This is a genomic window from Sediminihaliea albiluteola (genome assembly GCF_014077625.1).
GTDB classification, from domain to species: Bacteria; Pseudomonadota; Gammaproteobacteria; order Pseudomonadales; family Halieaceae; genus Sediminihaliea; species Sediminihaliea albiluteola.
Window position 1 is genome coordinate 749728 of sequence record NZ_JACFXU010000013.1, and the last position, 230686, is coordinate 980413.

A 230686-nucleotide genomic window follows, 5' to 3' on the forward strand; every position below is an offset into this window, starting at 1 on the left:
GGCTACGACAGCGGTATGGGATTGCAGGGCCTAGCCGCCAAAGAGGACGACGAGGCACACGGGCCTCCTCTGGCTTCACTGCAAGCCTACGATTGGTGCATCGTGCAAGATCATTTATTGCGCCGTGCGGTGCTGGTTTCTCTCCCCACACTAGCTGCCGCTGAGCGACAGGACTATTTAAGCCGTGCTCGAGCAGCCCGGACAACAACAGCCAGCAGTGACTTTGTGCTGAGCGAGCGCTTTAGCAGCAACCTAGAAGCCGCTGAATACCGCGAAGCCTTTGAGCGCATTCAAAGCTATATTCGTGCCGGCGACTGCTACCAAGTGAATTTAGCCCGGCGCTATAACGCCTCTTATCAGGGCGAGCCCTGGCAGGCCTACCGGCGCCTGCGCGCCGTGGCTGGAGCGCCCTTCTCGGCTTTTCTGGCCATGGCAGAAGATAGCGCCCTGATGAGTTTATCCCCCGAGCGTTTTATCGCCCTGCGCGGCTCAAGGGTTGAGACCCGCCCGATCAAGGGCACTCGGCCGCGCAATATGCAAGACCCGGCCGCCGACCGAGCACTAGCCGAGCAGCTGCAAAGCAGTAGTAAAGACCGCGCTGAAAACCTGATGATTGTCGACTTGCTGCGCAATGACCTTGGCCGCAGCTGTGTGCCGGGCAGCATTCGGGTCGAGCAACTCTTTGCGGTGGAAAGCTACCCCACAGTGCATCACTTAGTGAGCACGATTACGGGTGAGCTAGAGGCAGAGCGATCGGCACTGGACTTATTGCGGGACAGTTTTCCCGGCGGCTCGATTACCGGCGCTCCCAAAAGACGCGCAATGGAAATTATCGCCGAGTTAGAGCCCCACCGCCGACAGCATTACTGTGGCTCGGTGGCCTATATCAGTGCCGATGGCAGAATGGACAGCAATATCGCTATTCGCAGTTTGCTCTGTCATTCAGGGCAGGTGCTGTGCTGGGCCGGAGGCGGCATTGTCGCCGACTCCGACTGCACAGCAGAGTTTCAGGAAACTATCGACAAGGTTGGGCAGTTTCTCAATTGCTTAGAGCAGAGCCTCAAGCCTGTCGATAAACACTGACTTAGAGCGTCAGGGGACGGTCGCTGGCGTCGATAAAGGCCTGCTTCAGATCGGGGAAGTTGTGCACTGCGCGAAACTGAGGGAACTCAGCGATCACATTATCCGGCGCGTGGAACAGAATACCCACTTCCGCTTCAGCCAGCATAGTGGTGTCGTTGTAGGAGTCACCGGCGGCAATGACTCGGTAGTTCAAACTGTGCAAGGCTTGTACAGAAGCGCGCTTGGGATCTTTCTGGCGCAGCTTGTAATCCACCACACGGCCCTTCTCATCAGTAATCAGGCGATGGCAGAACAAAGTCGGCCAACCCAACTCTCGCATCAGAGGCTGGGAAAACTCATAGAAGGTGTCGGACAAAATAATCACTTGGAAGCGCTCGCGCAGCCAGTTGATAAAGTCCACCGCCCCGGGCAGCGGCGACAGGGTGGAAATCACCGCCTGAATATCATCGATGGTCAAGTTGTGCTGATCGAGCAGCGCAAGGCGCTGACGCATCAAGACATCGTAATCGGGGATATCGCGGGTGGTGGCCCGCAGTTCTTCAATACCGGTTTTTTCCGCAAATGCGATCCAGATTTCCGGGACCAAGACGCCCTCTAGATCAAGACAAGCCAGTTCCATGTGTGCTCCCAATACTCAGTTTTAGAAAGCGGCACAATCTACCGACAAGCGCGCCATAGAACAAGCGCCGCTGGTATCAATTAGAACACCGGCAGCTCCACATGTGAGAAGAGTTCCTCCAAATCGGCCTTACTGTTGCGAGAAAAGGCTTCGGAGACCACTTCGCGGGTCAGGTGCGGGGCAAAATCTTCAATAAAGTCGTACATAAAGCCGCGCAGGAAGGTGCCCTTGCGACAGCCGATCTTGGTCACACTGCCGGGGAAGAGTTTGCTGGCATCCAGTGCCACTAAGTCGCTGTCTGCGACTTCGTCGTAGGCCATGGCAGCGACAATGCCGATACCGAGACCCAAGCGCACATAGGTTTTAATGACGTCGGCATCCGCCGCGGTAAACACCACTTTGGGCACCAGGCCTTTTTCAACAAAGGCTTCGTCGAGTTTGGAGCGGCCGGTGAAGCCAAAGACATAGGTCACAATGGGATGCGCCGCGACATCTTCCAAAGTGAGCTCTGAGACCTGGGTTAAGGGGTGATCCTTGGGTACCAGAACACAGCGGTTCCAGCGGTAACAGGGCAGCATCACCAGATCAGAAAACAACTCCAAGGCTTCAGTGGCAATAGCGAAATCCACTGTGCCATCGGCAGCCATTTCTGAAATTTGCATCGGGGTGCCCTGATGCATGTGCAGTGAAACCTCGGGATAACGATCAATAAATGAGCGAATCGTATCGGGCAAGGCATAGCGCGCCTGGGTGTGGGTGGTAGCGATCGACAGGCTGCCCTTTTTCTCGTTAGAGAACTCCTGAGCAACTCGCTTGATGCTCTCAACTTTGCGCAGCACCTCCCCTGCCGCTTGCAAAATCACCTCGCCGGCTGGGGTTACATGAGTTAAGTGTTTACCGCTTCGGGAAAAGACTTCCACGCCCAACTCATCCTCCAGCAAACGAATCTGCTTACTGATGCCAGGCTGTGAGGTGAAAAGACTCTGCGCCGTGGCAGACACGTTCAAATCGTGATGCGCCACTTCCCAAATATAACGCAGTTGCTGCAACTTCATCCCTAAATTCCTCCAACAGGATCTAGCACTGGGCGCGTGTTTAGCCGCTCATCGGCGCCGCCCAGGCCAGCTAGGATAGTAGTCAATCTAGCGCCGCGCTGCCAGCAGACAAAGATTTAAGAGTTGGCCACACCGTGGGGCACATGGCCCGTGGCGATATGCGGACTGGCCGAAGCGCAGTGGCTTTGCTGATCGTCAAAGAACACATCGGCCTGATAGGCGCGCAAGAATTCCGTTTTATTCAAGCCACCGAGGAAGATCGATTCGTCGATACGAATATTCCAGGCCCGCAAGGTGCGAATTACCCGCTCGTGTGCCGGGGCTGAACGGGCAGTGACCAAGGCAGTGCGAATTGGCGCTTGGCTAGCGGGGAAGGCCTGTTGCAAACGCTGCAGTGCGGCCAAGAAAGGCTTGAAGGGACCGCCACTTAAAGGGTCCCGCGCCGCTGCTTGCTCGCTGGCGGCAAAGGCCTCTAAGCCTTCCGTTTTAAATACCCGCTCGGCTTCGTCAGAGAACAGCACCGCATCGCCATCAAAGGCAAAGCGCAATTGCTCGCCGTCACTGCGACCGCCCTTGCTGGAGACTAAAGTTGCCGCTGCGACGCCGCAGTCGAGTGCGTAGCGCACATCTTCCGCTTCGTTGGATAAAAACAACTGACAGCCAAAGGCGCGAATGTAGCGCCAGGGGCTTTCACCGCCGCAAAAGGCAGCGCGAGTGATGGGCAATTCATAGTGCTGTATCGAGTTAAAAACCCGCAGTCCGGTATCGGCACTGTTGCGGGACAAGAGCACCACCTCCACCTGCGCTTCATCACCGAGCAGCTCATTCAAGCGTAGCATTTTTTGCACCAGAGGGAATGCTTCACCCGGCTGCAGGGGCTCATCTTCACGTGCTATCTGATAGGCAGAGAAAGCTTCCAAGCCCTCCTGCTCAAAGACGCTATGGCTATCATCTAAATTAAACAGCGCGCGGGAAGAAATCGCGATGACCAGTTTGTTGTCGGCAGTATTGTCATTCATGGCTAAAGGATAGCGCCGAGGCCTCAGCAAGGCTAGCGCTTAGTTGCAGTGGCGCGGAGCTGGGCAAATATGATGGGCTAGCTGGCCACAATCTGACTGTTATTTTGCGCAACTTTGGACTAATGTTTTTTTAAGGCAGAGAGTGATGAGAGTGACGAGCTTGAGCTAAGAGGAGTCACATGAACCCCAAAATTTTTATCGGACGCTTCCCTGAGATTGCTGACTTAGATCAAGCCGAACAAGCCAGACTATTGGAAGAAGCTCGCTATGAGGCCTTTGTTGGTCTCAAGCTCGCTAAAGATGCCACCCTCTATTTGCTGCTTTGTGTGTTCTTGGCTTTTACCCTGTCGGTGATACCGCCCCTACTGCTCGGCTTTAGCATCAGCTTACAACTGATCTGCTTAGTGATCGGCTTTGGCCTGTCTTTCACGCTTTATCAAAGGCTGTACCGGGGCCTGCTAGCGCAGGGTTTAGCCAAAGTGCTCGCCCAGCGCAAACAGTCCGAGGCCTGACAAGGACTTACTCATGCAGCGCGCTGCGCTGCAGCTGCTTGGCCACCAACTTGGCCATGATTCGATCGCGCCAGCTGCTGGGCTGATCCAATTCTAAACGCACCAAGAATGGTTTCACCTCGGCGGCCGGCGCTGGCTCGCGCCAAGCAGACCACAGTAAGCTGAGCGCTGAGCGCCAATGGCCCATGTTGGATTCTAGAACTCTCAGGGTCTCGACTAAGCGCTGCTCCTCAGGCGTTAAATCTGAGCCGAAAGGATAATCCGGCAGTAGGCCCTGCTGATAAAAAGGCGCTAAAATTTCAGCCAAGCGCTGGGGGGTATTATTGCGGTAGGCCTCGGGAATTTCATAGCCCGGCTCAACACTGCCACTGTCTAATGCCGCCTTGAGCAGTTGGTCCTGAAAGCGAGAATCGGCCACACACAATAATCGTTTAACGACTTCGGCGTTACTTTGCCCGCGCAAGTCAGCAATGCCGTACTCAGTGACAATCACATCCCGCAGATGACGAGGAATGGTGGTGTGACCATAGTTGGGCAAAATATTCGATTTCAGTGCTTTGCCTTGGCCCCGGGTGGCGCGGATGCAAAGAATGGAGCGCGCATCGGGCATGTCGTGGGCCATAGAGACAAAATTATACTGCCCTCCTACGCCACTAATCACGGTGCCATCTTCTAGGGCATCCGAGGCCACGGAACCATCGAGGCTGACAATCATGCCGGTATTGATAAAGCGCGCCCGGCGCCGCTGGGCGCTGTAGAGCGGCACGTTCTCTAGCAGCTGGTTGGTGCGCTCCACACCGGTCATACAGATTTGCTCAGCCTCTGCCTCAGGCATGTTGCGCAAGTATTCATAGAAGGCCTTAGGCCCTAAGAAGAAACCGCCGTGTAGTAGGCAGCCATGGCGCAGGCTTTGACCCTGAGTCGCAGCCAATAAGGCCTTCCGGGTTTCTGGCTCATCCATATCGTTGCTCAGCGGCTGCCCAGCCAACAGCAATTCACCGGCTTGATTTAGACTGAGCTGCTCGCTGAAAATGCCCCAGTATTGCAGCTCGGTTAATGCGCTCTGATCCAGCTGACGCGGCAACAGCCCCTGCTCGCGACAGTAGTTCAGCATGCGCTCATCAATGGCTTCGCTGATCAGGCCTTCATTCAAGCCCTGCTGTAGTTGTAATTGGTCGTAGACCTTGCGCGTAATCACGCCCGCTTTGATCAGCTCCAACATGCCGTTGACGAACATCTCGGTGGAGACGTAGAGCCCTAGATCAAAGTCGTCGTAGTGCTGCTCGATCGCCACTGGTGGGGTATCAATTGCTTTAAGCATACTGCGGTATGCCGCATTGTTGTGATGGCGCAGGATGCAAGCTTGGGCCACGGCGTCGCCGAGAGCTCCGATACCGATTTGCAGCGTGCCGCCATCGACCACCAAGGTGCTGGCATGCAGGGCCGCGGCATAATCCGCCTGGGGGATGGGCACGTTGGGCACACTGAATAAACGCTGATTATATTGCGGCGAATCGAGCAGCAGATCGAAGAACTCAGGCTTTACTGCCGCGTCATGGCCCATAAAGGGCAGCTCGGGGTGCAGCTGGGCCAAAAACATCACCGGGTGCTCAGCATCCTTTAACAGCTCCGCCATGCGCAAAGTCAGGTCGGGGTTACAGGAGAGGCTCAACTCGCCCTCGCGCCCGGCAACAAGCTGGGCAATGACATTCACCCCTTGGCCGACCAAATCACGGGCGGCGTGGGTGTAATTACTGGAAATATAATTGCGCTGGGCGACTGGCACGCCCTTTAGGGCACCGGCGCGAAAATAAAACTCGCTGACCTGAATGTTGGCTGGCAGTTTTCCTGCGCGCAGTGGCGCCATGTAAGCCAGCTCTTCGTAGTCCTCAAATATCCGCTCCAGAATGGGACCCACCAGTGGGCCGGCAACACCCTTGGGCCTGGGTGGTCGCTCCAAAGACAGCGCCGTTAAAATATGTAGGCTGATACTAGGGTCGCTGGCAGCGCGCTCGTAGAAAGCATTGATCAAGGCCACGGGCTTGCCCAAGCCAAGGGGCGCCGCCAATACTATTTGTTTGCCGACGCGAGCAATAGTGCGCTCAACACAGTCTGCTACTGAGGCCATGATTTCTGACACTGTATTCCTCCCTGAACCCGCTGCGATAGAGATGGCCCGTGACTCTTAAGTCTCGGCAGCTTTATCCTGATCCTTAAAATAAGCTTTGCTGATCCTAAAGACCAGCGGCGACAAGAGCAGTAAAGCGATCAGGTTAGGGATCGCCATAAAGGCATTGAGGGTATCGGCGATCAGCCAGACCAGCTCCAAATTCATTACCGTGCCAATGGGGATCACGACCACCCAGGCCAAACGAAAAGGCAAGATGCCCCGGGTGCCAAATAAGAAAACCACGCAGCGCTCGCCATAAAATGACCAGCCAATCATGGTGGTAAAGGCAAAGAGGCAGAGCCCCAGGCTGACGATGTATTCACCACCGGGAAAAGCATTGGCAAAGGCCATGGACGTCAGTGCCGCGCCATTTTCGCCGCTGGGCAAGACGTCCATGATCACAATCACCAAACCGGTCATGGTGCATACCACTAGGGTGTCAATAAAGGTGCCTAGCATGGCGATCATGCCCTGCTGCACTGGCTCATTGGTGCGCGCCGCGGCGTGGGCAATCGGCGCACTACCTAAGCCCGCCTCGTTGGAAAAGATGCCCCGGGCCACCCCAAAGCGCAGGGCCGCCCAGACCGTCGCACCGGCAAAACCACCGGCCGCAGCGCTGCCATTTAAGGCGCTATCAAAAATCACCCCAAAGGCGCGGGGAATTTCCTCGACGTGACTCAGCAGTACCACCAGAGACATCAGAATGTAGGCAATGGCCATAATGGGCACCAGCCAGCTCGCCACATTGGCGATGCGGCGAATACCGCCCAGAATCACCGAGCCCACCAGTAGCATCAGCACTAGGCCAGTAGCCAATGGCGGCACTGAGAAGGTCTCGTTGAGCACTTGAGAGACCGAGTTAGACTGCACCGTGTTGGCGATGCCAAAGCCCGCCAAGCTACCAAAAATCGCAAAGGCAAAGCCCAGCCAGTGCCAGCGCTTGTGCAGGCCGTTGCGGATGTAATACATCGGGCCGCCACTGTAGTTGCCGCGCTCATCCTGCTCACGAAACTTAACCGCGCAGACCGCCTCTGAATATTTGGTCGCAGTGCCTACTAGGGCGGTCACCCACATCCACAGCAGCGCGCCGGGGCCACCTAAAGCCAGCGCCGTTGCCACGCCGGCGATATTACCGGTGCCGATGGTGGCGGAGAGCGAGGTCATCAGTGCTGAGAAAGGAGAAATATCGCCAGCACCCTGCCCTTCACCACCGCGAGATAAAAGCTTAATGGCCTTGGGCAACTTGCGAATGGTGAGAAAGCCTAAGCCAATACTGAGGTAGAGGCCGGTACCCAGGAGTAGTACCAGCATCACCGGCCCCCAGGCCCAGCTATTAATGCTTCCAATCAGCTCAGTCATTATTATGTCCTTACTGTGCTTTTAAATGCGATACCAGCTTATCTGCTGATTGTGCTGCTCTCTCAATCATGTATTTGCGCTTGCAGCCCGATCAGAAGCAGTCCTGACGCTGGGCCATTAGACCGAAGATGCCGCCGGTGTGGACAAAGACAATATCCTGACAATCTGCAAAGCGCCCTTGGGCAAGCTCCTGCAACATGCCATAGAAGGCCTTGCCGGTATAAACCGGATCCAGCACTAAGCCTTCTAAGCGCGCCAATTGCCGGATCAAGTCAAAGATCTCAGGCCCTGCCTTGCCGTAGCCCTCGCCGACATAGCCATCTAAGACCCGAGGCTTTAAGGTCACTTGCGGTACCCCGGGATAGCGCTGTGCCCAGTCGCTGGCGTCCTGGTGGATTTTGTTGTCAAAGTAAGCGGCGTCATCGCAGACGTTCACGCCCCACACGCTAGCTGGCAATTGGTGCAGCTCTGCACCTAGAGCGAGGCCCGCCTGGGTGCCACCAGAACCGCTGGCGGTGACGATGTGCGCAGCTGTTATGCCCGCCTCGGTGAAGTCACTGGCCAACTCTTGCGCAGCGGCGATATAACCCCACACGCCGATACCATCACTACCACCGGTAGGAATGATCAGCGCCTTGCGGCCCTGCTCGGCGTAAGAGCGCTGCCGTGCTGCTAACAAGGCATTGAGATTCGGCAGGTACTCCGCGGCCGGAATACATTCGATATGAGCGCCGGCGAGCTGGTCGAGAAAGTAGTTGCCATCACTCTCATCTGGGCGTTCGCCACGCAATAGCAAATGCGCGGACAGTCCCGCTTGCGCGGCAACTAGCGCCGTGGCGCGACAGTGGTTACTTTGAATCCCGCCGCAGGTGATCAGGGTATCGCAGCCCTCATCTTGAGCGTGGGCCAAGAGGAATTCGAGTTTGCGCACTTTGTTGCCGCTGAGCAGGCAGCCGCTTAAGTCATCGCGCTTGACCCACAGGCGCTGGCCTTGCCCCCACTTCTCGGTGGCTCGAGGCAGGAACTGTAAGGGAGTTGGCAGGCGGGCCAAGTCGACCCGCCGAGGATATTGCAGTGCCATTAGCCGATGGACTTCAGAGTCCCTTTGGGCAGGACAGCATGCACGTGAGCCCGCTGGAACTTCATCTCGACCTTGTCAGACACGCTCAGCACCAGGTAGTTGTCATCCAAGGCAGTGATTTTGCCGAGAATACCGGAGGTAGTGACCACCTCATCACCCTTGGCCAGGGCCGCCACCATCTGGCTGTGCTCTTTCTGGCGCTTACGCTGGGGGCGAATGGCAATAAAATAGAACAGTACAAATAGACCGACCAAAAACAGGATCTGGAACATTTCTCCGCCCTGAGGTGCCGCGGCGCCCTCTGCTTGGGCATGTGCACTGGCAACAAACAGACTCATACTAACTTCCTTGCTGTGGATAAAAGCCCTTAGCCGGGCTCGAGATTAACTGCCCAAGCTATTGATTTACCTAGGGGCAAGGCAGTAGCTTTGACAGTGAATTAGCGCGCTAATGTACAGGGTTTGACGGTGCCTGCCAACAGACTAGAGAGCAGCTTAAAGCAGCTTAAAGCGCCCAATTTGCCCCTAAAGGCCTGTTCCCCGACGGCAGGCACTTGTATCATGGGGGGTCTCAAGCAGGGTCAGCAGGCAGCATCTCCAGCACTGAGATCTGCCCCAGCACCGGATTAGCCTAACAAAGGGAGTCGACATGACCACAGAGTTTAACGATCTAATTGCCAGTATGGGGCAAGCGAGCCAACAGCTCACTGGGCCCGGTGCGCCATGGGAATTAGAGCAACGCCAAATCAACGGCGTTGACCTGCGTTGTTATAAGAAGGCACCGAGCACCTTGCGCGATGCCATCAACCGGGGCCGTGAACACGGCGATAAAATCGCCGTGGCCTACGAGGACGAGCGCTACAGCTTCGATCAGTTCTTCGAGGGCGCTGATCGCTTGGCTCAGCACTTGCTCAGCAAGCACGGTGTTAAAAAGGGTGACCGAGTTGCCATTGCCATGCGCAACTACCCCGAGTGGATGATGAGCTTTGTCGGCATCCTATCCATTGGCGCCATCGTGGTACCCTTAAACAGCTGGGGCCGCGGTGAAGAACTCAGCTATGCCATTAGCGACTCCGGCGCCAACCTTGTGATCTGTGACCAAGAGCGACTCGACCACCTGCGCGATCGCCTCGAAGGCCTGAACTGCAAAGCCATTGTAGTGCGTAGCGATGACACTGAAGGCGAGCAGGTCGAGCCCTGGTCACTGAGCCAGCAGCAATCCCCCTGCAATTACGATGACATCGACATCAGCCCCGGCGACTTGGCTATTGTGATGTACACCTCTGGCACCACGGGCAAGCCAAAAGGCGCCGCCTCGACCCACTTCGCCGTGAGCCAGGCCCTGTACAACATGGATTACATGGCAGCGATGTCAGCCATGTGTAACATGCCGACAGTAGAAAAAATGATGGGCAGCGGCTTCGAGCCCTGCACCCTTCTAGCGGTTCCCCTATTCCACGTATCAGGCTGCTACGCGGTATTTTTGTCCAACCTGATCGGCGGTCGCAAAACAGCCATCATGTACAAGTGGAACGCAGAACAAGCGCTGGAGATCATCGAGCGCGAGCGAATCACTATCTTTACCGGTGTGCCGACCATGAACTTGGCCCTGCTCGACTCGCCCAAGTTTGATGAAACCGACACCAGCAGCCTGTTCTCCCTTGGCATCGGTGGTACCGCTGGACCGCCACACCTAAAAGATGCCATCTACTCACGCCTGCCCCACGCCTACCCCGGCACCGGCTACGGCATGACCGAAACCAATGCTGTGGGTTCAAGCGCTCAGGGCGCCGCCTACCGCCTGCGCTCGGGCTCTGCAGGCACGATTTCGCCAATTGTAGATATCAAGACAGTGGATGAAAACGGTCAGGACCTGCCGCGCGGCAGCACTGGCGAGATCTACGTGAAAAGCCCGACCAATGTGCAGCAGTACTGGAACTTACCTGAAGCCACCGCAGAAACCTTTATTGACGGTTGGGTAGCCACTGGCGATGTGGGCTATGTCGACGAAGACAACTTCCTCTACGTAGTCGACCGCATCAAAGACATGGTCATCCGCGGCGGCGAAAACGTCTATCCCATTGAGGTAGAAGGTATTTTGCTGAGCCACCCCGCGGTACTTGAAGCCACGGTATTTGGTGTGCCGCACGAGACCTTGGGTGAAGAAGTCGTGGCCAGCGTTTACTTAAACGACAGCAACACCACCGCAGAAGAGCTGCGCAAGTTCCTCAGCGAACACCTGGCGGCCTTCAAGGTACCGGCACACATCCAAATCAGCTGCGATGAGCTACCCAAAAATGCCACCGGTAAGGTTTTGAAGAAGTCAGTCAAAGAGCACTACTTGGAAAACTTAGACGCGACCGAGCAAGCCTAAAATGACGAAGGCCCGCACAGCGGGCTGGGCATTAGCTATCTCTGCTTTAGAGATTGCTTAGCAGCTTGAGCGAACAGAAGGAGGCCCCGCGTCAGCCATGATGTGGGGCCTTTTTTATGTGAATAAGCTAGTCGAACAGCATGGCTGTTTTGACGACGCTCAAGCCCCGCAGCCCGCCGACCTTCTGGATTAATGTAGAGGGCTATTTTATTAGCCATCGGCCAAGCTCGGCTTACATTTGATCATCATGCTCCCATAGCTGATTCAAGCGCAGCGATTCGTTCGAAATCCTGTAAAGACCGGCTTCGCCAATTGTTTTGGCGCTCAGTCGCCAAAGAAGGTTCCCGATTTTAGTGATGTGCTAGGTCAGCGAAGCAGAGTTAGGCATTGCAGTGCCAGGTCATGCTAAAGAGGCTCTAGAATCCAGGAGTTCTGGCCAGGAAGTTATTTGCACTCGCAACCCTTGCACAATGCAAGTACTATCGCTCGCGCATAACAAGGGTCACATAAAGTCTTCAGATGCTTTTGAGGCGGCTTGCTTTGAGATGGCGCCATCTAAGCAGATAGCGGCGTATTAGAGGCCTTTAACTTCACACTATTCAACAGGTATGAGGAGCGGATATGAAATTTTGGCAGGTAGTTAGCTGGTGTGAAACAGAACATCTGGTGGAAGTTGCAAAACATGCAGAACAGCTGGGCTTTGAGGGAATCATTCTAGCTGAGCACATCTATTACCCGAAACAAACCCAGTCACACTACTTTTATTCCCCAGATGGCCGCTCCCCACAAAATGCTGATATGGAGTTTCCTGATCCACTTATCAGTTTTGCCGCCATTGCATCGCAAACTACTAGGCTGAAAATGATGACTGGTATTTATGTGCTGCCTCTGCGCCATCCAATTGAGGCGGCAAAGAACATGGCTACTTTAGCAAAATTAAGCAGCAATCGATTCATGCTTGGCTTTGGCGCGGGATGGCTGAAAGAAGAGTTTGATCAATTCGGTATTGAGTTTTCTAAACGCGGCTCAAGAATGGACGAAATGCTTGAAGTCATGACCCAGCTCTGGAGCGGTCAGCCTCTTACATTCGCTGGCGAGCACTTTAGCATGCAAGATATTCAAATCCGCCCGTACCCAAGCAAAGCTATCCCCCTTATTGGCGGCGGCCATTCAAAAGCCGCAATAAAACGAGCGGTCGAAAAATGCGACGGGTGGTACGGTCCGGGAAATACTGTTGACGAGCTAAAAGACATTGTCCCAGCGCTAAAGCGCGCCAGAACTGAGGCCAAGCGGCCGCTAGAAGGCTATGAAATCATTGCTCCACTGAGTGAAGAATTAACTGCAGATAAATGTGAAATTCTGCAGCAACTCGGTGTGAGTGCGACAGTTTCATACCCCTTTCTATTTGGCATCGGCCCAGACTCAAGTCTCGATGAGAAGAAGGACTACATGAGCAAGTTTGCCGAGTCTTTTATCAAAAAATGAGGTCTTAGGGGCGGCAAACACAGAGCGCATAATAGGATAGCTCGAGTCCGCCCTGCAGCTCTGCTCTTTGCTTGGCCCGCTGCCAGCGCGGGCCTTAGATTACCTTCACTGCGAGTTCTTAAATGCCCATAAAGTCGGGCACATTAAACTTCCAGCTTTTCTCTTCTACCCGACGGCTGATGCGCCAGCCTTCTGGGGTGCGGCGGTACTCATCGACATACCACAGGCCCAGCATGAAGGTTTCTGTGCCGCCCTCGGGTAAGGCGAGTTCCATGGGGTTAAAACACATGACGCGTCCGTGGCCGACATCGCCATCTACGGTGATTTGTACGTTGGCGTTCAAGTGTTGGGAATTGGGGAATATGTCATCGGCTACGGCTTTTTTAAGGTAGGCGATAATTTCTTCTCGGTTGCCGACATCGCCACCGTAAACGCTGTAATCAATATGCGCGTCTTCAGTAAAGACATTGCGCAAATCATCAAAGTTCTTGGTATCGATCAGGTGGGCGTAGTAGAAGCATAGATCTTGCAGCTCCCAACGGTCCGACATTTCCTGTTGGCTTAACACGCTGTTCTCCTTATTTTAAGTAATTCTGGACTCAAAAATCGAGGGGCAAGCTGAGGTGCTCTCGATAGATAAAATCGCGGTGAGCGAGTAGTCGCTCAGTGATGTGTTCGCGCAATTGGTAGTGGTCGCTAGAGTAGCCGCTGCGCATAAACTCAGGCATGGGGTTATCGGCTGGGGGCAGAGGACAAATCATCCCGGCAAAATTAGCCCAATAGATATCGACCGCAGAGAGGGAGTCGGCGACAAAGTAGGTTGAACCGCGCGCCTCCTGCTCCGCTAAGGTGTTATCTAGAAGCGCACAGATATCCGCTAAGCCTTGCGCTGAGGCTTCAGTAGCCTCCTCGCTCCAGCCGTATTTGGCGGCAAGACGGGCGATCATTTCCGGCGGATCATCACTGCGCATACCCGGCGCCAAGAGCTGCAAGCGACGCAACCAACCAAAACCGTTGACGCCAGCTATCAGTGCCGACAGCCCTAGCACCTGCGTGCGCAGCTTGAGATCAGCAGGTAGCAGTGCCGGCGCTGCTGGCGCCATCGCCTCCAGCGTCAACAGCAGATCCAGCCAATGGCTGATTGCTGCAGCATGGGGCGGCACCAATACAGGGGCTGAAGTTTGACCAGTCCACTCGAGTAGTTCTTCATTGCTACCGCCGGTCTGCTGAGCGACCGGCAGGTAGTCTAAGCCTTTATAGCTCAGCAAACCTTTGGCTGCTTCGCCCCAAGGCCCTGGCACACCGGTACTGAGTACCAATCGCAAGGCTTCAGGACGGGCCTTGGCCTCGGCTATGCTGAGATAGTCCATGGCCCCTACTCGTCTAGCTTAAAGACGCGGATGGCGTTTTCGCGCAGGAACTTAGGCCAGACTTCATCGCGGAAAGGCACATCGGGCAGCTCTTTAAAGATACGATCCAGCGACAGCCCCATGGGGAAATAACCGGCGTACATCACCTGATCAGAGCCGCGGGTGTTGGCAAAGTGCACGATGTCTTTCGGGTAGTGCTTGGGCGCAAAGGCCGATGTCATGTAGTGCAGGTTGGGGTACTTGAGCATCATCTTCCAAGCTACGTCGGTCCAGGGCTCACAGCCGTGGCGGGTTACGACACGCAGCTCTGGGAAGAACCACAGCACTTCGTCGAGCAGCTCAACTTTCTGCGGGCCAAATGGCAGACGCGGCCCGGGAATACCCATGCAAGGACAGAATGGAATATCGAGCTCAACCAGCTTGGCGTAAATTGGATACCACTTCTTGTCGTTGACCGGTACTGGTGGACAAATCATCGCGGGGGATGCAGTCACCGCCTTGATGCCAAACTCTTCATGCAATGCCACGATGGTGCGAACTTCGTCCATGCCATTGTTGGGGTTGGCTTCATAGCTGGCAAAGAAACGGTCGGGGTAGCGACGCAGCGCTTCTTTGTGCTGCTCAGCGTAGGGCCCAATGCCGAGCATGGCGCGCTCAATACCGTGCTTATCCATCTGCGCCACGGTGTAGGCAATGTAGTCTTCCTGCTCGCCGGTCTGCTCGTTGATATCGGCGATATCTTTGAACATATACTGAGCCGGCATCTTGAACATCTCATGGCTTTCTTTATCCATGAGCATGGGCTTGATCCACTCGTAAAAATTGCTGTTATCGTCGCCGGGAACGGCAAGCATCAAATCGATGACGCCAACATCTTTGGGCATGGCCATGCGGAATTACTCCAAGTCATTAAAACATTTGGGCTTTCATTGTGACCATTAGTCACAGCGCAACCAAGCACAAGCACAGAACAGGCTGAAGAATATCCGGCAGGGCTTAATACCGTGAACCAGAGCGCAGCCTGTTATGTCGCAGTGCTTGACTGAGTCAATGGCTAAAACTAGCTTGAAACTACATCAAAGCTAATATTCATCTCCTTGATGCCATTGATAAAATTAGATCTCAGCCAGTTGATTTCCCCCTCGAGGCGCGGATTGCGTATATGGCGCAAAATCTCGCTAAAAATTACTTCCAGCTCCAAGCGCGCAAGGTGCGAACCCAGACAAAAGTGCTGACCGACACCGAAAGCGCGGTGCTCATTGCGCACATCTTCACGTTGGCTGCGGCTAATATCGAAGCTCTCTGGATCGCTAAAAACGGATTCGTCGGCACTGGCCGAACCGTAATACAAGCGCAGAGCGTCACCCTTTTTGATCTGTTGTCCACCGAGCTCTAGGTCTTCCATAGCAGTCCTACGGAAGGCGATAACGGCAGGGTTAAAGCGCAGAAACTCCTCGATCGCATCTTCGAGCAGCTCGGGATTATCAACCAGCATTTGGTACTGCTCGGGGTGCTCCATCAATAGGCGCATGCCCTGGGAGGTCACGGTACGCGTGGTCTCGTTGCCGGCGACAATCAGCAGCATAAAAAAGTTACAGAACTCATCATCCGTCAGGGGCTCATCTTCCACTGTGCCCTCTAGTAACACACTGACAATATCCTGCTGCTGGGGGTTTTCCTTGTGACTGGTAGCGATCTCCATGGCCATCATAAACATCTCGACCATGGCGTTCATGCCGTCTTCTTCGGAGGTGGTCAGGTCTGGGTCATCCATACCCAACATGATGTTAGTCAGCTCAAACAAACGGTGACGTTTTTCTGCCGGCACCCCCATCAGTTCACAAATCGCCAGCAGCGGCAGCTCCATGGCTACCTCTTCGACAAACTCACAGCGCCCGCCTTCAATCGCCTTGCTGACAATATCGCGGGCGATGGCTTCAAAGCGAGGGCGATAACTTTCAACTTTGGCGGGAGTAAAGGCACTGCGTACTAAGCGGCGAAATTTCAGGTGCTGGGGCGGATCCATGTTGATCATCAGCAGGCGCACCATATCCAGCTCTTCTTGGTTGGCGGGCTCATTCAGCAAACAGCTGCGCTCATAGGAAGAAAACAGCGCTGGATTTTTAGAGATGTAATCAAGATCTTCGCGGCGGGTAATCGCCCAAAAGCCGGGGACCTCGCCCTGCCCCTCATGCCAATACACTGGCTTTTGCTCGCGCAGGTAGCTGTACATTTCTCGAGGGTGGCCGCCGTGATAACTATCGGGGCTGATCAGATCAATATGTGGGCAAGTTGCCATCGGGTGGTACTCCAGTGGTTAGTGCTGGCATCCCTTCCCAGTGTCACGAGTTACCAGCTAATAATTATTAGGCCAAGGAGGATATATCGGAGCGGAGCCAAGAAGCAATAGCCGGCTCCGCTAAAGGGCAGATTCTGGGCGGGCCGATCTCGACCCGCAGCTGTTAGAGGCCCAGTTCGCGAATCAAGGCAATCACATCGTCATGGTGGGACTTGGTTTTGACTTTAGCCATGATGTGCTTGAGGCGGCCATCTTTACCAATGATAAAAGTACTGCGCACAATACCCATATACTCACGGCCCATGAACTTCTTCAGAGCCCAAACGCCGTACTTCTCGGCGATGGCATGATCTTCATCTGATAGCAGGGTGAAGTTGAGGTCCTGCTTGTCAATAAACTTGCCCAGCCTAGCAACCGGGTCAGGGCTGACACCCAGCACCACGGTATCGAGCTCCTCAAACTCTGCTTTGCTATCGCGGATGCCGCAGGCCTGCACCGTGCAGCCTGGGGTCATCGCCTTGGGATAAAAGTACAGTACGACATTACTCTTATAGCGGAACTGCTTTAGGCTAACTTTGTTGCCGTCCTGATCCAGCAGTGTAAAAGCTGGCGCCAGATTGCCGATCTTGGGGTGGGCCATGATTGATCTCCTAGCTAAATAAGATTGAACACAGGTCCTTTATGAGGGCTTGCGGCGGCGTTCAATAGCTGCCACACGCACTGGAAAACGACCTTGCGTAGCGTCGCTGAAGTATTCTTTCAGGCTGCGGCTAACCACTGGAAAGGCGAGCTCATCCCAGGGGATATCGCGCTCTTCAAAAAGTGCCGACTCCAGACTCTCCGGGCCGGCACCAAAAGCGCCCTGCTCTATGCCGCAGCGATAAAACATGTAGACCTGAGAGATATGCGGTATGTCATAGATCCGATAGAGCTCAAGCTCGGTCGCCTTCGCCTCGGCCTCTTCCCAGGTTTCTCGCGCCGCGCCCTGCTGACTGGTTTCACCGTTCTCCATAAAACCAGCTGGCAAAGTCCAGTAGTTGCGCCGCGGCTCAATAGCCCGCCGGCACAGCAAAACCTTGCCCTCGTGAATGGGCAGGCAGCCCACAATCACTCGGGGGCTAGTGTAATGGATTGATTGGCAGGACAAACAGACGTAGCGCTTGCGATCATCCCCTTCCGGGATTTGCAGGGCGACTTCGGCGCCGCAGGTGGTACAAAAATTCATAGAGGCGACTTCATGCTGGTTTCAAGCGTCCCAGTATAGACGCAATACTGGGACGCTGACAAAGCACTGGGATTAGTGAATTTCACCATAGCCACCACTGTAAAACAGCAGCGGTTTACCAGTCGGCCGGTGCGTCATATTGCGCACTTGCCCGACAATAATCAGGTGATCGCCGCCGGCGTGAGTAGCATCCATTTCACACTCAAAGGTTACCAGTGCACCGCGAATCACTGGCGCACCGTATTTACCCAAACTGAAGTGCTCTGGGCGAATAGCGTGGTCACCTTTGCGGGCGTAATCGTTGGACAGCGACTGCTGAGTGCTGCAGAGCACGTTGACGTTAAAGTAGCGCGCCGCTGCATACTCCTGATAAACCTCGGAGTTGTTTTGCAGGCTCCACAGTACCAGAGGCGGCTCCAAAGACACTGCGGCAAAGGAGTTAACCGTCATCGCAATGGGCAATTGGTCCCGAGTGGTGGTGGTAATGAGGCAAACACCGGTAGCAAAGCGCCCCAGTGCATTTCTGAGTTCACGTCCATCCATATTGTTTTAACACTCCATAGCTGTTCTGTAGCTGATTCTATTGACCAGCCTCATTCAATACCGGCAAAGCTTGCCGGGCATCCCCTATTCAGGTGAATCTCTCGTTAATTCTTATGCCAGCGCTGGGCTCGGCTCTGATCACTGGCCCGCGCCTCAACCCAGCGCCGACCAAAACTGCCCAACTCGCGCTTCCAAAAAGGCGCGCGGGTTTTCAGGTAGTCCATTATAAACTCACAGCCCTCAAAGGCATCACCACGGTGAGTAGCACTTGCTCCCACCCAGACAATTTGCTCGCCCACTGCCAGGCGGCCCACGCGGTGGACCACAGCAATGGATTTGAGCGACCAGCGCTGCTGGGCCTCCTGCACAATCGCCGCAATGCTCTTTTCAGTCATGCCGGGATAGTGCTCTAAGTCAATCGCCGTCACTGTGGCCTCGGGGCCCGCCTTCACATAGCCGGTAAAGGCCACTACCGCCCCCGCGTCATCTTGCAAGACGCTGCGCTGTAAGTCCGCTATATCAAAGTCATCGCGCTGAACCCGAACGCTACATGCTGCAGGCAACAAGGGCATCACCCCCCGGTAACCGGTGGATAAAAGGCGACTTCATCACCGGCGACCAAGGCTTGATCACCATGTACCACATCGTGATTCACTGCCCGCAAAAGGTTAACTTCGCTCAGTACCTCGCGCCATTTGGCTCCGCGTTGGCACAAGTGCTCATGAAGGGCATCTAAGCTGGCAACTTCGGCACTGTGTGCCAACTGCAAGCTATCCTCGCCTAGGGCTTCGCGTACCCGGGCAAAAAAACGTACCTGTATCATTCTGTTCACAGCTCCTGTTGATCGCGCTGCCAAGTGCCACTCTTACCGCCCTCTTTTCGCTGCAAGACAATGTGCTGAATTGCCATAGCGCGGTCGACTGCTTTACACATGTCGTAAATGGTCAAGGCAGCAACTGAGGCAGCGGTCAGGGCCTCCATTTCAACTCCGGTTTTACCCGACACCGAACAGCCAGCCTCAATCAGCACGCTTGAACTCGCTTCATCGGCGGTAAAAGATACGTCGACCGCATTGAGCATCAAGGGGTGGCAGAGCGGAATTAAATCCGAGCATTTCTTGGCCGCTTGGATACCGGCCACCCGCGCTACGGCAAAGACATCCCCTTTAGCATGACCGCCTTCAAGCAGCAGGCGCAAGGTTTCGGGCTGCATAAGGACACGAGCCTGAGCCACTGCACGACGCTGAGTCTCTGCTTTGTGACCGACATCCACCATATGGGCCGCACCGCTCTCATCTAGGTGCGTCAATCGCGACATGATTCTCTCCGGGGACACTTGATGCCAAATTCTATCTAATTGACCTAGGGAATGACACTCATTCGACTCGCCGGCTGGTGCGTGGCCTTAGCAAATGCAACGCCCTATTTGTTAACGGTCGAGTACGCAGCCTGCTAAACACTGTCAGGCTTCGGTATAGCGAACAACTACTATAGAATGGCCTTGTTGAGCATGGCCATCACAGCTAGGTCCTTCTGGGCTGGTAAGCTCAACAATCGCGCAGCATGCTGAAGCTAGATTAGGACGGCGCCTGTATGATTGCTAAAACACTACGCTCACCAGAGCTCGCAGCAACGGGAATGATATGGGACTTCAATTTTTAGGCGAATCTGACGAACAACTTAAAAGTTCACTGAGCTTCCCCGCTGACTTTAGCGTCGCCAAAATCCTTAAAACTGATGTACTTTACTGCAGCCCTAGCACTTCGCTCAACGAAGCAGCCTCACTGATGCAGGAGCGTAACTGCAGCTCGATAATCGTGCTTGACAACAATTCCCCAAAGGGCATTTGGACCGAACAAGACGCCCTCTTGATCAACTTCGATGACCCGGCGCAATTTACCCGCCCAATCAACGAAGTGATGAGCCAACCAGTGATCAGCATCCACGCAGACACCCTACTGAGCTCAGTGGCGACACAGTTGCAAAAGAACAAATTGCGCCACTTCCTTGTTGTCGATGATGATGAAAACACCCTAGGGCTGCTCTCACAAAGCGACATCGTCGAACATCAGGTCTTAGAACACTATTTGGACTTACGCAGTACCGCCTCAGTACTTCGCCGCAATATTCCACGACTTGCTGCCGATACACTGTTGAGCTATGCGGTGCGCAAAATGCAGCTGAGTGCCAGCAGCGCTATTATCATCAACTACCCTGATCAGAGCTACGGCATTCTGACCGAACGCGACTTGGTGCATTTAATTGCCCAACAATCGAGCAAGCAAACTGTCGGCGATGTCGCTAGCAGGCCACTGATCTGCATCCCCCATGATATGAGCCTCTATCGAGCGCGCAAGACACTTAGCGAGCGCGGCATTCGTCACGTGGGCGTTACCCAAAACGGTGAGCTGCTCGGCTTAGTCAGCTTCCGCGAAATCATGATGGATGTCGAATCTACCTATATGAACGAGCTGCGGGAGGTACTTCAGGTCCGCGACCAGGCACTTTCAGCAGCAAAGCGCAACTTGCAGCTCGCTGAGCGGGTGATCGACAGCACTCTGGAAGGGGTGATAATTACTGACCCGCGCGGTCGCATCCTCTTTGTGAACCCGGCCTTTAGTAAAATTACCGGTTACAGTGATGCAGAAGTTATCGGCAAAACACCGGCCATTCTAAAATCCGGCCATCACAATAATGACTTTTATCAAAGCATGTGGCTTGAACTACAGAGAGAGGGTCGCTGGGAAGGTGAGGTTTTAAACCGCAAGAAAAATGGTGAGCTCTTGCCCAAGTACCTCAGCATTACTGCTATCTATAACGAGCAAGGGCAAGCCAGCCACTACGCGTCTATGTTCAATGATATTTCTAAGCTCAAGGAGAGCGAGGAAAATATCCGCAACATGGCTTATCGCGACCCACTTACCGGACTACCCAACCGGCGCTTGCTTGAAGACCGCTTGGACATGCTAATTGCACAGGCCGAACGTCACAACAAGCTGATCGGAGTGCTGTTCATTGACTTAGATCACTTTAAACATGTCAATGACAGCCTTGGGCACGCCGCCGGCGATGAGCTCTTAGTAGAATTAGCGCGGCGCTTAAAAAGCTGTCTGCGCAAAAATGATACGGTAGCGCGCTTAGGTGGTGATGAGTTTGTCATCATTCTCAGCCAACCCGACAGCATTGATGATATTGTGCATACTGCTGAGCGTTTGATGAACAAGATATCTCGCCCAATCTTGATACAAGGGCGAGAGCTGGTACAAACCAGTAGCATTGGCGTCAGTGTCTATCCCAATGACGGACTGGAGCGAGACACGCTACTCAAACATGCCGACGCCGCCATGTACGCAGTCAAGAGCAGCGGCCGCGATGGCCTCAGCTGCTACGCCCCTAGTGAGCAAGCCAGTTTTAGCGATCAGCTGACTCTGCGCTTGGAACTACGCCAAGCCTTAAAAAATGGCCAAATAATGGTCTATTATCAGCCTTTAATGGATAGCTTGGGACAGCTAGTCGGCGCTGAAGCGCTGCTCCGTTGGCAACATCCTGAGCGCGGCTTTATCCCCCCCGATAGCTTCATCCCCTTAGCGGAAGACAGCGGCTTAATACTTCCCATCGGTATATTTGTTTTACAGCAAGCTACTGAGCAATTTGCTCGCTGGAATAAGCAGGGTATGCGTTTATCGGAAATTTCAATTAACGTTTCAGGCCGGCAGTTGCGCGACCAAAACTTTATTAGGCAAGTGAGCGAAAGTTTAAAAGAGCACAATATTGCACCTGGGCAAATAGTGTTTGAGTTAACTGAAAGTGTGCTGATGGACAAGATCTCCGGTAGCCGCTTACAGGACCTAAAAGACCTAGGGGTGTCGCTGGCGCTGGATGACTTTGGTACCGGCTATGCGGCGCTACTTTACCTACGAAGATTCCCCCTGGACCGCCTAAAAATAGACCGCAGTTTTGTGCGTGAGATGCTAGATAGCAGTTCCGATGCCACGATTGTGTCAACACTGATTACCCTGGCTAACAAGCTCAAGCTACAAGTGGTGGCAGAAGGTGTCGAAAGAAGCGATCAATTTGAAACTTTACGCGACTATGGCTGTGAACTATTTCAAGGTTTTTTATTTTCTCAGGCCTTAGCACCAGCCCAGTTTGAGGCACAATTTTTAAATCAAGTCAGCAACAAACGTAGTGGCTAATGATTTAAGGGACTTTATTTAAAGCCCCCAATTCATTACAATAGCTCCCATCAAATAACTCTAGGTGTCGAAGCAAGCCAATCTCTGGCCTGCTACATAGTACCTGGAGTTTTTTTATGACTATTGTTCCCGCAAATCGCCTGCAAGGCTTTTTTAAGCCACTGCCTAGGTTTAGCAACAAAGTTCCCAGCCTCTACATCGATAGCCTGCTCGTCCCTGATGACCCCTACGAAATGAAGGTCTATTTCGTAAACAACTCGGGCCGCAGCCTTGAATGGCTAGATCTACCCTACCCTATGTTTCAGCCCTATCGAAGTACTTCGATTGAGAGCGTGCGCTATCTGAATATCGAGCACAGCGAAGCAGTATTAGTCGCTGAGTTTGATCAAGTTTTTGACAGCGACTTCCTCCACCGGCTGAGCTTTAAATGGAAGGCAGCAGAACAGCCGCTAAAAGAAGCCCAGCTGCTTAGCAAGGGATGCAAAAAATTCCACTATCACGTGCTGGAGTGGTTAAGCGATGATGCTTGAAGATGCTTTGCAAGAACAAGACTTTGAGCAGCAGCTGCAATGGCAGTTCTTTCGCTTTCAGTTCAAGCGCCGTGCGCGCTGCGCTTCACTTTTTGACTCTGAACAGGGACGGGAGATTATGCAACTACCTAGCCAAGACCGTAGCGTGGCAGGATTTGCACTGCATCCTGACTCAGCTTTTAGCAGGGATTTGGCCGCTTATTTGCACTATTTAGAGCGACACCATCTCCTCTTGTACTTTGAGCAGCCTGATCTAGTGGAAATCTGCGCTGTGGAGGATTACTGCGAAGACGATAACTGGGATGAGGATGACGGGGATGAGGAGGAAGGCTTGTTTAGCTATTCGACCCTCAATCTCAGGCTGCCCCCGCGCAGCTATTCTCAGAGCTCTGTGGGCTTTAGCTTCATTGACGACAAGCTATTTTCCTCGAGCTACCTAGAGGTCATCGAGCTGCCCTAGCAGGCCATCAGGCAGAGAGTAAAAGCTCTGTCTGATGAACAAGTTCGATGGACACAAGTACCCAACATCCAGCCTTCAAGCTAACAATGCTGCCACTGAGCTGCTGACCTAGTCCCTTTGGATGATTGTCAGAGTGAGTTAAGCCGCCTAGTATCCCTCTTTAAAATATCCATTTAAAAAATAGCAATAAGAGGGTTAAGTAGGTGGCAGCTAGTACTCAGACACAGATTGATTCAGCAGCTCAAGCTTGGATAAAACTGGTATTAAAAGCCAAGTCCATCGAGCTCCAGCGCATGCTTGTCCGCCGCGAAGCTTGGCAAATCACTGCCGAGCTCAACTCAGGTGACAAAGCTAGCTACTTTCTTAGGATAGACCGGGATGCATTGCGTGGTGAGCCAGGCACTCGTGGCTTAAAGCGCGAGTCCGATCTGATGCGCTGTTTAGCTGAGCACAGCCAGATCCCCATTCCCAAAGTGCTGGCCTGGAGTGATGAGCACTGTATTGCTATTCAATCCTTCGTCTCGGGGCGGGCGGATCTAAACAATGCGGCCCCTGAAGAGCAGCACTCTGTGATGCAACACTTCATGGACATCTTAGCTGAGATGCACCAGATCGACGTAGATCAGTTCAATCTCGAAGGTTTTGAGCTACCGTCGACCGCTGAAGAGCACTCCCTAATAGAGCTCGACGCAGTAGACAGCCAAGTCGACTAAAGCCTGCCACCAGATAGCAGCACCCTACTGGGCAGCTTTGGTAAAACCTGGCTACGCAAGCATGTGCCTACAACAGTGGAGCGCACTTCAATCTTGCAGGGCGACACCGGTGCCGGCAATTTTCTGTTTGCCGATGGTCGGGTGACCGCGGTAGTTGATTGGGAGTGGGCTCACTATGGCGACCCAATGGAGGACCTGGGTAATATCTGGCTCAGGGATTTCTTTACGCCGAGCGCTGGCGGTGACTTAAGTGATTACTTTCGGCGCTACGCGGCCAAAGCTGGCCTGCAATTAGATCGACAAAAAATCATCTACTACTTAGTCCATCAACTGATCCGCGGCGTAGTGTTCATTCCGCACATGACACGCCGCGCCGACTGGCGCTCAACGGTGGCCCTAAACCTTGGCTACCAAGCAATCAGCGATCTCGTGAGCTGCGAGGCCATTGGGCTGTATCACGGCATTGAGGAGACTGAGACTGAGTCCCTTGAGATTATCGAGGACCCTGAGGCAGGTGATCTCTACCGGCTCATCACAAAACAACTCGAACAAGGCGTGGCGCCAAAGCTAAATGACGATTACAGCTTATCCCTAGTGGCAGGTGTCGCCGACATCACTCGCTACTTGGAGCGCCGCCACATCAATGGCCCCCGAGCGGATAAGATGGAGCTGGAAGGTATCAACCGCTTACTGGGAGAAAGCTATCAAGAGCTGCAGGCGGCGCGTCAGGCCTTTAACATTGAACTGCAAAACATGCCAAAAACTGACGAGCTAGCAGTACTAGAGCACTGCTGGGGCGTAGCGAGGCGCAACTTGGAGCTGATGGGTCCCTTAGCGGATCGCTGGCGCCAATGCCGCTTGGCAACGGTCGATGTGTAACGAGGGAGTGACAACAGAGCCCCGCGAAGTCCTTAGGGCAAGGACCGGAAGCCGGGCAGCTTACCAGTACCCCAGCCAAGCCGAAAAGGCGCATTACATTTACAGGAAAATGTTTTTGCTGCATCATAGTCTTTTGCAGTCAAGATCATTAACTCGACTTGGGCCTTAAGGTATGCGCTATAAAAACCTATTAAAATCCTGCTTGGCAGGCCTGACCCTTATTCTAGTGGCCTGTGGCGAGAGTGCTATAGACTACTCTGGAAACATTGGTCAGTGGCAGTATTATGGTGGCAATGCCGGCGGTCAGCGCTTTGCTGACCTCGATCAAATCACTGCTGATAACGTCAAGGACTTAGAAGTCGCCTGGGTCTACCACACAGGTGACGTATCCAGCGGCAATGAAACACATGGCGCCACCGCCTTCCAAGCCACGCCACTGGTTGCAGAGGGTACGATGTATGTCTGCACGCCTTACAACCGCGTAATCGCCCTCGACCCTGAAACCGGCGAGGAGCGCTGGACCTATGACCCAGAAGTCGATCTCAGTGGTATATACACACCCACCTGTCGCGGAGTGGCTTACTGGCAGGGTGAGGAGCAAGGCACTTGCAGTAGCCGTATCGTCAGCGGCACTCTGGATGCCAGGCTCATTAATATCGATGCCAAAACAGGTAAAGCCTGCAGCGACTTCGGAGATCAGGGTTCAGTGAACCTGCTGAACAATCTCGGCGACGTGCGCCCCGGGGAGTACTATGTCACTTCGGCGCCCCTAGTGATCAATGACCTAGTTATCACCGGCGCCTTCGTTAAGGACGGCCAGCGAGTAGATGCCCCATCCGGGGTCGTGCGGGCCTACGACATACGCAGCGGCCAGTTACGCTGGGCATACGACCCAGTACCACCTGGCATGACCACGATCACTGCAGAACAAGCCGAGCAAGGCGCCCTGTTTACCCGCTCGACACCCAATACATGGGGCAATATCTCAGCCGATATAGAGCGCGGTATCGTTTACCTGCCTACTGGAGGCTCACAGCCGGACCATTACGCAGGCGATGAGCGCGGCGACATGGATTACTACGGCACTTCAGTCATTGCCGTTGATGCCAATACCGGCGAGCGTATCTGGAACTTCCAAACCGTTCACCACGACATTTGGGACTGGGACGTTGCGGCCCAGCCGGTGACCTTTGAACAGCATGGCACAACACCCGGAGTGATCGCCGCCACCAAGATGGGGCATATCTTCTTGCTCAACCGGGAAACCGGCGAGCCGCTATTTCCGGTGGAAGAAAGAGCAGTACCCCAAAGCCGCGTACCGGGAGAGTTCAGCGCCCCAACACAACCCTTCCCCACCCTACCCAAACCCGTACACCCGAATAAGCTGACAGAGGATGATATCTGGGGCATCTACCCCGGTGACAAAGCGGCCTGCTTAAAGCAGTTCCGAGAGTTCACTTACGAAGGGATCTTTACGCCGCCGGATATCGAGCGCCCTGCGCTGCTCTGGCCCGGCTTAGGCGGCGGCATCAACTGGGGCTCAGTCTCGGTAAACCCCCATACCAATATCATGCTGGTGAACAGTATGCGGGTTCCCTACACCGTACAAATCCTGCCCCGTGCCGCGGCAGAATCCTTAGACGGCTCTGACTTGGTGGGCGTCAACCCACAGGAAGGGACCCCTTATGTGGTGCAACGCGGTGGCTTTTTATCACCCAACAACACGCCCTGTACCCCACCACCCTGGGGCGTGTTAACGGCCATCAATCTAGATTCCGGTGAAACCCTTTGGGAGCAAGCATTGGGCAACCTGGCAGAACTAGCCCCCCTTGGTCTAGGCAAATTTTTCAACTGGGGCACTCCCAATACCGGCGGCAGTCTACAAACCGCTAGTGGTTTAGTCTTTATAGCGGCGACGCTGGACGGCTATATCCGCGCCTTTGACTCAGCCTCAGGCAAACTGCTGTGGGACAGTAAGCTACCAGCCCCTGCCCAAGCCACACCGATCAGCTACCGCTTATCGCCCGAGGGCAAGCAATACATTGCCATTGCTGCTGGTGGCCACGGCCCACTCGCCTATGCTGCCAAAGGCCCAGAGAAACTGGGCGAGCTGCTGGGCGATGCCATTGTGGTGTACGCCCTACCTTAGGGCTTTACATCGCTCTGCAAGAGAGTAAGCCTGAAACGACAGGCAAAAAAAAGCCAAGCCACCCAAGAAGAGTGGCTTGGCTAAAGCCCAACATGAAACTGTATTAGCCTGTTTTGATTTGCGCCGTAGAGTAACTGGCCATGACCTCGCCACAGACTGGGAAAATCACATCTGTGTGCGCAGCGTGAGTCGAATAGTGGAGGAAATCTTCTTCGCTATCGAAAGTACCAAAGACAGCTAGATCCGCGTTTCCTTCAAGCAAATTTAAATCTAAGCCCACGCTAAACTCCCGAATCACTGATATATGTTCAGGTAAGCTTTCGAACGCTGCTTTCACCGCTTCGCGCCGCTCTTGGCTGGTACCTTCCTTGAAATAAATCAATGCCACATGCTTAATCATTATTAACCTACCTTCTTTCCCTTGGATGCCATGTCGTCATCGTGAACTTTAATCGCCTTTTCAATGCCGCCCATATACTCCGCCATAAAGCGATCAGCATTACTGGCAGCCCAATCTAAAGATGCTGTGCGATTAATATTCGAGTGCTGGAAATGCGGCATCACGTACTGGGCCACTAAATCATAGGATTTCTTAGTGGCTTCAAAATCGGCCGCATTATGGACCAATGATAAGAAGCTACCGAAACCACCAGATTGGTTCTGCAGTTTCTCAATATGAGCAATCAGGTCGTCTGGGGTGCCCACTATACCCACGCCAAAGGCACCGAGCCCACCCGTGGTCCAAACATCAATGGCCTCATCCAAATCCTTCACTTGCGGGAACAGCTCACCGCCAAACTTATGGAAATAATTAAACATATCCAGCAAACCAAACTCGAGATCGCGCCGGGCCTGCTCTCTGGTTTCGGCAATATGGAATGGCGTGACCACGCGCCAGGTATCCCGATTAACACTTTTGCCAAACTCGCTGGCCCGGGCTTCGCATATTTGCCAACTATCAGCCAAGGCTTTAAAACCCTGTGGGCTTGAGGCGGCAACTGACAGCATTGCAACACCGTGTTTACCGGCCAAGCGCGCCCCTGCGGGTGAAATAGCTGAAGCCACGGCAATTTCCAAATTAGCCTGGTAAGGCAGAATGTGCATCCGCGCTTCGTTCAATGTAAACCAGTCGGTTTTAGCCGTAACTGTCTCTCCGTCGAGCAGGCGAACCAAGACGTCGAGCGACTCCTCCATACGCTCACGCAAGCGCTGCGGGTCAATGCCCATCATATAAGCATCGGCAATAAGTTGCCCCGGCCCCACACCAAAGATCAATCGCCCACGGGTTTGGTGATCCAGCTGGGCTATGCGATCAGCCAACACTAAGGGTTGGTGATAAGACAGCGAGCTGACGCCGGTACCAAAGCGTATGTTGCGCGTACGCTCTGCTGCAGTAGCAATAAAGACCTCCGGCGAGGCGATGCACTCATAAGCACCTGAGTGATGTTCACCTATCCAGGCCTCGTCAAAATCTCGCAAGTCGAGATGCTGAATAAGCTCAAAATCTCGCTCTAAGGCAAAGGTAGGACTGGTTCGATCATTGTGAAAAGGAGCAAAAAAGGCTCCGAAGCGCATGCGTTTTGGTTGATAGCTCATCGATAGTGTCTCCTAGAGAAACTGACAAAACATTGTGTTTGGATTGTTTTTTAATAATAGCCGCAGAAAGCGCCCCTTGCAATAAAGATTCACTAGGACTTCAAAATAGCTCTATAGAGAGCATAGGTGCAGGGTTTTAAAGCCAAGTGCCTTGAATGAAAACCCAGCACTGTTGAAAAATCACTTATAGAGGAGCAATGTAAAACAATAGAGCAAATAGAGCTGCACAGAGGTCATTGTCGTGCAGCTGTTAAAGCAGTGGCTGTCTAGTGTGCAGTGCTGTACCAAGCTCAAGATATGACTGCGGTACTGCCCCTAGGCTGATCGCAAAGGCTAAAGTAGCGTTTAGCTACACTTGCCTAACAAGAGGAAGTGGGCAAGTATTCCAAGCCATTAGTGAGAGCTTGAACAGACAGGCCTTCTTCCTTAGCAGTTCACATTAAGACTCTTTAGATAAGGACAAACAGTATGAGCAAAGCGCTGCGCGTCGGTATAACGCTGTTTCGCATCGATGAATTGACCCATGGCGATATGGGCAAGGTACTCGCTATGGCAGAAATGGCCGATGCTAAAGGTGTCGATATGCTCAGTATCCCTGATCATATTTGCTTTAGCAGTGATGCCGCCAAGGACTACCCTATGGGGCCGGATGCCTTCCCAGGCACCCTAGATGAGCCTTGGTATGAGCCATTGACTCTACTAGCCGCCATTGGCGCTCGAACTAAGCAGATTTTACTGTCAACGGCAGTGATGATTGCGCCCGCCCGCACTGCGGTCATGTTGGCCAAACAGTTAGCCACCCTGGACTGCATTTCTAATGGCCGCGCTGTACCTGTGTTTGGCGCTGGTTGGCAACGCGCTGAATTTGACAGCCAGAACCTGCCCTTTGAGGGACGCTTTACCCATATGGAAGAGCAAATACAGGTCTGTCGTGCACTGTGGAGCGGTGGCCCACAAAGCTTCCAGGGCAAATTCGTCCAATTTGAGGATCTCTGGTCCTACCCACTACCCGTGCAAGGCGCGGCATTACCCATCTGGTTAGGGCTGAGCCCCTCCCCGCGCAATATTGAGCGCATGGCACGCTTCGCCGACGGTTGGTTACCGGCCATGGAATCTCTGGAAAAGATCAAAGAAACCAGAGATAAACTCAGCACTAGCTTGGAAAAGCATGGCCGAGACCCAGAAAATTTCGATATCCGCAGCAGCCTGATACCAGTGCCACACAAAAGTGGTGGCATTGATTTCGATGCCACCTTCGCGCAAGCCGAAAACATGAAAGCTGCAGGGGTCACGGTTATCGACACTGCCCCTACCCTGCTGACTGACAGGCTTGATGACCTGGAAATGATCCTGGATCGACTGGTGGCTCTACGCGAGTAAAAAGATTTTACTCAAAACTCAAAATTAAAAACCTCGGCATATCGAAAAGGCGCACCATTTCTTACTAAAGGACTTTTTGCTTAAAAAACAAAAAGTTAAGCATCGTCTCTGCCCTTATTGCAAAGATTAGGGCAGAGACATAAGATACCTTTTGAAATGTTTTTAATAGCTCAGGTATCGAGGTTAAAAATGCGCCCGTTTATAAAACAACAACCAATTGTGACTGCATTACTGTTAGCATCAATTTCTTATGCTGGAGCTGCTAGCGCACAACTAGAAGAAATAGTGATAAGTGCTCAAAAGAAGACTGAGTCACTACAGAGTGCTCCGCTCTCGGTAGCTGCATTCAGCGAAAGCATGCTTGAGAGTCAAGGCATTTCCTCGCTCAGCGACCTTAGCCTACAGACCCCCAGTCTACAGTCCTATGACTTTCCAACATCATCGAGCAACCTCTCCATCTACGTGCGCGGCTTCGGTAACGGCGACTCACAAACCCTGACCATTGATAACCCCGTCGGACTTTATATTGACGGTATCTATCTGGCCAGAACTTCAGGTGCGACGATCAAGCTGCTCGACCTAGAGCGCATTGAAATTTTACGGGGCCCCCAGGGAACCCTATTTGGGCGTAACTCTTCCAGTGGCGCAGTGAGCTTTATTAGCAGAAAGCCCAGCGATGAGTTTGGTGCAAAAGTTGAAGCTGGCGCTGGTAACTTTGGTAGCTGGAATGCAGGCTTCACTATCGATGCACCGATCAGCTCCGAATTACGCACACAGTTTTCGTATCTCAACGATAAAACAGATGGCTGGGTTAAAAACCGCGGACCCAAGATAAACCCAGTAAAACAAAGCAGTGAAAACTATTACATGAGTGATCAAGAAGCTTATCGCTTTGCTTTGAACTGGGACATCTTAGACAACCTAGATCTCGAATACAGCTATGACCTAGCTGATGCGGATGGAACCCCACCCTACTACCAGTTAAACAGAAACAGCCGGCAAAAAAAGACTACCAACTTACTGACAGGTGGCTCGAGCTATCGCTATGTGCTGCCAAAATCAAATACTGAGTCTTCCGGGCACAGATTGGCCCTGAACTGGGTAATCTCTGACCAGCTAGAACTAAAGTCTATTACTGGCTATCGAAAAATGGACGAGCGCTCAGTTCAAAACTGGGCTGACACGCTGTTTTATGCCATTGATTTAGATTGGTCGACTAAATCTACTAGCCAGGAGTTCCAGTTGCTTGGCAACGCTTTTGATAATCGTCTCGACTTTATTGCTGGTTATTTTTACTTCAAGGAGAAAGGGAAAAAGCGCGAAGAGCAATTTAGCAGCTTTAATGGCCTTGAAGTATATGCCTTAGACCCCTTAGCAAAGCCAGCCGCCTCACAATCAGCATTGCTAGGCGGCACCAGTTTAGGCGCCACTTTATTCGACACTGAACTCACCTCACAGGCCGTTTACGCTCAGGCGAGCTATACCCCCGATATACTAGATTCACGCCTGACTCTCACAGCAGGACTGCGTTACACAGAGGATGAGCGCGACGCTTTGCGCGCACTAGATCCCAATAAACCACATATTATTTTTCAACCAGGCACAAACAGTCTGGACTTTGATCGGACGGATTACACCCTAGTACTTGATTTCGCTATTACTGATGAAATTAACAGCTATGCCCGCTATGCCACTGGTTACCGTGCTGGTGGCTCAGGAGAGCGGACTCTTAGCTTTGACCTTACCTTTGATAACGAAGAAAGCTCTGCCTTTGAGTTAGGCTTAAAATCGGAATTATTCGACCGCAGATTACGGCTAAACACCGCACTATTCTTTACTGATTACGATGATTTGATTGTCACTTACGACAGCTCAAAAGCCGGTTTTAGCTCCTTTATTGAAAACGTAAACGCAGGAAAAGCCAAGGTAGATGGGCTAGAACTGGATATTATCGGCCTGATTGGGGAGGCCAGCACTATCACCTTTAACTACACTTATTTAGATAGTGAGGTGACAAAGGTTATTGTACCCAATAACAGCTTCCTACTAGCTGGGCCGCCAGCCAGCGATATTGACTTACGTGGCCAAGATCTCTCCGATACCTTCTTCTTCGCCCAAGCGCCAAAACACGCTTACTCGCTAGCTATTGACCACAGCTGGACCCTCACTAACGGAATGAGCCTTGATGCGCATCTGAACTACAGTTGGCGCGATAGTGTCTACTCATCACCAAGAGGCCTACCAGTAGATGAGCTCGGCTTGTTAAATGCGCGTATTTCCTTGAGCAATATCAAGCTGGCGGACAGCACATTACGTGTATCTGCATGGGGTAAAAACCTAACCAACGAAAGCGAGCTGATTTACGACTTACAAGGCTTAGGCTTCCAATTCAACCGCCCTCCTAGCTACGGCATCGATCTGCGGCTGGACATATAATTACGCTAGTCACACAGCAAGAGAGGCAGGCGCTAACTGCGCCTGCCTCATTTCTCTTCAGGCTAAACACAAGCGAAACATAGACTATTATCGCTTAGCTAAGGACAGTCTTGCGCAAGAGCTCAAGTGCAGCTGAGATTCCTCCACGAGCTTGCCAGTGGTATCAAAGATTAGCTGCCGATCCTTGGCGTAAACATATTTGTATTCAGCAATACGCCCCCACAGGGGCAAGAGGCCAGCGTGTTGCTGATAGTGCTGCTCAATGATCGGCTTCAGTCGCGGGATCTGATCTTCTAGTGCTAAGTCTCTGATTGCTGCTTCGATATAAATTCTGCGGCGTGACTCTAAGGCAGCCAAGACAAAAATCGGCTGGCTAGTCCTGCGAAAGTAGGTTTCGACAAACAAAAAGCCAGGGAAAGCTAGCTTTCTCGCAGATAGCTGAGCGCTGATTCTGGCTATTTCTGCAGCGGCAAAACTTGCATCGATGCTCAGCTGCTCACAGAGCTTAGCAACAAACTCCTGGCCACTGTAGCGATAGTCATATGCACTAGTTTCCAGTGCCAGGGTCTCACTAGATGACACAGCCTGAATGCGAGCTGTAGCGGCAGGAAGCCTATGAGTTGAATAGCCCATCGACAAGGCGATTTGATCTAGGGCTCGACCGGACAGTTTCCGACTAATAAGTTGATAGAGTTGCATTGGCTAGGGACTCCTGACTCCAATTGAGAACCTGCGGTAGGCGCCGTGGAGTCAGGCTGGCGTGCTCCGCTTTAGCAGGATTTATGAGTCGCTCTGCAAGTAGGAATAAATCAGCGACAACGGGATTATATCAAACAACATGCAAATAACGAATGGCCGAGATCTGCAAGCACATTAGCAGGGCCTAATGAAGCTCATCTGGCATAGCTAAAATGCTCTGCTTTTAGCTCAGACTCGCCATTCCAGCGGTAAGCCACTAACTTACCCTCCTTGGCTACTGAGTAATCGAGGCAGGCCACATTGTGTGCTAGGGGCGCAGGCTGGCCATTTAACCAATAATGGCCGATAAAACAGGGCGGAGCCGAATCGGGATAGCGCGGGACAGTATCTGGTATGGCCATATCGCTGGCCTCGCCTATAGCAAGACCTTCAGGCACAGTGGCCTCCGCTAAACGCGTAGCACTGCTATTCCACCACTGAACACGGACCGCGTTTCTGCTATGCCCATCTTTATCCTGGAAAGTAATGCCCTCGGGGAGCTGCACTTCTACCCCTTTGAGGATGCGCTCAATGGCCTCATAGGCTGCACTGCCCTTGGTCGAAGCCTCAATCAATAGCTCTGGCGTCATTCTGGAATCGGGCGCCTTGCTCTGCAACAGGTCGATATGAGCTTGGTCCCAACAGGCATGAACCACGCGCAGGCCATCTAGCTCAAGCCACATAGGCAGCTCATAGAAAAACTCGAGCACTGCCTCACGCTGCTCATCATCCTGCTCAAACTCATTTAAGAAGGCTTGGTGTTGCCCCTTATTCTTTTTAGTATGAGGCCGCAAATATTCCCCTTCATGGAAAGTATGGTAGGCCAAAGCATTAAATTCGTGGTTGCCCATCACCGCTAAAGCATGACCATTGCGAACCATCGGCATGACGATATCGAGTAACTTTTTGTGCTGAGGGCCGCGGTCGATGAAGTCTCCCAAGAAGATCACTTGCCGACTAGGGTGTTGGTAGCCGCTGTCTGAATGGGAGTAGCCTAATTCTTGCAATAGCTTAATTAGCTCATCTGCATGACCGTGGATGTCTCCGATAATGTCGTAAGCTTGACTACTCATAAAAAATACTAACCTTCAATAATTTAGATTTATCTGAATAGGGATAGATGCCGATTAAAAACTAAGGCCTAAAACGGTTATCATTACAAAAGACTGGGGTAATTATAATAACTTCGCCCGGCGATTCCTCAGCGCAGTTAAATTATTCAGAAGAACTAAGGAAAAAAATGAATATTTTATACCTACATGGCTATGCCAGTAATTTTGATCCGAGCTCTGTGAAAGTACAGGCATTAGAGAAAATCGGCACGGTTTCAGGCATCAATATTGATTATACCGAGGGCCCAAAAGTCGCCATAGAGGCTGCCAAGCAAGCTTGCCAGGAGCAGTGTATCGACCTAGTTGTTGGCACATCGATGGGCGGCTGGTTGGCTAGCCACTGCGGCCAGAACTGTAGCATCCCCTTCGTGGCACTCAATCCTGCAGTCGAGCCAGCAAAGTCCCTGACAAAGTATATAGGCCAAAGTATCGATTACACTGGCACAGCCTATACCATTGATGCTGAGACTGTGGCCTCTTACCCGCCCTTCGCCACCGAAGGCTTGGGCTTGGTGATCTGTGAAGAAGGCGATGAAGTCATTGATGCAAGCGCTACAGCGGCAGCGCTAAAGCCACATTATGATGTGCTGCTAGTACCCGGGGGCTCACACCGCTTTGAAAGCTTAGACTCGCAATTAGAGCTGATCCAGGCTCATCTGCGTAAGGCTACTCAAGGCAAGGCTTAAGCAGCGCCCTCCTTTTCTTTAAAAACCCGCACCTGACCAATGTAGTTAAGGACTGCAGCATTTTGCTCTAAGCGCTCAGCGAGTTCGGCGGTATTTTCAAGGCCACAAGTCAGCACTAAATCGACATGCACCTTGCCTTCAAGATAGTGCAGAGTGGCCTTATTGATATCGAAGGCATCGATATCGTTTACCCATACTTTAGCCAGATCGGTGAGCACTTCACGGCGCAAGGGCAAATGCGCTGACAAGTCCGCCAGAGAGTCATCCTCGGGGTCAATGTGGATTAAAGCGTTGCTAATATTTTCGTGGGTATCGATCAACTTTAAACGCACATACTCAGCAATACGATGGCCTTCGGAGACACTCAAATAACCATCGACAACGATATGCACATCAACCAAATACGAGCCACCCATACGTCGACTGCGCATCATATGCACACCCCGCACACCGTCAACATTTTCGATAATGCGCTGCAGGGCCGCGGCTGTTTTAGGCTCCATGCCGGTATCAATGAGCTCGCGAACAGAGCTCACTGACTGATCCCAGCCGATCTTGCCAATCATAAATGCCACACCTAAGGCGGCTAAAGCATCGAGGTAGGGAAAACCCATTAAGCTCCCGCCGACACCGATTAACACCACTATTGAAGACACGGCATCGGAGCGGTGGTGCCAGGCATTCGCCGTCAGCAAACTGGACTTAAATTTGCGCGCCACTCGCATGGTGTAATGGTAGAGCCACTCATTAGCGATAATGGAAAACGCGGCGACCCACAAGACAAGAGGGGTCGGATGTAACAAAGTTGAGGGATTAATCAGGCGCTGAGCCGAGTCCAGCACAATACCGACAGCAGTGATAATCAGTACGATACCAAGGGCTACGGTGAAAGCGGTTTCAATCCGCGCATGACCATAGGGGTGCTTTTTATCCGCCGGTAAATTGCTGTACTTGGCCGCGAACCAGACCATCACATCGGTGCTGACATCTGCGAGCGAGTGAATGCCGTCGGCTATCAAGGCATGGGATTGACCAATAATGCCAAATATTATCTTGGCGACGGTCAAAACAATATTTACCAGGGCGCCTACTACGCTCGTGTTACGCATCGCCTTATCACGCACTTGAGCAGACTGCTGGGCGGCATCCATTAAAACACTCTCCAATAGACCAAGCCGAGATAGAATTGAACAAGCGCAGCTACCCTTCCGGCTTATTCAAGCTGACGGCTAATATACCGTAAAGTGAACGCTTAAGGGGGCAATGGAAACAAAAAGGTGCCCTTGGCAGCCTAGTAGAGTAGTCAGCAAACAGTCGCAATGTCAGCTGCTTGTTTAACTTGCTGACGAAGTGGCCAAGCTGGGCAGCAGCGATTGAGACCCAGTGCTGACAGCGTTGCTCCATATCAGCTTTTATAGGGGTTCTTGGCTAGTTTAGGGGTGCCCGCCGGGACTGCGTTCACCCTATCGCCGAGAGAAGAGGCGCGCTGTAAGCGCGCCCTCCTTGCTTGACTTGTTATGCGGCTGCATCCTCAAGTTCCCAGCCAGGAAACACAAGAACTGCCGGATGGCAGTTGAGTGCCCTAGCCAATACCTTCGCCCGCTCAATACCCAAATTCACACGACCGTTCTCGATGGCGGATATGGTTGACTGCGGAATAGAGGTAAGAGAGGACAATTGGTTTTGGCTTAGCTCCTGGAGTTCTCGAATAATTCTGACCGAATCTCCAATTGAAACCTCAATCGTTTTTTTTGCTTTACGATAATCCTTCATATTAGTTTCTCCTGTAGTTGTGTGGAGTCACTTTCTCAATTTGAACATAGACATTCTCACGATCAATTTTGTAAATCACGCGATATTGAAGATTTAATCTGGAGGAGCGATGCCCCTTCCACTCGCCTCTCAAGGGTTCATCATTAAACCCTCGAATCAATCTCAACCCTTCAGGACCGGAGATTCGAACAATGTCTTTCCACTTTTCATAGCGCTGCAATACATCTTCGGGCAGACGAGCTGTAATTCTTGCTACCCGGCGATGTTCATATATCTCCCACATAGCACATAAAGTGTATATGCTATATATGGTATGTCAATGATAATGATCAGACTCATAACAGCTTGATATACAGGGTCTTGGTTTGCGTAGGGGCGCCTGCCGGTGTCAAAAGTATTCCGCGACCCGTCCCACCAAATGAGCTTAATCTGTTTCCCTTGGGCTTCTTGCAGAGATTGTGGCGCCACCGAATCACCTGGGTGCATTGGCTTTTGGATGGCTTGGGGCGCCTGCGGGAGGCCTTGGAGGCTTTGGAGCGCCTACGGGAAGCAGGGTCACTCCGCGACACGCCGCCAGTACGTCCTTGTAGGCTCGGGCTCGACGTCCTGTCTCGCACGGTCGCTGCATGACCCTACCACCCGCAGTCTTCGATTCTTAGCTAGGTCGAACAATTAACATTCAAGCTTCTTGGTGTTTGTGCCGTTGCTTATTAAGGCAGTGCACTTAAATGAGAAGGTGAGGACGACGGCTTAGGCTGAAGGACCGTTGAGCGCATGGATGCGCGAACCGAGCCCCCATGGATGGGTTTACGGCGTGTCCGCAAGCCTATGCCGTTGGCCGCGCCGCCACTGAATTAGCTTGCTATGGAGTTTTTTGGATGGCTCGGAGCGCCTGCGGGAGGCAGGATCACTCCGCGACACGCCGCAAGTACATCCTTGTAGGCTCGGGCTCGACGTCCTGTCTTGCACGGTCGCTGCGCGGCCCTACCACCCGCTGTCTTCAATTCACTCTCAGAGTGATCTTGAGGCTTTGTTCATACATTCCTTTGCCCAATTAAGCCGCCATATTTTGATATTAAGGTGTGGACGACGGTTTAGGCTAAAGGACCGTTGAGCGCATGGACGCGCGAACCGAGCCCCCATGGATGGGTTCACTGCGTGTCCGCAAACCTATTCCGTTGGCCGCGCCGCCACCGTATCAGCTTGACCTGTTTCTACGGGAGTCTTTGGAGGCTTTGGGGCGCCTGCGGGAGGCAGGGTCACTCCGCGACACGCCGCAAGTACGTCCTTGTAGGCTCGGGCTCGACGTCCTGTCTCGCACGGTCGCTGCGCGATTCTGCCACCCGCTGTCAGCAATTCACGATCAGGGTGATCTGGAGCTTATGCAAACAGTTGTTTGCTTCTCCAGCCTCCCCAACGGTAATAAGCAACGGAAAACAGGCTACTAATAAGGAAACTGATACCGATGCCTAGGGCAATCCCCGATTCGCCGTACAGTGAGATCATCCAATAGGCCAATGGGACGCGCAATAGCCATAGAGAAATGATATTCAGAGCGAGGATTTGAAACATTGCACCAGCCCCTCGCACCACCCCATTGAGGATGAAGTTTAAACCGATAAATGGGTAGAACAACGCGATTGTGCGCAAGTACGAGACGCCAAATGCCACGCCCTCTTCGTCACTGATAAATAACTTCACTAGCGGCTCAGCCCAAATGAATAGCAACACGACAAAAAATATCATGACCACCAGGTTGTAGATGATGCCGACCTTGGAAATCTGAGCTACCCGCGCCCACTTATTCGCGCCGATATTTTGTGCTGCCATGGCGTTTACCGCGGAACCTAAAGCGAGAGCGGGCAACAGGACAATATTGTCTAGGCGCTGCGCTGCACCAAAACCCGCGACCACATCCTCGCCAAAGCCGTTGACCATCCAGAGAATGACCGCCATGCCGGCATAGATGACTATCATCTGTATGCCTGAGGGCACGCCTAGCTGCAAAATAGTGCGTATTTCAGAAAGCTTGGGCCATTGCAATCGGAATGCAGGCAGTCCGGCCCCTGGCCTCCCTGACAGGTAGAACAGGCTGTATATGAAGGCCATGGTCTGCGCCAAAATCATGGCCCAGGCTGCGCCGGCTAGGCCCAAGTTAAACCCAACAATAAATAGCGGATTAAGCACAGCCGTCAGTACGGTTGCCAACAACACGAAATACAAAGGCGTCCTGCTATCACCAAAAGCCCGTAGCAAACTGCCAATGAAATTATAGCCAGTGAGAAACAGGCTGCCGATGAACATGATCTGCAGGTATTGCTTAGCGGCAACGCTAATCGATGCCGGCGTATTGAGCAATGCCAGCAGCGCTTCGGTGAAAAAATAACCCGCCAGGCCAATGACCAGCGACAGCACAGTCAAAAGAATGGTAAAAGCGCTCAGGTAGGAGCTGATTTCTGCCTGATTATTGGCTCCCTTCAGTTGCGCAAATACTGTAAGGGTTGCGTTATTCACACCCATGATAAAGGCCAGCAGTACAACCATAATCGTGGTGGCCACTGTGACGGCTGCAAACGCAGCACTTCCCAAGAGGTTGCCGACCCACAGACCGGTGATAAGCAACAGGGAAGCCTGCAGTAGGTTGCTGAACAGAATTGGCAAGGAAAAATGGAGTAGCTTCCGAGGCACTGAGCCTTCAGTAAAGTCGCTTTTCACGATAGAAATTCTTCTCAAAACGGCCAGGCAGGCTTCTAAGCGCTGTTGTGGCTAGAGCTGTGTTGATATGGGCCACAGAGCTTAGCACTTCCAGTGATGAGTAGTCAGCGAACAGTCGCAATGTCAGCTGCTTGTTTAACTTACTGACGAAGTGACCAAGCTGGGGAGCAGCGATTGAGAGCCGGTACTGACTGCGTTGCCAACATATCAGCTGGCTATAGTGGTTCTTGGCTAGCTTAGGGGCGCCTGCGGGATGCTGGACCACTCCGCGACCCGCCCCACCGAATGAGCTTAAACTGTTTCCTTTGGGTTTCTTACAGAGATTGTGGCGCCAGCGAGTGGCAAGATCACTTCGCGACATGCCGCAAGTACTTCCTTGTAGGCTCGGGCTCGACGTCCTGTCTCGCACGGTCGCTGTGTGGCCCTGTGCCACCCGCCGTCTTCAACTCACACTCAGAGTAATCTTTAGGCTTTGTTTTTACATTCCTTTGCTCAATTAAGCCGCCGTATTTGGATATTAAGGTGTGGACGACGGTTTAGGCTGTAGGACCGTTGAGCGCATGGATGCGCGAACCGAGCCCCATGGATGGGTTCACGGCGTGTCCGTAAGCCTATGCCGTTGGCCGCGCCGCCAACAAGTGAGCTTGAAATAGAGGGTTGGGATAAAGCCGAATTGGCGGTGAGGGAGTCCGCCAAAATAGCATCCAACAAGCCACACTAAAAACCACAAAAACAAAGATTTACCATAGTATTATCAACCACTTATAACTACACTTAGTCCAGTTAGTGCTATTACCCTCTTTTGCCATTTACAACCAAAGTGGTGGACTGGGTGGTGGACTGGTGAGTTAGGCGGAGTAATGTCTATGAGCAAACTAAGTGCAAAAGGAATAGAGAAACTAGGGGTGGGAACCCATACCGATGGTGACGGCCTGCAGTTAGTTGTCAGTCCAACCGGAAACAAAAAGTGGGTTTTCAGGTACCAATTAAATAAACGTCGGCGGGAAATGGGGCTAGGCACTTATCCAACAATCAGCCTAAAGAAAGCCCGCATTGATGCAGCAACCCAGCGCGGGCTGATACTAGATGGCAAAGACCCATTAGATGAGCGAAACAAGGCCAAAAAACAAATCATCGAATCTGGCCAAAAAGAACAGGCCAAGGCATACACATTCAAGCAAGCTGCAGCTGAATACATAGCTGCCCATAGCCCAGGCTGGAAAAATGCCAAGCATACCCAGCAGTGGGAGAACACGCTAAAAACCTATGCAGAACCATTTATAGGCCGCTTACCTGTCAATGACATCACTACAGACCACGTACTAAAAGCCTTACGCCCCATCTGGTATGAGAAGCCAGAAACAGCGTCAAGAGTAAGAAACAGAATAGAGCTAGTGCTAGATGCCGCAAAAGCCAGAGGCAAGCGGAAAGGTGAAAATCCCGCTCGGTGGCGCGGCCATTTAGACAAACTACTCCCTGCCCGCCTCGATGTACGGGCACGGAAGCACCACGCAGCCCTTCCCTACCTTGAATTGCCCGCTTTCATGGCAAAGGTGGCCGAGCATGAAGACCTGTCTTATAAAGCCGTACAGGTCACAATATTGGCCGCCCTTAGAACCAGTGAGGCATTGTGCGCGACCTGGGATGAAATCGACTATGAAAACAAAGTGTGGACGATTCCAGCTGAAAGGATGAAGGCGAAAAAGGAGCATCGAGTACCACTGTCTGAGCCATTAATTAAAGTCCTTAAGTCAATCCCAGTACACACAGACAATAATCACCTTTTTCCTGGCATGAAAAAAAATAGGCCGCTATCCAATATGGCGATGCTGATGGCACTTCGCCGCATGGGGCGTGACGATCTGACGATGCACGGCTTTCGCTCTACCTTCCGAGACTGGGCTGGAGAATGTACGCCACACCCTAGGGACGTATGTGAGCAGGCCTTAGCTCACAGCCTGGGCAACTCAGTAGAGGCAGCATACCGCCGAGGTGATCTGTTCGAGAAGCGCCGCGCATTAATGAATGACTGGGCGCAATACGCCACAGCAGCACCGAGTGAAAAAGTGGTGAATATTAGGGGGCGCCGCGCATGATTGACCGCCAAAGTATTCACGATTCGGTTTATACAGCGGTTTCGCTGACGCTTAAAGCTTCACGAGATATGGCTAAACACCCTGAATTAGATAACTTTGCTAAGTCCGTAGCAAACGACATACATAAGCGATTTAACCCAAGTGACGATGTAGCCCAGCTTTTAGAAAGTGCTGCCCCTGACGGCTCAAGGCAGCGCACCAGTGCAGCGCATACAGCAGTGTCCGGCTTATCCCGCATCCTCGAAAACATGGGCGTGAATGAACGAAGAGCGCTGATCCCCCCTACCCCCAAACTACAAGAGCTTTTAGGTTTGGATGATGAATGCCATGTCGCAAATTATCATGCCGCCATAGATGAATGGATACAGCTTACCTTTGCGATCAGCGAGGCAATGGGCGAGCGAGCCGAAAGAAAGCCGAACAAGAATACAATAACGGTTCAATTCGAGCCCCTTGTCGAGCTAATGGCATGGCGCTGGACAAAGTGCTTTAACAAGATCCCTAGCGGCGCTGAAAACTCAGTATTCAACAACGTGATACAGGCAATCCTTTCCGCCGCGCCTTTTGATAAAACCATAACGCCTAGCTCTGTGAAAGCAATCCTAAAACGAATCGACTTACCCACACTGAAAACTAGGGGGTAAAAAAGCGGGCAGCGAAGAATTTTCTTTTACCCCATACGTAAAAATTTATTGCATATATTAGAACCCTCATCCAGAACGAGCCATAGAGCCACAAGGGAGAGCGGTTATGTCTAACAGCCAAAATATGCAAATTCGGCGCATCATGCGCTTGCCAGAAGTCATGGCAGTCACCGGCTACAAACGTAGCTCTATTTATAACTTCATGCAGGAAGACACCTTCCCAAAATGCTACCGCATAGGAAAAAGAGCGGTCGGCTGGGACAGTGTGGAAGTAGAAAGGTGGGTAAAGACCAAGCTTCGTAGGGGTGCTTAAAATGAGCCTACGTCAAGCAATCAATAATAAATGCCGTGAGTGCATTTATGACCCCAACGCCGACGGCAACTGGAGGCAGCAAACAAGCGCCTGCACAGCCCCTGCATGCCCTCTCTTTAAAGTCAGGCCCCGTAGTAGTACCCGACCACAGGAAAGCGATAATTCAATCGAAAAAACGCCCGAATTGGTCCCGCAATCGAAGGTGCTAGCAGAGTATCAGGTACCACTCTTTTGAGCCCGTGTTTGAGCCCGTGTTTGAGCCCGTGCGCGGACACTAAAAACAGGGCGCTTCCAGCATTCATTGAGGGCAAGACACCATGAGCGTAAGCATCGTCGATAAAGAAACACTTTCAAAGATTCGCAGCAAAGCCTGGACTGTTGCCGATGACGTAGAGCCCTGGGAGTTAGCGGACGCCGCCCGAGCACTTTGTGAGAAGCCATAAAAAAAGCCCGACCAGTGTTCGAGCACTGCCGAGCTTTAAGTTTGTCACCTGAGGGGGTAACAAAGATGATTTTACATCATAACAAAGAAAGTACCGAAGCTGTTAGTCAGGCCATGCGCGAAACAGGCTCCACACAAGCGCACAGGCTTGTTTCTTATCTGCTTGTTAATGGCGTAGCAATAACTCATGACATTGCAAGAGATTGCGCCATAGGAAATATAAGCTGCGCCGCTTCCTACATCAGGCCCGCACTTCAAAAGCGAGGCTATACCATTCTGGCCACCCGCCCAGAGAAACCAATACTCAACCGTTTCGGTGAGACCTCACAAATTCATGAGTGGCGGCTCATCAGGTTGCGCTAATGGCAAAGGCAAACAGCAAGGGAATGCTACCTAATGGCAGAAAAAAGAGCGGACCGCAGTTTACCCGCGCTTTACATGCCATTACAGACCATCCCGATTACATAGCCATGTCAAAGCAGTCAAGGGCGTTTCTGTGGGACTTGTCGAGGCAATACAACGGCTTCAATAACGGCAATTTAGCGGCCTGCCTAGGCGTTATGGGAAAGCTTGGGTGGACTAAGTGGGAATTAATGCGGGCCAGAAAAGAAGCTGAAAGCCTAGGGTGGATTGAAGTGACCCGCTACCCCTCTGCAAAGCGAGATCCTGTGCTGTATCGCCTCACATGGCTAAAGACTGATAAGTGGGACGGCAAGCCCAAACTTGATGTAGGTGCACACGCACAGCGTGTCAGGAGTTTGAAGTGAATTCGATTTTCTATGGTGCACAGAAACACCTTAAACCCGCTTTGAGGTGGCTGTGTGCACCTCATAACACTGTAAAAGTACTGTTTTATACCCTCTGTGGTGCACAGAAACACCTTAAACACCCTTTTTTCATGTTTCTGAGGTGGCTACACCTACCCCCTCTATACATATCTACCATAGGTAGTTTCAGCTCAAAGCCTTTAACTGCTCTAAAGGGTGGGCTGTCATGAACTGTTTAAACCTAGCTTTTGGCCAGAGAAAAGTTTGTGACGGTATCTACTACGGCAGGCATTTTGCTGTGAAGTCTATTTTCTGCATACAGGACAAACGGCAAACACTGGAGTGGGAAGTTACCTTGCTGGGGGCAGGCTTTAAGTCAGCTGGATATAAGTATCTTGGCAAAGGTGGGCCATCTACTCCGCTGACAAATAAACCTGGTCATTCCAACCAGCTTTTAAAAATGAACAGGCCTGCAAGCTAATGAGGACGTAAAAGTGATTCGATTAGCTTTAGTTTGTGATCTGCACAGCATTTCTAGCGGTGTGTTTTTCAATCGCCACTATGCGGAGCAAGCGGCAGTGATGTTAGAAGGTGAATTTCCTGGCACCACTTGGCTAGTCGTGGTGCTACCGCACGGCCTAAAGCCAGAGGGATATAAGCACCTTGGTGAACATGGTGCACGCCGGAAACTGAAAAGAATAACCACTAACGACAAAGAGCAAGGCAAAACACTGAGGGGGCAATAATGACTACTACAGCGGAACGTATGAGAAAACTACGAGAACGAAGAGCTGAGGGTATACGCGTTTTACAGGTTGAGGTGGGCATAGAGACAGCAGAAATGCTGATAGAGACAGATTATTTGTCAGTCGATCAGGCGCACGACTATGTGCAAGTGTCTAGGGCGCTGGCTAGGTTTATCGAGGACGCCACTGAGAGTGTGACGAGTCACAGCATCACACTGGATGCGTGGTAATTTAAAAAACATGAAGAATTGTCATAACACAGACATTGAAGGCCAGACAGTTGCTGAACTACTGACTTTTATCCAGAGCCATTTTCTCGAGTCACCGGTAGGAGCTGTGGTCGGTGCCCTGATGAGAACGAGTTTCGCACTTGTCGTTGAAGCGCTAGGGGAAGACCTAGGCCAGAAAACTGCCCGCCGTGCCTTAGAAAACATTATTTCCCAACAGAAGCGAAGGAAGCTGCAGTGATCAAGAAACTTAAATCTCTTACCCAACGTGCCGCCCAGGCAATTAAAAACGATACGCCATCGGCAGAGCTCACTGAGATAAAGCGGGAAGTTGGTGAGCGTATACACCAGGTTGAAGTCGAGTTGAAAACAAAAGAACAAGAGATTGAAGCCGCTATGATTGATGGTGACTTGGATGGCCTGCGCGCCATTCGCCATCAAGAGGCTGAGCTTAAAGACGAAGACAAGGTGCTGCACCGCCAAAACAGTGACCTTCACCGTGCTATTAGAAATGCCGAGGGTGAGGAGGCAATGAAATCGGCTGAGAAGCTTCGCAAGGAGCTAGGCAAGGCACTAGACCAGGCTGAAAAAGCTCAGGCCATATTGCAACAAGCACAGGCATCGGCCCGCGAGGTAGCCAAGGCACGTGAAACTGCGGCTTATATTGGGGAGTCTCTTTTGTTCGATTCAGCCACTATCAGAAGCCTTGCCGAACTGGCCTTTAAACATGACACCGAGCAAAAGCAGATCATGATTGATTTAGGTATTCGAGACGCCATGATCGCAGAAAGAGGTTAAGCCATGAAAGCGGAAAGAGCAGAAGCGGGAACCCGAGTTAGTGCTACGGCAGAGGATCGCAAATATAAAGGAATAGCCCGACACCCTTTGGCCCGTAAATGGATGCTAAAACGACTGATTGAAGCGCGGGACAACCTAGAAGCGGCAAGGGATCACCAGACAGAAGTTAGATGGGCAAGTGAAGTTGAGCGCGTATCTGGTGAGCTTAGCCGCTGTGGCGTTCACCTGGGGGCAGACAAGTGAGGCTTGTAGGTCATGCGGCAGTATTCAACAGTCATAGCGTGGACTTGGGCGGCTTCTACGAGACTATTACCCCTGGGGCCTTCGCTCGTACCCTCCGTGATGGTCATCCAATCTTTGCCGTACATCATCACAACATGGCCGACCTACTAGGCTCTAGCCAAAGCCGAACACTGAAACTCTCAGAGGATAGCGAGGGATTGCACTTTGATCTGACATTACCTGACAGTTCACTTGGGCGGGATATTCACGAGCTTGTACAGCGTGGAGACCTGAACAAAATGAGTTTTTGTTTTCTTGTGAATGGCTCCGCTGGCGAAGCGTGGCACGAGGATTCAAACGGGCAGATCATTCGCACGCTAAAAGACGTAACACTAATTGAGGTATCCACAGTGGCGCGGCCAGCCTATCCCGCTAGCAGTGTAGCGGCACGATCAACGCCAGCTATTCACCAAGCCCCCAGACGCAACAAGAATGCAATGCTTAAGCGTTACATGACAGCGAGGCTAGAGGCGTCATGTGCTGCACCATAGCCACAGGCCTATTGTTTAGACCTGGCCGTATCAAAGGTGGGAGGGGTGGTCCAAAGTCTAAAGACCTCCAACGCATGACCGTGTGGGTACTCAAATTTTCACGCGGTCACTTAAGAAATTTCAGGTAACGGTTAGAGCATGGCTGGTAGAACTAAACAACCGGACAATATAAAGCGGCTTCGTGGCACTGATCGCCCCGACCGCTCAACACCAAAACCCGCTGTAGTGCTACCACTGATCAAAGATGCACCAGCGGCCCCCGACTGGCTCCCTAACGCCCACGCGATCAAAGAATGGCACAGACTAGCCCCTATGCTTCAGGCCACTGGCTTGCTTACTGAGGGCGGCCTAGCACCCTTAGCTCACTTGTGCGCGCTACACGGGACGATTGTTAAAGCCTACCAGGACAGAGAGACACCCAAGGGAAACATGGTGGCCCAGCTTCGCGGCTTACTTAATGACTTTGGCCTGACACCTGTGGCGATTAGCAGAGTATCAGCACCAGGAGCCAAGCCAGAGAAAGAGAACCCATTTAACCGTAATGGCAGGCGCAAATAGTTATCCTCACCCGCGGCCTAGCGCGGGCCTTTATGGATACAGCTAGGACACGGAAGCCAGCGCCGTGACATCAATAAAGACTGGCCTAATTAAAACATGGAGCAGCGCCATGAATGATAAAACTCTTCCAGAAAGCACCACTAATAAAGAGCTAAAAAAGCAACTAATTGACGCTTACAAGCAGATGGATACCAAAAGCCAAGTACAGGCAACCAGAGGCCTATTAACAATGCTATCTATTAGGGTGAGCCTACAGGAGGCGCAGCACGAACCCGCCATTAAGCCCCATAGACGCCCTATCAAAGGCGCGTGACCTTGTCGCCCTACATCAATCAGTTGATTGGGACAGTCCTGCAAAAGGCGCTATCGATGGAGGTATAGCCTTGCTGGATGAAGTGCGCGAATGTATCGACAGTGCAATTAATTCTATTCATGTTCAATTAACCGAATAGACGAAGCCAAAAACCTACTATAAACCCTGTTCAGCTGATTACTGTTCAGGGTTTTTTGTGCTCTATAAAAAAATATAACCCGCCATAAAGTGGTGGACCAGGTGGCGTACTAGAAAGAAAGGCAAAAAAAAGCCCTGTAAAAACAAGGCTTTAAAGCAATAATTGGCGGTGAGGGAGAGATTCGAACTCTCGAACGGTTGCCCGTTACACGCTTTCCAGGCGTGCGCCTTCGACCACTCGGCCACCTCACCAAAACTGTCCGTACGCATTGTTCGTACGGGTCTCCCTATGCAGTCACTGCGGACTGTGCGGGAGAGATGAATCGCAACAGCCTAAGGGCTGCTGCGCCCCCTACGGGGCTTCGGCGCTAATGCGCCTCGTTGCAAATTGCTGTGCAATTTGTCGAACTCTCGAACGGTTGCCCGTTACACGCTTTCCAGGCGTGCGCGTTATTCGTCGCTGCGCGCCTCACCCCTTCGGGGCCGCCGTTCCGGCGTTCTCTACGCTGGCTTTGCCAGCTGCGAGTCGACCACTCGGCCACCTCACCAAAACTGTCCGTACGCATTGTTCGTACGGGTCTCCCTATGCAGTCACTGTGGACTGTACGGGAGAGATGAATCGCAACAGCCTATGGGCTGCTGCGCCCCCTACGAGGCTTCGGCGCGGTATTCGTCGCTACGCGCCTCTCTACATCGAGGGCGCGCATAATACCATAAGATGAGGGAGTTGCCAGCGCTGAGGGGAGTTTTTAGCCAATGCTACTGCCGATTCATCCTCGGCAGTGGCTGGCGGCCACCGGTACTGCGAAATGGCGTGATGTCCAAGCCGCCCCGCCGCGTGTAAAAAGCTTGCACGTGGAGCTCACTGGGCTGACATACCGCTTGGAGGTCTCTGAACACTCGCTCCACACACTGTTCATGAAACTCTTGGTGATTGCGATAAGACAGTAGGTATTCCAAGAGTGACTTTGTTTCTAGCTGAGCGCCCTCCATGTGCAGCCACAGGGTGGCCCAGTCTGGCTGGCCAGTAACGGGACAGAGCGAGCGCAACAAGTGCGTGTAGAGGGTTTGAGTGCCCGAGTCGCTGACGCAGCTTAGCTGTTCGGCTTGGGGCGCTGTTCCAGTCCAGGCCACCTCCAGTGTATCGAGGCACTCACCAGGAAGTGGCAAACCAGCTAAAGCGCTGTCGTCAACGCTAAACAACTCTAATGCGACTTCGGCACCGGCAGCACAGCCGACATCATAACAAATGGTCGCAATAGCAGCCTCTGGACTGGTGAAGCGATGTTGGTTTAGCGAGTTAAGGTAGAGCTTGAAGGATTTTGACTCCACTAAGTTAGGACTTTCCGCTGGGACGCTAAAGCGCCCCACGAAGGCCGTGGGCCGCCCTAGCCCGTCTAGCCATGACAGCTCATAGGCGTGCCACAGGTCCAGGCCAGTAAAAGGCAGCTCATCGCTGTTAATGCCCAGGCTCTCGCGGGCTTGGCTACGGGCAATGGGATAGAGCAACTCTGGCGCATAGTGTTCGCTGACCGGAACCTGCTGGCCAAGTAATAAAGCTTTGTCCTGCTCGGAGTTCATACTCATTACTGTCGCAGCCGTTTGCCGCTGCGCAGCAGATGTAAGCTGTAGAAAAAGGCCACTAAGGTAAAGCCGCCAATCATGCTAAAGGCAAAGGTTAAACTGACATCAGAAACCCCCAGCACTCCGTAGCGGAAAGCGTTAACTACATAGACCAAGGGGTTAAGCTTGGATACGCCGGCCCAAAAGTCTGGCAGCAAATCCATCGAATAAAACACACCGCCCAAGTAGATCAGCGGTGTCAGAACAAAGGTCGGTACGATGGAAATATCATCAAAGCTATTGGCATAGACCGCGTTGATAAAACCGGCCAGAGCAAAGAGCATAGAAGTCATTAACACCACGACAATCACAATCGCATAACTGTGGATATGCAAGCGGGTGAAGAATAGAGAGACCAGGGTGACAATGATCGCCACCAACAAGCCGCGGCTCACACCGCCCAATACATAGCCCATCAGGATGACGTAACTCGGCGTGGGTGACACCAACAACTCTTCCACACTGTGGCTAAACTTAGAGCCGAAGAAAGAGGACACCACGTTGGAATAGGAGTTAGTAACAATGGCCATCATAATAAGGCCTGGCACCACAAACTCCATATAAGTAAAGCCGCCCATTTCACCGATGCGCGAGCCAATCAAAGAACCAAAGATCACAAAGTACAGGCTCATGGTGATGGCCGAGGGCAATAAGGTCTGCGGCCAGATCCGGGTATAGCGCTTAACTTCTTTGCGCAATATGGTGATAAAGGCTACATACTGTTCCGCCGGACTCATGCTCCGCCCTCCACTAAATTAACAAACATTTCTTCTAGGCGATTAGCGCGGTTACGCATACTACTCACTTTGATGCCGGCGGCATCGAGCTGGGCAAAGACTTCGTTGATGTGCTGCCCTTTCTCAACTTCTATTTCCATACTGTGCTCATCTTTACGCCGTGCGACAAAGCCCTGCACGGGGATTTGCTCCGGCAATTCATCTATTGTGTCGAAGATAAAGACTTCACGCTGCAGGCGCTTCAGCAGACTGCGCACTGAAGTGTTTTCAACAATCTTGCCGTGATTGATGATGGCGATGTTGCGGCACAGCGCTTCGGCTTCTTCGAGATAGTGGGTGGTAAGAATAATGGTGGTGCCGGCGGCATTAATTTTTTTCAGGAAGTCCCACATAGAGCGCCGCATTTCGATATCTACCCCAGCAGTGGGTTCATCGAGTATCAGCAGTTTGGGCTCGTGTACCAGGGCTCTGGCAATCATTAAGCGGCGCTTCATGCCACCAGACAACATACGTGCAGAGACATCGCGCTTGTCCCAGAGGCCTAACTCCCGCAGATATTTTTCCGCTCGCTGTCGGGCTATGCCAGCCGGCAGACCATAGAAACCTGCTTGGTTAATGACAATATCCAGCACTTTCTCAAAGTGATTAAAGTTAAATTCCTGCGGCACGATGCCTATGCACTTTTTAGCTGCGGGAAAATCATCATCGATGTCGATGCCAAATACTGCGACCTTGCCTGCAGTTTTAGCCACCAGAGAACAGAGCACGCCAATCGTGGTCGATTTGCCTGCGCCATTGGGGCCGAGCAAAGCAAAAAAGTCTCCTTGCTTCACTTCAAGGCTGATGCCCTTGAGGGCCTCAAAGCCATTGTCATAAGACTTGCTGAGATTTTCGATGCTGAGAGCTGGTATCATAGATGTCGATGTCACTAGCGAGAAAACAAGCGCTGTATTGTAACCGCAATCCCGATAAGTAACGACCGTAAGGACTCCTGTGCTCCCCATGAATGACCAACAATATCTGCAATATTGCATGCAGCAGTGGCAAACATTTGCCGACACCTTTGTTCAGCGCACTCGCAGCTTGGATGATCAAGAGCCACTGCGACAACTCGCACTAGCCTGCCAAGCAGCTGGCAGTGACAGCGCAAGCCTGTATCAAGAGGGGCCCCAACTGATCTCGCGTTTATTCACCCTGTTTCCCGAGTTTGCGCCTACTGTACCCCGTGAACTGCTGTGGTTTCTCGGTGGCGAGTGCCTGCACTACATGGCCGAGGAGGAAGTGTTGGTCTATCAGCAACTCGATGAGGCCCGAGGCGAGGCAGCAGAGCGCGGTGAAGTGATCGATTTTGAAGCAGCACGGGCCAGACTACTTAAATAAACACAAAAAACAGATAAATTTGCGATACAGGCTTGACGAGACCCTCGGGTAAACCTAAAATGCGCGCCTCTTGATTGAGACCTGATGCGTCCCCTTCGTCTAGTGGCCTAGGACACCGCCCTTTCACGGCGGTAACAGGGGTTCGAACCCCCTAGGGGACGCCACTCAATCAAACTGCGGGAATAGCTCAGTTGGTAGAGCGCAACCTTGCCAAGGTTGAGGTCGCCGGTTCGAACCCGGTTTCCCGCTCCAATTTTTCTCTCACTCCCCTCCCCTAAAAAAACCTTAAACTGTCTTTATCTATCACTTGCGTACTGTTATCACTAAGGCAGTGGTCACTTCAGTGACTAACCACCGGCATCACCAGCCACGCGATACAGTATTTCATCGTCATAACCCGTAATTACCGAGCGATAAGCGCAGAGCTCACGATCCAATTCGGGATCGTTGCTATCGACCAGCAAAGGCCGACCTTCAAGAGCAGCGATTTTCGACTTCGCGGCAATGACCACAATATTTTCCAATCCTACTTTGCGAATTACCGCGGGCGAAATCTGTTGATTGCCACGGCCAAAAATATGACCTTGACCACCAATGGCGGTAACAATTATTTTCATTGGCCCACTGTGCTCAGCCTGTAGCTCCAAGATGCGCGCCTCATTGGCATCGCTGGCCAGTAATTGCCCATCGCGTATGACATCGACGCCAAGCAAGGTCGCCTCCAAACCTAGCTCTTCAATATAAGCGGCTGTGGTTGAACCTGGGCCAAGGATATACAGCACATCTGGCTCACTGTGCTCGACCAGCCAAGCAGCAATATCTGCCGCGACTAGAGCCTGATCTTCACGCCCACCGAGTTTGGTGTGTTGTAAAAAACGCCCCTCGCCAGGAACCTGCATTTGACCGTAATAGCGCGTGCGCACACGACCTTCACGAAAGGCCTCCTCGTCAATATCTCGCACTTCCTGTTGGCGAAGGCCGACCAAACCACCTTCGGAAAGCTGCAACAGCAATTCTCCCGCCGCCTCTGGTGACACCGCAAAGACTGATGAGTGCATTTTTACACCCGCGGGAATGCCTAACACTGGAAAGCTATCACCCACAGCATCGTAGACATCACGCGCGGTACCGTCGCCGCCTACAAAGAGTAATAAGTCCACCAGCGTCGATAGCTTGGCCGCTGCACGTCGGCTGTCATCGGCGCTGCTTAAACCCGGAGCCGGCTCACCACAGAGCTGAGCGGCAAAGCCCATGGACTGCAGCAAGTCTGCGCCCATGGCGCCACCCCAGGTAAACCACTCTATCGCCGACGCCCGCTTGGCAAGTAGACGCAGGGCTCGCTCAGCTCGCAATGTCGAGCGATCGCCCGGGCCCTCACGCTCAGCCAGTTCACGCAGATCTGCACCGTCGCTACCCTTCATAGCTAATTGACCGCCAAGTCCAGCGAGTGGGTTAATCACTAAACCAATACGCAGGCGCTGAGTCATAGGCTGTCACCACTTACATCTTTGTCACTCGGCGCCAAGACGTAGCCCAAGGCGCGCTGAAAATATTCGGGGGCATGCTCTGCAGCCACCAAGCTGTGCCGCAATTCACGGCGCTCTCGATAGTCGCGGCGCAGTTGGTCAAAGCCTTGGGCAGCGGCTTGCGGGTCAGCATTAGCAGTGACCCGGCGCAATTGAGCATCATCCTGACTAATGTCATAGCGGCCCAGTAATAAGCTGCGCAATTGCTCGGCTTCGCTAGCTGCTGCAGGGCAATGCAAGATATCAGCTGCATCGGCACCGGCAGTCAGTGCTGGGGCAGGCAGCTCAAAAGCCTGAGCTAAAGCCTGTGCCAGCATGCGCGTAGCACTAAGTTTGGCATCTAAGCTATAGCCTGCAATATGGGCTGTGCCGAAACTCACTTCCGCCAATAAATCAGCATTAATGGCCGGCTCCCCCTCCCAGACATCTAGTATGCACTGAGGCCCCTGCCCCTTTAACAGCTGCTGAAGTAAAGCATGGTTATCAATCACCCCGCCGCGGCTGGCATTAATTAACAAGGCATCGGGGGCAATTTGTGCCAGACGGTCTTGGTCGAGCAAGTGAAAGCTAGGCCAAGGGCTACGCCGAGTGAGCTCGGCATGCAAGCTAATCACTTTACAATCCAGCACCTGCTCCAGGCTGCTGGCGTCTTCAACATCATCTAGCCAAGGGTCAAACACCCGCACCTTGATACCTAAGGCTCTGGCGCAGTTTGCTAGGGCTGAGCCGACATGGCCGTGACCGACAATACCTAAGCTTGCGCCCTGCAAAAGACAGTCCAGATAATCCCCGCTGGCTGCAATAGCCGAGAGCACGTACTCCACCACGGAATTGGCATTTGAGCCCTGGGCATGAGCGAAGACAATGCCCTGCTGCTTAAGGTAGTTTTGATCGATATGTTCTAGGCCGCTAGTGGCAGTGCCAACAAAGCGTAACTTGCTGCCAGCGATCAATTGCTCGTTGACCTCAGTGACCGAGCGCACCAGCAAGACATCCGCATCCTGTAAATCGCTGGCGCTCAACTGCCGGCCTTCGACACTGTGGATATGGCCGTAGGCTGAAAAAATCGATTCGAGGCCGCGCATATTGCGATCAGCCACGATTTGTAATGCGCTCATGCTCGTGTGCTCCAGGGCCGAGGTAACAGCCGCTGCGACTGCAGGCAAGCAATCACTAGGCGGCTGAGATTAATTAACTCAGGGCTGCCAATGAAAATTCAAGATCTTCAAGCTCAAGCCGGGTGCCGAACTCTTGCGCCAGGGCGCGGAAAAATATCTGCGCGCGGGCCGGCAAGCCAATGTCCTGAAGTTGTCGGGCACGGGCGGTCACCGCCTGCTTAAAAGCTAGTTCATCACGCCGGGCTTCCGGGCCGCCAGCAAGGTTGTCCAAACTCACCCGGAAGGGATAAGCACAGGCCTGCGAAAAGCACCACTCCAAGGCTTGGGGCTTAATCTCTACAACTTGAAAGGCCTGCTGCTGCTCGGCATTGCGACCATCGGGGGCATACCAGTAACCAAAATCCTTCTGCAAGCGCCGCGCTGGACCGGCAATGCACCAGTGGGAGACCTCGTGCAGGGCGCTGGCGAAATAGTCTTCCCGATAGTACAGGCGGTGCCACTGGGCACTCAGTTTGGGAACATCCTCATCTTCGAGCCCGGCAGGTAAATAGAGCGGTTCGGCGGCCCCACCAATTAATAAGCTGCGCTCGCTGTCACTGAAACAGCGATTAAAAACCTGCTCAAGACGCAGGGCACAAAAAGTCTCAGCCTGTAGGAAGCTCTCTCTAGCAGTCATTCTGCGGCCTGTTTGCGCAACCAATAGCGGTAGCTGCCGTCCTCTTCACAGTGGTGTAATAACTCGTGGCCGAGGAAGGTACAGAACTTGGGAATATCTCGCAAAGTAGCAGGATCTGTGGCCAGCACTTCAAGCACTTGGCCACTGTCGATATCACGGATTTTATTGTGCAGCATCATCACCGGTTCCGGACAAAACAAGCCCTTCACATCCAGCAGGTGATCGGCCTTAGGCAAGTCAGTCACCGTAGTGCTCCCCCTGCCGTTCTTGAGCGGCAAGAAACTGTCCAGCCTGCTCCTTATCCAGCAGATCCCAGTGCTCGGAATCGGCATCGTAGAGCAAGCACAAGCTGCCGCGCTGCAAACCTTGGCGCAGCTGGCTGACCTTCTCCTCTAGGGACAACTCACGATTGCCGTAGTCGGTGCCGTCACGAGTGGCAAACTCTTCTAGCAGCGCCTGCAGGACTTCATCTGACAAGCGCTGTACTGGAACCTCAACAAAATCAGCCATTAAGCTTCCGGTTTGCGAAACAGCAGTGTCATGCGATCACTTTCACCGATCGCGGCATATTTAGCTCGGCCCTCATCACCCGCGGCATAACTGGGGGGCAGATTCCAAACACCGCTGGGGTGGTCTTTAGTGTCTTTGGGATTAGCATTGATTTCAGATTTAGCGACTAACTCAAAACCCGCACGCTCTGCAGCGGCAATAACAAAGTCTTCAGTGACGTAGGCCTTTTGTTTCATCGCCTCAAGCGAGGTGCCAGGTGCTGCGCGATGCTGCACCACGCCAAAACGACCGCCGGGCTTTAAGGCTGTAAAGATTGCCGCCAAAGTAGGCTCTAAGACATCACCACCCAACCAGCTGTGCACGTTGCGAAATGCCAAAGCGAGGTCAACAGTCCCCTCTGGGGCCGCTTTGGTTTCAGCCGGTGGCTGCAGCTGGGTCACGATGACCTTGCTGTAGAGCTCGGTGTCATTGGCCAACTTCTGCAGATATTTACCCAGAGAGTTGCGAAAGTAACCGCCGGGGGCGTTCAAGCTGTGATGGGCGGCGTAGTACTCGCCGTTATCTAACAAGAGCGGCGCGAGAATCTCCGTATACCAGCCACCACCAGGTGACACTTCAAGCACAGTCATCCCCGCTTGCAGGCCAAAAAACTCTAGGGTTTGTTGCGGGTGACGAAACTCATCCCGAGCCTTATTGCTGTCACTGCGATGTACCCCTTGCAGGGCGCTATCCCAGTCCAGTGCCGCTTGGGCACCCACAGTGGCTAAGGCCAAGAAGCATGCGAATAGATATTTCATTGATTGTTCCTTATTAAAAAAGGGCTTTGCGCGCTAATATACGGCTTGAGCGAACGAAAGTGGAGCCTAAAGCATGGAAACTTCCTACATAGTCACCTTTATAGGTAACGATCGACCAGGCCTGGTTGAGCAGTTATCTAAGGTCATTGAAGCGGCCGGCGGCAACTGGCATGAAAGCCGCCTGTCACAGCTCGGAGGTAAGTTTGCCGGACTGGTGCTTGTCACCCTGCCCGAAGACCGTGCGGCAGAGCTTGAAGCAGAGCTCAAAGAGCTCTCAGCCACTGGCCTGAGTGTACGCGTCACGCCCACTGAGGCCAACGTTGCCTTGGCAGCCACACGCCGCATTAAACTCAGTGTACTGGGGCCTGACCGTCCCGGGATTGTCTTGGAAATTGCCCGCGCACTGGCCTCACGGCAGGTTAACGTGGTCGAGATGGACAGCGAAGTACAGAGCGCCGCGATGAGCGGCGAAGCGATGTTCAAGGCGATCATTGAAGCCGATGTCGCCCCTGAATCACGGCTAGAAGATGTATCCGATGCACTGGATGAGATCAGCAATGATATGGCGCTTGAAATTGATCTAGAAGAGCTCGAGAGCTGAGGGATCACAACTAGCACAAGCCACAAGCCTAGCGCTCAGATTTATCTTCACTCTACTGACGGCGGCGCAGCAGCCAGCGCAGCAACTGCCAGACACTGACCACTAGGCCGGCAGCCACTATCACCATCACCACAGCAATGGCAGAACCCAATGCCAGCTCCAGCATGGTCTCTAGGGGTATGCCAAATTGCTCCACCGCTGCCCAGACTAGGGCTGCTAAGGCAAGAACACCGAGGATAATGGTGCGGCGGTAACGACGCTGAGCTTTAGACATAAATAACTTCAATCAGCCTTGGCTGGGGCTTGTGCCGGCAATACCGGCGTATCACAGATCACATCCATATTCTGTGCTCGATGGCGCAGCACATGATCCATCAACACCAGCGCCAGCATGGCCTCAGCGATCGGTGTGGCACGAATACCAACACAGGGATCGTGACGGCCGTGAGTCGCCATTTCAATCGCGGCGCCAGAAGTGTCGATGGTAGCACCCGGCTGGCGAATACTCGAAGTCGGCTTCAGGGCGATACTCACAGTAATATCTTGGCCACTCGAAATGCCACCGAGTACACCGCCGGCATTGTTGCCGACAAAGCCCTCGGGAGTCAGCAAATCGCGGTGCTCACTGCCCTGCTGTTCAATAGAGGCAAAGCCGGCGCCGATCTCAACACCTTTCACCGCGTTAATGCCCATCATGGCGCTGGCAATATCAGCATCTAAGCGATCAAAAACCGGCTCACCCAGTCCGGGCATCACTCCGCTGGCCACCACATTAATACGGGCACCAATTGAGTCGCCGCGTTTATTCAGGGCCGCCATATACTGCTCCATCTCTGGCACTTTGGCCGGGTCAGGGCAGAAAAACGGATTGTTTTCCACCACAGACCAATCGAGCGTCTCGGCCCGTATTGGACCCAACTGACTGAGATAGCCCCGCACTTCGATACCGTAGCGCTGCTGCAAATATTTTTTGGCGATAGCCCCTGCAGCTACCCGCATCGCGGTCTCTCGGGCTGAGGAACGACCGCCACCGCGGTAATCGCGAAAGCCATACTTCTGGTTGTACGTGTAATCGGCATGGGCCGGACGGAAAGTATTCTGGATATTGCCGTAGTCTTTGGAGCGCTGATCGGTGTTCTCAATCAGCAGGCCAATAGGCGTGCCAGTGGTTTTCCCGTCAAAAACACCCGATAAAATACGCACCTCATCGGCCTCCCGGCGCTGGGTGGTATAGCGTGAAGTACCGGGCTTGCGCCGATCTAAATCACGCTGCAAATCAGCCGCATCCAACTCCATTCCGGGTGGACAGCCATCGATGATGCAACCGAGTGCGGGGCCGTGACTTTCGCCAAAGCTGGTTACTGTAAAGAGTTTGCCAAATGTATTGCCGGCCATGTCAAAAAACTATCTCGCGCTAAAACGATGCATTATATGCTGATTCTGGCAGGCTTGCGCGTTTGCCTTGCTAATAAGGGGTTTGCTACTATCGCCGTCCCTCATTTATTTGCAGAATCTAAGGAAATCCTACAGTGGAAGAAAACTGGGCAAGTATTATTGAAGCTGTGGGTGAAGATTTGACTCGCCCTGGGCTTGTCGACACACCCAAGCGGGCAGCAAAAGCCTTCAAATTTTTAACGCGCGGCTACGAGCAATCAGTGGAGGAAGTGGTCAATAATGCCCTCTTCCCCTCCGACTCCAGTGAAATGGTACTGGTGCAGGACATTGAGCTCTACTCGCTTTGCGAGCATCACCTACTGCCATTCATTGGCAAGTGCCATGTGGCCTATATCCCCACAGGCAAGGTACTGGGCCTATCTAAGGTGGCACGTATTGTCGATGTCTTTGCCAGAAGGCTACAGATTCAGGAGGCCTTGACTACCCAAATCGCCACCACCGTTATGGATGTCACCGGTGCCGAAGGCGTGGGTGTGATCATTGAAGCACAGCATATGTGCATGATGATGCGCGGCGTGGAGAAACAAAACTCCATCATGAAAACCTCCGCTATGCTGGGCTCTTTCCGCAATTCACAAAAAACCCGCGACGAGTTTTTGTCACTCCTCAAGTTGCGGCGCTAAACGCAATAACTCTACGTGCAGATACTGACGATCTGCACTGCGCGCTGAGGCATAAGCCAACAACCAATATCCCGGCTCAGTGTTTACGCGGTATACCGCGTAACGCTGAGCATCTGCTCTGCCGTAGAGCAATCGCTGGCGAAAGACTCGATTGGCCCACTGGGCTCCGTTGCCACAGGCCCGCGCTTCACAAATAAACAAACGCTCACTCTGTGGCAGCTGCTCAACCTGCTTTAACAGATTGTCGTATAGCTCAGATGATGTAAAACCATCAATGATCTGCCAGGTGTAGCGCAGGACATCAGCATCGAGACGCTCGCTTCTCTTAAATTGCCAGTCGCCCATCTGCTTTTGCATGGCCCCCAAGCCAACTTCGTAATCTAGCACTGTCTCGCTGGAATACTGCACTTGCTCGGCATGAGGAAAGCCATCGAGCTCTAAAATTATCTTGAGCAAAGGCCCAGCACTACTCTGCTCGCTGGCAGCTGCTTCGCTGCCACTGCTGCTAGCAGAGAGCAACAGCAGAAGACTGGCCATGAGGGCCCGTAAAGACAGGGGGTAATTCAAAACTCAATGCTCCTTTAAAAACGCCAAAATGCTATCTACCCTAGCATCGATCACCGGCTCCATGTGGAAATGATGTCCGCCTTCCACATGCTCTAAGTGTAAGCGCTTGAGCTTGGCAGCGGCCAGATCAAGCATTGTATTCGCATGAGACTTCATCATGCCGGCCGTGGCCAGCATCAGCAGAACCGGCGCTTCGATGGCCGCCAACACGCTGTCAATTTCTTGCTGAGTCAGTTTAACAGCAGAGGCGCCGCGCAAGCGCGGATCATTGCGCCACATCCAGCCCTCAGTATCGCTGCCCTGCAAGCTGCGCTCTGCCAGCAGTCGCGCAGCGGGCTCTGCTAGTCCATGGCGGGTTCGAGCGGCTAAGGCGCTAGCATAGTCTGGGTAACGCCTAGGCGGCCTGTTCATTGAGCTTTTACGCTCGAGCAAAAAGCGCCCCATCTGTTGGGCAAAATCGGCGGGCTCTATCGCTTCGGGTATCATGCCATCGAGCAGTACAAGATGGCTAACGCGCTCCGGCAGTGCTGCAGCCAACAAGCTACTGATAATGGCACCACGAGAGTGACCCAGTAAGGCCACCTGCTCCCAGCCTAACGCATCCAAGAGCCCCTGCAGTTGCGGTAGATCGTCCCAAATCTGGTAGCTGGCATCGGCTGAGCGATCGCTACTCAAACCGTGGCCACTCAGGTCAATCGCCACCACATGACAGCCACGCAACTGCGCTGCTAAACGCGCAAAGCTGGCGGCATTGTCCAACCAGCCATGCAGTGCTAAGACCGCCTGTCCGCCGGGCTCCCCCCACTCTAAGCCATGTAAACTCAAACCGTCGATCTGCCAATGGCATGGACGGGCAGCGTCTAGAGTGCTCATCGCTGCGACTCATAGTGTGGCGGAAAGGCCCACCATAAAAGTTCGCCGCAGTATAAGGCGGGAGCAGTTAGCTGCAGCGACACCAAACCGCCGGGGGGCAGAGGCGGCACTTCAGCGACAGTGCCTAAGAGGGCGTCTGCCAGCAGCGACACCAATGGCTGGTGAGACACCAGCACAAGGTGCGCAGCGCGCTGCTGCGACTCCCAGGCCTGCTGCAGAGCCGTTTCAGCCTCATGCACTGTGGCATCTGATAGTAAAGCCTCAGAGGAACTGCTAGAGGCTAATTCAAAGCTCTCCGCGATCAGCTCAGCAGTCTGCGCCGTGCGCTGCCAGGGGCTATAAAGTAGCTGATCTGGAAGGGGCCGCTGTCGCTCTTGGCAAATATTTCGCAGGCGCTCAGCGCCTATGCCAATATCCACTTGTCCGCGACGGGTCAATGTACGCAAGTGATCTCGCTTGGCAGGCCCAGCCTCACCGTGACGCCAAATAGTAATAAGCATGCTGTGCAATCATCTTCAGGTCGACAAAGTACTACTAGCATAACGAAAAACAGCGGGCTTTGGGCCCGCTGTTAGTTCTAAGATTAGCTGCTAGAGCGGCAATTAACTCTTGCTCATCTCCAACAAAATCTTGTTGAGGCGCGAGACATAACTCGCTGGGTCATTTAGCTGGCCACCTTCGGCCAGGGTCGCCTGATCAAAGATTATGCTGCCTAAGTCGGCAAAGCGATCTTCATCGGCTTCCTTGTCCAGCATTTGCAGCAGTGGGTGATTGGGGTTCACTTCCAGAATAGGCTTAGTTTCCGGCACTGGCTGTCCCGCTGCCTCCATGATGCGGCGCATCTGGGCACCCAAATCGTGCTCACCAACCACCAGACAAGCGGCAGAATCGGTCAGACGTGCTGTAGCGCGAACTTCCTCCACCTGGCCTTCCAAGACTTTAGCTAGACGCTCTACCAAACCTTCACTTTCTTTCTGCAGCTTCTCTTGCTCGGCCTTTTCTTCTTCCGAGTCAGCGGCCAGATCAAGGGCGCCACGGGCCACATCCTGTAAGGCTTTGCCATCGAACTCTTGCAAGTGATTCATCAACCAGTCATCGACGCGGTCAGACAGCAGCAAGACCTCGATGCCCTTCTTGCGGAACACTTCCAGGTGCGGGCTGCTCTTAGCGGTATTGAAGTTCTCGGCCACCACGTAATAGATTTTCTCCTGGCCCTCTTTCATACGCGAGACATAGTCTTCTAGAGACTGGTCTTGTTCAGGCGCATCGGTATGGGTAGTGCTAAAGCGCAGCAGTTTGGCAATCTTTTCTTTGTTGGCGAAGTCTTCAGCCGGGCCTTCCTTCATGACCTGACCAAACTCTTTCCAGAACAAGGCGTAATCATCGCCCTCTTTCTTGGCCAGCTTAGATAGCATATCCAGCACTCGCTTGGTTAGTGCATTACGCATCGACTCAACCGCACCTTCCTGCTGCAGAATTTCCCGTGAAACGTTCAACGGCAGGTCATTTGAGTCGACCACACCTTTGACAAAACGCAGGTACATCGGCAAGAACTGCTCAGCTTCATCCATGATAAATGTGCGCTGCACATAGAGCTTCAAGCCGCGGGTCATATCGCGGTGCCACATATCAAATGGCGCCCGCTTAGGAAGATACAGTAAGCTGGTGTACTCCAACTTGCCCTCAACTTTGTTGTGGCTCCAGGTGAGCGGCTCTTCAAAGTCGTGGGACACGTGACTGTAGAAGGACTTGTACTCCTCGTCACTGATCTCAGTGCGCGGACGCGTCCACAGCGCAGTGGCTTCGTTAACTGCCTCGTACTCTGCCACAGGCGCTTCTGCTTCCTCGCCCTCAGCTTGGGGTGGCTGGGGCTTGAGCATCATCACCGGCACAGAAATGTGATCGGAGTATTTCTTGATCACACTGCGCACGCGGAAATCATCAGCGAACTCTTTGGCCTCTTCTTTCAGGAACAAGGTAATGCTGGTACCGCGGCTGGCTTTTTCACGGCCTTCAATGGAGAACTCAGACTCACCACGAGACTCCCATACCACGCCACTAGCGGCGTCCTGACCGGCTTTGCGGCTGTGTACTTCAACCCGCTCAGCTACGATAAATGCGGAATAAAAACCGACACCAAACTGGCCGATCAGCTGAGAGTCTTTCTTCTGATCACCGGTCAGGTTCTCTAGAAAAGCAGCAGTGCCAGACTTGGCGATGGTCCCGAGGTTTTCAATGACCTCATCCCGTGTCATACCAATACCGTTATCACTGATAGTGATGGTGTTGGCTTCTTTATCGACATCCACTTGTACCTGGAAGTCACCCTGCCCCTCGAGCAAGGACTCATCAGACAGTGCGGCGAAACGCAGCTTATCGATGGCATCGGAGGCGTTGGAAATAAGTTCGCGCAGGAAAATCTCGCGGTTGCTATACAGCGAGTGGATCATCAAGTGGAGGAGTTGTTTGGCTTCGGTCTGAAAACCTAGTGTTTCTTTTTTAACTTCAGCAGTCATGTTGCCCTCGTTTGCATAAGCCGAATGATTTCAGTGTGCTATGCCACAGGTATGGGGGCGCGAGGATAAAATTCAAGTACTAAAAAACATTTGCTACAGATACAACAAGGCCCGCTAGGCAGAGCCGAGCGGGCCTTGAAGTGTCGCGGCTAAAGGCCGCTAGGCATTACTTCCAGCCGGTAACTTCAGCCAGACCTGAGCCGATTTCTGCCAAGCTGCGCACAGTTTTAACACCGGCGTCTTCCAGAGCAGCAAACTTCTCGTCAGCAGTACCTTTACCGCCAGAGATGATGGCACCCGCGTGACCCATACGCTTGCCTTTTGGTGCGGTAACACCGGCAATGTATGACACTACAGGCTTAGTCACATTGGCTTTGATGTAAGCCGCTGCTTCTTCTTCAGCTGTACCACCGATTTCACCAATCATAACGATCGCTTCAGTTGCGGGGTCCTTCTCGAACATCTCCAGGATGTCGATGAAGCTGGAGCCAGGAATCGGGTCACCGCCGATACCGACACAAGTCGACTGACCGAAGCCAGCGTCAGTGGTCTGCTTAACCGCTTCATAGGTCAAGGTACCTGAACGTGACACGATGCCCACTTTGCCGGGCAGGTGAATGTGACCAGGCATAATACCGATCTTGCACTCGCCTGGGGTGATAACACCTGGGCAGTTAGGGCCAATCAGACGCACACCGAGCTCGTCGCACTTCACTTTTGCATCCAGCATATCCAGAGTTGGAATACCTTCAGTGATACATACGATCAGCTTGATGCCTGCGTTGGCTGCTTCAAGGATAGAGTCTTTACAGAAAGGCGCCGGTACATAGATTACAGAGGCTTCTGCACCAGTCGCTTCAACAGCTTCGGCAACCGTGTTGAACACGGGCAGACCCAAGTGCTCCTGGCCGCCTTTACCGGGTGTTACACCACCAACCATTTTAGTGCCGTATTCAATGGCCTGCTCGGAGTGGAAAGTACCCTGTGAGCCAGTGAAACCCTGACAGATAACTTTGGTGTTTTTGTCGATCAAAATACTCATTATGCTGCACCTCCCGCTGCTTTAACTGCCTGCTGAGCAGCGTCTGTAAGGCTGGTGGCAGCTATGATGTTCAGTCCGCTGTCAGCCAATACTTTCTGGCCCAGCTCTGCGTTGTTACCTTCTAGACGTACCACGACAGGTACTTCTACGCCGATTTCCTGAACCGCACCGATCACGCCTTCAGCGATCAGGTCACAGCGTACGATACCGCCGAAGATGTTGATCAGTACTGCTTTCACGTTGTCGTCAGACAGAATGATCTTGAAGGCTTCGGAGACACGCTCTTTGGTAGCACCGCCACCAACGTCGAGGAAGTTAGCTGGGAAACCACCGTGCAGAGCAACGATGTCCATGGTGCCCATGGCCAGGCCCGCACCGTTAACCATGCAGCCGATGCTGCCATCGAGTGCTACGTAGTTCAGTTCCCATTCTGCCGCGTGAGCTTCACGGGCATCTTCCTGGCTAGCGTCGCGCATTGCAGCCAGCTCTTTCTGACGGTACATCGCGTTGCTATCGACACTCAGCTTAGCGTCGAGGCAGTGCAAGTCACCTTTGTCAGTGATAACCAAGGGGTTGATCTCGATCAGGTCGAGGTCTTTTTCCTTGAACATCTGGGCCAGGCCCAAGAAGATTTTAACGAACTGCTTAATCTGGTCGCCCTTCAGGCCCAGTTTGAAAGCCAACTCACGGCCCTGGTAAGGCTGTGCACCGACCAGTGGGTCGATAGTGGCACGCAGAATTTTCTCTGGGGTCTCTTCTGCGACTTTTTCAATTTCCACGCCGCCTTCAGTAGAGGCCATGAAAACAATGCGACGTGTGCCGCGATCGATAACCGCACCAAGATACAACTCATCGGCGATATCGGTGCAAGTCTCAACCAAAATCTTGCTGACCGGCTGACCGTTTTCGTCGGTCTGGTAGGTCACCAGATTTTTGCCCAGCCAGTGGCTGGCAAATTCGCGAATTTCTTCTGTGGTTTTAACCAGCTTCACACCGCCAGCTTTACCGCGACCACCGGCATGCACCTGGGCTTTAACAACCCACATGTCACCGCCGATTTCTTCGGCTGCTTTGACGGCGGCTTCTGGGGTATCTACCGCGTGTCCTTTGGACACCGGCAGTCCATACTCGGCAAACAGCTGTTTGCCCTGATACTCATGAAGGTTCATGCTCTATCCCGTTCTCGTCTTTCGTTTACTGGATCACGGTGCGAAAACGTTTTGTTGTTTTCATCACCTGCTCACTGTCCCGCGCCAAAATTAGGTCGTTATCGTTACGCGCCGGGGACGGATTTTACTTACGCTTTTTCCTGTTGGCGATGTGGATGGCTTGACCGTCCACTGCCAGTGCAGCTTCGTGAACTGCCTCGGACAGGGTTGGGTGCCCAAATACCGTCAACGCGAGGTCTTCGGCACTGGAACCGAACTCCATCGCAATCACCACCTGCTGCACGAGATCAGCGGATGAAGGGCCCACAATGTGGCAGCCCAGAATGCGATCAGTTTCGGCATCAGCCAGCATTTTTACCATGCCGTCTGAATCGTTAGCGGCCAGTGCTCGACCATTGGCAACAAAGGGGAATACCCCTGTCTTGTAGTCAACGCCTTCCGCTTTCAATTGCTGCTCAGTTTTACCCACGGCGGCCACTTCTGGGTGGGTATAAATCACCGATGGAATGCAATCGTAATTCATTTGGGCAGGCTTACCGGCGATGCGCTCGGCAACCATTACGCCCTCTTCTGAGCCTTTGTGGGCCAACATCGGGCCACGTACTACGTCACCCACTGCGTAGACATGACGCGCTTCCGTGCGGCAGTAATCGTTCACATAAATAAAGCCGCGCTCATCCAAAGTTACACCGCTATCTGAAGCCAGCAGATTCTCAGTGCGTGGACGGCGACCAACAGCTACGATCAGCTTGTCGAATACTTCAACATGCTCGCCCGCTGAAGTACTGAAAGAAACCTCGACCGCGCCATCTTTAACTTCGGCCTTAGTGACCCGGGCACCCATGCGGATATCCAAGCCCTGCTTCTTGAAGATCTTGCCAGCTTCTTTGGCGATCTGTGCGTCCATGGTGGGCAAGAATTCTTCCAGAGCTTCCAGCACCACTACTTCAGAACCCAAACGAGCCCAGACACTGCCCAGCTCCAGGCCGATCACGCCACCGCCAATAACGCCCAAACGCTTGGGCACTTCGCTGAATTCCAGTGCGCCACTTGAGTCAACGATAAACTCATTGTCCACCGGCGCTGGAGGAATTTCTGCTGGCACTGAACCCGCAGCGATAATGATATCGCCCGCTTCCAGAATTGAGACCTTGCCATCTTTGTCGGTCACTTCAACTTTGCCGCCGGCCAAGACTTTTCCGCGACCCGAAATTGAGGTCACACCATTGTGCTTGAACAGGCCAGCAATACCGCCAGTCAGTTGATCAACAATGCTATTTTTGCGCGCCAGCATGGCTTTGACATCCATGCTCGGGCTGTTGACGCTAATACCGTGGCTGGCCAGCTGATCGCGGGTTTCGACAAATTTCTGGCTGCTGTCGAGCAGGGCTTTCGATGGGATACAGCCGACGTTCAGACAGGTACCGCCGAGCTTCACCTTGTCCTTATCGTCGAGCCACATTTCGACACAAGCTGTGGACATGCCCAGTTGGGCTGCCTTAATTGCTGCGACATAACCGGCAGGGCCGGAGCCTATCACTACTACATCAAATTTTTGAGACATCGAGTATTCCAATTATCAGTGTGTGCTAATCGAGAAACTGCTTACTATTTACTGCTTAGAGTTGCAATAAAATGCGCGCAGGATCTTCAATCAGATCTTTTACCGCCACCAGGAATTGCACCGCCGTTTTACCATCAATCAGACGGTGATCGTAAGACAGTGCCAAATACATCATTGGCTGAATCACGACCTTACCGTCTACTGCCACGGGCCGCTCTTGAATCTTATGCATGCCCAAAATACCTGTCTGGGGCGGATTCAAGATCGGTGTTGACAGCAGTGAACCGAATACACCACCGTTGGTAACAGTAAAGGTACCACCGGTCATATCATCAATCGTTAACTTGTTGTCTCTGGCGCGCAGCCCGAGATCCTTAACCGCTGCTTCAATATCAGCCAAACTCATAAAGTCAGCATCGCGCAATACAGGTACTACCAAACCACCGGGTGTAGAAACAGCCACACCAACATCTTGGTAGCCGTGATAGACCACGTCGTTGCCATCGATAGAGGCGTTGACTTCGGGGAAGCGCTTGAGTGCTTCACAGCAGGCTTTAACGAAGAAGCCCATGAAGCCCAAACGAGTGCCGTTGTGAGTTTTTTCAAACTGATCTTTATACTTGCTGCGCAGCTCCATGACCGGCGCCATGTTCACCTCATTAAAGGTGGTCAGCATGGCGGTCTCTTGGCTGGCATGTAGCAAGCGCTCAGCAATACGGGCGCGCATACGGGTCATCGGCACACGTTTCTCAACGCGCTCGCCAGTGACCTGTGCCGGCTCTTTGGCAGCAGCTGGCTCTGGCTTAGCAGCAGCTTTGGCTGCGGCCGCTTTGGGCGCTGATTTAATGTGCTTCAACACGTCTTCTTTAGTGACTCGTCCGCCTTTACCGGTACCGACAATCTGCCGCGGATCGAGTTTGTGCTCTTCGACTAACTGACGAGCCGCGGGGCCCAACAGGGCTTCGGTATCAGCGTCAGCTGTGTCACTCTCGGCCGCCGCCGCTGCAGCAGCTGGTTCTTCTGTCGCAGGCGCAGTGCCGACAGCACCGGGCTCGAGCTCAGCCAACAACTGTTCACTGAGGATAGTCTCACCTTCGCCCACTAAAATTTTAGTCAGCACACCGTCGGCCGGTGCCACAACCTCCATCACGACTTTGTCGGTTTCAATCTCTACCAACAGTTCATCGCGGGCTACAGACTCGCCTTCTTTCTTGTGCCATGCGGCGATTTCACCGTCCGCAACGGACTCCGGGAACGAGGGTGCCTTGATATCTTGTGCCATTTCGCTTCCTTGTTAGTACTTCTGCTAGGCTTCGGGTTTGGGACCCATCGCTTCATTAATAAATCGTTCTTGCTGCTCTAGGTGCAGGGCCATGTAACCAGCTGCCGGAGCTGCTGAGGCCTCACGCCCAACATAGCGTAGATTAACGTCTGGCCGGTGCGCATGAATGACCCGTCGCATGTGATGCTGGCTACAATACCAAGCACCTTGGTTCATCGGCTCTTCCTGACACCAGACCAAATCTTCAACATTTGGATAGGCTTTGATCACTTCCAGCAATTCAGATTCTGGGAAGGGATAGAGCTGCTCCAAACGGATCAGTGCAATGTTATCTAAGCCGCGCTCACGGCGCACCGCACGCAGTTCATAGAAGACCTTACCGCTACACAAAATGATGCGATCGACCTTGGACTTATCCAGATCATCGGTCTCATCCAGAACGTTATGGAAATGACCGTAGGCCAAATCTTCCAGGGAGGATATCGCCTCCTTGTGACGCAACAGACTCTTCGGCGACATCACCACCAGCGGTTTGCGCAGCGGGCGAATGGCCTGGCGACGCAGCATATGGAAGACCTGTGCCGGAGTACTCGGGATACAGACCTGAATATTGTGTTCGGCACACTGCTGCAAGAAACGCTCAAGACGGGCCGAGGAGTGCTCGGGGCCCTGCCCTTCATAACCGTGAGGTAAGAGCATGGTCAAACCGCAGAGACGGGACCACTTGTGCTCGCCACTGGTAATAAACTGGTCGATCACTACTTGGGCACCGTTGGCAAAATCACCAAACTGGGCTTCCCAAATCACCAAACCCTTGGGCGCGGTGGTCGCGTAGCCGTACTCAAAGGCCAGCACCGCCTCTTCCGACAACAGCGAGTCGTGAATAGTAAAGGGCGCCTGGTCTTCGCTGATGTGTTGCAGCGGAATGTAGAGGCTTTCGTCCTTCTGGTTGTGCAGTACCGCGTGGCGGTGTGAGAAGGTACCACGGCCAACATCCTGACCGGTCAAGCGCACTGGGTAGCCGGTGCTGAGCAGCGAGGCATAGGCCAAGGTTTCAGCGGCGCCCCAGTTTAAGGACATTCCACCGGCAGCCATTTTGCGGCGGTCTTCTAAAATTTTGCTGACCTGACGCTGCACTGGGAAACCATCGGGCACTAAGTTGGTTTCATGAGCCAGGGTCTGCAGGGTTTGCATGTCCATGCCGGTATCGGCCTGCAGGGTCCACTCGTGACCCAGATAAGGCGACCAGTCGACAAACATATTCTTGTTGGGCTCTGACACTAAGCTGCTGACCAAGGGCTCTCCGCGGTCCAGTGACTCGCGGTAACCTTCCACGAGGAAAGCGTCCTGCTCGGCAGTGATAATGCCCTGGGCAATGAGGTGCTCAGCGTAGAGATCGCGGGTCGTTTTCTGCTGGCGAATTTGCTGATACATCAGTGGCTGTGTCACCGAAGGCTCATCGGCTTCGTTGTGACCACGGCGGCGGTAACAAACCAAGTCGATCACTACGTCTTTGCGGAACTCATTGCGGAAGTCGACCGCCATCTGAGTGACAAACAGCACGGCCTCAGGATCGTCGGCATTGACGTGGAAAATCGGCGCTTGCACCATTTTTGCGACATCGGTGCAGTACTCAGTAGAGCGCGAGTCTTCACGTGAGCTAGTGGTAAAGCCGACCTGGTTATTAAGTACAATGTGCAGTGTGCCGCCGGTTTTGTAAGCCCGGGTCTGGGACATCTGGAATGTCTCCATCACCACGCCCTGCCCGGCGAAGGCTGCGTCGCCGTGAATCACAATCGGCACGACCTTATCGCCCACGCTGTCGTTGCGACGGTCTTGGCGAGCGCGCACGGAGCCCTCTACCACCGGCGAGACAATCTCAAGGTGTGAAGGGTTAAAGGCCATCGCTAGGTGCACTTCGCCGCCGGGGGTCATCACGTTGGATGAAAAACCCTGGTGGTATTTGACGTCGCCGGAACTCTGGTAGGTAGCGCGCCCTTCAAATTCAGCAAAGAGCTCAGTCGGCTTCTTACCAAAAATATTCACTAGGACGTTGAGGCGGCCGCGGTGGGCCATGCCAATAACGACTTCTTGGGCACCGTAAGAGCCGGTGCGCTGAATCATCTCAGACAGCATTGGAATCAGGCTTTCGCCGCCTTCCAAACCGAAGCGCTTAGTACCGGGGTATTTAGAGGCCAGAGATTTCTCCAAGCCTTCTGCCTTGATCAAGCGTTTGAGCAAGGTGGTGCGAACTTCATCGCTTAGCACAGGAGCCGAGCGTACAGACTCCATGCGCTGCATCACCCAGTGGCGCTCTTCAGTGTTCACGATGTGCATGAACTCGGCGCCAATGGTGTTGCAATAGGTTTTCTTCAGTGCTTCAACGATTTCGCCTAAGGTGGCGTCGGCCTTACCGATGTAGAGGCTACCGGTCTGAAACACGGTGTCGTTATCGGCCGTGGAGAGCTGGTGGAAGCTCAAATCCAAATCGGGCACATGATCGCGCACGTGCAGATTCAGCGGATCTAAGTCGGCCTGCTGATGGCCGCGCTGGCGATAAGCTGAGATCAACTGAACAACTTTAACCTGCTTGCGCTCGTATTCAGTCGCGTTGGAATCGTGAGCGACAGTGGCTTCGGTGCGCACCCGCATTTTGCTAATGCGGGCAAAGTGCTCACGAATCGTAGAGTGCGGTACGTCGTGAATCTGAGCATTGTCAGATTCTACGCGCGGCAGTTTGTCAAAATATTCGCGCCACTGCTCAGGAACCGCATTGGGGTCGGTGAGATAGGATTCGTACAAATCCTCGACATAAGTGGCGTTGCCACCTGCGATGTGTGAACTCCGCTTGAGGAGCTCCATTGAGCCTTCTTGCATTGTGACCCTTTTTGACAGGTTGCGTGCTTAAGAGCGCCCTTGTGTGCACAGTGTAGCCGGAGCTATATGTGGCAGAACGTGCCTAAGCCGCTTCCTAATCCTAAAAAGGTCCGCCGCGCTAGCAGCGCAACAGACCAAGAAAAAATCCCAAGCTAATTCAATAGCTTGGGGCTCTAACTTAAAGCTATGTCGCTCTCGCAACTAGCATGTTTCTAATGTGACCAATGGCCCGCGTGGGGTTGAGACCCTTGGGGCACACATTGACACAGTTCTGGATACCATGACAGCGGAATACGCTGAAGGGGTCGTCCAGTTTGGCCAAACGCTCTTCCGTCACGGTATCGCGGCTATCGGCCAAGAATCGGTATGACTGTAACAAACCAGCCGGACCAATGAAACGATCTGGGTTCCACCAGAATGAAGGACAGCTAGTTGAACAGCAGGCGCAGAGGATACACTCGTAGAGGCCATCCAGCTTAGCGCGATCTTCCGGCGACTGCAGACGCTCAATAGCTGGCGCCGGTGTGTCGTTCTGCAGATAGGGCTGCACCTTCTCATACTGGCTGTAGAACATACCCATATCCACGACTAGGTCGCGAATAACCGGCAAGCCAGGCAAAGGACGAATAACCAACTTGTTATTCTTCACAGTTGCCGACAGCGGTGTAATACAGGCCAGACCATTCTTGCCGTTCATGTTCAGACCGTCGGAACCACACACGCCTTCACGGCAGGAGCGACGATAGGAAATGGTGGTATCTTGAGCCTTTAACTGCTCCAGCACATCCAACACCATGATGTCTTTGCCGCCAGTGTCGAGCTGAAAGTCCTGCATGTAGGGCTTGTCATCGCTCTCTGGGTTGTAGCGGTAGATACTTACTTGCAACATCAATCAGACCCCTTAGTACGTACGCGTTTTAGGCTGGAAAGTATCGACAGTCTTAGGCTCGAAGTTCACTCCGCGCTTGCCCACTCGCTTGTCTGTGGGATAGTACATGGAGTGACACAGCCAGTTCTCGTCATCGCGCTCCTGGTAATCATCGCGCGCGTGAGCACCGCGAGATTCCTTGCGCTCTTCAGCAGTGATTGCCGTAGCCTCGGCCACTTCAAACAGGTTGTGCAGCTCCAGCGCTTCGATACGGGCGGTATTATAAGCCATGCTCTTATCGCTGAGCTCAGCATTTTCGATGCGACCGCGCAGCTCGGACAGCTTCTTGATGCCCTCTTGCATAAAGGCTTCATTGCGGAATACACCGAAGTGGTTCTGCATGACGTTCTGCAGCTCTTTACGCAGATCGGCCACGCTCTCGCCACCAGTGGAATTATTGAGCTTGTCGAGACGGCTCATCGCCTGCTCAACATCAGTTTCAGAGGCATCACGCACGTCGATACCTTCGCGCAGTGACTGCTCAATATGCAGACCTGAAGCACGACCAAAGACCACCAGGTCAAGCAGTGAGTTACCGCCGAGACGGTTAGCACCGTGCACAGATACACAGGCCACTTCACCACAGGCGTAAAGGCCGGGGATAATCTGATCGTTGCCATTGGCATCGAGTTGCAGCGCCTGACCGTTCACGTTAGTGGGAATACCACCCATCATGTAGTGACAAGTTGGCACCACAGGGATTGGCTCGTGAACTGGGTTCACATGGGCAAAGGTTTCAGAGAGCTCACAGATACCAGGCAGGCGGCTGTGCAGCACTTCCTCGCCGAGGTGATCGAGCTTCAAGAATACGTGGTCACCCTCAGGACCGCAGCCGCGACCTTCGAGGATCTCCATCACCATGGAGCGAGCCACTACGTCGCGACCGGCCAGATCCTTAGCGTTTGGCGCATAACGCTCCATAAAGCGTTCGCCATCCTTGTTAATTAGGTAGCCACCTTCACCGCGGCAGCCTTCAGTAACCAGTGTACCGGCACCGTAGATACCCGTTGGGTGGAACTGCCACATCTCAATATCTTGTACGGGGAAGCCAGCACGCAGCGCCATGCCGACACCGTCACCGGTGTTGATGTGTGCGTTAGTGGTCGAGGCGTAAATACGGCCTGCACCACCGGTAGCCAATACCGTGGCCTTGGATTTCACGTAAACCGTTTCGCCGGTTTCCATGCAAATCGCGATAACACCGACCACCGCGCCGTCTTGGTTTTTCACCAGATCAGCTGCGTACCACTCGTTGAAGAACACAGTGTTGTTCTTCATATTGCCCTGATACAAGGTGTGCAACAGAGCATGGCCAGTACGGTCAGCAGCTGCACAAGTACGCGCCGCTTGACCGCCTTCGCCGAAATTCTTTGACTGACCACCAAAAGGACGCTGGTAGATACGTCCCTCTTCGGTACGCGAGAAAGGCAGCCCCATGTGCTCCAGCTCAAATACCGCTTCTGGCCCTACACTACACATATACTCAATGGCGTCCTGGTCACCGATATAGTCGGAACCTTTGACCGTGTCGTACATGTGCCAACGCCAATCGTCATTGGGGTCATCACTGGCAATCGCACAGGTAATACCACCCTGAGCAGACACCGTATGGGAGCGTGTTGGGAACACTTTTGAAATAACTGCTGTTTTATAACCTGACTGAGCCAACTGCAGAGCCGCACGCATGCCTGCACCGCCGCCGCCGACAATCACGCCATCAAATGAAATAGTACGCATGTTCGCCATAAGCTTAATAACCCCACAGAATCTGGACAGTCCAGACCACATAAACAAAGAGAGTGATACCGATCAGCACCTGCAGCACTAGACGCAGCACATTACCTGTTGTGCCCATCATTCGCTCGGTCAAATAGTCAGTCAGTACCGACCACAAGCCAATCCAGGCGTGAGCTGCCAAAGACAGCACTGCCATGAGGCTGAAAATCTTGACCCAAGTCTGCGCAAAGAGCGCCTTCCAGCTAGCGTAATCCACGCCGCTTAACAGGACGTAGCCAATAAACAAAAAGTAGGCCAGCAGAATAATTCCGCTAACGCGCTGCGCGATCCAGTCGGCCACACCTGAGCGGCCATAACTCGTGGCTGCAGTTACCATATCCAAACCCCCGCCAGAACAATCAATACAGCGGACAGTGCAAAGACTAGACCTGCGCCGAGCCTGCCACCCTCCATAGTTTCACCGATACCACAGTCCATAATAAGGTGCTTCACACCAGCAACTGAGTGGTAGATCAAGCCAGCAAGGATGGCCCAGATCACCAGCTTAGCTAGTGGACTGCTCAGGCACTCTTGCAGAGAGGCAAAGCTCTCCGGGCTGCGCAAACTGGCATCAAGTGCCCAGATCAGTACAGCCATGCCAACAAAAAGGAATACGCCGGAGGCGCGGTGCGTGATGGACGACCAAGCGGTTATGGGAAGCCGCATAGTAGCAATGTCCAAGTTAACGGGACGCTTGTCTTTCACAATATAGTTACCATTGTTTTGACGCCAATAAAGGCAGTTAGTGGGCCGGCAATGCCGGGCTTTGTGTCAGTCCTATGTCGGGTGACAGCTAAACCAAAACGCGCGAAATTATAAGCACTTAGCAGCTCAATTACAAATCGCTAATAAACTAAACTATTATTAAAAGCCTAGGCACTAGCTCATTAAAAGCTTGGGCGCTGCCTCTGAGATTGCCGCTTAGCAGTGAAAATGCAAAGTTCGGCGAACGTCGTCAATCTTGATTCTGGATAATCAGCGAAGTAAGACATTATTTAGGCCAGATATCGGACAAAATAGACTGTGAATAATTGACAATAGCTGACGAAACTCTATAGTTGGCGGCCCACGGAAATACATCGCAGGATCTTACATGAGTGACAAGAAAGCGACTTTACATGTCGACGGGATCGATGAAGCAATCGAGCTCCCAATTTACTCCGGTACCCTAGGGCCTGACGTCCTCGATGTGGGCGGCCTTACCAGTAAAGGCATGTTCACCTATGACCCAGGTTTTGTGTCAACCGCCGCCTGCGAATCGCAGATCACCTATATCGATGGCGGCAAAGGCGTTCTCCTACATCGCGGCTACCCCATCGATCAACTCGCTGAGGAATCAAACTACCTAGAGACGTGCTACCTGCTGCTCTACGGTGAGCTGCCAAGCCAGGAACAGTACGACACCTTCGTCAATACTGTTAAAAACCATACGATGGTGAACGATCAAATTCGCACCTTCTTTAATGGTTTCCGCCGCGACGCCCACCCCATGGCTATCATGTGCGGTGTGGTTGGCGCGCTGTCCGCTTTCTATCACGACTCGCTGGATATTTCAGATGAGCGCCATCGCCAGGTAGCAGCCTTCCGTCTGATCGCTAAAATGCCAACCTTAGCCGCAATGAGCTACAAGTTCTCCATCGGCCAGCCTTTCATGTACCCGGATAACGAACTGGATTACTCCGAGAACTTCCTGCACATGATGTTTGGCACGCCCTGCGAAGAGAGCAAAATTAGCCCGGTATTGGCTCGCGCCATGGACCGCATCTTCCTACTGCATGCCGACCATGAACAGAACGCCTCTACCTCCACGGTGCGCTTAGCTGGCTCTTCTGGTGCCAACCCCTTCGCCTGTATTGCCGCTGGCATCGCCGCGCTGTGGGGCCCATCACACGGTGGCGCCAACGAAGCTGTGCTTGAAATGCTGGAAGAAATTGGCGATGTCTCGCGCATTGAAGAGTTTGTCGCCCGCGCCAAAGACAAAGATGACCCCTTCCGTCTGATGGGCTTTGGTCACCGCGTGTACAAAAACTTTGACCCCCGCGCCAAAGTAATGAAAGAGGCCGCTGACGAAGTACTGGCAGAATTGGGCGTAGAAAACGACCCGCTGCTGGCTATCGCCAAAGAACTGGAGCGCATCGCCCTGGAAGACGAGTACTTCATCGAGAAGAAACTCTACCCCAACGTCGACTTTTACTCCGGTATCATCCTGAAGGCGATTGGTATTCCCACCAGCATGTTCACCGTGATCTTTGCGGTTGGCCGTACAGTTGGCTGGATTGCCCACTGGCACGAAATGATCAGCGGCAGCTACCGCATCGGTCGCCCACGCCAGCTCTATACTGGTCACAAGCAGCGCGACTACGTCGCTGTAGACAAGCGCTAAGCTGCTCACCCAAGACTAAAAGGCCGCGTATCGCGGCCTTTTTTTTACCTGCCACTTTGGCCCACTCGCAGTCACTCACTAGGCCAAAAGCGCTCGTGGTAATTTTCCACTCCGGCTCTCCAGCTCGCGCATTTCACTGTAGACTACAACTACTTTAAGCATCTGGGAGCAAATGCAAATGAGCGACATAGTGATCAGTGGTACGGGCCTCTATACACCGCCTGAATCGATCAGTAACGCCGAGCTGGTCAAGGCCTTCAACGAGTATGTCGATCGCTTCAATAGCGATAATGCCGCCGCTATTGAGGCTGGCGAGCTGGCAGCACTAAACCATTCCTCTGAGGAGTTTATTGTCAAAGCCTCGGGGATTAAATCCCGCTATGTGGTCAATAAAAGTGGCATTCTCAACCCAGAGCGAATGCTGCCTGAAATCCCCGAGCGCAACAATGACCAGCCCTCTGTGCAGTGTGAGATGGCACTTGCTGCAGCCCGTGAAGCCATGGCCCAAGCCGGCAAAAGCGCCCGGGACATTGATGCTGTGATTGTCGCTGCATCCAACATGCAGCGCCCCTACCCCGCTATGGCCATTGAGCTGCAATCGGCGCTGGGCATTAAGGGCTACGGCTTTGATATGAACGTGGCCTGCTCTTCTGCCACATTTGGCCTACAGCAAGCGCGCGATGCCATCGCTAATGGCAGCGCGCGCTGCGTGCTGATGGTCAACCCTGAAATTTGCAGCGGACACCTGAACTTCCGCGACCGCGATTCACACTTTATTTTTGGTGATGTATGTACAGCGGTGATTATCGAGCGCCGGGAGAACGCCAGCAGCGATGACTGCTACCGCATTATCGATAGCAAGCTGCAAACGATTTATTCAAATAACATTCGCAATAACTTTGGCTTCCTCAACCGCTGCGACGAAAGCGCAGTGGGCAGCCGCGACAAACTCTTTGTTCAGGAAGGTCGCAAAGTCTTTAAGGAAGTCTGTCCCGCGGTGGCACGGCAAATTACAGAGCAACTGGAGACACTAGCGATCGAGCCCAACAGCTTGAAACGACTGTGGCTGCACCAAGCTAACCTGAGCATGAACCAACTGATTGCGAAGAAGGTATTGGGCCGCGAAGCACAGCCCAGTGAAGCGCCAACGATTTTAGACGAATACGCCAACACCAGCTCGGCGGGCTCGGTGATTGCCTTTCACAAACACCGCGCCGACCTACAAAGTGGCGATCGCGGAGTGCTCTGCTCATTCGGTGCCGGTTACAGTATCGGCAGTGTCGTTTTAGAAAAGTGCTAGAGGCTATCTAAAGCCTCTAGCAGCGCCAGGCAGTCTTCATGGCTGCCTATACTTATCCGCAGAAACTGATCGATTGGCGGCGTATTAAAGTGTCGCACGATAACGCCCTGCTCTCGCAGGCCATTGAAAATTGTTAGGGCTGAGCGCTCAGGGTGTCTGACAAATAAAAAGTTAGCACTAGAGGGCAGCACCTCAAAACCCCGCTCTTGTAACTGCCCACGCAACATCTCCCGGTTTGCTATCACCTGCTCGCAGCACTGCTGGAACCAAGCCTCATCCTCGATCGAGGCCAGCGCCCCGCGCTGAGCCAAGACATCAAGTGGGTATGAGTTAAATGAGTTCTTAACGCGATTTAAGCCATCGATTAAGGGCGCCTGTCCCAGCGCATAACCTACCCGCAAACCGGCCAGAGAACGGGATTTAGAGAGTGTATGAACGACCAACAAGTTGTCGTACTCAGGCACTAGGGCAGCAGCGGATTGACCACCAAAATCGATATAAGCCTCATCAATCACCACCACTGAATCCGGATTCATATCCAACAGGCGACGAATATCAGCAAGGGGCAGCAAGATGCCGGTGGGAGCATTGGGGTTAGGCAAAATAATGCCGCCATTGGGTCGGGCGTAATCTTCAACATTGATGCTGAAATCCTCAGCTAGAGCCAGCGGCTCGATATCAATGCCGTAGAGCGAAGCCCAGACCGGATAGAAACTGTAGGAAATTTCAGGCAGCAAAAGCGGTAGCGAGTGATTGAGCAAGCCCTGAAAGATATGCCCCAGTACTTCGTCTGAGCCATTGCCGACGAATACCTGATCGACTGCCAGGCCCATGCGCTCAGCAATTGCGCTGCGCAGTACAACAGATTCAGGATCTGGGTAGCGGCGCAATAATTCAGCAGGCGTTTCAGCAATCGCCTGCATCACCCCAGGGGCAGGGTCAAAGGGCGATTCATTGGTGTTTAGCTTAATTAAACGCTGGTGCTGTGGCTGCTCGCCAGGCACATAGGGTGTAAGTTGATGTGTGACCGCACTCCAGAACCGACTCATTAGGACTCACCGTAGAGGACCTCGCAGCTGAGACGGTCAGGGTAGTATTGGGCACTGCGCCACTTGGGAAATACCACATGCCGAATACATAAAAGCCCGGCAGAACCGGGCTTTTAACTGCGACATTGCACAGATTGAATATGGCGTCCCCTAGGGGGTTCGAACCCCTGTTACCGCCGTGAAAGGGCGGTGTCCTGGACCACTAGACGAAGGGGACGCAGCTTTGTTCCGAGCATCTGCATCGGAAGCGCGGTATTTTACTTAAGCCGCGCCTCAATGCAAGACACAAATTAATATTTTATGCTGGCATCAAACACTAGGCGATCAATTTCGATACTTTCATCAGCAAGATCGACGCCTTTTTCATTGCCCGGATAGTAACTCAGCTTAAATTGCACATTGCGGTAAGGTGCATAGATACCGAAGAATTTATGCCCCTTGCCGTCGCTGCCACCGCCGGCAAAATCTGAGTCGCTGAGCAGCGCCAAGACCGCATCAGCTTCTAAGTCTAGGTACTCGTAGCCAAGCTGCCAGCTACCAGGCAAGCTGGCCTTACCGAGCTTCACCCCAACTAGCCAACCCATATCGAGTTCATCGACGGCGCGGTTATTCACTACATCGGCATAGAGCTTGACCGGCAAGTTCGCTAAATCAAAGCCCATGTCGACAAACCATTCCAGCTGGCGATAGTCATATTGGTAGATGCAGCTCGAGGGCGCCTGTGAGCCGCCACAGACAAAGGAGTTGCCATAAAAGTCATCGACGTCGCCGTAGAAGCTCTCTTTGCCCTTGACCGGCAGGTCGAAGTAGCCAAGGCCTGTTTTCAGGTCCACCGGCCCTAGAGAGAGATTTACGCCGCCCTGAAGCCCCCAGGTGGCTTGCTGGTTGCCGCCTTTGTTATCGCTCTCAAGCAGGTGCATGGCCGCGTTAGCAAAGAGCAAGTCGTTCGACCACTGGGCAGAGAAGCCCTCTAGCTTGTAATCACCATCCCACAGCAAGCCGGTTTTTTCAGGGCGATAAAATGGATTGTGGATCTTGCCGGCACTTAAGCTCCACTGCTCATTGGGCTGCCACTGCACATAGGCCAGGCTCAAATGCAGATCTTTTTTAGTGCCACCACTGCCCAGAGTCTGGTTGGCGGAGAGCGGATTATCACCACCGGTGGAGAAACCTGTAGCCACTGTCAGGCCATGATCTAAGCGCGCCTTCAGCTCAGCTCTGGCTCGGATGCGGTGGCGATCACGGCCAGCCATATCATCGACCTTAACCTCTTGATAGCGGTAGCGGAAATCACCGCTGAGGCTAAAGCGATCAGTCCAGTGCTCCGGCCCAGCGCTGGGCTTTGCGGCCGGCTGCGCCGCGCTCAATGAGCTAGTGGCTGCCACTACTTGCTGGGCGCTGGGCTCTTCTTGCAGCGCGCCCTGCTCCACTAGCGCCTTGAGCTCAGCATTTTCTGCCTCTAGTACTTGCAGCCGCTGTGCCAGAGCAGAAAATTCTGCGCGCAGTTGCTCAAGCTGGGCCGCTGAGACCTCTGCCTGAGCAAAAGCTGGACTCAGAGCGATCAGCAAGCCAAATAAGATCCATCTAGCTCTCATGGCAAATCTCCATCTAATAAGGCTGCCAACGGGAATCGGGCAGTCATGATATATGCGTTAATTAACATCTGGTCGCTAATAAAAATAGCGCCGGTGGGGGCTGCTAAAACAACAAACCCCCTTGCCAATGTCGCTGTACAGCTACTTGGCAAGGGGGTCAAAGATAGCAAACTAGTAGCAGTTTAGCGCAAAGACTGATTAATATTTTGCAGCACTTTGTCTCCGGGACAAAGGTCTTCCTCTGCTAAGGTATTGAGTGGCCTGCGGCTGGTATTCAAAACCTCGTGCAAGTCAGCAGAATCCTTATCCATATAAATCAAGCCAGTGAGGATTTGACCACTGCTGCGAGAAGCCTCCAAAGCCATCATCGCAGAACCGCGATCAAATGGGTCCAGATCCTCAGCCATCTTGCGCAAACGCAGCACCGAGCCATCGTGCATGGTCACTTCCTGACTGTGACCGGGCTCGTAGGAAGTGGTGATCTCTTCTCGCATCGGCACAAAATCAACAGTGCCAGTGGCCTCGGCATGCTCTCGCACAAACTCATAGCTCTTGGTCGAAGCGCTGTTGTTGTTAAAGGTGACACAGGGCGATACCACATCAATCAAGGCAAAGCCGCGGTGACTCATCGCCGCTTTGATCAGTGGTACCAACTGCTCTTTGTCACCGGAGAAGCTGCGCGCAACAAAGGTAGCACCAAGCTGCAGTGCCAAACCGGGCAGATCAATTGCACCAAAGGGGTTAGGGTCACCTTTTTTACTGGCTGAACCTTCGTCTGCAGTCGCTGAGTCCTGACCCTTGGTCAGACCATAGCAGCCATTGTTCATCACGATATAAACCATGTTCAGGTTACGCCGGATAGCGTGTGCGAACTGGCCCATACCAATCGACGCAGTATCACCGTCGCCTGACACGCCCAAGTAGAGCAGGTCTCGGTTGGCCATCGCCGCCCCGGTCACCACCGAGGGCATACGACCGTGTACTGAGTTAAAGCCGTGAGACTTACCCAGGAAATAGGTCGGCGATTTTGACGAACAACCAATGCCCGACAATTTAGCAATTTTATGTGGCTCCAATGACAGTTCGTGGCAAGCACGCACAATGGAACCGGAAATGGAATCGTGTCCGCAGCCCGCGCAGAGGGTGGATATCGCCCCCTCATAGTCTGCTCGGGTGTAGCCTAGATCATTGACCGGTAGGCTGGGGTGGCGGAACTTGGGTTGCTGATAACTCATTCTGATCTCTCCCCACTCAACTCAATAACTCGCATCATTCCGCTCACTCTCCCTGCCCCACTACCCGCTCACGCCGCAAAGGAGTGACGTTGTAGCCAGGTAAATGCATAAGTATCTGTTTGCGAATATTGCGCGCGCTGATCGGCGTGCCATCAAAGCACAATACTGACTTGAGTTTGTCCGGGCCAAGCTCAAACTCGGCCATCAACAGGGTCCGCAACTGGGCATCGCGGTTTTGCTCGATCACGAAGACCTGCTCATGATCGGCCATAAACTGCTCCACTTCATCATTGAAGGGGAAAGCCCTAACCCGCATAGCGTTCAAATGCACGCCATCGGCAGCGAGATAATCCAGAGCCTCGCGAGAAGCTTCTTCACTGGTGCCGTAATAGAGTACAGCCATCTCTGTTTGCTGCTCGCTGCGGATAATTTCTGGTCTTGGCACGTAGCTCTTAATGGTCTCCCACTTGGCCAGCAGACGCAGCATGTTCTTCTCGTATTCTTCACCGCGCTCGGTATAAATCGCGTATTCATCGCGCGAAGTACCGCGGGTAAAGAAAGCGCCCTTTTCAGGGTGGGTGCCGGGATAGGTGCGATAGCAAATGGCATCGCCGTCGACATCCAAGTAGCGGCCAAAGCGCTCCATGTTGTCGAGATCTTCTGCTGTGAGCACTTTACCGCGATCGTATTTGCGCTCGTCATCCCACTCCAAAGGATCTGACATATTGTCGTTCATGCCCAGATCAAGATCGGTCATCAGGATGATCGGCGTTTGCAAGCGATCAGCCAAGTCGAAACTCAAGGCGCCAAAATCGAAACACTCACGGGGCGTCGAGGGGAACAGCAGCACCTGTTTGGTGTCGCCGTGTGAAGCATAGGCCGCAGAGAGCACGTCCGATTGCTGGGTGCGGGTCGGCATGCCGGTTGAGGGCCCTGCGCGCTGCACATCAAACAATACCGTGGGAATCTCAGCAAAGTAAGCCAAGCCCAAGAACTCACTCATCAGCGACAGGCCTGGACCACTGGTTGCGGTAAAGGCACGGGCACCGTTCCAGCCAGCACCGATCACCATACCGATCGCTGCCAACTCATCTTCGGCCTGCACAATGGCAAAGTTTTGGCGCCCAGTGCCCGGATCAATACGCAGACGCTTGGCGTAACGCTCATAGGCATCGACCACCGAAGTGGATGGCGTAATGGGATACCAAGCGGCCACAGTGGCGCCGCCATAGATGGCACCGAGGCCAAGCGCGGTATTGCCGTCGAGCAAAATCTTATCGCCCACTTTGTCGCTCTTGCGCACCCGAATACCCAGTGGGCAGTCGAGGTTAGCCTTCACGTACTGGTGGCCTAACTCCAGGGCGTGGATATTGGGTAATACCAGTTTTTCTTTGCCTTTAAACTGATCCGCAACCAGTTCAGTTAAGACAGCGAAATCAATATCCAGTAAGGCAGCCAGAGCACCGACGTAAATCACGTTCTTAAACAACTGACGCTGGCGTGGATCCTCGTATTCTTCGTTACAGATACGAGTCAATGGGATACCAATGATGTTGATATCCTTGCGGTGCAACCTCAAATCCAAGGGCTTGGTGCTGTCGTAGATAAAGTAGCCACCGGGCTCAACTTCGCGCACATCTTGGGGCATGCTCTGCGGATTAACCGAGAGCATAATATCTACACCACCGCGGCGACCCAGATAACCTTTCTCGCTAACCCGCACCTCATACCAAGTCGGCAAGCCCTGAATATTAGAGGGAAAGATATTCTTGGGGCTGACGGGCAAGCCCATGCGAAACAACGCTTTGGCAAAAAGGTTGTTAGCACTGGCCGAGCCGGTGCCATTTACGTTAGCGAACTTAATAACAAATTCATTGATTGATTCCAGGGATTTCATGCGACTTCTTGCCCCGCCTTGGTCACGTTATAGAGAAACTTCTGCATATCCCAAGCTGTGGTGGGACAGCGCTCGGCGCAAAGACCGCAGTGCAAGCAAACGTCTTCGTCTTTTACCATCACGCGCCCTGTTGGCAGAGTCTCAGACACATAGAGGTCCTGCTCCAAGTTGCGCGCGGGCGCCGATAGACGGGTGCGCAGCTCTTCTTCCTCACCGTTCTCGGTAAAGGTGATGCAGTCGGTGGGGCAAATATCCACACAAGCGTCACATTCAATACAGCGACTTTCCTCAAAAACAGTCTGCACATCACAGTTCAAGCAGCGCTCTGCTTCTTTGAAACCGGTATCGGTATCAAAGCCAAGCTCCACTTCGACCATGCGGTTTTTTAAAGCTTGATCCATCGGCGCCAAGGGCACTATGTAGCGCTCGTCGTCTGCTACTGCGTTGGCATAGCTCCACTCATGAATACCCATCTTCTGGCTCACCAGATTGGTGAACGGCGCAGGGCGGTTCTGGGTTGACTCACCGCGGCAGAATAGATCGATACTGACCGCCGCTTGGTGGCCGTGGGCCACAGCAGTGATAACGTTTTCTGGACCAAAGGCCGCGTCGCCACCAAAGAACACTTTTTCATTAGTCGACTGGAAAGTGGTTTTATCGACGACTGGCATATCCCATTTATCGAACTCGATACCGATGTCGCGCTCAATCCAAGGGAAGGCGTTTTCCTGACCGATCGCCATCAACACGTCGTCGGCTTCCATGAACACCAAGTCTTCGCCTGTAGGTAACAGGCTGCGCTTACCGTCTTCGTCGTAGTGGGCCTCTACTTTTTCAAAAAGCATGCCCTTCATTACGCCATCTTCGACGACAATTTCCTTGGGCACGTGGTTATCGTAGATCGGGATGCCCTCGTGCATGGCATCTTCTTTTTCCCATGGCGAAGCTTTCATGTCCGCAAAGGGGCTGCGCACAACCACGCGCACATCTTCACCACCGAGACGGCGGGAAGTACGACAGCAGTCCATCGCGGTATTACCACCGCCGAGGACCAGCACCTTCTTGCCGATTTTTTCGACGTGCTCAAAGGCCACACTCGACAACCACTCGATGCCAACGTGCACCGAGTCGCCTGCCTCTTCTAGGCCAGGCAAATTCAGTAACTTACCGCGGGGCGCACCGGTGCCGACAAATACCGCATCATAGCCTTGATCGAGCACGCTCTTCAGGCTGGTGATTTCAGTATCAAAAGTAGTCACCACTCCCATGTCGAGGATGTAGTTGACCTCTTCATCTAGCACCGAGATAGGTAGACGGAACGATGGGATTTGGCTGCGCATCATGCCGCCGCCGGCAAACTGATTGTCGAAGATATCGATGCTGTAACCCAGCGGCATCAGATCGCGCGCCACGGTTAAAGAAGCCGGGCCGGCACCGATTAAGGCGATGCGCTTGCCATTCTTCTCAGTGGGAATGCTCGGCAGGCGGTCGGCAATGCTGTCTTTATTATCAGCGGCAACACGCTTCAAACGACAAATTGCCACGGGCTCTTCTTCTACCCTGCCACGGCGACAAGCCGGCTCACAGGGGCGGTCACAGGTACGGCCGAGCACCCCGGGAAACACATTGGATTCCCAGTTGATCATGTAGGCGTCGGTATAACGTTGGGCCGCAATCAGGCGAATATACTCTGGCACAGGCGTGTGGGCTGGACAGGCATACTGACAGTCCACGACCTTGTGAAAGTACTCAGGATTTTTTACGTCGGTTGGTTCCACTGTGTTGCTTAACTCCTGTGCGGATAGTCCATCCCACACATTACAATAAACGTGCCACAAGTGTGTCACAGCTGCTCAAATTTTTCAGCAGCCAGTCTCTGATTAGAGGCTAAACTCAGCCCAGAAGAGGCAGCTTATAGTGCAGTGTTCGCCATATTAAACCACGGCTAGCATGTTGCTCGCCTGGAGATTAAAACCAGCCAAAAAACCAAGGCTTTTTTTGCAGTGATTTTTCACAGCTTTGCAGCTGTTGTTGGTAAGTCTGTGATTTGCGACTGACCTTGCCAGCCACCTTCTGCAACCAGGCCTTGCTGCGATAAGTACCGCGGTTATATCCGCCATGCCCTTCGTGGTAGGCAAGATAGAGATGGTAGGGATCATTGCGGGCAATGCCACTGCGCTTCCATGACTGGTAGTTGTACCAACCAATAAAATCGATGGCGTCACCAAAGTCATCGCGATCGGCACCGTAGCGACCGGCATCCCGTTTATAGGCCTTCCAAGTGGATCCTAGGGCCTGACTGTAACCGAAAGAATCGGAGGGCCTGGGGCCCGGGATAAAACCAAAGATTTTTTTACGCGGAGGTTTGGCGCGAGCCACAAAGCGCGACTCCTGATGCATGATGGCCATCATGACGGGGATTGGGCTGCCCCACTTATCCCGGGAGCGCGCGGCTTTTTTATACCAACTACTGTGTTGCTCAAATATAGAACAGACATTGTCGACATTATCTGGAGTGGCCGTCGCACAGCCCCCGAGCAGCAACAAGGCCAGCAATAACAGTCCCCTCAAGGGCCGCCACCATAGCGCTGCAGGCGCAGTAAAAATTCAGCCTCGTCGATCACTTCGATCTCAAGCTCCCGAGCCCTAGTCAGTTTCGAACCGGCGCCGGGGCCGGCGACCACAGTGCTGGTTTTGGCCGACACACTGCCTGCTACCTTGGCACCCAGTGCCTGCAATCGAGCCTTGGCATCAGCGCGACTCATCGCCTCCAGTGTGCCAGTCACCACCCAAGTCTGATCGACCAGCGGCAAGTCAGCAGCGGCGCGCAGCTCAATATCGGGCCAGTGCACACCATGCTCACGCAGCTGAGCCACCACGCCCATGATGCTGTTATCGTCAAAGAACTGCCGCAGATGATCAGCGACCACCGGGCCGATATCGCTCACCTCCAGAAAAGCCTCTTCTGAAGCAGCAGCTAAAGCTTCCCAGCTGCCAAAATGTTGGGCTAGATTGCGCGCTGTTGCCTCACCGACTTCGCGAATTCCCAGAGAAAAAATAAAGCGCTCCAGTGTGGTCTCTTTGCTGGCCTCAATTGCCGCCAGTAGATTATCTGCAGACTTTTCACCCATGCGCTCGAGGCCTATTAAGGTATCTCGGTCTAGGCGATAAAGATCGGCCACGCTCTGCAGTATCTGCCGATCGACTAACTGCTCGATCAGCTTATCGCCCAAGCCATCGATGTCCATGGCTCGACGGGAGGCGAAATGCCAGATCGCCGCCTTCTGCTGGGCTGCGCAGACCAAACCACCGAGACAGCGCCACACCGCTTGATCCGCTTCCCTCTCCACTACCGAAGCACAGACCGGGCAGACTTTAGGAAAAACCACGGGCTTGGCATCAGCGGGCCGTCGATCTTGCACTACCGAAACAACTTGTGGGATCACATCGCCCGCGCGTCGCACAATAACCGTGTCACCAATCTGTACACCCAGCCGCTCAATCTCGTCGCTGTTGTGCAAAGTGGCATTGCTGACCGTCACCCCGCCGACAAAGACCGGCTCGAGTCGTGCTACCGGTGTAATCGCTCCGGTGCGGCCGACTTGAAATTCCACCGCCAGCAGGCGGGTTATTTCTTCTTGGGCGGGAAACTTGCGGGCCACAGCCCAACGGGGTGCCCGGGAGACAAAGCCGAGCTGTTTTTGCAGGGCCAGGTCATTGACCTTGTAGACAATACCATCGATATCGTAGGGTAAATCTGCGCGCTTATCGGCCAGCTCACGATAGTAGGCATCGCAGGCATCAATACCACTGACCACCCGCGATTCGGTATTGATGCGCAGGCCCCAGCTGTGCAGTAAATCGAGTATATCGGAGTGTCGCTCCGGCATGCTGCCGCCTTGAAATACGCCGACACTGTAGCAGCACATTTGCAAGGGCCGCTCAGCAGTGAGACGGGCATCCAGCTGTCGCAGGCTGCCCGCGGCTGCATTGCGCGGATTGACAAAGGGCTTATCACCGCGCTCACGGGCGCGCTGATTGAGTGACTCAAAGCCGTCCTGAGTCATATAGATTTCGCCGCGCACTTCCAACAGCTCAGGGTAGCCGCTACCGCGCAGGCGCAGCGGGATGGAGGGCACGGTACGCACGTTGTGGGTGATGTCCTCACCGGTGCTGCCATCGCCGCGGGTGGCGCCGCGCTCCAACAGACCATTGCGATACAGAAGACTCACCGCAATACCATCGAGCTTGGGCTCGCAAGCAAACTCGAGCTGCGTATCCGCTGGATATTTTAAGCGCTCTAATACGCGGCGATTAAAATCCCGCAGCTCCTGCTCATTAAAGGCATTGTCCAGAGACAGCATCGGCAGCTCGTGGGCCACTTGACGAAACTCTGTCTGGGCCTGCCCGCCGACACGCTGACTCGGTGAATCAGTACTGAGGAGCTCGGGGTGTGCCGTTTCCAGCTCAATCAAGCGCCGCAGGCAGCGATCGTATTCTGCGTCCGGCACGCTGGGCTCATCGAGCACGTAGTACTGGTAGTTCCAGTCCTCAAGGCGCTCACGCAGCTGGGCCACCTCATGCTCTGGTGCGCTATCTGCCACGAAGTATTACTCCGCCAAACGAGGTGCCAATAGGCGCCGCTCTAAATCTCGAATCTGCTGCCGTGAGTGCTCTACGGTCTGGCGGGTTAAAGCACTGCGGCTCTCATCGAGCACGTCACCCTCTAAGTTGCGGGCCACCGCCTGTGCGGTCTCCAGCATATAGTCGAAGGCCTTCATCATATCTTCGGGGCCGGGCATGGTGACAAAGAACACTAGGCCTGGGGTGCTAAAGTCAGACATATTGTCGATATCAAACACCCCTGGCTGCATCATGTTGGCCACACTAAATTGAATCGCTCCGCGACCGGCCTCGTGCTCGTGGCGGTGGAAAAAGCTCATATCGCCAAAGCGCAGATCGCAGGCCAATAAAATATGCAGAATATCTTCGCCGCGAAAACCTGCTGGATTGCGCGCCACCACATTCAACATAAACACTTCAGGCTCTACATCACGGGGCAAGCGCGCTGTCACCCGCGATTCACTGGTGGCGGGTTCACGGCGCTGCTCTGATTCCAGTGCATCCAACCAGTCCAGGTTTTCCGGCTCATCGTTAGTGCTCATACCGGACAGCAACTCTGGCTCATCATCATCCGCAGGGGGGGCCTCGGCTGGCTCGGGCTGCACTGGCGCACTGCGCTGGGCCTGCCCTGATGGCAGCACTCGTCGCCCGGCTATAGGGCTGCGAGACTCCCTGCTAGGCGCATCTTGTTGCGAATTGATCTGCGGCTGGGTATCGGCGTCCTGCTCAGAGTCGCCCTGCAGCTCTTCTGCTTGGGCGTCTTGATCTTGCTCAACTGCTCTGTCCTCACGCTTGACCACCCGAGCACCACCGTTGGGCAACTCTTTCAACCAGGCTAGGTCTACGTCCTTGCGGTCGGGCAGCTCCTCTTCTGACTCCACTTCTTCGCCCTCGGAAAGCTTCATCCGCAAAGGGGCGCGCCGATCTAGATATACCCGGCGCCAAGCGTCCAGAAGCACTGCGAGTATCAGCAGCACCCCGACAATAACCATCCAGTCCCGTACTGTTAAATCCAACATATCAGACGTGCCCACACTCGATTCGTTTCACTTTAACTGGCGGCCAGTTCCGCCGCTTCTTCCACATTTACTGTGACCAGCCGCGAGACGCCTGGTTCATGCATCGTAACGCCTAGTAGCTGATCCGCTAGTTCCATGGATATTTTGTTGTGTGTGATGTAAATGAACTGCACCTTATCGGACATCTCTTTTACCATCCGCGCATAGCGCCCTACGTTGGCGTCATCAAGCGGCGCATCAACCTCATCGAGCATACAGAACGGCGCTGGGTTGAGCTGGAAAATAGAGAATACTAGGGCGATTGCTGTCAGCGCTTTTTCGCCACCAGAGAGCAGATGAATGGTGCTATTTTTCTTGCCAGGCGGTCGCGCCATAATGGAAATACCGGTATCGAGCAAATCATCACCGGTCATTTCTAAATAAGCGCTACCACCACCAAAGACCCGCGGGAACAGTTCCTGCAAGCCACTGTTGACCTGCTCGAAGGTATCGCGGAAACGGCTGCGAGTCTCTTTGTCGATCTTGCGTATGGCCGCTTCCAAGGTTTTCAAAGCGGTTTCTAGATCCTCATTCTGAGCATCTAAATAATGTTTGCGCTCGGACTGCAAACTGTACTCATCGATTGCTGCCAAGTTGATTGGGCCCAGCCGGGTAATACGACTGGCAACCCGCTCTAAGGAGCGCTGCCACTCGGCCTCGTTAGCACCCTCGGGCATGGTCTCAAGTACTTGTTGTACATCGTACTCGCCCTCAGCCAGTTGGCGCTGTAAGTTCTCACGCTGAACTTGGGTGCCCTGATTGCTCAGTCGCAGCTGTTCTAATTCACTGCGCAAGCTTTGTGCGCGCTGTTCGATAGCCGCGCGCTGCTGCTCCGATTGACGCAGCTGATGCTCGACCTCTGACACCGCTTGGCGGGCCTCAGTCAATTGTCCTTCAGCCTCTAGACGCAGCTCTAGCTGTGTTTCCAGCTCCATCTGCAAGCTATCCAGAGGATTATCATTTTCCGACAGCGTGCTCTGTAAACTTGCCCGGCGCTCTTGCAGTTGCTGGACCTGGCCCTGGGTGCGCTCAATGGTCTGACGCATCGCGTTCAGTTGCGTGTTCAGCGACTGGTGCCGCATCGCCGCTTGCTGTGCGGCATCTCTGTCGTGCCGCGCTTTTTGGCGCACCGAGTCGAGTTCGCCACGCAGCTCATCCCGCTTGACCAGCAGGGTTTCGCGCTGCTGGGAATCGGCTTCCATAGACTCGATCGCTGCCGAGAGTATGTGCCGCGCTTCAGCAATGTTTTCTTGCTCCAAGGCAAACTGCTGCTGCGCTTCATTAATTTCAGCCTCAAGGCGCTCACGGCGAGCGTTAATCTGTTCCACCCTGGCGCGGTGGGCAGATAACTTGGCGCTGTAATCAGCGTGCAAACGCGTGGCCGCCTGCAGGTCTCGCTGCTGTTGCTGGCGCCGCTCTTCATACTCACCATTGCGCGCTTTGACTGCGGCGAGCTCCGCTTCAAGTTCTTCTACTTGAGCCTGTTGGCTATCGATGCTGGCAGCGAGTGTCTCCAGCTCCTGCTGTCGCTGTATTACTCCGCCCTGCTCGCCAGCCACTCGGCTAACCCGCAGCCAATTAGCACCGAGCCAGATACCTTCGGGGGTAACCACTGATTCGCCAGGGGCGAGACTGTTGCGCAAAGCCAGTGCGGCGATTAAATCGTCGGCAATTTTAACCCCAGCCAAGAGCTGAGAAGCCTGTCCGCGATCGCGGACTTTGGACAGCAAATACTCATCGCCAAGCTGCGCCGGCTGAGCGCCTTGAACCAGTGCCAACTGCCCTTTTTCAAGACGCTCTACGCTATCGCCAAAAGCCGCGATATCGTCAACGCAGACCGCCTGCAAGTAGTCGCCCAGTACGGTTTCAACCGCCAATTGCCAAGGCTGCTCGACCTCGAGCTGCTCCAGCAGACGCGGCTTATCGCCTAAGTCTGCGGCAGCGAGCCAATCGCTGACCGCTTGATCGCTGTCTTCTTTAGCAGCCTGCTGCAAGGCTTCTAAGGATGCCTGACGGCCGCGAGCCTGCTGCAGATTGGAGCGCAAGTCATTGAGCTGTCCCGCGAGTTCATCGCCGCGATCGCGGCTGGCGCGCAGATCATCAGCCAAAGTGTCGGCCTGCTGCTCGTGCTCGGCCATGACCATCTCGGTCTCGGCTAACTGTTCAGTGAGGCTTTCAATATCTTCATCGACCGGCTCAGCGCTTAAACCCTGCCGTTCTTGATCTAATTGGCTAATGCGTTTTTGCTGGCGCTGTACGGCCTGCTCTAAGTGCTGGATACGAGATTGCTGCACTTCCACTTGTTGGCGCGGCTCGGCGGCATGTTGGTTAAATTCATCCCAGCGCTGCTGCCAATCAAGCATCGCTTCTTCGGCGGCCATCAGGGCTTCCGAGGAGCTCTCTTCGACCGCCTGCAGCATCTCAAGGTCTGGCGCAATACCCTCTAGCTCAAGCTCCCAAGCTTCTAACTGCTGCCGATCGTTATTTAGGTGGCGCTCTGACTCTTCCAGACTGGCATTGGTTTGAGCCAAATCTTGATTGAGCTGCTGGCCGCGCTCTGTTTGATGCTTAATAGTCTGTTCAATGCGCGCAACTTCAGCGCCCAACGAGTAAAAGGTGCCCTGAACCTGATTAAAAGCGTCGTTGCGGTCGCTGTGCTCAACGCGATATTGCTCGATGGCGGTATCGACCTGCTGGTGTTCGGCTAAGACCGACTCCAGCTTGACCTCCAGCTCGCTAATACTCAGGCTGCGAGCTCTGACTTGCTGGTCTAAGTCTTGCCACTGCAGAGCCTGCAGCTGGGCTTTCAGCTGACGCTCTTCTTCTTTGTACTCACCGTACTTAAGCGCCGACTGGGCCTGGCGCTCTAGGTGCTGCAACTGGCGACCAAGCTCGTCGCGCAAATCGGTCAAACGCTCGAGGTTTTCCAAGGTGCGGCGCATGCGACTTTCTGTTTCTTTGCGGCGCTCCTTATATTTGGAGATGCCCGCCGCTTCCTCGATGAACACCCGCAGTTCTTCCGGCTTAGATTCAATTAGCCGCGAAATCATGCCCTGCTCAATAATGGCATAGGAGCGCGGCCCAAGGCCGGTACCGAGGAATATATCTGTGATGTCGCGGCGGCGACAGCGAGTGCCGTTGAGGTAATACTCAGATTGTGCAGCGCGGGTGACCACCCGGCGGATAGAAATTTCGGCGTAGCTGGCGTACTCACCGCCGACCCCGCCATCGCTGTTATCAAAGACCAGCTCGATGGAGGCTTGACCGACCGGTTGACGACTGACTGAGCCATTAAAAATGACGTCGGTCATGGATTCGCCGCGCAAGTTTTTGGCGGAGCTCTCACCCATCACCCAGCGCACGGCATCGATCACATTGGATTTGCCGCAGCCATTGGGGCCAACCACCGCACACATATTGCTGGGGAAGCTGACTGTGGTCGGATCCACAAAGGACTTGAAACCCGCCAACTTGATAGACTTTAGTCTCATAAAACCTTAAGTAACATTCGTACCCTGTTGTTTTTTATAGACTTACTCCGATGCGACGGGCAATCATCAGCAAGCTCGGAACACTATATTTAGTGTATCCAACTTCATCCAGCAACACTATGCCTGCGGGCTAAAAAGCCGCCTTTAGCCCTCACGGGGAGTTAGGCGTATCTCTACTGGCTCGCCATCCACTGAGGGCTGCAAAGGCCCCGCCTGGCCCAGCCAAGTAGCGTTGGCCTCTCCGGGCTGTCCCGTGGGGGAGACTTGCACCACCACCACTAGGGACTCGCTCTCTGATAATTTCTGACCAGCCATAGAGTTGCTGTCGTCTAAACGCAGAGTCAGAGGCAGCTGAGCTGCTCGTAAACGCTGCACTGCAATCGGCATGCGACTACTACTATCGGCGCTGCGCGCCAATACAAAGACCGTGTCATTGGCTGCTAGCACAGCATCCTGGGGCAAGCTCAGCCTAACAGTCACGCCAAGGCCCGCAGGCTGTGTTTCATCACTGCCAGCCTCAGCGCTGGCAGCCAGGGCCGGGGCCTCACCCAACTGTGCACGGGCTTCGTTAATGACTTCGCTAATCATGCGCTCGCTCTCGGAACCGGGTTGCTCCATCACGCGCAAGCGCTCCCAGTACTGTATCGCTGCGCGATATTGGCCGCGCTCGAAAGAGACCATACCCAAGAGTCCTAAAGCGGTGCGCTGATGCGGATTAAGGGCCAGTGATTGTTCAGCCATATGCTGGGCCTGGGCATCCAATACTCGCCCCGCGGCTAGATAACTGGCCTGAGCCGCATAAGCGAGGGCATAGGCGTCGCCTGGGGCCGCTTCCGCTAAAGCGCTGTAAGTCTCAGCAGCACGGCTGTAATCTTCCTGGCCCATATAAAAGCGGCCCAGCAAAGCGCGATAGTGCAGGTTGTCGGGACGCTGCTGCGAACGCTTCTCCATCGCCCCCATCAGTGAGTAGACTTCGCTAGCTGAGGCATTCTGATCCAGCTGCGCTATACGCTGATTTAACAACACATCGCTGGCCGCGCCGAGCTTGTAGTAGAGCGCGGCAGAAGCCACTGCCACCAGCGGCAATAAGAGCCAAGTAGGAAAACTCCCTGTGGCCTGTCCCGGCAGCTCGCCGGCAGGCTTGCTAGCCTGCTCATCTTCCAGCAAGCGCAGCTGGGCATCGCGCTGTAACTCATCACTGTCAGTGGCGCTGAGCTCTTCTTTGCGCAGGTGGTACCAATCGAGGTTGGCGCGCTCTAACTCGGCGGCATCATTACCACGCCGGCGGCGGGGAAACAGATAAAACAGGCCGCTAAATATAATCAAGCCGGCACAAGCCAGCATAAAAGTGGTCAAGCGTCTCTCTCCCGAGCCAAGAGTTCATCTAATTGTTTCTGCTCATCGCTGCTGAGCGTTTGCTGCTCATCATTGCTGCGCCGCGAGCGCAGTACGCTAAAGGCTAGCGCCAAAGCGAGGGCCAAGAGCAGCAAAGGAGCTGCCCACAACACTATAGTCACCCCGCTCATCGCCGGACGGTAGCGCACAAACTCGCCGTAGCGAGCGACCATATAGTCCAGAATCTCGGCATCGCTGGCACCGGCTTCCAACTGCTGATACAGCTGCTTACGTAAATCCTGAGAAATCGGTGCATTAGAGTCAGCGATGTTTTGGTTTTGACACTTTGGACAGCGCAATTCCTGACTCAGTAGGTGATAGCGCTGCTCCAGCTCGCTAGAACTAAATTCATAGGTTTCGATCACTGCCCCAGCTGAAAAGCTCAGCACTAGCAACAGCAAAGCTGCAAGGTAGTTCATCACAGGTCTCCAGCCAGCGCGGCTGCGTCGTACTCGCCACCCAGCTCAGTGTAAAGAGGGGCCAGGACGCCACGCCAAACTCGCTCATCAACAACCCCCACATGGCGGTAGCGGATGACACCTTCAGCATCCACCACGTAGGTTTCCGGCGCCCCGTAGACACCTAAATCCAAGCCGAGCCGCCCCTCACTATCGAGAATATTGAGTTGATAGGGGTCGCCCAAATCCTGCAGCCAACGCCGCGCGGCTTGGGGATCATCTTTGTAGTTAAGTCCGACAATATTCACCCCGGCTTTCGCCAGCTTGTCCAAATAGGGGTGCTCAACGCGGCAGGAGATGCACCAGGTGGCCCAGACATTGACCAGTGATACCTGCCCCTGCAAGAGATCATTGCCCAGCTCGCCTTCGCGCTGCAGAGCGGGCAAGTCAAAAGCGGGAAAAGGCCGGTCGATCAATGCTGAAGGCATGGCGTTTGGGTCCAGCGACAGACCGCGAAACAAAAACAGAGCCAGCAGTACAAAGAGAATCAGCGGCAAAAATAATTTAAGCCTGGGCGCCACGAGCAGCTCCTGTATTTAAGGTTTCACGGGCTAAACTACGCTGTCTGCGGTAGCGCTTATCCACTACCGTGGCAAAACCACCCAGTGCCATAAAGATGGCTCCCAGCCACATCCAGCGGACCATCGGCTTGTAGTGCAAACGTATTGCCCAAGCGCCCTGCTCACCTACCGGCTCGCCCATCGCCACATAGAGGTCACGGAACAAGCCATCATCAATGGCCGCCTCGGTCATAATCGATCCGGAAGCTAAATAACGTCGTTTTTGCGGCGCCAAACGGGCGACTTCCACGCCCTCTCGGCTAACCACAAAACGCGCCTCATCGGCGACGTAGTTCGGGCCCTGCACGCCTTGCACTTCAATAAACTCAAAGCGATATCCGGCCAGGCTCTCACTTTGGCCCGGCTCCATCTTCAAGTCGCGCTCAATACTGTATTGACTGGTTGCAACAACGCCGATGACACAGGCGGCAAAACCCAAGTGCCCCATGACCATGCCCCAGTAACTAGCGGGCGTGCGGCGCAGGCCGCGCCACAGGCTCGGCGCTGAACGCAGCCGCTGCCAGACATCGCGCAGCATGCCCATAAATAGCCAGCCCGCCAGCACCAAGGCCAAAGCGACCCATAAATTATAGTCAGCGTGCAGTAGAGGCAGGGTCAGACCACAGGCCAGAGCAGCCAGGCCAGGCAGCAGCAGTTCGGCCTTCCAGCGCGTGGCGCTATCGCGCTTCCAGCGCGACACCGGACCGATGCCCATAAAAGGAATCAACAATGCCATTAAGGGTACAAATACCGCATTAAAATAGGGCGGGCCCACGGAGTACTTGCCCTGCCCTAAGGCATCCATCAGCAGTGGGAACAAGGTGCCAAACAACACTGTTAAGGTGGCGACTAAAAACACCACGTTGTTGACTAACAACAGGGTTTCGCGAGACAGCCAAGAGAAGGTCACACGGCTATTCACCGCCGGTGCACGCAGGGCGTAAAGCACCAGCGAGCCACCCACAACCAGCCCTAAGAACACTAGGATAAACAAGCCCCGCTCCGGGTCTGTGGCGAAGGCGTGCACCGAGGTCAGCACCCCCGAACGCACCAAGAAGGTGCCCAGCAAACTCAAAGAGAAGGCAAAAATCGCCAGCAGAACGGTCCAGCTTTTAAATAAGCCGCGCTTCTCCGTGACCGCCAGCGAGTGCAGTAGCGCGGTGCCGGCCAACCATGGCATGAAAGAGGCGTTTTCTACGGGGTCCCAGAACCACCAGCCGCCCCAGCCTAGCTCATAGTAAGCCCACCAGCTGCCCAGCATGATGCCCAAGGTCAAAAAGGCCCAGGCCACATTAGTCCAGGGTCGCGACCAGCGCGCCCAAGAAGCATCTAGGCGGCCGCCCAAGAGTGCCGCGATAGCGAAGGCAAAAGCCACCGAGAAACCCACGTAGCCCATGTAGAGCAAGGGCGGATGAATGATCAGCCCGGGGTCCTGCAGCAGCGGGTTAAGGTCTCGACCGTCCGCTGGCGTACCGGGCAAGAGTCGCGCAAAGGGGTTGGAGGTAAATAGGGAGAAGGACAAAAAGCCCACCGCCACAAAACCCATTACCGAGAGCACCCGCGCCAGCACCAAGAGCGGCAACTGCACACTAAATGTCGCCACTGCAGCGGTCCAAAAAGCCAGAATCAGGATCCACAGCAGCAGTGAGCCCTCGTGGTTGCCCCATACCGCGGAAAACTTATACCACATCGGCAAGAGGCTATTGCTGTTGTTAGCCACCACCTCGACCGAGAAATCATCCTGCAAGAAAGCCGTCGCAAGACAGGCAAAACTGATGCCAGAAAACACCAGCAAACCCATCGACAAGCCCGGAGCCAAGGCCATGGCGGCACTGTTGTGGCGCCATGCCCCCCAGAGTGGAATAACGGTCAGCAAGACCGCCAGACACAGGGCGATGATGAGCGAGAAATGGCCAAATTCAGCAATCATTGCTTGGCCTCTTCAGCTTGTGCTGCGGCCGCTTTTGAGGCTTCCAGAGCATCGGCCACCTCAGGCGGCATATAGTTTTCATCGTGCTTAGCCAGTACTTCGGTGGCATGTAAGACACCCTGCTCATCGAGCACACCGGCCGCCACGGCGCCCTGCCCCTCATCAAACAGGTCAGGCAAGATGCCAGCGTAAACAATGGGCACAGTGGCCTGATTATCGGTCACCTCAAAGCGCACTTCGAGACTGTCAGGGCTGCGCTGCACGCTCCCCTCCACGACCATGCCGCCGACCCGAATCGACTGCCCCACTGGCGCTTTGCCAGAGAGCACCTCAACGGGCGGGAAAAATAGGTTGATATTGCCACGCAATGCGTAAGCCATTAAGCCGACAGCAGCACTGGAAAAAAGCACCACCAGCAGCACGATAATAAGTCTTTGTTTACGAACCGGGTGCATCACTGCCCTCTCTACTAAGGCCACTGTTGGCCTGACTGTGATTAGTGCCTCGGGGGGGCTGATTACTGCGCTTCCACTGTGTTGCCAGCTCACGCAGCACACGGCGCTCCTGGCGCCAAGGGCGCAGTAATAACAGCGCTAGAACAAGCACCGAGATGCCGTAGGCTGACCACACAAATACCCCGTGGCCATCCATTGCCATAGCGGCTTGAAAACTGTCGAAATACATTAGAGACCCACCAATTTGCGCACCCACTTAGTGCGCGCTTCACGCTGCAAAATACCGACCCGCATATTCATCAGTAGGCAACAGGTGAACAGGGCATAAAAACTGATGATCAACAACAGCAAAGGATACAGCATACTCGGGTCAATAGATGAGGGGCCAGTAAACTTGATTGAGGCCGGCTGGTGCAGGCTATACCACCAGTCTACCGATTTGTAGATGATAGGGATATTGACCGTGCCAACCAAGCTCAACACAGCACAGGCCTTGCCCGCCGCCTCTTTGTTGTCGTATGCCTCGTAGAGCGCGATCACCCCAAGATACAGGAACAACAAAATCAACATAGAGGTGATCCGCGCGTCCCACACCCACCAAGTACCCCAAGTGGGCTTGCCCCAGATGGCTCCAGTGAGTAGCGCGACAAAGGTCAGTGCAGCCCCTACTGGCGCAGCGGCCCGCAGGGCAACATCGGCCATTTTCATTTTCCAGATCAGGCTGACCGCACCTGCTGTGGCCATCACATAGTAGCCCGCCAGCGCCACCACTGCCGCCGGCACATGGATATAAATAATGCGGTAGCTATTGCCTTGGCGAAAATCCGGCGCGGTAAAAAACAGTCCCCAGGTCATGCCCAGCGCAAGGCCGAGTAAAGTGAGAGGCAGCAACCAGCGCAAAATACTGCCGGAAATACGATACAACCAAGGGGGGGAACCAAGTTTATGAAAGAAGGACCACATAGCGGCGGCAATTATACTCCGAGTGCGGCGCCGGACAACTCAGGCCGGCCGCCAGGGATTAGCATCACATCATGCATCGATACTGATTCGCAAACCCGCAGCCATGGCCAGCGGTGCCAGTGCCAGCGCAAAGCAGAGCATAGCAGCCAAGATCGCCAGATGCGGAGTTGCTGGTACCCCAGTAATCACCGCTTGCACCGCGGCACTACCAAAAATCAATACCGGCATATAAAAAGGCAGTATGAGCAGCGCAATAAGCATCCCACCGCGCTTCAAACCCACGGTGAGTGCGGCGCCAATGCCGCCCACCAAACTCAACACAGCAGTACCCAGCAGCAGGCTGAGTAGCAGCACGGGGATGGCCTCGGGCTGCAAGTTAAGCATCACCGCGAACAGTGGCGATAACAAAGCCAACAACAAACCGCTGACCAGCCACTGCGCGAGGACGCAGCTTAATACCGAAGTGTACAGCGGCTGCGGTGCTAACAACAGCTGCTCTAGACTGCCATCTTCAAAGTCACTGCGAAACAAGGTGTCAGCGCTGAGCAGATTAGCCAGTAGCGCGACAATCCACAATAAGCCCGGCGCAAAACTGGCCAGAGTGGCTGGCGCAGGACCCAGTCCCAGGGGAAACAATGCCACTACCATGGCAAAAAACAGCAGTGGATTGGCTATCTCCACTGGACGGCGCAGGGATAAAACCACCTGCCGCCGCAGCAAGCGCCCTGAGAATGCGAGCATACCCGGTGCCGTCATGGCCGCAGCCCCTCGCTCAAACTCAGACTGCTGAGCGGGTAGTTCACAGAGAGCTTTTGGTGGGAGGTAAAAAGCACCGTATTACCCCGCTCGACATGCTGCACTAAGAGGCTCTCCAAATCGATCACGCCCTCGCGATCAATGGCGGTAAAGGGCTCGTCCAGCAGCCACAAAGGCGCCGCAGACAAATAGAGCCGCGCCAAATTCACTCGGCGGTGCTGCCCAGCAGAGAGGGCATGACTGGGCACATCCTCGTAGCCGTAGAGCCCGACTCGAGCCAGCGCAGCCTCGATATCATTATCGCTGTAAGTAGCCTCCCCCGAGACGTGCCAAGCAAGATTTTCTCGCGGCGTCAGCAGGGCTTTGACGGCACTGTGATGCCCTAAATAGAGCAGCGGCGCATGGCGACTTACCTGGCCGCTATAGCCATAGCGCGACAGACCAGCCAGGATCCGCAAGAGGCTGGTCTTACCGGCGCCATTGGCACCCTCGACCTGCAGCAACTGCCCAGGCCCGACCGCAAAGGATAGATTTTCAAACAATAAGCGCCCACCCCTCTCCAGAGTAAGGCCCTCGACCTCAAGCAGATGCCCTCTGGGGCGCGAAGCTGTCACAGCTACAAATTAACGACGTTGATGCCCGGCAAGTGCAGGTCGCGGTCAACCTCGGCGCGCAAGTCAGTAAAGTTGAACAGTTCGGTATCGGCCAGTTGAGAGGGAGAGATATTTTTGATGCTGCGGAAAATGCTTTCGCTCCGACCCGGGTAGGACTTCTCCCACTCCGCCAGCATCTTCTTAACCTGCACCCGCTGAAGATTTTCCTGGGTACCACAGAGATTACAGGGAATAATCGGATAGCCTTTATAAGCGGCAAAGTCTGCCAAGTCCTGCTCTTTGCAGTAGGCCATAGGGCGGATCACCACATTGCGACCATCATCACTGAGCAACTTTGGCGGCATAGCCTTTAAGCTGCCCTGAAAAAACATGTTGAGAAACAAGGTCTCAACGATATCATCGCGGTGGTGACCCAAGGCAATCTTAGTTGCACCGATGTCTTGAGCAAAGCCATAGAGGCTGCCGCGGCGCAGGCGCGAGCAGAGGCCGCAAGTGGTTTTACCCTCAGGAATCAGCTCGCGCACGATGCTGTAGGTGTCTTTTTCTAAGATGTAGTAAGGAATATCCAGCTGTGACAGGTAGTTCGGCAGCACCTCTTCGGGGAAGCCGGGCTGTTTCTGGTCGAGGTTTACCGCCACTAGCTCAAAATTCACCGGCGCGCTCTGGCGCAGGTTGAGCAGTATATCCAGCATGCCGTAGGAGTCCTTACCACCGGACACGCAGACCATAATGCGGTCGCCCTCCTCGATCATGTTGTAATCGGCAATGGCATTGCCGACATTGCGCCGCAGGCGTTTCTGCAGCTTATTAAACTCGACCTTTTCTTTGCGGGGCAGCTCAGGCACAACGGAAGACACGTGGCTCACACTCTCGATCATTGATTCGGGGCGCATTTTACAGGGCCTCGCTTGTTTTTTCATCCATTTCCCCCGACAATGTCGACCCCATTTTTGCCACTCACTCCAATGAGGTAAGACTCACCATGAAAGCACCTGTACGTGTGACCGTTACCGGCGCCGCTGGCCAAATTGGCTATGCCCTTTTATTCCGTATTGCTTCCGGCTCAATGCTGGGCGACGACCAGCCAGTGATCCTGCAATTGCTGGACATTACTCCAGCCATGGATGCCCTTGAAGGCGTGCGTATGGAGCTCGATGACTGTGCCTTCCCGCTACTGGCTGGCATCACCTGCACTGACAACCCCAACGTAGCCTTTAAAGACGCCGACTACGCCCTGCTGGTAGGCGCCCGTCCACGTGGCCCCGGCATGGAGCGCAAGGACCTGCTAGAAGCTAACGCTGCCATTTTCTCGGCACAGGGCAAGGCAATCAACGACCACGCCAGCAAAAACATCAAAGTATTGGTTGTCGGCAACCCTGCCAACACCAACGCGCTGATTACCCAGCGCAATGCGCCGGACATTGACCCGCGCAACTTTACCGCTATGACCCGCCTGGACCACAACCGCGCCATGACACAGATTGCCCAGAAAACTGGCAAAACTGTCAATGACGTGACCAACATGACTATCTGGGGCAACCACTCGGCCACTCAGTACCCCGATCTGTTCAACGCTAAAGTTGATGGCAAGCCCGCTATCGAACTGGTTGACCAAGAGTGGTACGAAAACGACTTTATCCCCACCGTACAGCAGCGCGGTGCAGCGATCATCAAAGCCCGCGGCGCCTCTTCTGCCGCCTCAGCCGCTAACGCAGCCAGTGACCACATGCGCAGCTGGGCTCTGGGCACTGAAGGCGACGATTGGGTATCCATGGGCGTTTACTCAGACGGCTCTTACGGCATCGCTGAAGGCCTGATCTACTCCTTCCCTTGCCGCTGCAAAGACGGCGACTGGGAAATTGTTCAGGGTGTTGAGGTCGGTGAATTCAGCCGCGCTAAAATGGCAGCCACTGAGCAAGAGTTGAGCGAAGAGCGCGACGCAGTTCAGCACTTACTGCCATAAGCCCTTTGTCGATGAGCGATACGAGCAGTGCAAAGAGCTACCACCACGGGAATTTACGGGCAGAATTGCTCGATACCGCGGTAGCACAACTGCAGGAACTTGGGGCGGAAGCCCTGAGCCTGCGGGCACTGGCGCGCGCCATCGGCGTCTCGCAAACAGCTCCCTACCGGCACTTTGCCGATAAAGGCGAGCTGTTTGCGGCGATGGCCACTCGCGGCTACCGCAATTTGTTGAAGGCCCTACAAGCAGCCGGCGAACAAGCCGGTGACTGCCCCGAAGATCAGCTCAGCGCTTTTGCCCACGCCTATGTGATTTACGCGGCGGACAATCCACAGCTGTTCAAACTGATGTTTGGCCCAGCGACGCAGCCCGCCGAGCAGTACCCCGAACTGCGCGAGGCCAGCCGTGCAACCTTCCAACTAGTACAAACCATCTTGCGCCACGGCATGGAGCGCGGCAGCTTTATCGAGCAGGACTTGGCCTATTTAACCAATGCCGCCTGGGCCGGAATTCACGGCTTAGCCACGCTGCGGGTTGATGCCCCCCACCTATTCGAGCGCCACATCGATCTCAAGCGCCAAGCCGAGCTCGGCGTGCGCACCTTTATCACTGGCATCAGTAGCCAGAGCTAGCTCAGCCAATTAAAACGCGACTATAGCTCGCGCAATACCGCCAGCGGTGGACTAGAGACCACCTTGCGACAGCTGTACAGACCCAAGCCAGTAATTAATAGCACTCCCAGCGCGATGCCAAGCGGCCACAGCCAAGGGGTCGGCGCATAGCTCATCTCCATTACCCAAACCTGTAGTGCAAACACCGAGAACTCCGCAGCAATAGTCGCCAGCAGGCCAGCAAATAAGCCCATGGTGGCAAACTCAATGGCTAGGCCGCCCAAAATCAAGCGCCGCCCGGCACCTAAGGCGCGCAGTATCGAACTCTCCTGCATTCGCATATCGACACTGGCCTGCACCCCCGCCACCAAGACCAAGGCACCAGCGGCAAGAATCACCGCTAGCACCAACTCAATAGCCGCCGAGACCTGATCAATAATGGCCCGCACCTGCTCCACCAGCAAATCCATTTCAATCACCGTAATGGTGGGAAAAGTGCGAATCAGCTGGTTAAGAAAGGATTTTTGCTCGGCATCCAAATGAAAGCTGGTCATAAAGGTCGCGGGGTAATCGGCCAAGACTTTGGGTGGAAACACCATAAAAAAGTTAGGCCGAAAAGACTGCCAATCCAATTTACGAATGCTGCTAACTTTCACCTCGAGCGCTTCAGCAGCAATTAACAAACCGACTGTATCGCCGACAGCCAAGCCCAAGCGTTCAGCAAACTCCTCCTCCAGAGAAACCTCAGCTGCAGTACTCCCTGTCTCCCACCATTGTCCGGCCAATAATTCGTTACCCGCTGGCAAGCTATCGGCCCAGGTAAAGTTAGCACCACGCTGTCGACGCCCCTGCTGCTTATCGTCGGTCTGTGGTAGGTCCTCGCCATTAACCGACATCACCCGCCCACTGACCATCGGATACAAAGCTTCGCTGGGGATGCTGTGACTGCGCAGCATGTCAGTGACCGATTGCAGCTGCTCGGGGGCAATATTGAGCATGAAGTGATTCGGCGCATCGGGTGGCAGTTGCGCTTGCCACTCATCAATCAGTGAAGTGCGCAGTAACACCAAGACCAAGAGCAGCATGATAGCCATGGCGAAAATCACCACCTGCAGGGCATTGGCACTACCGCGGCGCTGCAGTCCGGCCAGGGCTAAGCGCCAGATACTGCCGGCGCTCATGCCAAGCAGGCGCCCGCCGCGCAGCAGGCTCAGTGCCAAGCCAAGACCTAGCACGATAGTAATGGCTAAACCGAGTAAGACCGCTAGGCTTAGACGCCAATCGCCGCTGTACCAAAACATCAGCGCAGCAACGGCCAGCAAGCCCAAGAGGTAATCGCCCAAGCTACGCCGGTTTTCATGGGGCATATCGCGTCGCAATACGCGCAGTGGACTCGCTTGGGCTAAGCGCCGCAGGGGCGGCCAAGCAAAACACAGTAAGCAGGTAAAGGCCGTGGTGAAACCTATCGCATAGGGACGTATACCCGACGGGCCCGGCAGCACCGGTAAGTGCTCTGCAAAGATGGCAAAAAAGCCGGCCTGCATCAGCCAGCCTAGGGCACAGCCCAGTGTCGTTGCAGCGAGCCCCAACAGTAGCAAGCTACTGCCATAGAGGCGGTTTATGGCCCCGGAGCTGGCGCCTAAACTTTTCATAATGGCCACATAATCAGTGTGGCGCTCACTGAAACGGCGCGCAGCCAAGGCAATGGCAACACCTGCCAAGACCACCGCTAGACTACCCGCCAAGAGCAAAAAGCTCTCCGCCCGCTGCAAGGCACTGCCAATGCCGGGCTGGCCCTGCTTCACATCCAGTAAACGCTGACCCGGCTGCAATTGAGGCTCAAGCCAGGTCACGAACCTTTGGATGAGGCGCGCCTCACCGGCAAAGAGCTGGCGATACTCGACCCGACTGCCTGGCTGCACTACCTCGGTGGCCGCAATATCAGAGAAGTGCATCAGCACTCTGGGGCCCATGTTATAGATACTGGGGCTTTGATCCGGCTCACTGCGCACCGCGGCAGCTACCTGAAAAGTCGCCTCGCCGACGCTGACAGAATCCCCTATCGATACATCTAAGAGGGCAAACAAGCGTGAATCGAGCCAAACGCTGCCAGACTCTGGGCCCTGAGCAGCGGGCTGGGCCTCAGCAAAGGCTTGCTCGCTATAGCGCAGTTCACCGCGCAGCGGGTAGTGCTCGCTCACTGCCTTGATGGACGCTAAAAACATATTGTCGTCAGCGGCAAAGACCATCGAGGGAAAGGACAGTGTCTGTGCAGTATCTATAGCTAAGGATTGCGCTTCTTGTCGCCAGGAGGCTGGCATCTCAGCGGCGCTAGTGACCACCACATCGGCCGCTAAAAAACGATGACTCTCCTGTTCCAAGGCGGCCTGCAAACGGCTGGTAAAAGCACTGATACCGGTCACCACCGCCACTGCCAAGATCAGCGCGGCAACTAATACGCCCAATTCCCCGCCGCGCCAATCACGGGCCAACATGCGCGCTGCTGTCACTTTCATCACTTACTCCGCCAGCACCGCGCCATCTTCAAGCTGCACCCGTCGCTGACAGCGCTGGGCCAGCTTGAGGTCATGAGTTACCAGTACCAAGGTTGTGCCGTGCTCGCGGTTGAGCTCAAAGAGCAAATTAATAATATGTTCGCCAGTGCGGCTATCGAGGTTGCCGGTGGGCTCATCGGCGAACAAAATTTTTGGCTCGGAGGCGAAGGCTCGGGCAATGGCCACACGCTGCTGCTCGCCACCGGAGAGCTGCCTTGGGTAGTGATCTAGGCGCGGCCCTAACTCGACCCGCTGCAAAAAGTGCTCAGCTTGTTGCCGGGCATCGCGCCGCCCCTTCAGCTCCAGCGGCAGCATCACGTTTTCTAAGGCAGTCAAGGCAGGCAACAACTGGAAGGACTGGAACACAAAACCAATGTGATCGGCGCGAAAAGCCGCTCGGCCATCTTCATCGAGTTGACCAAGTTCTGTGTCAGCAATAACAACCCGTCCAGCCGAGGCCTCATCGAGGCCAGCCAACAAACCGAGCAGCGTCGACTTACCCGACCCAGAGGCTCCTACCACCGCCACTGTCTCGCCCGACTTGATTTCCAGATTAATCCCTTTCAGTATCTCCAGCTCTCGCCCTGCCATAGCTACGCGCTTCTGGAGATTTTCCGCCTTGATCATGCAACGATTCCTTTCCCGCTTATTACGCGGCCCGCTGTACAGCGGATTGTTGTGTCTATTGTTGATTCCTCTGGCCCAGGCCAAAGAGCAGAGCTTGTTGGTGCTAGGTGATAGTATCAGCGCAGCCTATGGCATGTCTCTGGAACAGGGCTGGGTGCAGCAACTTGCCGCAGAAATGGCCCTGAGCCACCCCGACTATCAGCTGGTGAACGCCAGTATCAGTGGCGAGACCACCGCCGGCGCCTTGCGCCGGCTGCCGGCCTTACTCGCGCGCCACCAGCCCCAAGTGGTCGTTATTGAACTTGGCGGCAACGACGGCTTACGCGGTTTTCCTATTGCCAGCTTACGCAAAAACTTACATGAACTGGCCGCTTTATCGAGTGCTGCCGGTGCCCGAGTACTGATTCTACCTATGGAGATTCCACCTAACTACGGCAGCCGCTACACCCGCCTATTCCGCGAGTCCTTTGCCCTCGCTGCGCAATCAAGCGGGGCGCAATTAGGCCCCTTCATCTTAGAGGGAGTCGCCACCGACCCGACATTGATGCAAAGTGACGGCATTCACCCTAAAGCTGAAGCGCAAAGCCGCTTACTAGACAACATTCGCCAGAGTATCATTGAACTACTCTGAGACCCCGCTATGCCTTTAGCGTAGCGCCCACAAGCAACAAAAACCCAAAACTGAATAGGACAAGGGAGACATCGTGACCTCTGCCACTGAGCCCGACACCTGGGACTGGAAACAACTTCAGGACACCGACCGCAAGGTCATCTGGCACCCCTACTCTTCCGCCAGCGGCAACTTAGACGCTTATCCAGTGGTCAGCGCCTCCGGCGTGCGTTTAAAGCTTGCTGATGGGCGCGAGCTGATCGACGGCATGGCCTCTTGGTGGTGTGCGATTCACGGCTACAACCACCCGGTCATGAACCGCGCCCTTGAGGAACAACTGGGGCAGATGTCCCACGTGATGTTTGGCGGCCTGACTCACCCCCCGGCAGTCAAGTTAGCCAGCATTCTGGTAGATCTCACCCCCGCTAGCTTAAACCGGGTATTTTTTAGTGACTCGGGCTCGGTGGCGGTAGAAGTCGCGATGAAGATGGCCCTGCAATACTGGCATGCACAAGACAAACCACAGAAGCAAAAGCTGGTTGCACTGCGCCAGGGCTACCACGGTGACACCTTTGGAGCGATGTCACTCTGTGACCCGGTCACTGGTATGCACCACCTCTTTGGCGATGTCCTACCCAAACATTATTTCGCTCCGGCTCCAGAGTGTGCTTTCGATGAACCCTGCAGCGACGCCGATATCAAAGCGATGGCCGATTTACTGGAGGCTCACCACCAGGAGATCGCAGCGGTGATTGTCGAGCCTATCGTCCAGGGCGCCGGCGGCATGCGTTTTTATTCGCCCGAGTACTTAGTCAAACTACGCGCGCTCTGTGATGCTTTTGATACGCTGCTCATTTTTGATGAAATAGCGACCGGCTTTGGCCGCACTGGCAAGCTCTTTGCCATGGAACACGCGGCGGTGGAACCGGATATTCTGTGCTTAGGTAAATCCCTCACTGGTGGCTATATGACCCTCGCTGCCACCATGTGTAACTCACGAGTTGCCGATGGCATATCCAACAAGGGCGTCGGAGCCTTCATGCACGGGCCCACCTTTATGGGCAACCCGCTGGCCTGTAGTGCAGCCCTTGCCAGTACGGAACTGTTGATCTCACTGCCATGGCAGCGCACAGTTCAGCGTATCAATGCTGCGCTCAAGCTTGGCCTTGAGCCGGCGCGCGAGCTGCCCGGCGTAGTCGAGGTACGAACCCTTGGCGCTATTGGCGTTATTGAGCTTGAACAGGCGGTCGATATGCGCAAAATCCAACCCATGTTTGTCGAGCGCGGGGTGTGGATCCGACCCTTTGGCAAGCTGGTCTACACCATGCCTCCCTTCATTATGAACGATGAAGACATCGCGACCCTCTGCGCAGCCATGGTGGATGTGCTGGCTACACTAGGCTAATGCCGCCACTGACTTCCCCTTACTAGAGGGCTGCCCGCACAAGCGACGCAATCAAGCAGTAAGCCGCCCCGGTTCCATCCGGGGTAGGCATTGCCTTATAGTGGAGACAACTACTCACACTGCTGGTACCGCTCCACTATGACAGCGCGCCCCACTTCAGAACTGCAACAACAATTCTACGATGTCATTTTTGGCACCGAAAGCCCTACAGGAAAGTGGTTTGATATTGCCTTAATCGCCACCATCCTCAGCAGCGTGCTGATTATCATGCTCGACTCGATCGAGGGCTTACACCTTGCCTACGGTGACTTGTTCTGGCGTCTGGAGTGGATATTCACCCTGCTCTTCACTCTGGAGTACATGGTCCGTGTCTGGTGCTCGCCCAACCGCAAAGCCTATGTGCTGAGCGTCTATGGTGTGGTCGATCTCATTGCCATCCTACCCACTTATTTGGCACTGCTCTTTCCTGTCGCCAGCTCATTACTGATCGTCAGACTACTGCGGATATTGCGAATTTTTCGGGTACTGCGCCTAGTCAGTTTTATGAGTGAGGCCAATATCTTAGCCGGTGCGCTGCGGCGCTCGACGCGCAAAATCGTCGTGTTCTTTTCCATGATGATGGTGATCACGGTTATTTTTGGCTGTTTGATCTATGTCGTTGAGGGCCCGGCCAATGGCTTTAACAATATTCCGGTGAGTATTTATTGGGCGATCGTTACTATCACCACCGTTGGCTATGGCGATATCGTACCCGTCACAGCTTTAGGTCGCGCGATATCAGCCACGGGTATGTTAATTGGCTACGCGATCATTGCCGTGCCCACTGGAATTATTACTGCGGAGCTAGCCTCTGGCATGCGCGGCGCCCCTCGCAGCAACCGCAACTGCGCCCAGTGCGCCAGAGCAGGTCACGAGTTAGACGCCAGATACTGTAAATACTGTGGTACGGATCTACCCTCACTGAGTAAGACTGGCAATAATTAAGCAGCGCGATTTTCACAGGTGTAAAGGACCGCCGCTTCTTCTACACTAAGTAGAGACGAGCGCAGATTCGTCAGGAAAACGATGAGTTCTAATAACAACATATCACTCTAATAATAGGCGAGCTTGCTATGAATCCATTTAAACGCCACGTCCTTGTCGCTGCAGTGCTGACGGCGGTCTCCAGCGCCCATGCCCAAAGCGTCCTTGAAGAGGTCGTTGTCACCGCCCAAAAACGCAGCGAAAACGTGCTCGATGTACCCATTGCAATGTCTGTCTTTAGTGCCAACGCGGTAGAAAAACTATCCGCTCGCAACCTCACCGACCTGGGTCGCTTCACGCCCGGCGTTGAAATGAACAACGACAATGCCCTGCAGCCAACCTATACCATTCGCGGGGTGGAAACGAATGACTTTACCGTGGGCTCTGACCCGGCCATTGCCGTTTACGTGGACGGAGTCTACGCCGCCCGAGGGGCCGGTGCTGAAGCTGCGCTAACAGACATCGCCCGAGTGGAGGTCCTCAAAGGGCCGCAGGGCACCCTCTTTGGTCGCAACGCCACCGGCGGTGCGATTCATGTCGTCAGTCAGCCCCCGGTCTACGAGTCTGAGGGCCGCGCCAAAATCAGCGTCGGTAATTACAATCGCCTCGATGGCGAGTTTATGTATAACTTGCCGATCTCCGAGAGCCTGGCCCTGCGGGCGGTAGCCGTCAAACGCCAGCGCGATGGTTTCCTCAAAAATATCAGCGGCCCCGACATGAGCGAAGAAAACATGTCGAGCTACCGCGCTAGCTTACTGTGGGATGCCAGCCCCAACACTGAAATCTTGTGGCGGGTGGAATACAGCGAGCTAGACCAAAATGGCGGCGCTCAGTTCACCCTGGTCGATAGCGTATTCGCCGGCGGCAACCCCGGTATGCAACTGGACCCCTATGGCAAGATTGCCAACGACTTCGAAAGCCGTGAAAAGCGTGAGATGTATGCTAGCTCGCTAGAGATCAATCACCAGCTGGGGGATCTGACCCTGACCTCGATCACCGGTTGGCGGCAATTTGAAACCGAGTTGCTAGAAGATCTCGATGGCTCCAACAACCCCGACTATGTATTCAACTCATCCAACCCCGATGACAACGAGTACTTCTCGCAGGAATTCCGCTTAAGCGGCGCCTCGGATAAGCTCAAGTGGACCACGGGGCTGGCCTACTCGCGCGAAACCGTCGAGCACAGCACCAGCGCTGAATTCAACTTCAGCACCTTGGAGAGTTTTGCTTGGGCAGAAATCCTGCGCAACTCGGGCTCAGATACATCCCAGGCCTTCCTATCAGCCCTAGCTGGGCTCGATCAGGACCAGATCGATGCACTGGGCAGCCTCAGCCGCAGCGAAGTGTCCGAAGTATTGCCCTCCTACCGGCAACAGCAAAAAGACAATGGCATTGACGGCATTGCCATGTCGGCCTTTATCTGGAGCTTCTTAAACGACCAGGGCACGCTAGAGCAGTTCGGCATCGCCACCAACCCCGTACAGGGTTTGTTTCAGATCCTCAACGATGTGGCCCCCCGCATTGCCAGCTACCAGCCTTGGGTGGAAAAAGTCGACACTAGCGGCACCTACGAGAGCTACGCACTTTACGGCGATGCCACTTGGAGCATTAACGAGAAAATGAATCTCAGTGGTGGCCTGCGTTACACCTATGACGAAAAGCGCTTTAATCTCTACACTGCTTATCAAAACCAAATCTCTGGCGCCGATTTTGGCCTGGCTTTCTATAACAACGGCCAAGCTATCGTAGACAGTAGCCAGAAGGACAGCTGGGACTCTATCTCCGGCCGACTGGTGCTGGACTATCACCTCGACGATGACCAGATGGCTTACGCCAGCGTCGCCACCGGCTTTAAGTCAGGCGGCTTTAACAGCCTGAACTTCGGCCCCAATATCGACACCTCCTACGATGAAGAGGAAGTCATCAACTACGAGCTCGGTTTCAAAAGTCAGCTACTAGAAGGACGCGCTCAGTTTAATGCCGCGGCCTTCTTTTACGAGTACGACAACCTGCAAGAGCTGAAACTACTCGGCCAGCCTATTCCGAGCTACAACCTGCGCAACGCCGATGCCGAAGGCTATGGCATAGAGCTGGAAGGCTATTGGCTGGCTAGCGAGCGCTTGGCCCTAAGCGGCAACTACAGCTGGCTAAAGACCAAGTACACCCGCTTCAACTTGATTGAAGCGGCCGGCGAGACAGCCGCCGATGACCTCACCGGCGAACCTCGGGTGGGCACGCCAGAACACAAAGTGAACTTGGCGCTCGAGTACACCCTGCCTATCGAGGACTTTGGGGAAGTGGTGTCGCGCCTTGACTATACCTGGAACGACGAGCGGGTCAGCAGCTTGACCGACCCCACTCGCAAGGTCGACGCCTATGACTTAGCTAACCTGCGCATCAGTTTTGTGCCTGCCGGCGGTCGCTGGGAAGCCTCCCTATGGAGCACCAACCTCTTCGACGAAGAAGTAATCACTGTGTTTGGCTCTAATGGCGACGCTATTGGTTCACTCACCGGCTGGCGTATCCCGCCGCGCATGTACGGCATGGACCTGCTGTTCCACTTCTAGTTTTTACTAGCGGCTAACAGACGGTACTGCGTCACAAGTAATCGGGGGCTGATTCAGCTATAATCAGCCCCCTTTTGCTCTTCACCTGCAGCCCCGAACTATGCCAAAACCGCTTTATTCCTATCGCAAATTTTGGGCCGAATGCTTTGGCCCTGCTCCCGAGCTCCCCATGTCCCGCGAGGAAATGGATGCACTGGGCTGGGACAGCTGCGACATTATCATTGTCACCGGCGATGCCTATGTCGATCACCCTAGCTTTGGTATGGCGGTAATCGGCCGCGTGCTGGAAGCTCAGGGCTACCGCGTGGGTATTCTGTCGCAGCCCGACTGGACGAGTGCAGAAGCCTTCAAAGCGCTGGGCAAGCCGAACCTGTTTTTTGGCGTAGCGGCCGGCAATATGGATTCGATGATCAACCGCTACACCGCGGATCGCAAGCGCCGCAATGACGACGCCTATACGGCGGGTGCAGAGGGTGGCAAGCGTCCCGACCGGGCCGTGATTGTCTATAGCCAGCGCCTTCGTGAAGCCTACCGCGATGTGCCTTTAGTGATAGGCAGCATCGAGGCCAGCCTGCGCCGCATTGCCCACTATGATTACTGGAGCGATAAAGTCAGGCGCAGCATACTGCTCGACAGCCGCGCCGATATTTTGCTCTACGGCAATGCCGAGCGAGCGATTATCGATATCGCCCACCGCCTGGCAGAAGGTGAATCGATTCACCAGATTCGAGATCTGCGCGGCACCGCCTTCGTGCGCAAGCGCATTCCCGATCAATGGCGGGTGGTGGACTCCTCCGAGATCGATGTTATCGGGCCAGTAGCTCCGCCGCTCAACCCTTACTTAGATAGCCGTACCGAGGCCTGTGCGAACAAAGAAGAGCCGGCCAGTGAGCAAGACGCCGTACAGGTAGTTCAGCCAATCACTTTGATGGACCGCAAAGATCAGCGGCAAGCCGTGATACGGATTCCCTCCTACGAACAAGTGAAGGACGACCCAGCGCTCTATGCCCACGCCTCGCGCATCTTGCACAAAGAGACGAACCCTCACAACGCCCGCCCTTTAGTTCAGGCCCACGGCGACCGGGAAGTGTGGCTCAACCCACCCCCGATACCGCTGCAAACCGATGAACTGGACTGGGTTTTCGAGCTGCCCTACACCCGCTTGCCCCACAGCAGCTACGGCGATGCTCGAATACCGGCTTACGAGACCATCCGCCACTCAGTGAACATTATGCGCGGCTGCTTTGGCGGCTGTACCTTCTGCTCCATTACCGAGCACGAGGGGCGCATTATTCAAAACCGCTCTGAGGACTCGATTATTCGCGAGGTGGAAAAAATTCGCGATACTTCGCCCGCCTTTACCGGTGTCATCTCAGACCTCGGTGGCCCCACCGCCAACATGTGGCGCCTAGCCTGTAAAAGTCGCGAGACAGAAGCAGCCTGCCGCAAGCTGAGCTGCGTCTTCCCCGGCATATGCAAAAGTTTGCAGACAGACCAGACTCCCCTGATCAATCTTTACCGCCGCGCCCGGGAAGTGGAGGGTGTGAAAAAGGTCTTGATCGCTTCTGGACTGCGCTATGACATCGCGGTGCAAACTCCTGAGTACGTCGAGGAGCTCGTGCGACACCACGTAGGCGGCTATTTAAAAATTGCGCCAGAGCACACCGAAGAAGCCCCGCTGTCGAAAATGATGAAGCCGGGCATGGGCGCCTATGATCGCTTCCGCGAGATGTTCGAGCACTACTCGAAAGTAGCGGGCAAAAAACAGTACCTGATCCCCTACTTCATCGCCGCCCATCCGGGCACCCGGGATGAAGACATGATGAATTTGGCGCTGTGGCTCAAACAGAACAAATACCGTGCCGACCAAGTACAGACCTTTTACCCCTCGCCGATGGCGACCGCCACAGCGATGTATCACAGCGGCAAAAACCCGCTGAAAAAGGTCAGTCGCAGCTCGGACAGCATGCCCACTGTCAAAAAACTATCGCAGCGACGCTTGCACAAAGCCTTCCTGCGCTACCACGATCCTGACAACTGGCCAGAGCTGCGCAAAGCGCTGAAAAAAATGGGCCGCGCGGATTTAATTGGCAATGGCAAGATGCACTTGGTACCGCCGCGACAGCCAGCCAAGCGTCACGAGCGGGTAGCGCCCAGCGGCACTCAACATTTCGCCACCCAGCACAACGGCCTGCCCCGCAACCCCAGCAAGCGCAAACCGCGCTAGCTTTAACTGGCTTAAGTAGAACAGTCGCTCAATTAGCACAGGCTTATTGAGCGCTCTGTGCCGCCTGCCGCGCTGTGGTATGTCTTGTGGCCTGGGCTGTGACAGGGTCTTCAGGCCATGGATGTTTAGGGTAGCGCCCGCGCATTTCCTTGCGCACCGCAGCATAGGCATCGCGCCAAAAACTGGCCAGATTCTCCGTCACCTGTAAAGGGCGCCGCGCCGGAGAGAGCAAGTGGAGACAGAGAGCTAAACGGCCAGCACAGATCCGCGGCCCCTCCTCACAGCCAAACATTTCCTGCAATTTAACCGCCAGCACCGGTGGACTCTGCCGGTAATCAATCGCCACACTTGAGCCCGAGGGCACCGTAATGCGCTCTGGCGCCAGCTGCTCCAGTTCCTGTGGCAGCGGCCAAGGCAGTAGCGCTTGTAAAATAGCCGGTAGATCAAGACGGGCAAAATCCTGCAGGCGCTGGACCGGGTCCAACCAGGGCAGCAACCATTGTTCTAGGCTGGCCAACAAGGCCTCATCGGAGAGGTCGGGCCATGGACTCTCATCACCAAATTGCTGACGAAGTAAATTCACTCGAGCCCGCCACTGCTCTAAACGCTCTGTCCAGGGGAGTATTTGCAAACCCCGCTCACGCACTAGGGCCAGCAGTGCCGCAGTGCGGGCCTGTGACGGCAACTCTTTCATAGGCTCTGTGCGCAACACCAGCTTGCCTAGCATGTAACGGCGCTCGGCAATAAAGCGCTCTCTGCTGTGGTCCCATGCCACCTGCTCAGTGCTTTTGACCAGAGCAGCGAGTACGCCCTCAAAGGCCGCAGCATTTAAATGCGTCGCCGAGTAAATACGGTCGGCCGATTCACCGCGACGTCCGCCCACCTCAGCGGTCGCCAACCACGGGCTTCCGCATAAGCTATCTTCGGCTGACAAGTGAGCACTGCGGCCATTACTCAGCTGGTAGGCCGTGTTGTCTTTACCGGGCCGCAGCCGCGCAATGCGGTCTGGATAAGCCGCGGCCAGTAGCACCCCGGCTAGCTCACTGCGATCCAAGGCCAGTTCAAGCTGCCGAGGCTGGTGCAGCGCTACGCTAAGTTTGGCGTAGCGTCGGGCCTGCTCCCATGTGCGACGATACCAATTGCGCAGTTCCGGCGGGCAGGGCCGATCGCCCTGCAATAGCGCTAAACTATGGCCAAGGTCTGCGCCCTGTGTGGCCAAGGGGTTGCGTTCAGCCAGTAGCGCAGCAAGCAAAGCCCCGAGTTCAGTGGCATCAAGGTCCACGGCCAGTAGCAGCATATGAGCTAAGCGGGGATGCAGTGGCATTTGCGCTAAGCGCAAACCCTGGGGGCTCAACTGCCAGCTATCTTCGGCAGTTTGGACCACGGCCTCACAGGCTGCCAGCAGCTCTATTGCCTGCCGATAAGCAGCGGCGGGCGGCACATCAAGCCACGACAACTCTGCCGGATCCTGCACCCCCCAAGCCAAGAGTTGCAGCGCCAGGGGCGCTAAATCAGCCTGCAATATTTCCGGCTCTGCCTGCGCCAGCAGTTGGCGATGCTGCTCTTCACTCCACAGGCGGTAACATGCTCCCGGTGCCAGACGCCCCGCTCGGCCGGCCCGCTGCTCAGCCGAGGAGCGGGCGATACGCCGCGTGGTCAGCCGCGTGATGCCACTGGCGGTATCAAAGACTGCTTCGCGCGAGAGGCCGCTATCGACGACCGTGTGAATTCCCTCGATGGTTAAACTGGTTTCAGCGATGTTGGTCGCCAACACCACCTTGCGCTGCCCCTCCTTTGCCGGGGCGATCGCCTGTTGCTGATGGGCTAAGGGCAAAGCGCCATAAAGTGGGCAGATATTAATGGCCGCGGCCTCTGGCTCGAGTTTTGCTGCTAGCTCTCTCGCCACTCGCTTAATTTCTGCCTGACCGGGTAAAAACACCAGCACGCTGCCCGCTTGCTCGCGCAGTGCTTGCAGCACGGTATTGACCGTGGGTGTAATGATGGAATCCTGCAGTCGATGGGGAGCGCTGTAGTGAATCTCAACGGGATACTGCCGGCCCTTGGAAGTGATCAGCGGCGCATCATCGAGCAGCGCGGCTACGCGATCGGCATCTAGCGTGGCGGACATCGCCAGCAACTTCAGCGGAGCCTCCTCGCGAAACATTTCCCTGGCCTGTAAAGCTAGGGCCAAGCCGAGATCAGAATCCAAGTTGCGCTCGTGAAACTCATCAAAAATGATCAGGCCCACGCCCTCAAGTGCCGGGTCGCTCTGCAGGCGGCGCGCCAAAATACCTTCGGTCAGCACCTCGATACGAGTCGCGGCACTGACACAAGTCTCTAAACGGATGCGATAGCCCACTCTGTCGCCGACCTGCTCACCGAGTAATTCGGCCATACGCGCTGCGGCGGCACGGGCGGCAATGCGCCGCGGCTCGACTAATAAAATGCTATCACTGGGCGCCAGCCATGGCTGAGATAGCATTTCCAGTGGCACCAGGGTGGTTTTACCGGCCCCCGGTGGCGCCTGCAACACGGCTTCATGTCGTTCAAGCAGTGCTGCACACAAACTCGGCAGCGCTTCTGTAATAGGCAGTTGCCCACTTAATGCTGTTGGCATATATGCGCTAGTTAGCTCAGTCTCAGTCTCAGTCTCAGTCTTTTAATGCTGGGGCCGGATCAAGTACTTAGCACCGGTAGCCTGACGGCTGTAGTCACGCAGTGTGTCAAGATCCAATGCCGCGGCCAGACTGACCTCACGGTTATAATGGCTAGCGAAAGTACTGTGGATCTCGCTTGCTACCCGGGCGCGCATCTCTAGCATTTTCTCTATCCCCACTCGCTTGAGGAACAGGGGCAAGAGCCAGCCACTGACGCTCCAAGCAAAACCGAAAGTGCGCTGTAAAGTCGTGGCAGAAGGGTCCAAACCACCGTAAATATAGAGCTGTTTGAAGGTCTCAGAGCCGTAGCGGTTGTACTCGCTCATCTGCCGGGCGGCCGCTGCTTCCATACAATTCAAGATTTGACTGCCTAGCTTACCGCCACCTGTGGCATCAAATGCCAAAGTAGCGCCGGTCTCGGCAATCGCCTCGGTCAGGGTCGGCAGGAAGTCGTCAGCACTGGAATTGACCACGTATTTGGCACCTAAATCACGCAGAATCTTCTCCTGCTCGGCTCTACGCACCACGTTGATCAGGGGAATGCCATCGGCTAAACAGATGCGGTTAAGCATCTGGCCCAAGTTCGAGGCGGCAGCGGTGTGGACCAGAGCGCTGTGATCTTCCATGCGCATGGTTTCTACCATAGCGAGGGAAGTCATCGGGTTAACAAAGCAAGAGGCGCCCGCCACCGCTGTGGTGCCCTCTTCTAGGGGCAGACACTGCATGTGATGCACACAGCGATACTGAGCAAAAGTCTCGCCGCCGACAATCCCAACGGTCTTGCCCATGAGGGCCTGGGCTGCCTCGGAGTCTCCAGCGGCGATCACTTCCCCGGCCCCTTCGTTACCGACCGCAAGGGATTGACCTAGACGGCCCTTGAGCAGGCGCAGGGCCGCCGCTGGGATGTCGGCAGTAATCACTGGCCGCTCAGCACTGCCCGACTGCTGGGCGCTAGATAAATCAGCGAAAGCGGTCAGCAGAGCGAGATCAGATGGGTTGATCGGCGCCGCCTCAACCTTGACCAAAACCTCTTCAGGGCCGGGCTTGGGTATCTCCACTTCCTGTAAAGAGAGCTCTAACTTGCCATCCTCAGTCACTAAAGATCGTAGTTGTAATGCAGTGCTCATGACTTCTCCCAGTTCTCTATTAATAGGCCATCACTATAGCGGATAAGCGCCTACTACGCAGGCAAGATCTGCCTAAAATCAAAGGGTGGCATAGCATTGACTTAATGAGTACATAGTTGAGTAATGCCAGAAAAGCTTACTTTAAGACTGTATTAAAAGTGCTATAACAAATCTGACTTGCCGTAGCGCTCGTTTTGCCGCCTAATAAAGCTCTATGAATTCATTACTCGAACTCACGCGCATCGTACAGGCAGTCGCTCAAGCTCCCGGTAGCCGGGAACAAGTTGAGCTGATTGTTGAATCGATTCAGCGAGCGATTAACATCGACGTCTGCAGTCTTTATATCTCGCAGCCCGATGCCAGCATGCTATTGGCTGCCAGTCAGGGCCTCAACCCACTGGCGGTGGGTAAAAGCCTGCTACCCCAAGGAACTGGCCTAGTAGGCCGAGCGGCACGCAGCAGGCACCCGATTAATATTGCCGATGCCGTCTCCCACCCAGACTTTCTCTACTTAGAGGGTACTCACGAAGAGCAATTTCGCAGTTTTTGCGGGATCCCGCTGGTTCGCAGTGGCAGCGTGATTGGCGTATTGGTTGTGCAATCTCGCGAAGGGCGCTTAATGAGCGAGGAGGAAATGGCCTTCTTGGTCACGCTGTCCGCCCAGTTAGCCCTACTGTTGCCCGCTGACCCACAGGTCATCACCAATAAACTGAGTGCCACCCAGCGCATCTATGGCGTCAAAGGCGCCCCGGGCATTGGTATTGGCAAGGTCTGGATCTGTGACCAAGATGACCTTTATAGCGTTGCCGATAAAACCTGTGAGGACATCGATTTAGCACTGACTCAGTGGTACCAGCTGCTGGCACAAGTAGCGGATGAGATTGAACAGGAGCGCCGGGCCCTGGGCGCTGAGTTATCCGACAGTGTGGTATCTGTATTCAGTGCCTACCAGCTACTCTTAGCCGACCACAAGCTGCGCGATAGCGTTGCCAACAATATCCGCGATGGCCTGTGGCTACCCGCTGCTCTGCGCAAAACGGTACAGCATTTTTCAGAAATTTTTCTGGCCATGGAGGACCCCTACCTCCGAGCCCGCCACGAAGATATTTACTACCTTGGTAACAAACTTTACTCAGCTTGGACTGGCCACGACGCGGCGCCTATTCTTAACGCCTCATGGCCGGTCATATTAGTCGGTAAAAAAGTTAGCGTATCGGATATCGCTGCCTGCGATACCGAGCGCCTGCAGGGCATAGTCTGCTTTGAAGGCTCTAGTCTTTCCCATACTGCGGTACTAGCCAACGCCTTGGGCGTACCCGCTGTGATGGGTACCGGCAAGATTAAAAACATCTATGACGGCGACCCAATCATTATTGATGGCAACGCCGGGCAAGCCATTTTACGGCCGCCGATGTCGGTTAAGCGTGAGTTCCGGCGCCTGAAAAAAGCCGAGCAGACCTTACAGGGCGAACTGGGTGAATTGGTTGATCTACCCGCGACCACCACCGACGGTCAGCGCATCCGCTTACTCGCCAACACCGGCCTGCTGGCTGACATTTCTCCCGGTATTGCCAACGGCGCCGAAGGCGTCGGCCTATACCGCACCGAAATGCCCTTTATGATCAGCGAGACCTTCCCCTCGGAAGATGATCAAGAAGCTATTTATCGCCAGGTGCTATCGGCCTATCACGGTAAGCCGGTGTATATGCGCATCCTAGACATCGGCGGCGACAAACCCCTGCCCTATTTCCCCATCGAAGAGGAAAACCCCGCACTGGGTTGGCGCGGCATCCGTTTCTGTCTCGATAACAGCTCCCTGCTGATGACCCAGATACGCGCCATGCTGAGAGCTGCCGGTGACGCCTATGATCTGCGGATACTTTTACCCATGGTTGGCAATACCTGGGAAATCGATAGTTTTAGAAGCCTTCTCAGCGATGCCATACAGCAGCTCAGTGACGAAGGTTTTGCCATCCGCCGGCCGCCAATGGGCATTATGGTCGAGGTGCCCTCAGCAATCTCTATGCTATCGACCTGGGCATCCCGCCTGGACTTTATATCCATTGGCTCCAACGACTTAAGTCAATATTTGCTGGCACTGGATCGTAACAACCCCCGCGTAGCCGCAGCTTACGACCACCTACACCCGGCAGTGCTGCGCGAATTGGCGCGCATTGCTGAACACGCCAGGCAAAATGAGCTAGCGCTGAGCCTCTGTGGCGAAATGGCCTCAGACCCGGCAGCGGTCATTGTATTAGCGGGCCTGGGCATTCGCACCTTGAGTATGAGTGCCTCAAAAATACCGCGCATTAAATGGCTGTTGCGCTCTATTTCTGCCCGCGATGCAGAGCAGCTGGCCGAGAAAGCGCTGGCCATGGAACACGCTTTTTCAATTCGCGATTTCCTACAGGCGGAATTACGCACTCGCGGCTTGGGGCGCTTGCTAGGTTCGGAATAATCACTCTGACTGGGCTGTGAGCGCAGACCGAGAGAGGCTATACTGAAATCAAACAGACCATGAGGTTTATCTACCATGTCAAAGTCAGACAGCGACAATGACCCTCTCAGCGAAGAGCGCATTCAGGAACATATCGAAGCCGCTTTAAGCGCCGAAGGTTTTGGCGGGCGCGAACTGGATATTTGGCATCTGGCAGTAAAAAAACTGTTCAATCCCATGCTGCTGCACAGCGATCGAGTGCCCGAACAACCCTGCTTATTTGTCGGTAACCACTCGCTATTTGCACTGGATGGTTTCGTCATTAGCCCACTGCTAGCACGTGAAATTCAGCGTCCGGTGCGCCCTCTAGCGGATCGGTTTTTGTGGGGTAATGACAAGGTGGCTAAAGCCCTGCTCAAACGCGGCATCGTCATGGGACACCCTGCGGTCTGCGATGCCCTGATGGAGCATGGCGAAGACCTCATCGTATTCCCCGGTGGGGCTCACGAAGCCGTCAAACCGGCGAGTGCTATGTATGAACTGCAGTGGAAAGAGCGCTATGGCTTTGTCCGCCTTGCCGCCAAGCACGGCTACACCATTATGCCCTTTGGCATTGTCGGGCCCGATGAGTTTTATGACCACTGGATTGAAGGGGACGAGATCCCGGACTCACGCTTGGGGCAGCTGTTACAGAAACTGGGCGTGATCAACGAAGATACCCGTCCTGACATGCTACCGCCAATACCACGGGGTAGTTTAGGCACCATGCTGCCCAGACCACAGCGCTGTTTCATGGGCTTTGGCCAGCCGATTGACTTATCGGCCTATGCTGGCAAAAAGCTGACTAAGAAACAGCAGCAAAAAATCCGCGCTGAAGTGGCCAATGAAATTGAAACTCAGCTCGCCGAGTTACTCCGAGTGCGTGAACAAAACCGTCGCAGTGACGGTCTGCTGCGGCGCTTGTTGACCATCTAAACTCTCTCAAGCTCTTGCTGTGACCGCGGCGTACCCGAGGTCACAGGCCAGCTGCTATTCTTGTAGCATCCGCTTTAAACGCTTGGGCTGCCGCCAAGTATTACCCAGCAGACGCGAAAGATAGACCAGCGCTAAACTCAGTAGCATGATGACAAAGGTCCACCAACTAGCTATCGGACCGTAGTGCAAGACTTTGATAATCACTACCTGCCCAATCAGCATCAAGGCGTGAATCAGCATAGAGGTGTTCATCAGCCAGTGAGTATCACCAGCCCCGCGCAAAGTGCCACTGGCAATCAAAATAACGGCATCGGCCAAAACGTAGGTCGCCAGACCGATCATCATCTGGCTTCCTAATGCAGCAATGGGGCCAAAGTCATCCTCTGGGGTGGCAAATACTTGCATCATTTCCCAGCGGAAGAAAATGAACACCAAAGCCAAGATGAATGAATAGCCCAATGCCAATACGAAGCCGGCAGAGATCACCTCATTGGTGCGGGCCATATCACCCGCTCCCACATAGCGACCAATCATACTGGTCACGGCAATATTCATTCCCACCAGCGGCACATAATTCAACATATCCCAGTTGAACACGATCGCCATCGCAGCCCCTTCGTTGATGCCATAGGACTGGAACAAAAGTAGAAAGAGGTTAAAGGTTGCCGCGCCGACAAATAGCTCAAAGCCAGAGGGCAGGCCCAGGCGCAGATAGCGCCGTAAAATGCCTTTATCCAAGACTAAAGACTCAAGCACAGCAAAACGCAGACGATGTACGCGGGTAAAATAAAATACAGCGTAGACGCCGATGGTGAAGATGGTTGCGACCACGGTGCCCAGAGCTGCCCCGCGAATACCTAGCTCAGGCATACCCCATACACCAAAGATCAAGGCATAACTTAAGGGGATGTTAATAATTACCCCTGAGACATCGCTAATCATGACCACCCGAGTCCGAGCGATACCGGAGAAATAAGAGGCAATACAAGTTTTAACTAAAGTGAAAAAAGAGCCAGCCATCAGCACAAAATAGTACTGCCGCTCTAGGGCGATTTGCTCCGGCAAATGTCCCATTAAACGAAACAGCTCGGCCGCCAATAGCGCCACAATGAGCAGCAGCGGCTGACACAGCAGAGCGATAATAAGGCCCTGAGTGATCACCCTAGGGCACTTGGCGTACTGCCCCGAGCCGTAATATTGCGCAACCAAAGCGGTGGCGTAAGCAATCACCCCCATAAAGAATGCAATGCTGACAAAAAATGTAACGCCACCGCCGAGCGCCGCAGCAATGTGCAGCGCATCGATCTTCGACATAAACAGACGGTCGGTAAAAACCATTAGCGCAAAAGCGCTCTGCGACACCACCATCGGCAGTGCCAGTCTGAATAGTTCTTTTAAAGTGGCGTGAGAGTACATACTTTAGTTGGCGGCCTGTTCCTGAATCCACTCGCCCACTCGGCGTTCCAAAATGCTCAAAGGCAGTGATCCGCCCCCGAGAACTAAGTCGTGAAAGGCGCGAATATCAAAGTCCTCGCCCAGGGTTGAACTGGCCTGCTCACGTAATTCGAGAAACTTCAACATGCCAATTTTGTAGGAGGTTGCTTGCCCTGGCCACACTAGGTAGCGCTGTATTTCTGAGCGCACAGAGGTCTCGGGAATCGCCGAGTTGTCCAGCATGTACTGCACCGCTTGCTCCTCAGACCAGCCCAGTGCATGCAGGCCAGTATCAACAACTAAACGAATAGCGCGAAAAATCTCACCGCCCAAACGGCCAAAGTTGTAATAGGGATTATCGTAAACACCCATTTCCCAGGCTAAGTACTCGGCATAGAGCGCCCAACCTTCGCCATAAGCGGAATACCACTCGTTACTGCGAAACAGCGGCAAGTCATCCCGCTCCAAGGCGATCGAGCTCTGCATGTGGTGGCCGGGGCTGCCCTCGTGATAAGCCGTGGTCTGCAGATCGCTGCGGTTATTAGCGCGCATATCTGAGAGGTGCATGTAATAAACACCCGGACGACTGCCGTCGGCAGTTCCAGTTTCGTAGAAAGCTGCGGCACCATCGCGTTCGCGGAAAGCTTCAACGCGACGCACTTCTAGGTCGGCTTTGGGCAAAATACCAAAGTACTGGGGCAGTTTTGACTCAATGACATCAAGGTAATGACGACTTTCATCAATAAATTCCTGACGACCTTGCTCGGTGTTGGGGTAGTAGAACTGTTCATCACTGCGAACAAAATCAAAAAACTCAGCCAGGCTGCCGTCAAATTCTACCTGCTTAATAATGGCGCTCATTTCATCGCGGATGCGCGCCACCTCGGCCAGACCGAGCTCATGCACTTGCTGAGCTGTTAAGTCAGTGGTGGTGTAAGAACTGAGCTGATACTCGTAGTAGGCAGCGCCATCGCTGAGACTGGCAACGCCTTTGGGTTGTTGATCCGCTTTGAGCCGATCTTGTTCCAACCAGCTAATCAGCTGTTGATAAGCAGGCTGGATATGCTTGCCAAAGGCTTCTTGGGCCTGCTGTTTGAGCAGCTCTGCGCGGGCTGCATCAATTTTGCCGGCGCTTTGTAGTGCATCAATTTTGCTCTTGGCATCACGCCACCAAGGAGCTGCCTCATCACTCTCATCAAAAGGAGCCCCGCTCAACACCGCGCGGGACTGCTCAAGCACAATATCAAAAGCAAAACGCGGTGGGCGTATATTTTGCTTGGCCGCTGCTTCGGCACGTCGCTGCAGCTGCCCTAGGGCTCGGGCAATGCCCTCCAGTCGAGCGATATAGTCGAGCATATCCTGCTCGCTCTCAACGCCGTGATAACTGATCATAAACTGCGGAAAGGCCGTGTGCAGCCCTGTGACTTGATCAAAGACATAGTGATGACTTAGCCACTGATGTTGGGCCTGAGCGCGCTCTGCACGATAAATCCAGTAGTCGTAGGACACTCGAGCATCAGCGTCGAGTGCCTGGTAATCAAAGTCTTCTCGCAAGCTGTCCAGCGTAGCGAGTTGCCACTGCAACTGTGTCTGCCAAGCCGCTTCACTAAAATCATCTATGTCAGCATATTGCTGCTTTCGACCCAATTTGGTTAAGGTCATTGGGCTAAATTTAAGCTCTTCTTCGTAGCGGGCATCTAGCCACTGTTTAAGGCGCTCGCTTTCACTAGTGCTGGCTAGTGAATAGGCACTAAAAAATATCAAACAGCTAAACCATAGCGTGAACATCTGGCGCATGCTGTATCTCCTAGGTAAAGGGTTAAATAAGTAGTCTGTGAAAGTTATCCGACAGGGAATTAATCGCTCAAAGCGACGCCGAGCTCAGCCAAAGTGCGAGCCATATCCTCAGCAGAACTGGCCGGCTGTACCGCCCTATCGATCTTCAAAATGCGTCCATCTTTGCCGATGTAGAAGGTATGCCGCTTGGCATAGCCAAGCTCATGGAGCACGCCATAGGCCTCAGCCACTGCTTTGCTGGGATCGCTCAGTAAGGGAAAGTCCGCCTCGGTCGCTTCGGCGAAGCCCTTATTATCCTCTAAGGCATCGACACTGGCCATAAAATAACTGACCTCATAGGCGCGGATGAGGTGGCCATTTTCAGCCAGGGATTTGCACTCGATTGTGCAACCGCGGGTATAGGCCTTAGGGAACCATGCCAGCACCACCGCCTTCTTGCCGCGATAGTCCGAGAGGCTATAGGTTTTGCCATCACTGCCAGCTAGAGTGAAATCTGGCGCTTGATCACCCACCTCAAGGGCCAGCGCCGAAGCGCTAATAAAAAAACTCAATAAAACAGGCAAAAATCGCTGATACATAAATTCTCCAAACTACAAAGCTGTAGGTCAAAAGTGTAAAGTGGCTGGCTTGTGCAGTATGAATCACTGCAACCCGATCAACAAATGAAAGGAAATTGGCATGAGATTGACCTGTTCAATGGTTCTGGCAGGCTTACTCAGTGCATCGATAAGCAGCAGCGCCCTGAGTCAGGGCACAAGGCCTGAGCAGCCAACTTGGGACGTCAATCACCCGAGCTATTCTGTCAACGCCAAGTCAGCGACTCTCGATGTCAACGAAGGCACCTGGATGAGCCTAGATGTGTCGCCAGATGGCAAGCAAATTGTGTTTGACCTACTCGGTGACATTTACCTTCTCCCCATCTCTGGTGGTCAAGCCCGCTCTTTAAGCTCTGGCCTTGCCTGGGATATGCAACCGCGCTTTAGTCCCGATGGGCAATACATCGCTTTTACTTCTGACCGCGCCGGCGGCGATAACATCTGGACTCTGAAGCTGGACAGTGGCGAACTGCATCAAGTCACCCACGAGGACTTCCGCCTACTCAATAACCCCAGCTGGAGCCCCGATGGGCGCTATATCGCTGCACGTAAGCACTTCACAACTTCGCGCTCCCTTGGCACCGGCGAAATTTGGCTATATCGCGCCACTGGCGGCAAGGAACAAAGTGGCCAACTGGTGGTTAAGCGCCCCAGCGAAACCTTCCAAAAAGAACAGGGTGAACCAAACTTCAGTGCCGATGGTTCTAGTATCTATTACACCTTGAATACCACGCCCGGCGACACTTTTATCTATCACCAAGACAGTAACGGCGAGCTATTCCAGATCCGTCAAATCGATCTCGATAGCGGCGCAGTCAGCACCGTAGCCGGTGGCCCCGGCGGTGCCGTACGCCCCACGCCCTCGCCAGACGGCAAAAAACTCGCTTACGTAAAGCGTGTCCGCGCCGAGTCTCGCCTGTTTGTCAAAGACCTCGCCAGTGGCCAGGAAGAAATGGTCTACGACAACTTAGACCTAGACATGCAGGAAACCTGGGCCGTTCATGGTCTCTACCCCAATATGGACTGGACTCCCGATAGCCGCAGCATTGTGTTTTGGGCTGGCGGTAAACTGTGGCGGCTAGAGCTAGAGGGCCGTCAACTCACGGAGATTCCTTTCCAGGTCAAAGACACGCGCCAAATCTACCCTGCCCCGCTATTTACCGTAGAGGTAGCACCGGATAATTTCCGCACACGTATGATGCGCTTCGCTCAGCCCTCCCCCGACGGCAAATCGGTAGTGTTTGAATCCCTAGGCCGCCTCTATCTCAAGCGTGGTGATAAAGCCGCAAAGCCTTTGAGCAGCGATAAGCAAGACGGCTTTGACTATTCACCAGTCTGGTCACCCGATGGCAACGAAATTTATTTCCTGCGCTGGAACGACCAGAGCCTTTCCAGTATCCGCCGGGTCAGTGCGCGCGGCGGCAAATCCCGAGCTGTCAGTGACGAGCGCGGCCAGTTCACCGAATTAGCCATCGACCAAGAGGGCAAAACACTCGCCTATCGCAAGCGCCCTGCTTCTGCATTATTGAGCCCAGACTGGGCGGTTCAGCCAGGCATCTATTTGATGGATATCGGTAGTGGTGAAACGCGCTTTGTCAGCAAGCGCGGCACTGACCCCCACTTCGGGCCAGACCCACAGCGCCTCTATGCCCAGGAGCGGGCGGAATCGGCATCGGGTCGCGGCAGTCAAACCGCGGTCACCAAGCTGATCTCTATGACCCGTGAGGGTTACGATGTGCGCGAGCTAGCTCAAGCGAGCTTCGCCAGCACTATCCGTTTGGCGCCTAGCGGCAAACATGTGGCCTATGAAAGTCATCACCATATGTATGTCTCAGATATCTTGCCCAGTGGCAAAGCCCTGGTCTTGGATGCCCCCAAGCCGGCCTTCCCCAGCGTCAAACTAAGCACCACTGGCGGTACCTACCTGTACTGGAACCAGGATGGCAGCGCGCTCAGCTGGTCAGTTGGCCCGGAACTTAAAACTGTCGCGGTTGCCGATGCCATGGCGGAAGGCTTCAAGCCGCCAAAAACAGGGCTCGATCTGTCTTTTGAAGTAAAAGCTGACAAACCGGACACTAAAGTGGCCCTGACCAATGCGCGAGTGATTACCATGGACCGCCAGCGCAGGGTCTATGACAGCGCCACGGTACTGCTTAATGGCAACCGCATTGAAGCCATCGCCGACAGCGCTGACCTTGAGGTACCCGCAGGCTATCAGAGCCTAGACTTAAGCGGTAAAACACTGATCCCAGGCTTTGTCGATATTCATGCCCATGGCCCCTATGGCTCAGGGGAAATCATTCCACAGCAAAACTGGAACCTCATGGCTCACCTAGCCTTAGGTGTCACTACAGTGCACAACCCTTCCAGCTCGGCTAATCTGGTGTTTTCGGCTGCGGAATACCGCAACGCTGGGCTGATTCTCGGGCCGCGCATCTTCTCCACCGCGGAGATTATCTACGGCGCCCAGAGCACCTTCTGGTCACCAGTGGACAGCCTTGCAGATGCCTTAGCCCATGTCAGACGACTCAAAGCGCAGGGCGCCGTCTCGGTTAAGAACTACAACCAGCCACGCCGAGAGCAGCGCCAGCAGGTCATTGAAGCAGCCCGCCAGGAAGGCCTAATGACGGTCGCCGAAGGCGGCTCACTGTACCATCAAGACATGAACCTGATCGCCGATGGTATTACCGGTATTGAGCACAACGTACCGGTATTGCCCATGTACGATGATGTGACCCAATTCTGGAGTCAGTCTCAAGCCGGTTACACCCCGACCCTAGTAGTCACTTTCGGTGGCCTGACCTCAGAGGACTATTACTATCAAGACACTGAGGTATGGAAGCACCCCATCCTGTCCCAGTTCGTGCCCCCCACTGTGCTACAGCCGCGCTCAGTGCGCCGCCCGATGGCACCGGAAGCGGATTACCGCGATGATGATGCCGCCGCCGCTGCCAAGGTATTGCTAGATGAAGGAGTACTGGTGAACACTGGCGCACACGGCCAGCGCGAAGGCCTGGGCACCCACTGGGAAATGTGGAGCTTTGTGCGCGGAGGCTTTAGCCCCATGGAAGCGCTATCGGCTGCGACCATTAACCCAGCGATCTATATGGGTATGAGCGACGATGTCGGCTCTCTAGAAGTCGGCAAGCTAGCCGACCTTGTAGTGTTAGATGCCAACCCGCTGGAAAATATTCGCAACAGCGACCAGATCAGCCACGTAATTCTCAATGGCCGTATCTACCGTGCTGCGGACCTAGGTGAAGAAGTCAGTGGCGATGCCAGCATTGCCCCCTTCTACTGGCAGGGTAAAGCCGAATCGGCGATTCGCTAACTCTCCCCTGCCACCTGATCATGCTGCTGGCACCAGGCCAGTAGCATTTCCGCCAGCTCCGCGCGTCGTTCAACGACGCGCTTTTCCGCCCTCAAGTCAGCGAACAAACGCGCTAACTTGCGCCGCTCTTTATCCTCTAGCTGCTGCAATAGCTCATTGTCCAAGCTCAATGCGCTGCGATCCGCATGGGTGCGGTGGCAGAGCAGTTTGTGATGCAACAGAGCCCGGCCTAACAGCACAAAGGGGAAGTTAATGTTTTTACTGGGACCGTAGCTCAGTAACTTGCCGCCAGTGGGTATGCCTTTGACCTGAAACTGGGCGATATCATCGGCATAGCGCCAGGCCCCAACACTGCCTGTAATAGCGCCCAGCGCCGAAGTGGTCAGAGTTGGTAAGCCGGCCAGCAAACCGCCCGTCACGCCATCAACAACCACACCGGCACCACCGCCCAAGAGAGCACCTGCGGCTCCCGCAGCAACCGTCAGAGAGGCTTTATTCAAGCCCCAGAGGTACCAGTTTTCGACATTGAATAGCTCCGAGTCTTCCAGTGCCAAGACCTCTTCGCTGCGCTCCAAGTGCTTGTAATGATAGACCTCCTCCACTTGACGTCGGCACTGCCGTTCGCGCTTCACCAGGTGGCTCTGATATTGGCTGGCCAGCAGCTTCTCTACCGGCTCGGCTGGCATCCCCTCCAGCAGGCGCTGTGAGCTTTTATATCTTAAAGCCTCAGTGATCATGTCGGCGATCAACAAACTGGCGCTGTGATGCTGCTGGGCCCGTTCTTCCTGTAGTAATTGCACGGCGCGCTTTAAGTCATCGCGCCAAGCCGGATCCAAGTGACCGAAAAGCTCCAACAGCTCTAACTGCTTAGCTAGCTCAGCACGGTGGGCATCGAACTCGCGGACAGTACGAAAAAACTGCCCTAAACCAGCGGACCACTCGGCGGCATAATCGGCATTATCAATGGGGTTGATTACCGCCAAACTCGGCCGCCCAGTCCAGCGCAAGATCTCCATCTCTGCCTCATAGTCCGCACCAAAGGGGCAGGAGCCATCGACCACATAGATGATACCGGCGCCATCGATGATCGGCCTCAGTAGCTCACACTCATCGACGAAGCGCGGATCATCGCGGTGCGCCTCAACAAAAGCGCGTACAGTTTGGGGCCTAGCAGAAGCGTCAGCGCAGTTGGCCTGTAGCCAATCCAATACAGCCCTAGCGCGTTGAATACCCGGGGTATCCACAAGTGCATAGAGGGTTTCACCGTTGACCTGCATGGGAAAGCTACGGGCCTTGCGTGTCGAGCCAGAGCGGGCGTCGATATACACCGAGTCGTCTCTAGCCAGGGTCGCTACGATGCTGGATTTCCCTTTATTGGGGCGACCAACAACGGCAAAAGTTGGCACTGTCATATCGGAGTCACGCGATTAAGAAGTTGCACATCCACACTAGCAAAAGCCTGCTCACGGACAAAGCGCCGCCAGTCCTCCACTTTACGGTGTGGCACAGACTTACCCGGGAGCGGCACGAGATAGAGCGTACAACGCGGTATGTCATCGAGCTCGGCCAGTATGTCGGCTAGCTCTGCCATCGGTGGCTCCCACGATTTTACCACCACTGCCAGTTGATCAAAGGCAGCTTTGTTTTTCTCTTGCAGCAGCTCGCGCTCACGCTGTAGCTGATTAAAGCCCAGCGATAAAATATTGTCCTGGGCAAGGCCGAGACTCAAGAGCTCTTCAAACTGATCCACTGACTCAGCACCCAAGGCGCCACTCCAGTCCAATAACAAGACTCGCGCTGTGGCGGAAGGCCCTGAAGAGACTGCAGCTCTCGCTTGTGCTTCTGACACAGCCTCATCACTATGCTCGGAGCTCTGCGTGGTAACCAAGGGGGCACGCATACGGTTAAGTACCATGTCAGCTCCGGGAAACTGCACAAAAGCACGGCGCATCATGTGCCGCGTCGCTAGCCTGCTAGCAGCCCACAGCAACAAGCGTGGGAGCAAGGCATAAACGGTGATACTCATAAACAGAAAGCCCCACCAGCCCCGCATGCTATCAATACCCTCGCGATCTAAATTGGTCAGCGCTGGGTGGTAGCGACTGCCCGCAATAATATCGCTGGATAGCGTAGCTTCCGGCCACACACTCGACCAAGGCCCTGCCATGGCATCGGTGAAGCTCAGCACAAAATGATCGCTGAGTGAAAAAGTGGAGCCCCACACAAAGGCAAAATCAGTTATCGCCGGCACCGCAATAAAAGCAGCTAAAGCGGCGGCGGTGAACAAGACGGCAAACTCCTGACAGTATCGCATAAGGAGTAGACGGAGCACCGAAGCGGCCTCACGTAGATAGCGCCGATCGGGCAAGCTGCGCAGTACCAGCAATCGCATCGGGCTCGCTGGCAAAGTGGCCGGGGCCCGGCCACTCACTGTTCGGACAAAGAAAAAGCTCGCAAAGAGGCTCATCAAAAGCTGCAGGCCGACAAAGAGCGCTAGCAGTACAAAGGCATTAACTAATCCGCGACTGCTGCTGAGCAAAAAGCCCGCCATCGCGCTAAAGCCTAAGAGCAAAGCCAAGCCTCGGGCGATATAGACCCAGCTCGACTCTGCTTGCCAGCCCTTGCCTTGATCGGCCGGAACCACGCTATCGAGCCAATACAAGAGACGCGCTTCATCACTCTGCTGCTGGCAGCTCCTTGCAATAGCGTGATCGCGCTGTCGCAGCTCTGATATCGCTCGCTCACGGTCCTGTTCCACTTGTTCTGCCAAGTGATATAAGTCTTGCAGGTTAGGACGCGATCGATGCACAGTCACAACCTGCCTTAAGGCCTACTTTCAACACACAAATACTCTATATAGCTGGATAATCTATAGCTGTAAGATACAGGCTAAAGTACCACAAGGGGAATGCCCATAAGGGCGTCTAAGCGTTTTCATAGCCCCTTCTGAACTAAGGCCCGAAAATGGCTCCAAGGATACAAATTATGCCAAAAAAGGAAGTGCCCCCCGAGAATAATCAATACCAACAAGCTTATAGCGACGAGGGCTTCTGGGACAAACTCCGCCACTACGCTGGCAGCGCCGGTAAAGAGGTAGTCGAGAAGGCCCTGTTGATGTACTACGCTGCGCAGCAAGAAGATGTCCCGAAATGGGCCAAAGCGACCATTTTTGGCGCGCTGGGCTACTTTATCACGCCCCTCGATGCCATCGTCGACCTAACACCTGTAGTGGGCTACGCGGATGATCTGGGTGTACTAGCCCTGGCGCTGGCAGCTGTCGCTCGCTACATCAATGATGACGCTAGAGCGCGCACAGCCGAGCGTATGGAGCGCTGGTTTGGGGCTGATGATAAATAGCACCTGTCATTGATAGCAGCAAGCTGTAGCCATTGGAGAATTCTGAGTGCTTAAGTGCCAGCACTTAACTTGGCGGAGAACTTCAAAAAACGTGGATCTCCCACTGCTTTGCCACAACAATGCAAGCACGCTTCGAGACAAGATCGCCTGCATAAAAAACTCAACAGGCCCATAGGAAGAACACGATGAATGAAAATGCAGCCTCGGCACAAGCATCAACCAACGAAGCAATTGATGCGGCCTCTCCCATCGATGCACCGCAGTCTATGTCCGATGTAGTCTCTTCACTGCAATCAACTTTCCTCGGTATTTGGGAAGCCTTTTTGCAGCACACTCCCTATCTTCTCGCTGGACTCTTGGTTCTGGTCTTTACTTGGATTGCCGCTCAGTCGGTTAAACAACTGACTCGGCGCGCGCTCAGACGGGCGAGCGTGAAGGCCTCGCTACAAGAACTGGGTGAGCGGCTGGTCAATATCTTAGTGTGGGGCGCCGGCTTGCTGCTAGCAGCGATGTTTTGGTTTCCAGGCCTGACGCCCACTACCGCGCTGGGCGGTCTCGGGCTCATCTCAATCGCTATTGGTTTTGCTTTTCAGGATATTTTTGAAAACTTCTTTGCCGGTATTCTATTGCTGTGGCGCTTCCCCTTTGAAAACGGTGACTTTATTGAATGTGAAGGTATTCTCGGAGAAGTTGAAGACGTCACCATTCGCATGACAAAGCTGCGCCTTACCTCCGGTGAGCTGATGCTGGTACCAAATTCTTTCTTGTTTAAAAATCCAGTCAACGTGGTCACTAACAGGACTCTCAGACGGGTGGAAATCATCGCTGGCGTCGCCTATGACGTCGACTTGGAACAAGCGCTTGTAGTCATACAAGAGGCGGTGGAGAGCTGCTCTACGGTGCACTCAAGTAAAGCTGTACAGGTTTTCCCCCAGGGCTTTGGAGACAGTAGCATCGATATTGAAGTGGCCTGGTGGACCCAAGCAAAACCCTTTGATGTCCGTCAGTCCCGCGCTGAGGTTATCATCGCTATTAAGCGTGCATTGGATCAGGCCGGTATCGAGATCCCCTTCCCTTACCGCACTCTAACATTCAAAGAGCCTCTGCAGATTCAGCCCCTCACAGCGCCAGACTGCTAATGGAGTCTTTAACTATAATGTGATCAAACGGCGAGTACTCAAGCTAGACATAAAGCTCGCCGCAAATGATAAGGCCCAGCTTGGGTGTAGAGCAGGATACAAAGATGGATACTAAGCCGGGCTCAAACTACAGCTCCAGCAATGACTCTTCCGATAATGATAGCGCGGATCTGCTTGCCCCCACGGTAGAGCTTTGTGAGAGCGCCAGCCGTTATCTATACCTGCTTAGCCCCAGTGCAAGCTTTCGTATATTCGATAGCCAACACTTAGCTGAGGCAATGGCGCAACTAGCGCGTCGTTCCCGTCACACTGAGCTGCGTATATTGATCGATGATCCAGGGCCGCAACGACTAAGGAATCACCGGCTGCTGAATCTCGCGCGACGCATACCAAGCAAAGTGCGCCTGCACTGCATCGCTGAACATCCGCAATGGCAAGGTGAAACACTAGTGCTTCGTGATCATGATGGCCTGCTCTATAAGCCGGCAGAAAGCCTCAGCAGAGTTTTTTATGAAGCAAACTCAAGAGCATTAACAAAGCGCTATTTGGAGCTCTTTGAAACGCTATGGCGCCATAGTGAACAGCCTACAGAGTTACGTCAGCTATCACTATAAATTACCGCTAGCACTGAGCTAGCAGGATAAACCTCATGCAAATTCCTCCGGGCTTCAACTGTAAAGCTTGGCAAATTACGTAAACAAATGTGCTGAAACTAATATAGGCTTGAGCGAGCTATAAAGGTAATAAAAATGGATATTCAAGTTCTCGCCAGACAATCAAGTGAACTTATAGAAAGTGCCTTAGTGGTAGTTTCTAGCCCGCAAAGCTATATCCAGGTGACAAAACTCATTGAAAAACATTTTCCTCAGCGCGAGCTTAGAATTCTTAATGCAGGACAGCAATGATTCTTCCGATAATGACAGCGCAGATCTAATTGCACTAGCAGTGGCGCTTAATGCTTATGAGTATCTACTCTACAAACCAGCAGTCAGCCCTTTACGTTCTTACATCAGTGCTATGGGCAATTTATGTTTTTATGTAAAGTAAGCGCAAAAACATCCTAGCGGAGTCTGCAATGTGTTAGTCGTTGTACTTGTCAATATGCTTCTTATCGGCTTGACGGTCATCATTCACTATGAATTTCTGCACCGCCTTACGCTACTTATGCCACTGTTAAAAATTCGCCATCGCTTTCGGATCGTACTTGGGGTCTTTGCAGCTCTCAGCGCACATGCAGTAGAAGTATGGATCTTTGCTCTGTCTTACTACTACATGCACAAGACCGATGGCTGGGGGGAACTACGCGGCAACTTTGAGGGGACGCTGCTTGATTGCGTCTACTTCTCCTTTACCACCTACACCACCCTAGGTACCGGTGACATCGAACCGATTGGCAATTTACGCTATTTGACTGGGCTGGAGTCACTGACTGGTTTGGTGCTGATAACCTGGACCGCCTCCTTCCTCTATCTACAAATGACTCGCTACTGGGATGAAAGCTAAACTGAAGGTTTTGGTTAGGGCTATTGCCCCTTAACACTATCTAGTCAGGCTCGCTTGGACACTTAAGGCTTAACCATAAAGTGTTGCACAGCCGTCAACAGGTCTCGGTAGGCCCAGTGAATGAGCTTATCCTCTTCAATAAATGCCAACCCCCCAGCTAGGAAAAGTGTTTGAATGCTCTGAAAAACTTGCAAGTTTTGCTCACCTAAAACACTGCGGAGATGCTGCTCATGCTGCTCTAAATAGAGACCTTTGACACTTTTTGCTTCCACGTCACTCGCTAAGCTGTAAAGCCTTTGCTCGCATGTTTCTACCAAGGGCAGTAGCTCTTTGTCGATCAATGACACGGCCTCTGGCTTCTCTAAACCCTGCAAACACAGCCTTAATACACACTTAACACAGCCTAGATAGGAAGCGGACATGCTAAGACGCGCAAAGGACTGAAAAGGAATATGAAATACGCCGTAGTGATCGTTGTTCTTGATACGGTTAATCTCAAAGCCATAGCTTTTGGGTACCTTGACAGCCTCTAAATGAATACCGAATGAGGAGGAATTCCTCATTCCCATGATCGGCCATTTATCCTCTGACAGTTGAACCTTAGCCCTAGGTACCACAAAGCTCTTCAGCCCTTTACCCGAATGTGTTGCGTTTAAACTAAACAAAGTCGCGTGATGGGCGCCGGTGCATTTACCCCATTCACCGCTAATTTCAACAGCATCATCAAGCTCTCGCCACTGGCCACTGCTGGCACCGCTGCCTGCGATGACAGCATCCTCTGCACTAAACAGTTCCTGGGCCACCTGGTCTGCAAAGCTAGCTGAGAACCAGTTGGCACCGGCACCTAAATTGACCGTCCAGCCCAAGCCACCCTGAATCTCTGCCACCTCAAGTAGCCTTTGGCAGCCTTCAGCCATCGACAATTCTAAGCCGCCGTAGCTCTTGGGCACGAAGAGCTTAAACCATTTGTTTTGATAGCAGCTCTGTAGACGATCTGGATTGAGATGAAATTGTTGATACTCTTCTAAGGTAAATGCCTTCACTGACAATATTTCCTTAATGCTCGTGATGAATAACAGCTCAGCAAGTTAATAGTGGCTTGAGGAGCCAGAGCACTTTATGCAGCTGAAACAGCTTATATGGCTAAGGCTGCCCTCTTTAGGCGATTGCTCTGGCCTATTGTAAGTCATTGAGTACCCGGAACTAAAAGAGCTCGTTAAAATAATTAACTTAATGGCTACTGACAGCGCTGCCACTCCAGTCAAAGTCATGCTTAAAATACTAGGCAGAGCCATTTCTCGATATTACGGTGAGCAAAATAATGAGCGATAACAGTAATCAGCCTATGAGATATCAAGTCCACAGCCGTGAGACGCTTTCTAAAGGCTTTTTAACAGTCGAAGTGTTGAAACTAAGCCATGAGCTCTTTAATGGCGGTTATTCTGAGATACTCACGCGTGAGCTGCTACAACGCGGCGATGCGGTGGCTATTTTGCTGCATGACCCAATGCTTGATGAGGTAGTGCTCGTTGAGCAGTTCAGGGTTGGTGCTATCGATGAGCAAAACCCCTGGGTACTAGACCTTGTCGCAGGGATGATTGAGGCGGGGGAAGTCGTTGATACTGTCGCCAGACGCGAAACCCAGGAGGAAGCCGGACTGGAAATTCAAGGGGAGTGCCTGCCAATCGCCCGCTACTACGGCTCTGTAGGTGGCTGCAGTGAGAAAACCTATTTGCTTTACGGGCGTGTGGATGCCTCAAAAGCGGCTGGCGTACATGGACTAGAGAGCGAGGGCGAAGATATCAAAGTGCGGCGTATGCCAACAACAGACTTATATCAACTGATTGCCTCAGACGAGATACTACCGGCTGGCTTGATCATCGCCGGGCAATGGCTAGCCAATAGAGAACAAAGTGCTGATCACACACAGTCAATCCCCTAGATAACTCAGAGCTAATAAATAATAAAAGGAATGTTGTTTATGTCACTGTCATTTGATTCAAGCCGGCTTTCAAACCCTGATCTTACTGAGGCTCATGAGGCTTGGCGGGAACAACTGCGTCGCTTCATTGATAAAGAAGTTACACCCCATGTCGATGAGTGGGACGAAAATGGCACCCTACCACCAGAGCTCTGGGATAAGGCTGCTGCTGCGGGGATTTTGGGCATGGGCTATCCCGAGCAATACGGCGGCACATCCGAAGGTATTGATCTGCACTACCGTAATATTCTCAGTGAAGAGTTCGCTAGAACTAGCCTAGGTGGCTTACCCAGTACGCTGTTGTCCCATGGCATAGGTCTACCGCCAGTACTGAACTTTGGTAGTGAGGCGCTAAAAAGCACCATTATCCCGCCAGTAGTAGCAGGCACCAAGCGTATCGCCCTAGCGATTACCGAGCCTTCTGGAGGCTCTGATGTAGCGAATTTAACAACGACTGCAGTACGAGAGGGTGACCACTACATCGTCAATGGCAGTAAAACCTTTATCTCTGGCGGCATGGGTGCAGACTGGTTTACTACGGGTGTTCGCACCAGTGGAGAAGGTGCGGGGGGCATCTCTGTATTAGTTATACCGGCAGATGTGGAGGGCGTGAGTCGCACTCCCCTAGACAAGAAACAAGGCTGGTGGTGCAGCGACACAGCCACCATTTACTTCGATAAGGTCAAGGTGCCCGCAGGCAACCTACTGGGCGAGGAAGGCAAAGGTTTCTATGTTATCGCACACAACTTTAACCATGAACGCCTGTCCATGGCAGTCATGATGGAAGCCAGCTCACGTGTCTGTCTGGAAGAGGCGGTAAACTGGGCTCAAAACAGAAAAACATTTGGCAAGCGTCTTGCTGACCATCAAGTTATCCGCCACAAAATCGCTGAAATGAAGCAGCGCATCAACAGTTGCCAAAGCTATATCCAGTACTGCACCCGGGAGATTATTGCCGGTACCGCTGTGTTTGGTGATATCGCCTTATTAAAGGTGCACTGCAGTGAAACACTTGAGTTTTGTGCTAGGGAGGCTATGCAAATCCTCGGTGGCATAGGTTATATGCGTGGTAACCGTGTAGAGCGCATCTACCGTGAAGTCAGGGTTAACGCCATTGGTGGTGGCTCTGAGGAAATAATGCGTGATCTCGCCGCCAGACAGTACCAGCTATAAGCGAATCAAAGCTTTCTATTGAGCTATAGAGCGCTGAGCAACTCGCTGTTATGCGGTAAGAGTCTTGGGGCTTTGAAGCTTGTTTGAGATTAAGCCCATTGAATAAGGCGCAGGCCTATTGCGAGAGCTGCAGGTACGGCAGCAGCTAGATAGCAGCTATGTCATTGCGTAAAGTGACAAAGTCCCATAAGCCCTATACTCAATCTGATATTGAAGTGACTTTAATTAGGATTAATCAGCATGATACCAAGAACAATTTTTACAGAAGAACACCGACAATTTCGTGACAGTGTGCGCAAATTTTTGCAAGAGGAAGCACTGCCCCATCATGATCAGTGGGAACTAGAGGGTCAGGTAAGCCGTGAGCTTTGGCAAAAAGCTGGTGCACAAGGGCTGTTGGCACCTTCCGTAACTGAACAATATGGCGGCGTTGGCGTCGACTACCTCTACAACACCATCATCAGTGAAGAAATCGCTCGTATGGGCTTGAGCGGCATCGGCTTCGGACTGCACTCTGATATTGCAGTGCCTTACATTGAGCATCATGGCACAGAGCAGCAGAAGCAGAAATATCTCCCGGCTTGCTTAAGTGGCGAAATCATTACTGCTATCGCTATGACAGAACCGGGTACGGGCTCAGACCTGCAAGGAGTCAAAACGAGCGCAATACTCGATGGTGATGAGTATGTACTGAATGGCTCAAAAACCTTTATCACAAATGGACAAATGGCTGATCTGGTTATTGTGGTCTGTAAAACCGATCCCTCAGCTGGAGCGCAAGGTATTAGCTTAATGCTAGTTGAAGCAGGAACTCCCGGCTTTCTCAAGGGAAGCAATCTCCATAAACTCGGCATGAAGGCCCAGGACACCTCAGAATTATTCTTCCAGGATGTGCGCATTCCCAAAGAAAACCTACTGGGAGAAGAAGGCAAAGGCTTTATCTATTTAATGCAAGAACTGCCGCAGGAACGTCTCGGTATTGCTGTATCAGCGGTGGCTAATGCTGAATCAGTGCTCGAGCAAACAGTTGCTTACGTCAAAGAACGAAAGGCCTTCGGTAAGCCGATTGCTGCCTTTCAAAATACGCAATTCAAGCTAGCTGAAATGGATTCAAAACTTACGGCTATGCGGGTATTCATAGACCGCTGTATTGAGCTACATATTAAGGGCGCACTGGATGCAGTCAGCGCCTCCAAGGCCAAACTTCTGGCCACTGAGCTACAGTGTGAAGTGATCGATCAATGTTTACAGCTACACGGCGGTTACGGTTACATGTGGGAATACCCAGTAGCACGCGCTTACGCCGATGCCAGGGTACAACGTATCTACGGTGGCACCAGCGAAGTGATGAAGCTAATTGTTGCTAGAAGCTTACTGGCTGATTAATCCTGCTACAGGACCAAGTACATCGCTTGATAGCCGCTTCAGCCAGCTAGGCTTTATGTCAATTGCACTGCCTTTTACTAAGCTGCGGCCTGCGTCGCAGCTTAGTCTCCTCCCATAGCTCGCCCTATTCCTCACTACACAGTGCCTATTATTCACTGACCAAGCTCTAGCTTGACTGTGGCTATTGGCGCAGCTGCTGGCAGAGTCTCAAAGTTCTAGTTAATTTCGCTACAATAGAGGCACTAGTCATTTATCTAGGGATCATAGCCTCACGATGTTACTGCACCGTTTGTACTCCTTTCGCCGCTGTCCTTACGCAATGCGGGCTCGACTTGGCATCTTGTTTGCCGAGCTGACTGTGGAGCTACGAGAGATAGTACTTAAAAATAAACCGGCTGAGATGCTGGCTATCAGCCCCAAAGGCACTGTGCCAGTACTAGAGCTGCTTGATGATAAGGGCCAGCATCAGGGCCTGATCGAAGAGAGTAAAGAAATTCTAGAGTGGGCGCTGCAAATCAATGACCCACAGGGCCTGTTAAATACAGACTTACAGACTGCCAATACCTTGATCGAGCAAAACGACAATGAATTTAAACACTACTTGGATCGCTACAAATACGCTGATCGCTATCCGGAGCAATCTCAATCGGCGTACCGAGAGCAGGGCGAAGTGTTTTTGCAAGTGTTAGAAAAGCTATTGAGCAAAAACCACTACCTATTAGGCAAGCATATCAGCATTGCAGATATCGCCATCATGCCTTTTGTGCGTCAATTCGCCCATGTTGATCGGGAGGTTTTTTATCGCCTACCCTACCCTCAGCTACAGCAGTGGCTGAGAGATTGGCTAGAACACCCGCTATTCCTACAAGTCATGACCAAGTATCAGCCCTGGCAAGCAGGCGATGAACTGGTCGTATTTCCAACAGCTCACACTTGAGCAAGTCGAAAGACTAGTGCTTAATCTATTGGCAAAATATTCACTGCCTTGGTCACAGCGACAGATTTCTGTATGTTCGGGCCGATTAAAAATATAAAGATCAGCGGAGAGCTTGAGATGCAGCAGGATAGGAAAGCAGTAACAAAGCAGCTTTGTAAATTACAGAGGCTTAATTTCAAAGCCATCTTAGCAGGATCGACTTTCTTTAAATCAAAGACTATTTCATTCTTTGCACACAGCAGCCTCAGGGCTGTTGTGCTGTTTGGGCTTAGTGTGAGCTTAGGCGCTGGGCAGGCCTTGGCTGAGCCCAAAGCCTATCCGGATGGCCATGGTGGCGAGGTGCTATTTCCTGAAGGGCATAGCTCATTTGCAGACGAGGTAGTGAGTTACTATAGCGGCACAAAAGAAGCGATTGAATCGGCGCGCAACCCTCAACAAGCTCTTGGCATTCCAAATTACGACGCTAAAAATGATAGTAACTATGTATCACTCGGTTGTGGCGGCGAGCTGATTGTTAAGTTTAGCGATAATATTTTGATCGATGTGCCCGGACCGGACCTCTATGTATTCGAGATCGGGCCCTCGGTTGAACCTACTGCCCTAGCCATTTCTGCTGATGGTGAAAGCTGGACGCGGATCGGTCGCATTACAGGCGGCCGAGCGGATGTCGATATTGCTCCCTATGTTAAGGCTGATGAAACCTTTCGCTATGTGAAACTGGTAGACCTGCGTGAGGACTGCAGAGGTAACTGGCCTGGAGCAGATATCGATGCTGTAGGCGCCATTGGATCAGCGGAGCAGATCGCCCTAGATAGTGCTGTTTTATTTGCCAGCGGCCAATACGAATTACAATCTACCGCCTCTGCAGCGATCGATGCTGCAATCGCCGGCATTGACCCCAAAGAACTGCAATCGATCGTGGTGGCCGGACATACTGACAACGTCGGCAGCGCCGAAATTAACCAAGAACTCTCGCAGAATCGTGCCACTGCTGTAGCACGCTATTTGATTGATTTTGCCAATTTCCCAGAAAAACACCTGAAGACCGAGGCCTGGGGCCTAACGCGGCCAATTGCCAGTAACGACAGTGCAAAGGGCCGCGCACAAAACCGGCGAGTTGAAATAACGCTGCGCCGTTCACTAGCCGTAGATGCCGAAGCGACAGAACCGAGTGAAATCCTAGGACTTTGGACCGCAGCTGACATTGGCATCATCGAGTTGCGTCGAGAAAAAGGTGAGTTAGTGGGTGAATATACTAGTGATAACGGACGTATCCGGGGTGAAATGACCAGCGATACAGTATTAGAGGGCTACTGGATCGAAGATGGTTCCCGTCAGCGCTGCGACAGCGAAAAAGCGGGAAGCTACTACTGGGGCCGCCTAAAACTAGAGTTCGATTCTGCCGAGCTCGATAAATTTGAGGGCCAATGGAGCTATTGTGACAAAGACACTTGGCTGGGCAAGTGGCCCCAAGGTGAACGGATTATTTAAACCCGCTGATATCCTATAAAACCCGCATCTTTCTTTAGGAAAGGAAATAATGATTCATATGATGCTAAAACTTAGCGTTTCTATAGGCCTCATAACGCTTGCAGCCTTCCCATCCTTCGCTGATAAGCCAAAATCCCTGGCTAATACTGGGAGCAACAACTATGAGCAGCGCTCTACAGCTGCTTCAGCTTCGAGTAGCAAGCAAGCTCAACACCTAAGCTACTTCAACCATGACCGCCAAGCAATTATCCGATCTTATTATTCTCAGAACACTAAAACCAAAAAATGCCCGCCAGGCTTAGCTAAAAAAAATAATGGCTGTCAACCGCCGGGACAAATCAAGCAATGGAAAAAAGGCCAGCGACTACCCGGTGACCTTGTTTACTATGACCTGCCTAAGGCCTTGATCGATCGCCTCGGCCGCAGCCCAGAAGGGCACAAACTCATACGGGTCGGCAGTGATTTACTCCTCATTAATATGGCTAGTGGAGTAATAATCGATGCTCTGGAAGATCTTGATGGGCTATTTTAAACCCTTACTTGACCGCGACTCAGCGTCGCCCTAAGCAGAAACCGTGCCGCTCTGACTTGGCTTAGGCCATTAGGCAACTCGGCCATACTGTGCAAGAGGAAACACTGCGCCAATGAATACGAGAAAGAAACAACAGGATGCGAGCATCCACTCGGCTTTGGAGAAATCCGCCCGACTCAGCGCCGATATACTGAGCCGTTGCCTAGTGCAAAATAGTGACTACTTCCGAGTTAACTCGCAACTGCTGACAAAAGTGCAAGAACGATTGCAGCGAGGACAGGAGCTCAGCCGCTCGGGTAATTATCGAGTGGCAAGTATCGTCCAGCGGCATGCCATCGATCTGATCTTGCAGGAAAACCACAAGCTGTTCAAAGATGATGAATCTCTGCGAAAAGCGCTTTTAGCCTATCGAGATCACTACGACCATAGCGTGCTTCCACTAGCTGAACAGTCTAACTCTGGCGTCTCATAAAGCCTTGCTGGAGCAGAAAAATCTATACGCCCAAGCAATAGCAGAGCCGATGTTACTTTTATAAAAGCAGTCTTCAGCTAAAGTAGTATTCTTTAGCTGCTAAGTTGCTATATTTACTGTAACTCTTTTGCCTTGGGCAAAGGCTAAAGCTTGCGCCTTCTTATTATGGCAAAGATGGTAACTAGCATTACAGCCAGCTGCACTTAACAGGTGATGCTAGGGCTATACCTGATGAGCATTGTTCATCGCTAGTTATAACAGTAGTAGTTCCATATTCTAATAAAAAGGATGGATAAAATGATGGGCATGAAAGGTCTTGTTATAGTTTCAGCAGTGATGCTGCCTATAATTCTGTCGGCTTGTTCCGACAGCAGTGATAGGCGCCCGAGCGAAGTAGTAGCTAATCCCTGCGTGGGGGTTGAGACAACATCGAGTCGCTTATTTTTACAGCAGGTCAGCAGCGACTCAGCAATCGTAAAGTGGCGTGGAGATGCATCAGAGCTTTGCTTCGGTAGCGATCCATCTAAGCTGCAGCATTTGGTCGATGCGCAAGAAACCGCCGGCGAGCACAAAGAAGCGCTACTTAGCGGCTTAAGCCCAGATACTCGCTACTACTACTCTATAGGCGCTGCAGCCACAGCCCCAGAGGGACAGTTTTTCAACTCCTCCCCGCTGTCAGGTAAGCTACCTAAGGATGGCAATACTCGCATTTGGCTGGTCGGTGACTCTGGCACTGGCGGTGACGATGAGCGCGAGGCTCACGAGGGTGAGGCTGCTGCAGTAAGAGATGGCATGCTGACATTTGTAGAGCAGAGCGGAGGCGAAGCGGTCGACCTATTTATCATGCTAGGGGACAACGCTTACGAGGTCGGCAGCGATTTAAACTACCAACAAGCGGTGTTTGAAACCTACCCAAGTATACTGAAAACCACGCCCTTATGGCCCACCATTGGCAATCATGAAATGGGCGCCGGCCAACTGGACTTGTGTGCCTATGTGGAGATCCCCTGTGGCAACTCATTCCTATTTCATGGTGGCGTTAGCACTAGCGCTGAACCAGAGCAGTGGATTGAAGAAGAAGGGGCGGCACCCACACTGATGCCCTACTTGGATATCTTTACGCTGCCAACAGCTGCAGAAGTTGGCGGCGTAGCCAGTGGCACCGAGCAATACTATTCTTTTGATTACGCTAACGTACATATTGTCAGTCTCGACTCACAACTGACAGCTAGAGATGAACAACAGCGCGCCACTATGCGCCAGTGGCTGATCGACGATCTCGCCAGCAATACACTTGACTGGACCGTAGTAATTTTCCACCACCCACCCTATTCAAAGGGCGCTAACCACGACTCTGACCAGACAGAAAACAATCCCATCGACCGACCCATGTGGGATATGCGCAATGAGTTTGTGCCTATCTTTGAACAATACGGTGTCGACGTAGTCTACAGCGGCCACTCTCACTCCTATGAGCGCAGTTACTATCTACGGGGGCACTTAGGTACTTCGGATACTTTCTCAGCTGCACAGCACGCCGAATTAATAGACGGTGACCCTACTCGCCCCTCACTTGGACAAGGCGATCACCGCTACGCTCAGCTCAGCCCCAGCAGCGGCGGCATCAACGATCGCGTAGTGTACTCAGTCGCTGGCAATAGCGGTAAAGCCGATAGTAATTCAGGCGCAACAAAGCCCGAACAGTGGCTTCGCCACGCCGCTCATATAAGACAAGAGGCCGACAGCTTGGAAGATAAACGTCACGGCCTAGCGGTCATCGGCTCTGTCATCATAGATGCAGGCGAGCACGAGTTAAGAGCTAATTTTATTGATCATAATGGCACGGTACTCGATCACTTTATCATTACGCGTTAGCTACTCTTCTGGGCCGCGCCGGCTGCGCGGCCCGCACTTTACTCTCTACAAAGGCCTTGAATATGTCTATGTTTACGCCTAGCAAATTTGCAGCATTCATTTGCCTAGCTATCGTATCGAGTCCTTTGTGGAGTCACCCTGGAGTAGATGATCTAATCCATCGTTTGAGTCACATGATTGAGCATAAGCCAGAGCGTTACGAGCTCTATATCCGTCGCGGTCTGGCCTACTCCGACAATGCCCAATACCAGCTAGCTTTAGCTGATTACCGCAAAGCCGCTGCCTTGAGTAGCCCTGAAGCACTTGATCACGATGTGGGGGTTGTGTATTACCGCATGGGTGAACTTGAACAAGCTTTGCGGCACTTCGATGCCTTCTTAGCGCAGGCACCGAAAAGCTACCCCAGCTACGAATACCGGGCTAGAGTGAAACGCGACATGGGTGACTACCACGGCGCTATTGCCGATTTAACACAGTACTTCAGATTAAACGACAGCCCCAATCCCGGCCATTATGTCAGCGCCGCCGACATGCTCCTTGAGCTCGAGGCTAATGGCCCTGAGTCCGCCCTACAACTACTTGATGAAGGCCTGGAAAAAATCGGAGTCGTGCCGCAATTGCAACGCAAAGCGATCGCCATAGAGCGCGCAAGAGGCCGCAAAGACCTTGCGCTTGAACGCCTTCAAACACTTGAGTCGGTGCTTAGTTCCAGTCCTAGCTGGCAGCTCGATATGGCAGAGCTGTTGATTGACTCAAAACGACATGGCGAGGCGGCGAACTTACTCAAAACGGCACAAGCGAAACTTGAGAAGCTCAGAAGCACCCCTGCGCGAATCGAGTTATTCAAGTCAATTGCCGCATTAGAATCAAGAATTAAGGAAGAAAACTCTTAACAAGCCACACTAGTATAGCAGCTAGCACAGAGAAGCAGCTGAGCCTGTCGCTTGCTGCTCTAGGCTGGAGCCGAATTTTTCATTGTTTTAATCAGACTGTCAGCACAATCTTGCCGATATGAGCACTGCTCTCCATCAGGCTGTGGGCCGCAGTGGCTTCGGCTAAAGGAAAGTGCTGGTGTATGACCGGTTTAATGCGCCCCGCTGCTATCAGCGGCCAAACATGCTCTAGCAGTTGTGTGGCAATAGCCGCTTTGGCCGCTGCGCTTTGTGGACGCAGCATGGAACCCGTTAAGCTTAAGCGCTTTAATAAAACCATGGCTAAATTAATTTCGGCTTTGTGACCTTGCAGAAAAGCGATATTAACCACACGGCCGTCCATCGCTGCCACTGAGAGGTTGCGATTGAGGTAATCGCCACCGACCATATCGAGGATGACATCGACACCGCGATTCTCAGTGAGCTCCTGAAGGACAGCGACAAAATCTTCGCTGCGGTAGTTCACTGCCCGCTCAGCACCAAGCGCTTCGCAGGCGCGACATTTTTCCTCGCTTCCAGCTGTAGCATAGACCCGAGACCCTAGCGCCTTCGCCATCTGTATTGCTGTCACGCCAATGCCAGAACTGCCACCGTGTACTAATAAACTCTCCCCTGCTTGCAGCCCAGCACGGTCGTACAAGTTACTCCATACGGTAAAGAAAGTTTCTGGCAAGCTAGCTGCAGCAAGGTAATCTAAGCCTTCGGGAATAGGCAGGCACTGCCCCTGCGGCGCTGTGACATAAGCTGCATAGCCACCGCCGTTGGTCAAGGCGCAGACAGAATCCCCTACGCGCCACTGACTCACCCCTTCAGCCACCGCAAGCACCTCTCCAGCCACTTCTAAACCGGGTAAATCGGAGGCACCTGGCGGCGGTGGGTAGAGGCCTTGGCGCTGCGCCACATCGGGGCGGTTCACACCGGCTGCGGCAACTTTAATCAAAACCTCGCCGACACCAGGCTGCGGTAGGTCTCGCTGCGCCAGCCGCAGTACCTCTGGGCCACCTGGGGCAGAAATTTCTACGCAAGACATAGTTTTGGGTAGAGTGTGGCTCGCTGTCCTCATCCTCATTCCTCTAAGGCGCTGTAAGTGAGTGCTTGCAGCGCCACTCTTAAACTCTCTTAGCCTTACCAGCTTGTAGCACTAAGCTATGTTTACTTGTTGAAAAACGAAGTGGCTGCGCTCATTAAGCCACCGATACCACCGGCGGCGTCTAACAAGCTACCACCACTGCTGGCTTTGTCCATCAGCTGAGGTAAGACATCAGATAGACCTTCTGCGGCAGTTTCTGGCTCTGTGCCAACTGAGCTAGCAAAATCTGCCACTTTACTCTTACCGAGTAAGTCAAAAATACTCTGGGCAGATACCGGCGCATTAGCCCCATCTCCCAGCCAAGTGCCAAGCACTGACTCTAAACCGCCACTCTCAGCCATACGACCCGCCAAACCTGCCAAATCCAGATTGCCTTTACCGTCGCCTAAGAGTTGGGATAAAGCGCCGCTAATGCTGTCTAAATCCACATTCAAACCAAGTTTTTCGGACAGTAACTCTGCGCCCATCTTTATTAAATCCATTGTCATACTCCTTCACTGTACTTTGACTGTCTTTGCTCTGTATTGATTGTTAATAGTCACATTATAGAGGCAGCGAGAGATAGCTCTATCACTCTACTGCTCACCATCAAGCTCAGGCCGAGCTTAGTCCTGCCGTAATCGCAACTCACCATCGATATGAACGTCCTGTTGCGGGAAGGCAATCGACACCTTATTTTCCCGAAACAACTCCTCAATTCTAAATCGTAGATCACTGCGTACGCCCCGCAAGCCGCGTTCAGCCCGAGCATGGATCCATATATTGAGATCAAAAATCAGCGCGCTGCTGCCAAAATCCTCAAATATTACCGAGCTCGATGGACTTTTAAGTACATCGGGGTGCTCTGCCGCTGCCTGAGATAAAAGGCGCTCAGTTAAGCGTACATCCGAGCCGTAAGCGACTCCTACTCGGACACTGGTGCGCACCAAACTATCGAGTAAAGTCCAATTCACTACGGTATTTTCAAGCAAATGACTATTGGGAACCAGCATATGGACACCATCAATCCGACAAATACGTGTTGAGCGTGTATTGATCGCTTCGACGGTGCCTCGAGCCTCTCCGATTTCTAAAAAATCCCCAATCTTGATCGGCCGCTCCCACATCAGGATCCAGCCGCTGATAAAATTATTAATAATATTTTGTGCGCCGAAACCAACCCCAATCGCTACCGCACCTGAAATAAAGGCAAAGGCTGTTAAGGGGACGTTGAGTAGCTCTAGGGTAATTAGACTCAGGACAACTAAACTTAAGACTTGATAGGCGCGAGATACCAACTGCACGATATTAGGGTTCACGGCACGCTTAATCATCGAGCGGCGAATAAAGCCAGCTGTCCAAGCAATAATCACCAGTGCCACCAAGCACACCAGCAGCACAGCAAGAATTCTGGCGAAGTCGATAGTGATACCACCCAGTTGAATAACTGGCATATGGAGAAGGTTAGTGATTTCTTCCATGCTATGATCTCTCGCTGGCAAGCCAGCTAAGGGTTATGTTTATCATGATACGAGCGAAATTACTCTCCAGCGACGGCACACAAGAAACTGGCGGCGCCCAGCTAATCGAGCAATGGCGCGCAACAGATAGTGGATTTCTATGGCTGGACATCGAGGGGGAACTCACTCCCCAAATCAGCAACTTACTGCAATCACTAGGCTGTAATCAACTAGCGATTAAAGACTGTATGCGTCAGCGACATCCCCCGAAGCTTGAAGTCTTTAACGAAAACACCTTCATACTGTTTCGCGGCATCGCCAGTATTGACGACAATCTGAGCTTAGCACCGCAACAAGTAGGTCTTTGGGTCTCGGATCGCTACCTGATCTCAGTGCATTCAGGTCTAGCGGTTAGCGTCAATCACTTCTGGGAACAAGCCCCTGATGACAACTCTCTGAGCTCCCCAGCAGCACTGGCACTACAGCTGCTGCACTTTGCTACTGGTCGCTATCTGGACCAGATACTGAGCTTTGAAGATACTTTGGAGGAGCTCGAAGATGACTTACTGGGCGACCGCGCCGACGAAGTGATGATAGAGCTGGTGACCTACCGCTCACGCCTACAGAAGCTACTGCGCATTTTCAGCTACCACCAGGGCATGAGTGAGCAGCTCTTGCACCAGGGCACACCCCATTTAGGCAGTGGCCGCGATCAAACCTATCACCTGCGACGCAATCTATTTGACCGCTGTGAGCGCCTCCACACCCTGTGTGGCATGTATTACGACATTTGTGGTGACTTAGTGGAGGGCTATATTTCGCTTAGTTCCTATAGCCTGAATAACACCATGAAAGTGTTAACTATCATTACCGCCATTTTCGTACCTTTGAGCTTTCTGGCGGGCCTCTATGGCATGAACTTCCGCTATATGCCCGAGCTAGAGTGGGGCTGGGGGTATTTCGGAATATTAGCAGTTATGGCGACAGTGGCGGTCTCTATGCTGATTCAGTTCCGCCGGATCAAATGGCTATGAGGGGCGCCACCCAAGTCACCTAGGGTGGCCAGGCCTAGCCATTCAGCCCCGCATATCGCCGATGGCTAGGCCTCTATCACAGTGAGCTGCTGGAGAAGGTATCGCAACTGGCCAATTGGCCTGACTCAAAGCCTGTGCGGAACCAGCGCACCCGCTGGGCAGAACTCCCGTGGGTAAAGCTGTCCGGCACGACTTCTCTGCCGGCCTGACGCTGCAAGCGATCATCGCCGATGGCCGTCGCCGCCCGTAGCGCTTCCTCTAAGTCACCCGGATCTAACAACTGTCGCTCCGTATTGGCTGCGTGCCCCCAAAGACCCGCAAAACAATCCGCCTGCAACTCCTGCCTGACGGATAGTGCGTTTATCTCAGCCTGACTTTTACCCTGCCCCGCCAACTGCAGCTGCCGACTAATACCCAGTAGAGTTTGCACATGATGACCCACCTCATGGGCGATCACATAAGCTTGAGCAAAATCACCCGGCGCGCCATAGCGTGTGTTTAGGTCGTGGAAGAAGCTCAAGTCGATGTACAGCTTTTGGTCCCCAGGGCAATAAAAGGGCCCGACTGCAGAGCTCGCCGTGCCACAGGCAGAATTGACGCGCCCCGAGAATAACACCAGCGTGGGTTCACGATATGTCTTAGCCTGCTGCTGAAAAATTTTATGCCAAGTATCCTCAGTGTCTGCCAGCACCACTGCGGTAAAATCAGCAAGCTCCTGCTGCTCAGCACTTAGTGGCGCACTGGCAGAGTTCATTGAGGCAGTGCCACCACTAAACATCGACAGTACATCGACGCCCATCAAGCGCGCTCCAAAGACCACTAAGACAGCGATTATCAACACCCTGCGGCCGGTTTTGCTGCGCATCAAGGCCGGTAAAAAACGCAGTAATGCCGGCGCTGCCGCCATGCCAGCTGTTGAACGCGCCGACTGGCCGCGCCGATCGTCAATGTTGCTGCTGCGTCTGCCACTTTTCCAGCGCATAGTGCTCTCCTGACCGTCATTATCTGCTCTAGCAAGCCAGCACTGCTGGCATGCTGCTTTAAAGCTGCATATCATGTGGCCAGAGCGGCCAGTTCGCAACAAAAATAGGACACACTTAGATGAAGCAAGGTATTCTTATCGGCGGTAGCGAATCAGGGCAAATCTCCCTCAATCCACGCTACGCCAACCGTCATGGACTCGTGGCTGGGGCCACAGGAACCGGCAAAACCGTCACCTTACAAGGTCTGGCAGAGGGCTTTTCAGAACTCGGCGTGCCGGTGTTCCTAGCCGATGTAAAAGGCGACCTATCAGGCTTGAGCCAAGTGGCTAAGCCACACCCCAAAGTCGATGAGCGCGTACAAAAAATTGGCATTGAAGATTACCGTGCCAGCGCCTACCCAGTGGCATTTTGGGATGTATTTGGTGAACAGGGCACAGCTATCCGCGCGACCATCTCTGAAATGGGTCCGCAATTACTGTCTCGCCTACTGGACTTAAATGACACCCAAGAAGGCGTGATGACCCTTGTATTTGAATTCGCCGACCAAGAAGGAATGCTCTTGGTTGACTTGCAGGACCTGCGCACTTCACTCGAGTACTTAGGTGATCACGGCAAAGAGCTCGGTAGCGCCTATGGCGTCTCCAAAGCCTCAATCAATGCTATTTTAAGGCGCTTATTACTGCTGGAGCGCGAAGGCGGCAGAGCTTTTTTTGGCGAGCCCGCCCTACAGCTCAGCGACTTTATGCAAAACACTCGCGACGGCCGCGGTGTCATCAACGTACTCGCTGCTGACAAGTTGATTCAAAACCCACGGGTTTATTCGACTTTTCTGCTCTGGCTTCTGTCGGAGTTATTCGAAAACCTGCCAGAGCTAGGCGACCCTGAACAGCCAGTGATGGTGTTCTTTTTCGATGAAGCCCACCTCTTATTTAAAGATACGCCCAAGGCTTTGCTGGAAAAAGTTGAACAAGTGGTTCGCTTGATTCGCTCCAAAGGCGTCGGGGTGTATTTTGTCACCCAGAGTCCCTCTGATATCCCCGATACCGTCTTGGCACAACTGGGTAACCGAATACAACACGCCCTGCGCGCCTACACGCCAAAAGAGCGCAAGGCCGTGCGAGTCGCCGCCCAATCATTCCGAGAAAATCCCGCCCTGGATACGGTTACCGCGATCAGTGAGTTAGCTGTGGGCGAAGCTCTGGTATCGACCCTACAAGAAAAAGGCATTCCCGCCCCTGTTGAACGGGTGCTGGTGCGGCCACCGCAGTCGCGTATGGGGCCAGCGACAAAGGCTGAGCGCGAAGCGGTATTGGCACATGACCCCAATCAGCGACGCTATAAAGACGCCATCGACCCCCATTCAGCGCACGAAATACTGAGCGAGCGCACAGCGGCAGCTTTAAAAGCACAACAAGAAGCAGAACAAGAAACCAAAGCCAGCGCCCCCAAGAAAAAGAGCTCATCAAGGCGCCAAAGTGGCGGCGAGGCTTTCTTTAAGAGCATGCTGCGCTCAGCGGGCAGCAGCTTGGGGCGCCAATTATTTCGCGGGATCCTCGGCTCGCTCCGCAAGCGCTAAGTCAGACCTTGACGACTTAGGCGGCTACAGGCAAAAGAGCTTAGTGCCGCCTAATTACTATTGCCGCTGACTGCAGTGCGCAGCGCTTGGCCCGCAGTCAATAGCGCCATGGTGAGGGCACCTGCTATCACCCCCAGCACCGCAGATAGCAAGGTAAAACCCAATGCATCAAGCACTGGCCCTAAAGCAGCTACACCCGCGCTTAGCGCCACTAGGCTGTCAAATAATGCTGCCACTGGTGGCAGACCGTGAGCCAATATACCACCGCCGACCATAAACATCGCGGCAGTGCCAACGATGGCTAATGTTTTCATCAACACTGGCGCAAAAACCACCAAGCGTAGGCCAAACCAGCGCAGTAGGCTGAGCCCATTACCCTGCCCTTTGCGACGAGATAAATACAGTCCCACATCGTCGAGCTTAATGATTCCCGCAACCAGTCCATAAACACCTATGGTCATAAGCAAGGCGATGCCAGAGACCACAATGACTTGGGTGCTAAATACCGCGTGGGCAACGATACCCAGAGTGATGACTATGATTTCTGCAGAGAGGATAAAGTCAGTGCGAATTGCTCCCTTTATCTTTCTGCGCTCTAGCTCAAGTGGATTGACTTTGGGATCCGCCAACTGGGCATTGACAGCACGGTGCTGCGCCGCTTTCTCTGATTTGCGATCTTTTGTCGAGTGAGCCAGCTTTTCAAAGCCTTCATAACAGAGGAACAAACCACCCAGCATCAACACCGGGGTAATTAGCCAAGGTATAAAGGCTGATATTAACAGTGCTGCAGGGACCAGGATAAACTTGTTGCGAAATGAACCCTTGGCGACCGCCCATACTACCGGCAGTTCACGATCCGCACTAACGCCCGAGACCTGTTCAGCATTAACCGCTAAGTCATCACCCAGTACGCCCGAGGTTTTCTTAACCGCCACCTTAGACAGCGCGCTCACGTCATCAAGAATAGTTGCGATATCGTCAATCAATAACAGTAAGCTACTACCTGACATCTAGCCACCTGTATTCAGTTTGGTCAATTGGGTTAGCGGCTCGGGCCACAGACAAGATCATTATTGAACTCCGTGAAGTCACTCAGAAAGTGTAACTGAGTGACCTCTCAGCGCAAGAGCCCCCTCAATCTTGAACTCTGCGTCGCCTGGTCTGCTCTGTCATGCGGGACTTGGGGTAGCGCGGTAACTTGCCAGTGGCCAGATAGCGATGTATCGATTCCTGTGAGCGTATGCGGGCACTTTTGGGCTTCGCTTTAGCATATTGATTGCTCTGAGTCTCATCGATAATCCGCGCCTTAACATTGTCATTCCACTGCTGATCTAGCACATCCTGAATGATCATTTGAGCCGTTTGATCTAAGACTGGGCACAGCACCTCCACTCGATAGTCAATGTTGCGTGTCATCAAGTCGGCAGAGCCTATGAGGTAGCGTGGCTTACCGCGGTTATAAAACACGTAAGCCCGCGGATGCTCAAGAAAACGGTCGACAATACTAATGGCCCGAATGTTCTCTGACAGCCCCGGCACACCGGGCTTAAGCGAGCACATACCGCGGACGATAAGGCGTATTTTCACCCCAGCCTCAGAGGCCTCATAGAGTTTTTCAACCAGCTCTGTATCAACCAAATTATTGCACTTGAGCGTCATAGATGCTCGGTAACCATCTAGGGCATTGCTGATTTCGCGGTCAATCAGTTGCTCTAGACCACTGCGGGTACTGTGGGGTGATACATACAGCAGTTTGTACTCGGGGCGCTTGTAATTGAACTGCAGAAAATCAAACACGTTGTAGACATCCTTGCCGATATCTTGATTGTGGGTCAGCAAGGTAAAGTCAGTGTATAGCCGCGCTGTTTTTTCATTAAAGTTGCCGGTACCTATATGCGAGTAATAGCGGATGTTCGAGTTCTCGCGCCGCTCAATCAGTAAAAGCTTACTGTGCACCTTGAGCCCCGGAATACCAAAAATCACTTCAATACCATTTTCAGTCAGGCGCTGAGCCCAACTGATATTGGCCTCTTCATCAAAGCGTGCCGCCAGCTCCACCACGGCCAGTACTCGTTTGCCGTTCTGTACGGCATTTAACAAGGCATCGATGACTCTAGATGCTTTAGCCACACGGTAGAGACAGATCTTGATGCAGGTGACATGTGGGTCTAGCGCCGCTGTTTTCAACAAATCTATGATGTAGTCAAAGGGGTGATAGGGGTAGAAAAGAAATACATCCTGTTCGCGAATACTATCAAACAAGCTGCCCGGCTCATCCAAACGGGGAATACGAATGGGCGGTAAAGGCTTAAACTCTAGATACTTAGGGCCTACATTAGGGAAGGACATGAAGTCTTTCGAGTTATGATAGCGCCCCCCCGGAATCATGCTGTCGTACTTACCAAAGCCAAAGCGGGAGCTCAGATAATCTAACAGGCGCTGGGGCATTTTTTCATCGTAGACAAAGCGCACTGCATCCGCTTTACGGCGCTGCTTAAGGCTACTGGCCATTTTGTGGATTAAGCTTTCCGAGATTCCCGGGTCAATTTCTAACTCGGCGTCGCGAGAAAATTTAAAGCAGTAAGCGGCCGCTTCATCAATGGCAAAAACCCCGCGAAACATCTGCGGCAAACAGGCGCGCATGATGTTGTCCAAGGCGATAAAAACCTTACCCGCCTTCCCTTTGCGCCGAGGAATTTCAACAAAGCGATCGAGTGGCCCCGTGGGTACTTCCACCACCGCATAGTTGTATTGCTCTCCTGAGCGTATATCGATAGCCAAATAAATGGACTCATCATTAAGCGGTGGAATGGACTGCTCCTGACGCAGCAAAATAGGCTCTAACTCAGGTAGAACCGTGTGGGTAAAGTAGTCCTGCACAAACTGCGCTTGACCAGCGTCTAATTGCTGCTCGTTAATCATGTAAATCCGGCGCGCGCGTAAGTCCCGCAACACCCGGTTATACACGGGCTCAAACTCTTTTTGCAGTGCCACTACACGAGCTTGTATGTCGGCCAGCAAGTCTTTCGCTTGCTGCTGCGTCTTGCCGGAGGAAACAGAAACTAAGCGCCGTACTTCCGCCACCCGAACCCGGTAAAACTCGTCCATATTGTTGGAAAAAATTCCCAAATAGCGCAGGCGTTCAATCACCGGTACGGATTCGTCGGCGGCCTCTTGCAAGACCCGCGCATTGAACTGCAGCCAGCTCATCTCGCGAGGAACAAAAAGATCTTGATAGGACTCAGCTAAACGACGCTTGATCGGACTTGGCATAACTTCCTCTGCAACAACAGCCCTTTATTGTATCCAGCTTATGGGATAACTATGAGCCTATTTATAGAACTCGACATAAAACTGTACTGCGCCACTGGCACGAACATGGTGCCGTTGACCTGGCATCACAACTCCCCTCTGCTCTGGACTTAGGGTCACTGCCTCCTCAAAACCGGGCTCAGTAATGGTATAGATAAGTGAACCTGACTCAACTACCACTAAACCCCAAGTTCCCTCTTTGGTCCTATGCTCAGCTAGCAAGCCTTTAGGGATCGTGTTTTCAGTAAAAGTTGGAGTGCGTTTATAGGGCGACACATTATTAGGTAAGGATTTCATAGCCTATCATTTAAACTCATGCAGTTATTGGGCTTAAGGTCTTCTAGACTACTCGCTTCCTCGAGCCTTAGCCAAGTCTAAAACTCAGGCATATCGGGCCCCTTAAGACCATGAGTCACTACTTAGTGATTGCGGCGGCTCACTATTTCTGAGGCTAAACTATGGCCTGCAAATTGATTATCAATCACTGAACACAGCCTTGTTACGCCCGGTATTTTTTGCCTGATATAGCGCGCTATCAGCACGTTTAAACAAAGACGAAAGATCTTCATTTTTAGCAGATACAGCAATACCAAAACTAGCGCTAACCGGCTCTCTAGCAGCCCCAAGCGGGAACTGCGTATCGGCAATTGCGCGCTGCAGACGTGTGACGAAATCTTTCGCGTCGGAGCGCTCTGCATCAACTAGCAAGATAGCAAACTCCTCACCTCCGACACGCCCCACAATATCACTTTTACGAGCCGTACGGCGCAGAATAGCCCCAAAAAGACATAGCACTTCGTCGCCAGCGGAATGACCAAATCTATCGTTGATGCTCTTAAAATGGTCCAGGTCGCACAACACCATAGCTACCGAAACAGCCCTAGTATTCATAACGCGCTCAGCGTGTTCATCGAAGCCCCGCCGGTTAAACACACCACTGAGACGGTCGACATCCCGCTCACGGCGCAAGTCCTCTATCACATCTGTAATCACAGCGGCCAAGATAACCAGAGCTAGAGCGGAGCCCAGAACAGCCTGGGAAAGCTGCAGTGTGCGCCAAAACAGCGACTGCCCAAACATCTCGAAGTTAGTAGTGCCTGATACATCAAAGAACAGTATCGTGCGCGGAAAGAACTGCAAAGAGAATACCAGCAGTGTCCAGAACAGCGCCCTATCAATGAAGCGAGCTTTAGCCAGAGCACTGAGGCGCAAAGCACTTATCAGTAAAATTAAGCCAAAGCCAAAGTTTTGGATATAAACGCGCATTACCAAATTGCGATCAACGTAGAAGTAGTAGGCAATGAGGCAAGAAGACAGCAGCAATAGAAACAGAGCCTTGAATAGTCCAAAGCTTTTAGCAGAGCGCCTTAACACACCATCAGAGAGTGCCAGCACTGACAGTGTGTAGAAGGTATTTGACAGCAAAGCGTTGTGCCCTAGGTTGCTCGGCCAAGCAAATATTTGGACTAACACGCCAAGAGAAAAGGCTAGGCAAGCAGCAGAAAAAAGCAGCAAATAATGCCTTTTGCGCTCAAGACTCCATGCCCACAAATAGGCCAAGCTAAAAATAGCCAATGTGCCTGGGCCAATCAGCAGCAACACTAAACGAGTACTTTCTTCAGACATATATAGGCTGTAGTAGCCGCCTCTCAATTAAGTAAAGCTAGGCTGAGATAGAGTTCTGAGCTGAGCTAATAGCCATTGCCCATCCACTGCATATTTAAGCCCTACTTATTTTAGATACAATGTTTGCAGGTCATTCTACTAGTGACAATATTGCCAAGTAAAAAAGCTCAAGTGATACAAACACATTGTAAACTACTGTGATGCAAAACTATCTAGCTCATATATTACTTATCGATGATCAGCCAGAGGCGCTAAAGGATGTCGTCAAACTGCTCATCGCTAAGGATTTTCGAGTTTCTCAAGCCTCCAGCCCGCAAAGCGGCCTTCATCGCGCTAGAGCGATATTGCCCGATCTTATTGTGCTGGATCTCTATATGCCTGGTATGAGTGGCTTTTCACTGTGCCGACTACTGCAGGAGGATGCTGCGACTAAAGATATTCCAATCATATTTTTATCTTCTTCCCTGTTGGTAGAAGACCGTATCAAAGGCTTGGAGCTTGGCGGCGTTGATTTTGTCAGTAAGCCCTGTTATCCACCTGAGCTACTAGCCCGAATCCGCGTCCACCTGCAGCTCCATCGAAGCACAGATAAGCTCAACAAAAACCCCGCAGGGACCACAGAGCGGCCGGAACAAGTTGTGCTCAACGCGGCGGTGAAGCTTATTCTATCGAATTTACAAGATGTACCTACACTCGCTGAGATAGCACAGGCTGTGGGCACATCCGACAAGACTTTGCTGCGAATATTTCGCCATGAACTAGGAAGCACGGTGTTTGCTTTCGTTCGCGAAGCCAAAATCAACAAAGCCAAATCCTTGTTAGCTAATAACCCCACTCTTCCGATTGAAGATATCGCCGCTCTCTTAGGTTTCAGCTCCGCAGCAAACTTCTCTACCGCTTTTAAAAGTCGTGAAGGCCTCTCACCTAGCCAATACCGGCGCATTTTCAGTGCCGAGTCACAAGAACTCAGTTATACAGAAAAGTCCTAGGGCAAGCTCTGTAGACTATTAAAAGCCGAGCTTTAGCGTGAGCCCTAAAGCACGAGGCTGCCCTAAGATTGCGCCGTAATCACCACTTCCTGTCAGTGCGTAAATGGCAGATACATAATCTTTATCCAGTGCATTATCAGCCCACAGCCGCAGATCCCAGTTCTGCTGCCGCCAACCGACATGTAGAGTGAGTAATCCACGGCTGCCAATCTCGCTGCCCTCGCCTCGGGCCGTATGGCCCATATAGGCTGAGCGCCACTGATAGTTTATAGCGCTGTAGAGTTTAACGCCGCTTTGTAAGGCGTAGTCATGCTGTAGAGCAGCAAATGCTGTCCACCTCGGAGCATTGACCATTTGTAGATTGCTATAGTCACAATAAATCGCCCCAGTGCTAGGGGCACAAGGTGCATTGGGAAAGCGTTGATATCGCGCATCGTTATAGGCAGAGCCATAACTGAAACGCAGTTGCGAATGCAGGGCGAACTGGGCCTCTAGCTCCACACCACGACTTCTCACTCGCTCAACATTAATAATGTTGTTCATTTGCGGATTTAATGGTGAGGACTCGGGGTTATAACTTAAAGCCTGGTAATCAGAAACCTGTTGCTGGTAAAGCCTCAATTGCAGCTGGCTATCACTTTCCACACTCTGCCAGAGCAAAGCGGCGGACACAGCTGTGCCGCTTTCAGAGTCGAAGACCTTGGCAATATCTGCGCTGACAAGCTCACCATTCACACCGGCTGGCTTGTAGACGCTGGCTAAAGAGAAGGTGGCTATCAGACCTTCACTTAATGGATAGTCAAACTTCAGTGATAGGTCTAAATGCTCTGAATGATTACTAGCCTGGTCCTGCGCGTTCTGTCCCAAGGCCAGGTTGCGTAACAGTGCAGCTACTGTGGCAAAATTGGCGTCACTTGGCAGCTCTTGCAGACCTGAAATTTCACGCTGCCCCCTAGCTCTTCGCTTATCCCAGCTATAGCGCATCGCTGCCGTAGCACTCCAGCCACTGTCATCTAGCCATAATAACTTAGCTAACAGGGAAGCTGTCTCAGCCTTTTGCTGCATCGGAGTCCGGACCCTAGCGCCTTCTAAAATAATCGCGGCTGCGTCTCGCTGTGCCAGATACCAACTCGCAGCACTAGAGCCATAAACTAACTGCCCCTCTCGTCGGTGCTGCTGCTGCAGGTAGAGAGCTGCGAACTCCAATTCCATATTGGCGCTTGGCGCAACTTGAAGGCGCAGCTCCTGGCTCAATTGGCGGTGAGACATAAACGAACCGCCGCTCTCAGTAATCGGCAGCGCAATGCCATCGAGGTCCAGATCGGAATCATAGCGCCACTCCCGCCAACCGCTCATGCTAGACAGATTGAGCTTGTCATTGGGCAACCAATCTAAATCTATGCTTAGCGCTCGCTGCCTTATGTTGCGGCGATTTTTGCGATCTGAAGCCACGCGGCGCTCGGCAGCCTTGGTTGGCAATAGCTCATAGCCCAAAGCCGCTGCGCGAGCTAATGTGCCATCACTGTAATGCCGGGCAAGGTAAGCGCAACAATCGTCGGCCAACTTGCTCTGCTCTGCGATGATACGCGACGACAGCGTTTGACTCGGCAGCCACAGCAATTGGCCCCGCACAGCTTGGTGATGCTCGAAGTTCAGCTCACGCTGTTGCGTTTCATTATAAATATTGCCATCGCGCCTGAAGTGGTAAGCAGACAAACGACCGGCTAAGACTTGACCAACTAGGGGGCCGCTGGCACGCAACTCATAGTCGCGCAAGCCAGTGCTTCCGGCACTGCCTTTTAGCTGATAATCCGCTGCCCATGACGGTGGTCGGGACTGAACATGGATACTGCCGGCACTGCCTGTAGGGCCGGGGTTATCAATCACTGGGCCGCGTTCTACGCTGACCTTTTCAATATCATATAGCCGCGTGGGAAACATGCCCTGCCGCCCGAGATAAATCCCGTCCTGTAAAAGCTTGACGCTGCTCGACATGCCATCATTAAATGCCGTCGTACCAAGACCGCGCAAATAGATACCGGTATTTTTATTGTCAGGGCTGGTGGCCTGCAGTGACACTAGCGCAGTGCTAAGCTCGGAGATATTAGCGGCCGCCGCTGTACTTCGCCTATTTTCTGAGTATTGGCTCGTCGCATAAACAACCAACTCATCTATCTCTTGAGCCAAGACGGGCAAGGCAACAGCACAGTAGCCCAAAACTAAGCTAGCGACTATTGCGTTTTTAGCAAAGCGAGCGACTAGCACTATAGCGCCTGCAGAACAGCTGTGGAGCAAGCTGCTTGTTTGGACGAGTGGTCAATCTCGGCCAAGTTATCAGCGCCTGTGCCAGGACTATGAATCTGACTAATCTGGGCCAGAAGCGCCGCACTCGTTGCTGGCCTGCGCAGTTGGGCAACTCTAACTGTAGTCCTGAGCGCGTATTGCTCAACAGGATTAGCATCCTTACTATCATAAAACAAAAAGGGTACCTGGATGCCTTCCTGATTAGCTAAGCTCACTAAATGCTCGCCACTAAGACTGCTAAAACTGTGTTCGGTGATAACAAGATGAAACTCCTGACTGCGCATCAAGCTCAGCGCTTGTTCCAGCTCAGAGCTAACTTCAACCTGACAACCGTAGCCAGATAAGAGCTCCATCAACTGATTTTGACTAGTGGCTGAAGTCTCGGCGATCAGTATATTGAGCCCTTCGCCATCCCAGTCATCTACATAACTTTCAATATAGACCTGCTCGAGGCTATCCTCGCTCACCGACTTAAGACTCAGGTCAAAGAAATAACAAGAGCCGCCCTCAGCACCTGGCTTCAGTTGCAACTCGCTCCCCATCAGCTGCAGTAGCTCACGCACAATGTACAGTCCCAAGCCCTTGCCCTCCTTAGCCAAGGCTTTTAGATCACGCTGGAAAGGTTTTTGTAGCGGCAACTGCTGCCCTTTAGCTAACCCTATACCGTTATCCTCAACGATAAAGCGCAGAGTATGCATCTCGCCTCTCTGTAATAGGGCTTCGACACGAAAGGATATTTTGCCTTTTTGGGTGTATTTAGCTGCATTGGCAAGCAGGTTCACAAGCACTTGCCGCAATCGTTTAAAATCTGCCTCTACTTGCGCCGGTAACTGCTTTGCGCAGTCAAAATAAAACTGATTACCATAGCGTTTGGCTAAAAACTTACCCTGCTCCGCGCTAAGCTCTAAAAAACCCATCAAGTAACCCGGCGCCAGCCTAAGCTCAAGCTGTTTCAGCTCTTCAGTGGAGTATTCTAAAAGGTCATCAATGAGTGCTAACTGATAGCGCATATTTTGCTCTATCGCATCTATACGCCCCTCTGCAAGAGTTCTGCCTCGCAAATTCACTAGGTCTGCCATTACCTGCTGTAAAGGTGCCCGCAGATCGTGACTGATACGGGCCAGCAGCATGCGCTGTGAGTGCAGTGACGCTTTTAGTTGTGATGTGCGCAATTTCACCGTGCTTTCCAGCCGCGATCTAGCAGTACGTCGCAGCAGCTCGACATCCTGCTTGGCTTGCCGCTCTGCCCGCCGAGAAAGAGCTACTTGGTTAATCAAGGTCGCGGCCAACAACAAAGCACCCGGCAAAGTAGAAAGAGAGAGCCAGCTGTATTCGAAAGGCGACTGCTGCGAATAGCCAAACAAAAAAGCGTAGTGCAGTGAAGACTGTAAAAATATAAGGCTAGGTACCAGATAACACAACCAATTGTAAGCTAGGCCCTGCCGATAGCCCTGTAGCAGCCAAAAGAAATAAATCACTGGCACTAGCAGCCCCAGTAGTCCGTGGAGAGCCCCACCATAACTTAGGCTATTTATCTGTGGGAAAAATAGGCTACAAAGCACTAAACACCAAAAACCCCCACGGCACAGATAGCACAGGATTCGACTGAATAGTGCCTGCTGCCTAACCTGCAATAGAACAACAACAAACTCCAACACTAGCAAACGCGTCATCAAGCTGGCCGCTAGTGCCAAACGCAGATCCAGTTCAGGCAATTGCGGCCACAAGTACTCTAGACCATAAGCATTGACTAGAAGAACATGCGATACGTAAGCCAAGACCGAGCCAGCATATAAAAGTAAGAGTTTAGAGCGGTATATCAGCCCTAACGAGATACTGAACATCACCAACAGCAACACAAAACCAACAACTAGACCATCAGCAAGACCTTCAGCCATACGGACCTGCAGCATGTCCAGATCGGTCAACAACATAGGGTCCACAGCCACCGTAATAGGGCTGGATAAGCGGAGCAAAAGGCTGCTGCTTTCACCTGCAGCCACAGTCAGCGGAAAAGCAAAAGGCCTAGCGGCGACAGCCCACTCATCAAAGGGATAATGGCTACCGCCAACAGAGCGATGCCAATTCCCATCGCGCTGTTGGTATAGCTGCAAGTCGCGGGTTTTAGCAGAGCCCAAAAACAAATGTCGCTGGCAGCTTTGAGAGGAGGAGTTAGTCAATTGTAAGCGCAGCCAAAGCGCAGAGCTGCTGGGCCCCGGTGCAAGCAAAGTAGCAGAAGCACGATGCCACTCCTCCTGTGGCAGCGCACTGACAGCAGAGACCCCAAGCCCTGCAGAGCGATCTTCATACAGTAACAGCCAGGGGCTTAGCGCAGCGCTGCCCTTGGCACAATCAAGCACTTTAACAGCCGCTGCTGCATTGCTTGGCCCCAAGAAGATCAAAGCCGTAAGGGTGAGCAAATACAGGACACGCAGCTGCGAAAGCACAAGCGAACGGGAGTTCTCTTGATAAATAAATATAAAGAAGGTTTTAAGCAAGGCCTGGGCGCATTTATCTATCTAAAACGCCACAATATACCACCCTAAGTCAACAGCGTGTTAATGCGTAAAACAAAAAGACTACGGAGGATGCAAAAACAGGCGGCTAGTCCATAGACCAGCCGCCTGTCAGCAGCTAATACTTAGCTAGTGTTTGTCAGCCAAGTATTGCTCAGTCTTAGAGCTGTAAGCTGCGCTAGCTGCGCTGCCTAGCAACTAAACCAAGTACAGCAAGCGCCAAAAGCAGCAACATAAAGGGGTTGTTAACAGGCACAGCGGCAACGCGACCAAACTTCACCACAAGATCACAGTCCTCAGTGACCGGGCCTACCGTGATAAGCCCGCCATTTACCGCTGCTGGGCAAGTACCTGAGAGATAAGGAATCAAGCCCGGATCGGCGCTAAAGCGATAGTCACGGCTGCCATGGTGAAAGATGTTCACGCTGCCGATAACGCCGTCTATAGTGCCACCCTCACCGTCCACCGATAAAGTGATAGTGTGAATACCGGTGCTCTGAGCCGGGCTGACAAAGGTCACTTCAACCACACAATCTTCCTGCACATTGCGTGCATAAAAGGTGTTGTCACCGGCACTCGCTTCACCGGCACAGCTACCGCCAAATATGACTTTGCCATTCGCGTCATCAGGCAGCGCTGTATAGAGAGTTTCTCCACCACGCGCAATGCTGGTGATCCCAGGTGGCGTAATCTCACCATTGCCACCGGTCACCACAGCACTCACATCCACGGTATCTTCGGTAAAGCCAACGCTAAACGCACAGTCTTCCTCCACTGGACCCACGGTATAGGTATTAGGTTGACCTGCTTGGAAAATCCCTGGACAGGAGCTTTGCGCAATACGTGGTGTAAAGCCCTCATCTGGCAGCAAAGTATAGCTACGCGTCTCGCCTGCAGCTACGTTAAGCGGCCCAACTATATTGATCCGGCCACCACTGCCATCGACCGAGGAGATCACCTCAAAGGCTTCTGCCTCCTCGACAAAGCTCAGCACGACTTCACAGCTCTCCTGTACCTGGCTCGCGGTAAAGCTAGCACCTGTTGCGCTGCCCACACAGCTTCCACCAAAAACCGGCACATAGCCTGGCTCTGGTATCGCCTCATAGGTCATACTGCCACCCTTGTTGAGCCATGTTGTACCCGGTGAGGAAATCTCACCATGGGGACCTTCGACTGTACCTATGACATCAACCACGTCAGTATTGGTGAAGCCAATCACAAACTCACAGTCTTGGGTAACGGGGCCATGCTGATAACGGTAGGGCTTGCCCGGCAACAGCTCTGCTGACTGGCAAGAGCTGCTCTCATCAATATAAGGTACATAACCCAGCTCAGGTACTATATCAAACTCTACTTGACTATCCCTGGGCACCTTCTGCGCCGGGGGGAGAATACTGCCGGCGTTGTCCGTGGAGTCCACACTGCCCTTGACTAGCCAGGCCAAGGCAAAGTTTGCAGTCGCCTTAACAGGATCATCACCTACCTGAATGATGCAAGGCGAATCGTTAAGGTTCTCGCAGCTACTATCCTCCGACCAACCGGTGAAAATGGAGTCCGGACGAGCCACCGGAGTCAAACGCAGCTCGGCGCCCGAGACGACCGCACCCGTAAGCCCTGAACTACTACAGGCAGTATTCGCATCACCACAGGCCAAGCCACCGGGCACTGCTAGTATTTGCCCAGCCCCCGTCCCGACTGCGTTAACCGAAGCAGTCACTGGAGCGCCCACAGGCAAGTTAGAACCGGCGGTGTTGTTGGCCAGATAACTGTCCGTTTTGCCAGCCTCGGTGACCTCGACCGTCGCGGCGACATTTACCGGGCCTGCAGGCTGAACCGACCCTTCAAAGGTGTAGGAAACCTCACCCTCGGGGGCTAACCCAGCAAGCGTGTAAGTGACTTTCAACCCGTCTCCCTCAGGCATACAGCTCGGGCTGCCATCTACTATCAGAGCAGTACAATCTGCACCCAAACCCAGGACATTCAGGGTCAACTCTCCTCCAGCAGGACTGTCACCGTGATTCTTGACAGTCACCGTGTAACTTGCTTGGTCACCCTGAGCATAGGAGAGCCGACCGCCATCATCGATAGTGACGCCCAGATCAACTAGCTCAATACTTGAGCCCACAATTCCAGTCTGAACCAAGGGGCCAATAAAAGGATCTACTCCTCCGGCCTCGATGAAGTAGTCACCATTATTGACTACATTTTCAGAAGCGGTCGTTGGCGCGTCATTGGGCACCGTAAAGGTCACATCAAAACTGCCACTTTCATTGATATCCACATCGCCGAGATTACAGATGATGTAATCGCCGCGAGGGGCACCATCGAAGGGTTGGTTGTTGTTATCAGGGTCTCCGACACAGTTCTCGGGCAAGCCATCATCTAAGAAAAATGCAGTCGCTACCCCGTTTCCTACAAAAGGTGCTGCCAGCTGGACTTTGCTGTCAGCTGCAACCAAGTCGCCGCTGTTAATGTAATCGTAACGATACGTTATCTGCTGGCCCGGCTGCGTAGTGCTTGGGCCACTTGCGGATACCGCCAAGTTCGGCATAAAAGCGCCTAAGGCGTCCATATAGACCACTGCGGTGTGATCCGCAGCCCCTTGACCACAGTTGGAGGCGACCACTCGGATAGTGACCTCATCACCCACATCGAGCAAGCCATTACCCGGCGCTATATCAAAGCCCTGCCAATCTGTATACAGGTAATCACCGTATTTTTTCCACGCAACGCCCGGCTGGTTAGCAAAGTTAAAGGTGTTAAACAGCTGTTTCTCGCCTTTAGTGTGATTGATGACCTCGACAAAGAAGAAAGGCTGCTGGGTATCGGGGTGATCCGGGTCGTTGATGACTGGGGCCACAGCAAAGCGAATATGCACCTTGCCATCTGCGGGGTCCACATCGGCAACTGTCATAGTGGCTTTTTGCTCAAGGGAACTGGCTTTCTTGCTGTCCTCGCCACCGATCTGCACCACATGATCGCCCCAACGCGGCGCTGACAGTTCTGGTGCATTAGGAATGGTAAAAGAGGGACCCGACAATACCTTGACCCGATTGACGTTATTGCCACCCACAATAGAGCCTTGTTTTGTCAAATTCATTTGGCCCATATTCGTCAAGGGCACGGAGGCGGTATGCGAAGTTCTTTTATAATCTTTGGTGGTCCAGTGACTTAAATCACCCGTCTGAAAGCTCCCGTTTTCGAAGCCCGCCTGCACCAAGGGGCTGGCCATCATGCCCGCCAAGGTAAAGGTGCCAAGCGCCAAGCTAATAGGGCGCCTCGGCCTTCGCATGCCTGGTACTTGTCTACTCATCCCACTGTCTCCTTATTGTTTGACGCTCGCTTTAACACAGTCCTCAAGAAGGCCTCCTCCGAAAGAACAAAACTAAAAACAAAGTGCCAAAATCGATTAATTAGCGGCACGCATTCTCCTGTGTCCACAGGAAAAAACTTTTGATTGAGCGACAAGTACTTTTGATTTAGCGGAACAATCACTAAACACTTAACTGTCCGCCAGATATCTGGGCTACGCGCCGGCAGTGGCCCGCCGGTGTTAACAGCAAGCCATGAAGCCAGAGCAAAAACTTTGATAGCTAGTGCGCAGTGCAGGTTTTATAGAAGCGCGACAAGGGCATAGCTAAGGCCTGTCACTGTCTCGAAAATTAGACGCTAACAAGCCCTTTGCTAAGTGGGAGTTTTAGTGTGGTGATTAGTGATCAGCAGAATTTAGCTGAGGCCGAGGCGCTGCATCTGGCGCACAAGATTGCCGCGGTCGAGTCCTAGGGCACGGGCAACAGCTGCGCGATTATTGCCATGTTCGCGCAAGCTCTCTGCGATAATATCCCGCTTATAATCATCTACTGCCTCGCTTAATGTCTTGCCAAGCACCGCAGGGGGCGGCAGCTCCACTTGCTCCTGCGGCTCACTCACAATTGCACCCTGCTCTAGGTGCGCCACATCCAAGCCAATCACCTGCTTAGTATCCTGCCCGGCAGTGACAGCTCGGATCATGGCGCGCGAAAGCGTATGTTCTAACTCTCTAATATTCCCCGGCCAGGCATAGCTACGCATCCAACGGTTAGCCGCTGCAGTCATACGCACGCCGCGCAAGCCCAAGCGCCGATGATTGCGCTCTAAGAAGTAGCCCGCCAGCGGCAAGATATCCTCAACCCGCTCGCGCAGAGGCGGTACCACTAAGGGATAAACGCTTAAGCGGTGATATAGATCGGCGCGAAAACGCCCCTCCGCCACCTCTATTTTTAAGTCGCGGTTAGTGGCCGCAATGACTCGCACATTGACGCGTTGATGTTGGTCACTGCCAACACGCTGAATTTCACCATTCTGTAGGGTGCGCAGTAACTTTGACTGTAACTCCAGGGGCAACTCACCCACTTCATCCAGAAATAAAGTTGCCTCATCGGCAAGCTGAAACTTACCCAGTCGATCATCTTCGGCGCCAGTAAAGGCACCTTTAACGTGCCCAAAGAGCTCACTTTCAGCCAATGATAATGGCAGCGCAGCACAGTTCACGTGCACCATAGGCTCACTTGCACGGGCAGAGTGATGATGTATTTGTTTCGCTACCAACTCTTTGCCGACCCCAGTTTCGCCTTGTATGAGCACTGTTAAATCCGAGCTAGCCACAGTTTTTATTTCTGTTAACAAACGGACCATTTCCGGGCTCTCAGCAATCATTTCAAAGCCGCTAGGGCTCGCTTGGCTGAGTTCTATCGTTTTTCTGCGCTCTAGCTTTTGCTCCAATTGATCTATCAGACTGGCGGCCCGCACCGTTGCAGAAGCAACGCCGAGAAAAGCTTCGAAAACCTCCATATCGAGGTTATCAAAAGCGTTCGGATCAAGGGTATCCAGAGTCACTACTCCCCAGGGCACTTCATCTACGAGCAGCGCCGCTCCCATACAGTCGTGAATATTCAGGTGTCCATCAGCATGCTCAATCAAACCGTCGTAGGGGTCTGGCAGCTCCGAGTCGGCAGCAAACCTCAAGCTCTTACGACTCGCTAGCAAGCGCGCCAAGCGCGGGTGATTGGCCACGGCAAAACGCCGCCCCATGACCCCCGGGCTCAAACCCTTAGTGGCCCGGGGTACTAAGGTATCGCCCTTTAACTCTAAGAGCGCAATCGCATCGCAGGGAAAGTTGCGATCAAAAGCCTCCAGTAGACGCTGGTAGCGCATCTGCTGCGGCAGAGAGCGAGATAAATCAGCCACTATGGCTGCCATGTCCACAAAAGCAGTGTTTGATGTCATTTTATCACTCATTCATGTGTTTTTGTCACTGCGCAGCAGCGTGTTAAAAAAACATCTTATCTTATTTATTTCAATCTTATCAATGATTTACGAATCTGGCATGAATCTTGATTGCTAATTGTTGGATACACCCCAAGTATGCTTATTGATAAGGAACAAGCAATGAAAAAAATGATCGCAGCCTCCCTACTGACCAGCGCGGCGCTAATCGCAAGCCCCAGCTTCGCAGAAACTGTCGAAGTAAAGCTCAATGTGGTGGAAAAAGACCTAGTGATCGACAACGCCGGCACCAAGCATCCAATGTGGACTTATAACGGCCAGGTACCCGGCCCCCTGTTACGCGTCAAGCAAGGGGACGTGATTGAATTCAGTATCACTAACGACGCCACCAATAAAAACAGTCACTCAATCGATTTCCATGCCAGTCGCTTTGATGTGCTGGACGAGTTTGAGTCGATCAAGCCAGGTCACAGCAAGGACTTCACCTTTAGCGCGGATTACCCCGGAGTATTTATCTACCACTGCGGCTCTGACTCTATGGCCGAACATATTTCTCGCGGGATGTACGGTGTGATTATTGTCGACCCCAAGGAAGGCTACAGTGAAGACTACCCCAAACCTGACCGTGAATACGTATTGGTACAGGGTGACGTTTTTGAGCCCGGCTCCTCCGCCGACCAGCGTAAAAATGGCGAAGGTTGGGTTGGCGCCATGATCAATGGCAAACAATTCCACTACGACCCCGTACACGATTCCAATGCGACTCAAACACTTGAATCAGAGCCAGGTGAGCGAGTGCGCTTCTTTTTCGTTAACGCCATGATCAATGACGCAGTGGCTTTCCACCCCATTGCTGGAATCTGGGAACAGGTTTGGGATAACGGCAACCCGAAAAACGTTTCATGGGGTCTACAAACAGTAGAAATTGCTCCGGCCCACGGCATGGTTTTGGACTTAATTAGCCCCAAAGACCGCGACACCAATAATGCCCTGGTCGACCACCGCATGAAGCACGCCCTCAATGGCGCTATCTCAGTATTGATGAATTACAAAGGCGCCAGCAAAGAAAAGGGCCACGGTGATCAAATACTACTGCGCTGAGATTCACGCCAACAGAGGAAATATGATGATGAAACAGTCAAATCTACTGGCGATAGTCACCTGCGCACTTGGGCTAGCTGCACTCAGCCCAAGTGCGATGGCTGAGCAATTACTGGAGCAACAATGTGCCTCTTGCCATGCTTTACAGGCGGAGGACTACGCATCTAGCACTGTTCAAGAGCGCGCCGAGCGCAAGGCGCCGCCACTTTACTATGCCGGTAATAAGTTCCGCCCTGAGTGGTTAGTGCAATGGCTCCAAAAGCCCGAGCGCATTCGCCCCGCTGGCTATTTTCCTGCTGCACATACTGTGCCGGGGCCCGATGGGGATGTTGTTGACAGCGATAGCCTGCCCGAGCATATAAGTCTCTCTGCAGCGGATGCAGAACTTGCCAGCGCAGCACTAATGAAACTCACGCCCTATACCGACAAGCTCGATGCCGTTGACTACGAAGTGGGCAACATCAGCTGGCGTATGGGTAATCTTAACTTCGGTAAGTTCAACGGTTGCGATGCCTGTCACCGCGATGCACCGGACTACGGCGGCCTATCAGGCCCTGAACTCTACAGCGCCTGGGATCGCCTGCAGCCGAAGTTCATCGCGTCATTTATCACTGACCCGGTGGCTTGGGATCCACACACTCTAATGCCCGCTAATGATTTAAACCAAGCAGCGGTGCAAAAGCTCAGCGACTACCTGAAAGTAAATGGGGAGGACGAATAATGCGCTATGCACTTGTTACGCTAGCTGTTAGCGCTTTGACGGCAGTCTCTGCTCACAGTTGGGCTGCTGATGCAGAAGCTGGCAAGCAGCTCTACCAAATCTACTGCACTCAATGTCACGGCATCAACGGCGATGGTAAGGGAATTAATATTCCCGATATGTCGGTCTTGCCACGGGATCATACCGATACTAGCGAAATGTCTGCCCGCAGTGATGAGGAGCTGATTAAAGCCATCAAGCACGGCGGCAAAGCAGTCAATAAATCCGTTCTAATGCCCGCTTGGGATAAGAACCTCAGCGATGAACAAGTAGACGATCTAGTGGCCTACCTGCGCCATATCTGCTGCGATAAATAGGAGTAAAAGATTATGTTGATTAAAGCCTGGCTAGCCGGGATTTTTCTGGGACTGCTCAGCCTCGGCGCCAATGCCGAACTGCGACAGTTCGAAATGACTATTGAAGAAGTCGAAGTGGAAGTAGCGCCTGGATTTAAAGCCAAGGTTTGGGGCTTCAACGGTCAAGTGCCTGGGCCCCTGCTTCACGTTAAGGAAGGGGATGATGTCGAGGTGGTCGTGCACAATAACACCACGCTCAACCACACCGTGCACTGGCACGGTGTTTATCAGACCAACTCTTGGCGCATGGACGGTGTGCCCGATGTGACCCAACTGGGAATCGAGCCAGGCGAGAGCTTCACCTACCGCTTTGTGGCCGATAAAGCCGGCAGTTTGTTCTACCACTGTCACGTCAACACCGCTGAGCATATCGACTTGCGCGGTATGTGGGGGCCGCTGATTGTCGAGCCAAAAGAGCCGATTGAGCTGGAAAAAGAAGTCACTAAAGATGCGATTATCTTTGTCTCCACATGGGCATCTGCCGTCGCTCAGGACTACGGTGAAAATGGTTTGCCCCATCGCATACTGGACTACTCTTCTGTCAATGGTAAGTCACACCCAGGTAACCAGCCTCTGCGGGTGAAAGAGGGTGATGTTCTGCGCTTGCGCTTGTTTGCACCCACGTCACCTATGTCCTTTCACCTCCATGGCCACGATGTTCTGGTTACGCATAAGGATGGTTCGCCACTGGCAAGTCCTTACTATGCTGACGTAGTTCCGGTTCAACCTGGTGAGCGTTATGACGCGATCGTCAAAATGAATAACCCTGGAATCTGGATGGTGCATGACCATATCGAAGCAAATACCACTGCGGCGGGCAAGGAGGGTGCCGGCTCGATGTTAGTGGTTGAGTACGAAGGTATCGAGAAGCCGGACTTCTATATGTGGAAAGATATTAATTATGAACCTGATTTCTACATGAGTGAGTCGCTTAAAAAGCCCTTTGGCCTGCACAATATTGAAGCTTTTAAGGGCAAAGCCGAAGAGAGTCGACGCCGGCGACGCTAAGCTCACTAAGTAAAACCCACACCAACTAGCTCAGGGGCAGTCACAAAAGTATTGTGCACTGCCCCGCTTTCTATTACATACCGGAAACAAGCAGATGAAACATCTATTCACAGCAGCTACTAGCGCTGGGCTTGCCATCGCAACTATTAGCGCTTTCACAAGTGCTAGCGCCAAGGCCCACAACAGCGACTTCACAGCATCAGCACCGCAAGCCATCCTCGCCGACACGCATGCACCGATTGGCGTGATGGGTGATCACCGTCACAAACAAGGCGAGTGGATGATGTCCTACCGTTTCATGCGTATGAGCATGAAAGGCAATTTGCGAGGCAGCAGCGATATCTCCGCTAAAGAAATTATTAACTCTCTGAACAACCCATTTCCCGGGCCTGAGAAAGTGCGCGTGGTGCCGACACGGATGACTAGCGATATGCATATGCTGGGACTGATGTACGCCCCCAGTGACCAACTTACGCTGATGGCGATGTTTAATTACTTAGACAAAGACATGCAACACAGCACTTATGCCGGCATGTCAGGCAGCGACAAGCTCGGCAAATTTAGCACCCGTAGCTCAGGCATAGGTGACACTAAAGTATCGGCACTTTGGGGGCTACTGGACCAGCCGCATGCAAAGCTACATCTCAACTTAGGGCTTAGCCTGCCCACCGGCAGTATCGATGAAACTGCCACCGCACTCGCGCCCACGGGTATGCGCATGAAAATGCGTATGCCCTATGCCATGCAATTGGGCTCAGGCACCTACGATCTGCAACCGGGGATCACCTATAATGGCTACCAGGGCCAGTGGGCTTGGGGCAGCCAGTATCTAGCAAGCCTGCGCCTGGGTGAGAACGATGAAGACTACAGCTTAGGTGACAAGCACGAGCTCAACGCCTGGGGAAGTTATCGCTATCGCGACGGCATCAGCGCTTCGCTGCGCCTCAATTATCAGTACCAAGATGAGATTGACGGTGCCGACCCCAAAATACATGCGCCAGTACAGGGCGCCAACCCCGACAACTATGGCGCTGAAACTCTCAACTTAGCACTGGGTGTCAATCTGGTAGGGCAAAGTGGCCTGATCCGTGGCCACCGATTAGCGATCGAGTATCAAGCGCCCATCTACCAGGATGTCAACGGCGTTCAGATGGACATGCAATCAATGCTCACGCTAGGCTATCAATACGCATTTTGACTCTCAGTTGTGGAGCCGCCGCATTGAAGTAAGGCGGCTCCAAACTAGCTGCTATTGCCAATCTTTTAAACTGCTTAGCCTAGAGCCTTATTTTTGGGTACAAAAGCCCGAAACACAAACCAGGCAAAGGCAAATACGCCGACCCCAAACACCACATCCCCAGGCACCCTAGCCCAAACCAGCGCATGCATAATATCGCTTTGTATCACTTCAGCAGAGCGTGCCACGCTATAACCATCGTTAATACTGATATAGGCCTGCCAGGCCCCTTGTGGCAATAGCGACAGGAAGGTCATCATGGCTAAGCCAATATTCAAGCACCAGAAGGCCGTTTTAATCAGCTTCTGATTCCACTGACTCACATCAGTCAAGCCGCGCATGCAGTAGAGCATCAGCCCCAGACCCAGCATGCCATAAACACCAAATAGCGCACCGTGAGAGTGGTTAGCTGTGGTATTAAAGCCCTGAATATAATAGAGAGCTATGGGAGTGTTGATCAAAAAGCCGAACAAACCTGCCCCTATTAAATTCCAAAACAGCACCGCGGCAAAAAACATAAAGGGCCAGTGATAAGCCTGCTGCCAATCTTCTACGCGCTCCGTCTTACCCCGGTGATAAGCCTCAAAACCGACCAGCAGCAGTGGCACTACTTCCAGTGCGGAAAGCATCGCACCCACGGCGATAACCGAAACCGGTGTGCCGCTAAAGTACAAGTGATGGAAGGTTCCTAAGACCCCACCGAATAAGAAGATAATGGTCGCCAGCAGCACCATGAAGGTCGCGGTCATCTTGCGTAGCAAGCCCATATGTACGAAAAGCAAGGAGATCAAGGCCACGGTAAAGACCTCGAAAATACCTTCAAGCCACATGTGGGCAACCCACCAGCGCCAGTACTCCATGACCGAAAGGTTGGGGTTTTGTCCCCAAAATAGACTGGGCACATAAAACAAGGCAATCGCTGCGACGGCCACCAACACGAGGTAGGTCAGTGACATCTCAATTTTATCTTTTAAGTAGGGAAGAATAGCCCGTATCACCAATACAGCCCAAATCGCCAGACCGATCGTCAGGTAGATTTGCCAAAAGCGTCCGAGATCGATGTATTCATAGCCTTGATGTCCAAACCAGAAGTTTGTTGTTAAGTTCTCCACGAAGCGATGAATAGCCGCCCACTGCCCCGCAAAAGAGCCCACAACGATTAGGACTAAACTGAAAAACAGAATGTTCACCCCTAAACGCTGAAACTTGGGGTCGCGACCAGACAGTAAAGGCCCAATATAAAGCCCCCCCGCTAGGAAGGCAGTGACTATCCAAAGCACCGCTAGCTGGGTATGCCAAGTGCGAGTAACAGCATAGGGAAAGTATTCAGCAAAAGGCAGGCCATAAAGCCCCTGCCCCTCCACCGCATAGTGTGCAGTGACGATGCCAAATAAAACCTGGGCCAGAAACATGGCGGAAATTAGCCAGAAATATTTGGCCGTAGCCCGCATCGATGGGGTAATAGTGGCAGCGCCGACAATATCTGTTCTCGCCAAGCCCTCTTCGGGGAGCATGTCATCGCGCCAAACATCATACTGGTACACGTAGAAGGCAATCAGTGCACCGGCTGCAGCCAACAACAAGATGACCGAGGCGATACTCCACATCAACATACCCGCAGTCGGGTAGTTAGCCACTAAAGGCTCATGGGGCCAGTTGCTTGTATAGGTAATATCTTTGCCGGGGCGCTCTGTACTAGCGCCCCAAGCAGTCCAAAAGTAGAAGGCCGACAGTTGGCGCGCTTCCTGCTCAGTGATCGCCCCATTGAGTGCAAATGCATAATCACGACGCAGATCCAAAGCCTCTGGCGTGCTACCCTGATACAAATCTAGATAATGCGCTTCGACCTGACGAATGGCCTGTAAACGCTCATCACTAATGGTGATGATGCCGGTGTCAGGGTCATAGGTATTGCTGCGCATTTCCTTGATCAGTGAGGCTTTGACCAGAGCGTCCAACTCAGCCTCAGTCAAACCCGCTATCTGGCGCTGCGATTTTTTAATCGCCAGCAGGGCCTTGGCCTCACGATTGAGCCAATCAGCACTCCAGTCTGGAGCCAAATAAGCACCATGGCCCCAGATTGAGCCCTGCTCCATACCGCCAATCGACTGCCAAACATTTTGCCCAGTTTCTATGTCACTCTTGCTGTAGAGCACTTCACCGGAGCTTGTTTGGATGGACTCGGGGATCGGCGGTGCCTGCTGATAAACTTCCGAACCCAGGAACAGCAAAATACCGAACATAACAACCATGCCTGAGATCAGGATGGTCCATAGCCGTTTAATACTGAAGATACTTTTGTAAGTTTCCATCCTATCTCCTAAACCAGAGCTTTTATTATGGACTGCAAAGCTAAACCTGAGCGAAGTGTCAAACTTGCAGCTATTAGCCTGCCCCAGTGGTAGCTGTTTAGCAATAGGCTGAGCGCCTCAGCTAGGCCTTTTTAGGGGCTAAAATGCAACTCGGATAAAAAGCGGACAGAGAGAAAAAAATACAAAAAGGGCCCGCTTATCAGGGAGATATAGCGGGCTAAAAATGCCGCCTGTTTCGGGGCAGAAACAGCGGCAAGGGGGCTGTATCGCAATAAAACATCGCAGCTACTTATGAAAGTAGACCGCTTTGGAGAAATAACAAGTTTTGGGGTGGAATTTTTCTCACCCCAAGTGGCTTGGCCTTAATAAAATCAGCTCAGGGCTTAATAGCCAAGACGTCGGTATGCAGCAATTGCAGGACAGACTCAGCGGTATTGCCCAGCAGCCGAGCTTTAACCCCTTTGCGACCCACAGTGCCCATCACGACAAGTTGGGCACGCACTTTAGCCGCCTCACTGGTAATCACTTTATCGACTGGGCCCCGCTTTAAGCAGAAGCTGCTCGCTGGTATTTCATGGCGCTCAGCCAACTTCTTAACTAATGGTTCGGCAGCAGCCTTTTGGTTTTTAAAGTAGGTTCCCGGATCAATCATATCCAGATCGGCCAATAAAGTAGGCACCTCAATCGCAGCAATAACGTGCAACTTGGCCTCTAAGGCATCAGCGACCTGCTTAGCTTGAGTCAATATTTTGTCGTTGAGCTTGAGCTTGTCTCTGTTACGGGTGGTCAAATCCACCGCAGCTAGGACAGGTTTAGTGCGCTGCCACTTCTCTTCGGCCACAATCAATACTGGCACCTTACTTTCGCGCAGCAACTGCCAGTCACTTGGGGTGTGGATAAGGGACTCAGTACGACGCCCCGTTTTCACCACGGCTTCGTAGCTACCGCTGTCTATGCGTTTCAGCACCCACTCGACAAGATCTTTATGCCAAACCACTTTAAGGCGGACTTTTTGACCTTTGTGCTGGAACTTTTCGATGCGCTTCTCAAGTTCACTCTCACGCTCATTCAACAGCCGCTGCTTGAATTCCGCCTGCTCTTGCGGACTCAGGTCCAAGGCTTTGAGGGAAACCCAGGAAAAAGCCACCACCTCAGCGGAGTAACCCAAGCGATGTGCTAGCTCTAAGCCTCTCGGCGTGGCAGAACAACGCTTGTCGGCGTCGGCGATAATCAGCAATTTACCCATAACTTGCCCTCGTTGTTGTGTCAAAAACAGTAATTATAGTGTTACACGCAGCTGATAACAGCCCGCTGGCATAATATCTCGAGTAACTCTGTTCTAGATAGAGCCCTATAGTGCCACAGAGCTAGCCTTAGCAAAGCCACACTTATGTATAAAACCAATAAGCCACCGCTATTGCCGCTAGGATACCAGCGGCGTCAGCAGCAAGGCCGCAAGCTAGGGCATGGCGAGCATGGCGAATACCCACCGCGCCAAAATACACGGCCAGCACATAGAAGGTGGTTTCCGTTGAGCCTTGCAGAGTGGCCGCTAGGCGACCTTGGAAAGAGTCAACGCCATAAGTGTTCATGCTATCGATCATCATGGCCCGGGCACCGGAGCCGGATAGAGGCTTCATCAAGGCAGTGGGCATCGTATCAACCCAGCGCGTGTCCCAACCAAAGGCTGCTACGCTCTGGCGCAGTGCATCCATCAATAAGTCTAAGGCACCACTGGCCCGAAAGATGCCGATTGCGACCAACATGGCGAGCAAATAGGGAATGATAGCTATCGCGGTTTCAAAACCCTGCTTGGCCCCTTCGATAAAGGTCTCATAGACATTTACTGCACGGCGCTGGGCGGCCAGCAAAAACACTATAATCAAGCTGACAATTAATAAATTACTGAGCAAGCTTGACTGACTCTGCAACTGCTCGGCACTGAGTGTGCCAAGCCAAGCGATCAATGACAAAAGGGCCGCAAAGACCAGCGCCAAGCTACCCAGCACTATGCTGTCGCTAAGGCGGATTTTTTGCACCCAAGCCGTGACCAGCAAGCCGGTCAAAGTAGAACAGGAAGTGGCAATCAAAATCGGTAAAAAAACTGCCGCGGGGTCAGGCGCACCTAGCTGCGCTCGGTACAGTAGTACCGTGACCGGAAACAAGGTGACCGATGAAGTGTTCAAAACTAAAAATAAAATCTGCGCGTTGCTAGCTGTGTTTGGGGAGGGGTTGAGCAGCTGCAGATCTTTCATCGCTTTAATGCCCAGAGGAGTGGCGGCGTTGTCGAGCCCCAGCACATTAGCGGCGAGATTTAGGGTCATTGAAGACACCGCTGGGTGACCCGCCGGCACTTCGGGCATCAAGCGCGTAAACAAAGGCGACAAAAGCCGGGCCAGTTTGTCAATTAAGCCACTGGCCTCCCCCACCGCAACAATGCCCAGCCATAGCGCCATTAAACCGATTAAACCAATCGCCAGCTCCACCGACAGGCCAGCCATTTCAAAAAGGCTCGCGACCATGCGCTGAAATACTTCAGCATCACCTCCGACCAGCCATTGATATAAGCCACTGACAAAAGCCAGAACAAAAAAGCCCAGCCAGATGCGATGTAACATTAGCGCGACTGCTCGGCAATAAACTGCTTCACCCTTGCGGCCGTAGCCTCGGGCTGCTCCAGCGGAAAAAGGTGGCCACCGGGTAGGCTGTCTAATTCGGCAGTCGGCTGCAAACGAGCCCAGCGGCGCAGGGCAGCAGCGGTCAAAATATCAGAAGTCTCGCCACGTAAACCCAGTGTGGGCAGCTTTAAACGCATTAAGCGCGGCCAGACCCAAGGTACGACGGAATAGACCGATGCCTCCCAAGCCGGCGACCAAGCTAACTCAAAGCCCTGCTCATTCGCTTTGGTGCCAGCGCGAATATAATCCCATAGCACCGCATCGCTCATCCCGGCAAAGGCTCTTTTACCGCGGTGAAAATCAAATGCTGCGGCCTGATCAGGAAACTGAGCTGGGCGCTGTAGCGTTTTGCGCACCATCGGCATATTGCGCAAGACATGTGCCGGAGAGAGTCGTAACAATAGCGCTTGCCGCGTGCTCAGAAAGACCGGGTCAAGCAAAATGAGGCCTCGGAATAACTCCGGTCTGCGCAGTGCAGCTAACATCGACACCACCGCCCCCAAAGAATGCCCCATCATCCATACCGGCCCCATGTTTTGCTGCTCCAGGGTCTCCACCAGATCTTTGGCAAACAAATGCCAATCAGCTCGCAGCGGTGCCTTATCAGCACTCCATAGTGGACGATGACGATAGCCAAGCACTTGCGAAGAAGAGCTCAGAGCCCCAAGTAATTGCCGATAACTACCGGGCGGATAACCATTGGCATGAGCAAAGACAAGAGTTTCTCCGCTGCCACCGAAGGCTTCCAAACGGTCTTTCATGATAGTTTGTCACTCCCTTTAGACCAGAAATAAGCCATCTAGCCAGTAAATACGACTGCTAATGGCAAGGCAGCCTAATAGAAAGCTAAGCAATGCAAAAGCCTTTCACCGCAGCACAGGCTGAATAGTTCTGTAACTAAGCTCAGTTTAACTGTCAACGCAGCCCTATCGCGAGTGCTATGCTTGTTATGCTCATAACAGAGCCTTACCATGTGCCCGTTTTTCCCACGATGCACACTGCTTATGTGTGTTCAATCAATGCTGCTCTGCTAGCAGCTAAAAGGGAGCTCTATTTCGTTGAGATCGATGAGCATATTGCCTTTCACGCCCGCGTACTAAAATAGTCCGCCACAACCAATTAAAGGACCCATTGCCACAGTGAGAACACTTTCCGGCTTGCGGATCGCCACGTTTTTACTACTGATGTTTTTAGTAGCCATAAACTTACGCCCCGCTCTATCGTCACTAGCTCCCGTATTAACACGTGTCCAAGACAGCCTCGGTTTATCCGCAGCCGCCATTGGCGCCTTAACCACCCTGCCCGTTTTGTGCCTGGGTCTGTTTGCGCCGCTGGCGCCACGGCTGTCGCGTTACTTAGGCATGGAGCGCACCCTCTCACTAGCGCTGCTGCTACTGGCCGTAGCGCTATTAGCCCGGGGCTACCCCCACAGTACGGCACTCTACCTCGGCACCCTGCTGTCGGGGGCCGCAATCGGTATTGGCGGAACTTTACTGCCAGCATTGGTAAAGCGAGAAGTACCCGGTAATGCCGATCTTTTGACCGGTGTTTACACTATGGCCCTGTGTTTCGGGGGCGCCTTAGGTGCAGGCTTAAGTGTGCCCCTAGCCAATGCTTTGGGCAGTTGGTATCTCGGCATTGCCAGCTGGGCCTTATTAGCAGCAGTGGCACTCCTAGCCTGGCGTATGCTTATGCCCCACCCTTGGCCAACATCAGTCAAGGTCGACAACCAGGAAAAACCACCCGGCTTATTGCGCAATGCTTTGGCTTGGCAGATCACCATTCTCATGGGAGCTCAGTCCTCCCTAGCCTATATTGTGTTTGGCTGGCTGCCCACCTTGTTGCAGCTACGCGGTATCTCCGAAGCCCAAGCCGGCCTAATGCTAGGCGTCTCAGTGCTCACCCAAATCATCTCGGCACTAGCTGCCCCCTGGATAGCTCGACTAGGCCGCGATCAACGACCCGCTTTGATCGTGCTTTTAAGCCTGACTGGCAGTGGCATGGTCCTCGCTTTAGTCGGACCACTCGAAGCACGTTGGCCAGCCATGATACTGCTAGGCCTTGGTCAAGGTGGCAGCTTCAGCTTGGCGCTCACCTTGCTGGTATTGCGCAGCGCCACACCCAATATCGCCGGGCAGCTATCAGGCATGGCGCAGGGCTTTGGCTATACCTTGGCCGCACTGGGGCCCTTTAGCGTCGGTTTGCTCTTGGACTGGGAAGTTAGCCTCAGCGGGATTAGCGTTTTGTTAGTGGCTATTCTGCTGTGCTGTATCAGCGCTGGCATTCTCGCGGGCCGGCAATTAGTGCTAGACCTCGATGAAACACAGCGCAACATCATTACACGGACGCCCAAAAGCTCAGCAGCGCAGTGAGTTAAACTGCGAAACTTAACAAGTGCATTGAAAATGCCCTACAGTAAGCTGCTTTATCACTGACCGGTATCCCGACATGAAAGAAATTGAAAGTCTCCAGCAACAACTCACTGAAATACAAGATAAAGCTGCTATTACGCAGCTGAAATACCGCTACTTTAATGCCTGCGATGCCAAGCAGCCGGAGGAGGTTTTAAGCTGTTTTGCAGCGGGAGAGGTAGATATCAACTTTGGCCATATTGGGCAGTTCAGTAGCGCAGAGGACTTTGTCGCGATCTTTGTTGAGCTCGGCTGCCATGAGCATATTGTGGATATTCACCACGCCCAGAACCCGATCATTGAACTACAGGGGCCCGACCGCGCCACCGGCTACATTGGCCTACACTTCCACAGTTTAAACACTCAAAATAAAAGCAGTACACAGCTAGCTGGGCATTACAGTGATGAGTACCGCAAAATTGATGGCCAGTGGCGCATCACTCGCAGCCACTTCAATGTGAGCTGGGTCGAGCTGCGAGACTTCTCTGGCGATGTTGACGTGGTGACCTACGCCGGCAATAAAATGCCTGGCTAGGCAGTCCATGAGCGGCAATGCCAAAGGCCGAACTTGAGAACAAGTTCGGCCTTTGCAGCTGCTGCAATTTACTACAGTTTAGACAGCTCTTTGTTGAGCTCGTACTGCCGAGAAGTGACGTAAGACTCCATTGCCTCGACCCGCTGCAGGGCTGCATCAAGACGCTCGCGAGCGCGCTGCAAGCGAACACTGCCCGGCTCACTGTACTGGAATACTTTGCGTGGTCGGTAACTGTGATAACGCTCGTCATACTCCATTTCTACCTGGGGATCATCCAGCGGATTTGCGATTGCTGAACCATCATCGCCCCAGTGACTCGCCGGCCGGGGCGCCAACAATAACCAAGCACCAAGATAGGCCCAGAGAGCGAGTGTACCGGTGAATAGAAATGCAGCGACCCACAGCAGCCGCACTACCCAGTGTGCCACGTCTAAGTAATCGGCAAGTCCTGCTGCCACACCAGCCACTCGACTGCGGCGAGTATTGCGATAGAGGTTCATGCCCCAGCCGGCGCTTTTACGCAGGCGAAACTTAGCGCGGCGCGGCTGTTGACCGTAGTCGTTTGTAGCGTAGGGACCTGATCGCTGACCCTGCTGATTTCGATGAGCCATGTATTACTCCTTATACCGTGCTTCACGGCTAGTCTGTGCACGCCACTGTGGATGCTCAACATCCAAAATAGATTCCAGCGTGCCAATCCTTTCACTCAGTTTATCGACCGTCTCAAGCATCTGTTCTATCGACTCCCGGTCATCAGTGCTAAGCCCACGTGATGAACGATTCACACTGCGGTAATGCATCGTTATCCAGATCGGCGCCACGACCAACATGAACAAAATGGTGGGGACAAACATGAATTGCCAAAATTCCATTCGCTTCTTCCTTAGGCTGCCTGGGCTTTAAGCCGGCGGCCAGCATCTTTAGTTAGCGCAAGTCACTTAGGCTTTTTCCGAAGCCGCTTTGCCAGCTTGCCCGCTCAGCTCATTTTTCAGACGCTGTAATTCATCGCTGATGCGCTCATCTTCCTGTAAGGCATCAATTTCGGCAGCTAGATCCGGCGGTACATCCCGCCCTATATCCATCGACTCCAACTGGCTCTCCAGTGTATCCATTCTGCGTTCAAAGTGCTCAAAGCGAGAAAATGCTTTATCAAGTGCATCTCGCTGCATTTGGCGCTTCACCTTGATCCGCGATTCCACTGTCTGACTGCGCATGATCAAAGCCTGTTGCTTCGCTTTGGCATCATCCAGTTTATGCTGTAACTGCGCCACCTCATCGCCAAGGTGGACAATGTGCTCATCCAGAGCTTTGAGCTCAACATCCACTAGACTCAGCTCTTCTTCGATGACGTGCTTCTCTTGCAGTGCAGCGCGAGCTAAATCCTCGCGGCCCTTGGCGAGAGCTAAACGGGCTTTTTGCTCCCAGCTGTCGACTTCCAGCTGTAGCTGCTCAGAGCGACGTAGAGCGGCCTTTCGGTCGGCCAACACACGCGCTGAAGAACTGCGCACTTCCACCAGCGTATCTTCCATTTCCTGAATAATCAGGCGGATCATCTTTTGCGGGTCTTCAGCGGAATCCAGCATGGAATTAATGTTTGAGTTAATGATGTCACTCATTCGGGAAAAAATACCCATTGTGTTTCTCCTTGGTCGGGCCCGATGTCGCTCAGCAGCCATTCAACTGTTGAGCAGCACAGTGCATTTGCGAACTGTCACTAGGACCTAGCTGTTACAGAAATCGTGCCAAGTTTTAATTATTCTTATAATTCAACAACTTAATGGAATTTATCGAAAGAGACTAAAGCTTAAAGCTTGATTTTAGGCTTTCTTAACCTAATAGTAGGCAAAATAAACCACAGGAAGGTTAATATAACCTATATGCCTACACCAGCGAGTATTATCGGCAACTCTGCCGCCCTAGCTTTAGCCCTAGAGCATGTTTCTCTGCTCGCGCCCATCAACCGACCGGTCTTGGTGCTTGGCGAGCGCGGTACGGGCAAGGAACTGATTGCCCAGCGCCTGCACTTTCTCTCGCCACGCTGGGACCAAGCGCTGATTAAGGTTAACTGTGCTGCGATGGCAGAAACACTACTAGAATCGGAGTTATTCGGTCATGAACCCGGGGCCTTTACCGGCGCCACCCGCGTACAAAAAGGCCGCTTTGAGCGCGCTGACGGTGGCAGTTTATTTCTCGATGAACTGGGCAGCATGTCACTGCGCCTGCAGGAGAAGCTGCTGCGACTCGTAGAGTACGGTGAATTCGAACGCCTCGGTGGTCAAGAGACACTGCGGGTGGATGTACGTGTCATCGCCGCAACCAACGCCGATCTGCCAAACCTCGCTCAAGAGGGTAAATTTCGCGCCGATTTATTAGATCGCCTCAGCTTTGATGTCGTCCATTTACCATCCCTGCAACAACGCCCTGAAGATATCCCACAACTGGCGGAACACTTTGCTATGCAAATGTGCTCGGAACTGGGTTGGCAATGGTTTCCCGGCTTTTCTCGCGAAGCCATGCAAGCCCTGCAAAGCTATTCATGGCCGGGCAATATTCGTGAGCTTAAAAATGCGGTGGAGCGCTCCCTCCACCGCTGGGGCGACCCCGAGTCAGAGCTGGCAGAGGTGGTCATAGACCCCTTTGTATCGCCCTACTCAAAAACAGTGAAAAAACCAGAGAGCACTGAACAAGCAGCGCTAGAGGACAGCAGTGAGCCGACCATGGATTTTGCCAGTAAAATCGCGACGATAGAAAAGCAACTGCTGCAGCAAGCCTTGAATGAGCACGGACATAATCAACGACAAACCGCAGAAGCTCTGGGACTGAGTTATGACCAACTGCGCGGCCTCGTGCGCAAATACCAACTCGGCGGTAGCCGCCGCAAGCCTTAGTACTAAGCTCCTGCAGGAGAGGAAAGCTAGCCCCACAACCCTCCTCAGTCTATGCTAGGTTTAATAGCCAGCCCCTAGCACCTTAAAAAAACAAAGGATCTCGCATGAAGCTGCCATTGACCGACCCCAGTCTATTGAAGACCCGCGCCTACATCGATGGTAAATGGCTCGACGCTAATAATGGCGCCACCTTTAGCGTCAGCAACCCCGTAAACGGTGAAGAGATCGCCAAGGTCGCTAAAGTCGGCGCCGCCGAAACAGCTCAGGCCATTGCCGCCGCCGAGCGAGCGATGCTTGAGTGGCAAGCCCGCCCTGCCAAATCCCGCGCGCAGATCCTGCGTCGCTGGTTTGACCTAATGATGGACAATCAAGAAGACCTAGCCATTATCATGACCGCAGAGCAAGGCAAGGTCCTGCAAGAGTCCCGCGGCGAAGTCGCCTACGGCGCAGCCTTTATGGAGTGGTTTGGCGAACAAGCCAAGCGCATTGACGGCGATGTGATTGCGGCGCCCTCCAGCGACAAACGTATCGTGTGTATCAAGCAAGCTGTTGGCGTGGTCGCTGCCATTACCCCCTGGAACTTCCCCAATGCGATGATCGCTCGCAAGGCTGCTCCCGCCCTTGCTGCGGGTTGCAGCATCGTCATCAAACCGGCCAGCGAAACGCCGCTATCGGCCTTCGCTATGGCCGAGCTAGCCGAGCGCGCGGGCGTGCCAGCAGGCGTGATTAATGTAGTAGCCGGTAGCGCAGCTGAGATCGGCGGCGAAATGACCAGCAACCCCACTGTACGCAAACTGACTTTCACCGGTTCTACGCCGGTAGGCAAAATGTTACAAGCTCAATGTGCCGAAACCATGAAAAAAACCTCCATGGAGCTCGGCGGCAACGCACCTTTCATCGTCTTTGAAGATGCGGACTTAGATGCTGCCGTTGAAGGCGCACTAATCTCAAAATACCGCAATAGCGGACAGACATGTGTTTGCTCTAATCGCCTATTCGTACAGGACTCAATCTACCAGAGCTTTGTCGAAAAGCTGGTTAAAGCCACCGCTAAACTAAAAGTCGGAGACGGTCTCACAGAAGGCATTAACATCGGCCCACTAGTCAATAGCAAAGCAGTCGCCGATGTCGACGCTTTGGTTCAGGCTTCTGTTTCCGCCGGAGCGAAAGTGGCCCTAGGTGGTGGAGTACATGAACTTGGCGGCTGTTTTTACCAGCCCACCATCCTGACTGAAGTGACGCCAGAGATGGCGGTATTTCGCAATGAAATTTTTGGCCCGGTGGCCCCAGTGCTGCGTTTCTCAGACGAAGCAGAGGTCATTGCCATGGCTAACGATACCAAGTTTGGCTTGGCCTCGTATTTTTATACCCGCGATATAGGCCGCGTGTGGCGTGTTGCCGAAGCCTTGGAGTTTGGCATTGTCGGCATCAACGAAGGCATTATTTCAAATGAAATGGCGCCATTTGGTGGCATCAAGGAATCCGGTAGTGGCCGCGAAGGTTCCAAGTACGGCATTGACGAATATGTTGAAATTAAATACATACTGATGGGCGGCCTTGAGCGCTAGCTCAGCATCCCGCTGGAGAGCCTTATGTCAGATCTAAATCTTGAGCACTGGTGGCAGCCCTTTACCAATGTGCGGGCATTCCGTGAGCAACCGCGCATCTTCAGTCGCGCCGCGGGCAGCTTTTTATACCGTGACGATGGCCAGGACGTACTGGATATAACCGCCGGTCTGTGGTGCTGTAACCTTGGTCACGGGCGCCGTGAAATTGCCGATGCGGTGCAACAGCAACTGATGGAGCTCGATTATGCACCGCCCTTCCAATTTGGCACAGCGCCGGCTTTTCGCTTTGCCGAGCGCTTGGTCAAACACTGCCCCGATGGTATCGGCCGGGTGTTCTTTACCAACTCAGGTTCTGAAGCGGTCGACACTGCTTTAAAAATTGCCTACTCCTATCAACACGCCCGAGGCAAAGCTGAGAAGCGCCGCTTTATTTCTCGTCAACAGGGCTATCACGGGGTCAACGTGGGCGGCACTTCGCTACAGGGCCTGCCCAACAATCGCCAGGGTTTCCCAGTCTTAGCGGAGGTCGATTTTCTACCCGGGCTATTAGATATCGAGCGCAATGCCTTTAGCCGCGGCTGCCCCAAATTCGGCACCCAAGAGATGCTTAAAAGCTTTGAAGAAATTGTCGCAGTTCGCGGCGCAGACAAAATCTGCGCGGTGATTATCGAACCTATCTCAGGGGCTGGGGGTATGCTGCCGCCGCCTATCGACTACCTCAAAACAATCCGTGAGCTCTGTGATAAACACGATATTCTGTTAATTTTTGACGAAGTCATTACCGGCTTCGGCCGTACCGGCTCAGCCTTTGCAGCTAATGAGTTTGGCGTCACCCCCGACATGATCACCGCAGCGAAGGCCATCAATGGTGGCACTGTACCGATGGGTGCCGTCTTGCTAAAAGACAGCATTCAGCAGGTTATTTTCGATCATGCCTCCACTAGCGCCCCGGAGTTTTTCCACGGCAATACCTACGCCGGCTCACCGGTAGCTGCGGCGGCAGGTCTGGCGGCCTTGGATATCTATGAGTCTGAACAACTATTCACTTGCGGCAGTGGCGCCAAAGGACAGTACTGGGCCGATACTCTGCATGCCATGTCCGACCTGCCGCAGGTCATTGATATTCGAAACTACGGTTTACTTGGGGCGGTGAGTTTTGATCACGCTGAACTCCCCGAGAAAACACTGGGACCAAAGATCCACCAGCGCTGTCTAGATAACGGGCTGTTGTGCCGCGCAGTGGGTGACCACATGGTTATGTCGCCACCGCTATCGATCACTGAGCAAGAAATTGATCTTTTTGCCGAGCGCTTCCGCCGCAGCGTGAAGCAAGTACTAGCTACAGGGCCTTAACCTTTTCCACACCGCAACGGGCACAGCGATAACGGGTCACTAATCGGCCCTGCTTCACATCAAACTGCTTGGCCTTATCAACTAACCATTTGTGGTGATTGTGGCGGCACAGGACTTTGCCTTTGTGCTTTTCTTGGGCGCTCGGTTTTTTAAAAGGAACAACCTTGCTCATTGCAGCTCCGCCTAGAGAATCAGGGCACGATCCAAAGCACGCTGCCAACTGCTGACTCGCTGACGCCGCTGCTGGGGTTTCATCTTGACCCGAAACTCCGCATCAGACTGCCAAATTTTGCGGATGTCAGCCGGCTTCTGCCACAAACCCACACCAAGGCCAGCCAGATAACAGGCACCGGCCACGGTGGTTTCAACAACCTGTGGGCGAATCAGTTTGCGGCCCAAAACATCAGCCTGAATCTGCATCAACAAATCGTTAGCCGATGCCCCGCCATCCACCCGCAGGGGTTTCATACGCTTGCCGAGGTCTCGCTCCATCGCTAACAAGATGTCAGCGTTTTGCAAAGCCATGGCATCCAGTGTTGCCCGTGCGATATGTGCCCGACCGCTGCCTCGGGTCAGGCCGCAGATTACCCCTCTGGCCTCAGGGGCCCAGTGCGGGGCACCCAATCCCGTCAGCGCAGGGACAAACTCAACACCACCGTGGTCATCCACCTGTCGCGCCAGTGTTTCCACCTCGGCCGAGCGACGAATAATCTGCAACTCATCGCGCAGCCACTGCACTGCCGCCCCGCAGACAAAGGCACCACCCTCCAGGGCATAAACTGGCTTTTTGGAACCGAGCTGCCAAGCCACTGTGGTGAGAAGCCCCGAGTGAGAGTCCAAGGGCTCTGTGCCAGTATTCATTAGGATGAAAGAGCCAGTACCAAAAGTACATTTGGCATCGCCTGGGGTAAAACAAGCCTGACCAAATAGTGCAGCCTGCTGATCGCCTGCAACACCGGCAATCGGAATGCCATCAGGTAAACCCTTGATCCCTTGGGTGGTGGCTAATACGCCACTCGAGGGCACGATTTCCGGCAAAATATCTCTGGGAACATCAAACAGCTCTAACAGCTCATTATCCCAATCCAAAGTGGCGAGATTCATTAACGAGGTGCGCGAAGCGTTGGATACATCACTGACGTGGCGCTGACCGCCGCTGAGCTGCCAAATAAGGTAACTGTCGACTGTACCGCCGGCTACCCTACCCGCATTTAAGGCTGTCTTGATGCCTTTGGTATTGCGCAGTAACCAGCGAAATTTACTGGCGGAAAAATAAGGGTCAAGCACAAGCCCAGACTTGCGCTTAACCATTTTTTCATGACCGTCGGACTTGAGTTTTTCGCAGAACTCAGTGGTCCGTCGGCACTGCCAAACAATGGCCTTATTTAAGGCCTCGCCACTACGGCGATCCCAGAGCAGCGTGGTTTCACGCTGGTTGGTGATGCCAATCGCAGCGATATCTGTAGGCTTACATAGTCCCTTGCGCAAGATGCTAGCGATACCTTTTTTTACCGACTTCCAGATATCAGCTGCCTCATGCTCTACCCAGCCAGGTTGCGGGTAGTGCTGCGGGAACTCGTTATTAACGCTAGCGCATAAACGGCCCTGATCATCCATCAGGGCAACGGTGCTACCCGTAGTACCCTGATCAATTGCGAGGACATAACTAGCCATAACTTAGAGGCCGTAGCCTTCTACTGCTTTGATTTCAAGGAAGTCATTAAAGCCATGATGACCCCACTCGCGACCATTGCCCGACTGCTTAAAGCCACCAAAAGGTACATCGTAGCCACCCTTTGCGCCATTGATATGAATATTACCTGCGCGAATACGCGAAGCGACTTCACGGGCGTGCTCGATGTTTTCGCTCTGCACATAGCCGGCCAAGCCATAGGGTGTGTCATTGGCGATGCGAATAGCCTCTTCTTCCGTCGTATAAGGAATCATGACTAATACTGGGCCAAAAATTTCTTCGCGGGCTATGGTCATCTCGTTATTAGCCTGCGAGAACACCGTGGGGCGTACAAAGTAGCCTTTTTCCAAGCCCTCTGGACGACCGGGACCGCCAACAACCAACTTGGCACCCTCTGCAATACCTTTTTCAATCAGGCCCTGAATCTTATTGAACTGCACTTCAGAGACCACTGGCCCCATGGTGGTGTTTTCGTCTTGGGGGTCACCAGTTACAACATTGGCCGTCACTGCCTTAGCAATTTCTTCGGCTTGCTCGAGCTTATCGGCTGGTACGAGCATGCGCGAGGGCGCATTACAGGACTGTCCAGAGTTGTTGTACATGTGCATCACACCACGGGTAACCGCCTCTTCTAAATTGGCATCAGAAAGAATGATGTTAGGCGACTTACCGCCAAGCTCTTGCGTTACACGCTTAACAGTAGGCGCTGCATTTTGCGCAACTAGGCTGCCAGCGCGAGTAGAGCCGGTGAAGGACATCATATCGACGTCAGGGTGCTTACTGAGCGCGGTGCCGACACCGGGGCCGTCGCCGTTTATCATATTGAATACACCGGCGGGCACTCCGGCTTCATCCATGATTTGGCTCCAAATATAACCGGATAGCGGCGCCACCTCACTGGGCTTTAATATCATGGTGCAGCCAACCGCTAAGGCGGGCGCCACCTTGCAGCCAATTTGGTTCACTGGCCAGTTCCAAGGGGTAATCAGTCCACAGACGCCGATCGGTTCTTTAAACACTCGGTGTTCTCCGAGATCTTCTTCGAACTCAAAAGTGCGCAAAACTTTAAGCGCCTCTTGCAGATGTCCAAGTCCCGCGTGAGCTTGGGCAGTCACTGCCAGCGTTTTAGGTGCGCCCATTTCTTCGCTGATAGCAGCGGCGATGTCGTTGTAGCGCTTTTCATAGGCCGCAACGCAGGACTCCAGCAATTCAATCCGCTCAGCAACAGAGCTGCGCCCATAGCTCTCAAAGGCTTTGCGAGCAGCAGCGACGGCTTTATCTACATCCGCTTCGCTACCAATACTAATCGTGGCACAAACAGTTTCAGTGGCAGGGTTAATCACCTCGAGACTGCGCGGACTAATCGGATCAACCCATTTGCCATCAATATAAAACTGAGTGTAATTACGCATCATTATTCTCCGTGTATGCTATGTAAAAGGGCACAGTGTAGCACCCAGAAAGTCTGTGACTACTATTTACAAAGATAATCAGCCCTAAACTAAAGCGTGGGCTAGCCTAATGGACCCTATTAGAACAAGACTAGCAGTGGCAACTAAAAAAAATCACTCGTTGAATATGACGGCGAGCTTGAGCACACTTTTGTCAGGTAAATGATAACTAGCCCCAAGTGGAGATCAGCCAATGGATAATGAAGAATTGAGTTTATTTCGCGATATGGCCCGTCGAGCCTTCGAGCAAGAGATCGCAGCACATTTTGAGCAGTGGGAAGAACAACACCTTGTACCCCGGACGCTGTGGAACACTTTGGGAGCTGCGGGCCTGCTCTGCCCCGATGTAGACGAAGAATATGGCGGCGCTGGAACTACTGCTCGGGTCACCCTCGCGTTGATCGAAGAACTTTCGCGCATGGGCTTTGGCGGCATAGCCTCAGGTTTTGGCATCCACTCCAACATCGTCGCCCCCTATATCAAACGCCACGGCACTGAGCAGCAGAAACAACAGTGGCTGGGCAAGATGGTAAGCGGTGAAGTGGTCGGCGCACTGGCTATGACTGAGCCAGGAGCAGGTTCCGACGTTCAAGCCATACGCAGCTCGGCGCGGCGCGATGGTGACGAGTGGGTATTGAATGGCTCCAAAATATTCATTACCAATGGTATTCACGCCGACCTCGTTATTGTCGCCGCAATAACCGATCCCGGCAAAGGCGCCAAGGGCACTTCATTATTTTTAGTAGACACCAGCCTGCCCGGTTTTGAGAGGGGTAAGAAGATCGAAAAAATTGGCCAGCACAGCTCCGATACCGCAGAGTTATTTTTCCAGGATGTAAGACTGCCAGCCGATGCCTTATTGGGCGAAGAGAATCGCGGCTTTGTCATCATGATGGAAGAATTGCCCCGCGAACGCCTAGGTATCGCAGCCCAAGCGATCGCCTCTGCAGAAGGCGCTATGGCGCTAACTGTCGACTATGTCATGGAGCGCAAAGCTTTCGGCCAAGCGATAGCGAGCTTCCAAAACACCCGCTTCAAGCTGGCTGATGTGCGCACCGAAATCGCTCTTAACCGAGCGCTCTACGAGCAGTGTGCTGCTGAGTACACCAGGGGCGAATTAAGCGCAGATAAAGCGGCGATGCTAAAACTTGCTTCCTGTGAAATGCAGTGCAAAACAATTGATGAATGCCTGCAGCTCTTCGGCGGCTACGGCTACACCACCGAGTATCCAATCTCTCGCTTTTATACCGATGCTCGCATTCAGCGCATCTACGGCGGCACATCTGAAATCATGCGTGAGCTAGTCGCACGCTCAATACTCGGCCGCTAAAAAAGCTCAGCCCGAGGCGGCGGCAGCGGGCTAAGACGAAACCCCTTGGACATCGCCCACGAGTCCGAGGTAGACCAAGACGCTAAAGCCAAGGGTAACTGTGATGCTAGATAGCAGTGTACTTAGCACGATGACATTAGCCGCTGATGTAGCATTACCCTTGGCCGCCACTACCATCACAAAACTGGCAGCTGCCACTGGCGCACTGAGCAACAAAAAGATTACCCCTAGGGCCTGCCCTTCCACAGCTAAAAGTAGTGCCACCGCAAGTCCTAGCGCCGGCGCTACACAGAGCCGCCAAGCCGTTGCCTCCCAAGCCAAGCGACCGAGACGATGCAGGGTGTTGAGCTGTATTGAAGCACCAATAGCAACAAGTGTCATAGGCAAGAAATAGGTCGACAACCAGCCTGCCGTATCGCCCACCAAAGCGGGCAGGGGCAGTTTTAACAAAGCGACAAAAACCCCTAAAAGAATGCCAATTAACAGCGGGTTTCGCGCCATACCAATCAGTATCCGGCCAATGGAGTGATTGGCCTCATGTGTTAAGGACAGCACCCACACAGCCAAAATATTGTACAGCGCGGTCATCACTGCAACTGGCAGTGCAGCTAGAGCCACACCACTATCACCGTAGGCGGCGTGACAGAGCGCGATACCGACAATGGCCAAATTGGATCGGAAAGCCGCCTGCACGAAGACACCTGCGTCTTGGCGAGGAAAGCGTCGCAAATAGGCATACAGAGCACTGCAAGACAGCGTTGTTAAGGTGGCTAACACACCAGCCAAGAGATAGCTGGCGCCAAATACCTTGCTGTAATCTACTGTCGCTGCACTACTGAATAATAGAATGGGGATGCCGACGGTAAAGGCAAAACCTGAGAAGCGGTCGATATAGCGCTGCCCGAGTAATCCGACACGGCGCAGCAACACACCCAGCAGTACCCAAGCAAAGGTGGGACCACTGACCGACAATGAAGTAAAGATGAGTGCTAGCGGCTCAGACATTGCCAACACAAAATATTAATAAAACGACGCAAGCGATTATGCCAACTCCTGCAGCGTATCAGTCAGGGCTGATAGCAGGCTATCAATCTCCGCTTGCTCAACGATAAAAGGCAAGCCTATTTGCAGCGTGTCGCCGCCATAGCGCAGATAAAAACCCTTTTCCCACATGCGCATGGCCACTTCAAAGGGGCGCAGAGCTGGCTCGCCGGGATAGGGCTGTAATTGCAGAGCCCCAGCGAATCCAAAATTGCGAATATCCGTCACATAAGGCGCCGTGTGTAACTCGTGCAAAGCCTGCTCAAAGTACGGCGCCAGTTGTGCCACCCGCTGCGGCAATTGCTCCTGCTCCAAAATACTTAAGTTGGCAAGCGCCGCCGCGCAGGCCACTGGGTGGGCCGAATAAGTGTAGCCATGCGGAAACTCCAACATATAGTCCGCTCCGCCCTGAGCCATAAAAGTCTGATAAATATCTGACTTGGCAATCACCGCGCCCATGGGTATCGCGCCATTGGTGAGCTGCTTGGCTACATTCATGATATCGGGCACCACGCCAAAAGCCTCGGCGCCGCTCATGGCGCCACAGCGGCCAAAAGCAGTAATCACTTCATCGAAGATCAGTAAAATATCCTGTGCATCGCAGATCTCACGCAAGCGCTGCAAATAGCCCACAGGGGGCGGAATCACCCCTGCTGAGCCCGCCATCGGCTCGACAATTACCGCAGCGATGTTAGAGGCATCGTGCAGTGCAATGAGCTCTAACAAGTCATCGGCTAGATCAGCGCCCTTCACAGGCATCCCTTTAGAGAAAGCATTCTCGGCCAATAAAGTGTGGGCTAAATGCTCCACCTCGAGGCCTTGACCAAAGAGCTTGCGATTAGCAGCGATACCGCCGACCGCCATGCCACCAAAATTAACCCCGTGATAGCCCTTACTGCGCCCTATTAATTTGGTCTTAGTCGGCTGCCCCTTTAGTCGCCAGTACGCTCGGGCCATTTTTAATGCGGTATCGGCACACTCAGAACCGGAGTTAGTAAAAAACACATAATCTAAACCCTCTGGCGTCAGGGCTTTGATTTTATTCGCCAACTCGAAAGCACTTGGATGACCAAACTGAAAAGCCGGGGCATAATCCAAAGTCTGCAATTGCTGCGTCACGGCAGCAGTGATCTCTGGGCGGTTATGACCCGCACCGCTGCACCATAGCCCCGACAAGCCATCAAAAACTCGGCGCCCGCGATCATCAATAAAGTAACAGCCATCGGCAGCTACAATCATCCGCGGATCCCGCTTAAACTGGCGATTGCCCGTGTAAGGCATCCAGTGAGCGTCCAAGAACTCTTGGCTATAGCGCTGGGACTGCTGGGGCATATGGCTCATATCTAGACTCACAAAATCGAAAAGCTCAAAGCATTCTAGAGTACAGCCGCAATTTCACCAATCAATCCCTGCCCAATACTCCGCGATACTCAGCCATCCAAGTGGCCGTCCTGTTGCCAAGCTGGTGAATTGGCTATGATTCGCCCTTGCTAATTTTTATCACCATGCCAATCAATCCTGAAGGGAAGCTATCATGCTGATCAGAATACTAAGCTGTATGGCACTATTACTCTGCGCCGCTCCACTATCTGCCCATGAGGCAGCTGATATCGCCGGCGGCTTTAGCAGTGGCTTTATGCACCCTATTCTTGGCTGGGACCATGTTGCCGCGATGGTGGCCGTCGGGCTCTGGGGGGCTATATTGAAAAATCCGGCACTCTGGATACTGCCTATTACCTTCCCTCTGGTCATGGCTGTCGGCGGAGCTCTGGGCCTTGCTGGGATACCTTTAGCGGGCGTTGAAGTTGGCATTGCAGCATCTGCACTGGTACTGGGTGTAGCTGTATTAACAGCCCTGCGCCCTGCCCTTTGGCTCGCGGCGATTGTAGTCGGCTGCTTTGCCATTTTCCACGGTCACGCGCACGGTAGCGAACTGCCTCAGGCGGCTAACCCTTTGGCCTATAGCTTGGGCTTTGTCATTGCCACTGGTCTACTGCACCTAGCCGGCATAGCCTTTGGTCTGCTGACTAAATGGCAGCTTGGCCAGGCCCTCGTGAGAGCCGGTGGCGCCATCATCGCCATTGCCGGCGCTTGGTTTTTAATCCAAGCCTGGTAGTGAGCATGCGCAGCTTTCTGCTACTTGTCGGCCTCAGTTTGCCCCAGATCGCTTGGTCTCACAGCCCAATAGCTGGTATCGGCCAATTCTACGGCGGCCTGCTGCACCCTCTGATGGTGCCGGCACATGCCTTGGCGCTCACAGTTTTTGCCCTACTAATAGGTCAAAGTGGCATCCGGGCCATGCGCCTAGGCTATCCGCCTTTCATGCTGTGCTTGGCTGTCGGACTGGTACTAGCAGGTTTTGACATCAGCTTAGGGCTTAACAGTGAGCAAGGCTTATTAGTCATTGCTTTGTTGTGCGCCGCATTAGTGGCCTTGCAGTGGCGACCGCCACTGAGCCTGTTTGCTGTGCTGGGCACAGGCCTAGGAGTGCTTATTGGCGCTGACTCTGGGGTACAGGGACTGTCGAGACAAGAAACTTTCGCAGCTTTGCTTGGCTGCTGGCTAGGCGCGACAATCGCGCTAATTGTGGTGGCCGGTGTGGTAGAGCTGCTTCAGAGACCTTGGCAGCGTATTGGGGTCAGGGTGATCGGCTCATGGGGGGTCGCCAGCTCAGTACTAGTACTGGCGCTGACGACCCTGAGAACTTAATCCTGGTACTGGTTAATGGACTTCGCCGCTTGATAAGCAAAGGTCATCGCGGGCCCCAGTGTTGAACCCGGTCCGGGGTAACATGGCAGGGTCGGTGCACTGCAGTTGCCAATCGCATATAGGCCCTCAATTACTGAGCCATCTTCGTGCATCACTTGAGCATCAGCAGTGATTACCATGCCACCTTGGGTGCCAAAATCACCCGGATCTACACGGATAGCGTAGTAAGGCGGCTTGTTGATAGACGCCAAACAGGGGTTTGGTTCAAAGCGCGGGTCACCGTAGTAGCGATCATAAGCTGAGTCGCCACGCTGGTAGTCTGTATCCACACCGGTGCGGGCAAACTCATTCATTTTGTCGACGGTGTTTTGCAGGCCAACAGGGTCCACATTAATCTTCTGCGCCAGCTCAGCTACGGTGTCAGCTTTAGCAAAGAAACCCTCGGACTCGTAGCGCCCTGGCAACAGCCAGTCTGGGCGGAATTTGCTGTTATACAGCGGCCCAACGAAATAGCGTGCCCGGAAGCTGGCATCAAATATCTGCCAGGAAGGGTTACAGGGATACTCATCGCTGTGCTTGCGGAAAGTTTCTTGCTGGAAAGCCATGTAGTTCTGGGATTCATTACCAAAACGCTCACCGGCTGGGTTGACCACCGCTGAGCCCGGATAGGATTTTTCCATGATGCTTAAGCGAGGAATCTCTTCGCCTGGCACAGACAAAGTATTACACCACCAGGCCTCGTCCAGGCGGTGCATCTTGGCCCCTAAGCGCATCCCTTCTAGGATGGCATCACCGGTATTATCCAGCGAGCCCGCGCTCCAGCGATGGTCTGTGGGCTTGGGCAGATACTTCTCGCGCATCTCTTGGTTGTGCTCAAAACCACCGGCTGCCAATATCACAGCCTTGCGCGCCTGAATGCGCAAGGGCTGGCCATTTCGAGTGACTTCTACACCCACGACTTTGCCATCTTCATCGACAAGCTTGGTCATTGGGGTGTTAAGCCACAGCGGAATATCGCGATCCTGCATCGAGGCCCTTAAGCGAGCGACACCGGCACAACCGGTGGCTAGACGGCGGTGATACTTGTCTTTGAGGCGCCAAGGGATGTCCAGCAAGTAATCGAAGACCAGTTTGGCGGCAGTCTTCCACCAACCGGGCTGCTGCCCTATCAGCAGGGCTGCCTCCACTTGGGTGATACCGATTAGACCACCTAGGTGCATCATAGGGTGAGTCCGACGCAGTCGTCGCCACTCTTCACCCAGCTTATCAGCGGCAAAAACCTCGGGCTCCATAGAGCGGTGACCAACACGGGCCCCTTCGAGGTTAGTGTAATAATCAGGATAGTGTTCCAAAGATACATAGCGCACTTGGGTGCGCTCATGTAGGAAGTCGACCATTTTCGGCCCGTTCTCAAGAAAGGCCTGCAATTGATATTCGGGGACTTCTTCTTCAGTAATCAACTGACGGAGATACTTATGCGCATCTTCAATAGAGTCCTGCGCGCCCTCCGCCTTGGCATAGCGGTTGCAGGGTATCCACACGCCGCCTCCAGAAATAGAGCTGGTGCCGCCGTATAAATCGGACTTTTCAATCACCAAGACATCGCGCGTGCCCATCTCATAGTTGCACAGCGCGGCTGTTAGCCCGCCATTTCCGGAACCGACTACTACCACATCGAAACTATAATCCCACTGTTGCGCTGTGCTCATGTAACACCTCTACTAGATTAATAAGGCCATGGTATCCTAGTCGCTGCCCTTTTCCGCGGGCTTGAGGCCGCGAAAGAGGCTTAGGTTTAATAAATTGTCCGCTATTGACACCTAAGTCCAACAGTTGCCACTTAAATTGGCAATATATCGCTCTTGCCTTAGATCGACAGCACTAGCTAAGATGCGCAGTTAATTACTTAGCAGCAACAAAGGAATCCGATATGCGCTCATTCATTCGCCGCACGCTGGTCGCCTCAGCGACCATCGCCAGCATCGCCCTGACTCCTGTGGCACTTTCTCACCTCGACGACAAAGAGCCAATGCAGTCCTACCGGCAGTCTTTCTTCACCTTAGTAGCGCTTAACTTTGGCCCTATCGGCGCCATGGTTAAAGGGGACATGCCCTGGGACGACACCAAGATGAAGGCTTACGCTCAGGATTTCGCAGCACTGACAGAGCTGGATTTATTGCGCGGTTTCGCACCGGGCACAGACAAGGGCACCACACGTGCTAAGCCGGAAATCTGGGAAAACAGCGAAGATTTTGCTAAAAAGTTTGCCGACTTACAGGCCGCGGCTCAGAACTTAAACGAAGTCGTCAACAGTGGCGCTGAGCGCAAAGCGATTGCTCAAGCGGTGGGCGCTGCAGGACAAAGCTGCAAAGCTTGCCACGACGATTACAAAGCGAAAAATTATCTCTACTAAGCCCAAGCTCAAAGCACTGCCAGCGGCCCTAGCCCTGGCAGTGCGCTAAATCACCAGTAGCTAACGGGCGCTGGCACCAAGGCCAATAGCCCCCACAGAGCTGCAGCCACCAGCAAAGCAATCACTATCGCCCACCACCCTGGGCGCGTCGGCTCAAGACCCTCCCTAGCTCGCGCAGAACCGCGCAGCATAGCCTGGATTAAAGGCTGCTTATGTCGCCATTGATGGTAGAACACCGCCAGAATATGCACTGCGATCATGACCAGCAATACATCAAATGCGATTACGTGTACTTGTCCCATGCGGTCCTGCCATTCACTGCTGGCAAGGTGATACAAGGGCCCATCAAACAAGATATCGTCGCTATTGAATAAGCCGCTGACAATTTGCAAAAAAAGCATAGCCAGCAACAGCATTACCGACCAGCCACCGAGAGGATTGTGCCCTGCGCCGGGCCCCACCTGCCCTTTGAGATAGGCAAGCACCGTCCTGGGGCCGCGCAGAAAGGAACTGAAACGGGAGGCATGACTGCCAACAAAACCCCAGAGCACACGAGTTAGCAATAACACCAGGAGGGTGTAAGCCAAGCGTTCGTGCCAATCCATGTGGCCTTCTTTAGCTGTCCACCAAGACAGCGCAATGATGACAACGAGGGACCAATGAAACAGGCGTGTGGGCCAATCCCAAAGCTTATAGGCGCTCACCATAAAAAGTCTCCGCTAGGCTGGCACAACAAAAATCAAGGCGCTTGTAGTAACTCAAGCAAGGCGGTGACAGTAGCTTCTACACCAGTAGTCACAGCAGGCTCTGGACTGATTTTAAACAGCGGCGAGTGATGCGAAGGGACTGCCGGGCCGCCAGCTTGTTCCCGCTCAAAGTCAGCTTTTGGTGTACCCCCTACGCTAAAGTAGGTGCTGGGGATATAGGGCTCGGTGGTAAAGAAGGGAAAGTCTTCAGCGCCCATACCCTTACGCCGCTCCGGTGAGGCCAGCGCCTCCGCACCCAGCTTTTCTATCCAGGTTTTGCGCAGGCGCTGAGTCAAGGGGACATCGTTAACAGTCGGTGGCACCCACTCTTGTGACACAATCACTTCCGGTAATTTGTCTTCTGGCAAACCCGCTACCCGCCCCATATTTTCAGCTACTCGTTTAATGCCATCGAGCAGTAGCTGACGGGTCTCTAAATCGTCATTGCGCACGGTGAGCTGTAAATGGGCTCGATCGGAAATAATATTGTGCTTAGTGCCAGCATGAAATGAGCCGACAGTAATCACACCGGCATAGCGCGGGGCCTTTTCACGACTAATGATGTTCTGCAAAGCCACCACGATTTGGCTGCCAAGCAACACCGGATCAACGCCACGATGTGGACTCGCCCCATGGGCGCCAACTCCATGAACAATAATATCCACCGTGTCAGCACCCGAGTAGGGAGACTCATCAGTGACTGCGATTTTGCCAGCCTCTAGATCGGAACTGACATGAAAAGCTAGGGCGTAATCAGGCTGACCAAAACGCTGCCATAGATTATCCTCCATCATCATTTTGGCCCCGAACACCCGCTCCTCAGCGGGCTGACCGATCAGCATCAGGGTCCCGGACCACTGATCTTTGCGCTCGGCCATCGCGCGAGCCGTACCGACTAAACTGGTGATATGCACATCGTGACCACAGGCGTGCATCACAAAGACTTCATTGCCATCTTCATCAATCTGTTTGGCTCGCGAGGCATTTTCCAGTCCCGACTTCTCCTCCACTGGCAGACCGTCCATATCGGCACGCATCATCACCAATGGCCCGGGACCATTTTCCATCATGGCAACTACCCCAGTACCACCAACGCCCTCAGTCACCTCAAAGCCAGCATCGCGCAACTCTTTGGCTAAACGCGCCGCGGTTTTGATCTCCATGCCAGACAATTCAGGGTTCCGGTGGAAGTAATCAAACAGTGGTGCAAGATGCGATTGATAATCGGCCGCTACGGCATCACTCAAGTTTGCTGCCTGCAATGTTGGCAAGGCGATGGCGCAGCCAAAAGCGGCAGCAGCGATAGTCTTAAGTGGCTTGAGCATCATATCAATTTCCTTCTTTTCCTATAGCGCTTTGCGCCACAGAACTGAGGACGCAAAACAAAACACGTATTTTTCAGACTAACAAGCTAGGGACAAAGCAGCAATTAACCTGGCGCTTGTAACAGTCGCTCTGCTAGAGAGAGGTCATAACCAAGCTGTTGCGCCCGATCTCTAGCTGCTGCACGCTCCTCCTCAGGGCGTGACACCACCCACAAATTGGCACAGCGTGTACCGCTGCGGCAGAAAGACAGCACCCGCCCGCCTTGATCAAAGATAGCGGCTAACTCTTCTAGGGCAATGCCGGGGAAGTTCATTCCGTTAACGGGTACATAGCGGTATTCAAGACCCTGCTCTGCCGCTGCCGCGGCAATCGCTTCACTACTGGGCTGTCCGGGCGACTCCCCATCTGGGCGATTGTTCAAAATAAGTTTGTAGCCAGCCGCCGCGATTGCAGGTACATCTTCCGGGGTGATTTGTGCCGATGTGCCCACTTGGGGAGACAGCTCAACAATCTTCATCATATATTTTCTCACTCACCGCTTCCTAGCGGCTCAAATAATTGGCTTGAGGGCTAAAGCACTTGCCATAGCCACTGACTCATTGGCTCCGCGCTTCATCGAGTGCAGCCCGTAGACGCAATGCCCAAGAGCGCAACATACGGTTTGCTTCGGCGGAATTAGTCACACTGTTAGTCCACTGCAAGCGATGATGATCCACTGCCCTTTTGCGGTCGACCACCCGTCCAAGTACCTCATTGCTGGTAGCATCGACAAGATCTAGCGATAGAGTCATTTCGCCTGCGCTTGTGGTGTAGGTCGTTTGGCGCGTTGAGCTGCGCAGATCAGGGGCATTGATATCGAGATCAATGATCGATGGGCGCAACACCAGCACGGCCTCTCCCTGACTAAAATCATCGACGAGATGGTAAGCTGGGTCGCTCAACAAAGCTTTGCGGAAGTGCTGCTCGCAAGCTGCACTTAGATGCTCTTTAATCTGGTCAACATGCTTCTGAGTCACGCGATTGCTCAGATCTAAGCGACTTCGATTCTGGTCCCGTAGCCAATTATTGCGAAAGGATACTGAGCAAGGCGCCAGACCGATGGCACGGTAAGCGCTGATATCAACATCAGGCTTGCGATACATAGCATCGAAAGACTTGCTCGGTACCGAGTGCAAGCCATCGTGGGTGATCACTGGTGAGCTCGCCACACAAGCGCCCAAAACGAGCGTTGCAAGCAAGGTAAGTGCTGGCATAAAGGTGTTGAGGGACATAGGTATTTCCTTTAAGTGGATCTAGCAAAAGAAGCCCAAACTATAGCCTAATTGAGCGTACTTTGTTGACTGGAGCTAGGCCCGAAAACGCGGCTTAGTGCCTAGGAAGCGCCCAAGTAGACTTCAGCAGCGCCCTGCCAAAGCAAACGACAGCCTACTAGTGCAAGAAAAAAACTAATTATTCCGTAGTAGAGCTTTGGCTCTGTTCGCTCAACTAAGAATCTTCCTAGCCAAACCCCGATTGGCGCAAAGGGTGCCAAGATCAAAGAGTAGAGCAAGTTTTCACTGCTAAACTGTCCCAGCAATGAATAAGGGATCAGCTTGATCGCATTGACCACAGCAAAAAACACACCTGCGGTACCGGCAAACATTAAAGGCGTCAGCCCTCGAGGCAAGAGGTAAACCGTCAGCGGTGGCCCGCCGGCGTGGATACTAAAACTGGTAAAGCCCGCCAAAGCACCAAAAAAACTACCTTTAGCGAGCGAGTGCGGCTGCGCGCTCTGGCTCGACTGAGTCACAAGATAGTGTGCACCAAAAATCACTGCGACCAGGCCGATCAAGATCCGCATATAAGCGACACTCATGGCCTCGGCACTGAAGTAGCCCAGACTAACGCCAAGTACTGCAGCGGGCAGTAATATGCGCAGCGCACGCGCATCGAATAAGCCCCAGTAGGACCTCACCACCAGCACATCCATAAGCACTAAAATTGGCAGTAAAATGGCAGCAGCCTGAGTCGGCGACATGACCAAGGCCATCAGTGGTACCGAAACCATGGCGATGGCGCCACCAAAACCACCTTTGGCAATGCCAAAGAGCACTACCGCCGGGATACTGACAAGATAAAAAAGTGCTTCGCTGAGCAAGTTAAGGCTAATCAATTAGGCCAAAATCATTGGCCAGCACATCAATAATCTCGGCCCGGGGATTATCAGAGATTGTCAAGCTTGAAGCGGTGATGCGCTCAGCAATACTCACATAGGTATTAGACACTGCCATCAAAACCTCTGCCGGCAATGCATTGTTAGCCGCCAGCGCTTGACGCTCTGCCATGCGATCTTTGTTCAGCAGCACATCGGGGTCAGGGAAATGCTGTAATAGCATCTGGCGGAAGCCCTCTTTAGAGTTCTCCACAATCTCGCCACGGCGATAAGCCTCACCATCCCAGATCCGCGATGAATCGGGTGTCCCGACCTCATCCATATAAATCAACTTTTGCTCGCCCTGCGCATCCCTCACATAGCCAAACTCAAACTTGGTATCGACAAATATCTGATCGAGTTTTGCCAGCTCATTACTAATGACCTCAAAACCCTGCTTGAGCAGTACTTCGTAATGATCGACATCTGCCGCAGTGTTGAAGTTAAAGGCTTGGTAATTCGCTTCAATATCAGCGCGGGTGATATTCACGTCATCCACGGCTGGAACACCGGGAATGCCTTCTAAAATGCCTTTAGTGGACGGCGTAATTAAGAGCTCAGGAAGTTTCTGATCACGCTGTAAAGCATCGGGCAAAGCAATCCCACAAAAATCGCGCTCGCCCTTGGCATAGGCCCGCCACATAGAACCGGTTATGTACTGCCTGGCGATTGCCTCAATCATCACAGGCTTAGCTTTCTGCACAATCCATACCAGCGGGTGGGGTATTTCAAGAATATGACTGTCAGCTAGCCCATGCTCTTTGAACAGAGCGAACCAGTGGTTGGAAATCGCGTTGAGCGCGGCGCCTTTACCGGGCACGCCGTTCATCCCGCCTTCCCCATGCCATATACAATCAAAAGCCGATATACGATCGGAAATCACCATAATAGCCAGTGGCGCATCAGCTGCCACATCATAGCCACGCTCGGCAATTAGCCGCGCGCTGTCAGCGGCAGTCAACCAGTAAACTGAGCGTACTTTACCGCTGTGGACTGGGGCATCACTGCGTATTGGAAGATCATCATTTACTGCTAGAACTCTGTTGGCAAGACTCATAGAGGGGCTATCCAAGGTTTTGGTTCATTAAAACAGGAGCCACATGTTCGGGGACCGGCCCTTGCCACTGGCTAGAAAGCTGCGAAGTTTAGCAAAATCTCCGCCCTGGAACACTCTTAAGGAGGCAATCTAAGCAGCTCAGATTGTTCGGCAGCCCCGCTTTCCTCTATCATTGTGCCGCCCATTCTCCCTGATAATGACATAGACAATGATCCTGAGAAGATTTCAGCTAACTTTGATTGTGGCTATAGCTCTGCTTAGCACTCACAGCAGCGCAGCCACAAACCTAGCCGACTGTGCCCTGATCGATGACAATGATCAGCGCCTCGCCTGCTACGATGAACTAGCCAGGCCCCAAGCTCCAAGCTCATCTGCCAGCTCCGAACCGGCACTAGAGGAGCAAGAAGTGCAAAACAACAAAGCTCGAGCGCGACAGAAGCTGTTGGCAGGTGAGCGCTTACGTCAAGAGGTGGCTAGTGGTTTCGACCCTTTTATCCTGACGCCACATCGGCGCAACTATCTACTGCCCATTACCTACAACAACAATGTTAACCGCCCGCCCTGGGACAAGCAGTATCCTGAGGACGACATGAAGCATGTCGAGGCCAAATTTCAGTTCAGCGTGAAGGCGCTGATCTGGAATGATATTTTGTGGCGCGGTACCAGTTTGTGGGGTGGCTATACTCAGTCTAACTGGTGGCAGGTCTACAATGAGTCCTCGCCCTTCAGAGAAATCAACTATCAACCAGAGCTCTTTATTAACTTTAAGAATAACTGGGAAATTGGCGGCTATACCAACACCTTACTCAGATTGGGCTTTGTCCATCAATCTAATGGTCAGGGCGGTGAGCTGTCGCGGAGCTGGAACCGCATCATGGGCAGCGCCACTTTCGAGCGTGAACGCATGACGCTCAATGCACGCGCCTGGTACCGAATCCCCGAGAGCGATGATGACAACGAGGATATCTTGAAATACTACGGCTACGGAGACCTCAGCGGGGTGTGGAAATATCGCCAGCACGAGTTCTCTGTCATGTTGCGTAACAATCTGCGCAGCGACAACAAAGGAGCTATTGAACTGGAGTGGACCTTCCCCTTGAGCCCTCGCTTTAAAGGCTATATACAGTACTTTAACGGTTACGGTGAAAGCCTGATCGACCACGATCTAAAAACCAATCGCATCGGCTTCGGAATATCGCTGACCGATCTGCTTTAAAACAAATTATCCTATAGCCCCAATTCCTTCAGCGCCAATGCAGCAAGTGTTCAACACTTGAGCTTAGTACCGCGCTGCTGGCCGGGGCTGTCATTTAGTGGAGCTACCATGAAACAAACTCTATTCTCGAAACTGTGCGTTAGCGCCTTGCTTTGCACAGCAGCTAATAGTTTAGCGAGCCCAGCAGCAACGCCCGAGCATGTCTTAGTCACAGCCACTCGAAGTGCCCAAGACGGCCTGCGCTCGCCGCTGTCCTATTCCGGCCTCGAACAGGATGCGCTGAGCCTCACCGCCGCGGTCCACCCCAATGAGCTCATGCAGAGAGTATCTGGCACTTGGATCAGCCGTGGCAACGGTCAGGAGAGCCTCACGGCCTTGCGCTCGCCAGTGCTAACCGGCGCTGGGGGCTGCGGCTCTTTCTTGATGGCGGCGGATAATATCAGTCTGCGAGCCCCTGGATTTTGTAACGTCAACCAATTATTTGACGCCAATATTGAACAAGCCGGTCGCCTTGAGGTGATCAAGGGACCCGGCACTGCGGTGTACGGTGCCAGTGCCATGCACGGCGTGATCAACGTACTCTCAGCAGCACCCGACACCTTGCCTGCACAGGCGATCAGCTTTGAAACAGGCCCCAATGACTACTACCGCGGCAGCTACCAATACGCCGCTCAGCAGGGCAGCCACGGTATCAGTCTGCGCCTCAATGGCAGTACTGACGGTGGCTATCTTGATGATGCAGGTTACGACCAACAAAAACTGAGCCTGCGCCACGATTACGATGGCGGGCAATGGCAACTGCAGTCAGTTGTTGAAGGCAGTAACTTAAATCAAGAGACTGCTGGTTTCATCGAAGGCTATAAGGCCTACAAAGATAATGCCCTGCGCCGCAATAACCCCAACCCCGAAGCCTATCGTGACGCCTGGTCGCTGCGTGCCTATAGTCAGGCTTCCATTGATCTCGCAGAGGGCAAGGTACTGCAAATAACCCCCTATTACCGCAATAACTCAATGGAGTTCCTACAGCATTTCCTGCCTTGGCAAGCCATAGAAAAAAATGGTCACGACAGTTTCGGCCTGCGCGCAGCACTCAGCGGTGCTAGCGATAGCTTGCAGTGGATCAGCGGTATTGACCTCGACTATACCCGCGGCTGGCTAAAAGAAACTCAGCCCGAGCCCTTTAGCCCGAACCAGCCCGCTGGCGTACATTACGACTACGAGGTCAACGCCACCTCGGCAGCGACCTTCGCCCAACTGACTTGGCAGGCTAGCGAGCGCTGGACGATTGATAGCGGATTGCGTCTAGAGCACACCCGTTACGACTATGACAACCGCAGCGGTGATGGCTCTGCCTGTGCACCGGGTGCCAGTGCCTGCCGCTTCTTCCGCCCAGCAGATCGGCGCGATGAGTTTGATAACTGGTCACTGAACCTCGGCGGCAGCTATGAGTTTTCAGCAGGGCAGTACCTGTTCCTGCGCGCTGCCAATGGCTTCCGTGCGCCAGAGACCGCCGAACTGTACCGCCTACAGGCGGGCCAGCAAGTAGCCAAACTGGATTCAGAGCGGATTGACAACATAGAGCTTGGACTAAAAGGTGCCCTCGCCGAGCAGCTGCTGTACAGCCTATCGCTGTTTAGCATGCATAAAGATGATGTAATCTTTCAGGACGCAGACCGACATAATGTCAGCGGCGCCAAAACTCGCCACCACGGCTTAGAACTGTCCTTAGATTATCAGCTAAACGATGCCTGGTATGCTGGCCTTGACCTGACTAGGGCGCGCCATCGCTATGATAGCAACGCGCCGCTATTGGGAGTCAGTGAGAGTATCAAAGGCAATGACATTGATACCGCACCGCGACTCTTTGGCAGCGCCCGACTGGGTTGGCGCAGTGCGCAGTCACAAGCCGAGCTGGAATGGGTCTATATGGATGAGTACTACCTCGAGCCCACCAACCGCTTTAAATACGACGGTCACCAGCTACTCAACCTGCGGGCAAGCACGTCACTTAGCAAGGGGCTCAGTGCCAGTGTCAGGCTGACTAACCTGCTCAATGAAAAATATGCCGAGCGGGCGGACGTCGGCTTTGGCGAGTACCGTTACTTCGTCGGCCAGCGCCGCGGAGTCTACTTGCAACTCAACTACAGCCTACCCCAGAGTTAATGGACGCTTAGGCCGCGCCTCCTGATCTGGGGGCGCGGCGGTATAGGCCTTAGCTCATACGACGAATGCCGACCGCTTCGCGGACTTTAGCCAGTAATGGCACACTGTATTCACGAGCGCGCTCGGCGCCGCGCTGCAGCACCGACTCGATATAAGCTGGGTCAGCCATCAACTCATTATAACGCTCGCGGGCTTCGCCTAGTTCAGCGTTAATTAATTCAAATAGCTGCTTTTTAGCTTCGCCCCAAGCAATGCCTTCGGCAAAGTCCTTACGCATCCGCGCGGCCTCATCCTCGCTAGCGAAAGCCGCCCAGATCTGAAACACGGTTGAGTCATCAGGATCTTTCGGCTCACCGGGTTCAAGCAAGTTGGTTTTGATTTTATTGATATGTTTACGCAACTGCTTTTCTGGCAAAAACAAGGGAATGGTGTTGCCATAGCTCTTGCTCATCTTGCGACCATCCAAACCCTGTAGCAAAGCAACATGATCTTCTACCACTGCTTCTGGTAGCCTAAAAAGCTCGGCAAACTTGTGATTAAAACGCTGCGCAATATCTCGAGCCATCTCCAAATGCTGGACTTGGTCTCTGCCCACAGGCACTTTATCGGCATTGAACATCAAAATATCTGCAGCCATCAGAACCGGATAGCAAAACAGGCCCATAGTCACGGCAAAATCCGGATCTTCGCCGGACTCTTCATTAGCCTGTACCACCGCTTTATAGGCGTGGGCTCTATTCATCAATCCCTTGGCCGCATTACAGGTCAAAATCCAATTCAACTCAGTGATTTCAGGGATATCTGACTGTCGATAAAACACTGCGTTATCGGTATCCAAGCCCAGAGCCAGCCAAGTGGCGGCAATTTCACGGCTCGACTGACTGACCTGCTCTGGATCACTACACTTAATCAATGCGTGGTAATCCGCCAAAAACAAAAAGGACTCTATCGAAGTGTCGCGGGATGCAGCGACTGCGGGCCGTATCGCGCCAACATAGTTGCCCAAATGAGGTGTGCCGGTGGTGGTAATGCCGGTGAGAACGCGCTGGGGAGCAGTAGTCGAAGTCATGAACTGAATCTTACTCGTAAAAAACGAGCAATTTTAGCTGGTATCCGGCTCAGTGACCATCCTGTGCTAGCAGAGCTTGGAAAGTTCGTCGATAGCAGGGAGCCAGTGACTCTAGGCTAAAAGCCCTCACCGCGGGTGGCTGCGCCCTACCCTCCTGCAAAGCTGCGGCGAGGATCAAGATAGTCTCGCTAGCGGCCGCGGCTTCTGCCGCCGGATCATCCGGCAGCGAACTGTAACAAAACTGTGCTTCATAGAGTTCCTGATAGGCTAAGCGTCGCGGCACTACTGGCAGGCAACCACTGCGCACGGCCTCAAGTACTGCAATGCCCTGGAACTCATGCAGAGCAGTCGACAAAACCATATCCGCCTGCTGTAACAGTGCCTGATAATCAAGCGCAGACTCTATCCAGCCCAAGTGCACTAGGCGGTGCTGATAATCGGTCTCTATGCGTGAGAACACCGCAGGTCTATTGCGAAACTCCTGCCCCACCACCGCCAGTTGGTAATCTAAGCCGGCCCGCTCTAAGTGCTGCAAAATTCGCTCAAGGTTGTCAGCGCCCTTGTCATACTCCAAGCGGCCCACCCAGACCAAGCGCAGTGGAGCTGCTCCCTGCACTGCCACTTCAGGCCACATGGGCTCTTGCCCATCGACAGCTTGGCGCTCCGGTAAGAGCGGTACGGCTAGCACTTCAGCGCGCTGCGCCAGTGAGCGGGTCACATCCGGGGGCACAAAATCCGGCAGGCGTTGCAGCAAGTCATCACATCCGGCCAAGAAGCTATCGCGGTTATAAGCTGAGTTAAAGGCTATTCGGTCAGCGGCCAAGGCGCTGTAAAGACTAACCATCTGCGCTTCAAGCAAGCCATGCTGAGACTGGCCCTGGGGATAGGCAAACTGGTTTTCATGAAAATATAACAGCGTGGGCAAGCGACACAGTGCGGGAACAAGTCCGCGCAAGGTTGCTAAATCCACCATGGAGGTTGCCACCAGCAAATCTGCCGGCTGCTCTAGTACAGCGCGCTGCTCAATTGCCCAGTACAAGGGATTACCCCGTACTCGCCAACTAAAATGCCGCGGCGGCAAAGTTAGGCTGCGCCACTGAAAGTCAGGCAGCATCAGCTCTAAACCCCGCCGCCAATATGCGTGACTACCGGCATCATAGGCCGATAGTAAGAGTGCCTGCACCGCTTCAGCCTGCGCTCAAAGGCCCTGGAAAGTCGTAAAAGCGCCGCAGCACACGGGCTAAATCAAAAGCGTCTTTACTGCCCGCCAACTCACGAATTGAGTGCATAGCAAAGGTTGGCACACCAATATCCAGTGTTCGAATACCGGTGCCACCGGCGGTAATCGGGCCGATCGTGCTGCCGCAAGCCATATCACTGCGCACCACAAAAGCCTGTACAGGAACAGCTTCCTGCTTAGCCAGCAAGCGAAACAGCCCAGCAGTTTCACTGTTGGTGGCGTAGCGCTGGTTGGCATTAATTTTAATCACCGGTCCGGCGTTGAGCAGCGGGCCATGATTATCATCGTGCCGATCAGCATAGTTTGGATGGATGCCGTGAGCATTATCTGCGGAGATCATCATCGAGCGCTCGATGAGTGCCTGATAGGCGCTCTCATCTCCAGCAATACGTTTCAAAACAGAGCGCAGCAAGGGCCCCTGGGCGCCCGAGGTAGAAAGACTGCCAACCTCTTCGTGATCATTACACACTAAGAGCGTGCTCTGTGTGCCATCAGCTTGCAGCAAGGCCTCGAGCCCAGTGTAGCAACTGAGCAAATTATCCAAGCGTGCCGAAGCAATAAACTCCCCCTCCAGACCCAGCAGCGCCGCTACTTGGGTATCATAAAAAGACAGCTCGTAATCCAGCACCTCTGCCACATCAATCTCAGGATGCTCGGCGCGCAATTGCTCTGCAATCAATCGCCGAAAATCCAGTGCTTCTTCACCAGGGAGCTGAGTCAGGATCGGCAATATATCAGTTTGAGGGTTGATGCTGCGTTTCTGATTTACTTCGCGATCAAGATGTATTGCCAGACTGGGGATGGTGGCAATAGCGCGGCGGAAATCGATCAAGGCCGTCTTCAGCAGGCCGTCTTTGCCGTGATAACTCACTCGGCCAGCGAGCGATAAATCGCGATCAAACCAAGGATTGAGCAAAGCCCCCCCATAGACTTCAACACCCAACTGAAAGTAGCCGTGGCGAAGTTTTTCAGGCTGCGGTTTGACCATCAGGCAAGGGCTGTCAGTATGAGCCCCCACCATTCGCATGCCACTATCGCGGGAACTGTCTCTGCCTAAGCTGAAGGCGACAATGGCGCTGTCATTGCGCGTCAAATAATACTTACCACCGGCCTCTAGTGACCAGCTACTGTCGTCACGCAGAGCACTGAAACCCGCTGCATCAAGGCGCTTTACAATCGCATCAACAGCATGAAAAGGCGTGGTTGCACGAGATAAAAAATCGCATAAAGCTGTGTTAAAAGAATCTTGAGAGCTTGTCTGGGACATGACTACCTTTACCTAAAATTGCAAAATAAGAGCGTCGAAGGACGCTATGCAGGCGGCTAGAGTAGTGTGGGGTGCTCAGCTTCGCAAGTCGTCAATCATCGACTTTAGCAGCTGTTTTTGCAGCATTGGGCTCCACTGACCACCATTGGCCACAGCAATTGCAGCCAAGCCATAGATCGCGGCAGCCAGAACCCGATAGACCTTAAGCAGAGTAATACCTGAACGCAACTCACCCGAACGCTGCGCCTGTCGCAGAGCACGCATAGCCTGGGATTGCTCTAGTTGCTGGCGCTGCTCTAGTAAACTTTGTACTGCAGGGACCTGCGAGGCGAGCGTGATAAAAGATAGGCGAACCCGCCACTCATTCAACAGAGCCGCAGTCAATGGCAATTGAGCCAGCAATCGACTGTGTAAATGATCAAGGCCTGATAAGCCTTCAGCAGCTGCCTCAACCCGCAAAGCGGATTGCTGTTCTACAAAATGAATAGCAGATAATAGCAGGGCTTCTTTGTCGGAAAAATAGTGCTGGACCATGCCCTTAGTGCAGCCATGGTGAGCAGCCACAGTACGCAGGGTAGTATGCTCTAAGCCAATCTGTGCCACTACTTCGGCAACCGTTGCTGCCAACTGTAGGCGTTGTTCTTGATGATCAACTATCTTGGGCATTACATAATGCCTCCGCGGCATTCCTTGAATAGTTCAAGAAGTGTAGCAAAGGTGGGGAATGTTGCAGGACAGACTGGCAAAGAACTCAGTCCGCCCTGCCAGAGGCCAAACTCAGGCTAGCCAGAGATAGTACAGAATTAGCGCCAGCACTATTCGATAATAAACAAAGGGCATCAAGCCGAGCTGCTCTAACAAACGGATAAACAAGCTGATACAAGCGTAAGCTGTGATCCCGGCTACCAATGCAGCAGTCGCCAACAGCCCCCAGTCGACCATTAAATCACTCTGTAGCAAGTCGATTGACTTGAGCAAACCCGCACCGGCGATGACCGGAATCGATAGCAAAAAGGAAAAGCGTGCTGCGTCGTGGCGCGACAAACCCAGCAGCAGCGCTGCAGTAATAGTGACCCCCGACCGTGAAGCACCTGGGATTAATGCGCAGGCTTGGGCCAAGCCAACCCAAAGCGCAATCATCAAACTGAGCTTTAGCCCCTCACCGGCAGGCACTGCGCGACGGTCGGCCAAGGCCAATAAGAGACCAAAGCCTAAAGTCGAGCTGGCAATAACTGGCAGGCTGCGCAGCTCAGCTTCAATAAAGTCTGCGCCGAAAAAGCCAAATATCACTGCAGGCAATGTCCCGACAAACAACAGAAAAACTAATCGCCGCTGCTCGACAGCATCGCCACTTGCACTGGGTTGCAGACAGGCTAAAAGCATCTGCTGTAAATCTCGGCGATAAAACAACATGACTGCCAGCAAAGTGCCAACGTGCACCGCAACATCAAAGGCCAAGCCCTGATCAGGCCAACCAAAGACCAGCGAAGGAATCACTAAGTGCGCAGAGCTGGAGATCGGAAAAAACTCGGTAAGTCCCTGCACAAACGCTAGTATAAGTGCGTGTATTGGTTCAATCACGATGCTTTACCCTGTTCCGATAACTTCTTCCAAGAGACCTCATCCCGCACATAGACTGGGCACACTTGCTCTGCTTTCTGCAGCTGTCCCTGCCGCCAAGCGATTTCAGCAGGTTTAAATAGATCCTGTGCCTGTGGCAACAACTCGGGATAGCAGGCCTGCAGCCTTTGCTGCAAGTCTTGTGGCATCTGCTCAGCAAGCAACAGCCCCGAACCAATCCCCACTACCTTCTGGCCTGCATCGAGCGACACAGGGAGTGACTCAGGGCGCGAAACCTGTGGCCCCTCCAGCACTTCAATGTGATCATCATGCACCTGACATAGCGACCAATAAAGTTCCCCCATATGGGCATCGACCGTACTGAGAATGTAATCACCACTGTGGATTAGGCCCTCGCGGTAAGCCGTGTAAGCCTGCGCTAATAGGGTGCTGACCGGGATCGCTGGCAGTTTATTGGCAAAACACAAGCCCTGTACTGCGCTGGCGCAAATCCTCAAACCAGTAAAGGAACCCGGACCGACGCCATAGACCACTGCATCAATACCCAGCTCCCGCAAGCGCCCGTGAGGAAGAAGTTGCTGTAACATAGCAAACAGGCGCTGACTGTGCTGCCGAGGAATGATTTCATGCTGCTGGGTTATTTGCTGATCTAGCAAAAGCGCTAGCGAGCAGGCATCTGTCGAAGTATCCAATGCCAAAAAGTTAGCCATAGCTGTCACTGTCATCGATCTGTGATTGAGTTGCCTGCTAAGCTACTGCAGGGGCTGAGAGAAAACTGAGCTGCATCTACAATGCGGCTGAAAAACTTCGACATTGTACAACAAAGCTGAGCCTGACATGATCCCAGAGGCCTGCAAAGCCAGAACAAGCTAAGAGAAAATCACTATGACTGTAGCCTTACATGATCGTCGAGCCTACACCGGCCTGGTACTTGCCGGCGGTGCGGGGCGGCGTGTCGGCGGGCAGGATAAGGGTATGCTAAGTTGGCGCGGTGCAAAGCTGGCCGAACATGTCTGCTACCGCCTGCGACCACAGGTCGGCGAACTGTGGATTAGCTGTAATCGCAACCAGCAGTTCTACGGCAGCCTGGCCGACCGTGTGGTGGTTGATCAAGGGCCAGGCTTTGAAGGTCCTTTAGCTGGCATTGCCGCGGTTGCCGCGCTTACCGCAGATATTCAATCACCTTTCCTATTAATCAGCGCCTGTGACACCCCGCGCTTACCAGTGGATCTAGGAGAGCGACTCATGGCAGGACTACAAGACCCGGCGATCGACGTCTGCGTGGCCTTTGATGGTGAGCGTGAACAATACCTAGCAGCAGCTCTGCGCACTCGCTGCCTGCCTAGCGTTAATCATTACTTAGAACTGGGACAGCGCTCAGTGCGCGGCTGGTACGCGAGCTTGCGGCGCAATCGGATTGATTTTTCTGATCAGGCGGAAAGCTTTTTCAATTACAACAACTTGACACAGTGATAAGCGGGCCAGGAAAAATATTCGATAAATCTTAAGCCCGACAATATTAATCGCCGCTGGGACATCAGCGGCGATTAATGACTAGGCATGGCTATGACTTATCGGCCTCGACAGCCTTAGACTTTGGCGCTGCTTTCTTTGGCGCTGCTTTTTTAGCAGTGGCCTTCGTTTTCTTCGCTGCCTTAGGCTTAGCGGCTGCTGCTGTTTTAACTGCTGATTTTTTGCGCGCTGCCGCTTTAGATTTGGATGCTGTAGCTTTTGCTTTAGGGCTAGCAGTTTTAGCTTTAGCTACTTTTGTTTTTGCAGTGCTTGTTTTCTCATCCGCTTTCTTTTTCGCTTTAGCTTTGGCCTTCTCTTTAGCTGCAGCTTTCTCAGCAGCGGCTTTCAACTTGGCCACTAGTTTCTTCTCAGCTGCCTTATTGTCACGCTCGAGCTTTTTCTCCATTGTCGCGAGCTTTTTAGCATCGGCTCTGGCGCGGGACTTTTCCCACTTTGCGGCATATTCAGCTAAAGCTTTGGCTTTATCGCGCTCAGCTCTTTCTGCCAGTTCAGCTTTGCGATCAGCCAGTTTTTGTTCGGCGATAATTTTAGCTGCTTTAATCCTAGCATCAGCTTTTAGTTCTCTGACGCGCAATTCGGACTCCGCGACACGCTCACGCAAAGTCTTAACTTTGGCGCTGATTCTGGTCTGGGCTGTAGTGGCGGTCTTGATGGCGCGCTTGTCACCCGAAGCTCTTGCCTGAGCAATGCGATCATTTGCATCGGCTGAAGCTTTTCTCTCCGTTGCCAAGTTCTTTTGCAACTTTGCCAAAGCCACTTCAGCTCGTTTCAGAGCGGGAGTTTCGTATGATGTAATGGTGATCTTTTTAGACGAAACTTTTTTTGCCGCTGCTTTTTTAGCTGGTGCTTTGCGAACAGCTTTAGCTGTTTTCGCTTTCATTTTTCTCTCGGCTTTTGCCATAACGCAAATCTCCGCTGTCGTTAAGTGTATATCGCTGCAAAAATACCAACAAAACCAATCATGTACAACATGCGGCTGTTTTATTTATCAATACTGAAAGCAGCAAGCAGCCCGATCTTAAAGTCCTGCATCAACATTTAAGTAGGCTTAATATCATTCAAAAAAGTTTTTAATGAAAAGAAATACACTTTATTTATAGCCTATTATTTTATCTTTTATAGAAAGATTAAATATTTACTAGGCAGTTGCAGATGATCAACTGCTGAGGTATCGCATTAAAATAGAGCGGCTAAGCAATACTATTGTTTTTTCATCGGACACAAAAAAGGGGAGCTAAGCTCCCCTTATTGAAAAATACGGCTAATCACTTATCGAGCGAAGCGACCACTCGACTGCGAATTTCCTCAACAGTACCAACGCCAGCAATGCGGTGGTATTTCGGTGCCTTATCGCCTTTCATTGACTGATAGAAATCAATCAAAGGACTGGTTTGTGATTGATAAATCTCAAGACGCTTGCGAACGGTTTCTTCGCTGTCATCTTCACGCTGTACCAATGGCTCACCGGTCTCGTCATCGAGGCCGTCTTGCTTAGGAGGATTATAAACAAGGTGATAGGTCCGACCCGAGCCTGGGTGAACGCGACGACCACTCAAGCGAGAAATGATCTCTTCATCGTCGACCGCAATTTCGACCACATGGTCGATATCAACACCGGCCTCTACCATCGCTTCTGCTTGCGGAATGGTCCGCGGGAAGCCATCGAACAAAAAGCCGCCACGACAATCATCGTCTTGGATACGCTCTTTGACCAAGCCAATGATAATGTCATCAGACACCAAACCACCGGCGTCCATCACTTCTTTGGCCTTCAAGCCCAACTCGGTTTTCGCCTTAACCGCGGCGCGAAGCATATCGCCGGTTGAGATCTGTGGGATATTGTATTTTTCAGTAATAAACTGGGCTTGAGTGCCTTTGCCGGCACCAGGAGCGCCCAACAGAATCAGTCGCATTCAGTGGTTCCTCGGTAGCCTTGCTGGAACCGTAGCGTACGGCAGCCCGCAAGGTGGGTCATACGATATAAAGAAGGGCAGCTACCATACACAGGCTGTGGTTCGAGCACAAGTCCCGTCGCTAGCGTCTTTTGGCCGCTTCCCAGAGCTCGTCCAGCTCAGTAGCGCTGCAGCTAGCCAAATTTTGACCCGATGCTAAGGCCTGGCTTTCCATGTGGCTAAAGCGGCTCTCAAACTTACTTGAAGCACGACGAAGAGATGCCTCGGCATCTAGACCAAGATGACGTGAGAGATTGACGCAAGTAAAAAGCAGGTCGCCCATCTCCTCTTCTATCGCAGCGCTATGACTCTCTGACATCGCTGCGCGCAGCTCGGCGAGCTCCTCCTCTATCTTGAGCAGCACCGATTCAGCTTCCGGCCAATCAAAGTTGACTCGCGCTGCGCGTTTTTGCAATTTTTGGGCGCGAGGCAGCGCTGGTAAGGCCAGCGGTATATCCGCTAACAAACCCTGCTCTTGGCGCTTATCGCGCTCCTCTTGCTTGATTGTCTCCCAACTTTCCTTAACTTGTTCAAGTGCCGCCGAACGATCGGCTATACCTTCTATTTCACCCCCCGCGAACACATGGGGATGCCGGCGTATCAGCTTTTGAACTAGCCCATCGACCACCGAATCAAAATCAAAGAGCTCTTGTTCTCGTCCCAATTGGGCGTAAAAAATCACCTGGAACAGCAGGTCGCCCAACTCTTCCTCCAGATGTACAAAATCACCGCGCTCAATAGCCTCGGCTAACTCATAACACTCTTCTAAGGTTGAGGGGACGATACTGCGAAAGTCCTGCTGTAAATCCCAGGGGCAGCCATGCTGCGGGTCGCGTAAACGCTGCATCACTCGCAGCAAATCATCCATAGCGTATTTCACTTTAGCCATCGACTTTACTACTCGCTGATGCGTGAAGCGCTCACGACATTAGTCAAACCACTAATACGCTGCAGGAGACGGGACAAGGCCCCCAGGTTAGGGACTTCGACACGCAAACGCATGGTAGCTGTATGCTGCTTTTTGTTAGTCTGGGTGTTAATTGACAAGACATTAATACGCGCAGCACTAAACAAGCCAGTGATATCACTCAGCAAGCCTTGGCGGTCATAAGCTTCTATAGCAATATCAACCTCGTAACTTTGCCCTGGGGTTTCACCCCAATCCACGCGGATAATCCGCTCAGGCGAAGACTCTTGCAGCTGCACTAAGCGACCACAATCACTGCGATGAATACTAACGCCGCGGCCCTGGGTTATAAAGCCTGTTATATCATCACCGTGTATCGGGCAGCAGCATCCCGCCATCTGTGTCAGGAGATTGCCAACCCCCTGCACTTTTACTTGCTTGTTTGACAGCGTTTTTGCGCTGCCAGAGACAATCTCAAGCTTGGGCTCAGTATTTTTTTCAAGCAGACTCTGAGCTGCATTAAGCACCTGAGCTGAAGCTAGCTCGCCCGAGCCCACCGCCGCATACATATCCTCGACCGTAGTCATTTGGACTTTGGCGGCAATGCGTTTGTAATCAATGCTAGTGAGCGCCAGTCGTTTGAAATCCCGTTCTAAGAGATGTCGTCCAGCATCGATATTATCTTCTCGGGCTTGGGTTCTAAACCAGTGCTGCACTTTTGCACGAGCGCGCGAAGTGCGCAGGTAACCCAAACCGGGCTGCAGCCAGTCGCGTTTAGGTACGCCATCTTTACTGGTCAGTATCTCGACCCGCTCACCGGTCTTCAATCGATAACTCAAAGGCACTATGGAGCCGTTTACTTTCGCGCCGCGACAGCGATGCCCTACTTCAGTATGCACATGGTAGGCAAAATCTAAGGGTGTAGCGCCTTGAGCTAAATTCACCACATCGCCTTCGGGAGTAAAGACATAAACTCGATCCTGAGCCACATCGAAGCTGAATTGCTCCGCCACGCCCTGGCTATCGCCCGTTTCTTCATGCCAGTCCAACACCTGTCGCAACCATGCTATTTTTTCTTCATAGCTACTGGCCATACTAGATTCAGCATCAGAACCCTTGTAGCGCCAGTGTGCACAAACCCCCAGTTCAGCCTCTTCATGCATCTGTTTGGTGCGAATCTGCAATTCCAATACTTTGCCCTGAGGGCCAATTACCGCGGTGTGCAGTGAGCGATAACCGTTCTCTTTAGGGTTGGCGATATAGTCATCAAACTCATTAGGAATATTGCGCCACAGACCGTGCACTAAACCTAGGGTGGCGTAACAATCCTTGACCTCGGGGACCAGTATACGGATGGCGCGAATGTCGTAGACTTGGGAAAAACCAATGCCCTTGCGCTGCATTTTTCGCCAAATACTGTAAATGTGCTTGGCCCGCCCCGAAATTTCGAACTCGAGTCCTGCATTTTTTAACACGCGGCTCAATTCATCGCGGACCTGATTGATAAATTGATCGCGCTCTATCCGTTTACCATCGAGTAGACGCGCGATTTTGCGGTAGGCCTCGGCATAAATATAACGGAAAGAAAGGTCTTCCAGCTCCCACTTGAGATAGCCGATCCCCAATCGGTGAGCCAATGGCGCGTAGACATCAAATACATCTTGGGCGATCGGCATGCGCCGCTGTTCATCATACTTTACGGCCCGGATGGCACAGACACGTTCAGCCAGTTTAATCAGTGCCACACGGACATCATCCACTAGCGAGATCAACATTTGACGAATATTGTCTTTTTGCGCGTTGGGCTGCCCCAAAACGGGGCTTTGTGCGGGGCGCTTGAGGTCACTAATAGCCGCCATACGCAGCACTCCAAGGATCAGCGAGCGCACCTCGGCACCAAAGCTTTCCTCAACCGCATCCAGTGACAGGCGCTCCTCACGCACTGCCCGATACAGCAAACCCGCCAGCAGCCCATCCACGCCGACATGAAGTTCAGCGAGGATTTGGGTGATATCTAGGCCCGCGAGAAAGGTATCCGATACGCTGGACCAATCAGCGACATCCACTCCCTGATTCTGCGCTGCGTTTTGCGCCACCTGCAATGCTTGCTCTAAGCGCTGCTGCTCTGCTTCGTCCAGCACCACCGGCAATTGATCCAGCCAGCGCTGCACATCGATTGTGCCGGCAGGGCTAAGGTGTGACTGTTCTCTGACTCGAACCATAATGAGCCCAACTCAACTGTCGGCGAACACGCCAGTCGATAAATAGCGATCGCCTCGGTCGCAAATGATGGCGACGATAAGGGCATTTTCCACTTCTTGCGACAGTCGCAAGGCAGCGGCAACTGCCCCACCCGAGGAAACGCCGCAGAATATCCCCTCTTTTGAAGCCAGTGCACGCATGGTCTGCTCGGACTCAGTTTGCGAGATATCCATCACTCGATCCACCCGCGCGGCGTCGAAGATTTTTGGCAGATAAGCCTCCGGCCAGCGGCGAATCCCCGGAATGCTCGAGCCATCTTGAGGCTGTAAACCAATAATTTCTATCTCTGGGTTTTGCTCTTTGAGGTAGGCCGAACAGCCCATGATGGTTCCGGTGGTACCCATCGAGCTGACAAAGTGCGTCAATTGACCATCTGTCTGATGCCAAATTTCTGGCCCTGTACTACGATAGTGTGCCAATGGATTGTCGGGATTGGCGAACTGATCGAGCACCCGACCCTCGCCGCGAGATTGCATTGCCAAAGCTAGGTCCCGGGCGCCCTCCATGCCCTCTGCCTGACTCACTTCTAACAGCGTCGCGCCATAGGCCGTCATCGACTGCTTGCGCTCTGCACTCATATTGTCGGGCATAATCAAAGTCAGAGGGTAGCCCTTAATGGCCGCGGCCATGGCCAGGGCAATCCCTGTATTGCCACTGGTCGCCTCTATCAGACGGTCACCCGGCCGAATCTCGCCTCGGGCCTCGGCATCGGCAATCATGCCCAGCGCCGGACGGTCCTTGACCGAGCCTGCGGGATTATTACCTTCGAGTTTAACCAGAATCGTATTACTGCTCTGCCCGGGCAAGCGCTGCAAGCGCACCAGTGGAGTATTGCCTATAAAGGATTCTATCGTCGGATATTGGGACATAAATTCATTACCATCTTGATATGGCCAGTATATCGGCTTTAGCAGGGACTAACAGGGCGAAAACGAGCATGCCTGTGGGCTATTCGCCCAGTACCGCAAAAGCGACCACATAGGCCTGTTCGTCAGCTAAGCTCAACAGCACACGGGAGCCACCGCGCGCCTCAGCTGCTGCCAGTGCGCCGCCTGATAGCTCGACCATTGGCGCACCCTTGTCGTCGTGTACTATATTCATATGCTGCCAGCTGACACCGCGACCAATACCAGTGCCGAGCGCTTTAGCAATAGCTTCTTTGGCTGCAAAACGTTTGGCTAGCAAGCGCAGGGGCATTTGGCTGTTGTTATACTCGCGCTGCTCTTCTGCGGTCAGTATACGCGCCACAAAGCGATCACCTAGGCGCTCCACCACCGCTTCAATACGGGCAATTTCTAAAATATCAGTACCCACTGCAATCATTGCACAGCCTTTTGCCGAAACTGTCGAAATAACTCACGAGTATGCAGAGGCCGCCCACCGAGATGCTCTGCTATCACTTGACGCAACAAGCGCTTAGCGACTTGTGATCTAGCGCCACCGAACTGACCTTTTGCGATAGCTTGCAGATCATGACCGGCAAAGCGACTGTGCTCTGGGACAGCCTGAGAATGGCACTCAACTAAGCCTAAACCGGGGTGGTATTCATACCAAGCCTCCGCTTTTACGGAGCTCTGGGCACGCACATCCCAGAGCGGGTCAAAACCATAACCGAGCTCATCGAGTAAGCGCAATTCAAAGCTGCGCAATACTGTATCGATCGCAGCTTCGCCGCTCAAGTTGTGCAGTGTCTCGCCGTAATATGCAAAGAGGGCTTGATGGGGGCTCTGACTGTGGAGAAGTCGCAATAAGAGCTCATTGAGGTACAGACCGCTGAACAGGCGCTCTCCGCGCAGCGTAATTGCCAGCCCGGCAGGCTCGGCAGAGACAAGGGATTGCAGCTCACTGCGGCCAGAGAAAGACAGTAGCAAAGGCCGGAAAGGTTGTAAGGTTGCACGCAGACTACCACCACGGGCTTTGCGGTGTACACCGCGCCCCACCAAACTTAAACGACCGTATTCTGGAGTAAAAACCTCTAACAGCTGACTGCTATCGCGATAGGGTCGACTGTGCAGTAAGAAGGCTGGTTGCAAGTTAACGCGCATAGCCGATCATCACTCCCGGTGGCGCTTAGCGCCGATAGCGATCAGCGGTCATCATAGCCCAAGCTGCGCAGGGCCCGCTCATCATCGGCCCAACCCGACTTCACTTTCACCCAAGTGCGCAGCATCACTTTGCTATCAAAGAGTAACTCCATATCTCGGCGGGCTTCGCTTCCTATGCTACGCATGCGAGTGCCACCTTCGCCGATGAGAATTTTTTTCTGACTTTTTCGCTCCACTAAGATCAGCGCCGAGATATGCAGCAACTCCCCTTCCTGGGAAAAGTCCTCTATCTCTACGGTGACTGAATAAGGTATCTCATCACCTAGTTGCCGCATAATTTTTTCACGCACAATCTCCGCCGCCAAAAAACGCTGGCTGCGATCGGTGATCTGATCTTCTGGAAACAGATGCAAGGCTTGCGGCAGGTGTTTTAAAACCTCCTGCTCGAGTGCCTCAAGGTTGTGCTGCCGCAGTGCAGAAACCGGTAACACCGCTGCAAACCGCCCTTTGTCTGAGAGGACTTGCAAACGCGGCAGCAGCACCGTCTTATCCTCTAAGAGATCAACCTTGTTGATCACTAAAATGGTCGGCACCGACACTCGCTCGACCTGCTGTAAAACCAGCTCATCCTCTTCCGTCCACGCAGTGCGGTCCACCACAAAAATCACCACATCGACATCTTTAATAGCAGAGCTAGCGGCCTGGTTCATCAGGCGATTAATCGCGCGCGGCTCTGCTTTATGCAAACCGGGTGTATCAACATATATGATCTGATCGTCACCTTCGGTTTTGATACCCAGCACTTGATGGCGGGTAGTTTGAGGCTTGCGAGAGGTGATGCTAATTTTTTGTTCCAGCAAGTAATTCAGCAAAGTCGACTTACCCACATTAGGGCGGCCGACAATCGCCACATAGCCACAACGGCCTTTAGCTTCAAGCATGATTTTCCAACCTCGCTAATGCAAGCGCAGCGGCAGCTTGCTCCGCTTTACGCCGACTACTGCCGCTACCTTGCACCTTCAGCGCTGGTTTGTCGATGACACAGCTAACCTCGAAATACTGTTGATGGTCTTCGCCCTCAACGCTCAGTAATTCATAGCTTGGCAGTGACCTGCCCCGCCCTTGTAAAAACTCTTGTAACAGCGTCTTAGGATCTTTAGCAGCGCTACCCGATTGTAGCGCCTGCAGGCGACCGTCAAACCAGCGCAACAGGCATTCGCGACAGGTTTCAACATCGCTATCAAGTAAAATAGCGCCGGCAACTGCTTCGAGCGCGTCAGCTAAAATCGAAGCGCGGCGATGGCCGCCACTTTTCTTTTCACCGGCGCCAAGCTGCAGGCATTCACCAAACTCAAGCTCATTAGCCAGCTTAGCCAAGGTATCACCTTTGACTAAAGAGGCCCGCAGGCGGCTCATATCACCCTCTCGCATACTAGGAAAGCGGTGATATAGGCTTTCGGCAATTACGTGGTTAACGATTGAATCACCTAAGAACTCAAGGCGTTCATTATTTTTGGAGCCGGCGCTGCGGTGGGTCAGGGCCAGTTCGAGTAATTTGCGATCCTTAAACTGATAGCCAAGGCGGCGCTCTAGACGAGAAAGTTTATCCACTATTTAAACAACTATAGGGGCCTGGCGGAGCCGGCTTCAAATTTAAGATCATCGAACTTAAGCACTGCATCAATACGCCAAATTAGTGGCAAGCGAGCCTCGTAATTGGCATCGATGTAGGTTTTGCCTTCTTTACGATAAACCTCGATATCCTTGGGCGTGATATCGTAGATCTGGTTGGTGTTGAGCAAACTGGCAATACGCCGCCTAATGTCAGCGATGTTTTCCTCATCGGGGCGATGCTCTTTAGATACCTTAGTAATAATTTCTTTAATGGTGAGGTACTCAAAATAGCTCGGCGCAATTTTAATGGCGCTCATCGCAAAAAAGCCCAGCATCAAAGCAATGCACAGCATACTGAGCATCGACAGGCCGGACTGCTGCTGAGGTAGTTTCATGACTAGCTCCTCAATAAGGGATCACAGTGATTATTATTTTTTATCGCCGCTACTCAATGGCACCAACACGACTGAAACTTGGGAGACTAAACAGGGAATCCCAGTGCATCCAGATGGCAAAGGCCTTACCTACTATATCGCGCTCCGGCACCTGTCCCCAAACCCGACTGTCACTGCTATTGTCGCGGTTATCGCCCATCATAAAATAGTGCTCAGGCTTTACTAGCACAGTAAAATCACGCGCCGGACGGACTGGGTCAAGCTGAGTTAGATGGTTGCGCTGGCCTAATTGCTCTAGGGCCACTTCGTGACGACCACTGCCCTCAGGCACAATAGCTAAAGACTCCCAATTCACCGGCTCGCCATTCACTGATAGACGTTTGTTGCGGTAGCTAACCGTATCCCCCGGCAGGCCGATAACCCGTTTGATGTAATAGGTATCATTCATGTGCGGCGGGAAAAACACCATCACATCGCCACGCTCGGGCTTGTTTAAATCGAAGACCTTGGTGCGCACTACCGGCAAACGGATACCGTAGGTAAATTTATTCACCAAAATATAGTCTCCAACCTGCAGGGTTGGCACCATCGATGAGGAGGGAATCTGAAAGGGCTCGACCAGGAAGGAGCGCAGTACAAATACCACAAAAAGCACAGGAAAGAAGGACTTTGCGTACTCGACGATAGTTGGCTCTTTAGCTGCTTGACTCGCTCGCGCTTCAAACTCATGAGCTTGGGCACTGCCCTGTTCATTGCGCTTGGGATAGTGAGCTTCGAGATCCGCTAGCCGGCGCTTGCGAGCCGGGGCGAAAAAGATGGCATCGGCCAGCCAAATAAAGCCACTGCTAAAAACCAGAATGACTAATATCAGGGGAAAATCAATCGTCATAGCAGGTCCTTATCAGCTATCAACCTTGAGTACCGCGAGGAATGCGGACTGTGGAATCTCTACGTTACCCACCTGCTTCATGCGTTTTTTACCCGCTTTCTGCTTTTCGAGCAATTTACGTTTACGGCTGACGTCACCGCCATAGCATTTGGCAGTAACGTTCTTGCGCAGAGCTTTAACTGTTTGACGCGCCACGACCTTGCCGCCAATTGCCGCTTGAATCGCCACATCAAACATCTGACGGGGAATCAGCTCTTTCATTTTTTCAGTCAAAGCACGGCCGCGATACTGCACCTGATCATGGTGCACAATAATCGCCAAGGCATCCACTCGATCACCGTTAATCAAGACATCCAAGCGCGACAACTTAGCGGCTTCAAAACGCTCAAAGCCATAATCAAGTGATGCGTAACCGCGGCTGACTGATTTCAGACGATCGAAGAAATCCAGCACCACTTCCGCCATAGGGATATCGTAAGTTAATGAAACCTGCGCACCGAGGAACTGCATATCCTTTTGTACCCCGCGCTTTTCAACACAGAGGGTAATCACGTTGCCCAAGTAATCCTGAGGCACCAAGATACTGCAGCGAGCAATTGGCTCTCGCATTTCTTCAATATCGCCCACATCAGGCAATGAAGAGGGGTTGTCGACCTGAACTAGCTCGCCGTTTTTCTTCAGTACTTCATAAATCACCGTCGGTGCAGTGGTGATTAGATCGAGATCGTATTCACGCTCCAAACGCTCCTGAATAATCTCCATGTGGAGCATACCCAAGAAGCCACAGCGGAAGCCAAAGCCAAGGGCATCGGATGTTTCCGGCTCATAGAACAGCGAAGCATCATTTAAGGTCAGTTTGGCCAGTGCATCACGAAAATCCTCATAGTCATCCGAGGAAATAGTAAAGATGCCGGCATAGACCTGTGGCTTAACCCGCTTAAAACCGGGTAGAGCTGGCACATCAAGGTGCTGGGCACTGACTAGGGTGTCGCCGACCGGCGCGCCCTGAATATCCTTAATACCAGCCACCACAAAACCCACTTCGCCGGCTTGTAGCAAGCCGGTTTCTAAGCGTTTAGGGGTGAAGATGCCAATGCTGTCGACCTGGTGCGACTTGCCCGTTGACTTAATAATAAACTTATCCCGCTTGCGCAGTACGCCCTGCTTAACTCGCACCAGGGACACCACTCCGAGATAGTTATCGAACCAACTATCGATAATCAGCGCCTGCAAAGGTGCCTCCCGATCCCCTTCTGGCGGCGGAATTTTCTCTACTAGATATTCCAGAGCATCCTCAATACCCAAGCCGGTTTTAGCACTTACCGGACAGGCATCGCTGGCATCAATGCCGATAATCTCTTCAATCTCTAACTTGACCTTATCGGGGTCGGCTTGGGGCAGGTCCATTTTGTTGAGAATGGGCAGGACCTCAAGGCCCTGTTCGATAGCGGTGTAACAGTTAGCAACAGACTGCGCTTCTACGCCCTGCCCCGCATCCACCACCAATAAGGCACCCTCACAAGCCGACAAGGAGCGCGATACTTCATAAGAAAAGTCCACGTGGCCTGGAGTATCAATAAAGTTGAGCTGGTAAACCTGACCATCGCGGGCCGTATAGTCGAGCGTCACGCTCTGGGCTTTGATGGTTATGCCGCGCTCACGCTCAATATCCATCGAGTCCAGTACTTGCTCGGCCATTTCACGCGAGGCAAGGCCGCCACAGTGCTGGATAAATCGGTCAGCTAGGGTCGATTTTCCATGATCGATATGCGCGATGATGGAAAAGTTACGAATGTGTTGGAGATCACTCACTCTGTCAAAGCTCAGTTGTGGGCCATTAAAACGGCCAGAGGGGCCCAGGACGCCAGCAGCTGGCGTTCCCGAGAATATAAGCCCGGGGGCCAAAAGACGCGGGATTGTACCGCAATGCGCGCCACACCGCTACGCTGCCCCGAGGCAGCCCGCCAAAAGTCAGCGGGCTGCACAGCAGTGAGCTAGGAGCTTAGTCCTCGAGCTTCAAGCCAATAAACAAGGGCGAGCCGCGTCTGATGAGGCGCAGTGGAACTGAACTACCTGGCTTCAACTTGGCAACTACCCGCTCAAAAGACTCCATGTTTTTAACCGGCGTTGAGCCGATAAGGGTAATGACATCGCCGGGCACAATGCCCGCAGCAGCTGCCGCCGAACCTGACACCACCTGACGCACCAGCAGACCGCCATTAATACCCCAGCGCTCCAGCGTTTCAGGGCTGGCTGCTTCGACCACTAAACCGAGCCTGCCACCTTTGCTATCTTGATCGCGGCCGGTACTCAGTGCAAAGCTGTCTTCGGCACCTAAGCCGCCCACAGTGACCTTAATTTTGCGCTTCTTCTGCTCTCGCATGATCTCCACTGGAACCTGCGTGCCCGGAGCAATCAAACCCACTACGTGCGGCAGATCTGAGGAACTAGGAATCGCTTTATCGTCGAAACGAAGGATGACGTCACCCGCCTGAAGACCCGCTTTATCGGCCGGGCTATCGGGGGCCACCTGCGCCACTAGCGCACCCTGAGGACGATCCAAGCCAAAGGATTCAGCAAGGGTTTTATCGATATCTTGAATAGTCACTCCCAGCCAGCCACGGGTTACCCGGCCATCGGTCTTCAACTGATCGACCACGTTGTGCACCACACTGACAGGTATGGCAAAGGACAGCCCGATAGAGCCGCCACCGCGAGTAAATATCTGCGAGTTAACGCCTACCACTTCGCCCTTCAAATTAAATAGCGGGCCGCCGGAGTTACCGGGGTTGATCGCCACATCGGTCTGGATAAAAGGTACGTAGTTCTCATTCTGCTCGGTCGGCAAACTGCGTCCCTTAGCGCTGACAATGCCCGCGGTAACCGAATAGTCCAAGCCAAAGGGAGAACCAATGGCGAGCACCCACTCCCCTACCTGTAAATCATCATCGGCGGCCAAGCTGAGAGTGGGCAGCTTCTCACCGTTGATGCGCAGCAGCGCCAAGTCAGAACGCGGGTCAGTGCCGACCACTTCCGCCTCAAACTCACGGCGGTCACTCAAGCGCACCAGTACACTGCTGGCCCCGTCAACCACATGGTTGTTGGTGACGACATAGCCGTCATCAGAAAGAATAAAACCCGAGCCAAGTCCCATCCTGGGGCCCCGGTTGGGCGGCATCGCTTGCGGGCCGAAAAAGCGTCGCAAGTACTCAGGAATTTCCTGCTGCTCATAGGGATTATCAGCACGAGGACTGCTGTGCTCTACGATGATCTTGACCACCGCCGGCGAATTTTTCTTAACAATATCACTAAAGTCAGGCAAGGCTGCAGCAGCCTTGAAACTCAATAAAAGACTGACAGTGAGAAACAACAAAACGCTATGTTTAATAGATTTCATAGTCGGTTCAAACATCCTTAACAAAGCATTGAACGGAACGTTTATGCCAACTCGACGGCTGACAGGATTGAGGGCTGACGCTTAACTAGAGTGGGCTGAAAGCTCACATCATCTTGATGGCGAGCGGCGTGCCAGCGCACCACCACCGCGCCAAGGACAAAGCCCATGACAGCCCCGAGCAAAGCAGCTAGGTCCTGCTGCGCCGAAAACAGCCATGCGCCAAGTACTGCGGCCCCGAGCATGCTAAGCAGGGGCAGCACATAAACCACTAAGGAACCGCGTAAAATCACTGACTCGGGGATGGCAAAGCTCACCTGATCGCCAATACGGCAATCCTGCAGAGCAATATCCCCCGGTAGCACTCGGATATAATGACGCCGGCCACTGCCAACTCGGTTGAGCAAGCCATGACCGCAGCCCTTTTGTGCCGAGCAAGTACCACAAGTGCTCTGACGCAGTGTTTCGACCCACAGGGCATCCGCGTCAACAGCAACTACCTCACCGCTTTCGATCAGCATCTCAGTGAGTCCAGCGAATGGAATCAGCCACCATGCGGGCTGTATTGACCGGCACTTCGCCAATCACTGTCACCAGCACGGGCACTTCGCTCAGCCGGAGACCGCGGGTGTAAGAGGTAGTACTGCCCTCGCGGGCAATGCCTTCACCGGGCCTTATTTCACGTGAAAGGGGTTCTAGAAACACTGAAAAGGCAGCCAGGCCATCGGTGTAAGTACGGCGCCCCATAGCACCAGGGCCACCATCTGTCAGCTCAAAGCCGCGAGGTAACCATGTAATACTCCAGGGCATTTCTAGCTCGGCCTTAGCAGAACTAGCCTGCTCATCATCGACGATGGGATGAGAGGCTTGATACACCACATCAACATCGGCTGCTTCTGGCTGAGCTGAGCCATAAGATAAATTGGCAAATTGAAAACGTTCCAAGACTAAATCGCCGCGACCCAGAGTACTGGATTTCAGCAGCAAGCCCGTTTCACGATCCAGCTCTAAGAGATAACCGTAGCGATACATGTCCAAAGGCTCTACGCGGATTTTAACCGCCTGCCGTCCAGCTATGCGCTCTCCCGGCGTGACTTGAAAGCGATAGTATTGAGCAACTCCACAAGACTCCGTGCCCAACGACTCACCTAATTGCAACAGTCGATGACCGGTGTGCACACAGTTCAGCGGGTGATCGGCGCGCACCACCTGAGCACCCTGCCCAGTCAACTTGGTCAATTGTTCTGAGGCTTTATCACCCGAGACGGAGTGCGAGATTTGCATCACCTGCATCTCGTCACCACGCTGCAAGGTAACCACCCCGTGATAGGCGCCATGAGTACTGCGAGACATTTTATCGAGCCATTTTAAAGCCTCCGAATCCGCAGCGGGACAGCTATCAGCGAGCGCTGCTGCGGGAAAGCTGAGAGCTGCAGCTAGCAGCAGGCACGAGGCAGTGACTAGCCGCCCTAAATGGACAGCGGCTGGGCTGAAAACTTGCGGTCGCAGCACGGACATCATTCTTGAATCATGTGCACACGGGTAAAGGGCAGCAAACCCTGAGGAGTATTCAAGGCCGCCTGTTCGGCATGCTCCTGACTGAACTGCTGCATGCGCTGCCGCGCCAGTTCTTGATAGGCCGTGCGCGCAGCTGGCTGCAACACCGGCGCCGAAGAAGTGCCATAGCTAGCCTGCACAGAGGTCGCGCCAAAGCTATTGACTAAGCCCACTGGAGAGACTCCACCAGCTAGCGCAGTATCTGCTCTGCTATCACCTGAGGTACTGAGCTGCGACAAGTGCTGTCCGCCCAGCACCACCGTAGCTGCCACCGAGGCCGCTACCGCAAAGCTAGCTACCGGTCGCCACATACCCTGCCAACGCGCGCTAGGCTTATGCGCTTTTTCAGCACTAATAGCAGCTTGAACCCGAGAGGAAATATCCACGTTTAAATTAGACAGTGGCTGACCACTGCGAGATGCAGCAACGGCATGGTAGCGCACCCAAGTCTGGCGCAACTCACTGTCGTCACCAATCTGACGTAGCACTCGCTCCAGCTCCAGCTCCTCCGCTTCCCCGTCCATTAAGGCAGATAGGGACTCACGCATTCTCTCACTCATTAATTACTTCCTCCGCGACGCTTCGCGAACCACCACTAAAACAATCTTGCATCAACCGTATCCTTCAATCTGTTGCCTGACCCGCTTGTCGATAGCTTCCCGCGCTCTGAATATCCGTGAGCGCACAGTACCGACAGGGCAGCTCATCACCTCTGCGATGTCTTCATAACTGAGACCTTCAAATTCACGTAAAGTTACCGCGGTTCGTAAATCTTCGGGTAATTCTTTAATCGCGCGCTCCACCACTGCCTTGAGTTCTTCGCCATAGAGCGCGGTCTCGGGTGACTCAATATCACGCAAGGCAGCCCCGCCTTCATAGTATTCGGCATCTTCCACTTCCACATCCGTGCCGGGCGGTCTTCGCGAACGGGAGACCAAGTGGTTCTTGGCGGTGTTGATGGCGATGCGATACAACCAGGTGTAAAAAGCGCTGTCGCCGCGAAAGTTGGGCAGCGCCCGATAGGCTTTAATAAAGGCTTCTTGAGCCACATCCTGTACTTCGTCTGCATCGTGTACGTAGCGGCTGATCAAACCCAGAATCTTGTGTTGATACTTGAGCACCAGCATATCGAATGCGCGCGAATCACCTTTTTGCACCTTGGCAACAAGCTGCTGATCCGTCACTGTGGCAGTCACGTCCTGTTCCCCTCCCTAGTCCCCGACATTCCTGCCTGAAAAACACCAACTGCGTTGCAGCATAGACCACTCGAGTAAACGAAAGTTCGCTCACCACTTAGTGTCATGATAATTCTGAGCCAGCTGAACAGAATAAGTTCCCCAAAATCGCATTTCCTTCTATTGCACCACCTGCTATATACTCGCAACCTTAGCCTAGTGCAGCCCCCTAAATCCATCATATAAGCCACTCATAAAGGCAGCAAGCACCCACATGGTCCGCCCACTACAACACGATGTGCTAATTATCGGCGCCGGCGCCGCCGGGCTTAGCCTAGCACTGCAATTACCCAAGCACCTGCGAATAGCACTACTATCGAAGGCCGAGCTCACTCAGGGCTCCACTTATTGGGCCCAAGGCGGCATGGCAGCAGTGCTAGACACCAAGGATAGCGTTGACTCTCATGTCGAGGACACCTTGGCCGCCGGTGCCGGGCTGTGTCGTCGCGAGGCGGTAGAGTTTACGGTCAAGAACAGTCGCCGCTGTGTTGAGTGGTTAGTTGAGCAGGGGGTAGGCTTTGATTTACGCCCCGACCACAGCGATGAGTTCCATCTGACTATGGAAGGTGGGCACAGCCACCGGCGGATTATCCATGCCGCCGACCGCACTGGCCGAGCCATATCGGAGGTCTTGACCGAAAAAGCCCGCGCCGCAGACAACATCGATATCTTTACCCATCGCGTGGCGGTGGATTTGGTGGTCAACGACAGACACTGTCAGGGCGCTTACATACTCGATCGCAAAAGTGGTCGTGTCGAACTTTTTCAGGCCCGGGCGGTGGTGCTAGCCACTGGCGGGGCCAGCAAAGCCTACCTCTATACCAGCAATCCCGATGGTGCCAGCGGCGACGGTATTGCCATGGCATGGCGCGCCGGCTGTCGAGTGGCCAACCTCGAATTTAACCAGTTTCACCCGACCTGCCTGTACCACCCACAGGCCAAATCTTTTTTAATCACCGAAGCGATCCGCGGCGAAGGCGGCAAATTATTATTGCCCGACGGCAGCCCCTTTATGCAGCGCTTTGATCCCCGCGGAGAGCTGGCACCGAGGGACGTTGTAGCGCGGGCTATCGACCACGAAATGAAGCGGCTCGGCCTCGATTGTGTGTTTTTAGATATCTCCCATAAGTCGCCCGAGTTCCTCAAGGAACACTTCCCCACTGTCACTGAACGCTGCCTTGAGTACGGCATCGATATCAGCACTCAGCCAATACCGGTGGTACCGGCAGCGCACTACACCTGTGGCGGCATTGTTGTAGACACCCGGGGCCGCACCGACCTACCTGGCTTATATGCGGTGGGCGAATCATCATGCACCGGCTTACACGGCGCCAACCGCATGGCCAGCAACTCACTACTGGAGTGCATTGTTTACGCCGAATCTGCCGCCAAGCACATTGCTGAAACAATTGCCGAGGCACCGACCCCGCGCCCTGCTGCGCCATGGGATGAAAGCCAAGTCACAGATTCCGATGAAGACGTGGTGATTTCGCACAACTGGGACGAGCTGCGACGCTTTATGTGGGACTACGTGGGCATTGTGCGTACAGACAAGCGTCTGCAGCGCGCCGAACATCGCGTTGAAATGCTGCAGGCGGAAATTGCGGAGTACTACAGCAACTACAAAGTCAGCAATGATTTGCTCGAGCTACGCAATTTGGCCATGGTCGCGCAGCTGATGATTCGCTGCGCGATGGCGCGCAAAGAAAGTCGAGGTTTGCACTACACTCTGGACTACCCCGACACCCTGCCGGTAGCTCAAGACACCGTGCTAATCCCAGACAACCGGCCCTAAGCTGACTGCAGACGCAGCCGCTTACGCAGCTGTCGCAAAGCTTCCGGCGCAGCGCTATCGGGCCACAGGCAGAGCAAGTGCCAGGTGGAGGATCCGACTGGCTGCCACCGCAAAAGCACTAGGTAGGCGTGGCAGTGAACAGGTTGCTTAAAAGTAATCTCTCGCCAGCCATAAGCGGCCAAGTCAGCCTGCCACTGTCCGGCCCGGCAGCGCAGGGCCCTGAGTTTTACAGGCCGGCGCCAAAGCAGACAGAGCAGAGCATAAACTGCTGAGGCAGCTGCCAGTAAGGGGTAGCCACGCTGATAGATCAATGCCAGCGCAGTGACTAAGGCAAGCGCGAAAAGAAAGCGCAGGCTGCCATCAATGGCGCTGCGTTTAAGTTTTAGATTGAGCTCGCGAGAACTCCAATATCTGTGTGACGATGGCAGCAATATCGGCATCCTCCGGTTGCTCACGCCCCATAAACCAAGCAAACATTTCTTGATCTTCACAGAGCATTAAGCGCTTATAGCGCTCCCGGTCCCTAGCACTCAGTTCTCGATAGCAAGAGCTGACAAAGGGCTCCAACAATAAATCCAGTTCTAGCATGCCGCGCCGACTGGCCCAACGCATGCGATTAATCTCTTCTTGCTGAATCATAGCGAAGCAAACTTTCCCAGTGCAGATCAAAAGGCGCCATTATACATACAATAGTGATCGAACCCCGAGAAAGGCTGACAGAATCAGACTCAGAGCCTATTATGGGCGACTAATTTTTAAGGAGTGTTTTTACAGTGTCCGCCTTTTATGCCCCGCTGAACCATGAAACCCTGCTGCAGATTCACGGCCCCGATGCCCAGACTTTCCTCCAGGGACAAACCACCTGCGACGTGCGGCAAGTTAACCCTCAAGCGGCTAAGCCAGGCGCCTACTGCAACCCTAAAGGCCGAATGTGGGCCGACTTTTTATTATTCTCACTGGGATCAGAGCGATACGGACTGCGTTTACGCGCTGATATTGCCGATACGACTCGGGACACTTTCGCCAAATACATCATGTTCTCTAAGGCTGAGATTGAGCAGGATCCCGCCTGGCAAGTATTGGCCTGCTGGGGTCCAGACAGCGCTAGTGCCTTACTGACTCTCTGCGGCGCTCTACCCGATCAGCAGTACGGCTGTGTCTCAGGTGAAGGCTTTTGCCTAGTGCAAATAGACCGCCAAGGACAGCAATTTGAGCTCTATGTAAACAGCAGTATTGGCGAGGACTTACTGCAAAGCCTAGCCAGCTCACTAAACCAGGCGCCAGCGGAGCAGTGGCAATTACTGCAAATTGAAGCGGGTATTGGGCGTATCGAAAACTCGACAGTGGCGAGCTTTTTACCACAGGTGTTGAACTACGACCTACTCTCTTACATCAACTTCAAAAAGGGCTGCTACACCGGACAAGAGGTTGTGGCACGGCTGCATTATCGCGGCAAGTCCAAGCGCCGCCTATATATCGCCAAAAGTAACAATAATGTGCCAGCCAAAGCCGGAACAGAAATCAACGCCGACCAGGGCACGCAGGCCTGCGGCACAGTAGTCAACGCCCTTGCAGCGCCTGATGGCGGCAGTATCATGCTAGTTTCTGTTGCAGAGAATGCACTGGACAAAAGCCTGCGACTGATGGGTGAAAGCGATGTACTCAGTGTCAGTCCGCCGCCCTACCCGCTAGAGAAGGATGCTTAAAAAAGCCTGAATGGCTTAGTCTAGCAACTGCCTCTGCAATTCCGGTACACGCCAGTCAATCGGCGACAGACCCTGTTGCCTAAGGTAATCATTGGCGGCAGTGAAATGACCACAGCCGAAAAAGCCGCGGTGGGCGCTCAAAGGTGAGGGATGGGGTGCCTTTAATACGCAGTGCTTAGTCTGGTCTATGGCCGCACCTTTGCGCTGGGCGTAGCTGCCCCATAACAAAAACACCACCGCCTGCCGCTGGTCATTGATCACTTCAATCACCCGATCGGTAAAACGCTCCCAACCCCGCCCCTGATGGGAGGCTGCCAAGCCCTGCTCCACCGACAAAACACTGTTGAGCAAAAGCACGCCCTGCTGAGCCCAAGTGCTCAGGCAGCCATGCTCGGGGATCGGGTGCCCCAATTCAGCCTGAATTTCTTTGTAGATATTTTGCAGCGAAGGTGGCGTCTTCACTCCTGGCTTTACCGAAAAACACAAGCCATGTGCCTGTCCGGCACCATGGTAGGGGTCTTGGCCGAGTATAACCACCTTCACGGCTGGCAGTGGGGTGTGCTCAAAGGCCTGAAATAGATCGCCCTCGGCGGGATAGATCTGCTTGCCAGCTAGCCGCTCCTGACGCAAAAACTCAGCCAGCTGACGCATATAATCCTGCTCAAACTCAGACTGCAGATGCCGCAGCCAGCTAGCCTCGAGCTGCACAGGATGCTGCCCTAAGTTCACCTTAATTACAGGCCGCTATCATCACCACTTGATCGCTGCTCAAATCGTCTTGATAGCTTTGGCGCGGCATCTGCTCGCTCACTATCAGCTTGCCTCGCTGCTGCTTGGCTGCCGGCTGGTTGTCGATCGCCAACAGATCTTGGGCCTGCGATGCCGCCTGTTTGCGCTCGGCTGACACCTCACCATAAACCGTATTGCGCTGACGCGGCTCACGACCTGCCGCTCGAATTTGCTGCTCCATCATTGATGGCGGCCACTCTTGGCCATGGGCCGAGCCCGCTGCTCGGGTAATGCTTTCATTCATCAAGGTGCCGCCCAAATCATTGACGCCAGCTCGCAGGCACTGG

General features: G+C 53.2%; 213 protein-coding genes, 4 tRNA genes and 1 pseudogene (2 of these 218 running past the window's edge). 80 read left to right on the plus strand and 138 right to left on the minus strand.

Annotated elements, in window-relative coordinates:
• On the plus strand, positions 1 to 1083 hold the 3' portion of the coding sequence (gene pabB, locus H2508_RS04345; RefSeq protein WP_182169199.1) for an aminodeoxychorismate synthase component I. The gene continues 306 nt to the left of window position 1, outside the view; 1083 of the gene's 1389 nt are visible here — the last part of the coding sequence; its start codon lies beyond the left edge, outside the window; the stop codon is at positions 1081 to 1083.
• Position 1084: 1 nt separating this feature from the next.
• On the opposite strand, the gene thrH is transcribed toward pabB, so the two are convergent.
• The 3 genes from thrH to H2508_RS04360 all read right to left on the minus strand — a co-directional run bounded on the left by thrH (position 1085) and on the right by H2508_RS04360 (position 3776).
• Positions 1085 to 1702 (minus strand): bifunctional phosphoserine phosphatase/homoserine phosphotransferase ThrH, encoded by a 618-nt coding sequence (gene thrH / locus H2508_RS04350; RefSeq protein ID WP_182169201.1) that lies wholly within the window; start codon positions 1700 to 1702, stop codon positions 1085 to 1087.
• A gap of 80 nt (positions 1703 to 1782) precedes the next feature.
• Positions 1783 to 2757 (minus strand): HTH-type transcriptional regulator CysB, encoded by a 975-nt coding sequence (gene cysB / locus H2508_RS04355; RefSeq protein ID WP_182169211.1) that lies wholly within the window; start codon positions 2755 to 2757, stop codon positions 1783 to 1785.
• Between the two features lie 116 nt (positions 2758 to 2873).
• Positions 2874 to 3776 (minus strand): 5'-nucleotidase, encoded by a 903-nt coding sequence (locus H2508_RS04360; RefSeq protein WP_182169213.1) that lies wholly within the window; start codon positions 3774 to 3776, stop codon positions 2874 to 2876.
• 179 nt (positions 3777 to 3955) lie between these two features.
• Here H2508_RS04360 and H2508_RS04365 point away from each other — a divergent pair, with 179 nt between their 5' ends.
• Positions 3956 to 4288: a hypothetical protein gene (locus H2508_RS04365; RefSeq protein WP_182169215.1), complete on the plus strand. Its 333-nt coding sequence runs from the start codon at positions 3956 to 3958 to the stop codon at positions 4286 to 4288.
• Between the two features lie 7 nt (positions 4289 to 4295).
• On the opposite strand, the gene H2508_RS15225 is transcribed toward H2508_RS04365, so the two are convergent.
• The 4 genes from H2508_RS15225 to yajC all read right to left on the minus strand — a co-directional run bounded on the left by H2508_RS15225 (position 4296) and on the right by yajC (position 9236).
• Positions 4296 to 6428: an acetyl-CoA hydrolase/transferase C-terminal domain-containing protein gene (locus H2508_RS15225; protein WP_182169217.1), complete on the minus strand. Its 2133-nt coding sequence runs from the start codon at positions 6426 to 6428 to the stop codon at positions 4296 to 4298.
• 45 nt (positions 6429 to 6473) lie between these two features.
• Positions 6474 to 7817 (minus strand): alanine/glycine:cation symporter family protein, encoded by a 1344-nt coding sequence (locus H2508_RS04375; RefSeq protein ID WP_182169219.1) that lies wholly within the window; start codon positions 7815 to 7817, stop codon positions 6474 to 6476.
• A gap of 91 nt (positions 7818 to 7908) precedes the next feature.
• A complete protein-coding gene (locus H2508_RS04380; protein WP_182169222.1) occupies positions 7909 to 8898 on the minus strand; it encodes a 1-aminocyclopropane-1-carboxylate deaminase/D-cysteine desulfhydrase in 990 nt (329 codons plus the stop codon).
• A complete protein-coding gene (gene yajC, locus H2508_RS04385) occupies positions 8898 to 9236 on the minus strand; it encodes a preprotein translocase subunit YajC (RefSeq protein ID WP_182169224.1) in 339 nt (112 codons plus the stop codon). The genes H2508_RS04380 and yajC overlap by 1 nt, the downstream gene beginning before the upstream one ends.
• A gap of 310 nt (positions 9237 to 9546) precedes the next feature.
• On the opposite strand from yajC, the gene H2508_RS04390 reads away from it, so the two are divergent.
• Both H2508_RS04390 and H2508_RS04395 read left to right on the plus strand, forming a co-directional pair.
• A complete protein-coding gene (locus H2508_RS04390) occupies positions 9547 to 11271 on the plus strand; it encodes a class I adenylate-forming enzyme family protein (protein ID WP_182169226.1) in 1725 nt (574 codons plus the stop codon).
• A gap of 621 nt (positions 11272 to 11892) precedes the next feature.
• The gene (locus tag H2508_RS04395; RefSeq protein WP_182169228.1) at positions 11893 to 12756 is read left to right on the plus strand and encodes a TIGR03619 family F420-dependent LLM class oxidoreductase; all 864 of its coding nucleotides are present in this window, start codon (positions 11893 to 11895) and stop codon (positions 12754 to 12756) included.
• A 118-nt stretch (positions 12757 to 12874) separates the two neighbouring features.
• On the opposite strand, the gene H2508_RS04400 is transcribed toward H2508_RS04395, so the two are convergent.
• The 10 genes from H2508_RS04400 to moaC form a co-directional block, all read right to left on the minus strand.
• On the minus strand, positions 12875 to 13324 hold the full coding sequence (locus tag H2508_RS04400) for a nuclear transport factor 2 family protein (protein WP_182169230.1): 450 nt from the start codon (positions 13322 to 13324) through the stop codon (positions 12875 to 12877).
• A gap of 31 nt (positions 13325 to 13355) precedes the next feature.
• Positions 13356 to 14126, minus strand: a complete 771-nt coding sequence (locus tag H2508_RS04405; RefSeq protein ID WP_182169232.1) for a hypothetical protein — start codon at positions 14124 to 14126, stop codon at positions 13356 to 13358.
• 5 nt (positions 14127 to 14131) lie between these two features.
• Positions 14132 to 15016: an amidohydrolase family protein gene (locus H2508_RS04410; protein ID WP_182169234.1), complete on the minus strand. Its 885-nt coding sequence runs from the start codon at positions 15014 to 15016 to the stop codon at positions 14132 to 14134.
• A gap of 170 nt (positions 15017 to 15186) precedes the next feature.
• Entirely contained in the window at positions 15187 to 16425 is a 1239-nt protein-coding gene (locus tag H2508_RS04415; RefSeq protein WP_182169236.1) for a cytochrome P450, read from the minus strand.
• A gap of 163 nt (positions 16426 to 16588) precedes the next feature.
• Positions 16589 to 17065 (minus strand): thioredoxin-dependent thiol peroxidase, encoded by a 477-nt coding sequence (gene bcp / locus H2508_RS04420; protein ID WP_182169238.1) that lies wholly within the window; start codon positions 17063 to 17065, stop codon positions 16589 to 16591.
• Between the two features lie 39 nt (positions 17066 to 17104).
• Positions 17105 to 17650 (minus strand): NUDIX hydrolase, encoded by a 546-nt coding sequence (locus H2508_RS04425; protein WP_182169240.1) that lies wholly within the window; start codon positions 17648 to 17650, stop codon positions 17105 to 17107.
• 72 nt (positions 17651 to 17722) lie between these two features.
• Entirely contained in the window at positions 17723 to 18193 is a 471-nt protein-coding gene (locus H2508_RS04430) for a flavin reductase family protein (protein ID WP_182169242.1), read from the minus strand.
• Between the two features lie 104 nt (positions 18194 to 18297).
• Entirely contained in the window at positions 18298 to 18759 is a 462-nt protein-coding gene (gene moaE / locus H2508_RS04435; protein WP_235964810.1) for a molybdopterin synthase catalytic subunit MoaE, read from the minus strand.
• A 5-nt stretch (positions 18760 to 18764) separates the two neighbouring features.
• Positions 18765 to 19016 (minus strand): molybdopterin converting factor subunit 1, encoded by a 252-nt coding sequence (gene moaD, locus H2508_RS04440; protein ID WP_182169246.1) that lies wholly within the window; start codon positions 19014 to 19016, stop codon positions 18765 to 18767.
• A 5-nt stretch (positions 19017 to 19021) separates the two neighbouring features.
• Positions 19022 to 19510, minus strand: coding sequence for a cyclic pyranopterin monophosphate synthase MoaC (moaC, locus tag H2508_RS04445; protein ID WP_182169248.1), 489 nt, complete (start codon positions 19508 to 19510; stop codon positions 19022 to 19024).
• A gap of 325 nt (positions 19511 to 19835) precedes the next feature.
• On the opposite strand from moaC, the gene H2508_RS04450 reads away from it, so the two are divergent.
• The 5 genes and pseudogenes from H2508_RS04450 (at position 19836) to H2508_RS04475 (ending at position 27119) form a co-directional block, all read left to right on the plus strand.
• On the plus strand, positions 19836 to 22388 hold the full coding sequence (locus tag H2508_RS04450) for an EAL domain-containing protein (protein ID WP_182169250.1): 2553 nt from the start codon (positions 19836 to 19838) through the stop codon (positions 22386 to 22388).
• Between the two features lie 116 nt (positions 22389 to 22504).
• Positions 22505 to 22918 carry a hypothetical protein gene (locus H2508_RS04455; RefSeq protein WP_182169252.1) on the plus strand — a complete coding sequence of 138 codons (414 nt, stop codon included), beginning with the start codon at positions 22505 to 22507 and terminating at the stop codon, positions 22916 to 22918.
• Positions 22908 to 23378 (plus strand): hypothetical protein, encoded by a 471-nt coding sequence (locus H2508_RS04460; protein ID WP_182169254.1) that lies wholly within the window; start codon positions 22908 to 22910, stop codon positions 23376 to 23378. Before H2508_RS04455 ends, H2508_RS04460 begins: the two co-directional genes overlap by 11 nt.
• A 293-nt stretch (positions 23379 to 23671) precedes the next feature.
• A pseudogene (locus H2508_RS14985) lies at positions 23672 to 24970 on the plus strand (phosphotransferase family protein).
• A gap of 172 nt (positions 24971 to 25142) precedes the next feature.
• The gene (locus H2508_RS04475) at positions 25143 to 27119 is read left to right on the plus strand and encodes a pyrroloquinoline quinone-dependent dehydrogenase (protein WP_182169260.1); all 1977 of its coding nucleotides are present in this window, start codon (positions 25143 to 25145) and stop codon (positions 27117 to 27119) included.
• Between the two features lie 103 nt (positions 27120 to 27222).
• Here the strand turns inward: H2508_RS04475 and H2508_RS04480 are convergent, their stop codons facing one another.
• Positions 27223 to 27519 (minus strand): Dabb family protein, encoded by a 297-nt coding sequence (locus H2508_RS04480; protein ID WP_182169262.1) that lies wholly within the window; start codon positions 27517 to 27519, stop codon positions 27223 to 27225.
• 2 nt (positions 27520 to 27521) lie between these two features.
• Positions 27522 to 28715: an LLM class flavin-dependent oxidoreductase gene (locus H2508_RS04485; protein WP_182169264.1), complete on the minus strand. Its 1194-nt coding sequence runs from the start codon at positions 28713 to 28715 to the stop codon at positions 27522 to 27524.
• Positions 28716 to 29183: 468 nt separating this feature from the next.
• Between H2508_RS04485 and H2508_RS04490 the strand changes: the two genes are divergently transcribed.
• Positions 29184 to 30095: a TIGR03619 family F420-dependent LLM class oxidoreductase gene (locus H2508_RS04490; protein WP_182169266.1), complete on the plus strand. Its 912-nt coding sequence runs from the start codon at positions 29184 to 29186 to the stop codon at positions 30093 to 30095.
• 189 nt (positions 30096 to 30284) lie between these two features.
• The gene (locus H2508_RS04495; RefSeq protein ID WP_268920699.1) at positions 30285 to 32531 is read left to right on the plus strand and encodes a TonB-dependent receptor; all 2247 of its coding nucleotides are present in this window, start codon (positions 30285 to 30287) and stop codon (positions 32529 to 32531) included.
• 87 nt (positions 32532 to 32618) lie between these two features.
• Here the strand turns inward: H2508_RS04495 and H2508_RS04500 are convergent, their stop codons facing one another.
• Both H2508_RS04500 and H2508_RS04505 read right to left on the minus strand, forming a co-directional pair.
• Positions 32619 to 33230 (minus strand): hypothetical protein, encoded by a 612-nt coding sequence (locus tag H2508_RS04500; protein ID WP_182169270.1) that lies wholly within the window; start codon positions 33228 to 33230, stop codon positions 32619 to 32621.
• A gap of 194 nt (positions 33231 to 33424) precedes the next feature.
• Entirely contained in the window at positions 33425 to 34342 is a 918-nt protein-coding gene (locus H2508_RS04505) for a metallophosphoesterase (RefSeq protein ID WP_182169272.1), read from the minus strand.
• 167 nt (positions 34343 to 34509) lie between these two features.
• On the opposite strand from H2508_RS04505, the gene H2508_RS04510 reads away from it, so the two are divergent.
• Positions 34510 to 35067: a YqiA/YcfP family alpha/beta fold hydrolase gene (locus H2508_RS04510; protein ID WP_182169274.1), complete on the plus strand. Its 558-nt coding sequence runs from the start codon at positions 34510 to 34512 to the stop codon at positions 35065 to 35067.
• Here H2508_RS04510 and H2508_RS04515 read toward each other — a convergent pair.
• The 5 genes from H2508_RS04515 to H2508_RS04535 all read right to left on the minus strand — a co-directional run bounded on the left by H2508_RS04515 (position 35064) and on the right by H2508_RS04535 (position 39916).
• Positions 35064 to 36218, minus strand: a complete 1155-nt coding sequence (locus H2508_RS04515; protein WP_182169276.1) for a cation diffusion facilitator family transporter — start codon at positions 36216 to 36218, stop codon at positions 35064 to 35066. The genes H2508_RS04510 and H2508_RS04515 overlap by 4 nt on opposite strands.
• A gap of 364 nt (positions 36219 to 36582) precedes the next feature.
• Entirely contained in the window at positions 36583 to 36840 is a 258-nt protein-coding gene (locus H2508_RS04520) for a helix-turn-helix domain-containing protein (RefSeq protein ID WP_182169278.1), read from the minus strand.
• Position 36841: 1 nt separating this feature from the next.
• Positions 36842 to 37123, minus strand: coding sequence for a type II toxin-antitoxin system mRNA interferase toxin, RelE/StbE family (locus tag H2508_RS15300; RefSeq protein WP_182169280.1), 282 nt, complete (start codon positions 37121 to 37123; stop codon positions 36842 to 36844).
• 1097 nt (positions 37124 to 38220) lie between these two features.
• Positions 38221 to 39555, minus strand: coding sequence for an MATE family efflux transporter (locus H2508_RS04530; protein WP_220463579.1), 1335 nt, complete (start codon positions 39553 to 39555; stop codon positions 38221 to 38223).
• Positions 39536 to 39916 carry a hypothetical protein gene (locus H2508_RS04535; protein WP_182169283.1) on the minus strand — a complete coding sequence of 127 codons (381 nt, stop codon included), beginning with the start codon at positions 39914 to 39916 and terminating at the stop codon, positions 39536 to 39538. Before H2508_RS04535 ends, H2508_RS04530 begins: the two co-directional genes overlap by 20 nt.
• A 505-nt stretch (positions 39917 to 40421) precedes the next feature.
• Here H2508_RS04535 and H2508_RS04540 point away from each other — a divergent pair.
• The 15 genes from H2508_RS04540 to H2508_RS04605 all read left to right on the plus strand — a co-directional run bounded on the left by H2508_RS04540 (position 40422) and on the right by H2508_RS04605 (position 47232).
• Positions 40422 to 41651, plus strand: coding sequence for a tyrosine-type recombinase/integrase (locus H2508_RS04540; RefSeq protein ID WP_182169285.1), 1230 nt, complete (start codon positions 40422 to 40424; stop codon positions 41649 to 41651).
• The gene (locus H2508_RS04545) at positions 41648 to 42295 is read left to right on the plus strand and encodes a hypothetical protein (RefSeq protein WP_182169287.1); all 648 of its coding nucleotides are present in this window, start codon (positions 41648 to 41650) and stop codon (positions 42293 to 42295) included. Before H2508_RS04540 ends, H2508_RS04545 begins: the two co-directional genes overlap by 4 nt.
• Positions 42296 to 42401: 106 nt before the next feature.
• Positions 42402 to 42608: an AlpA family phage regulatory protein gene (locus H2508_RS04550; protein ID WP_220463580.1), complete on the plus strand. Its 207-nt coding sequence runs from the start codon at positions 42402 to 42404 to the stop codon at positions 42606 to 42608.
• Positions 42609 to 42925: 317 nt separating this feature from the next.
• On the plus strand, positions 42926 to 43051 hold the full coding sequence (locus tag H2508_RS15095) for a hypothetical protein (protein ID WP_268920700.1): 126 nt from the start codon (positions 42926 to 42928) through the stop codon (positions 43049 to 43051).
• Between the two features lie 65 nt (positions 43052 to 43116).
• On the plus strand, positions 43117 to 43413 hold the full coding sequence (locus tag H2508_RS04555; RefSeq protein WP_182169290.1) for a hypothetical protein: 297 nt from the start codon (positions 43117 to 43119) through the stop codon (positions 43411 to 43413).
• Positions 43413 to 43817: a hypothetical protein gene (locus tag H2508_RS04560; protein WP_182169292.1), complete on the plus strand. Its 405-nt coding sequence runs from the start codon at positions 43413 to 43415 to the stop codon at positions 43815 to 43817. Before H2508_RS04555 ends, H2508_RS04560 begins: the two co-directional genes overlap by 1 nt.
• 226 nt (positions 43818 to 44043) lie before the next feature.
• The gene (locus H2508_RS04565) at positions 44044 to 44298 is read left to right on the plus strand and encodes a hypothetical protein (protein ID WP_182169294.1); all 255 of its coding nucleotides are present in this window, start codon (positions 44044 to 44046) and stop codon (positions 44296 to 44298) included.
• 13 nt (positions 44299 to 44311) lie between these two features.
• The gene (locus H2508_RS04570; protein ID WP_182169296.1) at positions 44312 to 44563 is read left to right on the plus strand and encodes a hypothetical protein; all 252 of its coding nucleotides are present in this window, start codon (positions 44312 to 44314) and stop codon (positions 44561 to 44563) included.
• The gene (locus tag H2508_RS04575; protein ID WP_182169298.1) at positions 44563 to 44793 is read left to right on the plus strand and encodes a hypothetical protein; all 231 of its coding nucleotides are present in this window, start codon (positions 44563 to 44565) and stop codon (positions 44791 to 44793) included. The genes H2508_RS04570 and H2508_RS04575 overlap by 1 nt, the downstream gene beginning before the upstream one ends.
• A 10-nt stretch (positions 44794 to 44803) precedes the next feature.
• On the plus strand, positions 44804 to 45031 hold the full coding sequence (locus H2508_RS04580) for a hypothetical protein (RefSeq protein WP_182169300.1): 228 nt from the start codon (positions 44804 to 44806) through the stop codon (positions 45029 to 45031).
• Positions 45028 to 45588, plus strand: coding sequence for a hypothetical protein (locus H2508_RS04585; RefSeq protein WP_182169302.1), 561 nt, complete (start codon positions 45028 to 45030; stop codon positions 45586 to 45588). Before H2508_RS04580 ends, H2508_RS04585 begins: the two co-directional genes overlap by 4 nt.
• Positions 45589 to 45591: 3 nt before the next feature.
• Positions 45592 to 45831, plus strand: a complete 240-nt coding sequence (locus H2508_RS04590) for a hypothetical protein (protein ID WP_182169304.1) — start codon at positions 45592 to 45594, stop codon at positions 45829 to 45831.
• Positions 45828 to 46361, plus strand: a complete 534-nt coding sequence (locus H2508_RS04595) for an HK97 family phage prohead protease (RefSeq protein ID WP_220463581.1) — start codon at positions 45828 to 45830, stop codon at positions 46359 to 46361. The genes H2508_RS04590 and H2508_RS04595 overlap by 4 nt, the downstream gene beginning before the upstream one ends.
• A 138-nt stretch (positions 46362 to 46499) precedes the next feature.
• Positions 46500 to 46919: a P27 family phage terminase small subunit gene (locus H2508_RS04600; protein WP_182169306.1), complete on the plus strand. Its 420-nt coding sequence runs from the start codon at positions 46500 to 46502 to the stop codon at positions 46917 to 46919.
• Positions 46920 to 47028: 109 nt separating this feature from the next.
• Positions 47029 to 47232, plus strand: coding sequence for a hypothetical protein (locus H2508_RS04605; RefSeq protein ID WP_182169308.1), 204 nt, complete (start codon positions 47029 to 47031; stop codon positions 47230 to 47232).
• A 302-nt stretch (positions 47233 to 47534) separates the two neighbouring features.
• Here the strand turns inward: H2508_RS04605 and H2508_RS04610 are convergent.
• The 4 genes from H2508_RS04610 to H2508_RS04625 all read right to left on the minus strand — a co-directional run bounded on the left by H2508_RS04610 (position 47535) and on the right by H2508_RS04625 (position 50644).
• Positions 47535 to 47622: transfer RNA gene (locus tag H2508_RS04610), tRNA-Ser, on the minus strand.
• A 507-nt stretch (positions 47623 to 48129) separates the two neighbouring features.
• On the minus strand, positions 48130 to 48957 hold the full coding sequence (queF, locus tag H2508_RS04615) for an NADPH-dependent 7-cyano-7-deazaguanine reductase QueF (RefSeq protein WP_182169310.1): 828 nt from the start codon (positions 48955 to 48957) through the stop codon (positions 48130 to 48132).
• Positions 48957 to 49730: an ABC transporter permease gene (locus H2508_RS04620; RefSeq protein WP_182169312.1), complete on the minus strand. Its 774-nt coding sequence runs from the start codon at positions 49728 to 49730 to the stop codon at positions 48957 to 48959. Before H2508_RS04620 ends, queF begins: the two co-directional genes overlap by 1 nt.
• Complete coding sequence (locus tag H2508_RS04625) at positions 49727 to 50644, minus strand: ABC transporter ATP-binding protein (protein WP_182169314.1); 918 nt, start codon at positions 50642 to 50644, stop codon at positions 49727 to 49729. The genes H2508_RS04620 and H2508_RS04625 overlap by 4 nt, the downstream gene beginning before the upstream one ends.
• Positions 50645 to 50732: 88 nt before the next feature.
• Here H2508_RS04625 and H2508_RS04630 point away from each other — a divergent pair, with 88 nt between their 5' ends.
• The 3 genes from H2508_RS04630 (at position 50733) to H2508_RS04640 (ending at position 51362) form a co-directional block, all read left to right on the plus strand.
• Positions 50733 to 51110: a PA2817 family protein gene (locus H2508_RS04630; protein WP_182169316.1), complete on the plus strand. Its 378-nt coding sequence runs from the start codon at positions 50733 to 50735 to the stop codon at positions 51108 to 51110.
• Between the two features lie 88 nt (positions 51111 to 51198).
• Positions 51199 to 51274, plus strand: a tRNA-Glu gene (locus H2508_RS04635).
• Positions 51275 to 51286: 12 nt separating this feature from the next.
• Positions 51287 to 51362: transfer RNA gene (locus H2508_RS04640), tRNA-Gly, on the plus strand.
• A 95-nt stretch (positions 51363 to 51457) separates the two neighbouring features.
• Here the strand turns inward: H2508_RS04640 and H2508_RS04645 are convergent.
• The 6 genes from H2508_RS04645 to H2508_RS04670 all read right to left on the minus strand — a co-directional run bounded on the left by H2508_RS04645 (position 51458) and on the right by H2508_RS04670 (position 55737).
• Positions 51458 to 52597, minus strand: a complete 1140-nt coding sequence (locus H2508_RS04645) for an ATP-NAD kinase family protein (RefSeq protein ID WP_182169318.1) — start codon at positions 52595 to 52597, stop codon at positions 51458 to 51460.
• Complete coding sequence (locus H2508_RS04650; RefSeq protein ID WP_182169320.1) at positions 52594 to 53754, minus strand: 4-phosphoerythronate dehydrogenase; 1161 nt, start codon at positions 53752 to 53754, stop codon at positions 52594 to 52596. Before H2508_RS04650 ends, H2508_RS04645 begins: the two co-directional genes overlap by 4 nt.
• 73 nt (positions 53755 to 53827) lie before the next feature.
• Complete coding sequence (locus H2508_RS04655; protein WP_182169322.1) at positions 53828 to 54430, minus strand: elongation factor P hydroxylase; 603 nt, start codon at positions 54428 to 54430, stop codon at positions 53828 to 53830.
• Entirely contained in the window at positions 54427 to 54675 is a 249-nt protein-coding gene (gene tusA, locus H2508_RS14990; RefSeq protein ID WP_328799312.1) for a sulfurtransferase TusA, read from the minus strand. The genes H2508_RS04655 and tusA overlap by 4 nt, the downstream gene beginning before the upstream one ends.
• The gene (locus H2508_RS04665) at positions 54668 to 54940 is read right to left on the minus strand and encodes a YheU family protein (protein WP_182169326.1); all 273 of its coding nucleotides are present in this window, start codon (positions 54938 to 54940) and stop codon (positions 54668 to 54670) included. The genes tusA and H2508_RS04665 overlap by 8 nt, the downstream gene beginning before the upstream one ends.
• A complete protein-coding gene (locus tag H2508_RS04670; protein WP_182169328.1) occupies positions 54940 to 55737 on the minus strand; it encodes a class I SAM-dependent methyltransferase in 798 nt (265 codons plus the stop codon). The genes H2508_RS04665 and H2508_RS04670 overlap by 1 nt, the downstream gene beginning before the upstream one ends.
• 73 nt (positions 55738 to 55810) lie before the next feature.
• Between H2508_RS04670 and H2508_RS04675 the strand changes: the two genes are divergently transcribed.
• Positions 55811 to 56338, plus strand: coding sequence for a glycine cleavage system protein R (locus tag H2508_RS04675; protein ID WP_182169331.1), 528 nt, complete (start codon positions 55811 to 55813; stop codon positions 56336 to 56338).
• Between the two features lie 52 nt (positions 56339 to 56390).
• Here the strand turns inward: H2508_RS04675 and H2508_RS04680 are convergent, their stop codons facing one another.
• Positions 56391 to 56612 (minus strand): hypothetical protein, encoded by a 222-nt coding sequence (locus tag H2508_RS04680; RefSeq protein WP_182169333.1) that lies wholly within the window; start codon positions 56610 to 56612, stop codon positions 56391 to 56393.
• An 8-nt stretch (positions 56613 to 56620) separates the two neighbouring features.
• Entirely contained in the window at positions 56621 to 57733 is a 1113-nt protein-coding gene (gene aroC / locus H2508_RS04685) for a chorismate synthase (protein WP_182169341.1), read from the minus strand.
• A 134-nt stretch (positions 57734 to 57867) separates the two neighbouring features.
• Between aroC and folE the strand changes: the two genes are divergently transcribed.
• Complete coding sequence (gene folE / locus H2508_RS04690) at positions 57868 to 58416, plus strand: GTP cyclohydrolase I FolE (protein ID WP_182169343.1); 549 nt, start codon at positions 57868 to 57870, stop codon at positions 58414 to 58416.
• Here folE and H2508_RS04695 read toward each other — a convergent pair.
• The 13 genes from H2508_RS04695 to sdhC all read right to left on the minus strand — a co-directional run bounded on the left by H2508_RS04695 (position 58393) and on the right by sdhC (position 73715).
• Positions 58393 to 58983 carry a DUF4892 domain-containing protein gene (locus tag H2508_RS04695; protein WP_182169345.1) on the minus strand — a complete coding sequence of 197 codons (591 nt, stop codon included), beginning with the start codon at positions 58981 to 58983 and terminating at the stop codon, positions 58393 to 58395. The two genes, folE and H2508_RS04695, sit on opposite strands and share 24 nt — an antisense overlap.
• 3 nt (positions 58984 to 58986) lie before the next feature.
• Positions 58987 to 59856 carry an alpha/beta fold hydrolase gene (locus H2508_RS04700; protein ID WP_182169347.1) on the minus strand — a complete coding sequence of 290 codons (870 nt, stop codon included), beginning with the start codon at positions 59854 to 59856 and terminating at the stop codon, positions 58987 to 58989.
• Complete coding sequence (locus H2508_RS04705) at positions 59853 to 60356, minus strand: SixA phosphatase family protein (protein WP_182169349.1); 504 nt, start codon at positions 60354 to 60356, stop codon at positions 59853 to 59855. The genes H2508_RS04700 and H2508_RS04705 overlap by 4 nt, the downstream gene beginning before the upstream one ends.
• Before the next feature lie 102 nt (positions 60357 to 60458).
• Positions 60459 to 62372: a molecular chaperone HtpG gene (gene htpG, locus H2508_RS04710; RefSeq protein WP_182169351.1), complete on the minus strand. Its 1914-nt coding sequence runs from the start codon at positions 62370 to 62372 to the stop codon at positions 60459 to 60461.
• Between the two features lie 166 nt (positions 62373 to 62538).
• Positions 62539 to 63414 carry a succinate--CoA ligase subunit alpha gene (gene sucD, locus H2508_RS04715; protein WP_182169353.1) on the minus strand — a complete coding sequence of 292 codons (876 nt, stop codon included), beginning with the start codon at positions 63412 to 63414 and terminating at the stop codon, positions 62539 to 62541.
• Positions 63414 to 64583 (minus strand): ADP-forming succinate--CoA ligase subunit beta, encoded by a 1170-nt coding sequence (gene sucC / locus H2508_RS04720; RefSeq protein WP_182169355.1) that lies wholly within the window; start codon positions 64581 to 64583, stop codon positions 63414 to 63416. Before sucC ends, sucD begins: the two co-directional genes overlap by 1 nt.
• Positions 64584 to 64707: 124 nt before the next feature.
• Positions 64708 to 66147, minus strand: coding sequence for a dihydrolipoyl dehydrogenase (gene lpdA, locus H2508_RS04725; protein WP_182169357.1), 1440 nt, complete (start codon positions 66145 to 66147; stop codon positions 64708 to 64710).
• Between the two features lie 55 nt (positions 66148 to 66202).
• Positions 66203 to 67429: a 2-oxoglutarate dehydrogenase complex dihydrolipoyllysine-residue succinyltransferase gene (odhB, locus tag H2508_RS04730; RefSeq protein ID WP_182169359.1), complete on the minus strand. Its 1227-nt coding sequence runs from the start codon at positions 67427 to 67429 to the stop codon at positions 66203 to 66205.
• Between the two features lie 24 nt (positions 67430 to 67453).
• Positions 67454 to 70306 (minus strand): 2-oxoglutarate dehydrogenase E1 component, encoded by a 2853-nt coding sequence (locus H2508_RS04735; protein WP_182169361.1) that lies wholly within the window; start codon positions 70304 to 70306, stop codon positions 67454 to 67456.
• Between the two features lie 184 nt (positions 70307 to 70490).
• A complete protein-coding gene (locus H2508_RS04740) occupies positions 70491 to 71195 on the minus strand; it encodes a succinate dehydrogenase iron-sulfur subunit (protein WP_328799313.1) in 705 nt (234 codons plus the stop codon).
• A 12-nt stretch (positions 71196 to 71207) separates the two neighbouring features.
• Positions 71208 to 72980 carry a succinate dehydrogenase flavoprotein subunit gene (gene sdhA, locus H2508_RS04745; protein WP_182169365.1) on the minus strand — a complete coding sequence of 591 codons (1773 nt, stop codon included), beginning with the start codon at positions 72978 to 72980 and terminating at the stop codon, positions 71208 to 71210.
• Positions 72981 to 72984: 4 nt separating this feature from the next.
• The gene (gene sdhD, locus H2508_RS04750; protein WP_182169367.1) at positions 72985 to 73347 is read right to left on the minus strand and encodes a succinate dehydrogenase, hydrophobic membrane anchor protein; all 363 of its coding nucleotides are present in this window, start codon (positions 73345 to 73347) and stop codon (positions 72985 to 72987) included.
• Positions 73341 to 73715 carry a succinate dehydrogenase, cytochrome b556 subunit gene (gene sdhC, locus H2508_RS04755; RefSeq protein ID WP_182169369.1) on the minus strand — a complete coding sequence of 125 codons (375 nt, stop codon included), beginning with the start codon at positions 73713 to 73715 and terminating at the stop codon, positions 73341 to 73343. The genes sdhD and sdhC overlap by 7 nt, the downstream gene beginning before the upstream one ends.
• A 388-nt stretch (positions 73716 to 74103) precedes the next feature.
• On the opposite strand from sdhC, the gene gltA reads away from it, so the two are divergent.
• Both gltA and H2508_RS04765 read left to right on the plus strand, forming a co-directional pair.
• Positions 74104 to 75393, plus strand: coding sequence for a citrate synthase (gene gltA / locus H2508_RS04760; RefSeq protein ID WP_182169371.1), 1290 nt, complete (start codon positions 74104 to 74106; stop codon positions 75391 to 75393).
• Between the two features lie 172 nt (positions 75394 to 75565).
• Positions 75566 to 76693, plus strand: a complete 1128-nt coding sequence (locus H2508_RS04765) for a beta-ketoacyl-ACP synthase III (protein WP_220463582.1) — start codon at positions 75566 to 75568, stop codon at positions 76691 to 76693.
• Here the strand turns inward: H2508_RS04765 and hisC are convergent.
• The 20 genes from hisC to ttcA all read right to left on the minus strand — a co-directional run bounded on the left by hisC (position 76690) and on the right by ttcA (position 99617).
• Positions 76690 to 77742 carry a histidinol-phosphate transaminase gene (gene hisC / locus H2508_RS04770; protein WP_182169375.1) on the minus strand — a complete coding sequence of 351 codons (1053 nt, stop codon included), beginning with the start codon at positions 77740 to 77742 and terminating at the stop codon, positions 76690 to 76692. The genes H2508_RS04765 and hisC overlap by 4 nt on opposite strands.
• A gap of 141 nt (positions 77743 to 77883) precedes the next feature.
• A tRNA-Glu gene (locus tag H2508_RS04775) sits at positions 77884 to 77959 on the minus strand.
• A gap of 73 nt (positions 77960 to 78032) precedes the next feature.
• Positions 78033 to 79337, minus strand: a complete 1305-nt coding sequence (locus H2508_RS04780) for a putative porin (protein WP_182169377.1) — start codon at positions 79335 to 79337, stop codon at positions 78033 to 78035.
• A gap of 182 nt (positions 79338 to 79519) precedes the next feature.
• Entirely contained in the window at positions 79520 to 80572 is a 1053-nt protein-coding gene (locus H2508_RS04785) for a 2-oxoacid:ferredoxin oxidoreductase subunit beta (protein WP_182169380.1), read from the minus strand.
• 43 nt (positions 80573 to 80615) lie between these two features.
• Positions 80616 to 82469: a 2-oxoacid:acceptor oxidoreductase subunit alpha gene (locus H2508_RS04790; protein WP_182169383.1), complete on the minus strand. Its 1854-nt coding sequence runs from the start codon at positions 82467 to 82469 to the stop codon at positions 80616 to 80618.
• Complete coding sequence (locus tag H2508_RS04795) at positions 82466 to 84247, minus strand: FAD-dependent oxidoreductase (RefSeq protein WP_182169386.1); 1782 nt, start codon at positions 84245 to 84247, stop codon at positions 82466 to 82468. The genes H2508_RS04790 and H2508_RS04795 overlap by 4 nt, the downstream gene beginning before the upstream one ends.
• 190 nt (positions 84248 to 84437) lie before the next feature.
• Positions 84438 to 85040: a transglycosylase SLT domain-containing protein gene (locus H2508_RS04800; RefSeq protein ID WP_182169388.1), complete on the minus strand. Its 603-nt coding sequence runs from the start codon at positions 85038 to 85040 to the stop codon at positions 84438 to 84440.
• On the minus strand, positions 85037 to 87073 hold the full coding sequence (ligA, locus tag H2508_RS04805) for an NAD-dependent DNA ligase LigA (RefSeq protein WP_182169390.1): 2037 nt from the start codon (positions 87071 to 87073) through the stop codon (positions 85037 to 85039). The genes H2508_RS04800 and ligA overlap by 4 nt, the downstream gene beginning before the upstream one ends.
• Positions 87074 to 87079: 6 nt before the next feature.
• Entirely contained in the window at positions 87080 to 88111 is a 1032-nt protein-coding gene (zipA, locus tag H2508_RS04810; protein WP_235964822.1) for a cell division protein ZipA, read from the minus strand.
• Between the two features lie 32 nt (positions 88112 to 88143).
• Entirely contained in the window at positions 88144 to 91641 is a 3498-nt protein-coding gene (gene smc, locus H2508_RS04815; protein ID WP_182169392.1) for a chromosome segregation protein SMC, read from the minus strand.
• Between the two features lie 144 nt (positions 91642 to 91785).
• Complete coding sequence (locus H2508_RS04820) at positions 91786 to 92997, minus strand: c-type cytochrome biogenesis protein CcmI/CycH (protein ID WP_182169394.1); 1212 nt, start codon at positions 92995 to 92997, stop codon at positions 91786 to 91788.
• Positions 92994 to 93455: a cytochrome c-type biogenesis protein gene (locus tag H2508_RS04825; protein WP_220463583.1), complete on the minus strand. Its 462-nt coding sequence runs from the start codon at positions 93453 to 93455 to the stop codon at positions 92994 to 92996. Before H2508_RS04825 ends, H2508_RS04820 begins: the two co-directional genes overlap by 4 nt.
• Positions 93455 to 94015 carry a DsbE family thiol:disulfide interchange protein gene (locus H2508_RS04830; protein ID WP_182169397.1) on the minus strand — a complete coding sequence of 187 codons (561 nt, stop codon included), beginning with the start codon at positions 94013 to 94015 and terminating at the stop codon, positions 93455 to 93457. Before H2508_RS04830 ends, H2508_RS04825 begins: the two co-directional genes overlap by 1 nt.
• Positions 93999 to 95984, minus strand: a complete 1986-nt coding sequence (locus H2508_RS04835) for a heme lyase CcmF/NrfE family subunit (RefSeq protein ID WP_182169399.1) — start codon at positions 95982 to 95984, stop codon at positions 93999 to 94001. Before H2508_RS04835 ends, H2508_RS04830 begins: the two co-directional genes overlap by 17 nt.
• Positions 95981 to 96439: a cytochrome c maturation protein CcmE gene (ccmE, locus tag H2508_RS04840; protein ID WP_182170810.1), complete on the minus strand. Its 459-nt coding sequence runs from the start codon at positions 96437 to 96439 to the stop codon at positions 95981 to 95983. The genes H2508_RS04835 and ccmE overlap by 4 nt, the downstream gene beginning before the upstream one ends.
• Positions 96423 to 96668, minus strand: coding sequence for a heme exporter protein CcmD (gene ccmD, locus H2508_RS04845; protein WP_182169401.1), 246 nt, complete (start codon positions 96666 to 96668; stop codon positions 96423 to 96425). The genes ccmE and ccmD overlap by 17 nt, the downstream gene beginning before the upstream one ends.
• Positions 96668 to 97402 (minus strand): heme ABC transporter permease, encoded by a 735-nt coding sequence (locus H2508_RS04850; protein WP_182169404.1) that lies wholly within the window; start codon positions 97400 to 97402, stop codon positions 96668 to 96670. Before H2508_RS04850 ends, ccmD begins: the two co-directional genes overlap by 1 nt.
• 69 nt (positions 97403 to 97471) lie before the next feature.
• Positions 97472 to 98158: a heme exporter protein CcmB gene (gene ccmB, locus H2508_RS04855; RefSeq protein WP_182169407.1), complete on the minus strand. Its 687-nt coding sequence runs from the start codon at positions 98156 to 98158 to the stop codon at positions 97472 to 97474.
• Entirely contained in the window at positions 98155 to 98772 is a 618-nt protein-coding gene (ccmA, locus tag H2508_RS04860) for a cytochrome c biogenesis heme-transporting ATPase CcmA (protein WP_328799314.1), read from the minus strand. Before ccmA ends, ccmB begins: the two co-directional genes overlap by 4 nt.
• Before the next feature lie 2 nt (positions 98773 to 98774).
• On the minus strand, positions 98775 to 99617 hold the full coding sequence (ttcA, locus tag H2508_RS04865; RefSeq protein WP_182170816.1) for a tRNA 2-thiocytidine(32) synthetase TtcA: 843 nt from the start codon (positions 99615 to 99617) through the stop codon (positions 98775 to 98777).
• Positions 99618 to 99754: 137 nt separating this feature from the next.
• Here ttcA and H2508_RS04870 point away from each other — a divergent pair, with 137 nt between their 5' ends.
• Together H2508_RS04870 and H2508_RS04875 are read left to right on the plus strand one after the other, a co-directional pair.
• Positions 99755 to 100735, plus strand: a complete 981-nt coding sequence (locus H2508_RS04870) for a malate dehydrogenase (RefSeq protein WP_182169410.1) — start codon at positions 99755 to 99757, stop codon at positions 100733 to 100735.
• A gap of 11 nt (positions 100736 to 100746) precedes the next feature.
• On the plus strand, positions 100747 to 101367 hold the full coding sequence (locus H2508_RS04875) for a TetR/AcrR family transcriptional regulator (RefSeq protein ID WP_182169413.1): 621 nt from the start codon (positions 100747 to 100749) through the stop codon (positions 101365 to 101367).
• Positions 101368 to 101387: 20 nt separating this feature from the next.
• Here H2508_RS04875 and H2508_RS04880 read toward each other — a convergent pair whose 3' ends face one another.
• Both H2508_RS04880 and H2508_RS04885 read right to left on the minus strand, forming a co-directional pair.
• Positions 101388 to 103862: an ABC transporter permease gene (locus H2508_RS04880; protein ID WP_235964829.1), complete on the minus strand. Its 2475-nt coding sequence runs from the start codon at positions 103860 to 103862 to the stop codon at positions 101388 to 101390.
• 3 nt (positions 103863 to 103865) lie between these two features.
• On the minus strand, positions 103866 to 104528 hold the full coding sequence (locus H2508_RS04885; RefSeq protein ID WP_182169425.1) for an ABC transporter ATP-binding protein: 663 nt from the start codon (positions 104526 to 104528) through the stop codon (positions 103866 to 103868).
• Here H2508_RS04885 and H2508_RS04890 point away from each other — a divergent pair.
• The 5 genes from H2508_RS04890 (at position 104527) to H2508_RS04910 (ending at position 112360) form a co-directional block, all read left to right on the plus strand.
• Complete coding sequence (locus tag H2508_RS04890) at positions 104527 to 105159, plus strand: arylesterase (RefSeq protein WP_182170821.1); 633 nt, start codon at positions 104527 to 104529, stop codon at positions 105157 to 105159. The genes H2508_RS04885 and H2508_RS04890 overlap by 2 nt on opposite strands.
• Before the next feature lie 73 nt (positions 105160 to 105232).
• Positions 105233 to 106543: an adenosylmethionine--8-amino-7-oxononanoate transaminase gene (gene bioA, locus H2508_RS04895; RefSeq protein ID WP_182169427.1), complete on the plus strand. Its 1311-nt coding sequence runs from the start codon at positions 105233 to 105235 to the stop codon at positions 106541 to 106543.
• Positions 106544 to 106681: 138 nt separating this feature from the next.
• On the plus strand, positions 106682 to 107527 hold the full coding sequence (locus H2508_RS04900; protein ID WP_182169429.1) for an ion transporter: 846 nt from the start codon (positions 106682 to 106684) through the stop codon (positions 107525 to 107527).
• A gap of 128 nt (positions 107528 to 107655) precedes the next feature.
• Positions 107656 to 110133, plus strand: a complete 2478-nt coding sequence (locus tag H2508_RS04905) for a TonB-dependent receptor (protein WP_182169431.1) — start codon at positions 107656 to 107658, stop codon at positions 110131 to 110133.
• Positions 110134 to 110302: 169 nt separating this feature from the next.
• On the plus strand, positions 110303 to 112360 hold the full coding sequence (locus tag H2508_RS04910; RefSeq protein ID WP_235964835.1) for a YgiQ family radical SAM protein: 2058 nt from the start codon (positions 110303 to 110305) through the stop codon (positions 112358 to 112360).
• A 43-nt stretch (positions 112361 to 112403) separates the two neighbouring features.
• Here H2508_RS04910 and hrpB read toward each other — a convergent pair whose 3' ends face one another.
• Entirely contained in the window at positions 112404 to 114977 is a 2574-nt protein-coding gene (gene hrpB, locus H2508_RS04915; RefSeq protein WP_182169436.1) for an ATP-dependent helicase HrpB, read from the minus strand.
• A gap of 42 nt (positions 114978 to 115019) precedes the next feature.
• Entirely contained in the window at positions 115020 to 116144 is a 1125-nt protein-coding gene (locus H2508_RS04920; RefSeq protein WP_182169439.1) for a zinc-binding dehydrogenase, read from the minus strand.
• A gap of 214 nt (positions 116145 to 116358) precedes the next feature.
• Here H2508_RS04920 and ptsP point away from each other — a divergent pair, with 214 nt between their 5' ends.
• Positions 116359 to 118602, plus strand: a complete 2244-nt coding sequence (gene ptsP, locus H2508_RS04925; protein ID WP_182169442.1) for a phosphoenolpyruvate--protein phosphotransferase — start codon at positions 116359 to 116361, stop codon at positions 118600 to 118602.
• A gap of 75 nt (positions 118603 to 118677) precedes the next feature.
• Positions 118678 to 119556, plus strand: coding sequence for a lysophospholipid acyltransferase family protein (locus H2508_RS04930; RefSeq protein WP_182169445.1), 879 nt, complete (start codon positions 118678 to 118680; stop codon positions 119554 to 119556).
• Positions 119557 to 119610: 54 nt separating this feature from the next.
• Here the strand turns inward: H2508_RS04930 and H2508_RS04935 are convergent, their stop codons facing one another.
• From H2508_RS04935 to H2508_RS04945, 3 genes are read right to left on the minus strand one after another with little or no spacing between them, the layout of a single operon-like run.
• Positions 119611 to 120972 carry an MATE family efflux transporter gene (locus H2508_RS04935; protein ID WP_235964837.1) on the minus strand — a complete coding sequence of 454 codons (1362 nt, stop codon included), beginning with the start codon at positions 120970 to 120972 and terminating at the stop codon, positions 119611 to 119613.
• 3 nt (positions 120973 to 120975) lie between these two features.
• Positions 120976 to 122787: a DUF885 domain-containing protein gene (locus H2508_RS04940; protein WP_182169448.1), complete on the minus strand. Its 1812-nt coding sequence runs from the start codon at positions 122785 to 122787 to the stop codon at positions 120976 to 120978.
• Between the two features lie 59 nt (positions 122788 to 122846).
• Positions 122847 to 123365 carry a peroxiredoxin gene (locus tag H2508_RS04945; protein ID WP_182169451.1) on the minus strand — a complete coding sequence of 173 codons (519 nt, stop codon included), beginning with the start codon at positions 123363 to 123365 and terminating at the stop codon, positions 122847 to 122849.
• Between the two features lie 100 nt (positions 123366 to 123465).
• Here H2508_RS04945 and H2508_RS04950 point away from each other — a divergent pair, with 100 nt between their 5' ends.
• Complete coding sequence (locus H2508_RS04950; RefSeq protein ID WP_182169454.1) at positions 123466 to 126714, plus strand: amidohydrolase family protein; 3249 nt, start codon at positions 123466 to 123468, stop codon at positions 126712 to 126714.
• Here H2508_RS04950 and H2508_RS04955 read toward each other — a convergent pair.
• Together H2508_RS04955 and H2508_RS14995 are read right to left on the minus strand one after the other, a co-directional pair.
• Positions 126711 to 128126 carry a DUF3482 domain-containing protein gene (locus tag H2508_RS04955; protein ID WP_182169457.1) on the minus strand — a complete coding sequence of 472 codons (1416 nt, stop codon included), beginning with the start codon at positions 128124 to 128126 and terminating at the stop codon, positions 126711 to 126713. The genes H2508_RS04950 and H2508_RS04955 overlap by 4 nt on opposite strands.
• The gene (locus H2508_RS14995; protein ID WP_182169459.1) at positions 128123 to 129529 is read right to left on the minus strand and encodes a DUF2868 domain-containing protein; all 1407 of its coding nucleotides are present in this window, start codon (positions 129527 to 129529) and stop codon (positions 128123 to 128125) included. The genes H2508_RS04955 and H2508_RS14995 overlap by 4 nt, the downstream gene beginning before the upstream one ends.
• A 170-nt stretch (positions 129530 to 129699) precedes the next feature.
• Here H2508_RS14995 and H2508_RS04965 point away from each other — a divergent pair, with 170 nt between their 5' ends.
• From H2508_RS04965 to H2508_RS04985, 5 genes are all read left to right on the plus strand, one after another.
• Positions 129700 to 130071, plus strand: a complete 372-nt coding sequence (locus H2508_RS04965; RefSeq protein ID WP_182169462.1) for a YkvA family protein — start codon at positions 129700 to 129702, stop codon at positions 130069 to 130071.
• Between the two features lie 185 nt (positions 130072 to 130256).
• Positions 130257 to 131210, plus strand: a complete 954-nt coding sequence (locus H2508_RS04970) for a mechanosensitive ion channel family protein (RefSeq protein WP_182169465.1) — start codon at positions 130257 to 130259, stop codon at positions 131208 to 131210.
• A gap of 104 nt (positions 131211 to 131314) precedes the next feature.
• Positions 131315 to 131824, plus strand: a complete 510-nt coding sequence (locus H2508_RS04975) for a DUF7931 domain-containing protein (RefSeq protein ID WP_182169468.1) — start codon at positions 131315 to 131317, stop codon at positions 131822 to 131824.
• 135 nt (positions 131825 to 131959) lie between these two features.
• A complete protein-coding gene (locus H2508_RS04980; RefSeq protein WP_182169471.1) occupies positions 131960 to 132115 on the plus strand; it encodes a hypothetical protein in 156 nt (51 codons plus the stop codon).
• 172 nt (positions 132116 to 132287) lie between these two features.
• Entirely contained in the window at positions 132288 to 132713 is a 426-nt protein-coding gene (locus tag H2508_RS04985; protein ID WP_182169474.1) for a potassium channel family protein, read from the plus strand.
• Positions 132714 to 132775: 62 nt separating this feature from the next.
• On the opposite strand, the gene H2508_RS04990 is transcribed toward H2508_RS04985, so the two are convergent.
• A complete protein-coding gene (locus tag H2508_RS04990) occupies positions 132776 to 133756 on the minus strand; it encodes an acyl-CoA dehydrogenase family protein (RefSeq protein ID WP_182169477.1) in 981 nt (326 codons plus the stop codon).
• A gap of 302 nt (positions 133757 to 134058) precedes the next feature.
• Here H2508_RS04990 and H2508_RS04995 point away from each other — a divergent pair, with 302 nt between their 5' ends.
• The 9 genes from H2508_RS04995 to H2508_RS05035 all read left to right on the plus strand — a co-directional run bounded on the left by H2508_RS04995 (position 134059) and on the right by H2508_RS05035 (position 143453).
• The gene (locus tag H2508_RS04995; protein ID WP_182169480.1) at positions 134059 to 134655 is read left to right on the plus strand and encodes an NUDIX domain-containing protein; all 597 of its coding nucleotides are present in this window, start codon (positions 134059 to 134061) and stop codon (positions 134653 to 134655) included.
• A gap of 39 nt (positions 134656 to 134694) precedes the next feature.
• Positions 134695 to 135867: an acyl-CoA dehydrogenase family protein gene (locus H2508_RS05000; protein ID WP_182169483.1), complete on the plus strand. Its 1173-nt coding sequence runs from the start codon at positions 134695 to 134697 to the stop codon at positions 135865 to 135867.
• Positions 135868 to 136107: 240 nt separating this feature from the next.
• Positions 136108 to 137253 (plus strand): acyl-CoA dehydrogenase family protein, encoded by a 1146-nt coding sequence (locus H2508_RS05005; protein WP_182169486.1) that lies wholly within the window; start codon positions 136108 to 136110, stop codon positions 137251 to 137253.
• Between the two features lie 274 nt (positions 137254 to 137527).
• On the plus strand, positions 137528 to 138190 hold the full coding sequence (locus tag H2508_RS05010) for a glutathione S-transferase (protein ID WP_182169489.1): 663 nt from the start codon (positions 137528 to 137530) through the stop codon (positions 138188 to 138190).
• Positions 138191 to 138463: 273 nt separating this feature from the next.
• Complete coding sequence (locus H2508_RS05015) at positions 138464 to 139681, plus strand: OmpA family protein (protein ID WP_182169492.1); 1218 nt, start codon at positions 138464 to 138466, stop codon at positions 139679 to 139681.
• Positions 139682 to 139730: 49 nt separating this feature from the next.
• Entirely contained in the window at positions 139731 to 140213 is a 483-nt protein-coding gene (locus H2508_RS05020) for a hypothetical protein (RefSeq protein ID WP_182169495.1), read from the plus strand.
• 112 nt (positions 140214 to 140325) lie between these two features.
• Positions 140326 to 140685, plus strand: coding sequence for a hypothetical protein (locus tag H2508_RS05025; RefSeq protein ID WP_182169498.1), 360 nt, complete (start codon positions 140326 to 140328; stop codon positions 140683 to 140685).
• A 297-nt stretch (positions 140686 to 140982) separates the two neighbouring features.
• Entirely contained in the window at positions 140983 to 142560 is a 1578-nt protein-coding gene (locus tag H2508_RS05030) for a purple acid phosphatase family protein (RefSeq protein WP_182169501.1), read from the plus strand.
• A 62-nt stretch (positions 142561 to 142622) separates the two neighbouring features.
• Positions 142623 to 143453, plus strand: coding sequence for a tetratricopeptide repeat protein (locus H2508_RS05035; protein WP_182169504.1), 831 nt, complete (start codon positions 142623 to 142625; stop codon positions 143451 to 143453).
• Positions 143454 to 143544: 91 nt separating this feature from the next.
• Here H2508_RS05035 and H2508_RS05040 read toward each other — a convergent pair whose 3' ends face one another.
• The 3 genes from H2508_RS05040 to H2508_RS05050 all read right to left on the minus strand — a co-directional run bounded on the left by H2508_RS05040 (position 143545) and on the right by H2508_RS05050 (position 146042).
• Positions 143545 to 144555, minus strand: a complete 1011-nt coding sequence (locus H2508_RS05040) for an NAD(P)H-quinone oxidoreductase (protein WP_235964842.1) — start codon at positions 144553 to 144555, stop codon at positions 143545 to 143547.
• 89 nt (positions 144556 to 144644) lie between these two features.
• Positions 144645 to 145064: a YidB family protein gene (locus H2508_RS05045; RefSeq protein ID WP_182169507.1), complete on the minus strand. Its 420-nt coding sequence runs from the start codon at positions 145062 to 145064 to the stop codon at positions 144645 to 144647.
• Between the two features lie 123 nt (positions 145065 to 145187).
• Entirely contained in the window at positions 145188 to 146042 is an 855-nt protein-coding gene (locus H2508_RS05050) for a mechanosensitive ion channel family protein (RefSeq protein ID WP_182169510.1), read from the minus strand.
• Positions 146043 to 146086: 44 nt separating this feature from the next.
• Between H2508_RS05050 and H2508_RS05055 the strand changes: the two genes are divergently transcribed.
• Entirely contained in the window at positions 146087 to 147055 is a 969-nt protein-coding gene (locus tag H2508_RS05055) for a magnesium transporter CorA family protein (protein WP_182169513.1), read from the plus strand.
• A 76-nt stretch (positions 147056 to 147131) separates the two neighbouring features.
• Here H2508_RS05055 and ypfJ read toward each other — a convergent pair whose 3' ends face one another.
• On the minus strand, positions 147132 to 148037 hold the full coding sequence (ypfJ, locus tag H2508_RS05060; RefSeq protein WP_182169516.1) for a KPN_02809 family neutral zinc metallopeptidase: 906 nt from the start codon (positions 148035 to 148037) through the stop codon (positions 147132 to 147134).
• Positions 148038 to 148156: 119 nt separating this feature from the next.
• Between ypfJ and H2508_RS05065 the strand changes: the two genes are divergently transcribed.
• Positions 148157 to 149614, plus strand: a complete 1458-nt coding sequence (locus H2508_RS05065) for a helicase HerA-like domain-containing protein (RefSeq protein ID WP_182169519.1) — start codon at positions 148157 to 148159, stop codon at positions 149612 to 149614.
• A gap of 50 nt (positions 149615 to 149664) precedes the next feature.
• Here H2508_RS05065 and H2508_RS05070 read toward each other — a convergent pair whose 3' ends face one another.
• The 4 genes from H2508_RS05070 to H2508_RS05085 form a co-directional block, all read right to left on the minus strand.
• On the minus strand, positions 149665 to 150624 hold the full coding sequence (locus H2508_RS05070) for a DUF808 domain-containing protein (RefSeq protein WP_182169522.1): 960 nt from the start codon (positions 150622 to 150624) through the stop codon (positions 149665 to 149667).
• Between the two features lie 124 nt (positions 150625 to 150748).
• Positions 150749 to 152887, minus strand: coding sequence for a polyphosphate kinase 1 (gene ppk1 / locus H2508_RS05075; protein WP_182169525.1), 2139 nt, complete (start codon positions 152885 to 152887; stop codon positions 150749 to 150751).
• Between the two features lie 57 nt (positions 152888 to 152944).
• Positions 152945 to 153223 (minus strand): DUF1971 domain-containing protein, encoded by a 279-nt coding sequence (locus H2508_RS05080; protein ID WP_182169528.1) that lies wholly within the window; start codon positions 153221 to 153223, stop codon positions 152945 to 152947.
• A 180-nt stretch (positions 153224 to 153403) separates the two neighbouring features.
• Positions 153404 to 154552, minus strand: coding sequence for a GGDEF domain-containing protein (locus H2508_RS05085; protein ID WP_182169531.1), 1149 nt, complete (start codon positions 154550 to 154552; stop codon positions 153404 to 153406).
• A 200-nt stretch (positions 154553 to 154752) separates the two neighbouring features.
• On the opposite strand from H2508_RS05085, the gene H2508_RS05090 reads away from it, so the two are divergent.
• Positions 154753 to 155541 (plus strand): helix-turn-helix domain-containing protein, encoded by a 789-nt coding sequence (locus H2508_RS05090; RefSeq protein ID WP_182170830.1) that lies wholly within the window; start codon positions 154753 to 154755, stop codon positions 155539 to 155541.
• Between the two features lie 18 nt (positions 155542 to 155559).
• Here H2508_RS05090 and H2508_RS05095 read toward each other — a convergent pair whose 3' ends face one another.
• The 4 genes from H2508_RS05095 to norR form a co-directional block, all read right to left on the minus strand.
• Positions 155560 to 157806: a TonB-dependent receptor gene (locus tag H2508_RS05095; protein ID WP_182169534.1), complete on the minus strand. Its 2247-nt coding sequence runs from the start codon at positions 157804 to 157806 to the stop codon at positions 155560 to 155562.
• Positions 157806 to 160343, minus strand: coding sequence for a 7TM-DISM domain-containing protein (locus tag H2508_RS05100; protein WP_182169537.1), 2538 nt, complete (start codon positions 160341 to 160343; stop codon positions 157806 to 157808). Before H2508_RS05100 ends, H2508_RS05095 begins: the two co-directional genes overlap by 1 nt.
• A 196-nt stretch (positions 160344 to 160539) precedes the next feature.
• Positions 160540 to 163674, minus strand: coding sequence for a DUF11 domain-containing protein (locus H2508_RS05105; RefSeq protein WP_182169542.1), 3135 nt, complete (start codon positions 163672 to 163674; stop codon positions 160540 to 160542).
• A 413-nt stretch (positions 163675 to 164087) separates the two neighbouring features.
• Positions 164088 to 165626 (minus strand): nitric oxide reductase transcriptional regulator NorR, encoded by a 1539-nt coding sequence (gene norR, locus H2508_RS05110; RefSeq protein ID WP_182169546.1) that lies wholly within the window; start codon positions 165624 to 165626, stop codon positions 164088 to 164090.
• A 162-nt stretch (positions 165627 to 165788) separates the two neighbouring features.
• Between norR and H2508_RS05115 the strand changes: the two genes are divergently transcribed.
• The 5 genes from H2508_RS05115 (at position 165789) to H2508_RS05135 (ending at position 170049) form a co-directional block, all read left to right on the plus strand.
• The gene (locus tag H2508_RS05115) at positions 165789 to 166727 is read left to right on the plus strand and encodes a multicopper oxidase domain-containing protein (protein WP_182169564.1); all 939 of its coding nucleotides are present in this window, start codon (positions 165789 to 165791) and stop codon (positions 166725 to 166727) included.
• Between the two features lie 28 nt (positions 166728 to 166755).
• Positions 166756 to 167448: a cytochrome C gene (locus H2508_RS05120; RefSeq protein ID WP_182169567.1), complete on the plus strand. Its 693-nt coding sequence runs from the start codon at positions 166756 to 166758 to the stop codon at positions 167446 to 167448.
• Complete coding sequence (locus H2508_RS05125) at positions 167448 to 167804, plus strand: c-type cytochrome (protein ID WP_182169570.1); 357 nt, start codon at positions 167448 to 167450, stop codon at positions 167802 to 167804. Before H2508_RS05120 ends, H2508_RS05125 begins: the two co-directional genes overlap by 1 nt.
• 12 nt (positions 167805 to 167816) lie before the next feature.
• Entirely contained in the window at positions 167817 to 168851 is a 1035-nt protein-coding gene (locus H2508_RS05130) for a multicopper oxidase domain-containing protein (protein ID WP_182169589.1), read from the plus strand.
• A gap of 94 nt (positions 168852 to 168945) precedes the next feature.
• Positions 168946 to 170049 (plus strand): transporter family protein, encoded by a 1104-nt coding sequence (locus H2508_RS05135; protein WP_182169593.1) that lies wholly within the window; start codon positions 168946 to 168948, stop codon positions 170047 to 170049.
• 74 nt (positions 170050 to 170123) lie between these two features.
• Here the strand turns inward: H2508_RS05135 and H2508_RS05140 are convergent, their stop codons facing one another.
• The 4 genes from H2508_RS05140 to H2508_RS05155 all read right to left on the minus strand — a co-directional run bounded on the left by H2508_RS05140 (position 170124) and on the right by H2508_RS05155 (position 175839).
• Complete coding sequence (locus H2508_RS05140; RefSeq protein WP_182169596.1) at positions 170124 to 172400, minus strand: nitric-oxide reductase large subunit; 2277 nt, start codon at positions 172398 to 172400, stop codon at positions 170124 to 170126.
• A 376-nt stretch (positions 172401 to 172776) separates the two neighbouring features.
• Complete coding sequence (locus H2508_RS05145; RefSeq protein ID WP_182169599.1) at positions 172777 to 173646, minus strand: universal stress protein; 870 nt, start codon at positions 173644 to 173646, stop codon at positions 172777 to 172779.
• A gap of 142 nt (positions 173647 to 173788) precedes the next feature.
• Complete coding sequence (locus H2508_RS05150) at positions 173789 to 175018, minus strand: nucleoside recognition domain-containing protein (RefSeq protein WP_182169602.1); 1230 nt, start codon at positions 175016 to 175018, stop codon at positions 173789 to 173791.
• Positions 175018 to 175839 (minus strand): alpha/beta fold hydrolase, encoded by an 822-nt coding sequence (locus tag H2508_RS05155; protein ID WP_182169605.1) that lies wholly within the window; start codon positions 175837 to 175839, stop codon positions 175018 to 175020. The genes H2508_RS05150 and H2508_RS05155 overlap by 1 nt, the downstream gene beginning before the upstream one ends.
• 378 nt (positions 175840 to 176217) lie before the next feature.
• Here H2508_RS05155 and H2508_RS05160 point away from each other — a divergent pair, with 378 nt between their 5' ends.
• Positions 176218 to 177450, plus strand: a complete 1233-nt coding sequence (locus tag H2508_RS05160) for an MFS transporter (RefSeq protein ID WP_220463585.1) — start codon at positions 176218 to 176220, stop codon at positions 177448 to 177450.
• Between the two features lie 76 nt (positions 177451 to 177526).
• Positions 177527 to 178024, plus strand: coding sequence for a nuclear transport factor 2 family protein (locus H2508_RS05165; RefSeq protein WP_182169608.1), 498 nt, complete (start codon positions 177527 to 177529; stop codon positions 178022 to 178024).
• 71 nt (positions 178025 to 178095) lie between these two features.
• Here H2508_RS05165 and H2508_RS05170 read toward each other — a convergent pair whose 3' ends face one another.
• The 3 genes from H2508_RS05170 to pspA all read right to left on the minus strand — a co-directional run bounded on the left by H2508_RS05170 (position 178096) and on the right by pspA (position 179658).
• On the minus strand, positions 178096 to 178635 hold the full coding sequence (locus tag H2508_RS05170; protein WP_182169611.1) for a PspC domain-containing protein: 540 nt from the start codon (positions 178633 to 178635) through the stop codon (positions 178096 to 178098).
• Between the two features lie 3 nt (positions 178636 to 178638).
• Positions 178639 to 178896, minus strand: a complete 258-nt coding sequence (pspB, locus tag H2508_RS05175; RefSeq protein ID WP_182169625.1) for an envelope stress response membrane protein PspB — start codon at positions 178894 to 178896, stop codon at positions 178639 to 178641.
• Between the two features lie 66 nt (positions 178897 to 178962).
• The gene (gene pspA, locus H2508_RS05180) at positions 178963 to 179658 is read right to left on the minus strand and encodes a phage shock protein PspA (protein WP_182169628.1); all 696 of its coding nucleotides are present in this window, start codon (positions 179656 to 179658) and stop codon (positions 178963 to 178965) included.
• 243 nt (positions 179659 to 179901) lie between these two features.
• Between pspA and pspF the strand changes: the two genes are divergently transcribed.
• The 3 genes from pspF (at position 179902) to H2508_RS05195 (ending at position 183833) form a co-directional block, all read left to right on the plus strand.
• Positions 179902 to 180912: a phage shock protein operon transcriptional activator gene (gene pspF, locus H2508_RS05185; RefSeq protein ID WP_182169631.1), complete on the plus strand. Its 1011-nt coding sequence runs from the start codon at positions 179902 to 179904 to the stop codon at positions 180910 to 180912.
• Between the two features lie 104 nt (positions 180913 to 181016).
• Positions 181017 to 182480 (plus strand): NAD-dependent succinate-semialdehyde dehydrogenase, encoded by a 1464-nt coding sequence (locus tag H2508_RS05190; RefSeq protein WP_182169634.1) that lies wholly within the window; start codon positions 181017 to 181019, stop codon positions 182478 to 182480.
• Positions 182481 to 182504: 24 nt separating this feature from the next.
• Positions 182505 to 183833, plus strand: a complete 1329-nt coding sequence (locus H2508_RS05195) for an aminotransferase class III-fold pyridoxal phosphate-dependent enzyme (protein WP_182169637.1) — start codon at positions 182505 to 182507, stop codon at positions 183831 to 183833.
• Here H2508_RS05195 and H2508_RS05200 read toward each other — a convergent pair.
• Genes H2508_RS05200 through H2508_RS05210 form a run of 3 tightly spaced genes read right to left on the minus strand, consistent with a single transcriptional unit; the run spans position 183820 to position 186938 of the window.
• A complete protein-coding gene (locus H2508_RS05200; protein ID WP_182169640.1) occupies positions 183820 to 184005 on the minus strand; it encodes a hypothetical protein in 186 nt (61 codons plus the stop codon). The genes H2508_RS05195 and H2508_RS05200 overlap by 14 nt on opposite strands.
• Before the next feature lie 11 nt (positions 184006 to 184016).
• Positions 184017 to 185507, minus strand: coding sequence for a glycerol kinase GlpK (gene glpK / locus H2508_RS05205; protein ID WP_182169643.1), 1491 nt, complete (start codon positions 185505 to 185507; stop codon positions 184017 to 184019).
• 3 nt (positions 185508 to 185510) lie between these two features.
• Complete coding sequence (locus H2508_RS05210; RefSeq protein ID WP_182170836.1) at positions 185511 to 186938, minus strand: aldehyde dehydrogenase family protein; 1428 nt, start codon at positions 186936 to 186938, stop codon at positions 185511 to 185513.
• A gap of 232 nt (positions 186939 to 187170) precedes the next feature.
• On the opposite strand from H2508_RS05210, the gene H2508_RS05215 reads away from it, so the two are divergent.
• Positions 187171 to 188307 carry an acyl-CoA dehydrogenase family protein gene (locus tag H2508_RS05215; protein WP_182169646.1) on the plus strand — a complete coding sequence of 379 codons (1137 nt, stop codon included), beginning with the start codon at positions 187171 to 187173 and terminating at the stop codon, positions 188305 to 188307.
• A gap of 30 nt (positions 188308 to 188337) precedes the next feature.
• Here the strand turns inward: H2508_RS05215 and H2508_RS05220 are convergent, their stop codons facing one another.
• Positions 188338 to 189312, minus strand: coding sequence for an AEC family transporter (locus H2508_RS05220; RefSeq protein ID WP_182169650.1), 975 nt, complete (start codon positions 189310 to 189312; stop codon positions 188338 to 188340).
• A gap of 36 nt (positions 189313 to 189348) precedes the next feature.
• Entirely contained in the window at positions 189349 to 190689 is a 1341-nt protein-coding gene (locus H2508_RS05225; protein ID WP_182169653.1) for an aspartate aminotransferase family protein, read from the minus strand.
• A 193-nt stretch (positions 190690 to 190882) separates the two neighbouring features.
• Between H2508_RS05225 and H2508_RS05230 the strand changes: the two genes are divergently transcribed.
• Complete coding sequence (locus H2508_RS05230; RefSeq protein WP_182169656.1) at positions 190883 to 191464, plus strand: HupE/UreJ family protein; 582 nt, start codon at positions 190883 to 190885, stop codon at positions 191462 to 191464.
• Between the two features lie 5 nt (positions 191465 to 191469).
• Complete coding sequence (locus H2508_RS05235; protein WP_182169659.1) at positions 191470 to 192057, plus strand: HupE/UreJ family protein; 588 nt, start codon at positions 191470 to 191472, stop codon at positions 192055 to 192057.
• Here H2508_RS05235 and H2508_RS05240 read toward each other — a convergent pair.
• A complete protein-coding gene (locus tag H2508_RS05240) occupies positions 192054 to 193766 on the minus strand; it encodes an FAD-dependent oxidoreductase (protein ID WP_182169661.1) in 1713 nt (570 codons plus the stop codon). The two genes, H2508_RS05235 and H2508_RS05240, sit on opposite strands and share 4 nt — an antisense overlap.
• A gap of 221 nt (positions 193767 to 193987) precedes the next feature.
• Here H2508_RS05240 and H2508_RS05245 point away from each other — a divergent pair, with 221 nt between their 5' ends.
• Positions 193988 to 194470, plus strand: coding sequence for a c-type cytochrome (locus tag H2508_RS05245; protein WP_182169664.1), 483 nt, complete (start codon positions 193988 to 193990; stop codon positions 194468 to 194470).
• 50 nt (positions 194471 to 194520) lie between these two features.
• Here H2508_RS05245 and H2508_RS05250 read toward each other — a convergent pair whose 3' ends face one another.
• The 6 genes from H2508_RS05250 to H2508_RS05275 all read right to left on the minus strand — a co-directional run bounded on the left by H2508_RS05250 (position 194521) and on the right by H2508_RS05275 (position 199790).
• Complete coding sequence (locus H2508_RS05250; protein WP_182169667.1) at positions 194521 to 195177, minus strand: cytochrome b/b6 domain-containing protein; 657 nt, start codon at positions 195175 to 195177, stop codon at positions 194521 to 194523.
• A 32-nt stretch (positions 195178 to 195209) separates the two neighbouring features.
• Positions 195210 to 196544 (minus strand): amidohydrolase, encoded by a 1335-nt coding sequence (locus H2508_RS05255; RefSeq protein ID WP_182169670.1) that lies wholly within the window; start codon positions 196542 to 196544, stop codon positions 195210 to 195212.
• A 101-nt stretch (positions 196545 to 196645) separates the two neighbouring features.
• Positions 196646 to 197074 (minus strand): TIGR01244 family sulfur transferase, encoded by a 429-nt coding sequence (locus tag H2508_RS05260; protein WP_328799316.1) that lies wholly within the window; start codon positions 197072 to 197074, stop codon positions 196646 to 196648.
• 64 nt (positions 197075 to 197138) lie between these two features.
• Complete coding sequence (locus H2508_RS05265) at positions 197139 to 197813, minus strand: DUF3313 family protein (protein ID WP_182169673.1); 675 nt, start codon at positions 197811 to 197813, stop codon at positions 197139 to 197141.
• 101 nt (positions 197814 to 197914) lie between these two features.
• Positions 197915 to 198694: a sulfite exporter TauE/SafE family protein gene (locus tag H2508_RS05270; RefSeq protein ID WP_235964850.1), complete on the minus strand. Its 780-nt coding sequence runs from the start codon at positions 198692 to 198694 to the stop codon at positions 197915 to 197917.
• Positions 198687 to 199790 (minus strand): phosphoribosylaminoimidazolesuccinocarboxamide synthase, encoded by a 1104-nt coding sequence (locus tag H2508_RS05275; RefSeq protein ID WP_182169676.1) that lies wholly within the window; start codon positions 199788 to 199790, stop codon positions 198687 to 198689. The genes H2508_RS05270 and H2508_RS05275 overlap by 8 nt, the downstream gene beginning before the upstream one ends.
• Positions 199791 to 199998: 208 nt before the next feature.
• On the opposite strand from H2508_RS05275, the gene H2508_RS05280 reads away from it, so the two are divergent.
• Together H2508_RS05280 and H2508_RS05285 are read left to right on the plus strand one after the other, a co-directional pair.
• Positions 199999 to 201006 carry a phospholipase A gene (locus H2508_RS05280; protein WP_182169679.1) on the plus strand — a complete coding sequence of 336 codons (1008 nt, stop codon included), beginning with the start codon at positions 199999 to 200001 and terminating at the stop codon, positions 201004 to 201006.
• A gap of 108 nt (positions 201007 to 201114) precedes the next feature.
• Positions 201115 to 203169: a TonB-dependent receptor gene (locus tag H2508_RS05285; protein WP_182169682.1), complete on the plus strand. Its 2055-nt coding sequence runs from the start codon at positions 201115 to 201117 to the stop codon at positions 203167 to 203169.
• 49 nt (positions 203170 to 203218) lie between these two features.
• On the opposite strand, the gene H2508_RS05290 is transcribed toward H2508_RS05285, so the two are convergent.
• The 6 genes from H2508_RS05290 to tsaB form a co-directional block, all read right to left on the minus strand.
• Positions 203219 to 204238: a tryptophan--tRNA ligase gene (locus H2508_RS05290; protein WP_182169685.1), complete on the minus strand. Its 1020-nt coding sequence runs from the start codon at positions 204236 to 204238 to the stop codon at positions 203219 to 203221.
• A 49-nt stretch (positions 204239 to 204287) separates the two neighbouring features.
• Positions 204288 to 205421: a tRNA-queuosine alpha-mannosyltransferase domain-containing protein gene (locus tag H2508_RS15230; protein WP_182169688.1), complete on the minus strand. Its 1134-nt coding sequence runs from the start codon at positions 205419 to 205421 to the stop codon at positions 204288 to 204290.
• 4 nt (positions 205422 to 205425) lie between these two features.
• Positions 205426 to 206745, minus strand: a complete 1320-nt coding sequence (locus H2508_RS05300) for a M18 family aminopeptidase (protein ID WP_182169691.1) — start codon at positions 206743 to 206745, stop codon at positions 205426 to 205428.
• A 75-nt stretch (positions 206746 to 206820) separates the two neighbouring features.
• A complete protein-coding gene (locus H2508_RS05305) occupies positions 206821 to 207411 on the minus strand; it encodes a TetR/AcrR family transcriptional regulator (RefSeq protein WP_182169694.1) in 591 nt (196 codons plus the stop codon).
• 111 nt (positions 207412 to 207522) lie between these two features.
• Positions 207523 to 208326: an undecaprenyl-diphosphate phosphatase gene (locus tag H2508_RS05310; protein ID WP_328799317.1), complete on the minus strand. Its 804-nt coding sequence runs from the start codon at positions 208324 to 208326 to the stop codon at positions 207523 to 207525.
• A complete protein-coding gene (tsaB, locus tag H2508_RS05315; protein WP_182169697.1) occupies positions 208323 to 209036 on the minus strand; it encodes a tRNA (adenosine(37)-N6)-threonylcarbamoyltransferase complex dimerization subunit type 1 TsaB in 714 nt (237 codons plus the stop codon). The genes H2508_RS05310 and tsaB overlap by 4 nt, the downstream gene beginning before the upstream one ends.
• A 175-nt stretch (positions 209037 to 209211) precedes the next feature.
• Here tsaB and mobA point away from each other — a divergent pair, with 175 nt between their 5' ends.
• The gene (gene mobA / locus H2508_RS05320) at positions 209212 to 209799 is read left to right on the plus strand and encodes a molybdenum cofactor guanylyltransferase MobA (RefSeq protein ID WP_182169700.1); all 588 of its coding nucleotides are present in this window, start codon (positions 209212 to 209214) and stop codon (positions 209797 to 209799) included.
• Between the two features lie 91 nt (positions 209800 to 209890).
• Here the strand turns inward: mobA and H2508_RS05325 are convergent, their stop codons facing one another.
• The 17 genes from H2508_RS05325 to rpoE all read right to left on the minus strand — a co-directional run bounded on the left by H2508_RS05325 (position 209891) and on the right by rpoE (position 226070).
• Complete coding sequence (locus H2508_RS05325; protein ID WP_182169703.1) at positions 209891 to 210760, minus strand: hypothetical protein; 870 nt, start codon at positions 210758 to 210760, stop codon at positions 209891 to 209893.
• 364 nt (positions 210761 to 211124) lie between these two features.
• A complete protein-coding gene (gene adk, locus H2508_RS05330) occupies positions 211125 to 211772 on the minus strand; it encodes an adenylate kinase (RefSeq protein WP_182169706.1) in 648 nt (215 codons plus the stop codon).
• A gap of 121 nt (positions 211773 to 211893) precedes the next feature.
• Positions 211894 to 212700: a nucleoside triphosphate pyrophosphohydrolase gene (gene mazG / locus H2508_RS05335; protein ID WP_182169709.1), complete on the minus strand. Its 807-nt coding sequence runs from the start codon at positions 212698 to 212700 to the stop codon at positions 211894 to 211896.
• 8 nt (positions 212701 to 212708) lie between these two features.
• On the minus strand, positions 212709 to 214940 hold the full coding sequence (gene relA / locus H2508_RS05340) for a GTP diphosphokinase (protein ID WP_182169712.1): 2232 nt from the start codon (positions 214938 to 214940) through the stop codon (positions 212709 to 212711).
• Positions 214941 to 214952: 12 nt separating this feature from the next.
• Positions 214953 to 215849 carry a cysteine synthase CysM gene (cysM, locus tag H2508_RS05345; RefSeq protein WP_182169715.1) on the minus strand — a complete coding sequence of 299 codons (897 nt, stop codon included), beginning with the start codon at positions 215847 to 215849 and terminating at the stop codon, positions 214953 to 214955.
• Positions 215850 to 215928: 79 nt separating this feature from the next.
• On the minus strand, positions 215929 to 216303 hold the full coding sequence (gene acpS, locus H2508_RS05350) for a holo-ACP synthase (protein ID WP_182169718.1): 375 nt from the start codon (positions 216301 to 216303) through the stop codon (positions 215929 to 215931).
• Complete coding sequence (gene recO, locus H2508_RS05355) at positions 216300 to 217025, minus strand: DNA repair protein RecO (RefSeq protein WP_182169721.1); 726 nt, start codon at positions 217023 to 217025, stop codon at positions 216300 to 216302. The genes acpS and recO overlap by 4 nt, the downstream gene beginning before the upstream one ends.
• Positions 217026 to 217066: 41 nt before the next feature.
• Positions 217067 to 217966 carry a GTPase Era gene (gene era / locus H2508_RS05360; RefSeq protein ID WP_182169724.1) on the minus strand — a complete coding sequence of 300 codons (900 nt, stop codon included), beginning with the start codon at positions 217964 to 217966 and terminating at the stop codon, positions 217067 to 217069.
• Positions 217959 to 218636 (minus strand): ribonuclease III, encoded by a 678-nt coding sequence (rnc, locus tag H2508_RS05365; RefSeq protein WP_408014918.1) that lies wholly within the window; start codon positions 218634 to 218636, stop codon positions 217959 to 217961. The genes era and rnc overlap by 8 nt, the downstream gene beginning before the upstream one ends.
• A gap of 11 nt (positions 218637 to 218647) precedes the next feature.
• Positions 218648 to 219034 carry a DUF4845 domain-containing protein gene (locus H2508_RS05370; RefSeq protein ID WP_220463586.1) on the minus strand — a complete coding sequence of 129 codons (387 nt, stop codon included), beginning with the start codon at positions 219032 to 219034 and terminating at the stop codon, positions 218648 to 218650.
• Between the two features lie 49 nt (positions 219035 to 219083).
• The gene (lepB, locus tag H2508_RS05375) at positions 219084 to 219923 is read right to left on the minus strand and encodes a signal peptidase I (protein ID WP_182169727.1); all 840 of its coding nucleotides are present in this window, start codon (positions 219921 to 219923) and stop codon (positions 219084 to 219086) included.
• A 12-nt stretch (positions 219924 to 219935) separates the two neighbouring features.
• Positions 219936 to 221735: a translation elongation factor 4 gene (gene lepA, locus H2508_RS05380; RefSeq protein ID WP_182169730.1), complete on the minus strand. Its 1800-nt coding sequence runs from the start codon at positions 221733 to 221735 to the stop codon at positions 219936 to 219938.
• A gap of 190 nt (positions 221736 to 221925) precedes the next feature.
• Positions 221926 to 223320 (minus strand): DegQ family serine endoprotease, encoded by a 1395-nt coding sequence (locus H2508_RS05385; protein ID WP_182169733.1) that lies wholly within the window; start codon positions 223318 to 223320, stop codon positions 221926 to 221928.
• Positions 223321 to 223361: 41 nt separating this feature from the next.
• A complete protein-coding gene (locus H2508_RS05390; RefSeq protein WP_182169736.1) occupies positions 223362 to 223838 on the minus strand; it encodes a SoxR reducing system RseC family protein in 477 nt (158 codons plus the stop codon).
• A 1-nt stretch (position 223839) separates the two neighbouring features.
• On the minus strand, positions 223840 to 224763 hold the full coding sequence (locus tag H2508_RS05395; protein ID WP_408014922.1) for a MucB/RseB C-terminal domain-containing protein: 924 nt from the start codon (positions 224761 to 224763) through the stop codon (positions 223840 to 223842).
• A gap of 71 nt (positions 224764 to 224834) precedes the next feature.
• Entirely contained in the window at positions 224835 to 225434 is a 600-nt protein-coding gene (locus H2508_RS05400) for a sigma-E factor negative regulatory protein (RefSeq protein ID WP_182169742.1), read from the minus strand.
• A 51-nt stretch (positions 225435 to 225485) separates the two neighbouring features.
• Positions 225486 to 226070, minus strand: coding sequence for an RNA polymerase sigma factor RpoE (rpoE, locus tag H2508_RS05405; protein ID WP_182169745.1), 585 nt, complete (start codon positions 226068 to 226070; stop codon positions 225486 to 225488).
• Between the two features lie 253 nt (positions 226071 to 226323).
• Here rpoE and nadB point away from each other — a divergent pair, with 253 nt between their 5' ends.
• Entirely contained in the window at positions 226324 to 227904 is a 1581-nt protein-coding gene (nadB, locus tag H2508_RS05410) for an L-aspartate oxidase (protein WP_182169748.1), read from the plus strand.
• A gap of 375 nt (positions 227905 to 228279) precedes the next feature.
• Here nadB and H2508_RS05415 read toward each other — a convergent pair whose 3' ends face one another.
• Positions 228280 to 228543 carry an FAD assembly factor SdhE gene (locus tag H2508_RS05415; RefSeq protein ID WP_182169751.1) on the minus strand — a complete coding sequence of 88 codons (264 nt, stop codon included), beginning with the start codon at positions 228541 to 228543 and terminating at the stop codon, positions 228280 to 228282.
• Between the two features lie 134 nt (positions 228544 to 228677).
• Here H2508_RS05415 and ygfZ point away from each other — a divergent pair, with 134 nt between their 5' ends.
• On the plus strand, positions 228678 to 229610 hold the full coding sequence (gene ygfZ / locus H2508_RS05420) for a CAF17-like 4Fe-4S cluster assembly/insertion protein YgfZ (protein ID WP_182169754.1): 933 nt from the start codon (positions 228678 to 228680) through the stop codon (positions 229608 to 229610).
• Between the two features lie 15 nt (positions 229611 to 229625).
• On the opposite strand, the gene ung is transcribed toward ygfZ, so the two are convergent.
• Together ung and cofH are read right to left on the minus strand one after the other, a co-directional pair.
• Entirely contained in the window at positions 229626 to 230318 is a 693-nt protein-coding gene (gene ung, locus H2508_RS05425; RefSeq protein ID WP_182169757.1) for a uracil-DNA glycosylase, read from the minus strand.
• Between the two features lie 22 nt (positions 230319 to 230340).
• Positions 230341 to 230686 carry the 3' end of a 5-amino-6-(D-ribitylamino)uracil--L-tyrosine 4-hydroxyphenyl transferase CofH gene (gene cofH / locus H2508_RS05430; RefSeq protein WP_182169760.1) on the minus strand. It continues 2186 nt past the right edge of the window, so the window shows 346 of its 2532 coding nt (coding positions 2187-2532); its start codon lies off the right edge, out of view; the stop codon is at positions 230341 to 230343.

Bases quoted from the DNA above. Each gene is read 5' to 3' on its own strand.
- thrH (WP_182169201.1), bottom strand. From the start codon at position 1,702: ATGGAACTGGCTTGTCTTGATCTAGAGGGCGTCTTGGTCCCGGAAATC.
- cysB (WP_182169211.1), bottom strand. From the start codon at position 2,757: ATGAAGTTGCAGCAACTGCGTTATATTTGGGAAGTGGCGCATCACGAT.
- H2508_RS04360 (WP_182169213.1), bottom strand. From the start codon at position 3,776: ATGAATGACAATACTGCCGACAACAAACTGGTCATCGCGATTTCTTCC.
- H2508_RS04365 (WP_182169215.1), top strand. From the start codon at position 3,956: ATGAACCCCAAAATTTTTATCGGACGCTTCCCTGAGATTGCTGACTTA.
- H2508_RS04375 (WP_182169219.1), bottom strand. From the start codon at position 7,817: ATGACTGAGCTGATTGGAAGCATTAATAGCTGGGCCTGGGGGCCGGTG.
- H2508_RS04380 (WP_182169222.1), bottom strand. From the start codon at position 8,898: ATGGCACTGCAATATCCTCGGCGGGTCGACTTGGCCCGCCTGCCAACT.
- yajC (WP_182169224.1), bottom strand. From the start codon at position 9,236: ATGAGTCTGTTTGTTGCCAGTGCACATGCCCAAGCAGAGGGCGCCGCG.
- H2508_RS04390 (WP_182169226.1), top strand. From the start codon at position 9,547: ATGACCACAGAGTTTAACGATCTAATTGCCAGTATGGGGCAAGCGAGC.
- H2508_RS04395 (WP_182169228.1), top strand. From the start codon at position 11,893: ATGAAATTTTGGCAGGTAGTTAGCTGGTGTGAAACAGAACATCTGGTG.
- H2508_RS04405 (WP_182169232.1), bottom strand. From the start codon at position 14,126: ATGGACTATCTCAGCATAGCCGAGGCCAAGGCCCGTCCTGAAGCCTTG.
- H2508_RS04410 (WP_182169234.1), bottom strand. From the start codon at position 15,016: ATGGCCATGCCCAAAGATGTTGGCGTCATCGATTTGATGCTTGCCGTT.
- H2508_RS04415 (WP_182169236.1), bottom strand. From the start codon at position 16,425: ATGGCAACTTGCCCACATATTGATCTGATCAGCCCCGATAGTTATCAC.
- bcp (WP_182169238.1), bottom strand. From the start codon at position 17,065: ATGGCCCACCCCAAGATCGGCAATCTGGCGCCAGCTTTTACACTGCTG.
- H2508_RS04425 (WP_182169240.1), bottom strand. From the start codon at position 17,650: ATGAATTTTTGTACCACCTGCGGCGCCGAAGTCGCCCTGCAAATCCCG.
- H2508_RS04430 (WP_182169242.1), bottom strand. From the start codon at position 18,193: ATGGATGGACGTGAACTCAGAAATGCACTGGGGCGCTTTGCTACCGGT.
- moaD (WP_182169246.1), bottom strand. From the start codon at position 19,016: ATGATACAGGTACGTTTTTTTGCCCGGGTACGCGAAGCCCTAGGCGAG.
- moaC (WP_182169248.1), bottom strand. From the start codon at position 19,510: ATGTCGCGATTGACGCACCTAGATGAGAGCGGTGCGGCCCATATGGTG.
- H2508_RS04450 (WP_182169250.1), top strand. From the start codon at position 19,836: ATGGGACTTCAATTTTTAGGCGAATCTGACGAACAACTTAAAAGTTCA.
- H2508_RS04455 (WP_182169252.1), top strand. From the start codon at position 22,505: ATGACTATTGTTCCCGCAAATCGCCTGCAAGGCTTTTTTAAGCCACTG.
- H2508_RS04460 (WP_182169254.1), top strand. From the start codon at position 22,908: ATGATGCTTGAAGATGCTTTGCAAGAACAAGACTTTGAGCAGCAGCTG.
- H2508_RS04475 (WP_182169260.1), top strand. From the start codon at position 25,143: ATGCGCTATAAAAACCTATTAAAATCCTGCTTGGCAGGCCTGACCCTT.
- H2508_RS04480 (WP_182169262.1), bottom strand. From the start codon at position 27,519: ATGATTAAGCATGTGGCATTGATTTATTTCAAGGAAGGTACCAGCCAA.
- H2508_RS04485 (WP_182169264.1), bottom strand. From the start codon at position 28,715: ATGAGCTATCAACCAAAACGCATGCGCTTCGGAGCCTTTTTTGCTCCT.
- H2508_RS04490 (WP_182169266.1), top strand. From the start codon at position 29,184: ATGAGCAAAGCGCTGCGCGTCGGTATAACGCTGTTTCGCATCGATGAA.
- H2508_RS04495 (WP_268920699.1), top strand. From the start codon at position 30,285: ATGCGCCCGTTTATAAAACAACAACCAATTGTGACTGCATTACTGTTA.
- H2508_RS04500 (WP_182169270.1), bottom strand. From the start codon at position 33,230: ATGCAACTCTATCAACTTATTAGTCGGAAACTGTCCGGTCGAGCCCTA.
- H2508_RS04505 (WP_182169272.1), bottom strand. From the start codon at position 34,342: ATGAGTAGTCAAGCTTACGACATTATCGGAGACATCCACGGTCATGCA.
- H2508_RS04510 (WP_182169274.1), top strand. From the start codon at position 34,510: ATGAATATTTTATACCTACATGGCTATGCCAGTAATTTTGATCCGAGC.
- H2508_RS04515 (WP_182169276.1), bottom strand. From the start codon at position 36,218: ATGGATGCCGCCCAGCAGTCTGCTCAAGTGCGTGATAAGGCGATGCGT.
- H2508_RS04520 (WP_182169278.1), bottom strand. From the start codon at position 36,840: ATGAAGGATTATCGTAAAGCAAAAAAAACGATTGAGGTTTCAATTGGA.
- H2508_RS15300 (WP_182169280.1), bottom strand. From the start codon at position 37,123: ATGTGGGAGATATATGAACATCGCCGGGTAGCAAGAATTACAGCTCGT.
- H2508_RS04535 (WP_182169283.1), bottom strand. From the start codon at position 39,916: ATGTCGCGAAGTGATCTTGCCACTCGCTGGCGCCACAATCTCTGTAAG.
- H2508_RS04540 (WP_182169285.1), top strand. From the start codon at position 40,422: ATGAGCAAACTAAGTGCAAAAGGAATAGAGAAACTAGGGGTGGGAACC.
- H2508_RS04545 (WP_182169287.1), top strand. From the start codon at position 41,648: ATGATTGACCGCCAAAGTATTCACGATTCGGTTTATACAGCGGTTTCG.
- H2508_RS04550 (WP_220463580.1), top strand. From the start codon at position 42,402: ATGTCTAACAGCCAAAATATGCAAATTCGGCGCATCATGCGCTTGCCA.
- H2508_RS15095 (WP_268920700.1), top strand. From the start codon at position 42,926: ATGAGCGTAAGCATCGTCGATAAAGAAACACTTTCAAAGATTCGCAGC.
- H2508_RS04555 (WP_182169290.1), top strand. From the start codon at position 43,117: ATGATTTTACATCATAACAAAGAAAGTACCGAAGCTGTTAGTCAGGCC.
- H2508_RS04560 (WP_182169292.1), top strand. From the start codon at position 43,413: ATGGCAAAGGCAAACAGCAAGGGAATGCTACCTAATGGCAGAAAAAAG.
- H2508_RS04565 (WP_182169294.1), top strand. From the start codon at position 44,044: ATGAACTGTTTAAACCTAGCTTTTGGCCAGAGAAAAGTTTGTGACGGT.
- H2508_RS04575 (WP_182169298.1), top strand. From the start codon at position 44,563: ATGACTACTACAGCGGAACGTATGAGAAAACTACGAGAACGAAGAGCT.
- H2508_RS04580 (WP_182169300.1), top strand. From the start codon at position 44,804: ATGAAGAATTGTCATAACACAGACATTGAAGGCCAGACAGTTGCTGAA.
- H2508_RS04590 (WP_182169304.1), top strand. From the start codon at position 45,592: ATGAAAGCGGAAAGAGCAGAAGCGGGAACCCGAGTTAGTGCTACGGCA.
- H2508_RS04600 (WP_182169306.1), top strand. From the start codon at position 46,500: ATGGCTGGTAGAACTAAACAACCGGACAATATAAAGCGGCTTCGTGGC.
- H2508_RS04605 (WP_182169308.1), top strand. From the start codon at position 47,029: ATGAATGATAAAACTCTTCCAGAAAGCACCACTAATAAAGAGCTAAAA.
- queF (WP_182169310.1), bottom strand. From the start codon at position 48,957: ATGAGTATGAACTCCGAGCAGGACAAAGCTTTATTACTTGGCCAGCAG.
- H2508_RS04620 (WP_182169312.1), bottom strand. From the start codon at position 49,730: ATGAGTCCGGCGGAACAGTATGTAGCCTTTATCACCATATTGCGCAAA.
- H2508_RS04625 (WP_182169314.1), bottom strand. From the start codon at position 50,644: ATGATACCAGCTCTCAGCATCGAAAATCTCAGCAAGTCTTATGACAAT.
- H2508_RS04630 (WP_182169316.1), top strand. From the start codon at position 50,733: ATGAATGACCAACAATATCTGCAATATTGCATGCAGCAGTGGCAAACA.
- H2508_RS04645 (WP_182169318.1), bottom strand. From the start codon at position 52,597: ATGACTCAGCGCCTGCGTATTGGTTTAGTGATTAACCCACTCGCTGGA.
- H2508_RS04650 (WP_182169320.1), bottom strand. From the start codon at position 53,754: ATGAGCGCATTACAAATCGTGGCTGATCGCAATATGCGCGGCCTCGAA.
- H2508_RS04655 (WP_182169322.1), bottom strand. From the start codon at position 54,430: ATGACTGCTAGAGAGAGCTTCCTACAGGCTGAGACTTTTTGTGCCCTG.
- H2508_RS04665 (WP_182169326.1), bottom strand. From the start codon at position 54,940: ATGGCTGATTTTGTTGAGGTTCCAGTACAGCGCTTGTCAGATGAAGTC.
- H2508_RS04670 (WP_182169328.1), bottom strand. From the start codon at position 55,737: ATGAAATATCTATTCGCATGCTTCTTGGCCTTAGCCACTGTGGGTGCC.
- H2508_RS04675 (WP_182169331.1), top strand. From the start codon at position 55,811: ATGGAAACTTCCTACATAGTCACCTTTATAGGTAACGATCGACCAGGC.
- H2508_RS04680 (WP_182169333.1), bottom strand. From the start codon at position 56,612: ATGTCTAAAGCTCAGCGTCGTTACCGCCGCACCATTATCCTCGGTGTT.
- aroC (WP_182169341.1), bottom strand. From the start codon at position 57,733: ATGGCCGGCAATACATTTGGCAAACTCTTTACAGTAACCAGCTTTGGC.
- H2508_RS04700 (WP_182169347.1), bottom strand. From the start codon at position 59,856: ATGAGCACTCTAGACGCTGCCCGTCCATGCCATTGGCAGATCGACGGT.
- H2508_RS04705 (WP_182169349.1), bottom strand. From the start codon at position 60,356: ATGCTTATTACTATTTGGCGTCACGGTGAGGCTGGGCCTGCCAAGCGA.
- htpG (WP_182169351.1), bottom strand. From the start codon at position 62,372: ATGACTGCTGAAGTTAAAAAAGAAACACTAGGTTTTCAGACCGAAGCC.
- sucD (WP_182169353.1), bottom strand. From the start codon at position 63,414: ATGAGTATTTTGATCGACAAAAACACCAAAGTTATCTGTCAGGGTTTC.
- sucC (WP_182169355.1), bottom strand. From the start codon at position 64,583: ATGAACCTTCATGAGTATCAGGGCAAACAGCTGTTTGCCGAGTATGGA.
- lpdA (WP_182169357.1), bottom strand. From the start codon at position 66,147: ATGTCTCAAAAATTTGATGTAGTAGTGATAGGCTCCGGCCCTGCCGGT.
- odhB (WP_182169359.1), bottom strand. From the start codon at position 67,429: ATGGCACAAGATATCAAGGCACCCTCGTTCCCGGAGTCCGTTGCGGAC.
- H2508_RS04735 (WP_182169361.1), bottom strand. From the start codon at position 70,306: ATGCAAGAAGGCTCAATGGAGCTCCTCAAGCGGAGTTCACACATCGCA.
- H2508_RS04740 (WP_328799313.1), bottom strand. From the start codon at position 71,195: ATGTTGCAAGTAAGTATCTACCGCTACAACCCAGAGAGCGATGACAAG.
- sdhA (WP_182169365.1), bottom strand. From the start codon at position 72,980: ATGGCGAACATGCGTACTATTTCATTTGATGGCGTGATTGTCGGCGGC.
- sdhD (WP_182169367.1), bottom strand. From the start codon at position 73,347: ATGGTAACTGCAGCCACGAGTTATGGCCGCTCAGGTGTGGCCGACTGG.
- gltA (WP_182169371.1), top strand. From the start codon at position 74,104: ATGAGTGACAAGAAAGCGACTTTACATGTCGACGGGATCGATGAAGCA.
- H2508_RS04765 (WP_220463582.1), top strand. From the start codon at position 75,566: ATGCAAATGAGCGACATAGTGATCAGTGGTACGGGCCTCTATACACCG.
- hisC (WP_182169375.1), bottom strand. From the start codon at position 77,742: ATGAGTCGGTTCTGGAGTGCGGTCACACATCAACTTACACCCTATGTG.
- H2508_RS04780 (WP_182169377.1), bottom strand. From the start codon at position 79,337: ATGAGAGCTAGATGGATCTTATTTGGCTTGCTGATCGCTCTGAGTCCA.
- H2508_RS04785 (WP_182169380.1), bottom strand. From the start codon at position 80,572: ATGAGTTATCAGCAACCCAAGTTCCGCCACCCCAGCCTACCGGTCAAT.
- H2508_RS04790 (WP_182169383.1), bottom strand. From the start codon at position 82,469: ATGAAATCCCTGGAATCAATCAATGAATTTGTTATTAAGTTCGCTAAC.
- zipA (WP_235964822.1), bottom strand. From the start codon at position 88,111: ATGTTGGATTTAACAGTACGGGACTGGATGGTTATTGTCGGGGTGCTG.
- smc (WP_182169392.1), bottom strand. From the start codon at position 91,641: ATGAGACTAAAGTCTATCAAGTTGGCGGGTTTCAAGTCCTTTGTGGAT.
- H2508_RS04825 (WP_220463583.1), bottom strand. From the start codon at position 93,455: ATGAACTACCTTGCAGCTTTGCTGTTGCTAGTGCTGAGCTTTTCAGCT.
- H2508_RS04835 (WP_182169399.1), bottom strand. From the start codon at position 95,984: ATGATTGCTGAATTTGGCCATTTCTCGCTCATCATCGCCCTGTGTCTG.
- ccmE (WP_182170810.1), bottom strand. From the start codon at position 96,439: ATGCACCCGGTTCGTAAACAAAGACTTATTATCGTGCTGCTGGTGGTG.
- ccmD (WP_182169401.1), bottom strand. From the start codon at position 96,668: ATGTATTTCGACAGTTTTCAAGCCGCTATGGCAATGGATGGCCACGGG.
- H2508_RS04850 (WP_182169404.1), bottom strand. From the start codon at position 97,402: ATGTGGTCCTTCTTTCATAAACTTGGTTCCCCCCCTTGGTTGTATCGT.
- ccmB (WP_182169407.1), bottom strand. From the start codon at position 98,158: ATGACGGCACCGGGTATGCTCGCATTCTCAGGGCGCTTGCTGCGGCGG.
- H2508_RS04870 (WP_182169410.1), top strand. From the start codon at position 99,755: ATGAAAGCACCTGTACGTGTGACCGTTACCGGCGCCGCTGGCCAAATT.
- H2508_RS04875 (WP_182169413.1), top strand. From the start codon at position 100,747: ATGAGCGATACGAGCAGTGCAAAGAGCTACCACCACGGGAATTTACGG.
- H2508_RS04880 (WP_235964829.1), bottom strand. From the start codon at position 103,862: ATGAAAGTGACAGCAGCGCGCATGTTGGCCCGTGATTGGCGCGGCGGG.
- H2508_RS04890 (WP_182170821.1), top strand. From the start codon at position 104,527: ATGCAACGATTCCTTTCCCGCTTATTACGCGGCCCGCTGTACAGCGGA.
- H2508_RS04885 (WP_182169425.1), bottom strand. From the start codon at position 104,528: ATGATCAAGGCGGAAAATCTCCAGAAGCGCGTAGCTATGGCAGGGCGA.
- H2508_RS04900 (WP_182169429.1), top strand. From the start codon at position 106,682: ATGACAGCGCGCCCCACTTCAGAACTGCAACAACAATTCTACGATGTC.
- H2508_RS04905 (WP_182169431.1), top strand. From the start codon at position 107,656: ATGAATCCATTTAAACGCCACGTCCTTGTCGCTGCAGTGCTGACGGCG.
- H2508_RS04910 (WP_235964835.1), top strand. From the start codon at position 110,303: ATGTCCCGCGAGGAAATGGATGCACTGGGCTGGGACAGCTGCGACATT.
- hrpB (WP_182169436.1), bottom strand. From the start codon at position 114,977: ATGCCAACAGCATTAAGTGGGCAACTGCCTATTACAGAAGCGCTGCCG.
- H2508_RS04920 (WP_182169439.1), bottom strand. From the start codon at position 116,144: ATGAGCACTGCATTACAACTACGATCTTTAGTGACTGAGGATGGCAAG.
- ptsP (WP_182169442.1), top strand. From the start codon at position 116,359: ATGAATTCATTACTCGAACTCACGCGCATCGTACAGGCAGTCGCTCAA.
- H2508_RS04930 (WP_182169445.1), top strand. From the start codon at position 118,678: ATGTCAAAGTCAGACAGCGACAATGACCCTCTCAGCGAAGAGCGCATT.
- H2508_RS04935 (WP_235964837.1), bottom strand. From the start codon at position 120,972: ATGTACTCTCACGCCACTTTAAAAGAACTATTCAGACTGGCACTGCCG.
- H2508_RS04940 (WP_182169448.1), bottom strand. From the start codon at position 122,787: ATGCGCCAGATGTTCACGCTATGGTTTAGCTGTTTGATATTTTTTAGT.
- H2508_RS04945 (WP_182169451.1), bottom strand. From the start codon at position 123,365: ATGTATCAGCGATTTTTGCCTGTTTTATTGAGTTTTTTTATTAGCGCT.
- H2508_RS04950 (WP_182169454.1), top strand. From the start codon at position 123,466: ATGAGATTGACCTGTTCAATGGTTCTGGCAGGCTTACTCAGTGCATCG.
- H2508_RS04955 (WP_182169457.1), bottom strand. From the start codon at position 128,126: ATGACAGTGCCAACTTTTGCCGTTGTTGGTCGCCCCAATAAAGGGAAA.
- H2508_RS04965 (WP_182169462.1), top strand. From the start codon at position 129,700: ATGCCAAAAAAGGAAGTGCCCCCCGAGAATAATCAATACCAACAAGCT.
- H2508_RS04970 (WP_182169465.1), top strand. From the start codon at position 130,257: ATGAATGAAAATGCAGCCTCGGCACAAGCATCAACCAACGAAGCAATT.
- H2508_RS04975 (WP_182169468.1), top strand. From the start codon at position 131,315: ATGGATACTAAGCCGGGCTCAAACTACAGCTCCAGCAATGACTCTTCC.
- H2508_RS04980 (WP_182169471.1), top strand. From the start codon at position 131,960: ATGGATATTCAAGTTCTCGCCAGACAATCAAGTGAACTTATAGAAAGT.
- H2508_RS04995 (WP_182169480.1), top strand. From the start codon at position 134,059: ATGAGATATCAAGTCCACAGCCGTGAGACGCTTTCTAAAGGCTTTTTA.
- H2508_RS05000 (WP_182169483.1), top strand. From the start codon at position 134,695: ATGTCACTGTCATTTGATTCAAGCCGGCTTTCAAACCCTGATCTTACT.
- H2508_RS05005 (WP_182169486.1), top strand. From the start codon at position 136,108: ATGATACCAAGAACAATTTTTACAGAAGAACACCGACAATTTCGTGAC.
- H2508_RS05010 (WP_182169489.1), top strand. From the start codon at position 137,528: ATGTTACTGCACCGTTTGTACTCCTTTCGCCGCTGTCCTTACGCAATG.
- H2508_RS05020 (WP_182169495.1), top strand. From the start codon at position 139,731: ATGATTCATATGATGCTAAAACTTAGCGTTTCTATAGGCCTCATAACG.
- H2508_RS05025 (WP_182169498.1), top strand. From the start codon at position 140,326: ATGAATACGAGAAAGAAACAACAGGATGCGAGCATCCACTCGGCTTTG.
- H2508_RS05030 (WP_182169501.1), top strand. From the start codon at position 140,983: ATGATGGGCATGAAAGGTCTTGTTATAGTTTCAGCAGTGATGCTGCCT.
- H2508_RS05035 (WP_182169504.1), top strand. From the start codon at position 142,623: ATGTCTATGTTTACGCCTAGCAAATTTGCAGCATTCATTTGCCTAGCT.
- H2508_RS05040 (WP_235964842.1), bottom strand. From the start codon at position 144,555: ATGAGGACAGCGAGCCACACTCTACCCAAAACTATGTCTTGCGTAGAA.
- H2508_RS05045 (WP_182169507.1), bottom strand. From the start codon at position 145,064: ATGGATTTAATAAAGATGGGCGCAGAGTTACTGTCCGAAAAACTTGGT.
- H2508_RS05050 (WP_182169510.1), bottom strand. From the start codon at position 146,042: ATGGAAGAAATCACTAACCTTCTCCATATGCCAGTTATTCAACTGGGT.
- H2508_RS05055 (WP_182169513.1), top strand. From the start codon at position 146,087: ATGATACGAGCGAAATTACTCTCCAGCGACGGCACACAAGAAACTGGC.
- ypfJ (WP_182169516.1), bottom strand. From the start codon at position 148,037: ATGCGCTGGAAAAGTGGCAGACGCAGCAGCAACATTGACGATCGGCGC.
- H2508_RS05065 (WP_182169519.1), top strand. From the start codon at position 148,157: ATGAAGCAAGGTATTCTTATCGGCGGTAGCGAATCAGGGCAAATCTCC.
- H2508_RS05070 (WP_182169522.1), bottom strand. From the start codon at position 150,624: ATGTCAGGTAGTAGCTTACTGTTATTGATTGACGATATCGCAACTATT.
- ppk1 (WP_182169525.1), bottom strand. From the start codon at position 152,887: ATGCCAAGTCCGATCAAGCGTCGTTTAGCTGAGTCCTATCAAGATCTT.
- H2508_RS05080 (WP_182169528.1), bottom strand. From the start codon at position 153,223: ATGAAATCCTTACCTAATAATGTGTCGCCCTATAAACGCACTCCAACT.
- H2508_RS05085 (WP_182169531.1), bottom strand. From the start codon at position 154,552: ATGTCTGAAGAAAGTACTCGTTTAGTGTTGCTGCTGATTGGCCCAGGC.
- H2508_RS05090 (WP_182170830.1), top strand. From the start codon at position 154,753: ATGCAAAACTATCTAGCTCATATATTACTTATCGATGATCAGCCAGAG.
- H2508_RS05105 (WP_182169542.1), bottom strand. From the start codon at position 163,674: ATGAGTAGACAAGTACCAGGCATGCGAAGGCCGAGGCGCCCTATTAGC.
- norR (WP_182169546.1), bottom strand. From the start codon at position 165,626: ATGACATCAAACACTGCTTTTGTGGACATGGCAGCCATAGTGGCTGAT.
- H2508_RS05115 (WP_182169564.1), top strand. From the start codon at position 165,789: ATGAAAAAAATGATCGCAGCCTCCCTACTGACCAGCGCGGCGCTAATC.
- H2508_RS05120 (WP_182169567.1), top strand. From the start codon at position 166,756: ATGAAACAGTCAAATCTACTGGCGATAGTCACCTGCGCACTTGGGCTA.
- H2508_RS05125 (WP_182169570.1), top strand. From the start codon at position 167,448: ATGCGCTATGCACTTGTTACGCTAGCTGTTAGCGCTTTGACGGCAGTC.
- H2508_RS05130 (WP_182169589.1), top strand. From the start codon at position 167,817: ATGTTGATTAAAGCCTGGCTAGCCGGGATTTTTCTGGGACTGCTCAGC.
- H2508_RS05135 (WP_182169593.1), top strand. From the start codon at position 168,946: ATGAAACATCTATTCACAGCAGCTACTAGCGCTGGGCTTGCCATCGCA.
- H2508_RS05140 (WP_182169596.1), bottom strand. From the start codon at position 172,400: ATGGAAACTTACAAAAGTATCTTCAGTATTAAACGGCTATGGACCATC.
- H2508_RS05145 (WP_182169599.1), bottom strand. From the start codon at position 173,646: ATGGGTAAATTGCTGATTATCGCCGACGCCGACAAGCGTTGTTCTGCC.
- H2508_RS05150 (WP_182169602.1), bottom strand. From the start codon at position 175,018: ATGTTACATCGCATCTGGCTGGGCTTTTTTGTTCTGGCTTTTGTCAGT.
- H2508_RS05155 (WP_182169605.1), bottom strand. From the start codon at position 175,839: ATGAAAGACCGTTTGGAAGCCTTCGGTGGCAGCGGAGAAACTCTTGTC.
- H2508_RS05165 (WP_182169608.1), top strand. From the start codon at position 177,527: ATGAAAGAAATTGAAAGTCTCCAGCAACAACTCACTGAAATACAAGAT.
- H2508_RS05170 (WP_182169611.1), bottom strand. From the start codon at position 178,635: ATGGCTCATCGAAATCAGCAGGGTCAGCGATCAGGTCCCTACGCTACA.
- pspB (WP_182169625.1), bottom strand. From the start codon at position 178,896: ATGGAATTTTGGCAATTCATGTTTGTCCCCACCATTTTGTTCATGTTG.
- pspA (WP_182169628.1), bottom strand. From the start codon at position 179,658: ATGGGTATTTTTTCCCGAATGAGTGACATCATTAACTCAAACATTAAT.
- pspF (WP_182169631.1), top strand. From the start codon at position 179,902: ATGCCTACACCAGCGAGTATTATCGGCAACTCTGCCGCCCTAGCTTTA.
- H2508_RS05190 (WP_182169634.1), top strand. From the start codon at position 181,017: ATGAAGCTGCCATTGACCGACCCCAGTCTATTGAAGACCCGCGCCTAC.
- H2508_RS05195 (WP_182169637.1), top strand. From the start codon at position 182,505: ATGTCAGATCTAAATCTTGAGCACTGGTGGCAGCCCTTTACCAATGTG.
- H2508_RS05200 (WP_182169640.1), bottom strand. From the start codon at position 184,005: ATGAGCAAGGTTGTTCCTTTTAAAAAACCGAGCGCCCAAGAAAAGCAC.
- glpK (WP_182169643.1), bottom strand. From the start codon at position 185,507: ATGGCTAGTTATGTCCTCGCAATTGATCAGGGTACTACGGGTAGCACC.
- H2508_RS05210 (WP_182170836.1), bottom strand. From the start codon at position 186,938: ATGCGTAATTACACTCAGTTTTATATTGATGGCAAATGGGTTGATCCG.
- H2508_RS05215 (WP_182169646.1), top strand. From the start codon at position 187,171: ATGGATAATGAAGAATTGAGTTTATTTCGCGATATGGCCCGTCGAGCC.
- H2508_RS05220 (WP_182169650.1), bottom strand. From the start codon at position 189,312: ATGTCTGAGCCGCTAGCACTCATCTTTACTTCATTGTCGGTCAGTGGT.
- H2508_RS05225 (WP_182169653.1), bottom strand. From the start codon at position 190,689: ATGAGCCATATGCCCCAGCAGTCCCAGCGCTATAGCCAAGAGTTCTTG.
- H2508_RS05230 (WP_182169656.1), top strand. From the start codon at position 190,883: ATGCTGATCAGAATACTAAGCTGTATGGCACTATTACTCTGCGCCGCT.
- H2508_RS05235 (WP_182169659.1), top strand. From the start codon at position 191,470: ATGCGCAGCTTTCTGCTACTTGTCGGCCTCAGTTTGCCCCAGATCGCT.
- H2508_RS05240 (WP_182169661.1), bottom strand. From the start codon at position 193,766: ATGAGCACAGCGCAACAGTGGGATTATAGTTTCGATGTGGTAGTAGTC.
- H2508_RS05245 (WP_182169664.1), top strand. From the start codon at position 193,988: ATGCGCTCATTCATTCGCCGCACGCTGGTCGCCTCAGCGACCATCGCC.
- H2508_RS05250 (WP_182169667.1), bottom strand. From the start codon at position 195,177: ATGGTGAGCGCCTATAAGCTTTGGGATTGGCCCACACGCCTGTTTCAT.
- H2508_RS05255 (WP_182169670.1), bottom strand. From the start codon at position 196,544: ATGATGCTCAAGCCACTTAAGACTATCGCTGCTGCCGCTTTTGGCTGC.
- H2508_RS05265 (WP_182169673.1), bottom strand. From the start codon at position 197,813: ATGTCCCTCAACACCTTTATGCCAGCACTTACCTTGCTTGCAACGCTC.
- H2508_RS05275 (WP_182169676.1), bottom strand. From the start codon at position 199,790: ATGAGTCTTGCCAACAGAGTTCTAGCAGTAAATGATGATCTTCCAATA.
- H2508_RS05280 (WP_182169679.1), top strand. From the start codon at position 199,999: ATGATCCTGAGAAGATTTCAGCTAACTTTGATTGTGGCTATAGCTCTG.
- H2508_RS05285 (WP_182169682.1), top strand. From the start codon at position 201,115: ATGAAACAAACTCTATTCTCGAAACTGTGCGTTAGCGCCTTGCTTTGC.
- H2508_RS05290 (WP_182169685.1), bottom strand. From the start codon at position 204,238: ATGACTTCGACTACTGCTCCCCAGCGCGTTCTCACCGGCATTACCACC.
- H2508_RS05300 (WP_182169691.1), bottom strand. From the start codon at position 206,745: ATGTCCCAGACAAGCTCTCAAGATTCTTTTAACACAGCTTTATGCGAT.
- H2508_RS05305 (WP_182169694.1), bottom strand. From the start codon at position 207,411: ATGCCCAAGATAGTTGATCATCAAGAACAACGCCTACAGTTGGCAGCA.
- tsaB (WP_182169697.1), bottom strand. From the start codon at position 209,036: ATGGCTAACTTTTTGGCATTGGATACTTCGACAGATGCCTGCTCGCTA.
- mobA (WP_182169700.1), top strand. From the start codon at position 209,212: ATGACTGTAGCCTTACATGATCGTCGAGCCTACACCGGCCTGGTACTT.
- H2508_RS05325 (WP_182169703.1), bottom strand. From the start codon at position 210,760: ATGGCAAAAGCCGAGAGAAAAATGAAAGCGAAAACAGCTAAAGCTGTT.
- adk (WP_182169706.1), bottom strand. From the start codon at position 211,772: ATGCGACTGATTCTGTTGGGCGCTCCTGGTGCCGGCAAAGGCACTCAA.
- mazG (WP_182169709.1), bottom strand. From the start codon at position 212,700: ATGGCTAAAGTGAAATACGCTATGGATGATTTGCTGCGAGTGATGCAG.
- relA (WP_182169712.1), bottom strand. From the start codon at position 214,940: ATGGTTCGAGTCAGAGAACAGTCACACCTTAGCCCTGCCGGCACAATC.
- cysM (WP_182169715.1), bottom strand. From the start codon at position 215,849: ATGTCCCAATATCCGACGATAGAATCCTTTATAGGCAATACTCCACTG.
- acpS (WP_182169718.1), bottom strand. From the start codon at position 216,303: ATGATTGCAGTGGGTACTGATATTTTAGAAATTGCCCGTATTGAAGCG.
- recO (WP_182169721.1), bottom strand. From the start codon at position 217,025: ATGCGCGTTAACTTGCAACCAGCCTTCTTACTGCACAGTCGACCCTAT.
- era (WP_182169724.1), bottom strand. From the start codon at position 217,966: ATGCTTGAAGCTAAAGGCCGTTGTGGCTATGTGGCGATTGTCGGCCGC.
- H2508_RS05370 (WP_220463586.1), bottom strand. From the start codon at position 219,034: ATGAAACTACCTCAGCAGCAGTCCGGCCTGTCGATGCTCAGTATGCTG.
- lepB (WP_182169727.1), bottom strand. From the start codon at position 219,923: ATGACGATTGATTTTCCCCTGATATTAGTCATTCTGGTTTTTAGCAGT.
- H2508_RS05385 (WP_182169733.1), bottom strand. From the start codon at position 223,320: ATGAAATCTATTAAACATAGCGTTTTGTTGTTTCTCACTGTCAGTCTT.
- H2508_RS05390 (WP_182169736.1), bottom strand. From the start codon at position 223,838: ATGCTGATCGAAAGCGGTGAGGTAGTTGCTGTTGACGCGGATGCCCTG.
- H2508_RS05400 (WP_182169742.1), bottom strand. From the start codon at position 225,434: ATGAGTGAGAGAATGCGTGAGTCCCTATCTGCCTTAATGGACGGGGAA.
- nadB (WP_182169748.1), top strand. From the start codon at position 226,324: ATGGTCCGCCCACTACAACACGATGTGCTAATTATCGGCGCCGGCGCC.
- H2508_RS05415 (WP_182169751.1), bottom strand. From the start codon at position 228,543: ATGATTCAGCAAGAAGAGATTAATCGCATGCGTTGGGCCAGTCGGCGC.